General features: G+C 44.4%; 202 protein-coding genes, 6 tRNA genes, 1 pseudogene and 1 riboswitch (1 of these 210 cut by a window edge). Of the genes and pseudogenes, 141 read left to right on the forward strand and 68 right to left on the reverse strand.

The window, feature by feature from the left end; genetic code table 11:
• From rtcR to ACFOEK_RS08320, 6 genes are all read left to right on the forward strand, one after another.
• Window positions 1–1,114, forward strand: partial view of an RNA repair transcriptional activator RtcR gene (gene rtcR / locus ACFOEK_RS08295; protein WP_386719028.1) — the 3' portion only. The gene continues 476 nt to the left of window position 1, outside the view; 1,114 of the gene's 1,590 nt are visible here — the last part of the coding sequence; its start codon lies beyond the left edge, outside the window; its stop codon occupies window positions 1,112–1,114.
• Between the two features lie 80 nt (window positions 1,115–1,194).
• Complete coding sequence (locus ACFOEK_RS08300; protein ID WP_386719030.1) at window positions 1,195–1,515, forward strand: hypothetical protein; 321 nt, start codon at window positions 1,195–1,197, stop codon at window positions 1,513–1,515.
• 82 nt (window positions 1,516–1,597) lie between these two features.
• Window positions 1,598–2,068, forward strand: coding sequence for a GNAT family N-acetyltransferase (locus ACFOEK_RS08305; protein ID WP_386719033.1), 471 nt, complete (start codon window positions 1,598–1,600; stop codon window positions 2,066–2,068).
• 13 nt (window positions 2,069–2,081) lie between these two features.
• Window positions 2,082–2,486, forward strand: a complete 405-nt coding sequence (locus ACFOEK_RS08310) for a GFA family protein (RefSeq protein WP_386719036.1) — start codon at window positions 2,082–2,084, stop codon at window positions 2,484–2,486.
• 125 nt (window positions 2,487–2,611) lie between these two features.
• Entirely contained in the window at window positions 2,612–3,100 is a 489-nt protein-coding gene (locus ACFOEK_RS08315) for a DUF4124 domain-containing protein (protein WP_386719038.1), read from the forward strand.
• A 73-nt stretch (window positions 3,101–3,173) separates the two neighbouring features.
• A complete protein-coding gene (locus ACFOEK_RS08320; RefSeq protein ID WP_386719041.1) occupies window positions 3,174–4,067 on the forward strand; it encodes a hypothetical protein in 894 nt (297 codons plus the stop codon).
• Between the two features lie 56 nt (window positions 4,068–4,123).
• On the opposite strand, the gene ACFOEK_RS08325 is transcribed toward ACFOEK_RS08320, so the two are convergent.
• The gene (locus ACFOEK_RS08325) at window positions 4,124–4,852 is read right to left on the reverse strand and encodes an SDR family NAD(P)-dependent oxidoreductase (protein ID WP_386719044.1); all 729 of its coding nucleotides are present in this window, start codon (window positions 4,850–4,852) and stop codon (window positions 4,124–4,126) included.
• A 217-nt stretch (window positions 4,853–5,069) separates the two neighbouring features.
• Here ACFOEK_RS08325 and ACFOEK_RS08330 point away from each other — a divergent pair, with 217 nt between their 5' ends.
• The 4 genes from ACFOEK_RS08330 to ACFOEK_RS08345 all read left to right on the forward strand — a co-directional run bounded on the left by ACFOEK_RS08330 (window position 5,070) and on the right by ACFOEK_RS08345 (window position 8,714).
• Window positions 5,070–5,951 carry a LysR family transcriptional regulator gene (locus ACFOEK_RS08330; RefSeq protein ID WP_386719047.1) on the forward strand — a complete coding sequence of 294 codons (882 nt, stop codon included), beginning with the start codon at window positions 5,070–5,072 and terminating at the stop codon, window positions 5,949–5,951.
• Window positions 5,952–6,057: 106 nt separating this feature from the next.
• Window positions 6,058–6,921, forward strand: a complete 864-nt coding sequence (locus tag ACFOEK_RS08335) for a TIR domain-containing protein (protein WP_386719050.1) — start codon at window positions 6,058–6,060, stop codon at window positions 6,919–6,921.
• Window positions 6,922–6,943: 22 nt separating this feature from the next.
• Window positions 6,944–7,651: an AraC family transcriptional regulator gene (locus ACFOEK_RS08340; protein WP_386719052.1), complete on the forward strand. Its 708-nt coding sequence runs from the start codon at window positions 6,944–6,946 to the stop codon at window positions 7,649–7,651.
• 109 nt (window positions 7,652–7,760) lie between these two features.
• Complete coding sequence (locus ACFOEK_RS08345) at window positions 7,761–8,714, forward strand: DMT family transporter (protein WP_386719055.1); 954 nt, start codon at window positions 7,761–7,763, stop codon at window positions 8,712–8,714.
• A gap of 229 nt (window positions 8,715–8,943) precedes the next feature.
• Here ACFOEK_RS08345 and ACFOEK_RS08350 read toward each other — a convergent pair whose 3' ends face one another.
• The gene (locus tag ACFOEK_RS08350) at window positions 8,944–17,292 is read right to left on the reverse strand and encodes an RHS repeat domain-containing protein (RefSeq protein ID WP_386719058.1); all 8,349 of its coding nucleotides are present in this window, start codon (window positions 17,290–17,292) and stop codon (window positions 8,944–8,946) included.
• Window positions 17,293–17,360: 68 nt separating this feature from the next.
• Window positions 17,361–18,371, reverse strand: coding sequence for a hypothetical protein (locus tag ACFOEK_RS08355; RefSeq protein ID WP_386719060.1), 1,011 nt, complete (start codon window positions 18,369–18,371; stop codon window positions 17,361–17,363).
• Between the two features lie 576 nt (window positions 18,372–18,947).
• Here ACFOEK_RS08355 and ACFOEK_RS08360 point away from each other — a divergent pair.
• From ACFOEK_RS08360 to ACFOEK_RS08405, 10 genes are all read left to right on the forward strand, one after another.
• On the forward strand, window positions 18,948–19,802 hold the full coding sequence (locus tag ACFOEK_RS08360) for a sulfurtransferase (RefSeq protein WP_386719063.1): 855 nt from the start codon (window positions 18,948–18,950) through the stop codon (window positions 19,800–19,802).
• 36 nt (window positions 19,803–19,838) lie between these two features.
• On the forward strand, window positions 19,839–21,077 hold the full coding sequence (locus tag ACFOEK_RS08365; protein WP_386719065.1) for an FAD-dependent oxidoreductase: 1,239 nt from the start codon (window positions 19,839–19,841) through the stop codon (window positions 21,075–21,077).
• Between the two features lie 146 nt (window positions 21,078–21,223).
• Window positions 21,224–22,060, forward strand: a complete 837-nt coding sequence (locus ACFOEK_RS08370; RefSeq protein ID WP_386719068.1) for a hypothetical protein — start codon at window positions 21,224–21,226, stop codon at window positions 22,058–22,060.
• A 397-nt stretch (window positions 22,061–22,457) separates the two neighbouring features.
• Window positions 22,458–23,003, forward strand: coding sequence for an NADAR family protein (locus ACFOEK_RS08375; RefSeq protein WP_386719071.1), 546 nt, complete (start codon window positions 22,458–22,460; stop codon window positions 23,001–23,003).
• Window positions 23,004–23,055: 52 nt separating this feature from the next.
• Complete coding sequence (locus ACFOEK_RS08380; RefSeq protein ID WP_386719074.1) at window positions 23,056–23,550, forward strand: thiol-disulfide oxidoreductase DCC family protein; 495 nt, start codon at window positions 23,056–23,058, stop codon at window positions 23,548–23,550.
• A 227-nt stretch (window positions 23,551–23,777) separates the two neighbouring features.
• A complete protein-coding gene (locus ACFOEK_RS08385; RefSeq protein ID WP_386719077.1) occupies window positions 23,778–24,290 on the forward strand; it encodes a sigma-70 family RNA polymerase sigma factor in 513 nt (170 codons plus the stop codon).
• A 10-nt stretch (window positions 24,291–24,300) separates the two neighbouring features.
• Window positions 24,301–25,284 carry a FecR domain-containing protein gene (locus ACFOEK_RS08390; protein ID WP_386719080.1) on the forward strand — a complete coding sequence of 328 codons (984 nt, stop codon included), beginning with the start codon at window positions 24,301–24,303 and terminating at the stop codon, window positions 25,282–25,284.
• A gap of 107 nt (window positions 25,285–25,391) precedes the next feature.
• Window positions 25,392–27,827 (forward strand): TonB-dependent siderophore receptor, encoded by a 2,436-nt coding sequence (locus ACFOEK_RS08395; protein WP_386719083.1) that lies wholly within the window; start codon window positions 25,392–25,394, stop codon window positions 27,825–27,827.
• 135 nt (window positions 27,828–27,962) lie between these two features.
• Complete coding sequence (locus tag ACFOEK_RS08400) at window positions 27,963–28,436, forward strand: Fur family transcriptional regulator (protein WP_386719086.1); 474 nt, start codon at window positions 27,963–27,965, stop codon at window positions 28,434–28,436.
• 14 nt (window positions 28,437–28,450) lie between these two features.
• Entirely contained in the window at window positions 28,451–28,783 is a 333-nt protein-coding gene (locus tag ACFOEK_RS08405; protein WP_386719089.1) for a YnfA family protein, read from the forward strand.
• A 4-nt stretch (window positions 28,784–28,787) separates the two neighbouring features.
• Here the strand turns inward: ACFOEK_RS08405 and ACFOEK_RS08410 are convergent, their stop codons facing one another.
• The gene (locus ACFOEK_RS08410) at window positions 28,788–29,570 is read right to left on the reverse strand and encodes a hypothetical protein (RefSeq protein ID WP_386719092.1); all 783 of its coding nucleotides are present in this window, start codon (window positions 29,568–29,570) and stop codon (window positions 28,788–28,790) included.
• A 98-nt stretch (window positions 29,571–29,668) separates the two neighbouring features.
• On the opposite strand from ACFOEK_RS08410, the gene ACFOEK_RS08415 reads away from it, so the two are divergent.
• From ACFOEK_RS08415 to ACFOEK_RS08435, 5 genes are all read left to right on the forward strand, one after another.
• Window positions 29,669–30,238, forward strand: coding sequence for a MarR family winged helix-turn-helix transcriptional regulator (locus tag ACFOEK_RS08415; RefSeq protein ID WP_386719095.1), 570 nt, complete (start codon window positions 29,669–29,671; stop codon window positions 30,236–30,238).
• A 109-nt stretch (window positions 30,239–30,347) separates the two neighbouring features.
• Window positions 30,348–30,755 (forward strand): GFA family protein, encoded by a 408-nt coding sequence (locus ACFOEK_RS08420; protein ID WP_386719098.1) that lies wholly within the window; start codon window positions 30,348–30,350, stop codon window positions 30,753–30,755.
• A 26-nt stretch (window positions 30,756–30,781) separates the two neighbouring features.
• Window positions 30,782–31,264, forward strand: a complete 483-nt coding sequence (locus ACFOEK_RS08425) for a hypothetical protein (protein ID WP_386719101.1) — start codon at window positions 30,782–30,784, stop codon at window positions 31,262–31,264.
• A gap of 22 nt (window positions 31,265–31,286) precedes the next feature.
• A complete protein-coding gene (locus ACFOEK_RS08430; protein WP_386719104.1) occupies window positions 31,287–31,727 on the forward strand; it encodes a glutaredoxin domain-containing protein in 441 nt (146 codons plus the stop codon).
• A 170-nt stretch (window positions 31,728–31,897) separates the two neighbouring features.
• Window positions 31,898–32,080 carry a DUF3012 domain-containing protein gene (locus tag ACFOEK_RS08435; protein ID WP_386719107.1) on the forward strand — a complete coding sequence of 61 codons (183 nt, stop codon included), beginning with the start codon at window positions 31,898–31,900 and terminating at the stop codon, window positions 32,078–32,080.
• 7 nt (window positions 32,081–32,087) lie between these two features.
• Here the strand turns inward: ACFOEK_RS08435 and ACFOEK_RS08440 are convergent, their stop codons facing one another.
• On the reverse strand, window positions 32,088–33,866 hold the full coding sequence (locus tag ACFOEK_RS08440) for a SulP family inorganic anion transporter (protein ID WP_386719110.1): 1,779 nt from the start codon (window positions 33,864–33,866) through the stop codon (window positions 32,088–32,090).
• Window positions 33,867–34,422: 556 nt separating this feature from the next.
• On the opposite strand from ACFOEK_RS08440, the gene hhe reads away from it, so the two are divergent.
• Window positions 34,423–39,936 (forward strand): DUF4011 domain-containing anti-phage protein Hhe, encoded by a 5,514-nt coding sequence (gene hhe, locus ACFOEK_RS08445; protein ID WP_386721531.1) that lies wholly within the window; start codon window positions 34,423–34,425, stop codon window positions 39,934–39,936.
• A gap of 131 nt (window positions 39,937–40,067) precedes the next feature.
• Here hhe and ACFOEK_RS08450 read toward each other — a convergent pair whose 3' ends face one another.
• Window positions 40,068–40,742 carry a hypothetical protein gene (locus ACFOEK_RS08450; protein ID WP_386719113.1) on the reverse strand — a complete coding sequence of 225 codons (675 nt, stop codon included), beginning with the start codon at window positions 40,740–40,742 and terminating at the stop codon, window positions 40,068–40,070.
• A gap of 77 nt (window positions 40,743–40,819) precedes the next feature.
• Window positions 40,820–41,752: an acyltransferase gene (locus ACFOEK_RS08455; RefSeq protein WP_386719116.1), complete on the reverse strand. Its 933-nt coding sequence runs from the start codon at window positions 41,750–41,752 to the stop codon at window positions 40,820–40,822.
• A 319-nt stretch (window positions 41,753–42,071) separates the two neighbouring features.
• Between ACFOEK_RS08455 and ACFOEK_RS08460 the strand changes: the two genes are divergently transcribed.
• Complete coding sequence (locus ACFOEK_RS08460; protein ID WP_386719119.1) at window positions 42,072–42,608, forward strand: manganese efflux pump MntP; 537 nt, start codon at window positions 42,072–42,074, stop codon at window positions 42,606–42,608.
• A gap of 141 nt (window positions 42,609–42,749) precedes the next feature.
• Here ACFOEK_RS08460 and ACFOEK_RS08465 read toward each other — a convergent pair whose 3' ends face one another.
• Window positions 42,750–43,922 (reverse strand): sirohydrochlorin chelatase, encoded by a 1,173-nt coding sequence (locus ACFOEK_RS08465; protein ID WP_386719121.1) that lies wholly within the window; start codon window positions 43,920–43,922, stop codon window positions 42,750–42,752.
• A 145-nt stretch (window positions 43,923–44,067) separates the two neighbouring features.
• Window positions 44,068–44,425, forward strand: a riboswitch (cobalamin riboswitch).
• A gap of 170 nt (window positions 44,426–44,595) precedes the next feature.
• Between ACFOEK_RS08465 and cobW the strand changes: the two genes are divergently transcribed.
• The 13 genes from cobW (at window position 44,596) to ACFOEK_RS08530 (ending at window position 60,073) form a co-directional block, all read left to right on the forward strand.
• Window positions 44,596–45,672 carry a cobalamin biosynthesis protein CobW gene (gene cobW / locus ACFOEK_RS08470; protein WP_386719124.1) on the forward strand — a complete coding sequence of 359 codons (1,077 nt, stop codon included), beginning with the start codon at window positions 44,596–44,598 and terminating at the stop codon, window positions 45,670–45,672.
• A gap of 27 nt (window positions 45,673–45,699) precedes the next feature.
• Window positions 45,700–49,653, forward strand: coding sequence for a cobaltochelatase subunit CobN (gene cobN / locus ACFOEK_RS08475; RefSeq protein WP_386719127.1), 3,954 nt, complete (start codon window positions 45,700–45,702; stop codon window positions 49,651–49,653).
• Between the two features lie 3 nt (window positions 49,654–49,656).
• Window positions 49,657–51,285: a cobyric acid synthase gene (locus ACFOEK_RS08480; RefSeq protein WP_386719130.1), complete on the forward strand. Its 1,629-nt coding sequence runs from the start codon at window positions 49,657–49,659 to the stop codon at window positions 51,283–51,285.
• Window positions 51,282–52,226, forward strand: coding sequence for an adenosylcobinamide-phosphate synthase CbiB (cbiB, locus tag ACFOEK_RS08485; RefSeq protein ID WP_386719133.1), 945 nt, complete (start codon window positions 51,282–51,284; stop codon window positions 52,224–52,226). The genes ACFOEK_RS08480 and cbiB overlap by 4 nt, the downstream gene beginning before the upstream one ends.
• The gene (locus tag ACFOEK_RS08490; protein ID WP_386719136.1) at window positions 52,223–53,245 is read left to right on the forward strand and encodes a threonine-phosphate decarboxylase; all 1,023 of its coding nucleotides are present in this window, start codon (window positions 52,223–52,225) and stop codon (window positions 53,243–53,245) included. The genes cbiB and ACFOEK_RS08490 overlap by 4 nt, the downstream gene beginning before the upstream one ends.
• Window positions 53,246–53,590: 345 nt before the next feature.
• Complete coding sequence (locus ACFOEK_RS08495; RefSeq protein WP_386719139.1) at window positions 53,591–54,742, forward strand: hypothetical protein; 1,152 nt, start codon at window positions 53,591–53,593, stop codon at window positions 54,740–54,742.
• A gap of 251 nt (window positions 54,743–54,993) precedes the next feature.
• Window positions 54,994–55,869: an aldose 1-epimerase family protein gene (locus ACFOEK_RS08500; RefSeq protein WP_386719141.1), complete on the forward strand. Its 876-nt coding sequence runs from the start codon at window positions 54,994–54,996 to the stop codon at window positions 55,867–55,869.
• A gap of 43 nt (window positions 55,870–55,912) precedes the next feature.
• Complete coding sequence (locus ACFOEK_RS08505) at window positions 55,913–56,386, forward strand: LabA-like NYN domain-containing protein (protein ID WP_386719143.1); 474 nt, start codon at window positions 55,913–55,915, stop codon at window positions 56,384–56,386.
• Window positions 56,387–56,403: 17 nt separating this feature from the next.
• The gene (gene arfB / locus ACFOEK_RS08510; RefSeq protein WP_386719146.1) at window positions 56,404–56,817 is read left to right on the forward strand and encodes an alternative ribosome rescue aminoacyl-tRNA hydrolase ArfB; all 414 of its coding nucleotides are present in this window, start codon (window positions 56,404–56,406) and stop codon (window positions 56,815–56,817) included.
• A 206-nt stretch (window positions 56,818–57,023) separates the two neighbouring features.
• Complete coding sequence (locus ACFOEK_RS08515) at window positions 57,024–58,373, forward strand: hypothetical protein (protein ID WP_386719149.1); 1,350 nt, start codon at window positions 57,024–57,026, stop codon at window positions 58,371–58,373.
• On the forward strand, window positions 58,370–58,903 hold the full coding sequence (locus ACFOEK_RS08520; RefSeq protein WP_386719152.1) for a hypothetical protein: 534 nt from the start codon (window positions 58,370–58,372) through the stop codon (window positions 58,901–58,903). Before ACFOEK_RS08515 ends, ACFOEK_RS08520 begins: the two co-directional genes overlap by 4 nt.
• A gap of 81 nt (window positions 58,904–58,984) precedes the next feature.
• Window positions 58,985–59,446, forward strand: coding sequence for a hypothetical protein (locus ACFOEK_RS08525; protein ID WP_386719155.1), 462 nt, complete (start codon window positions 58,985–58,987; stop codon window positions 59,444–59,446).
• A gap of 234 nt (window positions 59,447–59,680) precedes the next feature.
• Window positions 59,681–60,073 carry a hypothetical protein gene (locus tag ACFOEK_RS08530; protein WP_386719158.1) on the forward strand — a complete coding sequence of 131 codons (393 nt, stop codon included), beginning with the start codon at window positions 59,681–59,683 and terminating at the stop codon, window positions 60,071–60,073.
• Window positions 60,074–60,468: 395 nt separating this feature from the next.
• Here ACFOEK_RS08530 and ACFOEK_RS08535 read toward each other — a convergent pair whose 3' ends face one another.
• Window positions 60,469–60,768: a metalloregulator ArsR/SmtB family transcription factor gene (locus ACFOEK_RS08535; protein WP_386719161.1), complete on the reverse strand. Its 300-nt coding sequence runs from the start codon at window positions 60,766–60,768 to the stop codon at window positions 60,469–60,471.
• Window positions 60,769–60,979: 211 nt separating this feature from the next.
• On the opposite strand from ACFOEK_RS08535, the gene ACFOEK_RS08540 reads away from it, so the two are divergent.
• Genes ACFOEK_RS08540 through ACFOEK_RS08555 form a run of 4 tightly spaced genes read left to right on the forward strand, consistent with a single transcriptional unit; the run spans window position 60,980 to window position 66,005 of the window.
• The gene (locus tag ACFOEK_RS08540) at window positions 60,980–63,580 is read left to right on the forward strand and encodes an efflux RND transporter permease subunit (protein WP_386719164.1); all 2,601 of its coding nucleotides are present in this window, start codon (window positions 60,980–60,982) and stop codon (window positions 63,578–63,580) included.
• Window positions 63,573–64,373: an outer membrane lipoprotein-sorting protein gene (locus tag ACFOEK_RS08545; protein WP_386719167.1), complete on the forward strand. Its 801-nt coding sequence runs from the start codon at window positions 63,573–63,575 to the stop codon at window positions 64,371–64,373. Before ACFOEK_RS08540 ends, ACFOEK_RS08545 begins: the two co-directional genes overlap by 8 nt.
• 12 nt (window positions 64,374–64,385) lie before the next feature.
• Window positions 64,386–65,759: a hypothetical protein gene (locus ACFOEK_RS08550; protein WP_386719170.1), complete on the forward strand. Its 1,374-nt coding sequence runs from the start codon at window positions 64,386–64,388 to the stop codon at window positions 65,757–65,759.
• 27 nt (window positions 65,760–65,786) lie between these two features.
• Window positions 65,787–66,005: a YgaP family membrane protein gene (locus ACFOEK_RS08555; RefSeq protein ID WP_386719173.1), complete on the forward strand. Its 219-nt coding sequence runs from the start codon at window positions 65,787–65,789 to the stop codon at window positions 66,003–66,005.
• A gap of 57 nt (window positions 66,006–66,062) precedes the next feature.
• On the opposite strand, the gene ACFOEK_RS08560 is transcribed toward ACFOEK_RS08555, so the two are convergent.
• From ACFOEK_RS08560 to ACFOEK_RS08570, 3 genes are all read right to left on the reverse strand, one after another.
• Entirely contained in the window at window positions 66,063–66,770 is a 708-nt protein-coding gene (locus tag ACFOEK_RS08560; protein WP_386719175.1) for a 7-cyano-7-deazaguanine/7-aminomethyl-7-deazaguanine transporter, read from the reverse strand.
• 221 nt (window positions 66,771–66,991) lie between these two features.
• Window positions 66,992–70,243, reverse strand: a complete 3,252-nt coding sequence (locus ACFOEK_RS08565) for a methyl-accepting chemotaxis protein (protein WP_386719178.1) — start codon at window positions 70,241–70,243, stop codon at window positions 66,992–66,994.
• A gap of 174 nt (window positions 70,244–70,417) precedes the next feature.
• Entirely contained in the window at window positions 70,418–71,218 is an 801-nt protein-coding gene (locus tag ACFOEK_RS08570) for an HPP family protein (protein ID WP_386719181.1), read from the reverse strand.
• Between the two features lie 167 nt (window positions 71,219–71,385).
• Here ACFOEK_RS08570 and ACFOEK_RS08575 point away from each other — a divergent pair, with 167 nt between their 5' ends.
• The gene (locus ACFOEK_RS08575; RefSeq protein ID WP_386719183.1) at window positions 71,386–72,228 is read left to right on the forward strand and encodes a LysR family transcriptional regulator; all 843 of its coding nucleotides are present in this window, start codon (window positions 71,386–71,388) and stop codon (window positions 72,226–72,228) included.
• A 92-nt stretch (window positions 72,229–72,320) separates the two neighbouring features.
• Here ACFOEK_RS08575 and ACFOEK_RS08580 read toward each other — a convergent pair whose 3' ends face one another.
• From ACFOEK_RS08580 to ACFOEK_RS08615, 8 genes are all read right to left on the reverse strand, one after another.
• Window positions 72,321–72,692 carry a hypothetical protein gene (locus tag ACFOEK_RS08580; RefSeq protein WP_386719185.1) on the reverse strand — a complete coding sequence of 124 codons (372 nt, stop codon included), beginning with the start codon at window positions 72,690–72,692 and terminating at the stop codon, window positions 72,321–72,323.
• A 50-nt stretch (window positions 72,693–72,742) separates the two neighbouring features.
• Window positions 72,743–73,192, reverse strand: coding sequence for a DUF302 domain-containing protein (locus ACFOEK_RS08585; protein WP_386719188.1), 450 nt, complete (start codon window positions 73,190–73,192; stop codon window positions 72,743–72,745).
• A gap of 28 nt (window positions 73,193–73,220) precedes the next feature.
• Entirely contained in the window at window positions 73,221–73,676 is a 456-nt protein-coding gene (locus ACFOEK_RS08590) for a DoxX family protein (protein ID WP_386719190.1), read from the reverse strand.
• 66 nt (window positions 73,677–73,742) lie between these two features.
• Window positions 73,743–74,567, reverse strand: coding sequence for an HvfC/BufC N-terminal domain-containing protein (locus tag ACFOEK_RS08595; RefSeq protein WP_386719191.1), 825 nt, complete (start codon window positions 74,565–74,567; stop codon window positions 73,743–73,745).
• Complete coding sequence (gene bufB, locus ACFOEK_RS08600) at window positions 74,567–75,445, reverse strand: MNIO family bufferin maturase (protein ID WP_386719193.1); 879 nt, start codon at window positions 75,443–75,445, stop codon at window positions 74,567–74,569. Before bufB ends, ACFOEK_RS08595 begins: the two co-directional genes overlap by 1 nt.
• Before the next feature lie 128 nt (window positions 75,446–75,573).
• The gene (locus ACFOEK_RS08605) at window positions 75,574–75,831 is read right to left on the reverse strand and encodes a BufA1 family periplasmic bufferin-type metallophore (protein WP_386719196.1); all 258 of its coding nucleotides are present in this window, start codon (window positions 75,829–75,831) and stop codon (window positions 75,574–75,576) included.
• A 336-nt stretch (window positions 75,832–76,167) separates the two neighbouring features.
• Complete coding sequence (locus tag ACFOEK_RS08610; protein WP_386719199.1) at window positions 76,168–77,685, reverse strand: S8 family serine peptidase; 1,518 nt, start codon at window positions 77,683–77,685, stop codon at window positions 76,168–76,170.
• Between the two features lie 223 nt (window positions 77,686–77,908).
• Window positions 77,909–78,652 (reverse strand): trypsin-like serine protease, encoded by a 744-nt coding sequence (locus ACFOEK_RS08615; RefSeq protein WP_386719202.1) that lies wholly within the window; start codon window positions 78,650–78,652, stop codon window positions 77,909–77,911.
• Window positions 78,653–78,994: 342 nt separating this feature from the next.
• Here ACFOEK_RS08615 and dnaX point away from each other — a divergent pair, with 342 nt between their 5' ends.
• The 10 genes from dnaX to ACFOEK_RS08665 all read left to right on the forward strand — a co-directional run bounded on the left by dnaX (window position 78,995) and on the right by ACFOEK_RS08665 (window position 90,469).
• Window positions 78,995–81,181: a DNA polymerase III subunit gamma/tau gene (gene dnaX / locus ACFOEK_RS08620; protein ID WP_386719205.1), complete on the forward strand. Its 2,187-nt coding sequence runs from the start codon at window positions 78,995–78,997 to the stop codon at window positions 81,179–81,181.
• 129 nt (window positions 81,182–81,310) lie between these two features.
• Window positions 81,311–81,643 (forward strand): YbaB/EbfC family nucleoid-associated protein, encoded by a 333-nt coding sequence (locus tag ACFOEK_RS08625; RefSeq protein WP_386719208.1) that lies wholly within the window; start codon window positions 81,311–81,313, stop codon window positions 81,641–81,643.
• 187 nt (window positions 81,644–81,830) lie between these two features.
• Window positions 81,831–82,433 carry a recombination mediator RecR gene (gene recR, locus ACFOEK_RS08630; protein ID WP_386719211.1) on the forward strand — a complete coding sequence of 201 codons (603 nt, stop codon included), beginning with the start codon at window positions 81,831–81,833 and terminating at the stop codon, window positions 82,431–82,433.
• Window positions 82,434–82,483: 50 nt separating this feature from the next.
• Window positions 82,484–83,647: a ribonuclease D gene (locus ACFOEK_RS08635; protein WP_386719214.1), complete on the forward strand. Its 1,164-nt coding sequence runs from the start codon at window positions 82,484–82,486 to the stop codon at window positions 83,645–83,647.
• Window positions 83,648–83,704: 57 nt separating this feature from the next.
• The gene (locus ACFOEK_RS08640; protein WP_386719217.1) at window positions 83,705–83,983 is read left to right on the forward strand and encodes a YcgL domain-containing protein; all 279 of its coding nucleotides are present in this window, start codon (window positions 83,705–83,707) and stop codon (window positions 83,981–83,983) included.
• Between the two features lie 21 nt (window positions 83,984–84,004).
• Entirely contained in the window at window positions 84,005–84,445 is a 441-nt protein-coding gene (locus tag ACFOEK_RS08645) for a YcgN family cysteine cluster protein (RefSeq protein WP_386719220.1), read from the forward strand.
• 56 nt (window positions 84,446–84,501) lie between these two features.
• A complete protein-coding gene (locus ACFOEK_RS08650; protein ID WP_386719223.1) occupies window positions 84,502–84,912 on the forward strand; it encodes a hypothetical protein in 411 nt (136 codons plus the stop codon).
• A 257-nt stretch (window positions 84,913–85,169) separates the two neighbouring features.
• The gene (locus ACFOEK_RS08655) at window positions 85,170–85,841 is read left to right on the forward strand and encodes a YEATS-associated helix-containing protein (protein WP_386719227.1); all 672 of its coding nucleotides are present in this window, start codon (window positions 85,170–85,172) and stop codon (window positions 85,839–85,841) included.
• A gap of 249 nt (window positions 85,842–86,090) precedes the next feature.
• The gene (locus ACFOEK_RS08660; protein WP_386719229.1) at window positions 86,091–89,489 is read left to right on the forward strand and encodes a hypothetical protein; all 3,399 of its coding nucleotides are present in this window, start codon (window positions 86,091–86,093) and stop codon (window positions 89,487–89,489) included.
• Between the two features lie 179 nt (window positions 89,490–89,668).
• Window positions 89,669–90,469 carry a class II glutamine amidotransferase gene (locus ACFOEK_RS08665; RefSeq protein WP_386719232.1) on the forward strand — a complete coding sequence of 267 codons (801 nt, stop codon included), beginning with the start codon at window positions 89,669–89,671 and terminating at the stop codon, window positions 90,467–90,469.
• Window positions 90,470–90,562: 93 nt separating this feature from the next.
• Here the strand turns inward: ACFOEK_RS08665 and cysK are convergent, their stop codons facing one another.
• The gene (gene cysK / locus ACFOEK_RS08670) at window positions 90,563–91,531 is read right to left on the reverse strand and encodes a cysteine synthase A (protein WP_386719235.1); all 969 of its coding nucleotides are present in this window, start codon (window positions 91,529–91,531) and stop codon (window positions 90,563–90,565) included.
• A 219-nt stretch (window positions 91,532–91,750) separates the two neighbouring features.
• Here cysK and ACFOEK_RS08675 point away from each other — a divergent pair, with 219 nt between their 5' ends.
• From ACFOEK_RS08675 to ACFOEK_RS08775, 21 genes are all read left to right on the forward strand, one after another.
• Window positions 91,751–92,599 (forward strand): AAA family ATPase, encoded by an 849-nt coding sequence (locus ACFOEK_RS08675; RefSeq protein ID WP_386721533.1) that lies wholly within the window; start codon window positions 91,751–91,753, stop codon window positions 92,597–92,599.
• A 37-nt stretch (window positions 92,600–92,636) separates the two neighbouring features.
• On the forward strand, window positions 92,637–93,818 hold the full coding sequence (locus ACFOEK_RS08680; RefSeq protein ID WP_386719238.1) for a vWA domain-containing protein: 1,182 nt from the start codon (window positions 92,637–92,639) through the stop codon (window positions 93,816–93,818).
• Between the two features lie 215 nt (window positions 93,819–94,033).
• Window positions 94,034–94,834, forward strand: a complete 801-nt coding sequence (locus tag ACFOEK_RS08685) for a substrate-binding periplasmic protein (protein ID WP_386719241.1) — start codon at window positions 94,034–94,036, stop codon at window positions 94,832–94,834.
• A gap of 127 nt (window positions 94,835–94,961) precedes the next feature.
• Window positions 94,962–95,849 carry an FAD:protein FMN transferase gene (locus ACFOEK_RS08690; RefSeq protein ID WP_386719244.1) on the forward strand — a complete coding sequence of 296 codons (888 nt, stop codon included), beginning with the start codon at window positions 94,962–94,964 and terminating at the stop codon, window positions 95,847–95,849.
• Window positions 95,850–95,963: 114 nt separating this feature from the next.
• On the forward strand, window positions 95,964–98,891 hold the full coding sequence (locus ACFOEK_RS08695) for an HzsA-related protein (RefSeq protein WP_386719247.1): 2,928 nt from the start codon (window positions 95,964–95,966) through the stop codon (window positions 98,889–98,891).
• A 143-nt stretch (window positions 98,892–99,034) separates the two neighbouring features.
• A complete protein-coding gene (locus ACFOEK_RS08700) occupies window positions 99,035–99,496 on the forward strand; it encodes a hypothetical protein (RefSeq protein ID WP_386719249.1) in 462 nt (153 codons plus the stop codon).
• On the forward strand, window positions 99,496–100,308 hold the full coding sequence (locus ACFOEK_RS08705; protein WP_386719252.1) for an SH3 domain-containing protein: 813 nt from the start codon (window positions 99,496–99,498) through the stop codon (window positions 100,306–100,308). Before ACFOEK_RS08700 ends, ACFOEK_RS08705 begins: the two co-directional genes overlap by 1 nt.
• Entirely contained in the window at window positions 100,305–101,003 is a 699-nt protein-coding gene (locus ACFOEK_RS08710) for an outer membrane beta-barrel domain-containing protein (protein WP_386719255.1), read from the forward strand. Before ACFOEK_RS08705 ends, ACFOEK_RS08710 begins: the two co-directional genes overlap by 4 nt.
• A gap of 56 nt (window positions 101,004–101,059) precedes the next feature.
• Window positions 101,060–101,569, forward strand: coding sequence for a TlpA family protein disulfide reductase (locus tag ACFOEK_RS08715; protein WP_386719258.1), 510 nt, complete (start codon window positions 101,060–101,062; stop codon window positions 101,567–101,569).
• Window positions 101,570–101,574: 5 nt separating this feature from the next.
• Window positions 101,575–101,844, forward strand: a complete 270-nt coding sequence (locus ACFOEK_RS08720; protein WP_386719261.1) for a DUF4266 domain-containing protein — start codon at window positions 101,575–101,577, stop codon at window positions 101,842–101,844.
• Window positions 101,831–102,946 carry a DUF3570 domain-containing protein gene (locus ACFOEK_RS08725; protein WP_386719264.1) on the forward strand — a complete coding sequence of 372 codons (1,116 nt, stop codon included), beginning with the start codon at window positions 101,831–101,833 and terminating at the stop codon, window positions 102,944–102,946. The genes ACFOEK_RS08720 and ACFOEK_RS08725 overlap by 14 nt, the downstream gene beginning before the upstream one ends.
• Window positions 102,921–103,478 (forward strand): AraC family transcriptional regulator, encoded by a 558-nt coding sequence (locus ACFOEK_RS08730; RefSeq protein ID WP_386719267.1) that lies wholly within the window; start codon window positions 102,921–102,923, stop codon window positions 103,476–103,478. The genes ACFOEK_RS08725 and ACFOEK_RS08730 overlap by 26 nt, the downstream gene beginning before the upstream one ends.
• A 16-nt stretch (window positions 103,479–103,494) precedes the next feature.
• The gene (locus ACFOEK_RS08735; RefSeq protein WP_386719270.1) at window positions 103,495–105,540 is read left to right on the forward strand and encodes a tetratricopeptide repeat protein; all 2,046 of its coding nucleotides are present in this window, start codon (window positions 103,495–103,497) and stop codon (window positions 105,538–105,540) included.
• The gene (locus ACFOEK_RS08740; protein WP_386719273.1) at window positions 105,540–108,455 is read left to right on the forward strand and encodes a tetratricopeptide repeat protein; all 2,916 of its coding nucleotides are present in this window, start codon (window positions 105,540–105,542) and stop codon (window positions 108,453–108,455) included. The genes ACFOEK_RS08735 and ACFOEK_RS08740 overlap by 1 nt, the downstream gene beginning before the upstream one ends.
• Complete coding sequence (locus ACFOEK_RS08745) at window positions 108,442–109,101, forward strand: hypothetical protein (RefSeq protein ID WP_386719276.1); 660 nt, start codon at window positions 108,442–108,444, stop codon at window positions 109,099–109,101. Before ACFOEK_RS08740 ends, ACFOEK_RS08745 begins: the two co-directional genes overlap by 14 nt.
• Entirely contained in the window at window positions 109,101–109,409 is a 309-nt protein-coding gene (locus ACFOEK_RS08750; RefSeq protein ID WP_386719279.1) for a hypothetical protein, read from the forward strand. Before ACFOEK_RS08745 ends, ACFOEK_RS08750 begins: the two co-directional genes overlap by 1 nt.
• Before the next feature lie 66 nt (window positions 109,410–109,475).
• Window positions 109,476–110,144: a MotA/TolQ/ExbB proton channel family protein gene (locus ACFOEK_RS08755; protein WP_386719282.1), complete on the forward strand. Its 669-nt coding sequence runs from the start codon at window positions 109,476–109,478 to the stop codon at window positions 110,142–110,144.
• Window positions 110,145–110,148: 4 nt separating this feature from the next.
• Window positions 110,149–110,667, forward strand: a complete 519-nt coding sequence (locus tag ACFOEK_RS08760; protein ID WP_386719285.1) for an ExbD/TolR family protein — start codon at window positions 110,149–110,151, stop codon at window positions 110,665–110,667.
• Complete coding sequence (locus tag ACFOEK_RS08765; RefSeq protein WP_386719288.1) at window positions 110,664–111,167, forward strand: ExbD/TolR family protein; 504 nt, start codon at window positions 110,664–110,666, stop codon at window positions 111,165–111,167. The genes ACFOEK_RS08760 and ACFOEK_RS08765 overlap by 4 nt, the downstream gene beginning before the upstream one ends.
• Window positions 111,168–112,124 (forward strand): AgmX/PglI C-terminal domain-containing protein, encoded by a 957-nt coding sequence (locus tag ACFOEK_RS08770; protein ID WP_386719290.1) that lies wholly within the window; start codon window positions 111,168–111,170, stop codon window positions 112,122–112,124.
• Window positions 112,125–112,155: 31 nt separating this feature from the next.
• Window positions 112,156–112,560, forward strand: a complete 405-nt coding sequence (locus tag ACFOEK_RS08775; RefSeq protein WP_386719293.1) for a hypothetical protein — start codon at window positions 112,156–112,158, stop codon at window positions 112,558–112,560.
• 82 nt (window positions 112,561–112,642) lie between these two features.
• Here the strand turns inward: ACFOEK_RS08775 and ACFOEK_RS08780 are convergent, their stop codons facing one another.
• A complete protein-coding gene (locus ACFOEK_RS08780) occupies window positions 112,643–113,581 on the reverse strand; it encodes an alpha/beta hydrolase (RefSeq protein ID WP_386719296.1) in 939 nt (312 codons plus the stop codon).
• A 240-nt stretch (window positions 113,582–113,821) separates the two neighbouring features.
• On the opposite strand from ACFOEK_RS08780, the gene ACFOEK_RS08785 reads away from it, so the two are divergent.
• The 4 genes from ACFOEK_RS08785 to hrpA all read left to right on the forward strand — a co-directional run bounded on the left by ACFOEK_RS08785 (window position 113,822) and on the right by hrpA (window position 122,827).
• Window positions 113,822–115,525, forward strand: a complete 1,704-nt coding sequence (locus ACFOEK_RS08785) for an AMP-binding protein (protein WP_386719298.1) — start codon at window positions 113,822–113,824, stop codon at window positions 115,523–115,525.
• Between the two features lie 145 nt (window positions 115,526–115,670).
• Window positions 115,671–117,356, forward strand: coding sequence for an AMP-binding protein (locus ACFOEK_RS08790; RefSeq protein WP_386719301.1), 1,686 nt, complete (start codon window positions 115,671–115,673; stop codon window positions 117,354–117,356).
• 241 nt (window positions 117,357–117,597) lie between these two features.
• Window positions 117,598–118,704 carry a heparan-alpha-glucosaminide N-acetyltransferase domain-containing protein gene (locus ACFOEK_RS08795; protein ID WP_386719304.1) on the forward strand — a complete coding sequence of 369 codons (1,107 nt, stop codon included), beginning with the start codon at window positions 117,598–117,600 and terminating at the stop codon, window positions 118,702–118,704.
• 151 nt (window positions 118,705–118,855) lie between these two features.
• Window positions 118,856–122,827, forward strand: coding sequence for an ATP-dependent RNA helicase HrpA (gene hrpA / locus ACFOEK_RS08800; RefSeq protein ID WP_386719307.1), 3,972 nt, complete (start codon window positions 118,856–118,858; stop codon window positions 122,825–122,827).
• A gap of 67 nt (window positions 122,828–122,894) precedes the next feature.
• Here the strand turns inward: hrpA and nhaD are convergent, their stop codons facing one another.
• From nhaD to ACFOEK_RS08815, 3 genes are all read right to left on the reverse strand, one after another.
• Window positions 122,895–124,298 carry a sodium:proton antiporter NhaD gene (gene nhaD, locus ACFOEK_RS08805; RefSeq protein ID WP_386719310.1) on the reverse strand — a complete coding sequence of 468 codons (1,404 nt, stop codon included), beginning with the start codon at window positions 124,296–124,298 and terminating at the stop codon, window positions 122,895–122,897.
• A 160-nt stretch (window positions 124,299–124,458) separates the two neighbouring features.
• Complete coding sequence (gene dbpA / locus ACFOEK_RS08810; protein WP_386719313.1) at window positions 124,459–125,844, reverse strand: ATP-dependent RNA helicase DbpA; 1,386 nt, start codon at window positions 125,842–125,844, stop codon at window positions 124,459–124,461.
• 158 nt (window positions 125,845–126,002) lie between these two features.
• Window positions 126,003–126,917, reverse strand: coding sequence for a lysophospholipid acyltransferase family protein (locus ACFOEK_RS08815; RefSeq protein ID WP_386719316.1), 915 nt, complete (start codon window positions 126,915–126,917; stop codon window positions 126,003–126,005).
• 245 nt (window positions 126,918–127,162) lie between these two features.
• Between ACFOEK_RS08815 and ACFOEK_RS08820 the strand changes: the two genes are divergently transcribed.
• Entirely contained in the window at window positions 127,163–128,155 is a 993-nt protein-coding gene (locus ACFOEK_RS08820) for a porin (protein WP_386719319.1), read from the forward strand.
• A 204-nt stretch (window positions 128,156–128,359) separates the two neighbouring features.
• Window positions 128,360–129,094, forward strand: coding sequence for an MlaA family lipoprotein (locus ACFOEK_RS08825; protein ID WP_386719322.1), 735 nt, complete (start codon window positions 128,360–128,362; stop codon window positions 129,092–129,094).
• Window positions 129,095–129,149: 55 nt separating this feature from the next.
• On the opposite strand, the gene ACFOEK_RS08830 is transcribed toward ACFOEK_RS08825, so the two are convergent.
• Window positions 129,150–129,446 (reverse strand): PilZ domain-containing protein, encoded by a 297-nt coding sequence (locus tag ACFOEK_RS08830; protein WP_386719325.1) that lies wholly within the window; start codon window positions 129,444–129,446, stop codon window positions 129,150–129,152.
• 205 nt (window positions 129,447–129,651) lie between these two features.
• Here ACFOEK_RS08830 and ACFOEK_RS08835 point away from each other — a divergent pair, with 205 nt between their 5' ends.
• From ACFOEK_RS08835 to ACFOEK_RS08855, 5 genes are all read left to right on the forward strand, one after another.
• A complete protein-coding gene (locus ACFOEK_RS08835; RefSeq protein WP_386719328.1) occupies window positions 129,652–130,836 on the forward strand; it encodes a response regulator in 1,185 nt (394 codons plus the stop codon).
• 1 nt (window position 130,837) lies between these two features.
• Entirely contained in the window at window positions 130,838–131,332 is a 495-nt protein-coding gene (locus tag ACFOEK_RS08840) for an STAS domain-containing protein (RefSeq protein WP_386719331.1), read from the forward strand.
• A 36-nt stretch (window positions 131,333–131,368) separates the two neighbouring features.
• Window positions 131,369–132,394 (forward strand): NAD(P)H-dependent glycerol-3-phosphate dehydrogenase, encoded by a 1,026-nt coding sequence (locus ACFOEK_RS08845; RefSeq protein ID WP_386719333.1) that lies wholly within the window; start codon window positions 131,369–131,371, stop codon window positions 132,392–132,394.
• Between the two features lies 1 nt (window position 132,395).
• Window positions 132,396–132,707: a DUF4389 domain-containing protein gene (locus ACFOEK_RS08850; protein ID WP_386719336.1), complete on the forward strand. Its 312-nt coding sequence runs from the start codon at window positions 132,396–132,398 to the stop codon at window positions 132,705–132,707.
• Between the two features lie 92 nt (window positions 132,708–132,799).
• Window positions 132,800–133,915, forward strand: coding sequence for a glutathione binding-like protein (locus ACFOEK_RS08855; RefSeq protein ID WP_386719339.1), 1,116 nt, complete (start codon window positions 132,800–132,802; stop codon window positions 133,913–133,915).
• Window positions 133,916–133,984: 69 nt separating this feature from the next.
• Here the strand turns inward: ACFOEK_RS08855 and ACFOEK_RS08860 are convergent, their stop codons facing one another.
• Complete coding sequence (locus ACFOEK_RS08860) at window positions 133,985–135,967, reverse strand: transglycosylase SLT domain-containing protein (RefSeq protein ID WP_386719342.1); 1,983 nt, start codon at window positions 135,965–135,967, stop codon at window positions 133,985–133,987.
• Window positions 135,968–136,297: 330 nt separating this feature from the next.
• On the opposite strand from ACFOEK_RS08860, the gene ACFOEK_RS08865 reads away from it, so the two are divergent.
• Window positions 136,298–138,217 (forward strand): ATP-binding cassette domain-containing protein, encoded by a 1,920-nt coding sequence (locus ACFOEK_RS08865; RefSeq protein WP_386719346.1) that lies wholly within the window; start codon window positions 136,298–136,300, stop codon window positions 138,215–138,217.
• A 107-nt stretch (window positions 138,218–138,324) separates the two neighbouring features.
• Here the strand turns inward: ACFOEK_RS08865 and ACFOEK_RS08870 are convergent, their stop codons facing one another.
• Window positions 138,325–138,753: a universal stress protein gene (locus tag ACFOEK_RS08870; protein ID WP_386719349.1), complete on the reverse strand. Its 429-nt coding sequence runs from the start codon at window positions 138,751–138,753 to the stop codon at window positions 138,325–138,327.
• 275 nt (window positions 138,754–139,028) lie between these two features.
• Between ACFOEK_RS08870 and ACFOEK_RS08875 the strand changes: the two genes are divergently transcribed.
• Window positions 139,029–139,592 (forward strand): hypothetical protein, encoded by a 564-nt coding sequence (locus tag ACFOEK_RS08875; RefSeq protein WP_386719352.1) that lies wholly within the window; start codon window positions 139,029–139,031, stop codon window positions 139,590–139,592.
• A 62-nt stretch (window positions 139,593–139,654) separates the two neighbouring features.
• On the forward strand, window positions 139,655–141,040 hold the full coding sequence (gene ppnN, locus ACFOEK_RS08880) for a nucleotide 5'-monophosphate nucleosidase PpnN (RefSeq protein WP_386719355.1): 1,386 nt from the start codon (window positions 139,655–139,657) through the stop codon (window positions 141,038–141,040).
• A gap of 67 nt (window positions 141,041–141,107) precedes the next feature.
• On the opposite strand, the gene fnr is transcribed toward ppnN, so the two are convergent.
• From fnr to ccoN, 10 genes are all read right to left on the reverse strand, one after another.
• Complete coding sequence (gene fnr, locus ACFOEK_RS08885) at window positions 141,108–141,887, reverse strand: fumarate/nitrate reduction transcriptional regulator Fnr (RefSeq protein WP_386719358.1); 780 nt, start codon at window positions 141,885–141,887, stop codon at window positions 141,108–141,110.
• Between the two features lie 187 nt (window positions 141,888–142,074).
• Window positions 142,075–143,070: a sulfite exporter TauE/SafE family protein gene (locus tag ACFOEK_RS08890; RefSeq protein WP_386719361.1), complete on the reverse strand. Its 996-nt coding sequence runs from the start codon at window positions 143,068–143,070 to the stop codon at window positions 142,075–142,077.
• Window positions 143,071–143,173: 103 nt separating this feature from the next.
• Window positions 143,174–143,380: a cbb3-type cytochrome oxidase assembly protein CcoS gene (ccoS, locus tag ACFOEK_RS08895; protein ID WP_386719364.1), complete on the reverse strand. Its 207-nt coding sequence runs from the start codon at window positions 143,378–143,380 to the stop codon at window positions 143,174–143,176.
• A gap of 12 nt (window positions 143,381–143,392) precedes the next feature.
• A complete protein-coding gene (locus tag ACFOEK_RS08900; protein ID WP_386719367.1) occupies window positions 143,393–145,795 on the reverse strand; it encodes a heavy metal translocating P-type ATPase in 2,403 nt (800 codons plus the stop codon).
• A gap of 110 nt (window positions 145,796–145,905) precedes the next feature.
• Window positions 145,906–146,412 carry a FixH family protein gene (locus tag ACFOEK_RS08905; protein WP_386719369.1) on the reverse strand — a complete coding sequence of 169 codons (507 nt, stop codon included), beginning with the start codon at window positions 146,410–146,412 and terminating at the stop codon, window positions 145,906–145,908.
• An 87-nt stretch (window positions 146,413–146,499) separates the two neighbouring features.
• Entirely contained in the window at window positions 146,500–147,939 is a 1,440-nt protein-coding gene (ccoG, locus tag ACFOEK_RS08910) for a cytochrome c oxidase accessory protein CcoG (protein WP_386719372.1), read from the reverse strand.
• 125 nt (window positions 147,940–148,064) lie between these two features.
• Window positions 148,065–148,964: a cytochrome-c oxidase, cbb3-type subunit III gene (gene ccoP / locus ACFOEK_RS08915; RefSeq protein ID WP_386719375.1), complete on the reverse strand. Its 900-nt coding sequence runs from the start codon at window positions 148,962–148,964 to the stop codon at window positions 148,065–148,067.
• 3 nt (window positions 148,965–148,967) lie between these two features.
• The gene (locus ACFOEK_RS08920) at window positions 148,968–149,147 is read right to left on the reverse strand and encodes a cbb3-type cytochrome oxidase subunit 3 (RefSeq protein ID WP_386719378.1); all 180 of its coding nucleotides are present in this window, start codon (window positions 149,145–149,147) and stop codon (window positions 148,968–148,970) included.
• 41 nt (window positions 149,148–149,188) lie between these two features.
• Entirely contained in the window at window positions 149,189–149,797 is a 609-nt protein-coding gene (gene ccoO / locus ACFOEK_RS08925; RefSeq protein WP_284378534.1) for a cytochrome-c oxidase, cbb3-type subunit II, read from the reverse strand.
• Between the two features lie 20 nt (window positions 149,798–149,817).
• Window positions 149,818–151,263: a cytochrome-c oxidase, cbb3-type subunit I gene (gene ccoN / locus ACFOEK_RS08930; protein WP_386719381.1), complete on the reverse strand. Its 1,446-nt coding sequence runs from the start codon at window positions 151,261–151,263 to the stop codon at window positions 149,818–149,820.
• Window positions 151,264–151,474: 211 nt separating this feature from the next.
• Here ccoN and ACFOEK_RS08935 point away from each other — a divergent pair, with 211 nt between their 5' ends.
• The gene (locus ACFOEK_RS08935; RefSeq protein ID WP_386719384.1) at window positions 151,475–152,122 is read left to right on the forward strand and encodes an alpha/beta family hydrolase; all 648 of its coding nucleotides are present in this window, start codon (window positions 151,475–151,477) and stop codon (window positions 152,120–152,122) included.
• A 107-nt stretch (window positions 152,123–152,229) separates the two neighbouring features.
• Here the strand turns inward: ACFOEK_RS08935 and ACFOEK_RS08940 are convergent, their stop codons facing one another.
• Together ACFOEK_RS08940 and ACFOEK_RS08945 are read right to left on the reverse strand one after the other, a co-directional pair.
• Window positions 152,230–153,777: a methyl-accepting chemotaxis protein gene (locus ACFOEK_RS08940; RefSeq protein WP_386719387.1), complete on the reverse strand. Its 1,548-nt coding sequence runs from the start codon at window positions 153,775–153,777 to the stop codon at window positions 152,230–152,232.
• A gap of 189 nt (window positions 153,778–153,966) precedes the next feature.
• A complete protein-coding gene (locus ACFOEK_RS08945) occupies window positions 153,967–154,251 on the reverse strand; it encodes an antibiotic biosynthesis monooxygenase family protein (RefSeq protein WP_386719390.1) in 285 nt (94 codons plus the stop codon).
• Window positions 154,252–154,476: 225 nt separating this feature from the next.
• On the opposite strand from ACFOEK_RS08945, the gene ACFOEK_RS08950 reads away from it, so the two are divergent.
• Complete coding sequence (locus ACFOEK_RS08950) at window positions 154,477–154,989, forward strand: hypothetical protein (RefSeq protein ID WP_386719392.1); 513 nt, start codon at window positions 154,477–154,479, stop codon at window positions 154,987–154,989.
• A gap of 61 nt (window positions 154,990–155,050) precedes the next feature.
• A complete protein-coding gene (gene tusA / locus ACFOEK_RS08955; protein ID WP_386719395.1) occupies window positions 155,051–155,308 on the forward strand; it encodes a sulfurtransferase TusA in 258 nt (85 codons plus the stop codon).
• 38 nt (window positions 155,309–155,346) lie between these two features.
• Here tusA and ACFOEK_RS08960 read toward each other — a convergent pair whose 3' ends face one another.
• Both ACFOEK_RS08960 and ACFOEK_RS08965 read right to left on the reverse strand, forming a co-directional pair.
• A complete protein-coding gene (locus ACFOEK_RS08960; RefSeq protein ID WP_386719398.1) occupies window positions 155,347–156,240 on the reverse strand; it encodes a DMT family transporter in 894 nt (297 codons plus the stop codon).
• A 79-nt stretch (window positions 156,241–156,319) separates the two neighbouring features.
• The gene (locus ACFOEK_RS08965) at window positions 156,320–157,087 is read right to left on the reverse strand and encodes a hypothetical protein (RefSeq protein WP_386719401.1); all 768 of its coding nucleotides are present in this window, start codon (window positions 157,085–157,087) and stop codon (window positions 156,320–156,322) included.
• Window positions 157,088–157,192: 105 nt separating this feature from the next.
• Here ACFOEK_RS08965 and ACFOEK_RS08970 point away from each other — a divergent pair, with 105 nt between their 5' ends.
• Window positions 157,193–157,651 (forward strand): gamma-glutamylcyclotransferase family protein, encoded by a 459-nt coding sequence (locus ACFOEK_RS08970; RefSeq protein ID WP_386719403.1) that lies wholly within the window; start codon window positions 157,193–157,195, stop codon window positions 157,649–157,651.
• Here the strand turns inward: ACFOEK_RS08970 and ACFOEK_RS08975 are convergent.
• Entirely contained in the window at window positions 157,648–159,123 is a 1,476-nt protein-coding gene (locus ACFOEK_RS08975) for an MATE family efflux transporter (protein WP_386719406.1), read from the reverse strand. The genes ACFOEK_RS08970 and ACFOEK_RS08975 overlap by 4 nt on opposite strands.
• A gap of 122 nt (window positions 159,124–159,245) precedes the next feature.
• Between ACFOEK_RS08975 and ACFOEK_RS08980 the strand changes: the two genes are divergently transcribed.
• Both ACFOEK_RS08980 and rhlB read left to right on the forward strand, forming a co-directional pair.
• Window positions 159,246–159,857, forward strand: coding sequence for an elongation factor P hydroxylase (locus ACFOEK_RS08980; RefSeq protein ID WP_386719409.1), 612 nt, complete (start codon window positions 159,246–159,248; stop codon window positions 159,855–159,857).
• A gap of 86 nt (window positions 159,858–159,943) precedes the next feature.
• On the forward strand, window positions 159,944–161,428 hold the full coding sequence (gene rhlB, locus ACFOEK_RS08985) for an ATP-dependent RNA helicase RhlB (RefSeq protein ID WP_386719412.1): 1,485 nt from the start codon (window positions 159,944–159,946) through the stop codon (window positions 161,426–161,428).
• Between the two features lie 96 nt (window positions 161,429–161,524).
• Here rhlB and ACFOEK_RS08990 read toward each other — a convergent pair whose 3' ends face one another.
• Window positions 161,525–161,785, reverse strand: a complete 261-nt coding sequence (locus ACFOEK_RS08990; RefSeq protein ID WP_386719415.1) for a WGR domain-containing protein — start codon at window positions 161,783–161,785, stop codon at window positions 161,525–161,527.
• Between the two features lie 259 nt (window positions 161,786–162,044).
• Here ACFOEK_RS08990 and pdxB point away from each other — a divergent pair, with 259 nt between their 5' ends.
• Both pdxB and ACFOEK_RS09000 read left to right on the forward strand, forming a co-directional pair.
• Window positions 162,045–163,187 carry a 4-phosphoerythronate dehydrogenase PdxB gene (gene pdxB, locus ACFOEK_RS08995; protein ID WP_386719418.1) on the forward strand — a complete coding sequence of 381 codons (1,143 nt, stop codon included), beginning with the start codon at window positions 162,045–162,047 and terminating at the stop codon, window positions 163,185–163,187.
• Window positions 163,187–164,344 carry an ATP-NAD kinase family protein gene (locus tag ACFOEK_RS09000; protein WP_386719421.1) on the forward strand — a complete coding sequence of 386 codons (1,158 nt, stop codon included), beginning with the start codon at window positions 163,187–163,189 and terminating at the stop codon, window positions 164,342–164,344. The genes pdxB and ACFOEK_RS09000 overlap by 1 nt, the downstream gene beginning before the upstream one ends.
• Before the next feature lie 19 nt (window positions 164,345–164,363).
• Here the strand turns inward: ACFOEK_RS09000 and ACFOEK_RS09005 are convergent, their stop codons facing one another.
• The 4 genes from ACFOEK_RS09005 to ACFOEK_RS09020 form a co-directional block, all read right to left on the reverse strand.
• Window positions 164,364–164,621, reverse strand: coding sequence for a hypothetical protein (locus tag ACFOEK_RS09005; RefSeq protein ID WP_386719424.1), 258 nt, complete (start codon window positions 164,619–164,621; stop codon window positions 164,364–164,366).
• 184 nt (window positions 164,622–164,805) lie between these two features.
• Window positions 164,806–165,690: a protease HtpX gene (gene htpX / locus ACFOEK_RS09010; protein ID WP_386719427.1), complete on the reverse strand. Its 885-nt coding sequence runs from the start codon at window positions 165,688–165,690 to the stop codon at window positions 164,806–164,808.
• 251 nt (window positions 165,691–165,941) lie between these two features.
• Window positions 165,942–166,373, reverse strand: a complete 432-nt coding sequence (locus tag ACFOEK_RS09015) for a hypothetical protein (protein WP_386719430.1) — start codon at window positions 166,371–166,373, stop codon at window positions 165,942–165,944.
• Window positions 166,374–166,399: 26 nt separating this feature from the next.
• Window positions 166,400–167,611 (reverse strand): pyridoxal phosphate-dependent aminotransferase, encoded by a 1,212-nt coding sequence (locus ACFOEK_RS09020; RefSeq protein WP_386719433.1) that lies wholly within the window; start codon window positions 167,609–167,611, stop codon window positions 166,400–166,402.
• 105 nt (window positions 167,612–167,716) lie between these two features.
• Between ACFOEK_RS09020 and msrB the strand changes: the two genes are divergently transcribed.
• The 3 genes from msrB to ACFOEK_RS09035 all read left to right on the forward strand — a co-directional run bounded on the left by msrB (window position 167,717) and on the right by ACFOEK_RS09035 (window position 169,212).
• Complete coding sequence (msrB, locus tag ACFOEK_RS09025; RefSeq protein WP_386719436.1) at window positions 167,717–168,118, forward strand: peptide-methionine (R)-S-oxide reductase MsrB; 402 nt, start codon at window positions 167,717–167,719, stop codon at window positions 168,116–168,118.
• Between the two features lie 107 nt (window positions 168,119–168,225).
• Window positions 168,226–168,702: a glutathione peroxidase gene (locus ACFOEK_RS09030; protein WP_386719439.1), complete on the forward strand. Its 477-nt coding sequence runs from the start codon at window positions 168,226–168,228 to the stop codon at window positions 168,700–168,702.
• Window positions 168,703–168,756: 54 nt separating this feature from the next.
• Window positions 168,757–169,212 carry a MarR family winged helix-turn-helix transcriptional regulator gene (locus tag ACFOEK_RS09035; RefSeq protein WP_386719442.1) on the forward strand — a complete coding sequence of 152 codons (456 nt, stop codon included), beginning with the start codon at window positions 168,757–168,759 and terminating at the stop codon, window positions 169,210–169,212.
• A gap of 32 nt (window positions 169,213–169,244) precedes the next feature.
• Here the strand turns inward: ACFOEK_RS09035 and ACFOEK_RS09040 are convergent, their stop codons facing one another.
• Together ACFOEK_RS09040 and ACFOEK_RS09045 are read right to left on the reverse strand one after the other, a co-directional pair.
• Window positions 169,245–171,614 carry an ATP-binding protein gene (locus tag ACFOEK_RS09040; RefSeq protein ID WP_386719445.1) on the reverse strand — a complete coding sequence of 790 codons (2,370 nt, stop codon included), beginning with the start codon at window positions 171,612–171,614 and terminating at the stop codon, window positions 169,245–169,247.
• 136 nt (window positions 171,615–171,750) lie between these two features.
• Window positions 171,751–172,542, reverse strand: a complete 792-nt coding sequence (locus ACFOEK_RS09045; RefSeq protein ID WP_386719448.1) for a hypothetical protein — start codon at window positions 172,540–172,542, stop codon at window positions 171,751–171,753.
• Window positions 172,543–172,757: 215 nt separating this feature from the next.
• Between ACFOEK_RS09045 and ACFOEK_RS09050 the strand changes: the two genes are divergently transcribed.
• The 5 genes from ACFOEK_RS09050 to ACFOEK_RS09070 all read left to right on the forward strand — a co-directional run bounded on the left by ACFOEK_RS09050 (window position 172,758) and on the right by ACFOEK_RS09070 (window position 176,474).
• Window positions 172,758–172,833 (forward strand) — tRNA-Glu (locus ACFOEK_RS09050).
• A 2-nt stretch (window positions 172,834–172,835) separates the two neighbouring features.
• Window positions 172,836–172,911, forward strand: a tRNA-Gly gene (locus tag ACFOEK_RS09055).
• 47 nt (window positions 172,912–172,958) lie between these two features.
• Window positions 172,959–173,034 (forward strand) — tRNA-Glu (locus tag ACFOEK_RS09060).
• A 2-nt stretch (window positions 173,035–173,036) separates the two neighbouring features.
• Window positions 173,037–173,112 (forward strand) — tRNA-Gly (locus ACFOEK_RS09065).
• A gap of 287 nt (window positions 173,113–173,399) precedes the next feature.
• Window positions 173,400–176,474 carry a hybrid sensor histidine kinase/response regulator gene (locus ACFOEK_RS09070; protein ID WP_386719451.1) on the forward strand — a complete coding sequence of 1,025 codons (3,075 nt, stop codon included), beginning with the start codon at window positions 173,400–173,402 and terminating at the stop codon, window positions 176,472–176,474.
• Between the two features lie 40 nt (window positions 176,475–176,514).
• On the opposite strand, the gene ppsR is transcribed toward ACFOEK_RS09070, so the two are convergent.
• A complete protein-coding gene (gene ppsR, locus ACFOEK_RS09075) occupies window positions 176,515–177,336 on the reverse strand; it encodes a posphoenolpyruvate synthetase regulatory kinase/phosphorylase PpsR (RefSeq protein ID WP_386719454.1) in 822 nt (273 codons plus the stop codon).
• A 307-nt stretch (window positions 177,337–177,643) separates the two neighbouring features.
• Between ppsR and ppsA the strand changes: the two genes are divergently transcribed.
• The 10 genes from ppsA to ACFOEK_RS09125 all read left to right on the forward strand — a co-directional run bounded on the left by ppsA (window position 177,644) and on the right by ACFOEK_RS09125 (window position 186,081).
• Entirely contained in the window at window positions 177,644–180,010 is a 2,367-nt protein-coding gene (gene ppsA, locus ACFOEK_RS09080; protein WP_386719457.1) for a phosphoenolpyruvate synthase, read from the forward strand.
• A 55-nt stretch (window positions 180,011–180,065) separates the two neighbouring features.
• Window positions 180,066–180,749 (forward strand): hypothetical protein, encoded by a 684-nt coding sequence (locus ACFOEK_RS09085; protein WP_386719459.1) that lies wholly within the window; start codon window positions 180,066–180,068, stop codon window positions 180,747–180,749.
• A gap of 15 nt (window positions 180,750–180,764) precedes the next feature.
• Window positions 180,765–181,250 (forward strand): ribonuclease E activity regulator RraA, encoded by a 486-nt coding sequence (rraA, locus tag ACFOEK_RS09090; protein WP_386719462.1) that lies wholly within the window; start codon window positions 180,765–180,767, stop codon window positions 181,248–181,250.
• Window positions 181,251–181,366: 116 nt separating this feature from the next.
• Window positions 181,367–182,263, forward strand: coding sequence for a diguanylate cyclase (locus tag ACFOEK_RS09095; RefSeq protein WP_386719465.1), 897 nt, complete (start codon window positions 181,367–181,369; stop codon window positions 182,261–182,263).
• Between the two features lie 223 nt (window positions 182,264–182,486).
• The gene (gene ihfB / locus ACFOEK_RS09100) at window positions 182,487–182,789 is read left to right on the forward strand and encodes an integration host factor subunit beta (protein ID WP_386719468.1); all 303 of its coding nucleotides are present in this window, start codon (window positions 182,487–182,489) and stop codon (window positions 182,787–182,789) included.
• Window positions 182,789–183,088 carry a LapA family protein gene (locus tag ACFOEK_RS09105; protein WP_386719470.1) on the forward strand — a complete coding sequence of 100 codons (300 nt, stop codon included), beginning with the start codon at window positions 182,789–182,791 and terminating at the stop codon, window positions 183,086–183,088. Before ihfB ends, ACFOEK_RS09105 begins: the two co-directional genes overlap by 1 nt.
• 12 nt (window positions 183,089–183,100) lie before the next feature.
• The gene (locus ACFOEK_RS09110) at window positions 183,101–184,255 is read left to right on the forward strand and encodes a tetratricopeptide repeat protein (protein WP_386719473.1); all 1,155 of its coding nucleotides are present in this window, start codon (window positions 183,101–183,103) and stop codon (window positions 184,253–184,255) included.
• 21 nt (window positions 184,256–184,276) lie between these two features.
• Window positions 184,277–184,975 (forward strand): orotidine-5'-phosphate decarboxylase, encoded by a 699-nt coding sequence (pyrF, locus tag ACFOEK_RS09115; protein WP_386719476.1) that lies wholly within the window; start codon window positions 184,277–184,279, stop codon window positions 184,973–184,975.
• A 214-nt stretch (window positions 184,976–185,189) separates the two neighbouring features.
• The gene (locus ACFOEK_RS09120) at window positions 185,190–185,441 is read left to right on the forward strand and encodes a ComEA family DNA-binding protein (RefSeq protein ID WP_386719479.1); all 252 of its coding nucleotides are present in this window, start codon (window positions 185,190–185,192) and stop codon (window positions 185,439–185,441) included.
• On the forward strand, window positions 185,347–186,081 hold the full coding sequence (locus tag ACFOEK_RS09125) for a YjbF family lipoprotein (protein ID WP_386721535.1): 735 nt from the start codon (window positions 185,347–185,349) through the stop codon (window positions 186,079–186,081). Before ACFOEK_RS09120 ends, ACFOEK_RS09125 begins: the two co-directional genes overlap by 95 nt.
• Here the strand turns inward: ACFOEK_RS09125 and ACFOEK_RS09130 are convergent.
• Window positions 186,061–186,315 (reverse strand): hypothetical protein, encoded by a 255-nt coding sequence (locus ACFOEK_RS09130; protein ID WP_386719482.1) that lies wholly within the window; start codon window positions 186,313–186,315, stop codon window positions 186,061–186,063. The genes ACFOEK_RS09125 and ACFOEK_RS09130 overlap by 21 nt on opposite strands.
• A 367-nt stretch (window positions 186,316–186,682) precedes the next feature.
• Between ACFOEK_RS09130 and ACFOEK_RS09135 the strand changes: the two genes are divergently transcribed.
• A tRNA-Val gene (locus ACFOEK_RS09135) sits at window positions 186,683–186,758 on the forward strand.
• 11 nt (window positions 186,759–186,769) lie between these two features.
• A tRNA-Asp gene (locus ACFOEK_RS09140) sits at window positions 186,770–186,846 on the forward strand.
• A 34-nt stretch (window positions 186,847–186,880) separates the two neighbouring features.
• Here the strand turns inward: ACFOEK_RS09140 and ACFOEK_RS09145 are convergent.
• Window positions 186,881–187,762, reverse strand: a complete 882-nt coding sequence (locus tag ACFOEK_RS09145; RefSeq protein WP_386719485.1) for a LysR family transcriptional regulator — start codon at window positions 187,760–187,762, stop codon at window positions 186,881–186,883.
• A gap of 104 nt (window positions 187,763–187,866) precedes the next feature.
• Between ACFOEK_RS09145 and ACFOEK_RS09150 the strand changes: the two genes are divergently transcribed.
• Window positions 187,867–188,304, forward strand: coding sequence for a PACE efflux transporter (locus tag ACFOEK_RS09150; protein ID WP_386719488.1), 438 nt, complete (start codon window positions 187,867–187,869; stop codon window positions 188,302–188,304).
• A gap of 107 nt (window positions 188,305–188,411) precedes the next feature.
• Here ACFOEK_RS09150 and ACFOEK_RS09155 read toward each other — a convergent pair whose 3' ends face one another.
• Window positions 188,412–189,185 (reverse strand): sigma-70 family RNA polymerase sigma factor, encoded by a 774-nt coding sequence (locus ACFOEK_RS09155; protein ID WP_386719491.1) that lies wholly within the window; start codon window positions 189,183–189,185, stop codon window positions 188,412–188,414.
• A gap of 285 nt (window positions 189,186–189,470) precedes the next feature.
• On the opposite strand from ACFOEK_RS09155, the gene ACFOEK_RS09160 reads away from it, so the two are divergent.
• Together ACFOEK_RS09160 and ACFOEK_RS09165 are read left to right on the forward strand one after the other, a co-directional pair.
• Complete coding sequence (locus ACFOEK_RS09160; RefSeq protein ID WP_386719494.1) at window positions 189,471–190,049, forward strand: TetR/AcrR family transcriptional regulator; 579 nt, start codon at window positions 189,471–189,473, stop codon at window positions 190,047–190,049.
• A gap of 90 nt (window positions 190,050–190,139) precedes the next feature.
• Entirely contained in the window at window positions 190,140–190,961 is an 822-nt protein-coding gene (locus tag ACFOEK_RS09165; RefSeq protein WP_386719497.1) for a hypothetical protein, read from the forward strand.
• Window positions 190,962–190,968: 7 nt separating this feature from the next.
• On the opposite strand, the gene ACFOEK_RS09170 is transcribed toward ACFOEK_RS09165, so the two are convergent.
• Window positions 190,969–192,006: an MBL fold metallo-hydrolase gene (locus ACFOEK_RS09170; protein WP_386719499.1), complete on the reverse strand. Its 1,038-nt coding sequence runs from the start codon at window positions 192,004–192,006 to the stop codon at window positions 190,969–190,971.
• A 182-nt stretch (window positions 192,007–192,188) separates the two neighbouring features.
• Here ACFOEK_RS09170 and ACFOEK_RS09175 point away from each other — a divergent pair, with 182 nt between their 5' ends.
• A complete protein-coding gene (locus ACFOEK_RS09175) occupies window positions 192,189–192,821 on the forward strand; it encodes a TetR/AcrR family transcriptional regulator (RefSeq protein ID WP_386719502.1) in 633 nt (210 codons plus the stop codon).
• Window positions 192,822–192,921: 100 nt separating this feature from the next.
• A complete protein-coding gene (locus tag ACFOEK_RS09180; protein ID WP_386719503.1) occupies window positions 192,922–193,458 on the forward strand; it encodes a heme NO-binding domain-containing protein in 537 nt (178 codons plus the stop codon).
• 32 nt (window positions 193,459–193,490) lie between these two features.
• On the opposite strand, the gene ACFOEK_RS09185 is transcribed toward ACFOEK_RS09180, so the two are convergent.
• Window positions 193,491–194,267, reverse strand: coding sequence for a substrate-binding periplasmic protein (locus ACFOEK_RS09185; RefSeq protein WP_386719506.1), 777 nt, complete (start codon window positions 194,265–194,267; stop codon window positions 193,491–193,493).
• Between the two features lie 249 nt (window positions 194,268–194,516).
• Here ACFOEK_RS09185 and ACFOEK_RS09190 point away from each other — a divergent pair, with 249 nt between their 5' ends.
• From ACFOEK_RS09190 to lepB, 3 genes are all read left to right on the forward strand, one after another.
• Window positions 194,517–195,008, forward strand: coding sequence for a pyridoxamine 5'-phosphate oxidase family protein (locus ACFOEK_RS09190; protein ID WP_386719509.1), 492 nt, complete (start codon window positions 194,517–194,519; stop codon window positions 195,006–195,008).
• A 130-nt stretch (window positions 195,009–195,138) separates the two neighbouring features.
• Window positions 195,139–196,026 (forward strand): TIGR02285 family protein, encoded by an 888-nt coding sequence (locus tag ACFOEK_RS09195; RefSeq protein ID WP_386719512.1) that lies wholly within the window; start codon window positions 195,139–195,141, stop codon window positions 196,024–196,026.
• An 80-nt stretch (window positions 196,027–196,106) separates the two neighbouring features.
• A complete protein-coding gene (gene lepB, locus ACFOEK_RS09200; protein ID WP_386719515.1) occupies window positions 196,107–196,910 on the forward strand; it encodes a signal peptidase I in 804 nt (267 codons plus the stop codon).
• Between the two features lie 97 nt (window positions 196,911–197,007).
• Here lepB and trpB read toward each other — a convergent pair.
• Window positions 197,008–198,234: pseudogene (gene trpB, locus ACFOEK_RS09205) on the reverse strand (tryptophan synthase subunit beta).
• A 358-nt stretch (window positions 198,235–198,592) separates the two neighbouring features.
• Here trpB and ACFOEK_RS09210 point away from each other — a divergent pair.
• Window positions 198,593–199,348: a substrate-binding periplasmic protein gene (locus ACFOEK_RS09210; RefSeq protein ID WP_386719517.1), complete on the forward strand. Its 756-nt coding sequence runs from the start codon at window positions 198,593–198,595 to the stop codon at window positions 199,346–199,348.
• Window positions 199,349–199,370: 22 nt separating this feature from the next.
• Here ACFOEK_RS09210 and ACFOEK_RS09215 read toward each other — a convergent pair whose 3' ends face one another.
• Window positions 199,371–200,378 (reverse strand): AraC family transcriptional regulator, encoded by a 1,008-nt coding sequence (locus tag ACFOEK_RS09215; RefSeq protein ID WP_386719520.1) that lies wholly within the window; start codon window positions 200,376–200,378, stop codon window positions 199,371–199,373.
• Between the two features lie 158 nt (window positions 200,379–200,536).
• On the opposite strand from ACFOEK_RS09215, the gene ACFOEK_RS09220 reads away from it, so the two are divergent.
• Both ACFOEK_RS09220 and ACFOEK_RS09225 read left to right on the forward strand, forming a co-directional pair.
• A complete protein-coding gene (locus ACFOEK_RS09220) occupies window positions 200,537–202,147 on the forward strand; it encodes an FAD-binding dehydrogenase (protein WP_386719523.1) in 1,611 nt (536 codons plus the stop codon).
• Between the two features lie 81 nt (window positions 202,148–202,228).
• Window positions 202,229–203,992, forward strand: a complete 1,764-nt coding sequence (locus ACFOEK_RS09225) for a thiamine pyrophosphate-binding protein (protein WP_386719526.1) — start codon at window positions 202,229–202,231, stop codon at window positions 203,990–203,992.
• Between the two features lie 186 nt (window positions 203,993–204,178).
• Here the strand turns inward: ACFOEK_RS09225 and ACFOEK_RS09230 are convergent, their stop codons facing one another.
• Window positions 204,179–204,652, reverse strand: a complete 474-nt coding sequence (locus tag ACFOEK_RS09230; RefSeq protein WP_386719528.1) for a peroxiredoxin — start codon at window positions 204,650–204,652, stop codon at window positions 204,179–204,181.
• 128 nt (window positions 204,653–204,780) lie between these two features.
• On the opposite strand from ACFOEK_RS09230, the gene ACFOEK_RS09235 reads away from it, so the two are divergent.
• Window positions 204,781–205,686 (forward strand): class I SAM-dependent methyltransferase, encoded by a 906-nt coding sequence (locus ACFOEK_RS09235; protein WP_386719531.1) that lies wholly within the window; start codon window positions 204,781–204,783, stop codon window positions 205,684–205,686.
• Between the two features lie 174 nt (window positions 205,687–205,860).
• Window positions 205,861–206,604, forward strand: a complete 744-nt coding sequence (locus tag ACFOEK_RS09240) for a hypothetical protein (protein ID WP_386719534.1) — start codon at window positions 205,861–205,863, stop codon at window positions 206,602–206,604.
• 51 nt (window positions 206,605–206,655) lie between these two features.
• Here the strand turns inward: ACFOEK_RS09240 and ACFOEK_RS09245 are convergent, their stop codons facing one another.
• Complete coding sequence (locus tag ACFOEK_RS09245; RefSeq protein ID WP_386719537.1) at window positions 206,656–209,295, reverse strand: EAL domain-containing protein; 2,640 nt, start codon at window positions 209,293–209,295, stop codon at window positions 206,656–206,658.
• Window positions 209,296–209,572: 277 nt separating this feature from the next.
• Here ACFOEK_RS09245 and ACFOEK_RS09250 point away from each other — a divergent pair, with 277 nt between their 5' ends.
• Both ACFOEK_RS09250 and ACFOEK_RS09255 read left to right on the forward strand, forming a co-directional pair.
• The gene (locus ACFOEK_RS09250; protein ID WP_386719540.1) at window positions 209,573–212,893 is read left to right on the forward strand and encodes an MHYT domain-containing protein; all 3,321 of its coding nucleotides are present in this window, start codon (window positions 209,573–209,575) and stop codon (window positions 212,891–212,893) included.
• A gap of 2 nt (window positions 212,894–212,895) precedes the next feature.
• Window positions 212,896–213,888, forward strand: coding sequence for a response regulator (locus ACFOEK_RS09255; RefSeq protein ID WP_386719543.1), 993 nt, complete (start codon window positions 212,896–212,898; stop codon window positions 213,886–213,888).
• 10 nt (window positions 213,889–213,898) lie between these two features.
• On the opposite strand, the gene ACFOEK_RS09260 is transcribed toward ACFOEK_RS09255, so the two are convergent.
• From ACFOEK_RS09260 to ACFOEK_RS09270, 3 genes are read right to left on the reverse strand one after another with little or no spacing between them, the layout of a single operon-like run.
• Window positions 213,899–214,561, reverse strand: coding sequence for an alpha/beta hydrolase (locus tag ACFOEK_RS09260; protein WP_386719546.1), 663 nt, complete (start codon window positions 214,559–214,561; stop codon window positions 213,899–213,901).
• Between the two features lie 9 nt (window positions 214,562–214,570).
• Window positions 214,571–215,140: a hypothetical protein gene (locus tag ACFOEK_RS09265; protein WP_386719549.1), complete on the reverse strand. Its 570-nt coding sequence runs from the start codon at window positions 215,138–215,140 to the stop codon at window positions 214,571–214,573.
• Complete coding sequence (locus ACFOEK_RS09270) at window positions 215,140–217,581, reverse strand: CHAT domain-containing protein (protein ID WP_386719552.1); 2,442 nt, start codon at window positions 217,579–217,581, stop codon at window positions 215,140–215,142. The genes ACFOEK_RS09265 and ACFOEK_RS09270 overlap by 1 nt, the downstream gene beginning before the upstream one ends.
• A 209-nt stretch (window positions 217,582–217,790) precedes the next feature.
• On the opposite strand from ACFOEK_RS09270, the gene ACFOEK_RS09275 reads away from it, so the two are divergent.
• The 4 genes from ACFOEK_RS09275 to ACFOEK_RS09290 all read left to right on the forward strand — a co-directional run bounded on the left by ACFOEK_RS09275 (window position 217,791) and on the right by ACFOEK_RS09290 (window position 221,656).
• On the forward strand, window positions 217,791–218,789 hold the full coding sequence (locus ACFOEK_RS09275; RefSeq protein ID WP_386719555.1) for an adenosine deaminase: 999 nt from the start codon (window positions 217,791–217,793) through the stop codon (window positions 218,787–218,789).
• Window positions 218,790–218,916: 127 nt separating this feature from the next.
• Window positions 218,917–220,071: a chromate efflux transporter gene (gene chrA / locus ACFOEK_RS09280; RefSeq protein ID WP_386719558.1), complete on the forward strand. Its 1,155-nt coding sequence runs from the start codon at window positions 218,917–218,919 to the stop codon at window positions 220,069–220,071.
• A gap of 126 nt (window positions 220,072–220,197) precedes the next feature.
• Entirely contained in the window at window positions 220,198–220,770 is a 573-nt protein-coding gene (locus tag ACFOEK_RS09285; RefSeq protein ID WP_386719560.1) for a TetR/AcrR family transcriptional regulator, read from the forward strand.
• Window positions 220,771–220,810: 40 nt separating this feature from the next.
• Window positions 220,811–221,656, forward strand: coding sequence for a peroxiredoxin family protein (locus tag ACFOEK_RS09290; protein ID WP_386719563.1), 846 nt, complete (start codon window positions 220,811–220,813; stop codon window positions 221,654–221,656).
• A 64-nt stretch (window positions 221,657–221,720) separates the two neighbouring features.
• Here ACFOEK_RS09290 and ACFOEK_RS09295 read toward each other — a convergent pair whose 3' ends face one another.
• Both ACFOEK_RS09295 and ACFOEK_RS09300 read right to left on the reverse strand, forming a co-directional pair.
• Window positions 221,721–222,782, reverse strand: a complete 1,062-nt coding sequence (locus tag ACFOEK_RS09295; protein WP_386719566.1) for a 3-deoxy-7-phosphoheptulonate synthase — start codon at window positions 222,780–222,782, stop codon at window positions 221,721–221,723.
• A gap of 232 nt (window positions 222,783–223,014) precedes the next feature.
• Complete coding sequence (locus tag ACFOEK_RS09300; RefSeq protein WP_386719569.1) at window positions 223,015–223,800, reverse strand: sulfite exporter TauE/SafE family protein; 786 nt, start codon at window positions 223,798–223,800, stop codon at window positions 223,015–223,017.
• Between the two features lie 199 nt (window positions 223,801–223,999).
• Between ACFOEK_RS09300 and cysB the strand changes: the two genes are divergently transcribed.
• The gene (gene cysB, locus ACFOEK_RS09305) at window positions 224,000–224,974 is read left to right on the forward strand and encodes an HTH-type transcriptional regulator CysB (RefSeq protein WP_386719572.1); all 975 of its coding nucleotides are present in this window, start codon (window positions 224,000–224,002) and stop codon (window positions 224,972–224,974) included.
• A 100-nt stretch (window positions 224,975–225,074) separates the two neighbouring features.
• Here cysB and ACFOEK_RS09310 read toward each other — a convergent pair whose 3' ends face one another.
• Together ACFOEK_RS09310 and ACFOEK_RS09315 are read right to left on the reverse strand one after the other, a co-directional pair.
• Window positions 225,075–225,413: a hypothetical protein gene (locus ACFOEK_RS09310; protein ID WP_386719575.1), complete on the reverse strand. Its 339-nt coding sequence runs from the start codon at window positions 225,411–225,413 to the stop codon at window positions 225,075–225,077.
• 158 nt (window positions 225,414–225,571) lie between these two features.
• Entirely contained in the window at window positions 225,572–226,297 is a 726-nt protein-coding gene (locus ACFOEK_RS09315) for a phosphoadenylyl-sulfate reductase (RefSeq protein ID WP_386719578.1), read from the reverse strand.
• Between the two features lie 270 nt (window positions 226,298–226,567).
• Between ACFOEK_RS09315 and thrH the strand changes: the two genes are divergently transcribed.
• The 3 genes from thrH (at window position 226,568) to ACFOEK_RS09330 (ending at window position 230,332) form a co-directional block, all read left to right on the forward strand.
• A complete protein-coding gene (thrH, locus tag ACFOEK_RS09320) occupies window positions 226,568–227,185 on the forward strand; it encodes a bifunctional phosphoserine phosphatase/homoserine phosphotransferase ThrH (protein ID WP_386719581.1) in 618 nt (205 codons plus the stop codon).
• A 235-nt stretch (window positions 227,186–227,420) separates the two neighbouring features.
• Window positions 227,421–228,362, forward strand: a complete 942-nt coding sequence (locus ACFOEK_RS09325; protein ID WP_386719584.1) for an ABC transporter substrate-binding protein — start codon at window positions 227,421–227,423, stop codon at window positions 228,360–228,362.
• Entirely contained in the window at window positions 228,359–230,332 is a 1,974-nt protein-coding gene (locus ACFOEK_RS09330) for a HAMP domain-containing sensor histidine kinase (protein ID WP_386719587.1), read from the forward strand. Before ACFOEK_RS09325 ends, ACFOEK_RS09330 begins: the two co-directional genes overlap by 4 nt.
• Window positions 230,333–230,410: 78 nt before the next feature.
• Here the strand turns inward: ACFOEK_RS09330 and ACFOEK_RS09335 are convergent, their stop codons facing one another.
• Window positions 230,411–230,659, reverse strand: coding sequence for a DUF1289 domain-containing protein (locus ACFOEK_RS09335; RefSeq protein ID WP_386719590.1), 249 nt, complete (start codon window positions 230,657–230,659; stop codon window positions 230,411–230,413).
• Window positions 230,660–230,686: the final 27 nt, after the last annotated feature.

Below are 230,686 nucleotides of genomic sequence, written 5' to 3' on the forward strand. Positions count from 1 at the left end.
GAAGTACGATCAGATTGCGTCCCGGTTCCAAAAAGAACACCACGAAGGTACCACGTATCTAAAAGGTGGAATTGAGACGAATAATCCGGCGTTCAATACCATGATTGAACAATTGGAGAAGGTGTCTGTTCGTTCTAATGAATCCATTCTGATTACCGGGCCAACCGGGGCAGGGAAGTCGCAACTGGCTCAACGGGTTTACGAACTCAGGAAGCAGCGAGGTAAGCTGTCGGGTCGTTTAGTCTCGGTGAATTGCGCCACCCTGCGTGGTGAAAATGCGATGTCGGCGTTGTTCGGCCATAAGAAAGGCGCGTTCACCGGCGCAACTACGGATCGACCGGGGTTACTAAGGGAAGCCAATCAAGGCATGCTGTTCCTCGATGAAATTGGTGAATTAGGGTTGGATGAACAAGCGATGTTGCTTCGGGCCATCGAAGATAAGCGTTTCATGCCCTTCGGTTCAGATAAAGAAGTGACCAGTGACTTCCAGCTAATAGCAGGGACAAATAGAGACCTGAATAGGTTATCCAGTGAGGGCGCTTTCCGGGAAGACTTGTTGGCTCGGATTGATCTTTGGACGTATCAACTGCCGTCGTTGAAAGAGCGCATTGAGGATTTGGAACCAAACATCGACTATGAACTGGAAGTATTTTCCGGCAAGTCGGGTTATCTGGTGAGTTTTAACAAAGCCGCTCGGGATAAATACCTGGCTTTCAGTCGTTCTTCAGAAGCACTGTGGTCAGCCAATTTTCGGGATTTGAATGCCAGTATCACTCGCATGGCAACCCTGTCGGATGGCGGGCGCATTACGGTTGATGTGGTTGAAGAAGAAATCAGTCGTTTGAGACGAAAGTGGAAGCCAGATTCAAGCTCAGGGTGGCAATCAATCAAGGTGATTTCGGAGGTAATGGATACAGACGCGATCAATCAAATGGACTATTTCGATCAACTAAAACTCGCCCATCTGATTGAAGTCTGTAGGCAATCTGGTTCAATGGCAGAAGCCGGAAGAACGCTCTTTAATGTAAGCCGTGAAGAGAAGAAATCGAATAATGACTCTCATCGAGTCAAACAGCTATTAGCAAAATATGGATTGAGCTTTGGTGAGTTGTGATTGTTTTTTCTTATGCTTTTCTTAATATTAATCTGGGTATTATGACCGGCTAATCAACTAATTTTGAGAGGGATTTTCAAATGCGTATATCACAGGTATGTGGCTTTTTAACGCTAGTTCTAAGTGCTCAGTTAAGTCAGGCAAGTGAGCTTATTTATAAAACCGTATCTGTGTCTGACGCACGTGATCGGATCATTGAAATTACACAGACGCTACGGCCAAACAAAGATGGCAGTTTTACGTTATTGAAGATTGAACCAGAACAGGAAGCAAACGCTTTTTTCGATAGAGCTTGTAAGGAAGAAGTTGGCCCGGAAGCTCGTTTTATCAGGGTTAATGAAGGAGAGACTATTGTCTCTGAATCAACTGTCTTTGGTTATGTTTGCCAATCGGAGTCCTAAAATTAATTAGCGATATTGTTAATAAGGCGGATATTGCTAATTTACACTGGCGCAAAATGGGCAATTTGGAGTGCTTAGAGAAATGGAAATTCAAAAACTAAGTCAGGATGACTTGGACTCAATTGCCCGCTTGATTTCTTCGGTGGCCGAAGTAGATATCTTCCCTTATTTCTGCGAGCAGGGGCGGGCGGAATTCCAAACCCGTGTGCTGCCCGACCTTAAAACCATTCTTACAGAATCAAACTACCTCTCTGTTAAAGCGGTCATTTCTGGTGATATTGTCGGGGTAGCTGCGTTACGAAATGCGGATTACCTCACTCACTTGTTTGTATCGAAATCTTGCCAAGGTATGGGCGTGGGAAAGGCACTTCTTGATTATGTAGTGAAGGAAACCCAGGCTAAGCAGGTGAACCTTCGTTCGTCGATTAATGCCGTGAGTTTTTACGAATCTCTGGGATTTGAATGCACGGGTGAAGAAGGTGATTACAACGGTATTCGGTTTATGCCAATGACACTAGACTTGTCAAAGCCTGAAAGCTCTAAAGCATGGTAATCAAGGATTGGAAATGAAAATACATAAAGGCTCATGTTTGTGTGGAAGTGTTGCGTTTGAATTGTCAGGGGAGTTCGACTCCTTCTTTCTTTGTCATTGTCAGCATTGTCAAAAAGATACGGGCTCAGCACATGCGGCCAACCTGTTCTCAACCTCGGGAACACTTACTTGGCGAAAAGGCAGAGACTTGGTTAAAACCTTTCAATTGCCAGAGACTCAACATTCAAAAAGCTTTTGTCAAAACTGCGGTTCTGCTGTACCAACACATGCCGAAAATTTAGGCTTTGTGGTTGTTCCTGCGGGCAGTTTAGATACACCGATAGATAAGACTCCAAATGCAAAGATTTTCATGAAAAGTCAGGCGGAGTGGACAAAGTCTATGGACAACGTACCGGGTTTTGAGACGTTGCCAGAATAGGGAATTAACTTATAGGCTTTATTACTATTTAACACCAAACCGGTTAGTATTTTGTTTCCCCGAATTACATACTGTTTTCTCAAACATGGGATGTTTGACTCGATATTGAAGAATAAGGATGTTCTATGAAACTCGCACCGCTTTCATTAGTTATACCGTTTCTGCTTTCCACTTTTTTCAGTTTAAGTTTGAATGCTTCACCAATTTATCAGTGTAAAGGCCCGAATAATCAGACCGTATTCAGTGATCAGCCTTGTGAGGGCGAAGGTCAGGAAATTGAGGTTCGGGATTATAAGGTTGGTGGTGCCGTTGGTCGTGATGCTGGTGGAAAAATATATGAGTCTAAAGAGGATTCAGATGCTAAAGACGATGATGGAAGCTCATATGAAGATGAATCCCCTTGTGTATTTATCAGCTCCACAGAACTTAGAAGACTGAAAATTCAGAAAAGGTTAAAAAAAGGAATGACTACTAGCGGTGTTCGAGGTGCTTGGGGCATGCCTAGTAAAATAAATAATTACTCTATGGGTAGATCGCAGTGGGTCTATAGGTTGCCAAGGGGAGGGGCTTATTACGTATACTTTAAGTCTGGCTGTGTTACTTCGTGGAATTAATAATAAGTAACACAGATAGGGGGCATGAAAATGCTCCCTACTACTTGCCATTAATAAGAACGGCCAACGCACTATGAAAAAATACATAGAGCAAAGCAAGCTGGCGTTGAATTCAATGAGCGCCAAGGTTGTCGAAGAGTTCAGCTCTAAAATGAACTTGGTTAAAGAGGTAGTGAGCGGGTTACCGATCTTTGTCTCTTCGGAAAGGACCGACAAGTTTGATGCTCTCTATGACGAAAAGCATTACTTTGTGGTGCCGTATCGTCTTTCTGAAACGGGTTTTTCTTTGCACACCATGCGCTGCTTGCCTGAATCTGTTCCTGAAATAAATGACCTTCCCAAGCGACGAATCTTCCATTTTCCAAATTTTCATTATGAAGCCCTGTTAAGGGAGCAAATGATTCAGAGTGCTGTTCAGCTGTCCAATGAACGGAAAGCGAATGATAAACATACCTTGGAGCGTCTGGCGGACGATATTGACTCGTTAGATTCCAAATTAACCTATGGCATATTGTTGGTGGGTGGTGTTGCCGCTGTTTTTAATCCTCTGGTGGGTGCGGGTATCGCTGCGAAAGCACTGCTACCTGGTATAGGGAGTCTTGCCAACAAATATGGCTTACGACCTGTCGGAGAAAAGCTGACCGATGCACAGCTCAAGAAGGCAGCGAAAGAAGCTGAAACTTCCGTTATCCAACAGTTCTCTGAAGCTAATACCCTTAAAGTTGAAAACCCTATTTTACAGGGGCTCGAACTGGCGTTACGGACAACGGAAGACGAACATGATCCGTTGGTTGATGTGAACCTGAGCAACGGAAGTATCCCAGAGTTGGGCAACGAGCGATGGCGACAGCTTACTGAAAAGGCGGTCTATCACTGCTATCAAGATGTTTTAAAGAACAAGAAACTGCATAAAAAAGCGGGGCTGGGCCCGGAAGACCTTCGTTGGTTGCAGAGTTTATTTCATTGATATGCAGAATGGCCAGCAATAACTGCTGGCCTTAATCTTTGGCATCACATGAACGGTTAAAGCAAATACCCACCATCCACTTCGATCACTGCATTGCGCATCGCCACTGATTGATCCGACAGTAAGAATTCAATGGCTCCGATTTGATCTTCGGGAGTCATAACTCTGCCCAGCGGGGTTGTGTTCAGTGTTTCAAAGAATTCATTCTGTTGCTCCGAGGTCATACCTGCCTTTCCTTGAATTTCTGTGGCAGTAACGCCTGGGCGAACAGAGTTGATTCTGATGCCTTGTGGCGCCAGTTCCAGGTTGGCTACTTGGGCAATGGCTTCAAAGGCTGCTTTGCTGGCGGAGTACACAGCACCATGAGGGAAGGCTTTAGTCACTGCAATACTGGAAACAAACACTACGCTGGATGGTTTTTTCAGCGTAGGAAGCAGCGCCTGTAGGGTGATGAACGGCCCTTTGGTGTTGATGTTCATGGTACGGTCGAACGCTTCTTCGCTGATGTCTGCAAAGGCTTCTGGATAAAACACGCCTGCGTTTAACACCAATCCATCAAGCTGGATGTTGTCTTTTTGAAGGGCGGTCGAAAGTTGTTGAAGTTGTTTGGGATTGGCGCTGTCTGCCATATAGCCTGCGCACCCAAGCGAGAGCACGGTTTCATCGATTTTGCTTTGATCCCGACCGGTAATAATGACTTGGTTGCCTTGGCTAACCAGACGTTCCGCCAGTGCGCGGCCAATACCCGCTGTGCCGCCAGTAATCAGGATGGTTTTTCCGTTCATGATGTGACTTCCTCTGTAGTGTTGAATGACGATGTTTATTCAATCCAAACAGAGTATCAGCTTGATAGGTTGCTAATAAGATACCAATATGATTACTTACTGGTTCTTTTATGGAAACAAATAGCCGGCTACTAAACGGGCATTCACTTGATCAGAGTGCACGTCAGTAAGAGCGCACGTTAATAAGAACGCACGGCAACAAACCGTAAGGCACAGCATGTCATATCTTAATCTTCCTTTGCTCCATGTATTTCACTTAGTGGCCGAACGAGGCAGCTTTCAAGCGGCAGCTAATGAGCTGGATCTTCCTCGTTCCTCAGTGAGTAAGAAAATTCGGCAACTTGAGGAACACGTCGGGCAGCCACTTCTTCAGCGAACTACCCGACAACTTCGTTTGACGGATGTAGGTAGGAACTTGCTGCTTGAAACCAGTAATTTGCAATCGGTATTAACCAATCTTAATGGGGTAGTGGATGATGCTCATGCTTCACCAAAAGGCCGGGTGAAAATCAGTGCGAGTATTTTGATGGGGCAGGGCTACCTTGTTCCTGCGATGAAAAAGCTGAGAAAAGCCTACCCGGATATTGAGCTGGAATTAAGCCTGGATGATCGCAACGTTGATTTACTGGCAGAGAAAGTGGACATTGCCATTCGTATCGGTCAATTGCCGGATTCTTCATTAATTGCCCGTAAAATCAGTGAGAAATGCTGGGGCTGGTTCGCGTCAGAGGAGTATCTGACGGAAAGAGGCGAACCTCAATCGCCACATGAATTAATCAATCATGACTGTCTGGTGTTTGGGAAGTTTACCTTCTGGCCTTTTCAGGACAAGCACGGGCATACTGAAACCATCGAAGTAACACCTGCCATCAAAACAGATAACAGTCGGGTGTTGGTTGATATGGCTTGCGAAGGACTGGGTATTACCATGATTGATCCTAAGTTTATTGCTAAGGAGTTAGATTCCGGGCAATTAACTCCGGTGTTAACGGATTGGGCACACCCTGAAACAAGCCCCATTAATCTGGTGTGTATGGGTGAGCGAACCCGCGCGGTTGAAGCTGTTTGGCAGTTTTTGTTGGAGGATTGGGGTGAGTAATCTACTAAGAGTGTTGAAGGATAGTGAACTTCATGCGTAAAAGTATGGGGAAAGTGCTATCTTAACTTGGTGATTTAATTCATCAAATAAAGAGAAGGGAAGAATTATGAGTGATAAGCCAACTATATTCATTGCTTCATCAACTGAGGCAATTTCAGTCGCTGAAGCAGTGCATATCAAGCTTGAGAACGAAATGAGAGTTAGGCTTTGGGAGAATGCTTTTGATTTATCATCGGTAACCATTACAACACTCATGAATAAAACAAAAGAAGCTGATTATGCTGTTTTTGTCTTTCATCCTGATGATAAGGCGCTTATTAGAGAAAAAGAATATAGCACTGTTCGGGATAATGTAATTCTTGAGCTTGGGATGTTTATTGGTGCTCTGGGGCTGGAAAAGTGTTTTATTCTAGTTCCAAAATCTGCAGAGATAACATTCCGTTTGCCGACAGATTTAGCTGGTGTAACTGCATCATTTTATGATGAGCAGGATCCAGTTTTTACTGATGCAGTAACAGGTAGTTGCGCCAAAATTAAGCAGGCAGTGAAAAAACAGGAGTCAGCAAAGAATATAACTGAATTAACTAGTGAAACTGAGACCTTAAAGCAGCAGTTACATAATGCTCAGTCTCAGCTTTGGAGTATGAACCACGATATCCAAAGAGCTAATGAAAAGTCGCAGTCTTTACTTGAATCGATAAAACTACATTTTTTTTCAATTGCGAAACCTGCAACTCCAGCTGAAATAAAAGCCTGGGAAGAAGGAGCAGAAGAAAGTTATCTAAAAGAAGTAAAAGTCCGTGATCACAATGTATATTTTGTGGATAGAGATGTGATGATTCCTCCATTACATGGCGCTAGCTCTATAGCTATTATCGTGGCGAAAGGAGTTAAGGTTTATGGTATTGATAAGTGGAGTCATAATGAAATTTATTATATGGATGGTTTTAGGACTGATGCTCGCTTATAACTAGATGAAACTGACTTAACTCATGCCCAACTCACTCTCCATTCGCTCCTACAGCCGCCAACGCAGAGGCCATTCCCACGATTATCATCAGTTAGTGTTGCCGTTGCGTGGTGTCATCAATATTGAACTGGAAGGTTATTCTGGCAAGGTGGCACCCGGTGAGTGCGTGGTGATTCATACTGGTACCATGCACCACTTTACTGCTAATGAAGAAGCCCGTTTTGTGGTGGCAGATTTGTCTGATTTACCCGAAAATCTGGCGCAGTCTGACTGCCTGGTGTTCTCCATCACCGCTCCTTTGATCAGTTATCTTAATTTCATCGAGAAGCAGTTAGAGCATCAGGTTAATCCAGAGCTTGAGCGGTCGATGTTCGAAACCTTTGTGCTTTTGCTTTCGGAGCAACACTTCTTTAAGCAAGTTGATCATCGATTACGTGCGGTGTTGGAGCATATATCCGATCATTTGACTGATAAGTTGCTGATTGACGAGCTCGCGAAGGTTGCGTGTCTTAGTCCTACTCAATTCAAGAAAGTGTTTAAAGAGCAGGTGGGTCTCAGTGTGATGCAATACATCACCAAGGAGCGAATGGAAAAGGCCAAAGCCTTGTTGATGCACACCGATTATCCTATTCAGTTGGTGGCTGAACAGGTGGGCTATGCGGATCTCTCATCTTTTGGACGTCGATTTTCAAATCACTTTGGATTATCACCCAAGCAATTCTCTCAATAAATAAACGCCTTTTTAAACGACAATAGCGTCTGATCTGCATAATTTTGTTTTATTCTTCTCTTAGACTTGGTGCATGTAATTAAACATGTCAGTGAGTCGAGGAAGGTCAATGCTATTTCAAGATCATTCAGGGCGCGGTTTGTTCGCTATTGTTATTGCCTGTGTTTTCTGGGGGACGACAGGCACAGCCGCCAGTTTTACTCCTGATGTGAGTCCATTGGCTACTGGCGCTTTTGCTATGGGTGGCGGTGGGTTTTTGCTGGTGATGTTTGCGTTTTCAGAGCTTCTGAACGATTCCTCAAAATTACGAACGAATTGGAGATTGATGTTGGTCGGTGGAGTGGCGGTTGCGCTCTATCCGCTGGCCTTTTATTCATCTATGCGGTTGTCGGGTGTTGCGGTTGGAACAGTGGTCTCTATCGCTAGTGCTCCATTCTTTACTGTGTTGTTAGAGCGTCTGATTGGCAAGAAATTGGTTTCTAGGCTGTGGATGGTGAGCTTTGCAATAGGTGCGATGGGTATCATTTTACTGACCTTGGGTAAGGAACAATCTCAGGTAACAGGCTTGCAGTTATCTATGCATTATCTTGGAGTTTTGTTGGGATTAGGTGCTGGGTTAAGTTATGCACTCTATTCGTGGGCGGCCAAAGGGATGATCGAACAGGGTATTCATTCCAAATCTGCGATGGCTAGCATGTTTGGTTTGGCGGCAGTGGTGTTGCTGCCTTCGTTATTGCTGACCGGAGACCATCTGTTTTCTTCAACAACGAATGCATGTGTAGCGGTGTACATGGCTGTGGTTCCTATGTTCTTAGGCTATGTTTTGTTTGGTTATGGTTTGAAGTTTGTTGAAGCGAGTCAGGCAACCCTGATTACTTTGTTAGAGCCTGCAATTGCGACGGTTATGGCTGTGATGATTGTAGGAGAGCGTATCAGTACAATGGGTTGGATTGGAATGGGGTTGATCTTGTGGTGTTTGTGGATGCAAATGCCAAAAGCATCCTCGATGAATAGAAAAAAACCTTTGGATTCTTCTGAAACCAGCCATGCTGTTGAAGTGTAGATCATGGCTAAGAATCAGATTCTTAGCTTTGAAAGGAAAAGGGTTGGCCTGTGATATGTGAAATTAATGTTTAAAAGAGGGTTAAAGAAAGGAAGATCTGATGATCTCCCTATTTGTTGGTTATCGATATGTCACTTATCTCTTGCTTCGATGAAGCGGACATTACAGATTACGCCAGCGCTACTTCAAAGACTAGAACGTGTTTAAAGACTAAAGCATGGCCAGTTTCCTACGACTGCTGCCACGCAGCCGACGGCCCAACACAGCTCGGCGTAGCGCTTGCCTGCGTCTTGGCGCCTAGTGCCAGGGAATCTGTAATAGCATTCACGTTTTCGCTGGCGAATATGACCATGGCTACTTTGCCGCCGCACACCTTGCTTTCGCTCTTAGTGGTGGCGGACTCGCCTGCGATTTCACCAATTCCGCCTTGCACCGCGCCTGCCAGAGCTGCCTTGCCAAGGCCGTCGCAGAGTGGGTTTCCGAGGATCTTGTTCGTGACTACTTTCTGGGTCATGTTGACACCAGTGCTGATGGTTACGTCCGTGGCAATCTTGATGCCCGTACTTACCGCGGAGGACACAGCGTCCTCGCCGACGGTCGCGACGATGGCGTATGCCGTCCCGGCAGCAGCAGCTGCGGCGAGGCCGTATCCTATAACCCCGGAGGCTGCGCCGGTTCCGAAATGGATGCCCACACCAGCCCATGTTGCAGACGCTGGATGGAACAAGAGATATTGCTGGGTATTGAGTGAGCCTCCCATGAGGGCCGCTCCGCTCACACCTGTGATGGTTTGGGCAACGGTATTGGCGCTAGGCAAGGTTGCCCAAGCGCTTTGACTCGCAGACACCCCCGCTTGGATCTCTCCGCCACTTTCTTCTCCCCCAATGGCGCCGGAGGAGTCTCCACCCTCAGCACTAATATCGACGCTGGAATCGACTCCCGCATCGCTTCCTAGTTCGGCTGCAGCACCGGCGGTTCCCGCTTCGGCTCCCGTTTCGGCCGCATCGGCTCCTAAAAGTGCGGCAAGTCCCGTATCGGCGGCGCCTCCCGTCAGCACTGCCCCTGCAACGAAGGTTGCAGTGAGGGCCGCGCCCACCAGAACCTCCGCCCAAATGCTCATCTCGCCCGTGGGATCCACTAACATCAGAGGATTGCTCGAGGCAAAGGCATAGGGTGTTGCGAGCTGCCGCATAGGGTCGGGAGTGGTGAAGCGCCTCGTCTCTGGGTCATACAGGCGAGCCGCGAAGTTGTAGAGGCCAATCTCGCTGTCCCATTCATGCCCCTGGTAGCGGTACATCATGCTTGAATCTGAGTTGGACTCACCATAGGGGCCGTAGCTGGCACTGTCCTGAAGCCCATTGGCGTCGAAGGTCGCCCACACGGACCCGGTGAGATCCGTCAGGGAGACCACCGGAGTGCCGTTGACCAAAGTCATCAAACGGCCAGTCGGGCCGTTGATGTCTACATACCAGTCGCCATTCCGATAGATGATCCAGCTCTGCGGCAATCCTCCGGACAAGTAGATCTGTGTGCTGGTCTGAGGTTGCGGGCTACCAGTACTCGATACTTTGACCGCGCGCTGGCGCTGGCTACCGTAGCCAAACTGGACGCTGGTTTGCTGATCGAGAGTCTGGATGGTAATGGGCCGGGAGATGCTCTCATCGTAGGTGAATTTACGGGAGTTATCCTGTGTGAGTTGTCCCCGGGCATCGTACACAAACGGATTGCCGGTACCCGATGGTGGAGTGAGCACACCGATTTGGTTCGAGCCCGTTGCACGGGGCATAGCGGTCGTGCCACTTGCGTCATTCACCTGGGTGATATTGCCATTGGCGTCAAGCGTGTAAGTGCTGTTGTCACCTCCTGAGCTGGTCACGGTCTTCAGGCGGCGAAGGTCGTCATATCCAAAGGTTTCTGAGATTTGAGGCACGCCTGCAATGGGAGAGCTCACTTCACGGCTGTGCATGGAGCTGTCAATATTGTAGGTGGACGTAATCACCGTGTTACCGGCCAGTTTCTTGTGGGTGCCCGTAATGGTAGCTGGCAGATTCGGATTCTTTGGGTCGTAGGCGTACTGTGTGGTCCAGAAGTCGCTTCCTTGAGCTGTCGAAATCGCGCCATCTGGCGTGTAGGTGAAGCTTGCGAACTCGCTGCCGCCATTGGTCTTGCCGATTGTTGACGTTCGCCCCAGACCATCATAGCTGTAGAATAGTTTGGATACGCCGGCACCGCCGGGAAGTGTCACTGTGGTGACCTCACCGAGGCTGTTATAGCCATAGCTAATCTGCGCGTTGTGCTCTGCGATACCAGACACCGTCTGTACTACCGTGTCGGGTAGACCGTTCGACGTGTAGGTGTAGGTCTCCTTCACCACACATGAGCTGCCGTCCTCCGCGATGGTGGTTGTTGTTGCTGTGGTGAGGAGCCCGACTGCCTTGGAGTCGCTGCCGTCGCCATCAAAGGTGGAAACAACGGTGATTTGTTGGCCAGAGCTGGGCCAGGTCAGGTCGTCAGCATGATTCTGAAGAGTTTCACGTGTATAGGAACCATCCAGACGGCCGCGCTCCAACTCACGTCCCAGCCGGTCGAACTTGGTGTAGAGCACGAAGGCCTGCTCGTTGCCGGACACGCTTGGAATTGTGAAGCGAAGACGGTTCATCGCATCGTACACAAGCTGCGTAGTGCCCGAATCCGGGTCGGACATTTCGATGACGTTGCCCGAACCATCGAAGGCGCGTGATTGCTGCATGGCCTCTTCACTCGCTGCGAAGAACTGCGGCAGCTTGAGTTTGGCACTTGTCTCGGGGCCGTTGGTGTCGGCGTATGAGCGCGTCATGCCATATTCGATGAGTGTGTCACCTGTGGCGTCCTCCCACTTTGCGCCCACGAGGCGATTCAAATGATCTCGTGCCGCTTCGCCATGAACCTGAACGTCAGTGCCTTGGGCCCGGTAGACCGAGATGCTCCGGTCTCCCTCGGTGACCCCTTCGTTTGCACTTGTGGCGCCAAGGTCGATAAGCGTACTTGAGCTACCGTCGAGATTGATTCCGTGCTCGTTGCCAGGACAACCGACTTCCTTACGTTTGCTACGGACTGATCGCTCGAAGCGTATACCATAGTAGGGGTAATCATTGTCCGTCGGGTAGTTGGTCGCCACGTCTCCTGACATCGCCCAGGTGTCGTCATTGTTCAAAGCTTGGGTGTTCGTCACGAAGGTACGAGCGTCGATGAGGTTCGGGTTGAAGGCCATGCGCTTTGAGCTCACCTGAGAGCCCTTCACCACACGAGATGTGGCGAGTTGGCGCCCAAGCTGGTCGAACACGCGTCCGCTCATCAGGCTGTCGTCCTCCAGCAGCTGGTGAGACTGGATAGCATTGCCGTTGGCGTCGGCGTAGCTTACGCCCATGCGAATGCCCGAAGCTACAGTCAGGTTGCGCAGGGTTACAGGCCCATTGCCCGTGGAGATCGAGATGGTCTGGTCGGTGGACTCACAGGCCTCGCTGAAGATGAGCTGGCCGTCGGCAAAGAAATACATGTGGCCATGATGGAGGACCGCCAGCCATTGTTGCGCGTAGTTCGATGGGCTGAGGAGGGGTATCCATCCGTTAGAAGATGAATAGTTTGAGTTCGTGCCATCCCATTGAATCTTAATTCCCCCGAGGACAAGCCCGAAGGTTTGTTTGTTGGATAGGTCTGGCTCTACATACAGCGCGGTGCTGTCGCCAGCGGGAGGGTGGCGATACATCAGGGAGCCACTGTCCTTACTGTTGACGATGGAACCGTCGTCGCGCCCCCAGAAACCGGAAGACACGTGCCAGCGGTTCTGCCATCCGGCTTGGTCGCGGAAGGTCTCAATGCTCCCACCACCAGCGGATTGAACGGTCACGGTGCAACTTGGATGCGTCAGATTGAGTTTTCCATTGCTTACCCTTGGTTGCACGACGCCTGCCACCGAAATGCTCTGGGGCTGCGAGTCCGGAGTCATGGTAAAACCGTTTGCACCCCAGGCTGTGAGGGTCGAGCGGGTGGCGCGGCCACTGGCATCCTGGGTTGTGAGCAACACATGGGTAGTGGGGTCATAGGTGGTAAGGGTCACCGCGCTTTTGAAGGGCGCGATCACGATCATATCAAGCCAGACAATGACATTGCTGTTGTTGCTGAACGTCACCTCAAGCGAACCGCCAGCCTCGGTGTCGATAGTAAGCAGTGTGTAGACCCAGTCCTCGCTGTCGTGCTCAATATCCTGAGTGGTGACCGTCGCAGAGCCGCTTGGCGGAGTATAGCTGAGTTCTAGCTGAGGTGCGCCAGTCTGAGGCGTGCCATTGTCACCCTGTTGGATGTGTGAGCGAATGCCAATCATCATCTTTCCAGCCACAGTCGACGTGGTGGGTGATGATATGGACGAAGACGGATCAAAACGACCGGATTGTACACCCGAATAGGCCACTTGGTTGTCGTAGACCTGTGTGGGTGTGGAGGTCCAACCGGACCGCTCTTTGTAACTCTGGAAGCCTATATAAGCGCACTGCTCTGGTTCGGCGTCGACGAAGGACGCCATCATAAGCTGTTCGCTGTCATCCCATAACTGCACGTAGTTTGTCCCCATCGGGTCCTGTGCGCTGTAGAACTGGCCTGTACTGGTGCGCCCAGTCAGACGCTGTGCACTACGCCAACCTGCAGGCGGTGTTTGGTTTGTGCGGTAGGAAGCGAAATCGAAGGCATTGGCGGTTCCGTACGCAAGCCATTTAGCGTCTGGGGCTGGTGTGATCACATCGCCTTTGTCGACAGGCACCGCACTTTTGAAACCGATCCGCGTAGTCGCCTGGGTTTGCAGTACTGTAGTTCCAGCGCTGGTACTGCGAGTATCCATAATCTGGGCAACGTCGGCGATGGCGCCGATGGCAATGGACGGCTGTTCACCGACCTGCTGCACATAGCGGTAGGTTCGGGTGTAGGTTTCAGCTGTGCCGTGTGCGGTTTGGTCGCGCTGCTGGGTGAGCTTTTGGCCGTTGAAGGGGAGCCCATTGGGGTTTTCGTAATCTGTGGTGGTGACGGTTGTGACATCGTTCGATAGGATCGTGGTCTGGGTGGGGAATGCCACCGAGCCCCGTAGTTGTATGCTACCCGACGTTGGCGATGTGGCGACTTGTGTGTATACATCGTATGAAAGGGTCTTGGAATATACCGGCATCGGAGGGTTTTGCCCTGACGCCAACTGCTCGAACACCTGAGTTCGGATTAACATGCCGTCCAGTTGGCGGTAGTAGTCGGTTCCGGTTCGCTCGGCCATACCGTTGTAGTACATTTGCTCGAACCATCCGAGCCCGTTTGCAGTGGTTGTCTCCGAGCCGATGTACACGCTTGATGCGTAGTACTGAACCACAGAACCCGAGGCATCGCAGCCGACGGTGCTTGTATCCCGGTAGATTGTTGAGACGAAGGGCTCATTGATCCCGTCATCGGACGTGATTTGGGTGACAGGGTAGTGGTGAATCGGCCCGGTCACGTTCCCGGCAGCGAACTTATGCAGCGTCACCGAGGTTGCGGAATCGAAGCTTGTGTCATTGCTGGAGAACGACACGAACATCTGGTTACCCGGGGCACCCATGCCGTAGCTGGGATTGTCGATCAGACGCTCATCCGAGTATAAGGTGTCGTCGAGCACTTCGCCATTGAGTAGACGGAGAATGCGAAGCTGGCGCACTTCGCCGGTGCCGGTGCCATAGGTGATAAAGTCGGGGCCCTGGTTGATCAGGGAACTCGAAATAAAGTTTGTATCCGGATTCGCATCCCAAATATTGTAGGCCGCCGGTTGCTCGAGTACATCGCCCCAGTTGTTTGCGGCTCTGCGGAAGTACACGAGTGGACCAATGACGAGCCAATCCGAACCATTCACGGATACTTGAGCATCGACGGTCTGATTGAGTGCGTTTACATCGTTGCTGTTGCTGTCGGGTTGCTCCCACAGGGACCAATTCTCAGACACGCCGATGGATGCATCGTAGGACAGCACACTGACGCTGTAGACTGTCCCCTGTTGGGTTGCTGCAAGCCGCACAGCAAAGTCCGCGCCGTAGGCGTAGCTCTGGGTGATTGGACTGTCGTTGTCTGGCACGAGATCATCCCTCTGTTCCCAGCCTGAGGCGCTTGTCCGGTACACGTGGCCACAAATCCCCACAAGAGTGTCTTCGACTACGACGGGGCTCCACGAAAGGAACTGTCCATTAAAGGTGCGGGTGGTTGCCGATTCGAACGGGTGGACCTGAATTGCGTACCCGGCGTCCCACTCAACAATGGTAGGCTGAAAGATCGTTTCAACATCGGTAGTAGAGTTGAGCAGGGAAATCGCGATGACGTGACTCCCGCCGGTCATAGCAAGTCTGGCCGCGTCGTCAACCTGGATGTCGATATTCACGGGGGCGTGAGACGTCCACTGAGACATTTCATCCACAGTGTGAATCGTGAGTTTGCCATCGGTGGTGAGCAAGCCCAGGTAGTTTTCACTCGTCACGGCCCAAGCGAAACCTGAAAGTTGGATCTGCGAGCGCACTAATTGTCCCCGGGCCCAATCGTAGGTGAAGGTGTCGACGTATCCCGCAACGCTCCAATCTCCGCTGTAGGTCTGCAGCACGGAGAAGAAGCTAGTGCCACCGTAGAGTTCGGCCTGAGCCGGGTATTCCAGCGGCTTATCGACGGCAATGGTCTGTACATTGTTTGTATCGGGGTCGTAGATTGAGGCGAACTGCCACTGGCCGGGCTGGCTGGGGTCGCGCTGGAATGCATACACTCTGAACTGCCAATCACTGTTAAAGAAGGAGATCGCGACGAAGTCCTGAGCTGCGAAAACCGCGAGGGTGTCGATCCGCACGGTGCCATTGTCTAATAGCGCACTGGGTGGATTCGGATTCCAGGTGATCCAGCGCCCATCCCAAGTGTCGATTTGCAGGCTCATGCCCGTCGAGGACGGATTAGTGAACAGGGTTGCGCTGTAGTCAGGCCCGAAGTAGACCCGAGGCGAAGCGCCATCGAGTTGTGCCGGTTGGGGGGATTGGGGTGACGGGTCGAGCACAGCGGTCCGTTGCAGGACATCATAGCTCTCTCGTTCGTATTTATATGTCGTCAGAGCCCCTTGTGCCGCCTGTTGCGTGAGTAGCGCCCCGACCTGGTGACTCTCGCTTGGGTTATGAGGATCTTGAGGGGTCTGATCATAAGTGAACTTAATCCGAGGAAGTACGGGGCCAGCATTACTATTTTGCTCGATATAATTCAGAAAGCGTTTGTAGGTATCTCGCTCCAGATCACCCGTATAGTTGGTGACGTTCTTAACATCATGGCTGAACTTGATCTCGAACATGTTCTGGGATGCATTGGTGTGCTTCACCTTGATGGCATACAGTGAGAAGGTCTCATAAGGTGTTTGGTAATTGCTCGGGCCTGTACGGGGGGTTGTATTGTCATCGGGGGGTGTCACGCCATTATTGTGAGGGTCCACATACTCGCGTATATCATTGGACCAGACCTTCGGCTTGTAGTCGAAGGTGATGGTATGACCCGTGGCATCGACGATTTTGCCTATGTACATAGCGGTGGTGTACGGCAAGCCGCCTTCACCAAGTAACTGCTCGGATTCTTGCACAATGTGGGTGGTCGCGTCTGGCGTCCAAGTGTTGTAGGAACAGGTGATGGTGTTGCCGTAGCGGTCTTGAATTTGGCAACAGTACCATGCGGCCGCTACCTGAACTTGATTGGCTGCACCTTCATTCGCCACAGTGCAAAAGCCAAGGGGCTGACCGCTGGGAGAGCGCTTCCAAACCTCCCAACGGATGCTGTTGCCGACGGATTGCGCATAGCCGTTAGCATTGTCAGCAATTTGGCCACCAAAGGACTTTCGCACGCCGTGCACGCTGACGATTACCCAGCGCTCGTACCCTGGGTAGTAGAGGATCTTCTCAAAGTTGTAATTGGTAGCTTGATAAATTTCGCCACCATCGTGCACATATAAAGTGTTCTCATCATCGGAAATTACAAGGGTGTATTCTTGTTGGAGCTTATCGTCGGCGAACCACCATTTGTTCGATGCGATGAGTTGAGTCTTCGTGGTCGAAGAGAGTGCCAGTCCGTTGGCCAGGAACTGGCTTTGAATAATATCGGGAACGGTCCCTCCATCGACCAGCCCGCATGATTGGGCGTCAGATATGGTAAACAGCATCGGCATCCAACTCTGGCGGACAAGTTGATTGGCCGAACCGTTGTCGTAGAGGGTGTATTGACGCGTGGAGGCGACGGGGGAGAGATCCGTACTGCGCTCGATGTAGGTGAGGGGGAGGCTCCAACCCAGGCCGATGACACTCGTGGGTGCCTGAGCGTTATTCTGGAGCGCCTTGAGCGCGACATTGCTCTGGTATTGGATCGCGACGGAGACGCTCATGGCGTCGGATGGCCCGGGCAGTGAGACCAGACTTTGGGTCAAGTTGACGTCGCCTCGGAACAGGTTGACAGATTTAGCAATGCTCGCGGCTCCAGATGTTCCCATCTGTCCGTTGCGAATCGGGGGGGACTGGGTTGTAGACGTGGTCATGCGTTTTTTCCTCCAAGCAGCGAAGTACTCCGCCTGCGCGGAGTGCGATTAACATCAGAAAGTCTGTATTAGTCCGTCGGTTCTTGTGGCTGATTCGTTTCCACTGGCTGGTTCACGCCTACCGCGATCAGGCTGACATACGAGACGTCATCGTTCTGATTGTTATCGTTACCATTGATGACAGCGGATGCGCCCTGATCGATGCTGAGGACGGAGTCCTGGAAGGAGAAGTAAGGCTTGTAACCGTCGTTGCTGTCGGCGTTGACGCCGCCACCAATCTTATAAAGTGTGTGCTGGTTCGATTTGAAGTCCGCGTGGAGGGCTGTAATGAGAGGGACGGCGTATGTGATGCCCTCGCCGAACGCGACCTTAATTTGATCGCTCGTCTGAAGTTTCGTTTGGCCGCTGCTCGTTTCTACTTGCTTGATTTCGAGAAAGGCCTCGTCCTTCGCCGTCACCCCGAGGAAGTTCGCGAATGCCTGGCTCGTGCCCGAATGCTCAGAGCTGTTCTTGAATTGACTTTGACCGGTGATAGTGAGCTCGTTGTTATCGACCTTTCCCAGAGTGTATATGTCCAGTGCCTGAATTTGCTCGTGATCGCCGTATGACGTATTGCACCCGCTCCAGAACGCGGAGTACTCGTCAACATCGAGTGTGAACTGGCTTTGGTATTGCGTGGGTGGGCTTGTGTTGCAATCGACTGTCTGTTGGGTAGGGCCAAAAGACACCTGTGCGCTGTCCACCTCGTCGACATTAGCGATACACACGAATTGGATGTACGAATTCCATGTGTCCAGATCACCGTTATCGCCGTCCATCGAAATCTCAGGTGTAATGGTTACCTGATTTTTATTGTCAGTAGTATTACCACTACTGGTGCTTATCGAGGGACTCTTACCGATGGGATCGATCTTGAGCGATTTGATCTTGTCGCTCTTCTTGAAATAAAAGCGCCAGTCAACGATGCCAATCAAGTAGCTCTTCACGTTATCGCTATCGTTGAAGATGAAGCTCAAACTATTATCATTAATCATTTTTGAGACTTGGGTTTCTGGGGCCAGTAGAATTCGGTATGCCATTTATCACTCTCCATGTTAGCCGCACTTGGTTTTCAAAAGTGATACATAGAACAGGTCTCTATACAAGGTACACGGCTGATAATGGTAACTATTTATTAATTTAATGAAGAAACCACTAAATTCATTATTAATGAGAGGCGAATGGCTTATTTCTACTTTTGAAAAATTAACGGCATTACTTTACTGATTCATAGTATTTCCATGAAAAGTGAAAGGTTTCAGAAATCGTTGAAGTTATTTCTTTTTTTGCTGAGGTTTGCTGCTGAGACTAACGGTCTGAATCTTCATGAATTTCAAGATACGGAGCTCCAAGTTTTTTTTTATCTGCAACTACAGCAGTCACTTTTTGTCCAAATGTTAATTGCACTGTTGGCTTTTAAATAGCCCCGGATAGATAGCCGTCCACCTGACTGCAGAGATAAGCCCATTCGTAGTCCTTTTCGATTTGCATGCGTAGATGTTTTCGATCTCGCAGTCTTTGCTCGCATTCGCTTTAATACAGTGTTTAATTACAGTTTGATTCATGGCTGAATATCGTGGGTAATCAAGTTAATCTTTAATATCGGAGAGCAAGGTATGGAAAGCCCGTTAGTTACTACGGAGTGGTTAGCCCGCCACACAGAACGGTCGGACTTGTTTTTAATTGATGTCAGTGTCGACAATGTTATTGGTAAAGAACCCATTGTTTATGATGAGCTAATCACCATTCCTGGTAGTTACAAAGTTAGTATTGATCATGAATTGTCGGATACGGAAACGGCTGGTATTCATGTATTTCCAAAGGTGAAACAGATTCAGCAAGTCGCTCAAAAGTTAGGCCTTACGCCAAAGAGTATGATCGTACTGTACGATGATCAGGGGATTTATTCTGCGCCCAGAGCATGGTGGATCTTTAAGTCGTATGGGTTTGATAAGGTATTTATTCTGGATGGCGGTTTGCCAAAATGGCGTGCGGAAGGCCGTGAAACTGCGAGTGATCACTTAACTTCTTCCTCTACGTCGTTGTTGGATATCACGGAAGATCTGGATATTAATGTCTCTGCGGTTAAGACCGTTCCGGATTTGCTTGAGAATATTGAGTCCGGCATATCAACTGTGGTGGATGTTCGTGCTGAAGCCCGGTTTTATGGTAAAGCTCCCGAGCCAAGACCAGGCGTGCGAAGTGGTCATATCCCCAAGTCCTGTAATCTACCTTTTATGAATGTCCTATCGTCGGATGGTCTGACCTTTAAATCAGCGGGTGATTTAAACGCGTTGTTTGAATCCCAAAACTTCTCTTCGGATGCGTCTTTCATCTTTTCATGTGGATCTGGAATGACAGCTTGTATCATGCTAGTCGCGGCCATTGTTGCAGGGTATGAAAACGTGAGTTTGTACGATGGCTCATGGGCAGAGTGGGGTGCGGATGCGTCGTTGCCTATTGAGCTTTGAACATCTAGAGATAAACGATTAAGCAAAGGATTGAACATGGATGTAACTATTTTAGGCGGTGGTGTTGCAGGCGTTAGCACGGCTATTGCGTTGAAACAAAATGGATTTAACGTGCGGGTGTTTGAACGACATGAGGCGGCTTCGACCATTGGTGCGGGTGTCGTAATCTGGCCCAATGCGGCCTATGTGCTCGAACAACTGGGTGTTTTAAATCAGATTGCGGAGGTATCCGGCAGACCAAAGGGGATGCGACGCGTTTCATCTACGGGTGAGCCTTTGGGGGCTATGAATCTTGAGCTGATTAACTCCCAAATGGGCTATGAAAGTTTCTCTATTCTTCGACGAGACCTACAAGAGGTTCTGATTAGTAAGCTGGAATCGCTGGGTGTTGAGATCGAATACGGGAAGTCCGTGATAGATATTCGCAGTTCGAACGTTGGTAACTCTGATGTAGGCAACGTTCAGGCTGGCAAAGCAACGGTACTCCTGTCTGATCCAGCGGGCATGAAAGAAGAAGTTTCTGCCGATGTCATCATCGGTGCGGAGGGGCGAATGGCCTCACAAACTCGCACTTATGTGTTAGGCGATAATCAGCCTGTTTACCAAGGTTTTATTAATTGGATTGGGGTTTATGAATCCAATAGTTCTGAACTAGATGCTTCTCTGTTTGATTCTTCATTACAGGAATCATCAATACTGGACTATTGGGGCATCGGTGAGCGATTCGGTATTGTGCCTGTTGGGCCAAACAAGGCCTATTGGGCGGGTGGAATAGCAAGCAAAGACATTGGTGATCGTAATCCAGAGCATTACAAAGACGAGTTAACTTCGATCTTTTCTGAATGGCCCGAACCCGTGAAAAGAGTGATTGAGGGATCGCCGATCACTAGCATCAATAAAGTCTATGTTCATGACCATGACCCCGCTGAAAAGTGGCACAAAGATAACGTTATTATGATCGGGGATGCAGCTCACGCGCCATTGCCGACATCCGGGCAAGGCGCCTGTCAGGCATTGGAAGATGCTATCTATTTAGCCCAATGTTTGAGTGACCATCAGCACGATCTATCAAGTGCTTTTGAGCAGTTCACAACCTCTCGATTCCAGAAAACCACAAGCATTATTATGGCTGCGCGAGGTCTGGCTTCGGCATTGTTCAACCCTGATCCTCATTTCTGCCATGCAAGAAACGAAAGCAGTAAACAGACGGATTTCAATGCGGCAGCTCAAGGGATGGCTCAACTTTGGGGGCAGGGGTTACCTTTGGGTGTCTAGCCAATTAATAAGATAGTTAATAATCCCTTCTTGAAAGTATAGAGTGGTAAAGCTAGGATGTCGGCATGGTGCTTACAGGCATCACTTCATTCGTAAGCGAACCCAAGTTTACAGCGCTTCAAACTCCAGCTATCAAGAGAGTTTTTATGGATTACGTTAAAAGCAAAGACATCATTCAATGGATTGATGATGAAAATAACGCGGCCATTTCAGAAGTCAGTCACAACGTACTGTATTCTTGTCTGTATGAGCTTCACGATAGTAAAGATTACCAGCGAGTAGAGTTTCTTCGAAAGCACGAATTCATTACGGATTCGGCTTTGATTTCGTTGCTGAAAGACGCATTTACCTCCTTTTATGATGATCAATCTGACCATCCATTGCTTGAAATCATAGAACGCTATGGGCCTGATAGCACCGCCAAGATCGACAACGACTTGGACATTCTTTACTTATGTCACAATACCTTTCTTCCAACACTGAAACGTTTAAATGCCATTGGTGTTGAAATCGACTATGAACAGTTCCTGTCTATTTCTTGTGAGTCCGGTGAAAAGTTTGAATTGGATATCTTCAATTATGCGTTGGATGTGGGGAAAAACTTTTCTCAAGAATGTTTGGTGAAAACCGCACATGGTGTTTTAGATCGACTGGATGATCTATCTTCAGACGATGCTGACACCAGCGAATGGGTCAAAGCCTTTAACCGTTTGGTTGAAGCCGGGCTAGATGTTAACGGTGAACTGGATGGGGCAGACCTGGAGACACTGGCTGAACTGGCGTTGGTGTGTTATCCAGAATTCTTTAATTTGATTCTTGAAAATGGATTGAGCCAGGAGCGATTGAATAGCTTCGATTGGCAGGAACTTGTTAACAATTTTGGTCTTAAAGAGTTGGCCATTGAGCATTTGAAATCGCTGGAAGCCAAAGGGTTCACTCTGCCTAAAAATGAAATCGAATCTTTGTTAGAGAAACAAGGATAGGGCACGGGTAGGACGATTGGTCGAAGCAACTCTATCCTGTCTCTAGATAATCTACTCAGAGGCAGGTTTATTTCCCTTTTAGAGTCAAAGGGATACCCATGGTAAGTCTTAAGTATCCACTTGAATTAGACCTTCTTTCTGAGGCGCCTCTCTGAAATGACCCTTAAGGTTCTTTCAACATGTCTTTACCAAGTAAAATTGCGTTTTTAGTGGCTTCACTGATCTTGACCATTCCTTGTGTTCTTTAAGTACTTTTGTTGGTACGTGAGTTCCCATTGGTATGAGTGGCCAAGGGAATGGATTACGAAAATTGGGACGCATTGCTGCTTTGATAGTGGTCGTGCTTATAATGTGCAACGTTATATGAATCAGTTTCAAATCGTTAGGAGAGAGATTGTTGAGAAGTAAGGAAGAGTTAATCGAATATATTGGCGCAGGTCATAAAGTGAAATACCTGATGTTTTGGGGGCATCAAAAACCTAAAGATGGTTCTGTGAATAAGAGTTGCTTTAGTCAATGGTATGAAGTCGGATTTGAAAGCGAGGGCAACTGGTATAAAACGGCTGAACATTTCATGATGGCGGAAAAGGCAAAGTTGTTCGACTCTGAGGATATGGTTACAAAGATTATTAGTTCTAAGCATCCTAGAGAAGCGAAACGTTTAGGTCGTCAGGTGCAAGGGTTTGATCCTGAAATCTGGGATCAAGAGAAGTTCTCGATTGTTGAAAGGGCAAACTACTGTAAGTTTTCACAAAACGAACTCTTAAAAGATTTTCTATTGTCAACGGAGAATAGGGTTTTAGTCGAAGCCAGTCCTGTAGATGCCATTTGGGGAATTGGTTTAGAAAGTTCAGACCCACGAGCAGAAGACCCTAAACAGTGGTTTGGTGAAAACTTACTTGGCTTTGCTTTAATGGAAGTAAGGAAACAACTTAGTGTCTGATTGATTTAATGTATTTACACATTCATACATTGTATTTTCTGAGATCTATTTTATGTCTGCTCCCAATGTGAAAGAAAACGATCGAATCGTTTTATTTGATGGCGTGTGTAAGCTGTGCTCAGGTTGGGCTCGATTTTTGATCAAGCACGATAAAAAGCGAATCATCAAACTCACTACTGTTCAGTCACAAGCGGGTCAGAAAATTTTAGATTGGTATGGCCTGCCTCTCGATCACTTTGAGACCATGATTTATCTCGAAGGCGATAAAATATATACACAGTCCGATGCGTTTTTCAAAGTTGTGGCTCAACTGCCAATGCCTTGGCCTTTACTCTGCGTTTTTCGAATTATCCCGCCGTTTATTCGAAATTGGCTATATGATCGAATTGCCCTGAATCGTTATTCGTTGTTTGGAAAGTACGATACCTGCCTTCTTCCAACCAAGGATCATGAGTCGAGATTTCTGGATTACCGCCAATCAGAAGCAAGTAACAGGTATCAAAACAATCAAGAATGTGATGAAAAAATAACTGGTCGTGGCATTTAAAAATACGCCTGAGAATCATCGTCGCTTTGAGTTATTAAATCGTCTGTTAATGACCGACTGAACTCGCCAAATATTCCGTGTCGTGGTTTTGATTTAGCTTCTTTGTTCAAGTGCTATTGTCACTGGTCGTATTTCTTTATACGAATTTGTAATGAGAATTATTATCATATAGTATGCCGATGATTTCTAATCCCCAAGCTGAATAGTATTTAGATCGAGAGAAGGGTATGTCATCGCAGGAGCTGAACCACCAACAGTTAAATGACTTATACACTGAGAATCAGGGATGGCTGCGTGGTTGGTTACACAATCGCTTAGGTTGCTCTCACCGCGCATCTGATTTACTGCATGATACCTTTATGCGGATCTTGGCTCGCGATGAGCTATTGGAGCTTCAAAAACCCAAAGCGTATCTGATGGCGATCACCAAACGAGTATTGGTGGATCATTGGCGTCGAGAGAAGGTTGAGCAGGCCTACCTGGATGCACTGGCTGCAATGCCTGAAAGCTATGTTCAGGCCCCTGAAGAACAGCAAATTTTGCTCGAAACCCTGATTGAGATTGATGCCTTATTAGATGGCTTGCCGGTGGTAGTGAAGCGTACATTCCTCTATGCGCAATTGGATGGAATGAAACAACAGGAAATTGCAGAAAAACTGAACATATCGATCTCGACGGTTAAACGTCATTTAGTACGTGCGGCCGGTCAATGTTATTTTGCCCTGGAAATGGAAGCCTAGGGAGCACACTATGCCGCAGTCTGTTAGTGCTTCATCTGAACAAAGGTCGTCAGTCTCGGTTCCAGAATCTATTGCCAAACAAGCTGTTGCTTGGCTGGTGGAATGGCAAATGGCCGAGGATCAAGACCGCATTTGGCAACAAATTGAAGACTGGCGTTCTGCCGATCCCCTCCACGAAAAAGCCTGGCAACACATTGAGTCGATTAATCAGAAACTGGGTATGGTGGCTGGCCCTTCAAACAGCAATTTAGCTCATCGTGTGCTGACCAAACCATCGGTATCTCGCAGAGACGCAGTGAAATACCTTTCTATCTTTATGTTAATGGCTGGTGGCGGTTGGCAGATAGCAAGAAATCCTCATTGGTATGCCGATCATCGTACCTCCGTCGGGCAGCAAAAAACCATCAATCTGCCAGATGGCACCCTGTTAGTGTTGAACAGTAGTTCGGCAGTAAATATTGAATTCACCGCTCATGAACGACGGATCGTCTTATTAAAAGGCGAAGCCTTTATCAGTACCGGCAAGGCCAGTGAATTGCCTATGAAAATACAAGTTTCGCAAGGCGATTTAAGACCGATAGGCACGGAATTTTCTGTTCACCAGTTAGGTGAACGCGCCAAACTGTCGGTATATGACGGTCAGGTGGAAGTACAACCTCATAGCATGACAGGATTAAGGATTGTTGATGCGGGTGAGAGTGTGCTCTTTTCATCCATTCAGGTTTTCTCTAAGACATCAGCCAATAGAACTGAGCTGGCATGGACTAAGGGCATGATTGTGGCCAGTAACATGCGATTAGATGAGTTCTTAGCGCAACTGGGTCGACATCGCTATGGCTTGATTCAATGCGATCCCCACGCAGCTAATATCAAAGTTTCAGGCACTTATATGATCAGTCAGGTTGATCAGGTTTTAGCGGCCTTGGAGAAAGCGTTGCCGGTTAAAGTGAATTTCTATACGTCGTTTTGGGTTCAGGTAAACGCTGCTGTCTAAAAGCAGTCTGAACATCATCGGAATAAAATAAAAAAATATGAGCTGTTTTGAAATCTCGTTCGACAAGGTAAGCAAGGATTGGATGACTTACTTAAAACGAGGTTTTTATGTCACTAACTAACCAACTGGCTTTGCCTGCAATTTTAGTGGGTGCTTTAGCTGCATCTGCAGTGCCTGTCAGTGCCGTTGCAAATAATGCGACGACAGAACAAACAATCGGATTTGATATTAAACCAGGGACACTTGAAGACGTACTTAATGGCTTTGGTGTTCAGGCTGGCATTGTTTTGGTTTTCTCTCCTGAACTCACTAAAGGCTTAGAAAGCTCTGGACTTACGGGGCAATACAATGTGCAACAAGCGCTACAAGAGTTGCTTCAAGGAACCGACATTGTTCCGGCCATTGAGGGGAATACCATTACTTTGGATCGTGCCGAAGATGACGCGGTAATGGTGTTTGATCCAATGATTGTGATTACCGGGTCAATTGATGACTCTGCTTACGGCCCCGTGGACGGCTATATCGCGAAGCGAAGTGGCACGGGAACTAAAACCGACGCGGCTTTGATTGAAACGCCACAATCAGTCTCTGTTATTAGTCGTGATCAAATGAATCGACTGAATCTTGAAACGCCAAGTCAGGCGTTAAGATATACTTCGGGTGTGGTTGCGGAATTGTTCGGTAATGATCCGCGCTTTGACTGGGTGAGTATTCGTGGTTTTGCGACCGATGAGTATCTCGACGGTATGGCACTACCGAAAGGTAACTACTCTTGGCCGAGACATGAACTTTATGGCGTGGAACGAGCGGAAGTACTTAAAGGACCTGCATCTGTATTGTACGGATCAAGCAGCTCTGGCGGGTTGTATAACTTTGTTTCTAAGCGTCCTTCAAAAGAAAATCAGGGCGAGGTGAGACTACAAACGGGCGATCCGGACAGAATTCAGATTTCAGGCGATGTTACTGGCCAGGTGCCAGGAACTGAAACATTCCAGTATCGTTTAACTGGTCTTTGGCGTGATGCGGATACCTTGGTGGATCATGTAGAAAATGATCGTACCTATCTGCAGCCTTCCTTCAGCTGGACTCCATCAGATAAAACTACTTTTACCGTATTAGGCTATCACACGGAAGATGATTCAAAGTCGCTTCAGTTTTTACCCGCTGAAGGGGTTCTTAAAGGCAATATCAACGGGAAATTAGATCGTAGTACCTTTACGGGTGAACCCGATTACGACAAATTTGAGCGTGAACAAAAAGGGATTGGCTACCTTCTGGAACATGAATTTGCTGGTGGTTGGACGCTGAATCACAAGTTAAGAAAGTCTGAGGTTGATGTTGAACTTAAAGGTATCAGACCAAGTTTTGGTTGGGTAGATGCTAATTTCGATGGTCAGCCTGACGACTATCGAACCCATAATCGAGTAGTGTTCCTATTTGAGGATAATGCTGAAGCGTTAACGTCTGATACCAATATCGCCCAAACATTCAATATTGCAGGCATGGATCACTCTGTCTTGTTGGGCTTTGATTATCGAAAAATGAACACAGAGTCAAAGTTACATTACGCGCTGACTACGCCGCTGGATTTGTATGACCCGACCTATGGATTAGTAACACAACAAGATCCACCGCTTTTTAGTTCTAATGAACAAGAATTGAAACAACAAGGGTTCTACCTGCAAGATCAAATTAAATGGGATCAAACCACTTTTTTGTTGAGCGTGCGTAGTGATCGTTCGACTATTGATAATGATTCAGAAGCGGTATTTCCTCCAAGTTCCAGTAGCGAAAGTGTTAAGGATGATAAAATCAGTTATCGCGCCGGTCTGCTTCATAACTTTGATAATGGATTTGCGCCTTATCTGTCGTATGCCACGTCATTTGAACCAAACTTAGGTGTTGATGAGGATGGTAAGTCGTTTGACCCGACGCTAGGTAAGCAGTTGGAGTTCGGAGTTAAATATCAGTCACCAGACAATCGTCAGTTGGTGACTCTATCTTTCTTCAAACTGGTCCAGTCTGACGTTGTCATGTCTAGCTTGACGCCTGGTGCTCCAAAAGAACAAGTTGGTGAAATTACTTCCAAAGGGGTTGAACTTGAAGTTAAAGCGAAACTGTTAGATAACTTAAATCTGATTTCTGCGCTTACCTATACAGACGCAGAGATTTCGAAAGATACTAACCGTCAAGTTGAAGGAAATCAGGTGGCTAGTGTCCCTGAAAGACAAGCCTCAGTTTGGCTTGACTATCAATTTGCTGATACAGCACTGCAAGGGTTTGGTTTAGGCTCAGGCATTAGATACGTTGGTGATCATTATGGGGATAAAGAAAATGACATCAGAGTGCCTTCCTACACGTTGGTTGATTTTCTTGCGTATTATGATTTCTCACACTTGGGGTCTTATTACGAAGGGTTCCAGGTGAGCACCAATGTTAGCAATGTGACAGACAAAGAGTTTGTTGCACATTGTGATGATGCTGGTTCATGTTATTGGGGTGAAGGCCGGGTGATCACTGCCGCAATTGATTACCGTTGGTAATGGTTTGATCTGTTGATATTGATGTGATGTCGATATCAAAGTTAGCAGGAAGAGTGGGCTTCGTTTTGGAAGAAACGAAGCCTTATCTTTTCTTAGTGACTTTAAATGGACATAAAGAATAAAAAGAGAAGGGAAATGAAGAAACAGAATGGACACTCTGGGGCAACATCCAAGCAGCTGTCAACTCTTGAAAACGCCTGTGTAGAACGTGGTCTCAAGCTGAGCCCGGCAAAATCGGTTATTCTCGACACTCTGGAAAAACATAAGAGGCATATGAGTGCCGAAGACATCTATTCAAAGCAACTCAATCTTCGATCTGATCAGGCTCAGACTCTAAATGCTATATATCGAAACCTAAAAATTCTCGCCGACGCCGGAGTATTAATTCGTCGTCGGGTTGGTGCTCGTTGGGTTTATTATCCTGCCAGCAACAATAGTCAAACCGTTCAATTGATTGATACTGATACAGGCTATGTTATTGAATTGAGTCCGTCACTGGAAAATACCCTCAGAGAAGGCTTGTTAAAAGAGCATGGTTACGATATTTCTCAGTGTACTCTTGAGCTCTTTAGTCATCGAAAAATCAATTCGAGTGCAACCTCTAGCTAGGGAACCCTTAAAAATTGTACGAACTTAAAACGCTTGGCCTGTTTTTGATCACAGCAGTGGCTGAAATTTTGGGCTGTTATCTACCTTATCTCTGGCTGCGTGAAGGGAAGTCTGTGTGGCTACTTATTCCCGGAATGCTCAGTCTGATGTTGTTTGCCTGGTTGCTATCTCTTCATCCCACCGCGTCTGGTCGAGTCTATGCGGCTTATGGTGGCGTGTATATTTTTGTCGCAGTTCTTTGGTTGTGGTGGGTTGATGGGATCAGACCCACCACATGGGATTTGATTGGTTCTAGTGTGGCGCTACTTGGAATGGCGATCATTATGTTCGCACCACGCGGCAGTTAACCCGCTATTGGTTTACCTTGCCTGGAAGCGATAAATCACCGGAGGCCACATCAAATACATCCACCACACACAGAAGTGGAGAGTGAGCACTTTGATTCACTCTTAAACCGGATGTTACACCATCAAAGTTGGCAAGCTTGACGTCCTCAATCTTATCGAAGGTTACTTTTACTTCGACAGTCTCACCATTGAATTCAGGGCTTAGATCCGGGCTATCAATCAAGATTGGTAAGCCTGGCCAGGTGTGAGGGAGCCTTGGCTGCATACCTTCAGGGATATCAACGACGCCTAGTGCACCGGGCCCACATGCTTCGTTCGGTTGTAGTACCACCCAATGGCTATGCCACACATTTCCATCATTGTCGTTCTGACCATCGCCGTTTTCGTCATAAAGCGGGGTATCATCAAAATCGGGGTGCGATGTCACTGCCAGTGCCAGAATCCCTGCTTTGTGTTCAAAACCAACTGAATAGCTGTCGAGTGTTGTGGGCCAAACGTAAGAAAAAACATCACTCCCCGCCAGCTTTCCTGTGGGCGTTGGTTTCACGCTGCCAGCTTTCTCTGACACTGCAATATGGAAAGTCGCTTCATTGCCTTTGGTTGAAATTTTAGTGTGAACGATATCGAACGACGCGTTTTTAGTATTGTTCTTTTCTGCCTGTATTCCGCCTGAATGAGCCGAGGCGGTGCCAACTACTCCTAACATTACTGAGGTTAAGAGTGCTTTCTTTACTGTGGTAATTTTTTCATTGGTACATTTTGAAGTTGTAAATTTTGAAGTGTTCATAATTCTCTCCTAAATATGGTATCGACTCGATACTATTGTTAGGGTAATCCTGTTTTATTGTGCTTGTCAATAAAGTATTGAGTCGATACTATGCGTGTATGGCTATAGATAATCTTCATCAGTTGCTAGAGCGAATTGGCAACCTCATCAGAAATGAATCCAGGCTGGGGTTAATGGAGCATGGTCTTCAGCCCGTGCAGTTTGATGCCTTGTATTACCTCTCCGTGTGCAATCGATTCTCGGACACACCCAAAGGCGTGACGGAGTACCTTGGTTTAACCAAAGGTACGGTTTCCCAGTCGATTAAGGTGTTGGAAAGCAAAGGCTTCCTTGCAAAACAAATCGATCCGGATGATAAGCGCATTACCCATTTAGTGATTTCGGAAAAAGGGCGGGCGTTAGTGGCCGAGCTGTATCCGTCAGCGTTGTTGGAAAATGTCGCAAAAAGCTCGTATCCCGAAACGCTCGGGTTGGACCTGGGCTTGTTGGAGACGCAGCTTAAAACGCTGTTGATGATCATTCAGTCTCAGAATCAGCGGAAAACCTTTGGTCAATGTGCCACCTGTGCGCACCTTCAAACTGATTCAGCAGGCAGCCATCACTGTGGATTGACGCAAGCCCCGTTATCTCGGAATGACACCCAACTGATATGCATAGAGCATGCGTAGCGTATCATCGACGAATGTCTGCCCTGTCATCAAAGCGAACCATTGTCATGTGTCACTCTGCTACCTATAGTGGTTCCACACATGTGTATGGTTAACAAGGAAAAGATATATGACCCAGGTGTTTCGAGGCAGTTGTTTGTGTGGTCAGGTCACGTTTCAGGTCAATGGGTTTAGTGAACAAGCGGCCCATTGTCATTGCTCCATGTGTCGAAAGTTTCATGGTGCAGCCTTTGGAACTCTGGTGAACGTTTCTTACATCAAATGGCGTTCAGGGTTAAATCTTCTTCATGACTATGTGGCGCCAAATGGCACCATTCGAACCTTCTGCAAAGAATGTGGTTCCAGCATAGGTTTCCGCAGTAAAGGTGAGCCGCTCGATCATATCGAGATTGCTATCGCTACCTTTGACGAAGCAATTCCTGTTGAGATTGATGCTCATATCTACACTCGTTACAAAGCCTGTTGGTATAAAATTTCCGATAACACCCCACAATACAGCGAAGGCCGAGGCGAATAGGTTACTGAGTCTATGAGCATGATTGTATGAATGAATACGCCCCTGAGTATTCCAAGAAAGAACGTGTAATGATCTTGCTCAAACATTCTGTTTGGGCGATTCCTTTGTTTTTATGGGCTCAGTTTTGGTTTCTTCCCTGGATTAAAGCCTTCGCGGATCAGTCGCATTGCTATGACTATGGTGTCATGACCGGGACAGAGGCCTTGTTTTATGGACTGTTTGTGGGGATGCCTTTGTCTTTGGTGTTATTGGTCTTACTAATAGAAGGGCCAAGAACAATCAAGATTATTCGGTTAGGGCAAAACCCGTTACCGGGCGAGAAAGTGCTCAAGCCGACTAAGTACCAATACGGTACACGAGCGAAGCTTAAACCTTATGGATTAATGATCATTCTGGTTTTACTTGTTGCTTTATCGGTACGTGGTATTTTCTGGGCAAATGATATTATTGCCATGGCTGAACAGGCTGACTTACCTGAATGTGAGCCAACCATTCTTCTTGAACGTTAGCGTATTAGAGATCTTGTTGTTTATGAAATATGTTTTGTTGTTAGTTTTGATATTCCCTACGTTGAGTTTCGCTGATATATACAAGTGGGTTGATGACAAGGGGCGGGTACACTTTGGTGACTCACCGAAACAAGAAGCCAATGCCGAGAAGGTATCGCTTCGAGTTAATTCTTATAAGCATGTGACGGTTGAATCCAATGACCTCTTTTTTCAAGACGCCAGTCCGAGTTCTCAAAAAGTGATCATGTATTCCACCACTTGGTGCGGTTACTGCAAAAAGGCAAAGCGTTATTTCCAAGAGAATCAAATCAGCTTTGTCGAATATGACATTGAAGAAGATCTTCGTGCAAAGCAACGGTTTGATGCCTTGGGCGGTCGGGGTGTACCTCTGATTTTAGTTGGTAAACAAAAGATGAGTGGCTTTGATGTCCCCCGTTTTGAACGGATGCTATCGAAAAGATAACAAGTAACTCATTCAAATAGTTCAAGATCTACAGTATTTATTTGATCGTGCTTTTGATGATCATCGCTTGTTTGTTAATGGATAGCACGATGCGTATATTTAGTTGCTGAGGTAAAATGCGTGTTCTTGCACGGATGAACGTTTAAATTTGTTAGTTATTAAGGAACTGTATGAAAACTGTTATCTCTCTTGGTGTTTTACTTTCTGCAATTGCGCTTAATGGCTGTATGCCTGAAGTTGGCAGTAAAGCCTGGTGTGAAATGATGTCTGAAAAGCCAAAGGGCGATTGGTCAATGAATGAAGCGGGTGACTACACCAAACATTGCTTATTTAGATCAGACGACGAGAATTAATCGTCCTTTACCGTTCATGTTCACTCGCTTTTTCCTGGTCGAGTAAATCTGTCCAGGCGTGAAAATGACTAAGGTAGATCTTGCCGGTCATTAACTCCAAAAAGTCGCTGCGTTTTAAGCGATCCAGCACCGGCCCTTTCACCTCCGAGAGGTGGAAGGTGACTCCGGCTTCTTCCAGATAATGATTGATGTCCACCAGGCTTTCCAAAGCACTGGCATCAATGTCGTTAATGCTGGAACACATCAGCACCAGATGCTTGGCCGATTCATGTCTCGCGACCAAGGCATTGATCTGATCTTCCAGAAATCGAGCGTTCGCAAAATACAAGCTCGCATCAATCCTGAATGAAATAATGCTGGGGTGAGTGATGCCGGTGTAGCGCTCGATGTTTCTGAAGTGCTCTGTATCGGGTACGCGACCGAGAATCGCTACATGCGGATGGCTTGAACGATATAAGTGCAAACAAATAGATAGAATCACGCCACCAATTAGACCCCATTGAACGCCCAGAGTCAGTGTTAATATCATCGTCAAAGCCAGCGCCGAAAAGTCTTTTCGGCTGTACTGCAGTGTTCGTTTGATGGCCGCCCAATCGAATAAAGAAAAGACCGCCGTAAGGATCATGGCAGCTAAGGTGGCAATGGGCAGGTAATACAAAAATGGCGTCAAAAACAGACAACTCACGGTTATACCAATGGCGGTAAAAGCGCTGGTGGCTGGCGTTTTTGCTCCGGCTTTCATTGCCACAGAAGAGCGGGATAAGCTGGCCGATACCGGGAAGGCTCCGGACAGCCCGGACATCACATTGGCCATGCCTAGACCGATGGCTTCCTGATTTGGATCGATGCGTTGCCGATCTTTAGCCGCAAATGCTTGAGCAACCGAGACAGAGCTAACAAAGCTGATGATGCTGATCAGCAGTGCCGATACGATCAAGTGCTGCCACATGTCGGTAGACCAGGCGGTGAGTTGCCTGTCAGGTAGTGACAGATCTGGCAATCCGGCTGGAATATCACCAATCACCGCAACGCCCAGTGCTTCCAAGCCCAATGTTTGAACCAGACCAATGGACATCAACATAACCAGAACTGGTGTGGCTTTGCTGAGCGTATCCGCTAAAAAATCAGATTGAGTGAATTTTAGAATGAGTCGATGCAGCATCTTGGGCAGGAAGAGCAGCACCAAAACCATAACGCCTGCCAAAATAACGGTAGCGCCGTTAATGTAGTTGGTAAAAGACCCTTCTTGTACTAGCTCGAACCAGGGAAGAGCCGTTTCCTGCAGCCCTAATAAGTTAGGTAATTGGCTGGATGCGATCACAATGGCAGAGGCAGAAATAAATCCGGTGACCACAGGCGCACTGATAAAGTTGGTCAGGAAACCCAAACGAAATGCACCGAACAAGAATAAGAAACCGCCAACAAGCAGTGCCAGCACTATTGCTCCCAGCAGTATGTCCGGCTGACTTTCTATCCCAGAACCTTCCAAAGCAAAACGGTGCATGCCATTCAGCGCGCTTGCAGTCATCAAAGAGGCAATGGCAAATGGCCCTACTGATAAAGCACCACTGGAGCCAAAGATTGCATAGGCGACTAATGGAAATAAAGAGGCGTACAAACCGATCTGAGGGGGTAAACCAGCCAGTAATGCATAGGCCAACGACTGGGGAATCAACATCATAGTAATCACAAGCGATGCGATGACATCATCCACCAAAGTAGTTTTAGAATATTGCTTACCCCATTGGAATACGGGAAAAACTGAAGCAAGTTTTGATTGTTGCATAAAGACCTAAAATATCTGTGGGTGGCGTTCCTGGTGGAAGAATTTGTGACAGTGGTATCTCCTTAAGGTCGCTGATTCAGGAGCGTCAAGCATTGTTACAGAGTCGCCAAGTGATTTAACTCATATTGGTCGATCATATAATATTTAAAATATAAGACCTAACTATCTTACTGATCTTTTCTGATATTATATGAAGCATACATAATAGAATTGTTTCTTGGATTTTATGCCTTTACAAGCGGGAATAGGTTGCGAAGGTCGTTGATCGAGAAAGTAGGAATATGCAGGTAAGGATGCTGAGATGAGTAAAAGACCCTATCTTAATAAGCTAATCGAACACCTTGAAGTTATGGTCGAGAGTAATCGTGATGCTCAGATATTGTCAGGTATCAAGGAAGAGCTTACTCATCGTGCGGATAAAAAGCGTGTACGGGATTTGAAGGCCACAGTTGATGCCAAACTGAAACGAATACAGCAAACAGATCAAGGTAAAAGTTCAACTGTTCCAAAAGGGGAGCTATATCCCGAAGGCTTTTTAAAAAACACCTTCGAGAGTATGCGTAAAAAATTGCTAGATACTTCCGGTGGTCGATCTCGCTTACTGAATCTAAATCAAGATCGTAAAGGCTTTGTTCGTATCATTGATGAATTGCCTGATCAATTGGCAATGGAATTGTTAGCCAACAAGTCATTTAACATGGTGTCTGTACCTGAGCCCACTGAGAAAGAACTTATTAGTCATGGTTATCTCAAGTGGGATGAAGAAAACCAGAAATATGCACAACTTAAACCGCAACCCAAGGCAAGGGAATGGGCAAAGCTAATAGGCATAAATACTAACTATGAATTGCCTAAACCTACTTCTGAAGTGGCTGATGATAAGCATCAAGATACTCAAATCCAAACGGGGTTGTTTGATGCTGAATTAGCAAACAGTATGAAGAAGTTAGCTCAGGAGTCTAAAACTGCGATTGAAGAAACAGGTAATAATATTCTGTTCTTGTCATTAGGGTTTCTTGAATGGGCTGACGTAGCAGGATCAAACTCAAGGTTAGCCCCGTTGTTTATGATTCCGGTGAGTATCGAGAAAGAGTTAATTCGTAAGGTTGCTACCTACAGAATTAAATACACAGGTGAAGATATCATCTTTAATCTGACTTTGAGAGAAAAGTTGGTGCGGGATTTTGGAATCGCTTTACCTGATATTCGCGATGAGAATGATGAAGATCGTTTATTAAGCCCAGAAGAATACTTCCGTGAAGTTGAAGCTCTTTTAGCGTTAAAGTCTGGTGATTCAAATATTCGAAATTGGAAAGTTCGCCGTTTTGGCACTCTAGCTACGTTGAGTCTAGGCAAGCTCTTAATGTATCAAGATCTAGACCCTGCTCGTTGGCCAGAGGGTGATGAGAACTTGGTCAATCATGAATTTATTCAGAACTTTTTCAGTGAACAATCAAAGGCGGGTGGTTCATATTCTGGCTTTGGTGAGAAGAACTATGTTTTAGATGATGTTCTTAATCTGCATGATCATTTTCCTATGGTTGAAGATGCTGATTCATCTCAAATGTCGGCCTTAATCGATATCTTGAAAGGCCAGAGCATGGTGGTTGAAGGGCCGCCAGGTACTGGTAAATCACAGACCATTACTAATCTTATTGCAGCGGCAATTTCTCAAGGTAAGTCTGTGCTTTTTGTAGCAGAAAAACAGGCTGCATTGGATGTGGTTAAACGCCGTATGGATAAAACTGGACTTGGTGACTTTTGTCTTGATTTACATAGTGATAAAGCTCAGAAACGCTTGGTGTTAGATAGCTTTAATGAACGTATTGTAATGGAAGATCGTCATGAGTTTTCTCAATCCGATTACGACCGTCAAGTTAATCACTATGAACGAAACCGTAAAACGCTTCAGAATTATTGTTTGCTGGTAAATAAGTCCTGGAAGGATACAGGGTTTACTATTCATGAAATTTTGACCGCAGCAACAAGGTACGCTAATGAGGTAGCACCTCTTGAATACCACCAAGTAGAACTCGATGGTGTTAGTGATAATAATTTCAGTATCACAATTCTGGATGATCAACTTGAGAAGCTAAAAACTTTCTGTGGGTATTTGGATCTTGTTTCTCAGCAGTTACCTAACACTGGAGTGTGGGAGAGCCATCCTTGGTATGGAGTGAACAATAAACAGATTACAGCGGTTGAAGAAAAGAAAATCCAGTATCAACTTGAGGAGTGGTCTATAAGTTTAAAAGAGCATCTAACATGTTTGACGGATATCTCTAAGCAGTTTGGCTTATTAATCTCTGAGCAGGATGATTTGTCCACATTGGATAAGTGGAGTTCTCAATTAGCAGAAATAAAACCAGTTACAGATCGAGAGTATCTACCTGCTTTCGCAAAGATCGAACCAGAACAGATAGAAAGTCTTGAAGCTCTTTTAGGCAATCTTAAACAATTATCTCAAAGCTATCGTGAATTACTGCCCGTATTTAATCAGTCTTTATTATCTGGCTTGAGTGAAAATGTTGTTATCCAGAGAGCAGCCAAAGGTCTGAGAGATTTGGGATTAGCAGAAGATACCAAATTTGATCAATTGGCTCTTTCCATTCAAAAGCTGGATAAAACTATTGCACAGCTTAAGAATGTAGAAGATTTATATTCCAAAATGATCGAAGGGCTGCCTGTAGCATTCAAAGCGGATGCAGAGAAAGTGATGAATTTGAGCTTTGGTGGTCTGGATGAGCTTAAACGCTTTATTAACCATTTCGATCAATTACCTGGTGAACTGATTAGTTCAAGAGAAGATGTTTTCGATGAAGAAACGTTTTACTCTGTCTTCAATGAGTTTATAACGGAGCAGGAGAAGTTACTCACTGAAAAAGATCGATTATCCAAATTATTTAAAGTGGATAAATTAGTAACCCCGGAAGAGCTTCTTACATTGTCTGAAGTCATGGCTGGTCGTCATATGTTCTCTTTCTTAAGTTCAAAGTGGAGAAATGCAAAGAAAACCATTCTGTCTTTCTACCAGTCTGAAAAAATAAATAAAGAGATTATTGCTGAAGAATTAGAAAAGGCAGCTCAATGGTCTTCGGCTGTAAGTGACTTATCGACTAATGACCGTTATTCAGTTGCTTTAGGTGCACTATATAAAGGGCTTGAAACTAAAAGCGACCAATTAGAATTAATGCATTCTTGGTATCAAGGCATACGCAAAGATTATGGCTATGGCTTTGGTCAGAAGGCAATCATAGCTAGCTTATTATTTACTGTACCAAAAGACTTTTTCAGGGCTGCAAAAGATTTAGCTTCACAAGGTCTTGCAGACGTGATTGAGGCCATATTGCAAACCAGACGCGAGCTTACGAGCTTGCTACCCAGGGCTGACATACTCAAAAGCGAGCATGCCTCTATAGCAGAGAATGATAAGGGGCTACAGGACCTTAAGAGTTTACTGACAAATCAGCTGTCTACTATTCAAAAGTATCTAGTTAATCCCAATATTTCTAACAATGAACTAGCAGATCAGCTATTTAAACTAAATGAACTTGAATCTCTTGTGCGTGACCTTAAGAAGGTAGATGTTAGCCAAAGTTTGTTTGATGGAACCATTAGTTTATTACCAAACTCTGAAGGGCAGTTACCAGAGGGTATCGACTGCTTTGAGGCAACCTTAACTTACATGGGAGAGCTATACCAAAACGTTTCAGAGTCTTCACTTATATCGCTTATCAAACAACCAATTACGAAGGAAAAGCTGAAGGAATTAATTCAGTTAAGTATTCAATTAAATAGTAAAGCCAAAGTTGTTGCTGAGAAAGAAAATGAATTGATGGCGTCTCTTCAATCTGAGCGGTCTGCTTGGTTGAAAGGTGTTGATGAGCCTTATGTTGAGGCGGTATGTGAGCGAAATGAGTTTGCCAAAAATAATCTAGTTTGGTTAGACAATTGGGTGAAGTATCTTCATGCGCGTGATCGCATGCAGGAAGGTGGTCAAAGCCGTTTACGAGACTACCTGATAGAGAATCAACCATCACTTGAAGAAAGTCAGAATATTTTTAAGTTTGCTGTCTTTACCTTTTTGGCGAATGCAGTCTACAAAGCAGTTCCAGAGCTTTCGCAGCGTTCAGGTCATGAGCAAACAGTAATTCAGAAGCAATTTAAAGAATATGATGAGAAACTGAAAAAGCTTCAAAGTTTGAGGGTAGCGGATTTAGCGTTAAAACGAGATATTGATGCTGGCAGTACAGGTGCTCGAAAATCAGACTATACCGGTAATAGCTTGTTACAGCACGAGATAAGTAAGAAGGCTCGTCATATTTCTATCCGAAGTCTTGTTTCTAGAGCAGGGGAAGCTATGCAAGGTTATAAGCCGTGTTGGATGATGAGTCCAATGGCGGTTGCTAAATACTTGCCGCCAGGTGAAATTCAATTTGATTTGGTTGTTATGGATGAGGCATCTCAGGTGAAACCTGAATATGCTTTGAGTTGCTTTGCTCGTGGCAAACAAGCAGTTGTTGTAGGTGATCCTAAGCAGTTACCTCCAACCTCTTTCTTTGATCGTTCAGTCTCAAATGATGACGATTTCGAAGATGAAAAAGCGGTAATTGATGATGCAGAGAGTATTCTTGAAGCAATCAGCGTTCACTATCCAAAACGAATGCTCAAATGGCATTATCGTTCACGACACGAGAGTTTGATCCAGTTCTCGAATAGACACTTCTACGATGATGAGTTGGTTATTTTCCCTTCCCCGTGGTCATCTTCACCTGAGTTTGGCATTAAGTTCCAGTTTGTAGAACATGGTGTCTTTGTTAATCAGGTTAATAATGCCGAAGCTCAGACGATTGCAAATGCAGTCAAACGGCAAGTTATTTCAAAACCGGAGGAAAGTGTTGGTGTTGTTGCGATGAACACCAAACAAAGGGATTTAATTGAATCAACCAGAGAACAGCTCAGAGCGAGTGACTGTGCATTCGATGAAGCGCTGAACCAAGACGCCAAGAAAGATGAACCTTTGTTTATTAAGAACCTAGAAAATGTTCAGGGTGATGAGCGGGACGTCATTTTAATTTCCTTTACTTACGGCCCGCAAAATAGAGGGAGTAATAGTGTTCCTCAACGCTTTGGCCCAATTAATACTGATCAAGGTTGGCGTCGGCTGAATGTATTGTTCACCCGTTCCAAGAAGCGTATTCAGGTCTATAGCTCTATGAAGTCAGGCCATATTCTGGCAGACGAAAATAGTAAACGAGGAGTTAGGGCTCTTAAAAACTATTTGGCTTTTGCTGAGAGTGGGCAGTTAATTGAAAAATCATCGGCTTCAGTAGGCTCACCAGATAGTGACTTTGAAGTCGCAGTAATGAAAAAACTGTCATCGGCAGGTTTTGAGTGTGTTCCTCAAGTTGGCGTGGCTGGTTTCAAGATTGACATTGGTGTGCGTGATCCAGGAATGCCTGGTCGCTATCTGATGGGAATTGAATGTGACGGCGCCACTTACCATAGCAGTAAATCGACTAGAGATAGAGACCGTGTTCGCCAAGGTGTTCTTGAAGGCTTGAAATGGAATATTCGTCGTATTTGGTCAACTGATTGGTTTAAAAATCCGGATGCTGAACTAAAACCAATTATTGAGGAATTGAAGTCTCTTGCAACGCCGATAAACTCTCAAGCTCAAAAAATCGAGGGTGCTATGGAAGAGCTAATTGACCCTATTGTTATGGAGAATGTAAGTCAGCAGGAAATTGTTGAGGAATTAACTTTCGACGAGGAGCTCTCACCTCAAGATTTAAAAGGGCGATTAGCGCATTTTGATCAGACTATTATTCGTAAAGAGTTTCCTGATACAGAGCCAACTAGACGTTTGTTACGGGCAGATATGCTCAAGTTTTTATGTTCAGAGAAACCAATTGATTATGATGAATTTACAGAGTGTATTCCTGGTTATCTAAGAGCACATACATCTTCTGATGAAGCAGGAAAGTTTTTAGGCGATGTTCTGGAAATTATTGCTGTTTATGAAGAGTATTCAGTGAAGACGAATGAAACGGAGTTAGATGAGGCATAAAAACAAAGCTTTTGAAGTCGTTTCATTTGAAGAAAAAACAAGAAGTTTGTTCTATTGATAATCTTCTGTTAAACGAAAGAGGGGATGGAGGTATGCAGCAATTTCAGGAGAAAAGCTTCTGATCAATTTACTTACTGAGCTAGCAGTTCTTGCAACTCAATAAGGGTTTTATCATCAATTTCTAGATCGACATTTTGGACTCCTATTTCGCCAAGTATTAGCATCAGTTTTGAAATAGCTAACGCTTGTACTTCGCTCTCGGTTGTAATGATCACAGATGAAGTATTACTTTGGCGGACAAGGTGTTCGAGTTCATTACGTAAAAGTGTGGGCTTTGAGCCAGCTATTTCTTTTGATCCAAATACATAGGAGCCGTGATTTGTAATGGCTATGTTCAAACTGGTCTGAGTCTCGGTGTTTGAAACTCGTTGCAGATCAATTGAATAAAACTGTTCGTAAAAAGGACATTTCCAATCGCTTTGGATCAGTTGGCTAATTTTTTCAATAGCCGCTGGATACAGTTGTCGTCGCCATTCAATCTGATTAAGTTCCGTAATTATGAATTTAAATTCGGAGGTGTGAATGGTTTCAGAAATTTTGAGATCAAGAGCATCATACAAACCAGATTCAGACTCATATGTATTTTGCTGGTTTTCAGGAGAGAAGTCTGACCACAGCTCAGGATTGTGCAATTCACAAAATTGATCGGCTTCAGCTTGAAAGGTCTCCAGAGTGTTCTCGTTACTGCTGCATCCAAGTAAAAACATACTGACTAGAAGAAGCGTGGTGCTGTAAATTCGTTTCATCGTGATCACCAAACAATAAAGGGTAACCATGCTAGGTTACCCTTTATGCTATAGGATGTAGAACGGAGGAGGGTCGATTATCCCGCCAAATCATGGCGTTTAAGCGATTTCCTTTCTTCATGTTCCAGCAGCATTTGATCAATTTGTCGATCTTTGTCCTGCCATAGTCGCGTCACCCATTGTTGAATTTCGACCTTCAGTTCAGCATCTGCTTGGTAATCTCCTTGGCTAAAATGCTTAGGGATTGAAATATCTTCTACGCGAACAAGAATGTCGTCGATGCGCCCGCACATCATGTCCCAGAAAGTCGGGGTGTTGTTTGGGTAGACGATGGTGACGTTGCTCAGTGAACTGAATTTGTCGCCTAAGGCCTGAATGGTAAAGGCAATACCACCTGCTTTGGGTTTCAACAAATGTTTATAAGGCGAACCTTGCGTTCTATGTTTAGCGGGAGTGAAACGCGTGCCTTCCATAAAGTTCATGACGCTGGTTGGTACGTATGAGAATTTCTCACAGGCGACTTGTGTTTCCTTGATGTCTTCACCGGCTTTCTCTGGGTACTTTTCCAAATAGGCTTTTGAGTACCGACGCATAAAGGGGAAATCCAATGCCCACCAGGCTTGTCCTACGATTGGCACGTAGGCTAGTTCTTTCTTAATGAAGAATTTTAGTAACGGTGCTTTGTTGAGATACAGCTGATACAACACAAAGATGTCCACCCAACTTTGGTGATTGGCTGTGATTAAATACCACTCGTCGTGACTAAGATTTTTGGCTCCTTCGATGTGCCATTTTGGGTGAAACACCCAATTAATCCACCACAGAATGCCTTCAATCCAAGTACTTGCGACCATCACAATCGATGTATTTACCCATCGTTTTAAACGCGCTGTTGGCATGAAAAAGCGAAGGATAATAAAGCTGAATAAGAAGACGCCAAGAAATAAGGTGTGAGCTAATAATGCCAGGGCGCTCACTATCCCAACGATTTGATCAATAAGTTTAGTCATTGCACTCTCGTATGTGATAACTGGGCAGCTAGTGTGATTTTGCGACATGCTCTCACAGCTTCAGGAGCAAAGTAAATTACCTAATTACTATAGGGTAGATAAGTTGTTTCTATGAACCGAATTTACTGGGCTGTAGAGGGAAGCAGATAAAGAGAATTATAGAGTACTCATTTTTTTAGTGATTAAGTATTAATAGACACCTGATATGAGGGAAGGACTACACTGCAATAGAACTATTCAGAGGTTCCTTAACTCTCTGGTATGGAATTAATGATTCTTCCGTTAAAATGCCGCTGATTTAAATCTGTGAGGCTGTTCAATGATCGAATTGTTAGTGTTGGCGGTGGCTTTGAGTATGGATGCGTTTGCGGTATCCATAGGCATAGGTGCTAAGCATTCCTATCAAATCCCTAGGTTAGCTTTTAAGTCTGCTGTTTATTTTGGTGTGTTTCAGGGCGTGATGCCGTTAATTGGTTATCTGGGCGGGCAAGGTGTATTGGGGTGGGTTGAAGTGTACGCTCCCTGGATTGCTTTTGGTCTGTTGGTCTTTATCGGTGGCAAAATGATCTACGAGGCGTTATCTGAGGGCATTGAAGAAGACATTGCTCAAATTACTCATCGAGTCATGATGATGCTTGCCATTGCCACCAGTATTGATGCCATGGCTGCAGGTTTTGCTTTAACCTTGCTGGATGTGAATCCCTTTGTCGCTTGTTTAATTATTGCAGTGACCACTGCGATCTTTAGCTTTGCGGGTGTATTTATAGGTGATCGAAGTGGCACTTGGTTGGAGAGTAAAGCCGAGCTTCTGGGGGGCGTGGTGTTGATTCTGATTGGCTTTAAGATGCTGATGTAAATGGATTTCTGCTATCGACGTTAAGAGAATGGATATCCTATTCAGATAAAGCGGATTCGTTGTTTGAGCAGTGCGTTTTTTGCACTGCGAGTTTCGAAGAAGCGGTACTCTGAATAGGATGTGCATTCAACGCACGAACAGTTAATTTCTCTTACAGGTCGGAACGCCTTCCCGTTCCGCTTTCACAGACTTCTCTTCATCAATGATGTGTTGCGGGAACTGTCCCATAAAGCAGCAACATACATTCTCGTTAATCATGGTTCTTGGTCCGTGTGGGTGACCAATGTGTTTGTATGGCGCATGATGATGGCCATGGGAATGTCCATGACTGTGAGAGTGTCCGTGATCATGTGAGTGGTCGTGAGAGTGGCTGTGCCCATGATCATGATCGTGCGAATGTCCGTGTGAATGATCATGGGAGTGGTCGGATTCACCTTCAGGCTTGAACTCGGCATGATGGTGATGCACGTCTACTTCGCCTCGAGCCAGTCGCGCTTTGAAATCTTCCATCAAACTTAAAGTCGGGGCAGGGCCGGAAATGGTTTCATTGATACGCTCAATGAAAGTATTGATCACATGTTCCTGATCGCGAAGGTAATCGGCTTTCAGGAATTGAATATCCGGATTCTCTTCCGCTACCTTGTCTACATAACCGTGAATACGGTCGATCAACTTGCCACCGAATAAGAAATAAGGCGCAACCACAATCTTTTTGAAGCCCAGCTTCACAGCCATTTCTAAGCCGCGACCCACAGACGGGTAGGTCACGCCAGAATAGACAGTTTCAGACCAGCCAAAACCAAGATTCTCTGAGACAATTCGAGTCAATTTTGCCGCTTCGGCATTCGCTTCGGTAACCGAGGTGCCACGGCCGACAACCACCAACATGGTGTCATAAAGATCACCGACTTTCGGTGTTTCTGTCAGCCCTAAGGCGTCCAAAATACGTGTTTGGAATGCAGTGATCATTTCATCGTGCAGACCCAGTTCTTTACCGTATTCGATGGTCAAACCCGGGTGCTTTTCCATGTAAGTGGTCAGCACTGATGGAATGTCGTTCTGAGCGTGCGTTGCAGCGAATAACATCCCCGGTACGGCATAGATGGTTTTAACGCCGTTTTCGACCAAAGTATCTAACGCCATATGAATGTTTGGCGCAGAATATTCGAGGAAACCATACTCCACATTCAACGACGGATAACGTGCTCTAAGGCCCGAAGCCAGTAGGCTAAACTCTTTCTCGGCAATCTTGGCCCGGCTGCCATGACCACAAATAAGAACGCCCGCATCGTTTGGTAAATCCGTCAGTTTCATTGGTTTCTTCTCTTGTTAATTTTGTCTATAGACTAGCTAAAGTGGCGGGATTATGGCGATTTTTTATGCATGATAAAAGCGGAATTCGGCAAATCGGTCTAAGTGGTACTCGGAAAGTGATTACTCTTGTGCGCTTTTTCTTTATACTTTGCGCCTCGATTTTAGGTTCCTTCGGGATTAATAGGGAATGTCCGGTTAGATAAATTCTTATGTAACCAGAGAAGCTGAATAAAAACGTCATGAGCGCCAACTGGGCTAGGCAAAATCAGATGAAAACGCGCAGTTTATATGTAATAAATGAGCATTTTGAATCTGATTGTTAACAACGCATAGTTAAGTGCAATAGTTTTTAGACACTTCCCAACGACAGCTGTCCCCGCAACTGTATGCAGTTAGCTGAGATCAAATAGACCACTGGTTTAGAGAACGATAATCTCGACCGGGAAGGTGATCAAAGCGCCAGAGCTGTGAGCCAGTAGACCTGCCAGGATCGAAACACCGGTTGTCGGGGATTGCAACTAGGGCTGATCAGTTAAGAGTTTCCTTTCTTATTTGTTGGGGTGAAAAACCGCCCGACAATATCGGCTTAGTCTTTTTCCGTCTATGTTATTTACGTCATGTATTTATCACATGTACTGATGATTTAAGCGCTTCGTACTGAAGAGGACTCACCATGCAATTGAAAAAAATTCCCGCCACCGTCGTTACCGGTTTTTTAGGAAGCGGTAAAACCACTCTGTTATCCAATGTGTTGAAACAAGCGCAGGGCAAGCGCATTGCTGTCATCGTGAACGAATTTGGTGAGCTGGACATCGATGCAGACTTACTACGAAGCTGTCCTCTGGATTGTGAAGACGAAAACGCGCAAGCGGCGACCGGGCAGGATGGTATTTACGAGCTGGCCAATGGTTGTATCTGTTGCACAGTAGAAGAAGAGTTTTTGCCAGTAATGAAACAACTGGTTGAGCGACGAGACGACATCGACCATATCCTGATTGAAACCTCAGGTTTGGCTCTTCCTAAACCATTAGTTCAAGCATTCAACTGGCCTGAAATCAAACAACACTGCACAGTGGACGCTGTTATTACCGTGATCGATGGCCCGGCGGTAGCGGACGGTCGTTTTGCAAATGATACCGATTTGGTTCAACAACAACGCTTGGCGGATGAGAATCTTGATCACGATCCGAGCTTGAAAGAGCTTTTGGACGATCAGCTAAGTGCCGCAGATTTGGTGGCCGTCAGTAAAAACGATTTGTTGGACGAAGCACAACGCAAACAAGTAGAACAAGTCGTGGCAGCCAAAGTGCCTGAAGCCGTAAAGACCATCTACACCAGCAACGGTGAAGTGGCTTTGGATGTGTTGATGGGCATTGAATCGGCGGCGGAAGAACGCATTGATCACGTTCATACGCATCACGATCACCACCATGAGCATGGCGAACATCATGAGCACGCCCACGATCACTTTGATTCTTTTGTGATTAGCTTGGGCGAAGTGCAAGGCGATGCACTGCAAAGTATTTTGAAAGACTTGATTGCCGAGAAGAATATCTTCCGTGCCAAAGGCTTTGCTGCCTTGCCGGGCAAACCTATGCGTCAGGTGTTGCAGGCGGTAGGTAAGCGTCTAGACGTACACTTTGATCGTCTATGGACCCAAGATGAACCACGTAAAACCCAGCTTGTGTTCATCGGAAAAGGCATTGCTAAAGCCGAGATTGAAACGGCATTAAAAGTCGCTGAAGTTTAATCTCCTTCACCTGATCTTGGTTTTCTAATGCACTTATTCGCAGCCCAACCGGGTGGATTTAACGACGAAGAGGGGATTGTTGATCTTCAACAATCCCCGGCAGATTTGGTGATTCTGTCAGCCGCCGACAGCACCTTAGCCGCTCTGGCCAATACCGCCGAATCCCTTCCAGATGATTATCCTTCGTTGCGCCTTGCGAATTGGATGAACCTCACCAAACCGGCCGCCTTGGATTTGTATATCGACAAGGTGATTGATCACGCCAAGGTGGTGATTGTTTCTGTGCTCGGGGGGGAAAACTATTGGCCTTACGGTGTGGAACAACTGATCGAATGGGCGAATGGCGGGCGAGATCGGGTGTTGGTTCTGGTGCCCGGCGATGATGCGCAGGATGAATCTTTGATGCGTCAATCCACGGTGGATTACGGCGTCGTGTTTCAGATTTGGCGTTACCTTCGCGAAGGTGGCGCGGTTAATTTTCAGCAGTTTTATCGCTATCTGAAAGCCGAGCTTTTTTCTGGAACGACTGATTGTGAGGTTGCTCAATGGCAAGCGCCTCGACCTTTACCTCATTGCTTGCTTTATGCGCCAGCTTACTTAGATTTAAAAGGAGAGCAAATCAATGGGGTCAGAGTAAACACTTACTCTGACCCCATTGATTCTCGTTCTCTTGTTCCAGAAAAGAGCCAGGCAACCTATCAGGACTGGCAACAGCATTGGCTTCAAAATGACCCGCTGAATCACAAGCCCGTTGCTGTGCTGTTGTTTTATCGCAGCCATTTGCAATCGGCCAATACCGCGATGTTTGATCAACTCATTGCGCTCTTGTCTGAACAAGGTTTGAATCCATTACCTGTAGCGATTTCGTCGTTAAAAGATAACGAGTCTTTGGCCTTGGTGAATGCCTTGATCGAGCAGAGCAAGGCGTCAGTCATCATCAACACCACGGGCTTTGCCTCCAACCGAGTGGAATCTCCTGATTTGTCGTCACAACCGACGGTGTTTCAATCTCCGTTTGATGCGGATATCCCTGTGTTGCAGTTGGTGCTTTCCAGTTCCACCGAGGATGACTGGCAAGCCTACAGTCAGGGATTAAGAAGTCGGGATATTGCCATGCAGGTGGTTTTGCCTGAGATGGATGGCCGAGTGATCACCCGAGCAGTAAGTTTCAAGTCGGAAGCCTGGTATTCCGAACGCTGTCAGATTTCCGTAGTGGGTTATCAGTTGCATCACGAACGTGCTCTGTTTGTGGCTCGATTGGCGAAAGCCTATGGTGACTTGGCGAGCAAGCCAAATCATCAAAAACGCATCGCGGTGATTTTGGCGAATTATCCTACCAAAGACGGACGTATCGGTAATGGTGTCGGTTTGGATACGCCTGCGTCGACCATTCATATTTTGAAGGCGCTGGAAGAGGCGGGTTATCCGATTCAGAATGTGCCTGAAACGGGCAATGCCTTGATTGAAGAATTGCTGGGCGCTGTTACCAACAACCCGAACACCCTTCATCAGTTGCCGTGTTGGCAAAGCATATCGGCCGAAGACTACTGGCGCTATTTTTGTGAATTACCGGAAGCCTGTCAGCAAGCTGTGTTGGATCGCTGGGGCACGCCGGATCATGATCCAAAATACCGAAACGGGCGCTTGATGCTGTCGGGTATTCGTCTGGGGGAAACCTTTGTGGGGATTCAACCGGCGCGTGGTTATAACCTGGATTTGGCGGCGAATTATCATGACCCGGACTTAATTCCCCCGCACAGCTATTTGGCCTTCTATTTCTGGCTTCGTCATTGTTATCAAGTCAGTGCTGTTATTCATGTGGGCAAGCACGGCAATCTGGAATGGTTGCCGGGTAAAGGGTCTGCGTTGTCAGATCAATGCTGGCCGGACATTGCGCTTGGGCCGATGCCACATTTTTATCCTTTCATTGTGAATGACCCAGGTGAAGGGTCTCAGGCCAAGCGCCGAACTCAAGCAGTAATTATTGACCATCTAATGCCACCGATGACGCGAGCCGAAAGCTATGGCGAGTTGGCGGAATTGGAAGGTCTGGTGGATGAATATTACCAAGCGTTAGGCATGGATACACGCCGTGAGCAATGGTTGAAAGATGAGATCCTGATAGCGGTTAGAGCGTCCAATCTCTTGCAAGAGTTGGCGGTTAAGGATCAATCCGACAACGAGCAAGTGTTGGAACAACTGGACGCTTACCTGTGTGAAATTAAAGAAGCGCAGATTCGTCACGGGCTACATATTTTGGGTGAGCTTCCTAACCAAGATAAATTGGCCGATACGCTGGTGGCTTTGTTGCGTTTACCCAGAGGCAGCGAAGCTCATAGCCAGGGCATTCTTCATAATCTGATTGATGACCTAAATCTCCTGGTCGACGGCGAGTTGTTTGACCCGCTTATGGCTACGGTTGAGCCTTGGCAAGGGAATAGACCCGAGTGTTTAGCCAAGGTTTCAGGTCAGATATGGCGCACCGAGCAAGACACCCGTGAGCGATTGGAACTCCTGTCGAAGTCGTTAGTAGAAGACTATGTGTTGTCTGACGTTTATTTACATAATGATGAGTTACCAGAAACACTTTCTGTCCAGTTTCCTAAAACCACGTTACAGCTGATCTATGCAAAGATGGTGGTTTTGAAGGCGCTGAATCAGAGTGTTGAGCAGGAAATCTCGGCATTAGTGAAAGGCTTGGCCGGGCAATTTGTGGAACCGGGGCCGAGTGGGGCTCCGACGCGTGGCCGATTGGATACACTGCCAACTGGGCGGAATTTCTTTTCGGTAGATAATCGTTCGATTCCTTCTCCCGCTGCGTGGGCCATTGGCCAACGTTCGGCACAGGCATTGATTGAGCGACACCTTCAGGAACACGGGGATTACCCGAAACAATTAGGCTTGTCGGTGTGGGGTACCGCCACCATGCGAACCGGTGGTGATGACATTGCCCAAGCCTTTGCTTTGATGGGCATTAAGCCGATCTGGGCAGACGGTTCCCATCGGGTGATTGATTTTGAAATCGTACCCGGGATGTTACTTGGGCGGCCCCGTGTGGACGTTACCCTTCGTGTTTCCGGCTTTTTCCGCGATGCCTTTCCCAACGTCATGCGTATTTACGATGCCGCCGTGCTGGCTTTAGCGGAGTACGACGAACCAGGCACAGATAACGTCATTCAGCAAAACATCAGACAACGTCAGCAAACCTTGATGGATCAGGGGCTGTCCCCCGAAGAGGCCAAACGACAAGCCAGCTATCGTGTGTTTGGTTCCAAACCGGGGGCTTACGGCGCAGGCTTACAAGGTTTGATTGATGAGCGTTGTTGGGAAACTCGTGCTGATCTGGCCGAAGCCTACTTAAATTGGGGTGGCTACGCCTATGGCACATCTGAAGAGAGCCGTGATGGTGCCGATGCCCGTGGAGCTTTCCAACATCGACTCAGTCAGTTGGAGGCCGTGGTTCAGAATCAGGATAACCGCGAACACGATTTGTTGGATTCGGACGACTACTATCAATTCCAGGGCGGTATGACCAACGCGGTGGCGGAATTTTCAGGGCAGGAACCTGTGGTCTATCACAACGATCACTCCAACCCGATGGCACCGAAAGTTCGAACCCTTAAAGAAGAATTGAATCGGGTGATTCGTTCGCGGGTTTTGAATCCCAAGTGGATAGAGGCCATGCGAGAACACGGTTACAAGGGTGCGTTTGAGATGTCAGCCAGTGTTGATTATCTCTTTGCTTACGATGCCACCACCAATTTGATTGACGATTACCAGTATCAGTACGTGGCGGATGCTCTGGTGTTTGATGAAGAAAACAAAGCCTTTATGGAACAAAACAACCCGCACGCTCTGGAAGAAATGGCCGAACGTTTATTGGAAGCAACACAGCGCGGTTTATGGCAAGAGCCCGGTGACTACGCCGACAAATTACAAGATCTGTTGTTAGAGATAGATCAGCAACAGGAAGGGATGTAAACGATGGCCTTCAAATCTCCTCACACACTCATGGTGCAAGGTACAACGTCGGATGCCGGTAAAAGCATTTTGGTGACCGCCATTTGCCGGATTCTCGCACAACATAATATTTCGGTGGCTCCTTTTAAGCCTCAGAACATGGCGTTGAACAGTGCCGTCACAGCCGACGGCGGGGAAATTGGTCGTGCCCAGGCAGTGCAAGCGGAAGCCTGTTATCTGGAACCAACAGTGTTGATGAATCCGGTATTGTTGAAGCCAAACAGCGATGTTGGAGCACAGGTCATTGTGCGTGGCAAAGCCATCGGCAACATGAAAGCCAAAGAATATCACCTCTACAAACCTGAACTTTTGAACGATGTAGTGGCGTGTCACGACGAGTTAGCTGGGAACTTCCAAAGCATTATTGTCGAAGGGGCGGGCAGTCCGGCAGAGATCAATTTGCGTGAGCACGACATTGCCAACATGGGCTTTGCAGAAGCCGCCGATTGCCCGGTGATTATTGTGGCGGACATTGATCGAGGTGGTGTGTTTGCTCATCTCTACGGCACCTATGCCTTGTTGAGTGAATCCGAACAACAACGGGTGAAAGGTTTTGTGATCAATCGCTTTCGTGGTGATGTAAGTTTATTAGAACCTGGGCTGGATTGGTTAAAAGAGAAAACCGGCGTGCCTGTGCTTGGCGTAATTCCTTATCTTCATGACCTTCACATTGAAGCGGAAGACAGTTTGGCTCGATCTCAACAGAGTAATGATCAGTCGGTAGAGAACAAATTAAAAATCATTGTGCCTATGTATCCGCGTGCCAGTAATCATACGGATTTCGATGTGTTGCGAATGCACCCGGATGTGGATTGTCAGTTTGCTCGCACCTTTGACGATCTGGACGGGCATCAAAAAGGCAGTGTTCCCGAAGCGGATTTGATCATTCTTCCCGGCAGTAAAAGTGTGCGTGATGATCTTCAATGGTTGAAGGATAACGGCTGGGATACTTTTATTAGGCGTCACCTACGTTATGGCGGTAAGGTTTATGGTATTTGCGGTGGCTATCAAATGTTGGGCCGTTGGATTCATGACCCGAAAGCCATTGAATCGGCCGCAGGATCATCCGAAGGTTTAGGTTTGTTGGATATTGAATCAACACTGACCCCCAACAAGACATTAACGAATGTCACCGGAAAACTACTAGCTGATGCGTCAAAAGCTTTGCTCGGGCAAGAGGTTGAGGCCGATGTTCAGGGCTATGAAATTCATGCCGGGGTAAGCAAGGGAGACGGTTTATTCCGCGCCTTGTTTGAGTTGCATTCTAATCGTGAGGATCAAACCAGTGCCTATCTTGATGGTGCCATAACAAGCGATGGTCAAGTAGCGGGCAGTTATGTGCACGGGGTATTTGATCAGTTGGCGTTATTGGATTTTTGGTTACGCTGGGCTAGTGAAGGTCTGGACTTCCAAACATCTCGTTTTGATTATCAGGCCTATAAGGATAAACAAATCAATCGTTTAGCAGATGCGGTCGAAGCGGCCATTCCGATAGATTGCTGGAAAGCCTTGTTATCACTTCCATTGAAACCAGATCAGGCTACACCCGAAACAGATCAGATTGCTCTTGAGTCAGATAAGGAGAAGGCGTGAGCACTTTGGCCTTAACGGTAATTCTGGCGTTTGTGTTGGATAAGCTCTTTGCCGAGCCCAAGCGGTTTCACCCGTTGGTGGGATTTGGCAATTATGTAAGTCGCATTGAATCCTGGTTGAACCAAGGCGAAAGCCGAACACTGAAAGGCGTGTTAGCGGTGATTATCGCTATTCTTCCTTGGTTGCTGATCTCTGTTGTTCTGACGGCGTTGATTGCTGAATCTTCTTTGTTGAATGTCATCGTATCTGCGGTGGTTTTGTATCTTGCTGTGGGTTGGCAGAGTTTACTTCAACACGCACAACAGATTGTTGGCCCTTTAAAGACGGGGAATTTGGAGCAGGCACGAACCTACGTCAGTTGGATCGTCAGCCGGGATACCGACACCCTCGATGACACTCAGGTGGCTAAGGCGGCTACTGAATCGGTTCTGGAAAACGGTGCCGATGCCATCTTTGCAGCGGTGTTTTGCTTCTGTTTGATGGGTATTCCTGGAGTGGTTTTGTATCGGTGCAGTAATACCTTGGATGCCATGTGGGGTTACAAGAACGAACGCTTTTTATCTTTTGGTTGGGCTGCGGCTCGCTTGGATGATGTGCTGAATTACATCCCCGCGCGACTCACGGCATTAAGTTACGCTTTGATGGGGAATACCAAACAAGCACTGGATTGCTGGCAACGAAAAGGGCACATCGGTAAAAGCCCGAATGCTGGGCCAGTAATGGCGTCGGGAGCGGGGGCTTTGAATGTGTCTTTGGGTGGTGCAGCGTCTTACCATAATCGCATTGAACAAAAACCGGTATTAGGGCCGGAGGAAGATGAGAACACTCGTGCCTCTGCCGATTCCATCACTCACGCCTGTGATCTGGTAAATAAAACCTTGGTGATGTGGATAGTCGTGATCATGGTTATGTCTTGGGGCATTTCGGTAGCTTGCTCATGAAGGATAAATCGTCGTTTACGCCTTTACACGGTGGCGACCTGGTTGCGGCCAGTGAGCATTATGGGATTCCTTTGGATCAGTGGCTTGATCTCTCCACCGGCATGAACCCGGAACCGTATCCTATTGGTGACATTCCGTCGTCTGTATTTACTGAGTTACCTTATTTAAAACCGGAATTCTTATCGGCTGCGGCTTCTTATTATGGTTCGGATGCCTTTGTTGCTGTGTCAGGCAGTCAGTCGGCCATTCAGGCATTACCCACACTCTTGCCAACTCTTCCTGTGCTGTTACCGAGAATCGGCTATCAAGAACATTCGAAATCCTGGCAAGCAACACATGCTACGACTTTTTATCCCAGTCTAACCATTGATGCGCAGAGCCTGTTTATTGAAACTGCACTGGTGGAAAATACCAGCCAGCATCTGGTGGTGATTAACCCAAATAACCCCACAGGTGTGATGATAGCTCCCGAGGTTTTGTTGGATTGGGCCTCACGATTAACCAATGGTGGTTGTTTGATCGTAGATGAAGCTTTTATGGATCTAACGCCTGAACTCTCACTATTAAATCGAGCCTTACCTGAGAATATCATCGTGCTTCGCTCGTTCGGAAAGTTCTTTGGGTTGGCGGGACTTAGGTTAGGGTTTGTATTTGCTTCGCAGAACATCAGGGCACAGCTCGAACAAGCCTTAGGTTTATGGCAGGTAAATGGTCCGGCTCAGTTTATCGCATCAAAAGCGCTGACGGATGCTGAGTGGCAGCGCAGTGCAGTTGACCGGATAGCTCAAATGCATGTGCACACCCGAAAAATGTTGGTGCCTGTATTCCAAGAGTTTAAGTCTGAGGTGTTGAACGATTCCGGATTGTTCATGAGCTGGTTAATGGATACAAGCAAAGCCATGATCTTGGCTGACAGGTTAGCTCAGCAAGGTATCTTGATTCGTCGGGTTCAATGTTCAGATGATCAGTCGGTTCTTCGATTTGGCTTACTCAGCTTGAGCCAGAACATTCTTCTTTAAATTGGCTGTTATTGTCTTAATTTCTCTTCATCTAATGCTTATTTCTTGTCGTGTTTTCCTAATCTCACGGCATAAAATCTCAGTTCTATTAAGTATCCTCAGCGCTGTTGTTTTCTAACGTTTTGTATTGCATGACGTTTTTGCTCCCTCTTAGCGTTCTTCAAAACTCAAGTATTTCAGATTTGATCAGAAAACCTATCTAAATTGTTCTATTGCGCCAATCATTGTTCAAACGCGTGATGTTCGATGCTTCTTATGTTAATGTCTAATTGTTAGACAAAAATACAATTATTACAAAAATATTACATAACAATAAGAACAAATCTCAAAAGAGGGTGAGGGGATATGCTGGCAATGAGATTGCTTGATGGCGCCTGGTTATCTGGTGTTCGGACAATTGGATGTGCTTTTCTTTTATATTTATCTGTTGGACTGCAATTGGTTTACGGGGATTTGAAACCCCTGAAAGACTCGGAGATGTCGGGCATCAGTGGGCAGGCTTTTATTACCATCGACAACTACAATGTCCAACAGCAAACCAGTGGCTATTCAAGCGCTTCAGAAACCATTGATACTGAATTTCTTAAGATCAATATCGGAGCAGATATAGAGACCCACTTAAGTATTGATCATCTGGAGCTGGGTAAATATCCCCGTTATGAGAACGGCGAACCGTGTCCGTCTTCTGGTTGCGATCCTAATCGGATGCGAGAAACCGCTGGTTCGGATATCGATATTCGCGACTTTGCATTAGGGCACTACAGCAGGAACTCGGATGGTTCTGTCGATTCCAACCCTTTTAGATTCATCAATCCATTCATTGAGTTTGCATTCGAAAATGGCCCTGATGGTACGCAACAAGTTATTGGTGCCCGTATTGGCTTTGAAAAAGCAGGAGGAATCCTCTCGGGGGATATAGAAACATTAACCGGCAACATTGAGGTCAAGATTGATGGCGTACAGCCCATACTTGAGTTGTTCGGTGCCTGTATTATTTGTGTTCCTATCTCTACTCAAGCGCAACTGCAGTATGGTGAATCGGGTGATCCTAACGGTAATAATGAGGGCAGTTATGATCCGATACGTGCTCAGTACATTGGTGTGTTAAGTCAGGAGAGTGTCGAGATATTTGGAGCGTTTGATTTATCCACCAGTGGTTGCAGTTTGATCGTGGTGGATACTTGTCATTCTTTAGGCAAGTTCCAGTCTGTAGAAATTGGTAAGGCCAGTCCGGATGGCTTGGTCTCTAACTTTTTCTTATCGACTCAAAAGAAAGATATTGCTTGGGCCATTAACTCTCTAGGAAATTTAGTGCCGAGTTATAAAACGAACCACCAGGGTAAGCTGATAGCAGACGGGAATAACTTCCAGCAGACCTTTATGGGGTCGTTTCTTAACATTCCAGCAGGAGGGGTCGAGTTAACGCCCAGAGAAGCAGCGAATGGATTGCCCAGGTTACCAACACGGTACACCGATGCTGCATTAGGATTATTTTAGGTGACAAATAAGGATTGAACCTTGAAGTAACGATGAGTTAACAGGATTGCCTTATTAGCGTCATTGTCCGTTCACAGAAGCTTGTCACCCTTGTTGCCTCGGAATGAAAGCCTGTCTTTTACTTTCGATAACTGTGCGGCGCCCGAAGCAATTCGGGCGCTTTTTCGGAATCTTTTATGTGATGTGCTTTTTCTTTGTGATGTGCTTTGACAGAAGGTTAGAATGGACTTTTTGAGCAAGGGAATCGCCAGATGAATGCTTCTATCCATTCACTTCACAACGACGATCTGACCGTTTCAATTTCCAATCATGGGGCCGAACTGCAAAGTATTAAGGATGCTCAAGGGCTGGAATATTTGTGGCAGGCCGATCCGAAATTTTGGGCCCGCAAGGCGCCTGTGTTGTTTCCTATTGTCGGGGCACTAAAACACGGCTGTTATCACTTCAAAGGTAAAGAATATGCTCTGAGCCAACATGGTTTTGCCAGAGATAGAACCTTTGAGTTGGTCGACGCTTCTGATTCTGAGGCTGTATATCGGTTAACCGACGATCAGCAAACGCGCGAGCTTTACCCTTTTTCGTTTGTGTTGGAAATTGCGTATCGGTTGGAAGCAAAAGCCCTAGTCGTGGAATATCGGGTAATGAACCCATCTGATGAAATCCTCTGGTTCAGCATCGGTGGTCATCCAGCGTTTAGTTTGAATTGGCAAGCGGGGAGCGCGCTTTCAGATTACTACCTTGAGTTTGAACACGCTGAAACGGTGCAAGCCGCGTTGATCGAAAACGGTTGTTTGGGAGAGCCCTCGGTTCAACCCTTCGTAGAAGGAAACCGGATACCGTTAAGTGATCAGGTGTTTGATCAGGATGCACTGGTTTTCACTGAACACACCTCGCGACATATCACGTTGAAACATAAGACGTTGGATAAATCCCTATCCGTGCGTTTCGAAGGCTTTCCACATCTTGGTATTTGGTCAAAACCCAAAGCACCTTTTGTGTGTATCGAGCCGTGGCAAGGGCATGTGGATACTCAAGATCATAGTCAGGAATTTACAGAGAAAGCTGGTATCATAGCGCTCAAACCGCATCAGAGTTATCACGCCAGTTATTCCATTCTAATTGACTGATTCCGATGATCGTTATTTAAGTGCATTCATTAGAGAATCGTTAATGAAAAAAATCGCCGTCTTTGCTGACGTTCAGAACATTTACTACACCACTCGGGACAAGTTTGGTCGCCCATTTAACTATCGTAAGTTATTGGAAACCTTGTCCGAACAAGGTGAGTTGGTGGTGGCTAACGCCTATGCCATTGACCGGGGTGATGGCGGTCAAATGCGTTTCCAGTCGGCGCTGGCACAGATGGGGTTTAAGGTAAAACTCAAGCCTTACATACAACGCAGTGATGGCTCCGCGAAAGGGGATTGGGACGTCGGCATTGCCATTGATGTGATGGAAGCCGCGCCTGATGTAGACACTGTTGTTTTACTCTCTGGCGATGGCGATTTTGATCTGTTACTGGATAAAATCCGGGAACGTTATGATGTGGAAGCCATTGTTTATTCGGTGGTTGGTTTGACGGCTCAGTCCTTGATTCGGGCGGCCAGTCAGCATGTTCCGATTGATGAATCCTTCCTGGTTTAACTGGCAGCTGTTTTTCTATGTTGATTCTTTCCAACCACGTATCCATTCCTGACTATGAAATTGAGATGACGGCGATTCGTTCGCAAGGTTCGGGTGGTCAGAACGTCAATAAAGTCTCCACGGCTATTCATCTTCGCTTTGATATTAAGGCGTCCAGCTTACCCGACTTTTACAAAGAACGATTGCTCGCGTTGTCGGATTCCCGCATCACCAAAGACGGCGTGATCATTCTCAAATCCCAGGAATACAACAGCCAGGAAAAGAATCGGGAAGCGGCGTTGGAGCGTTTAAAAAGTCTGATCAAACAAGCAGTTCAGGTGCAAAAAAATCGAAGGGCCACTAAGCCGACCAAAGCTTCTCAAAGACGTCGTATGGACAAAAAGACCCAGCGCGGTCAAGTGAAAACCATGCGTGGTAAGGTGAAGTTCTAGGATCTCTCTTTTGGATAATTGATAAATTCTTCGTATGGTGTTTTAACGGAATACCAAGATAACGGTGATGAGAGCATATGTTCATGCAAAATGAGCTCTGCTTCTCACCATCGTCTTATCAAATCCAATAAACTGCGCGGCAAACGTTTTCAAGAGAACCTACGATGGATATGGCAACGGATTTGCCTGATCAGCGTGGTGTGAGATTGCATGATGTAATGGGCAACCATTACCTGTTCTGTAATCAATGCGATGCACCAATCGATCAATGGAACAACAACCTTCGTTACGTCAAAGACAGCTTCTTTGCCCGTCACTTTTTATTCGAATTAGTTACGCCTTTTTCTTCAAACTCACTTTTCAGAGAGCTCTATCAATACGTTCGTCCGTATGATCACCAGTTGAGATTCAAAAGTGATGACGTCGTTATGGAAGATTTAATCCATATGTTGGGCTCTGAAGAGCTTCAGGTATGGTTGCTGTTTAATGAACATTTTGACAATCTTCCTGACCACATATATGAAGCTCAGCCAATGGCGGGGAGTGAAGCGAACTCAAGTTTGGCTGGGAATAAATCAGCCAGAGCATCTTCCCCCCGATCTAATCAAGGTTCATCTGGTAGTGGCCAGCCTGCCGCAGCGAGTAACTCTGCTAAAGCGTCTGTACATGAGAGCGGTAGTGCGGCAGCAGCAGGAGTGACCGGTGCCTCAAGTAAGGCTGTTCTACCCTCGAACTTAGTTGAAGCAAAAGTCATTTTAGAGCAACGTCGCAAACAAATTGCTGCAACAGGCTATCAGCCAAAGTACTCTGATAAAGAACTCGAACACATGGCACAACATGGTGATGTTGGGGCAGAGCGTTTCCAGGTGCGTTTTATGGAAACTAACTATTTATCTAGCCCAAAAGAGCCAACCGAGCACCTAAGTGGGGCTATGGGGAGGGTTATGAAAGGGGAAACAGGCGAAGGTGCAAAGTATTGGTCCACAAGTTTAGATCAGCTGGAGGATGCAGATACAGATCCTCAGTTAATATGTGAAAAGTTGGGATTAACATATGATCAAAAAGCAGACTATTGTCTTGTTATTGTAGATACACAAAAAGCAGTACCTATGACAGGTGTAAAAAGTGTCTCTGCGACGTTTGAGAATGTTAGTGAATTTGCAAATACAGAATTGCCTGAAGACTTTCCTAAATCTTTTACGGACGAGACTATGACTCCGAAGTTTCAGGAAAAGTATGCTCAGCATTATAAAGCAGCTGACCAGCAAGAGTACTTTGAGGATGAGTGGTCATCAAAAAGCTTCGATCGATATCTTAATTCAACTGATTTAAGTAAGGCTGATAAGAAATTAATGAAGCAGCGATTCGACATGCACGGCACAATTGGTAATAACGAAGATTATCTTGGAAACGGTCTAACAAAGAATAATAATCCATCAGTTGATCAGAAATACGGTGTGGTGGAGACACTTAACTTTGAGAGACAGAAAATTAATCTAGCCCAACTTGACCAAGCAAATGCCATTTCTATTATTCCCAGTTTGAGGCCTGTATGAGTTATATACAAAATTACCCTTTGTTACCTCCTCTGGAGAAAATCCTACAGCATGATCTACTCCCTAGTGGATCAACCATAGTTGGTCAATTAAGAAAGGGTAGTAAAGAAAATAATCCAAACTATGTGTTTGTTAAACGAGGTGCGAACCTTTCGATTCTTATCACCTATGTAACTCACAGGATGGGAAATAGGGAATATATCTGTGACCAATATGATTTTCCCTTAAAGGTTCTGTCATGGTTCCCAAAAGCACTTGAAGAGTTTAAGAGGCCTCCAGCAGAAGGCGGTTTACATGCTGGAGCTATGATCAGCAAAGATCAAGATGTGGATGGTGAAATGTTGGCGATAGGTAGTACAACCCGAGGCTATAAGCTGGTTAATAGAACAAGAGATGCAGATGGAGTAGATGCCGATCCTGATTTTTATGAGCCTACTTCTTTAAGCCTAGAATATGATCTTCTTGAGGATTACGGCTTACTTAATTTCTGGAAGTCCTTGGGCGAGAAATACGAGCGTGATGAGTTGTAGGCCCCTTTTAAAATTAGCGCCCACTTAATCAACTGCTAATCCAATCCTCATAAAAGTGATTTGGATTGGATTAGGTGATGTATGTATTTGAAAGATTTTAACCAAATGGTGAAATGTCGGTTTTTTGATAAAGAGAAGGGACTTGATGAAAGCCTTCGTTATGTTGAAGAGGTTAAAACTTCTGGCTTTTGTACTCAAAAGGATTTCGGCTCAATTGCTGTTTATCCTGACAATGGTGAGTTGGTTGTTCAAATAAACGCTAATAAATGGAATCTGTTGAGTGATAGCGTAGATGTCAACTATTTTCATGTTTATGACAAGAAACTAACAACGTTTAGAATCTTTGAGCAGGGTAAAAAGTTTGATCTTACTTATACAAGCTGGTGGGCTGATAGAGATGACTTTGATGTCGATCCAATGGCTGCTAGTTGTGAAGAAGAAAACTCGGAAGAGGATATATTCGGCTACTTAAAAATGCTGAAAGAGAATAAGGAAGCAGCCAATAACTTACTTGGGCTATGGAGTAAAAACATTGGCCAATAGCGTCAAAGTACAAATCATTCTGCTTTGGTAAGATAGGATTATGCGGCCGTTCACTCAATGAACGGCTAACTCACACCTCAGGACAGAAAATCTCCTGCAACACACTCACGATCTTCATCGCATAGTCGACTTTCAACGAACGATTTTAAATCAAAATTTTCACAAAAATAAAGGCTGATAGATAATCCTTTTTTCTAGGATTTGTAGCACTTTTAACAATTCAGAGGATGAAGTATGAAAGTTCTTACTCCACGCGATAGAAAGGATATTAATGAATTTGAGCTGGTTACAGGGGGAAGTTTCCTATACATCGACCGGTACCTCTCTGAGGAGTGGGACTGGTATGAATTGTGGGATTACAACTTTAACAATGTAGATACTTCATCAATACCCTGTAAATGTAAGTTTGAAGGGCTTAAGGCTTCAGGTAGAAGGAAAGGTTATCCTAGGAGTATAAGTGCACTAACAGCATTAGGATTTCATTTCACTCTTATCAAAGGTGGTCACAGTTGGTACGAGGATGCATATTATCAGTGTTCTTGTGGGCAAATGTGGAAAGAAGAGTTCGTAGAAGCAATGCAGTACAATGGCAATCATGCCTATCCTATAAACGACAACGAGATATAGCTAAATCTTCCGGTGAGCGTTGAGCAGAAGAGTAATGGACAAAGAAGTTGAAAAATGCATGTTCAATAGCATTCGGGATGTCTTTGATGATGGATGCTTTTTGTCCAGTACTTCCACAAATGCTTGGCTAGACTTCTTCAGAATCATAGATAATGAAGTTTATATTTGTAAAACAAAACACATTGGTTGGAGTACTGATGGGCCAGGAGAAGTCTTAGAAAAATTAGATTATATCTCAGTATCAATCATCAATAATTTCAAATGTTTGGTCATTTACGATTACAGTACTAGATAGTATGTGTTAAGTAATGGGCCTGCAAAGCATCACTATGGAAGGTAGATTTATTAGTGTGATGAATTGATAGTCTTCAGTTTCCCTCAATAGAACGGCTAACTCACCCCTCAGGACAAAAAATCTCCTGCAACACACTCACTATCTTCATCGCATAATCACCCTTTAGTGAATAGTAAATGGTTTGGGCTTCTCGGCGAGTCGAGACCAAATCTGCTTCACGTAATCCAGCCAGATGTTGGGAAAGTGCAGATTGGCTAAGCGTCACACGATCATTCAATTCCCCAACCGATAATTCCCCTTCGCTTAGTGAGCAGAGAATCATTAGGCGATTCGGGTTTGCCATCTTCTTGAGTAGAGCAGCGGCTTCCGTCGCGTGCTGCTGCATATCTTCCGGGGTCATAGGGGCTGTCTTTATCTGATAACTAAGAAGTTTAGGATTTTCTAATATATTTGAGTTTAGTTCCATAGGGAATCTTTACAAAGGCTTTATTTTAGTATTTACTAATATTAGTTATATCTAATGTAGTACTTTCTTATATAAAAGGTGCTGGTTTAAAGAGTGCTGATGTAAGGGGCTCTAAAGTAAAGAGTTTTAATGTAATGGTTCGCTTATGAAACACAGAGTGATGGAGTTTTCGGTATCGCACCCGAAGTGGGTGTTTTGGTTGGTAGGGCTGTTGACGCTGTTAGCGCTCGCTATGATCCCGAAAATCCAGATTGATACCGACCCTGAAAACATGTTGCCAGCCGATAACGCTGCGCGTGTGATGCATGAAGAGATCAAGCACCGATTTGGTTTGTCGGACATGATGGTGGTAGGCGTGGTGAATGAGGATCACCCGCAAGGCATCTACAATCCAGCAACGCTTTCCAAACTGGATACGTTAACTCGTGCCATTCTGGCTATGGAGGGTATTGTTGCCAGTGACCTGATGAGTTTGTCAACCAGCGACAACATTACGCAGAAAGGTGAAGGGCAGATTTCTTTTCATTGGATGATGGAACGCGCTCCCAAAACACAGGCGCATGCTGATCTTATCAAAAGTTATGTGTCGCGCCTTCCTATGTTGCTGAACACTTTGGTGTCTGGCGATGGCAAAGTCGCTGGCATTTACGTTCCGATTGAATCTAAAGATCTTAGTTACGGCTTATATCAGCAGATGTTAACGGTGATAGAGCAATTGCCGTCTGGTCATGAGCAATATCACATCACAGGCTTACCGGTTGCAGAAGACACTTTTGGTGTTGAGATGTTTAAGCAAATGGCCATTTCAGCACCCGCCGCAGGTTTGCTGATTTTTGTGGTGATGTTGTTGTTTTTCCGCTCGGTGCCGTTAGTAGTTGCGCCCATGTTGGTGGCGATGGCTACTGTCATCATTACGATGGGTTTGATGATTGGGCTGGGGTATCCGGTGCATATCATGTCGTCAATGATTGCGATTTTCCTGATGCCGATTGCGGTGGTGGATTCTGTTCATATTTTGTCTGAGTTCAGTGATCACTATCGCCCTGGGGTAGACAAGAAAGCGCTCGCGCGTCGTGTGGTAAATAACCTTTTTCAGCCGATGTTGTTTACTTCGATCACTTCCATGGTGGGCTTTGCATCTCTCAATACGGCGGACATTCCACCGGTTCAAGTCTTCGGTAGTTTTGTTGCGTTTGGTATAGGTTTGGCCTTTGTTCTGAGCATTACCCTCGTACCTGCGTATATGGCGAGTTTGTCTGATCAGACGCTGAATAAGATGGCAAAACGTGTCCATGATTCAGAAGAAGCCAATACACCGCTGGCACGATTCTTACGTCACATACCGGCCTTCACCATGAAATACAGCAAAACGCTAATCGCTATGGTGGTCATGATGTTTGCCATCAGCGGCTGGGGCATCAGCAAGATTGTGATTAATGATAATCCGACTAACTGGTTTGAGTTGGAGCACCCGATTCGTGTTGCTGATCGCGTCTTGAATGAACATTTTGCAGGCACGTACCAAGCCTATCTGACGTTTACTTATGCTGGGGATAACACTCACAACCAGGCTCAACAGCTTGCAGAACGATCTGGTTTGTTATTACAAGACGCGAATGACGAGCTGAAACAGCTATGGCATGAGTTACTAACCAAGCACGGTCAGGACATTAATGCGCTTTCCCAAGCGGTGTTGGAGCAACAGTTCCTGGCTGATGACTCGCAATTGCGCTATTGGGATGGTTTATCGACCTTGCTTGAATTTATGAGTGGATCTTCAAAAGCCTTCCTCGACCCTAAACAGTTGGCTTACGTATCGGATGTCCAAGCTGCGTTGATCAACTCGGGATTAGTGGGGAAAACCACCGGCTTACCTGACCTGTTAAAAACAGTGAATCGGGAATTGCATTCCGGTAAAGACAGGGATTATCAATTACCTGCCTCTGAAGCCGTGAATGCACAAGCCATTCTGACCTATCAAAGCTCCCATCGCCCGAACGATGTATGGCACATGGTTACGCCGGATTACCAGTCCGCCGTGCTTTGGTTGCAACTGAAAAGTGGTGATAACCAGGACATGACAAAAGTGCTGGCGTTCATGGATAAGTGGTTTGAAGCGCACCCGTTGCCTAAAGGAATAACAGTGGATTGGGGTGGCCTCACTTACATCAATGTGGTTTGGCAGGATGCCATGGTCAGCGGCATGTTAGAAAGCCTGATGACTTCCTTTGTGGTGGTCGCCTTGATGATGATGGTGTTGTTCCGCTCGGTCGCATGGGGCTTGATTGCCATGTTGCCTTTGAGTGTCACTATTAGTTTTATCTACGGGCTGATTGGCTTGATGGGTAAGAACTACGACATGCCGGTGGCGGTGTTGTCGGCATTAACGTTGGGCATGAGCATCGACTTTGCCATTCACTTCATTGAACGTACACGAGTATTGGTGAAAGAGCAGGGCAGTTGGCAGAAGGGGTTAACGCAAGTGTTCGAAGAGCCTGGCCGTGCGATCAGCCGAAATGCGATGGTGATTGCGCTGGGCTTTACCCCGCTGTTGTTGGCACCTTTGGTACCGTATCAAACGGTGGGGGTTTTCCTGGCGTCCATCATGGCGATTTCCTGCGTGATTACTTTGCTGGTACTGCCGGCGATCTTGAATGTGCTGAAGTCAGTGTTGTTTAACTCTGAGTCGAAACCGGTTTCTAACGTATCTACTGCATCAACCGAACGGGAGGTGGATCATGCCTAAGTGTGTAAATGCCTTTGGCCGAGTATGTTTTATGGTGGTTGCTTTGTGGGTTTCTGCCTTGCCTGTACACGCTCTGCCGGTGTCGGAGATTATCGAGAAATCTAATCTTGCGGCTGTCTACCCTGGTCAAGATGGGCGTGCCGAAGCACGTATGTTGATTGTAGATAAACAAGGACGAAAACAGTTTCGACAGTTCACCTTACTACGAAGGAACATTGAACAAGGCGGTGATCAGCAGTATTTGGTGGTTTTCAGTCGACCTGCGGATGTGAATCGCACCACTTTCCTGGTGGAGAAGCATCCGGGTCATGACGATGACCGTTGGTTGTATCTGCCTGGGCTGGACTTGGTTAAGCGCATTGCCGCAGGGGATAAGCGCACCAGTTTTGTTGGGTCCGATTTTTTTTATGAAGACATTTCCGGTCGGGATATTAAGGCGGATTCTTTTGAGCTACTTTCCGAAAACGACACGCATTGGGTTCTTAAAGCCACACCAAAAACCTCTGATGGGGTGGAGTTCGCTTGGTATCAGATGACGATCAACAAAGAAACCTTCTTACCCATGATTGCTGAGTATTTTGATGCTCAGGATAAACTGTATCGTCGCATGACTGCGACTAAGGTTCAGGAGTATCAGGGCATTCCGACCATTACTGAAATGAAGGCGGAAAATCTCGCTGACGGGAGTTATTCCATCACTCAAATGCGCAACGTTCAATACGACTTGGGTTTACCGACTGAGGTGTTCACCGAGCGTTCGTTGCGAATGCCGCCCCGTCAATGGTTGCAGTAGGGCAGTCCTTCCATGTGGTTTAAAGCGTTTCACCTTCTGTTTCTTGCGGTTCTATCTGTCTCGGTTGCTTTACCGTCGGTAGGCGCTGAAACAACCGATGCATGGGGCGCATGGGACGATAGCAGTGGCAGCGATAGGGATTGGCCTGAAGATACTGAGCAGACTTCCCCTTGGAATGTGTTGGTGTTTACCGAAGCCTTGGTTGGTGGCTTTATTTCTGATGGCTTGTTCAAAGGTAATTTATTCGCAGACAACGCATTCGATGAAGACTTAAGCGCATTGGAAAACCGTTGGCAGTTGAATGCTAACCGTTATTTCGGTACGTCGTTTTTTAATGTCAGTGTTGAGTTATTAGCGGACGGTGTTGATGACGACCATTTCCAGGTTTTAGTGCGTGAACTCTACCTAGACCACAGCCTGACGGACAGCTTGACGGTGAGAGCCGGTCAGCAGATTTTAACCTGGGGAACTGGTGATTTTGTATTTCTAAATGATCTTTTCGCTAAAGATTGGCAAGCGATGTTTTCCGGTCGTGATGACAGCTATCTCAAAGCACCATCAACATCCATCAAGCTGACGTATTATCAGGATATGGCCAATTTGGATGTTGTTTGGACGCCTCTATTCACATCCGATAATTACATAAATGGAGAGCGCTTTGGCTATTTTTCTCCCATGTCAGGCGACATCACAGATCAGCAATTTACTGCCAAAGAGCCTGGCACTCAGATAGAAAACGGTGAGTTTGCATTTCGATTATTTAAAACCCTAGATGGCGTGGAATATGCGCTGTATGGCTATCGCGGGTTTTATAAGCAACCGGTGGGGTTTGATCCTGTGGAAGGTAGAAATGTCTTTCCCCGATTGAATAGTGTTGGTGCCAGTGTTCGCGGAAGTTTGGGTTCAGGCATTGCTAACATTGAAGTGGCCTATTGGGATTCACGGGATGATATGGCGGGTGATGACCCTTTGATTCCCAACAGCAAGTGGCAAACCTTGGTGGGTTATGAGCAAGAGCTTATTCAAAAGCTGACGTTAGGCCTGCAATGGTGGTTACAGATCACTGAGGGTTATTCCGTGCAAAAAAAGAGCGCGCTAAAAGCCAATTCGCCTCAACCTGAGTATCTACAGAATAAGTATCATCATACGCTGACAGCCCGAATTACCTATTTGACCATGAGTGACAAGCTCACTTGGTCGCTTTTCAGTTTTTACTCCCCAAGCAGTGACGACTTTTACCTTAAACCTAAAGTGAGTTATCGACGAGATGATTACTGGTTATTTGAGGTGGGTGGCAATCTGTTTGGTGGACAAGATAACTATACGCAATGGGGGCAGTTTGAGGAGAATTCAAACCTCTACACCCGAGTGCGTTACCACTTCTAAGATGGTTTTACTGAGAGAGGAATGGCTATGACGGTAGATAATGTATTGCATGTAATTGCAGGGTCATTTGTGATGATCAGTGTGTTACTGGGGTATTACGTGAACCCTTGGTGGTTTGCGTTTACCTTTTTTGTGGGGGCGAACTTGTTTCAGTCCGGCTTTACCAAATGGTGTTTGATGGCGGATATCCTCAGGGCAATGGATTTTAAGGATGAGGAGTCTTGTAATAAAAAGAGCGCATCATAAAAGGATATTTACACTGCGCTCTTATCTGAACGTTTTTACGTTGTCTCAAGGGTGGGGTTAAACCGTTGCTTTTGCCGGATTGGCTTCAGCGACTTGCGGCTGTTTTACCAAAAGCTGCGTCAGTTTGTTCAAGAGTAGTCCATACATAGGGATGAACATGACCAAACTGATGATCATTTTGAATGCGTAATCCACAGTGGCAATTTCCACCCAGTGTTCGGCCATAAACGGATCGCTGCTTTGGTAGAACGCCACGCTAAAGAAGACAACCGTATCCAGCGCATTCCCCAAAACTGTAGACAGGGAAGGAGCAACCCACCAAGCTTTAACTTGTCTGAGTCGGTTAAAGACAGTGACATCCATTGCTTGGCCGACCACATAAGCCGTAAAGCTGGCCAAAGCAATGCGAGCTACAAAGGTATCGAAATTTGCCAGTTTCTCGAAGCCTTGAAAACTGCCTTGGTAGAAGAGCACCGAAGCAACGTATGAAATAACCAGCGCAGGCATCATCACGACGAAAATAATCTTTCTGGCCATACTCGCGCCAAACAAACGCACCGTTAAATCGGTCGCTAGGAATACAAACGGGAAAGTAAAGGCACCCCAGGTGGTGTGGTAACCGAAGACAGTAAAGGGTAGCTGTACCAGATAGTTGCTTGAGGCCAAAATCAGAATATGAAAACTGGCGAGCAATAACAGGGCTTGCTTAAGCTGAGATTGAGAGAATAGAGACGGACTGATGGTATTCGAAATAGAGTTCTGCATTGTGCATCCTTTTTTTTCAGTGTCAGGGGTGAGGGAACCCTGAATCGGTGGGCATTATCCTTAGAATACGGTGAGTAGTAAAGATAAAAGTTGTCTGGTTGGTTGGCTTTTTTTGGTAAAAGTAACTTCAGATTCGCCCTCTTAATGGGGCCAATCTGAAGTACTGTTTTGAACATAACGAAGAATGTGGTATCGGTTTTTTATATGCGTTCTCTTAAAGTCTATTGATACATTCTGTCAGTCGAGCTGTTGTGTTCAGGAATGACATTTTCTGGGAAACTACTTCCTGAGCGCATATCTTTCGATGATGAATGGATGTTGGAGTCATTTTGTGCTGTCTTGAATGAGTTAAGCATACTTTTCATTACGCTTGCTTGTTCCGACATAGACATCGCCGTTGCAGAGGCTTCTTCTACCATGGCGGCATTCTGTTGGGTCATTTGATCCATGTCGGTTACGGCCTGACTTACCTGTTGAATACCAGAGCTTTGTTGTTCGGAAGAAACTGCAATATTTGCCACCATCGCACTAACATCACTGACCGAACCCACGATCTCTTTCAAGGTATCACCGGAACGATTCACTAAGTCTGTTCCTGTATTAATTTTCTCAACACTGGTTCTGATCAGATCTTTAATTTCACCCGCTGCTTTTGCAGAACGTTGGGCTAGGTTCCGAACCTCGCCTGCGACTACGGCAAAGCCTCGGCCTTGCTCACCCGCTCTTGCTGCTTCAACCGCTGCGTTCAAGGCAAGTAAGTTAGTTTGGAATGCGATTTCATCAATAACAGTGATGATGTCAGTAATTTTTTTACTGGCGTCATTGATTTCCACCATGCTTTGTACTGCATGAGACACCACTTGACCACCGGATTCAGCCTGACTTTGTGTTTTCGTTGCCAGCTGGCTGGCAGTCTTAGCTTTCTTGGCGTTATCGTTAACAGTCTGCATCATCTCTTGCATTAGCGAGCTGGTTTCTTCTAAGGCCGATGCTTGAGCTTCAGTACGATTACTCAAGTCTTGAACGGCGCTGGATAGCTCAGAGGACGAGGTATCGGTTTGAATGGCTGATTCATTGATTTTACTTATCAACTCCACCAAATTTAGCATGCTCTTATTAACGGAATTACTTAGTTCTGAGAATTCACCTTGGAATTTCTTGCTCATTTGCAATGTTAAGTCGCTTTCTGACAAGGCGGTCATGACCTCTTTACATTCGTTAATAGGATTAACGACTGCATCCAGTGTGCTATTGACGCCATCAACAATGCGTTGGAAGTCTCCTTGATGTTTTTCAGAGTCCGCTCGGGAGTCCAACTTGCCTTGAATGGCAGAATCGGCCAGTGAATAAACATCCTCGATCAGTAAATTAATGGCATAAATACAGGTGTTGAGGTTGTTTTTCAGTTCGTTAAAGTCGCCATGATACTCATCGGTGATGGGCTCAGGAATATCGCCTTTTGAGATTTTATCGACATAGTCAGCAGCTACTTTTAACGGTGTAACCACTGCATCCAAGGTTTTGTTGACACCGTTGATGACTTGCTGGAAATCACCTCTGTGTTGTTGATCGTCGGCTCTTACGGATAATTGACCATCCATAGCTGCATCCACTAGGGAATTCGCATCATTGACCAATAACTTGATCGCCGAGATACATTTATTGAGATTATTTTTAATGGTGTTGAAATCGCCTTGGTAGTCATCCGTAATCTCATCAGGGATATCCCCGTTGGCAATACGTTCAACGCATTTTGCTGTCATCATCAACGGTCCGATAATGGCTTCGAGTAATTCATTAATGCCGTCTGCCAGCGTTTTCATCGCGCCGTCAAAACGGCTGCTGTCGAGGCGAGAGCTGAGTTGTCCTGCAACCGCAGCTTCAATGACTTGTTGAACTTGTGCTTCGGCATCCCGTTGTTCCGTTAGGTCTTGCCACTCAATGACCAAACCTTGTTTTTCGCCACAGCCACTAAGCACTGGATTAATGATTAATTGCAGTGAAACGTTTTCTATTTTCAGTTCTTCCTTGTATTCCTGCATTAGTGATTTGAGTGTGCTTTTGATTTTGGCTTGATCAGGATGTAGGTCACTGATAGGGCTGCCATTTAAGGATTGAAGGTTTAATTGAGGTAACGAAGCTTTCAATTCTGAGATATGACGGTTGAATAGGTTGAGAGCTGATTTGTTGTGATAAATGATTTGGTCGTCAGCGTCGGCGACCATAACGCTGGCGGAAACATTATCCAAGGCTTGTCGAATACGGTTGTTTTCTTCGGCTTGCTTACGCTCTACCTCCATTCTTTGTTGAAGATCTGTGCGGGCTTGAAGCAGATTCGTTTGCATTGTTTTTAAGGCGCTTAGCAGTTGTCCGGATTCGTCGCTCGAATTTACTGCTATGTCGTTATCTAAGCGCCCTTCTGAGATGGCGTTGGCAATATCAACTGAGTTATGAATCGGTTGGGTAATTTTTCGTAGAACAAAATAGACAGAAGCAATGGTCACCAACAATGCAGTGATCATGATGATTATCGAAGAAAGCAGAGTTGCACTGGCTTGATCGTTCAGCGATTGAGCAAGAGCTGCGAGATCTTGCGAAAGCTTATCTTCAATTTCTTTTAACAAATTAATTTTTTGCGTTTGCATCTTGAACCAGTGACTGGGGTCAACGCCAAAGTTACCTTCGGAGGCTTTGTTGATGGCGATGTCTCGCATTCGAAGCGTTTCACGGATGGCTTCACCTGAGAGTGTTTTTTTATAAAATTCCTGATGCTCAGGTGTTGCCAGCGACAAAAATACATTCATATAGGTGTCTTGTAAGGCAACGAGTCCAAGGAACCGTTCAAAAGTTCCGGGGCTAAAAGCGTTTTGCGCGAAGGTTCCTGTAAGAACTGCGCGTTCGACACCCGCTCTTTCTTTGCTGTTTAAAAAACTTACATAGGCGGTTGCTGCATTACTTAAGGCACCGTTCGAGGTGTTTTTAGACAAATAGGAGATTGCTTTTAGGTAAGCGGTGTTTGTCTGAGTGTAATAACCTAACGCAGACTGTAATTGAATATCGAAGTCCGAAATTGCACGTCGTTTGGCGGAAATTTGCCCTGTTAAATCTGAGGCTTCATCTAACGCAAGTTGGAATTCTTTACTGAAGCGTGAGGCATTAAAGTCGTCCAAAAACGAGTTGAGCAGTTTGGTTTTTTCGTCGACGGTTTTACGCTGTTCTGTTAACTGACTTGAGAACTTTTGGCCGTTACTGCCAAGGAAACCTGCGGTAAACCCCCGTTCTTTTTGCAACTCGTGGACTAGGTTGCTTGAGAGAACAGCAAATTGGGCGAGTCTTAATACTCGTGCATTTTCGGTTTCTATGTCTGAACTTTTAAGAACTTTGTCGAGTGCTAGAAACGACATGACGAGAACAGGTACGACAACAATTGCGATGAGTTTCCAGCGTAACTTTAGGTTGTTGAATATATCCATAACTTCCACCAAATTCCTAAAATCTTAGTTTTTTACTTGGTTATTGATCTAGATCATAACTCTAGATTAAGGAACGTGATGCTGCAAAAAAGTATGGGATATTTTGGTGCGTTATCTGGGAAACTTAATTCAGGTTTTAAGGTGTAATAGACTCTCAAGTTTGCATGGTTTATGTCAGGCTTTCCTTGCGTTGGTCTGGTAAGTTGGATTTTCCATATTTTCTAACGTGGAACCATGAGTTGTTTGTTCAGCATGTTTTGTTGCTAACGTTACGATGGTTGTCAGGTCATCAACGGATACATCAATGTATGTGTCCATTTGTTCAAGTGCGGCCAAATAGTTTTGTCTCGTTAACCGTGAGGGCGGTGTTGGCTGATAGTACTTCAAGTGGCGTTCGGCATGGGTTTGCTTTGTTTTTTGTTCTTCTTTGCTTTTTCTATATTTGGCTGCAGGATAACTTTTGGATTGGAATAGATAGTGAATAACCAAGGCAGAGCTTAGAAGTACCAGGATATTGGTCAGCACGGGGGTCAACACGTATTGGAACCCCAAGTTATGAACTTCTGTTCCTCCGATTACTGCGGTTAACGCCGTAGCCCCACCAGGTGGATGCAAGCAGCGACCTAAATACATCATTAAGATAGAGGTTCCTACCGCCGTTGCGGCTGCCAGAATGGGCGCCTCAATATGTTGATAACAAATAACGCCAATGATGGCAGAGATTATATGGCCGCCGAATACCGGCCAGGGTTGTGATAACGGGCCATGAGGTACGGCGAAAATTAAGATAGCAGATGCACCAATGGACGCTTGAAGCAGTATTTCAGCCGAAGATGTCTCAGCCTCTATGGACGTTAAACACAATAACGTTATGGCTGTGGTTGCGCCTAAAGCTGACGTTAGTTTTTCTTTAAGTGAAATGCTATCCCGTGCTATGCCCAGAGTGTCGATTAAGTGTCTGATGGGATTGCTCACTGTGTCCTCAATCGGGTTCGTAATGAAAGAAGTATGAAACGTGTTAGGTGATGTTGAGGCACAGTCTAAGAGTGAATTTTAGTTATGTATATTGAATATTATTGCTCTTATAATTCAAAAATATTGATATAAAAGATTGGTATTGTTTTACTAAGAAGAGGGCGGATATGGATGTTGAGTTAGCAAGAACCTTCCTTGAGATCATGAATGCGGGAAGCTTTCTTGAAGCTTCTGAACGAATGCATGTCACTCAAACGACGGTCACAGCTCGAATCAGTAGCTTAGAATCGAAGCTTGGGGTGGCACTCTTTGTTCGTAATCGTTCTGGTGCAAAATTGACGCCGGATGGCGAACGCTTTGTGAATTATGCTACGTCATTGGTTCAGACGTGGGATCGAGCTCGTGCTGAACTCAAACTTCCTTCAGGATTAGAGACTCGACTCTGTATTGGTGGTGAGAATAGTTTGTGGACACCTGTGATGGTGAATTGGGTGCTTTGGATTCAGAATCACTTGCCTAATGTTGCCTTGCATACTGATGTAGCGGACTCTGAAAAACTCATCGATCAGCTCGAAAAAAATGCCATGGATGCGATTATTGTACATCGCCCTAATTACTATTCCGGTTTCGTTGTCGAGCAATTGCTTGAAGAGAAACTCATTCATGTTCAATCGATGGATAACCCTAAACCGAACCTATTTGTGGACTGGGGGGCTGAGTTTCGAAGCCAATACGACGCGGCTTTGCCTGAACCGAAAGGCGCCTATTCCTTTGGTTTAGGGCCGTTGGCTTTGCAAGTGATGCTGCAACAGGGTGGCAATGGTTATTTCAGAACCAGGGTCGTTAAGCCGTATTTGGAACGAGGCTTACTCGAACGAGTTCCAGAAGCGCCTGAGTTTTCTTATCCTATTTATTTGGTTTATCGAAAAGGTAGTATGTCGTCGTCTTTAGAACAGGCATTAGATGGCGTTCGGCAGTTAGCGGGTGAAGATGCTGGCTGGTTGATTTGAATTAGCTACCTGATAACTGGATCAATAAACGCTGCCCACTAACAGAGGTTTCGCTCTCGAAATAGTTCTTTGCAAGGGTGCTTTCGCTTTGTTTATGCTTTCTTCAGCATCTCTAGTACTTGAGTATCATCGAGTTCAGCGCCAACGTGAACCTTAACTTGTCGGGCACCTGATCCAAAAGCAAGCTCCATAAAAATGCGTTCTTCCACTTCGCTTAAGCCGCCCTCACACATTTCCATTGGGTGCATCACTATTTTCGCTGAACTAAAAAGAGAGCTTTTTCCGAGAGTTTCTTTTATGACTGGTTTAAGACAAGCTTCAGCGGCACTAAAAGTACCCACCAATAACCGTGATGTTGTAAAAGGATGACTTGGCGTGTGACGAGAGCTGGCTTGATCTTTACCCAGTAAACGAATTTCAAAGGCATCTTTAAAGATCTTTATGTAAAGGTAGTTTGTAAACATAGAGTCCTGATTCGAGGTTCCTTAAGTTAAGCATAAGAGCGCTGAGGTTATTATTTGGTGGCAGCTTGTCCTAACTTGGTTAAGACACCAAAAATTTTGGTTAGTACCTTTTCACATCCCTGAATGTTATGGCGTGCTTTCAAGTAATCAGGATTATTGAATGACAGCCAAACTTGCTGTTGCTGATCTTGCCAGATCAAGGCTTTTTGAGGAAGGTCGATTGCAACCGTTTTAGAGCATTGCATTAGAGGAGTTCCGACTTTGGGATTCCCAAAAATAATTACTTGGGTAGGAGCAAGTTTCTGATTGATGTTTTCAGCATTTTCCTGATGGTTAATACGGGTGAATACCGTTAAGCCTTTCTCTTTCAGAAGAGATTCAAAGCGATTTGCCGTTTCTGTTACTGAGTGGGCGCTTTTCAGAGAAATTAAACTGTCTGAAGCAATAGCCATTGTTGATAGTAGGCTTGAGATAATAACAATGGCTATGTGCTTAATCATAATCAACCTTCTGTTTAGCTAAAACATGCTAGGCATTTTGAGGGTTAACTCGTTTCCAAATAAAGTGATCCAATGCGGCTTTTCCTGGCCCAAATAGGAAGAGTGCAAGAATTGAGATGCCCCACATGATGTGATCCTTTTCGCCAGCAATACTGATGTCCGGGTAAGAGATCATAGCTACATAGTTAAGAATGAACAACGCAACGAGGTTAAGGCGTGTTAGCAGTCCTACGACCAAGAACACAGGGATTGCCAGCTCGGCGGCGGTTGCTAAATACGCTGCAATATCAAAGGGAAGAATTGGTACGTTGTATTCGTACTCAAATAACATCAAGGTTGTGTCCCAGCTCTTAATTTTGGTTAAGCCTGACATGAAGAAGACCTTCGCCAGCCATAGTCGAAGAATGAGTAGAAATACACTTTGTAAGGCTTCAATCCAGCCGAGCAGGGTATTGCCGATATTGGTGAGTTTTTGAATGTTCATTCAGATTGCTCCCTCATTTGTTCTAAGTCGTAATGATTTTTTAGTTGTATTCGTTTTTTGTCGCGGTTAATTGGTTAGATTGAAGCCTGCGATTAACCCAAGCTGGATAAACTTGGGTAGAAGTTCATTAAGGTGTTCTCCACAAGTGAGTTGTGCGATTTCACCAAAGGTTTTTTGTTGATCCAGCGCGAAAAGAAATTGGTATTCAGCATCGCGGAGTAGGTCGATGCGCATGCCGTAATCGGCACTACGCCAAATCACCAATTGCACCGCGCCATCGTCCAGGTTAACGGTTTGATCGCCTTGATGATCGTCTTGGTTTACTTCCCAAATTTGATGAACCGGATAATCTGAGGTCATCAGAAATGCCGACGGTGTTAAGCAGAATTGGAGAGAAGGCTGTTGCTCTTCTGTGACATTTCCTAAGTCTGCAAGTGTGTAGCTTATCTTCGGGGCATTACCGGCTTCTTCGGCATTGAAGGCTTTGTGCCAATACCATTCCAATTGGGCCACATCCGGCATGTAGAAGAGCTCTTTGGCTGGCGTAAAGTCCGCAATGTACTGGGGCAGATGCTCGCCATAATCTCCAAGATCCGGTGAACCGGATGCGTATTGGGTTAAATAACCTGCCACCATGTGAGTGAAGTAGGTTTCGCCAACTAACTTCACGCAAACTGGGTAGATGGCCGTTAATGCTTCGGTTATTCCGCCAAGAATACTGCCGCGGTAAATACCAATTCGGTCTTCGGCTGAAAGCGGGGCGTCAGTGCGGCAGATAGTGTTACTTAACTGACTTAAATTGGTGTCGTTGTGCGGATTAAAAATACCTTCGTAGAAGGCTAGTTGCATTTCTTTGAGGCTCATCTTAGAAGCGGTGTTTTTTGTGCTCATTACACTGGCTCCTCAATGGCAGTCTGAGATGCAACCGCTTGCATGAGTCTTTCTGCTTTCGACGCTTCCGCTCTTAGGGTTTTGAAATCCGGCACATCGGTGTCCCATTCGATCAGTGTAGGCACCGACCCAAACCGTTCTAATGCCGCTCGATAAAGCGCCCAAACCGGTGGTCGAACTTGATAGCCATGGGTATCAAACAGGAAGTGATCTTTTTTCTCATAACCCGCGAGATGTATTTCTTTCACTTTGTCAGCCGGTATTTGAGAAAGGTAATGGTAAGGGTCAAAGTTGTGGTTTTGTGAGCTGACGTAAATATTGTTGATGTCTAATAACAACTCGCAATCGGTATTGTTGACCACATGCTGGATGAACTCCCACTCAGGCATCTCATCGTTGGTGAAGGTTAGGTATGACGATGGGTTTTCCACCAAAAGTCGTCTTCCTAAGAATTCTTGTGCCTTATTGATGTTGGTGGAAATCACGTCTAAGGCTTCCGCTGTATAAGGTAAGGGCAGAAGATCGTGGGTGTATTTTCCATCCACTGAGACCCAGGCAATGTGATCAGAAACATAAGCCGGTTCTAAGCGCTCGATCAGTTGCTTTAAACGCGATAAATAGTCCGTGTTCAATGGATCGGTTGACCCCAAAGACATGCCGACGCCGTGAAGCGTCACCGGATAATCCTGACGAATTTGTTCTGCTCTTAGAATGGGTAATCCACCATCGGCCATATAGTTATCAGTTAAGAGTTCAAACCAGGGGACGTCGGGTTTGGTTTCGAAAATCTCTTGATAATGGCTTGATCGTAAGCCGAGACCTGAACCTTTGATGGTGTTTGAACTGTACTTAGTAGGTTGAGAGAACGTATTGGTCATGGAAGAAGTGGCTTAGTTATCTGTAATGACTATGGAGGGTTGACGCGCGGTAAGAGTGTAATGAGTACGTGTTAATACACAGGCTGGTTGTGGAGGAGAGCCATGCAGGCTCTCCTACGGAAAGCCAATTACTTAACTTTACCACCAACAATTTTTGAGCACGTGCCTTCTGGAACGTAGATCCACTCTTCTGGATGGCCATCTTTAGTCGCTTGACCTGCACAGCTGTGGCTGCTGGTTCCGCAATCGTTCATGCCTGCTTTAACAACGCCTTGGCACTTTTCGAAACCTGGCTTACCTGCCATTGCCGTGCCTGAAGCTGCTGCCATGCCAACTGCCAAAGCACCTGCGATTGCTGTGTTCATAAGAGTTTTTGTATCTTTCATGTTAGCTCCTTTGAGTTTAAAAAGTTGGGATAACAGTGATTCTTTGGCCTCGCAGTGAGGTGCCCGCCGTTTCATGTTCCCTTCGGATATTTGATCCTATGTGTCTAAACGAACTACCCGATCTTTTGATTGCACAGAGTTATAAAATTCTGAATTTATTCAGAGGTTCCCTAGTGCCCTAATAAAACGTTATGCATTAGGTGCTCTAACTATAGACAAGTTTATGAGTTAAAAGGAAATAGTATCGAAATGAAAAGGCCTGAACGATAAACGTGTCAGGCCTAAGGGTCGGGAAGCTAGAAAATCGGCTTCCCTCGGGGGTCGTTAGTTTCTTCGTTAACCATCAACCACTCCGTTACAGTCATTATCTTTATTGTCGTTAGCGTAACGACCGGAATCCGGGAAGCCTGGGTGGATGAACGGATCACTGTCATCGCAATCACCGTCTTCCACACAGACTCCATCGTTGTCCGCATCGGTACATTCTTCCGGTGGCTCCTCTGGAGGTTCTTCTTCTGGAGGCTCTTCCGGTGGATCTACAGGTGGCCGTCCTGGAGGTGGTTCCTCAGGAGGGGGCTCTTCTGGTGGCGGCTCTTCAGGAGGAGGTTCCTCTGGAGGAGGCTCTTCTGGTGGCGGTTCTTCGGGAGGAGGCTCTTCAGGAGGGACTCCAGAATTTAAAGCTGCAAATGGCTGAATTAAGCCGTAGCTGTATTGGCTGTCTGGGCCTGATGGGCCTAAGTCCAAGGCAGTGCTTTGGATCACGCTTAATACGTCATCGGGTGTTGATGCAACGCCGTGAGCAATTAACAGAGCCGCCACCCCAGCGACATGAGGGGATGCCATTGACGTTCCCTGAAAGAACCAATAGCCGAAGCTGCCTGATCCGTCGAACGTTTCCTGTAAGACACCATCGGCAAACCCGTCTCCGTTCCTGTCAAACAGTGTTTCTCCACCCGGTGCCATAATGTCGAGACCGGTTCCGTAGTTTGAATAATAGGCTCTGGTATTCAAAATATTGGTCGCGCCTACGGCAATAACCGATGGGTAAATAGCAGGATAACCAACATTTAGTGGAAAACTTTCATTACCTGCCGCAGCAACTACGGTTACATCATGGTCGTAAGCATAGTCGAGGGCGTCATCAACAAACGGGTCATTGGTAACACGGTAATATGCGGCTATTCCCAAACTCATATTAATGACGTTGGCTCCTTCATCTACTGCAAGGTAAATGCCTTCAGCCAGTTCGGCAAAGGTACCACTGCCGGACGCATCCAATACTTTGATCGGCATAATACAGCTTGAGGGCGCGACGCCTGCCACGCCTAGTCCATTGTCCGTGGTTTGTGCGACGGTCCCTGTAACATGTGTGCCATGGCCGTCATCATCCATAGGGTCTGCATCATCATTGATGATGTCCCAACCTGGGACTGTACACGCAACACTGTCTTCTCCGCCGGGTTTGAATCCTGTATCCAAAACAGCAACAACGACGCCTGCACCTTCAGATAAGGTTTGAGCATCTTCTAGCTCAATATTGTCAAAGTGCCACTGATAGGCAGAAAGAGGATCATCGGAGGTATAGAATTTTTTAACTTTGAGGTTCAAACCGGCTTTCCGTCCCTGAGAAGAATGTCGGGAAACTTGTGTGCCTTCCGTTCCTGTTTCGACTTTAGCAACGGAGATATTTGAACGGGGATAGTATCGAACGACTTGAGCATTGGGATGTGCATCAGGTGGGCCGCTCAGGAGAATTTCTCCGCGACGATAGTCGGGTGGTTTTGCATGAGCAAGCGTGATAGGCAGACTTCCCAAAAGTCCTGCAACGATCAACCTGCTGATTAAGGTGGACATGGTGTAGGCCTCATAAAATACTGTTTCAGCCCTAATTCTAGCTATCAAATTTTGGTTGTTTAGCATGATTTTTTATTAACAGAATTTCTAATAGAACAGTGGAGTTAAAGCTTAAAAATCAGAAGGTTATGGATACGGATGAACGGTAAGATTCTTTTTTCAGATAAACGAAAGGTTATTGCAGGCGGACTTATTCAGAGATTCTCTAGGTCGGATGAGAGCGTTACTTAGACCATCGAAAGTTGTTGAGATCAAACACGGTTTGGCTTAGAACTTGATAGCGAGAAAAGGTATTACAATCTCCTTGGCTAACGGTGCCTAGAAGCCAAATATAATGGTCCGAAAAAGAGAGCAGTGGACCGCCAGAATCCCCCTGACAAGCGCCTTTGACATTGTGACGAATTTCAAGTCGAAGACCTTGCTGTTGACTGACCGCCAGCGGGCCGGAAATTCTCAGTTGGCCTTCGCCTTCACCCATGCCAAAGATGTTGGCGACTTGGCCGTATCCCATCACATAAAGCGCGCCTGATGTTGGGGATGAAGTTGTTGTCGGATTCGTTCCTAAGCTCAGCGTATTAAGTTCAGCGATCAATTGAGTGTGTTCTGCTATTTTGATCAGTGCGTAATCATTTTCAATATGAATGTCATACACGTACTTCCAATAATCGTCGATTAAATCTTTTCGGTGATACTGGTTGTGTATACCGATGGATAATACGGTCAGTTCCCCATAACTACTCTGTAATCGAATGTCTCTATTTCCATCATCAAAGCAATGGGCCGCCGTGAGAACAAGGTTCCTTTGGATCATGACGGCCGAGCATTTGTGTTCAAAGATATCTGATTCCAAACCATTATCATCTGATCGGATGAATGTTGAAGAGCGCTTTTGAATGGAAAGTATGAGAGGGGAAACATCGCGAATTTGGTTGATCAGGTGTTGAGTCAGGTTTGGCTGGTTCGTCATGGATAATTCATTGATTGTATGACCGCCTCGAATGGCGTGGCAGGGGAAAGCCGTCCCTATCAAGAGCAGAGTACATAGTATTGGTGTTGAGGTTCTCGCTAAACTGATGCCCATCTAATTACACTCATTCGACTACGTTTGGAAAATTCCTAGAGCATTCTGTTGGGTTAGATGAGTATAGAAATCAAAAGGCTTGTTAATGGACATTGAGCGTAAAATTCAGATAAACGTGATTTACGTTTTTTTCCTTCAAATTTAAGCAAGCTTTTCACGAACTTACTTGAGTTTATAGGGCATTGTTCGATAGCATAGCGACTTATTTTATCTGTCCAGAGACCCTTCATGAGTTACCACGTTCTAGCGAGAAGATGGCGTCCACAAACCTTTACGGAAATGGTTGGCCAAGAGCATGTTTTAAAGGCGTTAACCAATGCCTTAAGCCATGACCGATTGCACCATGCCTATCTTTTCACTGGAACCCGAGGTGTCGGTAAAACGACAGTGGCGCGTATTTTTGCGAAGAGTCTTAACTGTGAACAAGGCGTAGGGCCAAGCCCTTGTAACCAATGTTCTGCTTGTACCGAAATTGCCGAAGGACGTTTTGTTGACTTGATTGAAGTGGATGCGGCGTCTCGAACTAAGGTTGAAGATACGCGCGAGCTTCTGGAAAACGTACAATACTCACCAAGTCGTGGACGCTTTAAAGTCTACATCATCGATGAGGTGCACATGCTCTCTACCAGCAGTTTTAACGCACTGCTGAAAACACTGGAAGAGCCGCCTGAGCATGTGAAGTTTCTACTAGCAACGACCGATCCTCAAAAACTGCCAGTAACTGTATTGTCTCGCTGTCTGCAGTTCAATCTAAAGAATATGTCCCCTGAGCGCATTGTTTCTCATTTGAAATATGTGCTTGGGCAAGAGCAAGTCCCTTTCGAAGAGCCCGCGCTATGGTTGTTAGCTAAAGCCGCTGACGGCAGTATGCGTGATGCCTTGAGTCTGACCGATCAGTCCATTGCGTTTGGTAATGAGTCCGTGATGGAAGCGGATGTTCGTAATATGTTGGGCACTGTGGATCGGGCCTATGTGCTTCACGTATTGGAAGCTCTGGCTAAACAAGATGCGGGGATGGTGTTGGATGAAATTTCACGAGCCTCCGATCACGCGCCGGACTTCGCCGGTATTCTCGATGAACTGATTGCTGTCCTGCATCGTATTGCTGTGGCGCAAATGGTGCCTGCGGCTATCGATAACAGCCAAGGTGATCAGGAATATATTTTGGGCATGGCGCAAGCGATTCAGCCGCACGATGTGCATTTGTTCTATCAAATTGCTTTGGCTTCTCGAAAAGACATGGCAGCGGCGGCTGATCAACGTGCTGCTCTGGAAATGACCTTGTTACGCATGTTGGCGTTCCAGATGAAGCGTCCGGGGCAAAACCTTGAGGTGCCTACTTCTCCGTTACCTAATGCTCAAGCAGCACCGCAAGTGGCTGCTCCGCAAGCGGCCGCGCCAGATTCTCAAAATCAACACGATCAACAAGTTCAGCAGAGTCAACCCGTTCAACAGAGTCAAATAGAGCAATCTCAGCCAGAGCCCGCTGTTGTTCAATCTGAAACCGTTCAAGCCGAACCTATTCAGGTCGAACCCATTCAGGTCGAACCCATTCAGGCTGAAACTGCATCTGATTCAATGCCATCAGAACCCGTTTCATCTTACGAATCGGTTCCGCTTGCAGAATCTTCGTCTGGTATGCCGCCAATGGACGAACCTCCGTTTGATTACGATGAGACGGATTATGGTCAACCACAAACTGCGCCGGAAGTGGAGGCCGATCAGCTAAAAAAGCCTGAATCGGAAATAACGGCTGAACCCGTGAGTTCAGTTGGGTCGGTGTCTGCTGATGATTCTCAGGTAATGTCAAAGCCTGCGGATATTTCGAGTCATTTATCAGCCATTCAGAAAACCTTGTCGGGGGAAAGTCCTTCTGAGTCTAACTTGGTTTCAGCTGAGGCGAATAGTTCTTCAATTGAGCAAGCACCTGAGAGTCGGGTTCCTCAGACCAGCGTTTCTGAAACAAGTGCTTCTGAAACAAGTGCTGTTGAGACCAGTGCTTCGAAAGAGATTGATCCGGGTGTGCCTGTGGATGAGCACTCAGATTGGTTGCTGATTGAATCCCGGCTGAAGCTTGATAGTTTTTCTGCCAATCTTGCCGCTAATATGGTGCCGATTGAGCGTGGTGAAGAATCCTGGCACTTTGTTTTGACGCAGGATATGGAAACTTTCCTCAACAACGAACGTCGAGACACTATGGCTCAGGCGCTTTCCGAGGTGCTGGGCAAGTCGCTTAAAATTACCATTGAACCAGGTGCATTAACGGCAGAGTCTCCTGCTGAGTATCGCATCCGTAAAAAGGCGGAGCGTTTACAGCAAGCGATTGAGACCTTCCATGAGGATAAACATGTCGTTTTCTGGAAGGATAAGTTCGGCGGGCAGGTACTCGAAGAAACAATCATTCCGATTGATTGATCGGAATCAGCAAGTCCATGGGTTGTATATGAAGGATATAGACCCATAATTAACGTTATAACATAGGGTTCTGTTTCGATTTATACAGTCCCTGAATTACGAATTACATTGAAAGAAAAGGTTATTGATATGATGAAAGGTGGTATGGGAAATCTCATGAAGCAGGCTCAAAAGATGCAAGAGCAGCTTCAAAAAGCCCAGGAAGAAATTGCCAACGCTGAAGTAACAGGTGAAGCGGGTGCAGGCATGGTGAAAATGGTTATGAACGGCCGCCACGATGTGAAATCAGTAACCATTGATCCAAGCTTGATTGCTGACGAAGACGATCGTGAAATGATCGAAGATCTTGTTGCTGCTGCGGTTAACGATGCAGTGCGTCGCATTGAGCAAAACAGCCAGGATAAAATGGGTGGCTTGACGTCAGGGATGGGCATGCCTCCTGGGTTCAAAATGCCATTCTAAGAGACCGCGTATTGGTTTCGAATTGGCTTAAGAGTAGTCAACTTAAGCAGAGAATAGACTGTGATTACTGATTCTTTTGAGAGAAAGGTAATCCCGTCTATTTTTTCGTGTTTGGAAAGGCATTTTCGAATGCTTTTAATTATAAGATTTAAGGTCACATACCTTTCACATTGAGATCTGGCAGTGCATGAGTAGTTCTCTTCTTAATACCTTAATTGAGCGTTTACGGGTGCTTCCTACGGTTGGGCCACGATCGGCACGACGTATGGCATTGCATTTATTGCAGTCGGATCGAGCCGGCGGGTTAAAGCTTTCTCAAGCGCTTTCAGAGGCGATGGAGAAGATTAATAACTGCCAACAGTGTCAGAACTTCACCGAACAAACCTTATGTACCGTCTGCTCTGATTCGTCCAGAGATGCATCGGCCTTGTGTGTGGTTGAGAATCCAGCTGATGTCGATCTCATTGAATTAGCTTCCGGTTATCAAGGTCGTTACTTTGTGCTGATGGGACGACTATCCCCATTGGATGGGATTGGTCCTGATGAGTTAGGTGTTGAACAGCTCTTTCAATTAATCCGCAGCTCAGGTGTTGAGGAAGTCATTCTGGCAACCAGTACTTCGGTAGAAGGCGATGCGACTGCTTACTATATTTCGGATCAACTGGTGAATGACGATATTAAAGTGACACGCTTGATGAATGGCATTCCTGCCGGTGGTGAATTGGAAGCCGTAGCGGGAAGTACCCTGAAACAAGCATTCAGTCTTCGTCAGACATTTCCTGCTGATTAATGTGAAACAACATATCATTTAATAAAACGCTTCGGCTTTAGAGTCTTTATATGGAATCAACCAACATCGCGAATCATTCCGTTCAGTTTGTTGCTGATAATGAGCAGCTACATCGTTTAGTGAATCATTGGATGAATCTTAAATGGGTAGCCTTGGATACGGAGTTCGTACGTCGTGATACCTATCGCGCCATTCCTGCATTAATTCAGGTGTTTGATGGTGAAGACGTTTGGCTGATTGATCCTGAGTCGTCATTAGATTTAACGATCTTAGCGGATTTAATGGTGTCGGAATGCATTAAAGTGTTTCACAGTGCAGCAGAGGATTTAGGCGTTCTGTTTCGTGCTTCAGGCGCCTGGATCAATAACTTGTGTGATACTCAATTGGCGTTGGCGCTTTTGAATCAAGGCCAAACCGTCGGTTATCAAAAGATGATTTCCAGTTTGTTGGAAATTGAATTAAGCAAGGATGAGACAAAATCCGATTGGCTGCTTCGACCTCTGAGTGAGCAACAGATACAATACGCCGCTGAAGACGTGATCTACCTTGCTCAAGCATGGGAAGCACTGGAAGCTCAACTCATTGAGATAGATCGTTTGGGGTGGTTAAAAGCCGATTCCCGGGATTTGGTAGATCGTTCGCGTGCTTTATATGAAATGGAAGGAGATCTTCCTTTTCAACGAGTGAAAGGCACTGGCCGATTAAACAGCCGATCGTTAGCTGTCGTGCGTGCCTTGGCAATTTGGCGTGAACGGCTGGCCGCAGAAAAGGACATTCCAAAAGGTCGAATTCTGGCAGATGCACAAATCGTTGAGATTGCCCTTAGAAAAGCAACTAACCGCGTGGTGTTGGATCAATTGGCGGTGCCAAAAGGAATCATTCGTAACTATGGCGTACTCATCGGTGAATTGGTGAGAGGTGCAATGGCGTTGGATGAGTCGCAATTACCTGAGCGTTATCAACTGTTGCCAAAGGATGCAAAGAGCTGGCTGGAAGCCATCTATAAGCCAGTAAAGGAAATTGCGGCGTCGCTGAACCTTGATCCTGCGGTGATTTGTCGTAAAAAACAGTTTCAGTATTTGGTGAATAAAGCGTTTCGTTATCAGGAAGTTGCTGAATGGCCAGACGATATTAGTGGTTGGCGTCGCGATTTGGTTGAAACGCGGGTGATGGATGCATTAAAGCAGCTTATGGCTGAAGGTATTGTTGACTAATAGCGTTGTTGAGTAAGCTGCGCATTGAATTAGAATTCTGATTTTTGAGTAAAAACTATGAAAGTTTGTTCGATTTATAAAAGCCCTAAACGCGATGAAATGTACCTCTATATTGAGAAATTAAAGGGCGTTGCTTCATTACCAGATGCTTTAATTGAGGTGTTTGGTAAGCCGATCCATGTGATGGATATGCCACTGAAGCCTGATTCAAAGTTATCCCGTGTTGAAGCGCCGAAAGTGCTTGCTGATATTGAAGAGAAGGGGTATTACCTGCAGATGCCGCCTCCAAAAGAAGATTATCTCTTGGATTTATACGATCCGAATCAAGCTGATTAATTTGAGTGATTGGTATATCGAATGACTGATCAACCTTTCTGGAAAACAACGTCGCTCAAGGAAATGAGTTCTGAACAGTGGGAAAGCCTCTGTGATAATTGTGGTCGTTGCTGCCTTAATAAACTTGAAGACGAAGATACGGGAGAAGTTGTCTACACCAATGTGGTGTGTCGGATGTATGACATGAAAGCCTGTCAGTGCAGTGATTATCAGCAACGTACCAAAAATGTTGAAGGCTGTCTGAAGCTATCTCCTGATTTTATTCCGGTTGACTGGTTACCTACGACCTGTGCTTATCGCTTGTTGGAAGAAGGCAAGGATTTACCGGAATGGCATCCTTTGGTAAGTGGTAAAAAGGCAACGCTTGCCGCAGCCGGGATGTCCCTGAAAGGGAAAATTCTTCCGGAAGACTGGGTTGATGATGACGAACTAGAGGAGCATATCATTACGTGGGTAAATTAATGCCTGTCTCTCGATATGCTGATAACGAACAATTAATGGAATTGGTTTAGCGCTTTATGGAAAACCTGTTTACTCAGATTGCAAATTCAGACCCTTTTACGTCCGGCGCCTGGATGCTGTACTGGTTTAGTGCGATTGGTATGGTGCTCGCCTCGTGGATTCTCGTTCGAAAGTTAAAGCACTTCGCGGTGAAATCTGTCTTGATGGCTCTTGTGGTCTTTATCTGTTTTGCTATGGCTAAAATTGAGTTCGAGTCAGGCGTTGTTTTATGGATTCCTGCAATTCCATTTTTTGGCGTAGACTTTGCTTTTCAAGGTAAAAAGTATTTTGAGCAGTTATTGCCATATTTGGTGGCTTCAGGCGTTATTTCGCTGTTGCTTTGTGTCGTAACAGGTGCGCTAGGTCGTTGGCTTTTATCTTTCAAGGATAACAAATCACCGAAAGAGCAAGCTCAGGGTTCAGAATAAAAGCCTTATAAAACATGAGATAAGGTCTTGTTATTGAACAGATTGAGCGGCATTTTTGTAACGTTCTGTCTCTGAGGTATGGCTGGGCACGCTAAAAATGCTATAACTGTATAGTTTGAAATCAATATTAGATTTCAATGAGTTGGCGAGCGAAGTTCGCAGAATGAATTAACTGAATGAGTTAATTTTTTGACGGCTTGTGCAATTGAAGTGATTTTCTTTTGACAGGTCAGGGAGTAGATTTCCGAGGTTGGACCATGACAAACCATATCATTATTCTTGTGTTCGTAATGCTTTTGGCTGGGGTTTTCGGTGGTTTGATTAACTACTACCTCTATAGCCAAAATGACCCAGACAAACAGACCTTACCTCGTTGCCTAGTGGTAGCGGTCGGTGCTTCGTTTCTTGTTCCTGTCATTTTGGATGCGTTAAACAGTGAAATTATTCTGGAAAGCCAGGGTGACCCATCAAAACTTCTGATCTTTACGGGCTTCTGCTTGATTGCAGGTCTAGCCTCTCGCTTCTTTGTTCAAACCGTTTCTGATCGTATTTTGAGTGAAGCTAAGTATGCGAAAGAGCGCTCTGAGCACATTCAGCAGGATCTGCGTATTATTCAAAAAGAACTGTTGCCTTTGATTGATACAGAAACAGAGCACGATATTGAGCCAGAAGACTTGAAAGCGAATTTGGATATTGAAGAAGAGTTGGATGTGGCTTCTACCAAGGCACTTAAGATTTTGGGCAGCGGTCGTTTCATTTTCCGGTCTATTCAGGGGCTATGTCGTGAAGCCAGTAGTGATGAAACTTCAATGCAGAAAACCCTCAGTGTCTTAGTCAGTAAAAATCTTGCCGGATCGGTAAGTGGAAAGAAAGGTGTTCGTTGGCATATTACTGAGCGCGGTAGGAATGTTTTAGATTCCATTGCTTAGTTCTCGACTTTTAATAGGTCAGTCATCAAGTAACATAGGAAGAAAGCTCTTTAACTGAGCATTTTTTCTGAAAAACCTTTCCGAAAAACTACGGAAAGGTTTTTTTTTGCCGATAAATAAAAAAACATTTCGAAAGATTTTTTAAAGTTGTAAACATAAACCTAACTTTTAGACAGCTATTACTATCCTTTAATGAATGTTTAAACGTTAAGTTATGGGTGTTGTTTACAGGGAACACAGGGAGAATTCATGCACTCGATACATCGTTACCTTGCCATTTCTTTATTTGTATTGGCTAGCGGATTGACCTTCGCTGATAACCATACCGATGGAGAGCAGGGAACTCCTTCTGATCAAATAGACGCCATTACTTCCGATATGGCGTCTGCCAGCGCTCCTTCTGAAAATAAACCTTCGTCCAGCCAGAAGCTACCTCCCGATATTCGAACCATCATTGATATTTCCGGGAGTATGAAGAAAACAGACCCGAATAATTTAAGAGCACCAGCTATGCGTTTATTGGTGGATTTGCTGCCCAAAGACAGCAAGTCTGGCGTTTGGACGTTCGGTCAGTACGTGAACATGCTGGTGAAACATCGTGTGATTGATGATGGCTGGAAGAAAGAAGCGAAAGAAAAGAGTAACGACATTTCTTCGGTAGGGCTGTTCACCAACATTGGCGATGCGATGAATACGGCGGGCTATGATCTCGACCGTCTAAAACCAGAATATGAGCCGTTCTTTATTTTGTTGACCGATGGCATGGTTGATATCAATAAAGATCCAGACGTCAATAAACAAGAACAAGATCGAATTCTTAAAGAGTTAGTGCCTAAGTTTGCGGATGCGGGCGTTAAACTTCATACCATTGCACTGTCTGATAAAGCTGACCAGGATTTTCTAAAGCAGCTCTCCTTGAGTACCGGTGGCATGAGCACTGTGGCAAAAAGTTCGGATGAGCTGTTGAAAGCGTTCGTTCGTTTGTTTGATCAGTCTGTACCGAGTGAAGAAGTACCGCTTGAAGATAATAAATTCCTGATTGATTCCAGTATTGAAGAATTCACGGCGCTGATTTTCCGAAAAGAAGGTAGTCAGGCAACTCAGCTAGTGGCGCCAGATGAATCCGTGATTAACGCCGATTCAGGTGATCCTGATGTGACGTGGCATACCGATGCACAATATGACTTGATCACAGTGAAGCGCCCATACGAAGGGGAGTGGATTCTACAGGCCGAAGCTGACCCGGATAACCGGGTGACGGTTGTTTCCGATTTAACCCTGCAATTGGAAGATATTCCTCCAACCATATTTTCCGGTGAAGAAATTGATGTCCATGCCTGGTTTGATTCCGCTGATGGGCAAGTCAAAGAAGCCGAGTTTTTATCGTTACTGGATGGCACTTTGCAGTTAACCAACGAAGCCGGTAAAAGCATTCAAAAAGAGATTGCTGTTCAAACGGAAGGCGAATATCAGCACGGTTTCTATGAAAAAATTCGTAATCTACGACGCCCGGGTGAATTCGAAATCAGTATTCTGGTGGATGGTAAAACCTTTAAGCGTCAACGATCTCATCGCGTAGAAGTACTTGAACCGATGGCCTATGACGTTTCATACGATGGTGTAGGGGACGAATCACTCGGTATTGTATCTGCAACACCGTTACTGGAAGGTTTGGATCTTGAGAAAACTCAAGTCATTGCCAAAGTAAAAGCGCCTGATGATTCAAGCTTGATTGCTTCAGCGGAGCTTCAACTAAGCCAGGATGGTCAGAAATGGGTGGTTCAGGTCGTTCCAACTAAAGGCCAAGGGACTTATCGGGTATCGTTGGATCTTAATTTAGCGTTGGAAACAGGGAAGCAGTTTCGAATCAAGCCGAAGCCGTTTGATCTTCAGCTGCCGTATTTCCCGGAAGGTTACATAGCGCCGGAACCTGAGCCGGAACCAATGGAAACCATCAAGCCTAAGATGGATGAGAAAAAGCTTTCTATGCCGGAAGAGACTACCTCGGTAGCAGATGCCATGCCGGAAACCGAGCCTAAGCCGGAAGAGCCCAAAGAGGATAATTTATTCATCTTCATCATGTTGGCGGTGTTGGGGCTTGTGGCATCAATCCTTGGTTTCTTGTTCTATAAGTTACGATCTCAAAAGAGAATTCAGGCTGAGATAGGTTCTGAAGAAGCTGGTGAAGGTGAGCTAAGCGCTGAAATGGGAGAGTTAAGCGAGCTGGATTCTGGCGAGTTAAGTGGCGAATTTGATGAATCGCCCGAACTGAGTGACCAAGTAGATTCCGTTCGTGAAGAACTGGAACGGATGGGGGGTGTTCCCGATGACGAGGAAAACAATGGGATTTCAGATGATACGCCTCCTGATTTAGAACAAGACGAACTGATCTCGGCATTAGATGAGCTATCCGGTAATGAAACTGAGTTGGATGCCGACGATATGGTCGATGAAGATTTCAACGATGCACCAGCGGAAGACATCGAAGACGCATTTGAACCTGTACCTGATGAAGACGAGTCGATAGAGGATTCTATCGATAAAGAATTGGATGCCCTGTTAGAGGAAACCGAATCTGAATTGGATGCTATGACCGAGTCGCAAGAAGAGGAAGATATTCCTACCTTGGATGAAGCGGTGGACGAAGACTCTGAGCCAGAGCTTGAGGTGGGCTTTGATAGTAATTCAACGCAAGAAGACGCTGAAGAGCCGCTAACAGACGAAGCATTAATAGAAGACACAGCGTCTGATTCTGATTTTACAGAAGAGGATCTGCCGGAAGATGTTTCCTTAGAGGATATTCCTGAGATTACGGAAACCGTTGAAACTGACGATGATCTGGATGTTGATGATTCAATGGATGACGATGATTTACTCGACGAACTCTCATCCGATGATGAGCTTATTGGCGGTGATCAGTCGGACGAATCAGATATTGATGAGTTTGGTGAGAGCATTGATCAGGCATTGGATGAACTATTGGCGGATGCCGATCAACCTGAGACGACAGAAGAGTTTGATATTGATGACTTAGATGATTTGGACTCGGAGTTAGATGCACTTACTAAAGATCTTGAGGAAGAAGCATTTGGAGCAGCTTCAGAATCAGCAGGCTCTGTTTCAACTGAGGATTCTGTTTCAAGTGATGATTCTGTTTCAAGTGATGATTCTGTTTCAAATGACGATTCTGTTTCAAATGACGATTCTGTTTCAATGGATGACTTGGATTTAGAGGAAGAACAGGCACAGACTGATCAAGCGATGGATGTAGACGATGCTTCTCTTGATGAATTGGCTGGTTCTGACGCGGAGGCTCCTCTCGAAACGGTTTCTGATGAACTCGAAGATTTATTAGCTGAAAGTGAAGCCTCTCAATCTGGATCTGTTGAGAGTAAAGCGGCAGAGAGTGAAGAGCTGCCAGATGATGAGTTAAGCTCGGACGCCAGTATTGACAATGCCTTGGAAGAGGCGCTAGGGCAGTTGGATGACGATGATGGAATGCCGTTGGATGATGCGCTTGCTGCATTAGAAGACATTTCTCCTGATGAGTTGGATGCGCCGGACGATGGGGAAGTGGATATTGACCGCATTATGGCAGAGATTGATGCCGAAGCGATTCGACAAAATCAAGAGAATAAAGACTCCTAGCCGGAAATGATGCTCTAGGGTTATCACTCATGATGCGAAAGGGAGCCTGAGCTCCCTTTCGTGTTTTTGGGAATAGTTAAAGTCCCTTAAACATTTTGTCTTTTATTCTTCGTATAGTGATATACATTACTTCATGTGTTTATTGAGTATTGTCTGAACCTGTTTTGTGAGGTTGCATTGTGTGTGAATTATTGGGAATGAGTGCCAACGTTCCTACCGACATCTGTTTTAGTTTCTCTGGGCTGTTAGAGCGTGGTGGTCGAACGGGGCCTCACAAAGATGGTTGGGGAATTGGTTTTTATGAGGATAAAGGCTTTCGTTCGTTTATTGACCCTTTACCGTGTTGTGATTCAGAACTGGCACGGCTCATAAAGAATTACCCAATTAAAAGCCATATTGTTATCAGTCATATACGACAAGCGAATTCTGGTAATGTGAGTTTGCAAAATACGCATCCCTTTTCTCGTGAACTCTGGGGACGCCACTGGTGTTATGCCCATAACGGTCAGCTTAAAGGGTTTGAAGAGTTAGCGTTAAGTTCGTCAGAGCAGGCTAATGGTTGTATGAAGTTTCAGCCGGTGGGGGAAACAGACAGTGAGCATGCGTTCTGTTGGCTGCTTTCAGAGATCGGAAAGATTGGTTCCGAAGAGGCAACCAGTTGTGACTTTGCGCATAAGCTGAAACCGAAATTGGATCACATTCGGTCTTTTGGTGTATTTAATATGCTACTGACCGACTCGGTTTATCTTTATGCTTATTGTTCCACTAAGTTGTCATGGATTACTCGTCGTGCGCCTTTTGGTGAGGCGCGACTTAAAGATGTTGAGTTGCAAGTGGATTTCAGCAGTGAAACAACGCCTAATGATGTGGTGACGGTGATTGCTACCGAACCTCTAACGGATGATGAAGCTTGGACGAAAATGGAAGAAGGGGAGTTATTGGTATTTCGAATGGGTGAATTGATTTGTCAGGTAAAATAACTCTTTAGATCTGTTGATTAAAACCAAAAAGCCACCGCAGATGAATTTCTTGTGGTGGCTTTTTAGTTTGCTAATCAGCTAATTTCGTGGTGCTTACTGTACGGTTTCGTTGTCAGTAAATTTCCCCTCAAACAAAACTGTGGAAAGATAACGTTCACCTGAGTCCGGCAGGATAACTACAATCGTTTTATCTTTGAATTCGTCGGTCAAAGATAAACGCTCTGCAACGGCCATTGCTGCACCACAAGATATGCCCGCGAGAATCCCCTCTTCGTTCATCAAACGGTGGGCCATTTCTATTGCTTCTTCGTTGGTAACGGTTTCTGCACGATCTACCAAGCTAAGATCCAGGTTACCAGGAATGAAGCCTGCACCTATGCCCTGGATTTTATGTGGCGCGTGTTCAGGCTCTTTACCTGCCAAGGCGTTAGTGATTTGCGGTGACGATTCAGGTTCTACGGCAATGGATAGAATGGGTTTGCCTTGCGTTTCTTTGATGTAACGACTCACGCCTGTAATGGTTCCGCCAGTACCGACACCGGAAACCAGTACATCAATACTGCCGTCGGTGTCTTCCCAAATCTCAGGGCCTGTGGTTTTTACGTGAATGGCCGGGTTTGCCGGGTTTTCAAATTGCTGAAGCAGAATGCGTTGATCCGGTGCTTCTGCAACCAATTCTTCCGCTTTTGCTAGAGCGCCTTTCATGCCTTTAGCACCTTCGGTAAGCACAATGTTTGCCCCCAGCGCTTTCATGACTTTACGGCGTTCTAAACTCATGGTGTTCGGCATGGTTAATGTAAGTTTGTAACCACGGGACGCTGCTACAAAAGCAAGGGCAATTCCGGTATTACCACTGGTCGGCTCTACCAGTTCCATGCCTGGTTTCAGCTTGCCACTCTTTTCCGCTTCCCAGATCATAGACGCACCGATACGGCATTTTACGCTGCCAGCCGGATTACGGCTTTCAACTTTCGCCAAGATGTTACCGCTTCCGATACGGTTGATTCTAACTAATGGAGTTTGTCCAATGGACAATGAGTTATCTTCATAGATTTTAGCCATGCTAGGGTTCCTTGTGTTCTTGACTGGTGGTTGGAGAAGCCGATGAAAAGAAAGGTCTAAAAAAATACATGGTCTAAAGATATTCACTTTTGACCGAATTACAAGTGTGAATCAGGACTTAGCCTGTAAAACGCAGACCGTTTATCACGGCTGCATTGAGCAATCCAAATGAAATAGTTAATATATCAACTAAATTCATTCCGCTTTAGAGGTTGTATGATGAAATTCGAAGGTACCAATGATTACGTTGCAACGGACGAACTGAAAACGGCCGTGAATGCCGCGATTACTTTGCAGCGTCCTTTATTGATTAAAGGTGAGCCAGGAACCGGTAAAACCATGCTGGCTGAAGAGTTGGCCAAGTCTTTGGATACAGAACTGATCCAATGGCACATTAAGTCTACAACCAAGGCGCATCAAGGTTTGTATGAGTACGATGCGGTTTCACGTTTGCGTGATTCTCAGTTAGGTGTAGATCGTGTTCATGACATCAAGAACTACATTAAGAAAGGTAAGCTTTGGGAGGCGTTTGAGTCTGAAAAGCAAGTGGTGTTGCTGATCGATGAGATTGATAAGGCCGACATCGAATTCCCGAATGACCTGCTTCAAGAACTGGATAAGATGGAATTCCATGTGTACGAGACACAGGAAAACATCAAGGCTAAAACCCGTCCAATCATCATTATTACTTCAAACAATGAAAAAGATCTGCCAGACGCATTTCTTCGCCGTTGTTTCTTCCATTACATCCAGTTCCCGGATAAAGAAACCATGGAAGACATCGTAAATGTTCACTACCCAGAGATTAAACAAAATCTTGTAAAAGAAGCGATGGATCTGTTCTTCGACGTGCGTAAAGTGCCTGGTCTTAAGAAGAAACCTTCTACTTCTGAATTGATTGATTGGTTGAAGTTGCTTGTGGCGGATGATTTGTCTGCAGAAGCCTTGCTTGAAAAAGACAGTGCTAAGGCTATTCCGCCTTTGTATGGCGCACTATTGAAGAACGAACAAGATGTTCATTTATTGGATCGTCTGGCATTTATGAGTCGCCGTGCTTCTCGTAACTAATGTCTTGTTACTTATTACTGAACAGTGAGGTCTGGTTATGTTAATCGACTTCTTTTATGAAGTAAGGAAAGCCAGAGTCCCGGTCTCGATCAGGGAGTACCTTGATTTACTGGAAGCGCTGGATCATAAGCTGGCGTTTGCGGACATCGACGAGTTCTATTTGCTCAGTCGTACCGTCATGGTGAAAGACGAAAAGTATTTTGATCGTTTCGATAAGGCCTTTGGTTCTTATTTTAAAGGGATCGAAATGCTGGATGACTTGTTTGAGAAGGCCGTTATTCCTGAAGAATGGCTGCGTAAAGAGCTTGAGAAAATGCTTTCTGAAGAAGAGAAAGCCATGATCGAGTCTTTGGGTGGTTTTGAAGAGTTGATGGAAACCTTCAAGAAACGACTGGAAGAGCAAAAAGAACGTCATCAGGGCGGTAATCGTTGGATTGGTACGGGCGGGACTTCTCCGTTTGGTGCGGATGGTTATAACCCGGAAGGCATTCGTATTGGTCAGAAAAAGTCTCGCCAGCAGAAGGCGGCTAAGGTCTGGGAACAACGAACTTTTAAGGATTTGGACGATTCTGTAGAACTGGGCATTCGTAATATTCAGGTAGCGCTGCGTCGTCTTCGTAAGTTTGCTCGTGACGGTGCAGAAGAAATTCTCGACATGGACGACACCATTGAGTCCACCGCAAAAAATGCGGGGTATTTGGATCTCAAGCTGGTACCAGAAAAGAAAAACAAAGTGAAAGTACTGTTGTTTTTCGATGTGGGTGGTTCGATGGACCCTCACGTTCGTGTCTGTGAGGAGTTGTTTTCTGCTGCTAAGAACGAATTCAAACACATGGAATATTTCTATTTCCATAACTGTTTGTATGAGTCTGTATGGAAGAATAACCTTCGTCGTGGTGCTGAACGTATGGATACTTATGACATCATTCATAAGTATGGTTCGGACTATAAAGTGATTTTTGTTGGCGATGCGTCAATGGCACCTTATGAGATTACTCATGCGGGTGGTAGTGTTGAACATTGGAATGAAGAACCGGGTGCAGCTTGGGTTCAACGAATTGTTGAACACTATGACAAGGTGGCTTGGCTCAATCCTATCCCGGAAGATCGTTGGGGTTGGGGCGGTTCGATTCAGATCATGCAAGACCTGATTACTAATCGTATGTATCCGATGTCTATTGAAGGCTTAGAGCGAGCTATGAAAGACCTTAATAAGTAGTTGTTAGTCTCTTGTTTTCTTAGGACATATTAAAAACCTCAAGTGAGTCGCTTGGGGTTTTTTTATGGCAGCTTTTTAATAAGCTTCTATACTTCAAGGGGTTAGAAGCCTCAGATCAGAGAGGGACTCATTCAGCAGTTCCCTGAAAACTAGGACGAATAAAAAGGCCATATGGCGGTTTCTACTCGTGTACGGAATCATCATGGGATGTAGTTTTGAAAAATATTGGTAGAGTCGTTTTATTACTCATTGCCTGTGTATGGTCTTCTTATGGTGTTGCGGATTTTGACGCCGACAATAAGCCTAAGATAGTCAAAGTGGGCGGTTACTCATTCCCTCCTTTTTTAGAAGTTCCTGACAATCCTCAACATAACGTTTCTGGCATGACGATAGATATGATTGAGGTCTTCAATCAACATCAATCTGATTTCAAGTTTGTCTTTGTTAGTACCACCCCGAAAGGGCGTTATCGTCACTTTAATAACGGTCGTTTTGATGCCATTTTTTTTGAAAGCAAGAAGTGGGGATGGGGTGGTTATTCCGTTGATGAGTCTGACAGTTATCTAAAAGGCGGTGAAGTGTATATTGCTCGCAAAGTTACAGGTCGAGATCAAAGCTACTTTGATTCAGTAAAAGACAAACGTCTTATGGCCATCCTTGGTTACCATTATGGTTTTGCAAACTTTAACAGTGATGAAATTTACTTGCGTGAGAATTTTAACATTTATCTGACTTCCAGCCATAGAAACAGTATTCGAGCTTTGTTTAGTGGTAATGGTATTGCGGATGTTGCCGTGGTGACCAAAGCTTATTTACATCAATTCTTAGATCGGAATCCGGAATATAAGAATCAAATACTCGTTTCTGATCGGCTTGATCAGGTTTACAATCACACGATTTTAGTGAGAAAGGCACATTCTTTATCTGTGTCGTATATTAATCAGTTATTGAAAGCCTTGTCTGAACAAGGAAAGTTACAGGAAATTTGGTCCAAGTATGGTATTCATCAGCCCTAGAAAAGTGTTCCGACCTTTTAATAAGGGTCTAGGGTTTCTTCATTCTATTCTCTTTGTCTTCTTTCTTTTTTTAATTTCTTCCTCTTTGCTGCTGGCTGATGAATTTTATTCCTTTGAAGACGACTCGATGGGAACACGTTTTCGTCTGACGTTGTTAGCCAGCAATAAAAGCAAAGCTGAACAAGTGTTTTCTGCTTGTAAGGCGCATCTCGATCAACGGGAAAAACAGTGGAGCCCGTGGATTGAAGGAAGCGAAATCTGGAACATCAATCAAGCGGGAACGACTAGCATTACCTTAAGCCCTGAAACGTATAGCTTGATTCAGCGTTCGCTTGATGTATCTGTGCTCACAGATGGTGCTTTTGATATCACCTTTGCATCCGTTGGTTACTTGTATCGCTATAAAGAAAATGTTCGACCTTCCGAAGAAGCTCGTAGAGCCGCCGTTTCAAAGGTCAATTATCGAAACCTTTCTTTAGAGTCGAATCGTCGTCTGTTCCTTCGGGACGATGGCATCCGCATTGATCTGGGTGGTATTGCTAAGGGAGAAAGCATTGATCAGCTTAAAACGCTGCTAGCTAAGTGGGGTGTTTCTTCTGCTTATCTATCCTTAGGTGGTGATTCTTACATTTTAGGTAAAAAAGGTTCGTACCCCTGGATGTTGGGGGTAAAACATCCAAGAGAACAGAATCAGGTGATTGCCCGTATTCCCCTCGAAGATGTGGCAGTCTCGACTTCGGGGGATTATGAACGGTTCTTTATGGATGACGGTGAGCGTGTGCATCATATTTTGTCTCCAACTTCAGGTTTACCGGCCGATGATGTGATGAGTGTGACAGTTATCGGCAGTGATGCATGGAAAACAGATGCCTTATCTACGTCTGTATTTGTAATGGGGATGGAGAAGGGGGTTCGGTTAATTGAATCTCTGGATGGATACGATGTGATCGTTGTTGATAAGTCTGGTCGTATTTTCGCCAGTAAGGGCTTGGTTTCACCCTCTGATCAGAAATAATTTGCAGCCTGTAACGCTTTGACTAAAAAAATAACAAGGATCTGTGAAACGAGTCACTCGTGGCTTCGTAAAGTAAAGGATAATAAGCGCCCTGTCTCATCGGAGAACTTTGCCATGAAAGTCATGAAGCATGTTGTGTTAGGGAAGAATTTACTGGTAGCTCTGTTCGTTACCTTTCTTATAGGGTGTTCTGGCGCAGAGTCAGGATCAGGAGGGGTGTCAGAAGAAGGACTTTTAGTGGATGGCCAGTTCCCGATTACTTATGTGAAGCGTTCTACCGCTTCTTTAGGTAACCCTACCGATGGGATTCGTTTTAATGCAGGCGGCGATCTTTATTATCGTGCTATTGCATCCGCCAGTGCTTCCGAATTGAATATTACCCGTGGCTATACCAACGGCCAGGGGGATGTGTCAGATCCTGAAGTTTCTTTTGATGGAACCAAAATCATTTTCTCCATGCGAGGGCCGAATGACTCTTCATGGAATGTTTGGGAATACACCATTGCTTCACAACAGTTACGGCGTGTGATTGAAGAGGATGCCGTTGCGAATTTAGGTGATGATGTGGACCCAGCCTATCTGCCTGATGGACGTATTGTTTTTTCTTCAAATCGACAGCAAACCAGCTTGGCCTTAATGCAGGCTGAAAATAAAGAGCCTTATCAGTATCTCGATGAATATGAGCGTGAACGCGTCATTGTGCTTCATCGCATGAACGCTGATGGTACGGATATCGAACAGATTTCTTTTAATCAAAGCCATGATCGAAACCCAACCGTGTTGTCTACAGGTGAAATCATGTATTCGCGTTGGGATCATGTTGGGGGACGCAATCACTTCCCAATATTCACCATGAACCCGGATGGAACCAATACCTTTATTTTCTATGGTGCGTTTAGCCCTGGTAACAGCTTTCTTCACCCTCGTGAAACTGAAGATGGCATGGTGATCAGTGATTTAATGCCGCTATCAGGTACGAATGAAGGTGGTGGTTTGTACGAAGTTGATGTACGTAACTTTTCTGAAAACAATGAAGTTGATCCTAATTATTCGGGCTCTCGCACTCAAGGACAGATAGAGATTTCACCTAATCCAATTCCGCTTGGCAGAACCATCTCTACTAATGGTCGCTTTACTACACCGTATCCACTTTGGGACGGTTCGGATCGTGTGCTGGTAAGCTGGACGCCTTATATTGAAGCAGAAGAAACAAACGTTTTAACTGGTGAGGAGATGGAAGTCGAAGGGACGCCTGCGTATGGTTTGTATATGTACGATCCGTCAAAAACGACCCTCCGTCCTTTGGTTCTTCCCTCTACCGGGTTAGCCATTACTGATGCCATTCCGATCATTCCTCGTGAAGCGCCTAACGTTATCTCTGATAAGACTGTTGATGCGGATCTGGCGGGTCGGAACATGGCCATTTTGAATGTGAAAAGTGTATACGACACCGACAGTCAAAACTTGATGGGTAATGCAATGCTGGTAGGAAGTGAAGACATTCCTCAACTCGCTGGCGATCCTGATTTGAATAACATGAAAGACCCGGCATTAACGACTGCTGAACAGCGTCCTGGTCGTTTTATTCGAATTACCCGAGCTGTACCCACTCCCCGTGGTATCGATCGTGAATCCATCGGTGAGTCCATGTTTGAAATGCAGGAAATCGTTGGTTATGCCCCGCTTGAACCGGACGGTTCATTTAAGTTAGAAGTGCCTGCCGATACGCCTTTGGGCATTTCTGTTGTTGATGAAAATGGTCGCGCTATTCAGGTTCACACGAACTGGGTGCATGTTCGCCCTGGTGAAACAAGAACTTGTAATGGTTGTCATTCTCCTCGTCGTGGTAGTGCGCTTAATGGTGCGGGTATTGCCGGTAATCATCCTAATACCTTGTTAGCTAATGACGTTGAATCGGGTGAGTCGATGGCAGAAACTGCGACGCGTCTAGATCCTGCTAAGCTAATTTTAAATACCGATCTTAGTTTTGTGGATTTTTGGACAGATCCTGCGGTTCGAGCAGTCGATGCTAATCTTGAGATTGATTATTCAGGTTTGGATACCACAATTATGACGGCTCCAGCTGGTGGTGTGATTAATTACCCTGAGCACATTCAGCCACTTTGGAATAAGTATTGTGTGGCTTGTCATAACGACCCGGATTCAAACAATCCAGTATCGGCTGGATTGGATTTACGAAATACCACAAATGCACGTGGCAGACTTCAGTCCTATGATGAGCTGGTGATTGGAGATCCGTTGATGGATGAAGATGGTTTGCCAATCATTCGTCAAATGGACGAAGACAGTTTGGAATTGGAAGTTGTGAGAGAAGATCCGATTGTCGGTGGTAACAACTCAAGGGGTGGCAGTCGCGCAAGCTTCTTAATGGAAGTGTTATACAACGAAGAATTGCGAGCCAGCCAAAGTGTGGCGGACATTGTGACGGATCATACTACTTTACTTAATGCATCAGAGCTTAGGTTGGTTGCTGAATGGATCGACTTGGGGGCTCAGTATTTGAATACACCGTATGAGTTGGATGCCGGCGATGATGGCTTCTACGCCATCAGTGAAATTCGCAGTTCCATATCTAGCTTAAACTTTGAAAGCTATGAATCCAATGTTCATCCTTTGTTGGTGGATTGGTGTGCGGGTTGTCATCAACCATTTGGTGGCGACGGTTTGACTGGCCCTCTAAACGGTGACTTTGAATTCAGTAAATTCATTTTGACCGGTAGCGTCGAAGGTGATTTCAACATCACGGCGTCTATGATTCATGATGTTACAGACCCGGACAATACAGCGTTGCTTGAGCGACCGTCATCGGACGCGATTGCCCCGAATCCATTGCATCCTCAGGTTGAAGTAGCTAATCCTGCTTATCCTGATAATGCTTCGACTGATCCGGCTGATCCAAATTATGTGCCTACTGATCCTGCCGATCCGGGCTATATTGCTCCTACGATATTCGTGCCGATATGGGAAACGACGTCTACTGAATATCAAACGGTTAGATCTTGGATTTTGGCTGGGCCGTAATGAGAGACTAAACAAGTGGTGCCGAGCTTTGTTGCTTGGTTCTCATATTCGCTTTTGAGGAACGCATGGACGTTATTGATCAAAAACGCAGAAATTTTTTATTAACAACCAATCTACGAAACATCCGAAAGAGGCACTCCATAATGCGAGTGCTTCTTTTATTCGTACCTCTAAGTAGCATGTTCATGGTAGGTTGTGGTGAATCTGTTAAAAATGAAGAGCAGGCCGTTAATCAGCAGTTGATTTTTGCTGATTATCAAACGTCAGTGAATGCAATTTTTGATATGGATATTGATGGCAAAGTTTGTTCTTCTTCAGGCTGTCACGATATTGGTAATGGCTCGGGTGGCGGGTTGAAACTCTACCCAAACGCAGCGCTAGATTCATTTGAAATGGACTTTAATTATCGTGTTGCGCAGTCCTTATCTAATCTTACCAACCCAAATCAAAGTAAGTTGTTGCTTGAGCCTCTGGCGGGCACTTTTTCTATTACGGGAAGCCATGCTGGAGGCGATATTTTCGCTAATGTTAATGACCCAAATTACTTAACCATTCTGGCTTGGATTTCAAACCCTGAAGAAGTCACTTCTGGAGAAACGCCTTAATGGTCTCTCGTGTTCAAATTCTAATTTTATTTTTGTGTTCGATATCTGCAGTTCTTGTACGTGCTGAAACGGCTAAGTTGCCTGTAGATGAATCAGTTCAAACCCCTTCAGACCGAGTCCTTTCAGACCGAGTCCCTTCAGACCGAGTCATCCTAAAGGTAGAGAAAACCTTCGTTGATTTGTATACCGGGCCAGGCTATGGCTACCCCAACCACTACAGTGCGAAGCGAGGCGAAACGCTTGAAATTGTTCGACGTCGTACCAGCTGGTATCGCGTTGTCACTGATAATGGTACGGAAGGTTGGGTGGAAGAAGAGCAACTCTCATCGCTAAAACTGGTTCATGGTGATGGTAAAGACTTTGAGGAAGCGGTGTTGGATGATTTTTATGATGCGCGCTTTGAGTTCTCGGTCTTTGTCGGCGGTTTAGCTGAAGACACTCAGTACAATGGTCGTTTGGGCTATAAGCTGACTGAGTTTTTGGAGGTTGAAGCGTTTTATGGTCAGGCGTTCAATGACTTCTCTGATACTCGATTTTACGGTATAGGAATTCAAGGGAAGCCATTGAGAGGACGACGTTGGGAGCCATATTTTGGGCTGTCGACGGGCGAATTAGAAAACGATCCTAACAGTACGGTGATTGGTGGTCAGACGACTCAGGACGACATCACCATGGCGCAGATTGGAATGCGGTTTTATTTCACTCGTAATTTTGTTTTACGAGCTGAATACGGTCGTATGTTATTGCATGTGGACGATGATCGTCGGGATGATTTGGATTTAGTGAGTGTAGGAATAGGAGCCTTCTTTTGAGTGAGTTACGTGTAGGTCTAGCGCCGTTGACTAAAGCAGTACTTTTAACATGCTTTATGGCATTTTCAGCGACTTCATTATGGGTTGGGAACGCATCTGCTGAGGAGGCGAATGATGAAGCGGCCTCTGATAAAAGTTCTGACTCCACAGATTGGCTCTACAAACCGGACATGAGTGAAGAAGACGTTGATGTGCCTGCTATTGATACAGAGAACTTTGAAATCAGCGTGTTTGCAGGATTGATTTCTATGGAAGACTTTGGGTCTGAGTCTTTCACGGGGGCTCGTATTGCTTATCACCCGTTAGATTTTCTATTTGTGGAAGCAAGTTGGGCGGAGTCAGAGATTAATGATGATAACTACCGTCGATTTGGTGTGCCTTTGTTTGAAAATGCATCCGAAGATGTAGAGTTCTTTGATGCGTCCGTTGGCTTACAGTTGATGCCGGGCGAGGTGTTTATCGGTAAATGGGCATTTCCTTCGTCTTTGTATCTTATTGGTGGCATCGGTAGTACCTCAATTCTTGATGAAGACTTGGAAACCTACAATTTAGGTGTTGGCTTGCGAGTGCTGGCCACTGATTGGTGGGCCTTTCGCGTCGAAGCTCGAGACTATTACTTTGAATCAGATTTGCTCGGAGAAGCAGAAAATAAACATAACTTAGCCGTATCCATAGGAACGGGAGTGTTCTTCTAGAGCTTTGGAGGGCATTCACTCTTTGGATTGAATATATGCTTGGTGAGGGTAGGAAAATGACGATATCGGTGATCTGGCAGAAAGTATTAAAACTCAAAAGATTGTGTGTATTTGTTCTTTTGATGGGAGTAAGCATAGCCTCTGCTGCCCAACAAGCTTCAGATTTTGCACTGCGATCTGTCTCTGACGGTAATATTCGACTCAGCGAGTATTATGGGGATGTCGTCATGCTAAACTTTTGGGCGACTTGGTGTGGCCCTTGTAAACAAGAATTGCCTGTTTTGGAATCACTTCAGAAAAAATTCCAACGGGCTGGGTTTACTGTACTTGCTGTTAATGTGGATTCTGAGGATGTAGATGTTCCTGGATACCTTAAAGAATTTGATTTAAGTTACCCGGTTTTATTGGATCAATCTCATTCTGTGGTAAAGGAATACAATATCCGAGCGATGCCAGGCAGTGTCTTTTTGAGTCGAGATGGTGAAGTTCGTCATGTTCATTTGGGATATCAGGACGGTGATCAGTCCAAATATGAACAGATCATTGAAGCCTTGTTGAAGGAGTAGACGGCTTGAAACATTTAATCAAACGTTTCAGCTTATTGATGGTTTTTCCGTTGTTTGTTGGTTGTAGCCAATGGCAAGAGATGACCAAGGATATGATTGAGTTGCCTGAATTCCAGCCATGGGTCGCGCCCTATGAGCGTGGACTTTTGAGTCGTGAAGAAATGGTGCGTGAGCGTCATACTTATCCGTCACAGTTTAGAGAGCATGTTTACTCAGTTCGAGGTGCTTCACAAGGCGCTACGGGAAGCCAGGGAGGCGGATGTGGCTGTAACTAATCTTTTGTATGTTGTTGGTAGTCTTATCTTGATGACCTTCTCTGGCCTGAGTTGGGCGATTACTCTACCTAAGGATAAGGCCGAGGCGACCTATCACTATTACGATGGTGGTGGAGTTGAGGTAACTGGACCGGCCTTATTTGTGCGTAAATCGGTTGTCGATTCGGTATCGGTTGCTGGTGCTTACTATGTCGATGAAATCAGTTCTGCCTCTATTGATGTTGAATCGTATGCCAGCCCTTATGAAGAAGAGCGTACTGAATATTCTCTATCTGCCGACTATGTCGAAGAAGATGCTAAAATATCAATTACTTACGTTAATAGCGATGAAAGTGATTACCAGTCGAATACCTTTCATTTTGATTATGTTGAAGAGTTCTTTGGTGGCCTAACAACGGCTTCGTTGGGATATTCTTCAGGGTCGGATGATGTGCTTAGCAATATTTCTGACTTTAAAGACAGTGCCGATCATGACTTTTATCGTATGGGATTGGCTCAGGTGGTGTTACCTGAAATGGTCGTTCGTGTTAACTATGAACATATCTCTGACAGAGGCTTTTTGGGCAGTCCGTATCGAAAGTCGGTTGTAAATGGAGTACTGTTTGACGAAAATCTTCCTCGCACTCGTCGGAGTAATGCCTTTTCGGTAGGTGCGGATTACTTTATTGAGACTTGGTCGACGGCGATTAAGGCCCAATATCGGTATTTTTCTGATACGTGGGATATAAAAGCGGACGATTTTAGGTTGTCTGCAACGAAATCTTTACAAACCCACTGGATCATAGAGGGATGGGTTCGCTATTATGGCCAATCCTCGGCAAGTTTTTATCAAGATCAATTTGCTTCGGTATTCACCTATCGAAGTCGAGATAAAGAACTCAGTGATTTTGATTCTTATAGCCTTGGACTGGGAGTAGAGTACCTCTTCCAGGATGTAAGTTGGTTAAAAACACCGTCTCTCGCTTTTGGTGCGGAATGGATTCGTTATCAATACAATGATTTCTATGAGTACCTCAACGGTGATTTTAATCAAAACAATAATAAACAGCTTTACGAATTTGACGCGACAGTAGCCTATGTTTCCTTCAGTACCAACTTTTAAACGCTTGGTCATTCCTTTCTTTGCTTTCATAACGCTGATTTTTTCTGCGTTTTCATACGCCGCTAATGGGGTTGATGAAGAAACGATTGTGCCTTTGCATGAGCAAGTTCAGAACTTAAAGAAAGTCGTATTGGAATTAAATCGTGACTTGTACCTGCTGGAAGAGGAACTACTGTTTCCATCAAGTACCCAATTAACCGTGTTTGTATCTACAGAGACGAGTAACTTGTTTCAACTGGATTCAGTGTCTCTTGAAGTCGATGGCAAAGAAGTGGCCAATTATCTCTACACGGAAAAGCAATCCGAGTCGCTAAACAAAGGTGGTGTCCACCGTTTGTATGTTGGGCACTTAAAAACGGGTGATCATCAATTGGTTGCCACGTTTAGAGGGTTAGGTCCAAAAGGTCGTGATTATCGACGTGTAACTGAGCATAGTTTTTCTAAAGATACGGAAGCGAAGTTCTTAGAAATCAGCATTGTAGGTCAGTCCGCAGACTTACAGCCTGAATTTAAAGTTCGTGAGTGGCAATAAGATCGGAGCTGATTTCGTGTTGTCCTCAAAGCCTAGTCTCTTCTTATCCTTGATGCCTTCAGTGTCTCGTTTGACGACATTGCTGATCTCTTGTTTATTTTCAGCTTCTCTGTTTGCCGCTGAAAAGCCGAATACTTCTCTAACCTCAGAGCAAGCACTCGCACGTTTGTCCTTAAAGCATGTATCTTACTCTCATTACCAAGACGACTATTTGAATGCGATAACCGATGTGCTTGTTGCTGAAAGCAAAGGGATCTGGAAGCAGTTACCTAGCGATGTCTCTCTTGAAGAAACTAATCGAGCCCTTCAAGAAGGTATAACTCAACCGTCTCAGAGTAACCTGACATTAATTGAAGCGAGCCTTTACCATTATTTTGGGATGCAGAATGAGGCGGAGAAACGCTACAAAAAAGTCATTAAGCAATCCACAACACACTTGCCAACTGCCTTCCTACTTTTATCTCGTTACTACTATCAGCAGCAAGACTATCAAAATGTACTGAAGTGGGTGCTTAAAGTTGATGACTCCCAATTGTCTGATGAACAGAAAGGGTTCAAGTACCTCTATCAGTTGGATGCTTATGTCCGATTAGGGAAGAAGAAACAGGCTTTAGAGCTTATTTCATTGCTTGATGAACAAAACTGGTTGCCGGTTTTATCGTATAACTCAGATCGCTTAGTTAAAAAACAGAATCAATCGGCTAAATCTTCTGAAGCTAAAGATTCAAATAAAGAGAACGGGTCTTGGTTTAGTTGGGACGATGAACAACTTTCTCCACTCATTAAAGAACTCGAAGCTCAGAAGTTGTTGCAGTTGGGTATGGATGCAACAGAGAAAAGCCATTGGGCTTCTGCTGTACATTACTTTAAGCAAGTTCCGCCTGAAACACTGAGAACCATCGAAGCTCGTCGTTGGTTGGCTTGGAGCTTAATGAACGATGGTCAGCTAGATGCAGCCAGTAAAGTATGGCGCTCTCTCACGCGTTCTCCGTCTTATTTGGCATTAGATGCTTATGCTATGTCCGCCAGTGTTACTGAAAAATTAGGCGATAAAGAACGGGCACTTGCTTGGTTTGAACAAGGGATAGATTATTATTCGGATCAGGTCGAGACTTTAATAAAGTTGCGATCTGAAAATCAAAAGGGAGAGTGGTTTAGCTCAGTTCAGTCGTCAAATGATACCTTTTGGTCGCCGGTCCAAATGGATATCCAATCTGATACATCCCTGTATTTATGGACTGAAGCCGTGTGGGAAGACAAAGCCTTCCAACAGTTGCTATCGGATCATAGAGATTTAGTTCAAATCTCAACGCTATTGACGTCAAAAATGGATTACATTGAAACTTTTGGCTTAATGGTGGAAAACCGTAAACAGGGCTTTAAAAAGACAACGGATAAGATTCAACGCATGGAAGCCGACCTGAAGTTGAACACTTATCGACAGGAAACGAAAGCCCATAATCAGAGATTGGATAAGGTTGCTGATTACCAAGATATTTATGCAGTTGGCACGAAGGCACAGTTAATCAATCAAGTGCTTTTGGATCGAGTGAAGGAAAATCTTGATCAATTAAAGGCTATGAGTGGTTATGCGCGTAAGCATAAAACGACCTCTTATGAATCCCGATACGAACATCTTAGGAAGTTATATCTATGGGAAATGCGGGAGTCTTACCCCGAAAACTACCGCCGCTATCAGCGTGAAGTAAAAGACCTTAATGAAAAGCTTCAAGAGTCGCAAACAGCATTGGCTAAAATGAAACGTTCGAAAGCTTATGCGCCTTCTCGTTTTGAAGGGTATTCTGAGAAAATTCGTTTGTTAAATCAGCATATTCATAAGACAGTGACAGAAACTCAAACGTTACGCTCTGAACTTAGAACAAAAGTCATCGCAATGTTAGATAACAAATTGGCAGAACGACAAAGCGTAGCCCAAACCTATCTTGAGCAATCCATATTGGCTTCGGCCCGTCTTCGTGATGAACTGGCCTTTGAGCTTGGTGATGTGTCAAATAATACCTCTCTAACAGAGCAATTAGCGTTGAACGGAGGTACTTACTAATGAACCTTCGAATCATTGCGTTTTTCAGTTGTTTGTTATGGCTGTCCGGCTGTGCTTCCACGCCTGAAAGTGCGGAATCTGATGCTCAGTTCAATGAAGTGGAATCTTTAAAACCTAAGCTTGAGTCGGTTGATCAAATCGACCCAGCTAATATTCCTGATGTTGAGCCTGTTCAAGTTCAGTCGGTCTCTCATTCTTCAGTAGTAAAGAGCTATCAACGTGCCTTGAAACTGATTTCTGATCCTGCTGTTAAAGCACGTATCGAGCGTCGCTTGGCTGGTTTAGCGATGGTGGAAAGTGAAGAATTGCAAGTCCAAGGGGAAACCTTTGAAGAGCAAAAGCTTGCGATGAGTAAGTTTGATTCCACTATTAAGGCATATAAAAAGTTACTTCAAGATTATCCAAATCACCCTGATAACGATAAAGTCTACTATCAGTTAGCCAAAGCTTATGGTCTTAAAGGGCATTTGGAAGCCAGTGATAAGTTGCTAGGCAAACTGTTAGAACGGTACCCAAATTCTTCATTGGCGAGTGAAGCTTACTATCGTAGAGCGGAATTCTTATACAGTAATAAAAAATATCCACAGGCGGGTGTAGCTTATGAACGAGTGATTAAGCGTAATGACAATCCTAAAACAGTGACTAATGCTCGGTATATGTTGGCCTGGTCGTTGTTTAAGCAGTCGGATTATGAAGCGTCTTTAGATGAATTTACGCAATTGTTGGATCAGCTCGCTCCAACCAAAGAAGTGTATCAGTCGTTAACAAGAAACCAGAAAGCGTTAATTGAAGACGCCTTCCGGGCAATGAGTTATGCCTTTGGTTATCAGGAAGGCGGTAAATCAGTCGTTCAATATTTTGAAAAAATCGGTAATCGTCATTATGAATCGCTGGTCTTTTCGAGCTTAGGTCTGTTGTATCAGTCCAAAGAACGTTATCAAGATGCGGCAGATGTGTATCTTGCGTATGTAAAACGCCATCCTTTGGCGGCAGACAGCCCGGAAGTGTTTGCAAGGGTTATCAAAGTCTATGAACTCGGTCGCTTCCCGTCGGTTATTATTCCTGCTAAAGCCCAATATGCAACTGACTATGGTCTCTCAAGCCGATGGTACGCTGCTCAGGCTGAAGCAATTTCAACAAAGCATACTCAAAGACTGAAAGATTATATATCTCAGCTAGCGAGCTATTTCCATACTCGAGGGCAAAAAGCTAAGAAAGAGTCGAAGGAGCAAAAAGACTACTTCAATCAGGCAATTGCCTGGTACACGGTTTATATAACTGACTTCCCGAATGAAAACGATGTGGCTGAGAAGCACCATCGTTCAGGCGATGTTCATACATTACTTGGTAACTCAAAAGCAGCTTCGTCATCGTATTTGAAAGCGGCCTATGATTATCCTGACTATGACATTGAAAAGCGTTCTGCTGCAGGCTATGCCGCTGTGGTCGCATTTCAGAAGATAGCTGAAGCTTCCAAAGCTGAACAAAATATTCGCCAAAAGATCGATCAATCGCTTAAGTACGCAGATGTGTTTGGTAACGACAGTCGCTCTATTGGTGTATTGGTGGATGCTTCTGAAAGCCTGTTGAATCTCAACGAATATGAGCCAGCGCGTGAAATTGCTCGTAAAGTGATTGTGAAGTTAATTGAATCTGGGAAGTCAGAGTACGTTGTAGATCAGTCCTGGAATACTTTGAAGTGGCAGCCGTATTCTTCACGAAAACATCGACGGGCGTCTTGGGTTGTTGTAGGGCATGCATCGTTTGAATTAGCTGACTATCCTCAGGCTGAGAATGGGTATTTTCAGGCTCTGCGTTTAATGAAGAAAAACAATGAGCTTTATTCTTCATTAAGACAGCGATTAGCCATCAGTATTTATCGTCAGGGTGAAGGCTTGGCAAAAGAAGGTAAGAATCAGGAAGCCTTGAATAATTTTGAACGTGTTTTGGTGGTTGTTCCTGAAGCGGATATTAAGGTTCAAACACAATACGATATTACGGCACAGCATCTAATCCTTAAGCAATGGTCACCTGCGATTACAAAGTTGAAAGCATTCCGAGCTTCTTATCCTAAACATGAGTTAACCAAAGGTATTCGAGAAAAACTGATCTTTGCTTATGAGCAAAGTGAGCGTTGGCCGGATGCAGCGAATGAGCTGACCCAGATGGCAAATGATGAGCGCTTAGACGATGAACAGCGCCGCAAAGCCTTGTTCCAGGCAGCTACCTACTATGAAAAAGGTGGAAAAACTCCGCAAGCAATTGATCGTTATCGTTCCTACGCTCATGGTTATCCAAAGCCTTTTATTGTGAATCTGGAAACTCAACATAAATTGGCTGAGTTGTATAAAGCGAGAAATGAAACTAACAAGCGTAAGTATTGGCTGAAGAAAATTATTGCCAATGATAAGAATGCAGGTTCTGAACGAACAGACCGTTCCAAGTACCTTGCCGCGGCGGCTTCTTTTGAATTGGCCGATGATCACTGGCGTTCATTTACTCGTGCTAAGTTAACCTTACCATTAGGTAAGTCCATCCAGCGTAAACAGGCAGCGATGCAAAAGGTGATAAAGGAATACACCAAAGTTGCTGATTATGGCGTTTCTGAGTTTTCTACAGCTTCAACGCACCGAATAGCAGATGCTTATTATCGAATGAGTAAGGATCTAATGGGCTCTGAACGACCGAAAGGTTTGGATGAACTAGAGCTTGAACAGTACGATATTCTGCTAGAAGAACAAGCGTATCCATTTGAAGAAACCTCCATCGAAGTTTATGAAACCAACATCGCTCGCACCGTTGATGGTGTTTACGATGACTGGGTAAAAGAAAGTTATAAGAAATTGGCGAAAATAATGCCGGCAAGATATGCAAAAGAAGAACAGGTAGAAGGGTATGTGGATGTTATTCAGTAGCTCTTCAATCAAGAATGCCCTGACTTTAGTCATAGTGACAATGCTTACCGCCTGTGGGATGCAGCCAGTTAAGCAGGAAACAGCCCCGAACGATGTGGTTGCTGATATTGTGACGGATTACAGTGACTATGCCTCTAAAGGGTTGCTTACCGTCGATACTGACTATCGCAAGCAATATCAGGCTGCGTTACAAGCGCTTAAAAAGAAGCAGCACAAGACAGCGAATCAGATATTGGGACAACTTATTGAGCAGCGTCCAGATTTAGTCAGCGCTATTTATAACAAAGCACTGCTTGAACAAGCTTTAGGAAACGAAGTCGCTGCTATTGAATGGCTGCAACAGGCACATAAAGTGGATCCAGCAAATGAAAACGTTTGTAATGCCTTGGGTCGATCGATGAGATTGTCTGGTAAGTTCAATGAAGCAGAAAAAGTGTACACGGTTTGCCTTAGTTTTGAGGACCAGTCCCCAATCGTACATAAAAACTACGGAATCTTACTCGATTTGTATCTACATAAACCGGCTCTTGCGCTAAAACAGTATCAAACCTACATGGATAACACAGACGGTAGTGACCGTCAGGTTAAAGGCTGGCTGTTAGATCTTCAGCGCAGGGTTACTTCAGCTTCGGGAGGAAATAACTAATGACTTCCAAAGCAAGTGTTGTGTTGTGGTCTTGTTTTCGATCCCTTTGCTGTTTGATGCTACTCGTAGGCAGTTCTCTGTCTGTTGCTGAAGATGTGATCGAACTTGAAGGTATTTTTGTTCGAGGAAATCAGGAGCAGCCTAAGGTTTTGTTCATTATGCCTTGGCAGACCGATGCCGAACTCAGTGGTCTCAAACAGGAAATAGAGCCCGATTTACAGGCTCGCGACGAATATTTGGACTATTTCGACTTTAAACAAAAAGTCGATGAGTTTTACCAAGAAAAAGAGACATCTTCGCAAAAATAGTCATCGCTGTTAGCGGAATGTAATTTTATTAATTCATTAGATATAGAGAAATCAGAGAGGAAATTCATGGAATCTATCGTTCGCTTCTTTCAGGAAGGTGGTTCATTTATGTACCCAATTGCGATTGTTGCTGCAATTGGTTTAGCGATTGCGATTGAGCGTTGGATATATTTGACCGCTTCACGAGCTTCAAATCGAAAAGCGTTCGAGTCCTTGATGCCTCTGATTTCCAAGCGAGACTTTAAAAGTGCTATGAAGCTTGGCAACGACTCTGGTACACCGATGGGTGAACTGATTGCCGCTGGTATTTCCCGCCTTGCAGGTGGTGCACGTCGTGATGATGTGGAATATGCGATGGAGGAAGGGTTGATGGAATCACTCCCTCGTCTTGAAAAACGTACGCCTTATTTGGCGACTATGGCGAACGTTGCTACCTTGCTTGGCCTATTAGGTACGATTATCGGTCTGATTGCCGCGTTTACTGCAGTGGCGAATGCTGATCCAGCTGAAAAGGCAACATTGCTTTCTCAGAGCATCTCGGTTGCGATGAACACCACGGCATTTGGTTTGATGACCGCAATTCCGTTATTAATTCTTCATGCGCTTCTACAAACAAAAACCAATGAGATCATTGATAGTTTTGAAATGGCGGGTGTTAAGGTTTTAAACACCATTTTTGACCGCAAACCAGCAAACCAAGCTCAGACGACAGAGTCAGCAACGAAAGGCGAATAAGTGTATGTTGAAGAAGCGCATTCGGCATAATGTCGATGAAGCGGAGCTCAATATTACGGCCTTTATGAACCTGATGATTATTCTGGTTCCTGTGCTGTTGCTCAGTATGGTATTTGCCAATATTACAGTTCTGGAGTTAAAGCTTCCTAAAACGCAGAGTGATGAGGAAATCGACCTCAAAGAGCTGCAACTAGAAGTTGTGATTCGAGACGACAAGTTGATCTTGGCAGATACGATTAAAGGTCCAATTAAAGAGTTTCCTAAAGTCAAAGAAGAGTATGACTTTAATGGTTTATCTAAACTCCTTGCTCAGCTTAAAAAGCAGGTGCCTGAGAAACGTGATATTACGTTGCTAGCGGAAGAAACAACAGATTACCAAACGTTGGTCGCGGTTATGGATACGGTTCGTTCCTATAAAGCTGTAGTTGCTGCCTCTGTCGTGGATGCTGAATTGTTCCCGGATATTTCTATCGGTGATGCACCGGAAATGGAGTCAAACGCTAATGCCGGAGGTGAATCATGAAGATGTCACGCCGTGCTAAGCGAATGTCCCGGCACTTTGCTCGTAATAAAAAGCAGCCAGCACTGAACCTTGTCTCCTTAATGGATATTTTCACTATCCTTGTTTTCTTTTTGATGGTGAATCAGTCGGACGTTAAAGTTCTTCAGAATAATGAATCCATTAAAATGCCAGAGTCTTCAGCGGAACAGCTTCCTGCTGAATCCTTGGTCGTGTTTGTCAATAACGAGCAAATTTTGGTGCAAGGTAGAGCGGTTGCTTCTGTAAACGATGTTTCTGGTCCTGAGGCGTTGATTCCTTCGTTACAGGAAGAGCTCGTATATCAAGCTTCAAAGCAACGAGTTTTATCTGAAGCGGAGTTAGAAGAAGGGCGTGCTGTAACCATTGTGGGCGATAAACAAATCCCTTATGCGTTACTGAAGAAAATTATGGCGACCTGTGCTGAAGCCAATTACACCAATATTTCCCTTGCGGTAAACCGTAAGGTAAGTAAGGAGGTGTAAATGGCAACAGTAATACCTCAATACCAACTTCCTTGGACGATTATCCCGGAAGATCAAAGTCGATATCAAAAGATTCTGCGAACGATTTTAGCGCTTGTTTTGATTCTTGGTTTTGTGATGCCTTTTATACCTTTGACAGAGCCTGAACGAGAGGAGTTAGAAAAATTACCTCCTCAACTCTCTAAGGTGATCTTGAAGAAAAAGGTTGTTCCGCCTCCACCACCTCCTCCAAAGCCTGAAAAGAAAGAGGAGAAGAAACCGGAGCCTAAAGAGGAAAAACCAAAAGAGAAGAAACCTGAGCCTAAAAAAGAAAAGCCAAAACCAAAGCCTGATCAAAAGAAATTAGAAAAGGCTCGGGAAAAGGCGAAGAGTTCTGGACTACTGAAGCATACTGATGCCCTGAAAGAGCTAAGGCAATCTCTTGATTTGGGAACCTTGGCAAAAGGATCTACAGTTAATCAAGGTGGTAAGGAAGCGACTAAAGTCGAGCGGGCGGTTATTGCTTCTAAAGCAACGACGGGCAGTGGCGGCGTATCAGCGGCTGGTGTTTCTCGCGGTACGGCTGGTTCCGGATTACAAGGTCAGGGTGTTGCTGAGCTGAATGATGAGACTGCTTTGGCGGATATGGCCGCAGAAGCTGATCAGAAAGCTCGTTCTGGTAAGAAAGGCAAACGTACAGATGAAGAAATTCGTCGAGTCTTTGATGCCAATAAAGGCCCAATGTTTACCATTTACAATCGTGCATTACGTAAGAACCCATTGCTCGAAGGTAAGGTCAAATTTGAGTTTACTATTGAACCTGATGGCTCTGTATCGGCCTGTAAGGTTGTATCAAGTGAATTGAATGACCCTAAACTTGAAAGACGTTTGGTTGCTCGAATCCGTCTTTTTGACTTTGGCGCGCGTGATGTTGAGCGAGGCACTTATCAGCTTTGGTATGAATTTACACAAGGTTGATGCTGGGTACTGGAGTAAGTAAGGAATGACTATGATTAGACACTTGCTAATGTTGTTGGTTTTACTTACTTCAGGACTAAGTTATGCTCAGTGCACTTATCTTCCTCAAGGCATTCTTGGTGCTTGGTCTCAAGATCGAATGCTGTGGGAGAGGGAAGTGTCTTTCGAACCTGTGATGGTAGGCCAATACCCAGAATTAACCTTGGATTCTTTCCGAATAACTAATTTAGCAAAGCAGAGCTTTCTGTTTGAAGCTGGGTTACGAGAGGGAGATGAGGTTACCGCAATCAATTCTGTAAATGTTTCTCAGCTCGAAGCGTTTCAGTCTTTGATGATTGAGATATCAACGTTGCCAGAAATTATCCTTTCTTTGCGAGATAAAGACTCAATTCGCTTTTTGAATACTCAGATTGAGTCTGATCTTCTTTGTGATTAAAAAGCGATTTTTATTTTTGATGTGAACCCTATAGATCAGTGTCGATCTTCGCTAGGGTGATTATTGATCGGCTTGTCTTCTCTTAATTTAGCGCTTTTAGTTTAGATTCCAACCAGCTGATGATATGTAATCCAACTTCTTCGCGGTTTATCTCATTCAGCATCTCATGACGGCCATTAGAATATATTTGTAAGTCCACATCTTTGACGCCAGCCTCCGTATATTGACGAGATAGCGCAATCAAGCCGCTGCCAAAGTGTCCTACTGGATCTTCTTGGCCTCCAAAAATCAAAACCGGAGTTTCTGGATTGAGTTTCTTAAATGCCGATGACTGGGAAATATCGGATAAGCCGGCTAATAAATCACACCACAACTGAGTTGTGCAGATAAAGCCACAATGTGGATCTTCAATGTACTTTCTAACTTCAGTGAGATCGCTGGATAACCAATCATAGTTGGTCTGATTGGGTTTGAAACGCTGATTGAAACTTCCAAAAGTGAGTTTGTCGATGAGCTTACTTCTGTATCTCGGACCTTTTCTAAGCTTCTCTAGCTTGGCAATGAGACGGGCAGCTCGATACTTGAGGGGTGAACTGTAATTACTGCCAGACAAGATCAGACCTGCAATGTCGGGCTTATAGTGGAAAAGGTACGCTTGGGTAATAAAAGAACCCATGCTGTGCCCCATGGAAAATATTGGTGTTGCGACGTGATTCTTGCGGATATGAGTTTGCATGTCATTCATATCAGAAAGAATTAACTGCCAGCCTTTATGGTCGCCATAGTGACCAAGCATGTCTTTGGCACCGGTATGGCCATGTCCTCGGTGATCATGGGCATAGACGGCAATATTATGATTTACACACTGTTCGGCAAAACGCTCATAGCGCTTACTGTGTTCGGCCATGCCATGAGCAATGTGTATGACGGCTTTGATATGATCTGACTGATCAGGTAACCAACAACGGTAAAAAATAGAAGAGTTATCCGTTCCGTGAATAGTGCCTGTACTGCTTTCCATGAAGTCAAATTCCGTTGACGGTGATGAATCTGTTCTGATGTAAAAGATGAAATAGTAACCCGAAAATTAGCTGGATAGGAAGAGGTTCCAGAGTGTTACGCGAACCAGGCGGCGCTTTTCGACAAAAGGGTTGCATTAAAACCCTGAGAAGTATTCACAAAAGTTTACAATATTGGTACTGTCCATGTTCTAAAAATAAATCTCTAAATAGAACAATAATACGAACAGGGACCTATTACTATGGATGCCAATTTCTGGAGTGGCAAACGACCACCAGGTGTCGTTGACACTATTAATCCTGATGAATTCAAAAACGTAGTTGAAGTACTGGAAGCATCTGTGAAGAAATATGCAGATCGCCCAGCTTTTACCAGTGTATTCAAAACCTTTACTTGGGGTGATATTGATCGCCTAAGTGCCGACTTTGCAGCATACCTTCAGAATCATACGAACCTGCAGCCAGGTGATCGTGTTGCGATTCAAATGCCAAATATTGTGCAATTCCCAATTGCTGCTTACGGCGCGTTGCGCGCAGGCATGGTGTTGGTAAACACTAACCCTCTGTATACCGTGCGTGAAATGAAGCACCAGTTTAATGACTCAGGTGCGAAGGCTTTGATCTTTATGGATACCTTCGGAGATAGAGTCCAGGAAGTACTTCCAGAAACAGGTATCGAGCATCTAATTGTAACTAGCCTTGCGGATATGCGTGAAGCTCCTAAGCGTTGGTTAATTAATGGTGCGGTTAAGCACATCAAAAAGATGGTGCCTGATTTTAACCTACCTCAAGCCGTTAAATTCAGATCTGCGCTTAAGCAAGGTGCGAAGCAACAGATGAAGTTGGCGAGTCCTAACTCTGACGATGTTGCTGTACTTCAATATACCGGTGGTACGACAGGTGTGGCGAAAGGGGCAATGCTGACTCACCGTAACCTTGTTGCCAACATGCTTCAGGTTCGAGCGTCTCTTCAGCAGGAAAACCCGGAAACTGGCCGTCCGTTCATGGATGTTGGTGATGAAACCATCATTGCGCCGCTTCCTCTGTATCACATCTACGCATTCACATGTCACTGTATGTGCATGATGTCGCTGGGTAATCACAGTGTGTTGGTTGCTAACCCTCGCGATCCTGAAATGTTTATTAAGATTATCAAGCCATTCCAGTTCACTGCGTTTGCAGGCTTGAACACCTTGTTTGTGAGCTTGTTACATCATCCGGAATTTAAGAACCTGGACTTCAGTAAGTTGAAGATGACCTTGTCTGGCGGTACTGCTTTGGTTCGTGCGACTGCTGATAAGTGGAAAGAAGCGACTGGGTGTGATATCGGTGAAGGTTACGGTATGACTGAGACTTCTCCTGCGGTATGTTTGAGCCCTGTGGGTGATTACATTAAGCATGGAACGGTTGGTCTTCCTGTTGCTTCAACGGATATTCGTCTGGTTGATGACGATGGTAAGGATGTTGCTGAAGGCGAGCGTGGCGAGCTTTGTGTTCGCGGCCCTCAGGTCATGAAAGGTTACTGGAAACGCCCTGAAGCGACTGCAGAAACGTTCTTGGATGGTGAATGGTTGAAGACAGGTGATGTTGCTCAGATTGATGAGAAAGGTTACATCTCAATTGTAGACCGTAAGAAAGACATGATTCTGGTTTCAGGTTTCAACGTTTATCCTAACGAAATTGAAGACGTTGTGGCGAAACTTCCTGGTGTTGAGCACGCAGCTGCAATTGGTATTCCTGACGAAAAATCAGGTGAAGCTGTGAAACTCTTCATCGTGCCGGATGATAAGAATCTTACGGTTGATCAAGTGAAAGCGTATTGCCGTGAAAATCTGGCAGGCTATAAGATTCCTAAGCATTATGAGTTCCGTGAAGAGCTACCAATGACTAACGTTGGTAAGATTCTTCGTCGTGAATTACGTGATGCGGAACTGGCGTCAAACTAGTCAAGAAGTAAAAGTATTGCCTTTCTCTATTATGAAAAAGATTTAATACTCTTTACCTTCTATATGAGGCAGAAAGCTGTTACGCTTCTGCCTCACTCATTTTTGGGTCGTTAAAAAAATTGGATGGAGCTCGGTAGGAGGCTATATGATTGAGAATTTCTGGAAGGATAAATACCCGGAAGGTATTCCTAGTGAAGTAGATGTAGAGAAGTACAACTCCGTTGTCGAGGTTATGGAAGAATCCTTCGCAAAGTTCTCCAATAAACCTGCCTTTACTCATATGGGAAGAACTTTGACTTATGGTGAGTTAGAGAAACTTTCTGCTCAATTTGCATCTTATCTCCAGAATCATACCTCTCTCGAAAAAGGCGATCGAATCGCTGTTCAGCTTCCTAACATTGTTCAATACCCAGTTGTCGTATTCGGTGCCATGCGCGCAGGGATGATCGTTGTAAATACGAACCCTTTGTATACCGAGCGTGAAATGGAACACCAGTTCAATGATTCTGGTGCAAAAGCGCTTGTATGTTATGCGGGTATGGCTTCTTTGGCACAAAACGTGGTTCCTCGTACAGGTGTGAAACACGTAATCGTTACTGAAATTGCTGATCTTCATCCGTTCCCTAAAAAGCAAATCATCAACACTGTTGTTAAGCGTGTTAAAAAGATGGTTCCTGCTTATGACAATCTCGAACACATCACGTTAAATAAGGCATTGAAGCTAGGTGCTTCTGGCCGTTATGAGAAAGCAACTTATACGCGTGATGATATCGCTGTACTTCAGTACACTGGCGGTACGACTGGTGTTGCTAAAGGCGCAATGCTGACTCATGGCAATCTAGTGTCAAACATGTGTCAGGCATATGTTTTCTTTGAAGCTGTATTGAATGATGGTCAAGAGACCGTTATTGCTCCATTACCTCTGTATCACATTTACTCGTTCACTGTGAACTGCATGATCATGATGTACACAGGTAATCACAGTGTTCTAATTCCTAACCCACGCGACATTCCTGGTTTCATTAAAGAGCTGGGTAATTGGGACTTCTCAGGCATGTTGGGTATCAACACCTTATTCGTTGCTCTATGCAATAACGAAGATTTCCGTAAGCTTGATTTCAGCTCTCTGAAATTGACCATTTCTGGTGGTATGGCATTAACAAAAGATGCTGCTGAGCATTGGGAGCAAGTGACAGGTTGTATCGTATCTGAAGGTTACGGTATGACTGAAACCTCTCCGATTGTTTCTTTCAACCCTCCAGGTTATGGCCAATTGGGTAGCATCGGTATTCCTGCACCTAATACTATTTGTAAGACCATTGATGATGATGGTAATGATTTACCGTTAGGTGAGCCAGGTGAGCTTTGTGTTAAAGGGCCTCAGGTAATGAAAGGTTACTGGCAGCGTCCTGATGAGACTGCCAAGACCATTACTGAAGATGGCTGGTTGAAGACGGGTGACGTAGCGGTGATTAAAGACGACGGCTACATGAAGATCGTAGACCGTAAGAAAGATATGATCATCGTTTCTGGCTTTAATGTTTATCCAAATGAACTTGAAGACTTCATTGTGAGCCATCCTGACATTGTTGAGTGTGCTGCTATTGGTGTGCCGGATGATAAGAGTGGTGAAGCAGTTAAGATTTTTGCTGTAACGACGAACAAAAACCTAACGGACAAAGAAGTTCGTGATTTCTGTCGTAACGGTTTAACCGCGTATAAAGTACCTAGGTTTGTTGAGTTCCGTGATGAGCTGCCTAAGACCAACGTAGGTAAGATTCTTCGTCGTGAATTGCGCGATGAAGAAATGAAGAAAATTGGTGCAGCTTAATTCGTTATACTAAACCAATATTCGAGTACTTGAAGAAACCCGCTAGCGTAAGTTAGCGGGTTTTTTCATTTCTGACGTCGGAGAAATGTGTCTCAGTATGGATTAACAATTGTAAAGGTTATGGACGATGGCTGTAAAAGGTTACAAACTTTCTTGAAAAATTGACCGTTAAAGAATGTCAATGAAAGATTAGCTTGATGGTATAGGCGTAAGCCATGGATTTTTCAAGCAAAGGTGAATAATGTTAAAGGAAGTCGCGGATTCAAATACAAAAGCTAGTTTAAGAATTCTAAGCTTTGATCTTGCCAGGGGACTGGCTGTCTTATTTATGATTCTGATTCATGTGTCAGACTTTTATGGTAATCCCGAGTATCAATCCTCTGGTTTGTCCTACTTTTTCAAGTTGCTGGGAGAGGCTCCGGCAGCCCCGGTTTTCATGTTTATTATGGGGATTTTTATTGCTTTTTCTCCCATTAAGTCAGTTGCGAGCGGTTTAAAGCGCGCACTTGCTTTAATCCTACTTGGCTATGTCCTGAACTTTTTGCGTGCTTCCCTTCCTATGTGGATTGGTATTAAGACCGGGATTGTTACTCAGGAGGAACTGGGGAGTTATACGCCTTTAACAGAGCTTCTAATTGTGGATATTTTGCAATTTGCCGGCTTGGCTTTTGGTATTTGTGTCTTGCTGAGGGGCTACCTGAATCATGTTGGAAGTTGGTTAGCCCTGGCAGTCATTGTGACCTTTATTTCGCCTTTTCTCTGGGGGATTCAGTCAGAGAGTGTTTGGTTGAATGCGATATTGGCGTTGTTGTGGGGTGGAGATGAACAAGGTGCTGCCTTCCCTCTGTTTCCTTGGTTGGTATTTCCTTTGTTGGGGATGGCATACGGTCAGTGGTTTAGACGTTGTGGAGGGAATCTTCAGTTTTATATAAGGTCGGTATTTACAGGGATAGTACTTGTGGGAACAGGCCTATTGTTTAACTATTTTATACCCGATTTTGTCAGTGAGGATTACGCTTTGTTAGCGCCGGGTTCTTGTATTGGAATCTTGGGTTTTATCGTGATTTGGTTAAGTATTTGCAGCTTACTTGTTAATAAAGTTAAGCCCAATAAGATGTTTGACTTGCTCTATTTTTGGAGTAGAAATGTCACTGTCATCTATGTGCTTCAATGGCTGTTGATTTGTTGGGGGTCAATCTTCGTTGGTTTCCAGAAGATGCAAGTGGGAAGTATGCTGCTGTCTATGCTCGTTGTATTGATATTGACGGATGTGCTGACCAGAGTTTGGTTGAGGTTTAAAAGTAAGAACACTTCTCAAAGCCTTCAAGAAGCGGTTGCTGCATCTTAGTATTTATAATTCTGTGAATGGTTGTTGAGTTAAGGCGAAAGCCCCGCTAAGGTAGCGGGGCTTTTTTATTTGTATCAGTTTTATAATCCGTCTATCTATTAGTTTATTTATCCGTCTATTTTTAGCGTCGTTATAGGTTAGGTCAGCAGTTATGTCCCAAAACGAATTGGTCAGGCAACTTAAAGATCAAATTAATCAATGTTTATTGAAGGATCAGTATCCAATTCGGCGCGCTATTGGGGATTTACAAGAGCATTTATCCAGCGCTGACGTGTCTGATAATAAACAAAAGCACGATTCTTATAAAAAGAAATCCAAGCCACGAAAGATTTTGACGGTTGAGCAGATTGTTAAACGTATAGAAAGCTCTACGGAAGTCAGGACTCGCCGAGAGTCTGTGTCACTTTCCATTCAATACCCTGAGATTCTTCCAGTATCCGAGCGTGTTGATGAGATTAAGAAGGTAATCTCAGAAAATCAGGTTACCGTCATTGCTGGTGAAACCGGGTCTGGTAAGACCACTCAGATTCCTAAAATCTGCTTAGAGCTTGGTTATGGTCGCAAAGCTCGTATCGGGCACACGCAGCCGCGACGTTTAGCAGCCACCTCGGTTGCCAGTCGTTTGGCAGAAGAGTTGAATGTTGAGGTTGGGAAGGAAGTCGGTTATCAAGTTCGATTCAAAGATAACTCGAATGAGCAGACTCTCATTAAATTGATGACTGACGGTGTACTGCTGAATGAAACTCGCTTTGATCGCTACTTTAACCAATACGATTGCATCATCATTGATGAGGCGCATGAACGTAGCCTCAATATTGATTTTCTTTTGGGGTATTTGAAGCGAATTCTTCCGAAGCGCCCTGATTTAAAAGTCATCATTACTTCAGCGACGATTGATCTAGAACGATTCTCGAAACACTTTGATGATGCGCCTGTGGTTGAAGTTTCAGGTCGGACTTATCCAGTGGAAACTTGGTATCGACCTCTATCAGCGGCAGGTGAAGAACAGGATGATCTTGATCTGTTTCAAGGGATTGCTCACGCTGTTGAAGAACTAGAGCAGGTTGAACGAACCGGTGGAGAGGATGGTCAGAAATGGCCAAGAAACGGTGATGTCCTTGTTTTCCTTCCTGGTGAACGAGAAATTCGCGAAACGGCTAAAGAGTTAAGAGCTCGTCAATATCGAGATACCGAGATTTTACCTTTGTATTCTCGGTTAAGTAGCGCAGAGCAAAACAAAATCTTCAATCCGTCTGGTAGTGGTCGAAGAGTCGTATTAGCAACCAACGTCGCGGAAACGTCTTTGACCGTGCCGGGTATTCGTTACGTGATTGACTCAGGTGTTGCCCGCATCAGTCGTTATAGTTACCGAAGTAAAGTTCAGCGTCTTCCTATCGAAGCCATTTCTCAAGCCAGTGCTAATCAGCGTAAAGGTCGTTGTGGTCGAACCGCACCGGGTATTTGTATTCGGCTATTTGATGAGCAGGATTTTATTCAGCGCCCTGAGTTTACTGACGCGGAAATTCATCGCACCAATTTGGCGACAGTAATTTTACAAATGCTCGATCTCAAACTGGGTGAGATTGAACGTTTCCCATTTGTTGAAGCGCCAGACTCTAGGTTTGTCAAAGACGGTTATCGTCTATTGGAAGAGCTTGGTGCTGTTAATAAGCAGCATCTAACAAAGGTCGGGCGTCAAATGGCTCGCTTACCGTTGGATGCTCGAATTGCTCGTATGGTGATTGCGGGGCACGAACTTAAGTGTTTATCCGAGATTATCATTATTGCTGGTGTTCTGGGATTACAAGATCCACGAGAACGACCTCAGGATAAACAGCAGCAAGCGGCAGAAAAACACAGTGCCTTTAAAGATGATGCTTCTGACTTCGTAGCACTGATTAATCTGTGGAATGCTTATGAAGAGCAACGCCAGGAAGTAAGTAATAGCCAGCTCAGAAAGTGGTGTCAGAAGAATTTCATTTCTTATATGCGTATGCGCGAGTGGCGTGATATGCATCGTCAGCTTCATATCTTGGCTAAGAGTCTGGATCTTAAAGAAAATGAAAATTCGGCTTCTTATGAGTCCATTCACAAGGCGCTGTTGACCGGATTGCTTGCTCAAATTGGGCAGTTAAAAGAAAAGCGCGAATATCAGGGAGCGCGTCAAAAGCTCTTCTATATTGGGCAAGGTACTCCTTTGGCACGTAAGACGCCGAAGTGGGTGGTCGCCGCTGAGATGATGGAAACTCAGAAGCTTTTTGCACGAACCGTTGCGAAGGTTGAGCCTTATTGGATTGAAGAAATGGCGGGTGACTTGGTTAAGCGTCATTACTCTGAGCCACATTGGGAAAGAAAACGCGGGGAAGTGGTCGCTTTTGAGCGCGTCAGTCTTTACGGCTTAACGACGACGCCAAAGCGTAAGATTTCTTATCAAAAGCATGATCCGGCTTTGTGTCGAGAGATTTTTATCCGAACAGCGTTGGTTGAAGGTGATTACGATACCAATGCTCGATTCTTTCGAGATAACAAAGCCTTAATTGAAGAAGTGATGGCGTTGGAAGATAAAACCCGTCGTCGCGATATTTTAGTCGATGATGAAACACTGTTTCGTTTCTATGATGAACTGCTTCCAGAAAGCGTTACCGGTCATATCAGCTTTGAAAAGTGGCGCAAAGAAAAAGGTCAAGGGCGGGAAAAAGCGCTGGTACTCTCCAAAGAATATCTGTTTAAGCAAGATGAATTTGCTTTGTCAGAGGATGAATTCCCCGATGTAATGAGCTTCGGTCAGCTTAAGTTGCCGTTGAGTTATGCCTTTTCTCCGGGTAAAGAAGATGACGGCGTATCGCTCAAAGTGCCATTGTCTGCGTTAAAACAAGTACCTGAAGCAGAATTGGATTGGTTAGTGCCTGCCTTCCTGAAAGAACGTTGTGTGGCTTTGATTAAGGGGCTACCTAAGCAGTTCCGACGCCATTTTGTTCCCGTGCCGGATTACGTGGAAAAAATTCTTCCTCGTTTAACAAAAGGAAAGGGACGATTGATTGATCAAATCTCGGATCAACTGTTTTATCTTTCAGGTGTGCGTGTTAGTGAAGAACATTGGCAACGAGTAGAAGTTGAGCCTCATCTGACAATGAATATCCAGTTAATTGATGAGGCAAACAAAGTTATTGATCAGGGACGGGATCTTCATCAATTGCTTGAAAAGTGGGGCAATAAGTCCACTGAATTGAAGGTGTCTTCCAATACGCCTCAAGAATTTAATCGTAAAGACATTGTTGAGTGGGACTTCGGTTCGCTACCGAGTGAGTGGGAGTATACGGTGTCTGGCGTTGTGGTTAAGGGCTTTCCGTTTTTACAAGACGATGGTGCGAGCTCGTCGATTGCGCTGACGGACAGTGAACTATGGGCCAATCACCAACACAGATTTGGTGTCTGTCGATTACTGAAAATATCGTTAAGAGCTCAGATTCTGCATCTAATCAAAGAATTGCCTAAGTTTGAAAAAACGGCGTTGTGCTTTGCCACCATTGGTAATCGAAATCAGCTGACGGATGATTTTATTACTGCGCTATTGCTTAGATACATTGATGAAACAGAGCAGGTGAGGACGCCAGAGGCGTTCACGCAGTTACATGAAACGATTCGAGCTGGCCTATATGATCGTGGATGTGAGTTGGCTGAGTTGTTGAATGCCATTATGCTTAAATATCAGTCTTTGGCGAATAAGTTGAAAGGTAAGTTCTCACTCACCACCGCGTTTGTGTTCAGTGATGAAAAGAAACATTTATCTCAGTTGGTTTATCGTAATTTCTTAACGGAAACGCCTCCTGATGCACTTCAGCACTTCCCTCGGTATTTGGACGCCATTGAGTATCGCCTTGAGAAGCTTCAAGGGAATATTCTCAAGGCACAGGACTTCATGAATACGCTGAATGAGTTTTGGGATCGCTATTCAGCGATGTTGGAAAAGAATAAAACCCGACATCGTTACGATCCTAGGCTTACTGAATTTCGCTGGTTGATTGAAGAGTTGAGGGTGTCTTTCTTTGCTCAAGCGTTAGGAACGACTCAGAAAGTATCTGCAAAGCGTCTTGAAGAGTGCTGGAAAGAAGTTGTTCAATAATAAAAGGAATAGGCCTGCGCTATTTGCGCAGGCCGTGAAAATGAAAAGCTAAATCAAGATGTCTTAATCAGCTTCCATTTATTAGGAAGTGAACTCCAATGCTTGCAAAGTAGCCGAGGGCAATCACCGGTGTCCATTTTAGATGGCTAAAGAAGGTGTACTGTCCTCGAGCTTGGCCCATTAGCGCCACACCGGCAGCCGAACCAATTGATAATAAACTACCACCGACACCTGCAGTCAGAGTCACCAAAAGCCACTGATTCTGTGACATGTCAGGTTCCATCGTTAGTACCGCAAACATAACCGGGATGTTGTCCACAATGGCAGAGAGTATGCCCACCAGGATATTGGCAACTGTTGGGCCTAAATCGCCATAGATAAAGGCTGAGGTTAAGTTTAAGTAGCCAATGAAGCCTAAACCGCCTACTGCGAGAATGACGCCGTAGAAGAAAAATAAGGTATCCCATTCCGCTTGAGCAATACGATTAAAGACATCGAAGTTATAGGGATCAACATTCGCACCAGGTGGGTTCTCAGGGCCAAAATTATACATACGTGATTTTTGTTTGAGATAGAAACCGAATAGTTTGAGGTAACCAAGACCCAGCATCATGCCAAATACAGGTGGGATATGAAGGAAGTTGTGAAAGCTAACGGCGGTAATAATAGTCACTAAAAATAGGCCAACAATCACAAGCCCACCGTATTTGATGGCGGACTTACCTTTTTGAATGCCAAGGATTTCTGGCTTTCCTTTCGGAATGGCAAACTGGATGATAAGCGCTGGAACTATTGCGTTGGTAACGGAAGGAATGAAGAGCGCAAAGAATTCTTCAAAAGCAAGAAGACCTTTTTGCCAGACCATTAAGGTCGTGATATCCCCAAATGGGCTGAATGCGCCACCGGCATTAGCACAGACTACGATATTAATGCAGCTTAGCGTGACAAACTTAGGCTGGCCCTGGCCTACCGTCATAATAACCGCACACATAATAAGAGCTGTAGTTAAGTTATCTGCAATAGGTGAGATAAAGAAGGCGAGAACACCTGTGGTCCAGAATAAGCTTCGATAACTGAAGCCTTTATTGACCAGCCAATTCCTTAATTCTTCAAAGACGCCTCTTTCCAACATGGCGTTAATGTAAGTCATAGCGACTAACAGAAAGAAAAAGAGCTCAGTGTATTCGAGAAAGTTATGTCGGATGGCGCTTTCGACAGCATGTGTATTGCCGTGAGAGTTATAGGTAATTGCGATGATTACCCAAATTAAACCTGCAGCGACCATGACAGGTTTGGACTTTCGCATGTGTATTTGTTCTTCGAGAATAACAAGCACATAGGCAAAGGTGAAAATGGCAATGGCTATATAGCCTGTCCAGCTTTGGGTTAAATCCAAAATATGGTCAACATCAGATGCTGACAACAAGCCTGGAGCTAACCCAAAGAGGACAATCAGTGGAAGGTACTTCATCGCTATTGATCCTAGAGATTATTGCTTTTAATGGAATAATTAAGTCCTAATTTTTAGAGCAACGAATCTATCATAGCGAGTGCCAAGTAAATATATGAGTCTGCAGGAATCTCGTCTTTACTTGGCTTAAATCAAGGTTAATTCATAGAAAGTGAAAGGGTTATATTCTTCGAACGCGAATATTCTTACCTTTGATTTTTCCTGTTTTAAGACCTTCTAATGCCTTTCTGGCTTCAGCTCTGGAAACCGCAACGTAGCTAATGTAATCGAAGATGTTGATCTTTCCAATGGCAGAGCCGGGTATGCCGATTTCTTTGGTTAAAGCTCCTAAGATGTCGCCAGGACGCAGCTTATGCTTCTTACCCGCATCTAATCCAAGTGTCACCATATTGGTTTTTTCTGGCCGTGGGCCATGTTCTTTCAATGTGTCTATGGCGATGATCTCAATAGGTTCAGCTTGCATACTATTGATGAGGTCGTATTTCATCTTTTCCGAGCCCAGATATAAGCTGAAGGCTTGACCTTCTTCGCCAGCTCGACCGGTTCGTCCGATACGGTGGATATATACTTCAGGGTCTCTAGGTAAGTCATAGTTCACGACCGCATCAAGCGCTGCAATATCAATGCCCCGAGCTGCAACATCCGTAGCTACTAAGATATGCGCACTTTGGTTGGCGAAACGTACCAGTGTAAGATCACGCTCCCTTTGTTCCATATCGCCTTGCAGAGACAAAGCTAAGTAGCCGCACTGTTTTAGATAATCTGCAACATCATTACAGGTCTGTTTGGTGTTACAGAAAACAATGGCTTGTTTAGGCTGGAAATTTCTAAGGATGCGCACAAGTCCTTTATTTTTGTGTTCTACACCTTTTTCAACCTTGTAAAAGGCTTGTTCAATGTGCTGTTGGGAATGGCTGCTTTCGACTTCTACTGCAACCGGCTTGTACTGGAAATTTTTACTGAAGGTTTCTATGTCAGTAGGGAAGGTTGCAGAGAACAGCAGTGTTTGCTTTTTACGAGGCGTGAAGTCAGCAATGTAATTAATGTCGTCAAAGAAGCCCATATCTAACATGCGGTCAGCTTCATCTAGAACAAAGGTTTCAACACCTTCCAGTTGTAGTGTTCCTTTTCTTAAATGATCTTTGATTCGACCTGGTGTGCCCACCACAATGTGAGCTCCATGTTCCAACGAACCAATTTGAGGGCCGATAGGCTGGCCGCCACACAAGGTAACCACTTTAATGTTGGATAAGTACCTAGCGAGCTTTCGGATCTCAGTGGCGACTTGGGTTGCTAGCTCTCTGGTAGGGCAAAGCACGAGCCCTTGTGCACCAAAAAACTTTGGGTTGAGCTTGGTTAAAATAGGAATACCAAAAGAGGCGGTTTTACCACTGCCAGTCTTTGCTTTACCGATTAAGTCTTTTCCTTCAAGCGTAACGGGTAAGCTCAATGCTTGAATATCGGTCATGGTTTTGTAACCAAGCTGATCGAGATTGCTAAGGAGTTTTTGGGGAAGATCAAGTGAGCTAAAGGCTTGGTTTGACACAGTAGTTTCCATAGTTGCGATGTAAGAAGTGTGATGTAACAAAGTGCGCTGTAAGAACCTAGATCTAAGAAAAGGAGTAGCGTTCAAGCTACTCCAATCATAGATGTTTTTTTAGTGATACGAATGAAAAGAAATGTTCAGGGTGAACCTTTGGATCATCAATAGAACTTGTCTTCACCTGGCTTACGGGTTTTAAAGCGTTTATGCAGCCATAGATATTGACTCGGGTGTTTGCGAATAGCGGCTTCAAGATGAGCGTTCCAGGTTGCAGCGTCCTTCTCTTCGTCTTGTCCAAAGTCTTCTAAGATAGGTGAAAAGCAGATTTCATATTGACCGTTTGGATGACGGAATTGGCTGACTTGCATCACCGTGGCGCCTGATTCTCTGGCAATCCAGCTGGGGGTTGTAATACAACCTGCGTTCACTCCAAAGAAAGGTACAAACACTTCGCATTTCCGACCGAAATCCTGATCCGGTGCATACCAAACGGCACCGCCGTCTTTGATGTACTGAATCATATCTTTAAGGCGGTATTTGTCGAACCCTTGGATGTTGTAGTGACGTCTTCGGCCGTTTTCAATCATTCGATCAATCACTGGGTTATCATTCGGGCGGTACATATAACCAGGGTTTTTAAGTTGAGCCGCGAAAAATGGCAGTGCAATGTCAAAAATGCTGAAGTGTCCGCCAATAAGGAAAACCCCTTTGCCTCTTCTTTTGGCTTCTTCTAAGTGTTCTTGGCCGGTAATAATCAGATTGTTGACGTAAGGATCGACGTTTTGCCACCAGGAATGAGTCGTTTCCAGAAAGCCTTTAGCACATGCGACAAAGGTATCCTCAACCAGTTTGTCTTGTTCAGAATCAGATAATTCTGGAAAACAGCCTGCAATATTCTTCTTTCCGACCTTACGGCGAGCATTTATTTTTTTGTATGCAAGGCGACCTAGTTTGTCCCCCAAGCTTTGTTTCCAGCGCATTGGAAGGAGGGAAACCAAGTAAAGAATAAAGACAACAAACCATGATGGAATAAGGGCTGGGTGCCAAACTGACTTATGTTTATGCTTACTTGCCATGGAATTTACTCTGCTCTGAAACAAAGGGGAGAATTCTATCTTGTAATGAGTTTGTCTCCTAGTAAATGCCGTCAAAATCTTGAGTATGACTGGATGAATCTGCGGTTTATAACTGAAACATATATGTAATATTTTTTTTATTCATCTGTAACATTAAACACTAAGAATACGCTTCAACGGATGAGCACTGGCTCTGAGTTCTCTAAAAAAGTAATGCACTTAAATATATTAATGGGAAGCATATAATGAAGCGTAAACTACTACCATTCGCAATCGCTGCTGCAGTAGCTGTTCCTGGTGTTGCTCTGGCTGAAGCAACTATCTACGGTAAATTAAACGTATCACTTCGCAATGTTGATACTAGTGAAGACATTTGGGAACTTGAAAGCCATGCATCCCGTCTTGGTTTTAAAGGTGATGCAGAATTAGATTACGGTTTGTCTGCAATTTATCAGCTAGAATATGAAATTTCTCCAGATCAAGAAGATGGTGGTTCTTCTGATGATGTTTTCAAACAGCGTGATATCTTTGTTGGTTTGAAAGGCAGCTTTGGTACGTTCAAAGTGGGTAACATGGACACGCCACTGAAAAAAGCACAAGGTAAAGTTGATCTTTTCAGTGATGTTGTTGATATGAATATCCTTCTAGACGGTGAAAACCGTCAAGACAATGCACTTCGTTATACTTCTCCTAAGTTTGCTGACATGTTCACAATCGATACTATGATCGAAGTGGGTGATGGTGCAACTGATGAAGATGGTAACGAGCGTGACGGCCTAACTGAAGGTACTTCTATTGCTCTTATCGCTGGTGATAAGAAATACAAAGCTCAGCCTTTCTACGCGGCGTTAGCGTATGAAAATGACATCACTGAAAACAAAGGCATCAGCATCATTCGTGCAGTAGCTGGCTATAAAATCAATGACATCACGCTTGGTGCCTTGTATCAGCAGTCTGAAGGTGAGCTAGAGTCTAACGAAGATTATGATGATGATGGCTTTCTACTAAGTGCTGCTTACAAAATGGATAAAGTTACCTTCAAAGGCCAATATGTAAGCTCTGATCAGTCTGTCGATTCAAAAGGTCCAATTGATGGTGAGGGTGGTGAAATGTTCACTCTTGGTGTTGATTACAAGCTAGGTAAGAAAACTAAGACTTACGTTTACTATGGTGACGGTGAAAACGACGCTGATGCAGAGTTGACTGTTTACGGCCTAGGTCTTGAGCATAAGTTCTAAGAATTTGTTTCTTATGTAACGCTGTTCAAATCATGAGAAGGGAGCGGATATGCTCCCTTTTTTAATGTCTAAGCATTTCTGGTCGTATATGGAACTAACTTATTCTTTGCTTCTCCTATACTTTTAAGAGATCGACTCTTGTAAATAGCTTGATGTCTCTGTAATTTGTCGTTTTTTCTAGGCGGTTGTTTAAAGGATATAACGTTGAAACCTCTATTACCTTTGATTTTGTTGCTCCTTTTACCTTTAAAAGGTATTGCATCTGATAAAGCAGATCCTGATCCTTGGGAATCGTTTAATCGAAGTATGTTTACCTTTAATGAGTGGTTAGATACCTACATAGCTAAGCCGGTGGCGCAAGGTTATCGATATGTTATGCCTTCGGTTGCAGACAAAGGCGTAACTAATTTTTTCAGTAATTTAGGTGAGCTGGAAAATACGGTAAATAATTTGCTTCAGCTTAAATTTGAAGGTGCAGGCGTTAGTATCGGTCGCTTTGCTTTAAATTCAACGGTAGGGTGGTTTGGTTTGGTCGATGTGGCTACTCATGCAGGGATTTATGAAAGGGACGAAGATTTTGGGCAAACTCTCGGTTACTGGGGGGTGTCGAGCGGTCCTTATGTGATGTTGCCTGTGTTTGGCCCAAGTACTTTACGTGATACTGCTGGTCGAGTAGGAGATTTCTATACACCTAGTCCTTTAGACTACGATCCAATGGCTGAAGAACTACATCCAGATACTCGTATGGGAATGACTGGTGTAAATATTGTTGATAAGCGTGCAGATCTGTTGGCGGCAGAGCGAGTAGTGTTCGGAGATGATAAGTACATCTTTATTCGTGATGCCTATTTGCAGACACGAGAATTTGAAGTGAATGACGGTGTTGTCTCTGATCCTTTCGCAGATTCAATGGATGACTTTGAAGACTTGCCTGAATAAAAAGACAAAGCACCATTTCATCAAGATATTAAAAAAGGGCTCATTGAGCCCTTTTTTAATTAATGCCTTCGATGATTACACCGATTTCATATTGTCCGTCTTTTTCAATGCAACGCATTGATTTAACTTCGGCCTCAAGTGGCGGTAAGTTAGGACGAGTTGAAGAAATGACGATATGAAAAATAGCATCATCTTCAATGGGTTCTGGTGACATGATTAACATGCCATTGCCACTTAAGTCTAGGCAACGAGCCTGGATGACCTGATTGCCATGTTTCAAGGTAATGGTTGCAGGAACATCCATCTGCATCCGAATGAAGTTTCTTTTTTCTTGATAGTCGCGAGCCAACATCACAATACCTCTAGTTCGGTATTTATTTTTCTTTTTTAGGAATACTCCACTTTATACTGCTAGTTTAGCTCTGTGTAAAGAAAGGGCCAAATTTGTCTGACAAGACGTATATTCATTTTTTATAGTTGTGGACGGATTATCATTTATATAGATTAGGGTGCTATTCTTAGCTCGATGATTCCAAAGATGAAGGAAAGGATGCCTAATGACGGTAACAGGCAAAATACTGATTATTGACGACGATGATGCAGTTCGCAGTAGTTTAGTTGCATACCTAGAAGACAGTGGGTATTTAGTCGAAGATGCTCAAGATGGTAGCGGTGGTTTGGAGGCCTTCAAACAATCTCAACCTGATGTTGTTTTATGTGATTTGCGAATGCCTAAAATGGACGGCTTGACTGTCCTTTCCGAAATTAAGAAGTCTTCCCCTGAAACGCCGGTGATTGTTGTATCTGGAGCAGGGGTTATGACTGATGTGGTTCAAGCTTTGCGATTAGGGGCTTCCGATTATATTGTAAAGCCTGTGGTTGATATGGAAATTCTGGTGCACTCGATTGAACAGTGCCTGGAAAAGAAAAAACTGATCGATCAAAACCTGCTGTACCGCGAAGAGTTGGAAGCGGCCAATCAAGAGTTAAGAGAACGGATTTCTCTACTTAAGCAAGATCAAAAAGCAGGTCGTCATATTCAACAGCGCATGCTTCCTCGTCAGGAGTATGAAGCCAAAGATTATCGTATTCAGCATCGTCTCTTTCCCTCTCTGTATTTAAGTGGTGATTTTGTCGATTATTTCCGTATCACGGAAGATAAAGTCCTTCTCTATATGGCCGATGTTTCAGGTCATGGTGCCTCTTCAGCTTTCGTTACTGTCCTCCTTAAAAATCTTACTATTCGCCTAAGAAAGGCGTATAAGAAGAGTGGTAAAGATGATATTCTGCAACCGGCTCTAGTACTTGAACGCATCAACAAAGAACTTCTAGAAACAGGGATGGGTAAGCACCTGACTATTTTTTACGGTGTTTTAGATACTAAAGAGAATACTTTGGTTTATAGCATCGGTGGGCATCTACCGTTACCTATTCTTAAGACTGGTAATCATTGTGAATTTTTATCAAACAATGGTGGTTTTGCAGTGGGCTTGTTTGAAGAAGCAGAATATAGTCAGCAAGAGCTAACTATATCGCCGGATGATTTTGCATTGATCACCTTTTCTGATGGTGTTTTAGAGTTGCTGGAAGAGAAAAGCTTACTTGAAAAAGAGCAGTTCCTTTTAGATCTGGTGGCTGCTGGAGCTGATAATATTGATGGTATCTGTGATAGCCTGAAACTTAAGAGTGTTCAGGATGCTCCAGATGATATTGCTATTCTGAGTTTGACTCGTCGGATGTAACATGGAAAACGGTAGAATTCTTGTCTCAGCGAAGGATGGTACTTACATTCTGAAGTTTATGGGTGACGTACGTCTAACGCTTTGTGCAACGTTGGATGACTTTCTGGAGTCTATGTGCCGAAGTGAACAACTACAGGCTGTCTTGATTGATTTGACCGAAACCGAAGGCATCGACAGTACATCGTTGGGGCTTTTGGCTAAAATTTCAGTGTTGTCTCGAAAGAAGCATCACCTCATTCCTACCATCATCTCTACCAATCCTGACATTACACGGATTCTCGAAAGCATGGGGTTCGATAAAGTCTTTGTTATCTTGAATAACCCTCTTTCTACCCCCATAAATCTTAGTGAACTGCCTGTAATAGAAGGCAGTGAAGCTGTTGTTCATCAGAAAGTGCTTGAAGCTCATAAAATACTTATGGCTATGAATGACTCTAATAAAGAAACATTCAAAGATTTGGTTTACACCTTGGAAGGTGATTGCAAGCACGGTTAACATCGTTTCTTTTTTCTATCAAAAGGGAAATTTTTCATGACTGAATCAGTCAAGATCGCTGTCTTAGGTGGCGGTAGTTTTGGTACTGCTATAGCTAATATCGCCGCTGAAAATGGACATCAAGTGTTTCAGTGGATGCGTAATGCTGAGGCCGTAGAAGAGATTTTGATCACTCGTCAGAATCAGCGCTATATGCCTGATTATCATCTAAATGAGAATTTGGTACCGACAACCGATCTTGAGCAGGCAGTAACAGATGCGGTTGTTGTTTTTGTTGCTATCCCAAGTAAATCGTTTCGTTCTGTTGTAAGCCAGATTAAACCTTTCATAAATGATTCCCAATTCTTTGTCAGCACCACCAAAGGGATTGAGGTCGAATCGTTCAAGTTGATGAGTCAAATCATTCAGGAAGAATTGGATACGGAACAAGTTGGGGTTCTCAGTGGTCCAAATTTGGCTAAGGAAATAGCTAAACGTCATTTGACGGCTTCTGTAATTGCTTCTGCTGATGAGGATAAGTGTCAGTTAGTCCAGCAACTGTTAAGTAATGATTACTTTAGAGTGTATGCCAGCAATGATAATTATGGTGTGGAATTAGGCGGAGCGCTTAAGAACATCTATGCCATTATCTCTGGTTTAGCTGCTGCAATGGGGTTGGGTGAAAATACTAAGAGTATGTTAATTACTCGAAGTCTGGCTGAAATGAGCCGATTTGCCGTACAGTTAGGGGCTAACCCTATGACATTCTTAGGGTTGTCGGGTGTTGGTGATTTAATCGTGACCTGTATGTCTCCGCTTAGCCGTAACTATCGGGTTGGCTGTGCGATAGGGAAAGGAAAGACGCTTGAACAAGCAGTTGATGAGCTTGGCGAAGTTGCAGAAGGTATTAATACGCTAAAAATCGTCTACGATAAAGCTGAAGAGTTGGGTGTTTATATGCCTTTGGTTTCTGGCCTTTATCAAGTTCTGTATGAAGGGGCGCAAATTAAAGATGTTGCGAGAAACCTAATGTTAGGCGCACATAAACAGGATGTGGAATTTGCTATTAAGGATGGTGAATAGAATGAATTATGATGATCAGACGAAATTAGAGAACAAGCTGCTTAGGCTTGTTTTTATGGTGTTATTTGCTGTGGTTTATAAACTATTAGATATTGTTCTAATGCTGGTAGCAATTGCGCAATACCTATTCCATCTCTTAACCGATAAAGACAATGAAACTTTGCGACAGTTGGGCGATGGGTTAAGTTGCTACTATTATCAGATCTTTCAGTATCTAACTTATAATTCTGAAGAAAAGCCATTTCCGTTTTCTGACTGGCCTACCTCTAGTGAAGAGTTAATGAAAAATATTAAGAATACTGAGTCTGAATAGACCAATAATAGGCTCCTGAAATGTTGAGCTAGGGTTAAATAGAAGAGTTGAGTTTATTCAATATATGACACTTGTTAGCTAAAGGACGGGGCATGGAAAACGCGAGTAATCATCTCTTATATGCGACTCGAGCGGATTATTACAGTGCGAAAATCAGGGCGTATTTAGATTACCAGTCTCTGCCTTTCGATGAAGTTGTTCCCAGTCAGAAAGAAATTGATCAAATAATAAAAGCGAGAACCGGAATGGAAGAGTGTCCGGTTCTGATTACGCCCGAAAATATCCTGTTCCAGCCAAATATTGATACGATTGACTCCTTGGAAGGCACTGAAAGTTTGAACTATCTTTCCGTTATTCCAGATGTCACCCCGCTCAAATTTATTGTAAAACTCATTGAGTTGTACTGTGATACTTTTTTGTTCCTTCCTGCATTGTACATGCGCTGGGGTTACGATGAAGCCACAGTGAATGCGTATTTACGCTTAAGAAAGATATACCAATCACCGACGCAGGCTCAATTACAGGCCAATAAGGAACGACAGAAGCTGTCCTTGTTTGGTTTGAACAACCATAACGGTCCGTTCTTTGAGTACCACGCAGAACAAATGGTACTTATTCTAGATAAGCACTTCGAGACTCATAAATTTATTCTGGGGGATCGTCTTAGTCTGGCTGATTTGGCGTTAATGGGGCCGCTGTTTTCCCATTTTTATCAGGATATACGGCCAAGAGAGCTGTTGCTGGATAAATCAGTTCATTTAAAGGCTTGGATTGAACGAATGGTAATTGCTGAGCGAGCTGTAGAGGCTGACTTACCTGATTGGGAATCTCTAGGGCATATTCCAGAAACGCTCTATCCATTGATTCAGTTGATTGCGGATGATGCGTTCCCGTTCTGGTCTGAAAACTTAGATGCCTGGGAAGCATGGGCGTCGAACGATAGGGTGAAGTCCGAGTCTGTTCCGCGGTTTGTATCTACGCATCGTTTTATTTGGAATGCGGTTTCAGTGGAGCAACCGACATCGGTTGAACAGGTTTGGCACTTACAAAAGTTATTGTCGCTGTATAGTGACTCAGATGTGGCAGATCAAGAATATCTTGATAACCTTTTGGACTCTCTCGATTTGTCAGAGTTATTACAGATTACGGTTTCCCATCCTGTAAGCTACAAAGAGTATGCTTTCTATCATCGAGATGCACTTGGTTAATCGTTAGTGCATTTCTTTACCGTTCTAATCACTTCCGAGTAAAAAAGTGATTGCTCACTGAGCTCCCAGCTAGTTTGAGGCCAGTTCCGCAGATTTAAGCTTTGCATCATCATTATTGGCTTTTCTCGAATGCTTTCCCTTTCCCAGGTAGATCTTTTCGTGGTTGAAGAAGAGCTGTGGGTTTTTCTTGCCTAATTTGTATTGATAGATTGCGTCAAACGCTAATACATTCTTCACATAGCGTCTGGTTTCATCGTATGGAATGGTTTCAATCCAAGCATCTATCGGAAGAGCAATAGCAGATTTGATCCAACGATCAACACGATGCGGGCCTGCGTTATATGCAGCTGTCGCTAATGCGCGATTTTGATTAAACCGTTTGTGCATCATTGATAGGTAAGAAGAACCCAGGCGAATGTTGTAATCAGGGTCGTACAAGGACGACTTGGAAGAAATACCAATCTTACGTGCTGTCTGACGGGCTGTGGCAGGCATCAGCTGCATAAGTCCTCTTGCACCAGCACTTGATCTGGCTTGCTCTGAAAAAGCGCTTTCCTGGCGTGCGATGGCAAATAGCCAAGACGAAGGAAGCTGCACTTTTGTAGCAGCCTTACCAAAGGTTGTTTCGTACGGCATAGGGAAACGAATAGCGAGGTCGTTCCAGTGGTTAGCATCAATAACTGCTCGGATTGCTCGATTGTGCCATCCCCAATCCGAAGCCACACGTGCTAATGCCATGAGTCCTTGTTGATCTAGCTTGTTCACCGCAAATTGCCATTCTTTATGAGCTTGATGGCGGTGGCCAATAGCAACCAGTTCTTTAGCGCGGCTAATTTCAGGTAAATTCTGGATTTTGAGATGCATATCTTGAGAGATAGGCACCGGTATATTCGTCAAGGTTAGAGATTTACCCAGCATTTCTGAAGCTAGAAAACCATAGTACGAGCGTTGTTTAGACAACTTTTGGAAGTTCTGTTTAACGATCTGAGGCGGTTCTTGGTTTTGTTTCAGATAAGCTTTGTAGTGCCAATAGAACCAATCGTTGTCCATGTCCTCATAATGTGAGAGCTCTTCAATCCATCGAATCACTGATGGCCAGTCCCGGTTTCTTAAGCTAACACGAATCTGCCACTCAAGGATTTCAGGCGAGCTGTATTCATCCCTAAGTGACTGAAGAAGCTTTGAGGCATTTTTATCGTATTGTCTGGCTAAGCCAAGATAAATTCGTTGTTCTACATGATGTATTTCTTCCGGGGAAAAGTTGAAACGAGTACGATGTTTTTTCCAATAGGCTAGCGCGGCATCTGGTTTTCTTCTAACTCTGCGTTTAAGGCCATGAATGACCGCATCCTTCATATAAGGGTTTGCTGAAGGGAAGCGTTTAGTGCTGGATAGAATGGCAGGATCTTTGTGTGCCCAAATCATCATGCCAGCGGCTTTCTTTTTATCCCCTGTGAGAAAATTGGATGCGTAACTTGCCAGAGAGGTTTTTCTGCGCTTTAAAGCCAGTTTGACTCGCTCATAGGCATAGTCTTGTTTGAAATAGCTGGACTTTAACCAGGCTTTAAAAATAGGATCACAAGCCTTTGGCGCAGAGCGACCAACAACCCACATGTCATGGGTCTGTTGCAAAGCTTCTTTTTTCTTGCCGGTTTTATAAAGGGCTCGTAGATAGTAACAACGAAGGTCTCTTGAATAGAGGCTCTCATCATAGTTATCTAGAAATGCTTGCCATTTTTGTTTTTTAGGAAATGTAGACAGCCATTCAACTTTTAAACGATGGCTGATGGATTGGTCAGGGTACTTATTAATGAATGCCTTGATGGCATCAATGTCTTCGTAATTGTTAAGCTTGATTTGTTCGTATTCTAAGTAAGGGCTAAGAACGTAGTCGGAAAGAGCATGTGATAGGCGGTTAAAGCGTTCTACTTGGCCTTCTTTCAAAGCATCAAGCGCATCTATGTATGTTTGTTGGTTATGATTTAACTTAGCCAACACTTGGGTTGGAAGAATCATTATAATGGCAACAATGAAGCTTCGAATTAGTAACATGGCTATATCTTTTATGTCGTTGGTAAGTGGTTGCACTTGTTATCTGAGTTCAGGCACCGTACGAAACAGAGGCTAACGATAATATCGGTGGGTCGCAATTTTTGTTTAAAGAATGAACTCAGTTCTAAGAGTAAGACTTATTTTTCGATTGGCAAGAGCAAATGTGAAGAAATATTAACTTTGTTTTTTAAGTTTATGATTAATAAGAGAAAAAAATTTAAATTTCTGGGTGTTGATCTGTAAGAAATACGCTCATGTTCTTAGAGTAATTAGCTGTTCCTTATAACGGAACAGTCTGTCGAATAAACGACATAGATAAATGTGGGATTTATGAACTTATTGCAGTTAGATCAGGTTTGTCTTGCCTATGGAGATAAGCCTTTATTGGAGAATGCATCTCATACCATCAATAAAGGGGATCGCATCGCTGTTATTGGCCGAAATGGTCAGGGGAAGTCTTCCTTGCTTAAGCTTGTTTCAGGTGAACAGTTACCTGATAGCGGCGATATCATTCGATATGATGGTCTTAAAATCGGGGTTTTACAGCAGGATTTACCTGCAGCAGGTGATGAAACTGTTTATCAGGTTGTAGCTGGTGGGCTAGCTGAAGTTGGGGAGCTAATTGCTAAATATCACTCCTTAACCACGGATCCGAATGCAGATTTAGATTTACTTGCAAAAGTTCAAAGTGATATTGAAGCCAAAGATGGTTGGTCGCTGGAGCAAAAAGTAGATCAAATTCTTAAGCGCTTGAATCTTCCTGAAGACAAAAAAATGTCTGAGCTTTCCGGTGGGTGGCGTCGTCGTGTGGTATTGGGGCGGGCATTGGTTGCTGAACCGGATTTATTGTTACTTGATGAACCTACCAACCACTTAGATATCCTAGCGATCGAATGGTTAGAGCAGCAATTACTTCAATTCGAAGGCAGCATTTTGTTGATCACGCACGACCGTAGTTTTCTTAAGAGCGTTGCGAATCGAATCTGGGAATTGGATCGAGGTAATCTGACAAGTTGGGATTGTTCCTATGATAAATTTTTGGTTCGCAAGGAAGAGTGGTTAGCTGCTGAAGAAAAACATTGGCAGGAATTTGATAAGAAACTGGCTCAGGAAGAAACCTGGATTCGCCAAGGGATCAAGGCTCGAAGAACACGAAATGAAGGGCGTGTGAGAGCGCTAAAAGCAATGAGGCAAGAGCGAAAAGAGCGTCGCACTCGTGTCGGTAAAGCCGCGTTCTCTATTTCTTCGGCAGACCGCTCTGGCAAACTCGTGGCAGAACTAGAGTCGGTTTCTCATTCCTTTGGTGATCAAAAAATCTTAGCTGATTTTAATTTTCTCCTGATGAGAGGAGATCGAGTTGGATTGATCGGCCCGAACGGAGTGGGCAAGAGTACCTTATTAAAAGTCATTCTTGGTCAGTTAACGCCCGATGAGGGGCAGGTTCGGCTAGGCACCAAAATGGAAGTGGCCTATTTCGAGCAGCTCCGTAGTCAACTTGAGCTAGAGAAGAGTGTTATTGATAACGTCTCCGAGGGGCGTGAAAGTATCACCATTGGTGGTCAAGATAAGCATATTATTGGTTACTTAAACGAGTTCTTATTTACTCCTGAGCGTGCACGAACGCCAGTCAAGGCACTCTCTGGTGGCGAGAAAAACCGAGTGCTATTGGCTCGGTTATTCAGTCAGCCAGCGAATTTGTTGGTTCTGGATGAGCCTACCAATGACTTAGATATGGAGACTTTGGAGTTGCTCGAAGAGCTGCTGATGGATTTCGATGGCACCATTATTTTAGTGAGTCACGATAGATCCTTCCTGGATAATGTTGTTAGTAATTCATTGATTTTCCATGGAAATGGTGTGGTTGAAGAGATTGTAGGTGGCTTTAGCGACTGGCAAACCTCGGGTGGTAAGTTCAAGCATCTTGATGCGAAGAGTGCGTCTAAAAAGGAAAATAATCCGCCAAAGACCCAAGCAGCGAGCCTTCAGAATGCTCAACCTCCGGTTGAGAAAGCAAAGCCCAAGAAACTTAGTTACAAGCTTCAACGTGAGCTGGATTTGTTGCCGGATCAAATGGCAGAGCAAGAAGCAGTTGTGGAACAACTTCAGGAAGAAACTTCGGCTTCGGATTTTTACCAGCAAGATCATGAGTTGGTGACTCAGAAACTACAGAATTTGGCAGAAGAAGAGAGCAAACTTGAAGTCTTAATGGAACGCTGGGTTGAGCTTGAAGCGATGGCTGAAGGTGAGTAACTGATTAACTTCAACAGCGGTACGTGATAAAAATGCCCGTCAACTTGGAGTGAAGTTACGGGCATTTTTTGATGCTATATATATGGTCGTTTTGTTGGCGCGAATACTTAAATTCGAACCGCTAATACATCGTATTCAGCATGATGAATGACATCAGATGCATGTGAGCCCAACAGTAACGCCAAGCCGTGACGACCATGGCTGCCTACGATGACCAGATCTGCATTAATCTCTTTTGCTTTTCTGTGGACTTCTGCATTCACTGAACCTACCACCACATCGGTTTCAACGGCTTCTAATTCGGTTTTATTGATCAATTGCTTAAGGTTGGTTTTCGCGTGATCAATTAACTGTTCCTGAATTTCAACGACGTCAAAGGGAATGTCTCCGCCAAAAGCGAAAGCGAAAGGCTCGATGGTATGTAGAACATGAACTTTTGAACCAAAGGTTTTTACAAAGGTCTTTGCTGGTTCGATGATTTTTTCTGATTCTTCAGAAAGATCTACCGCAAGTAAAATGGTTGAATAGGTGGTCATACTAAACTCCTTTGATTTGAAACCTTGGTGTCAGTTTCACCGGATTATGCGCTTAAACTATGCTCACTGCATAACAGGTTATACTGGGTTAATGGATAATTTCTTAACCTATCGGTAAATAATTTTCGTAGACCATTTCCTTTGTCTATGATCTTATTATTGAAGTAAGTACTTGATCTTTCAACCTTAATAACTAGGGCGTCGATGTTGTTTAATTGGTGTAGGTCAATGTAGTTGAAGAAAGTTTGGTAAGAATGATTTGAATGGGTGAATGAATGCAAGTCTGGATGGTCGGGGTTGGTTTGGCATTTTTGATGATCGTAGGCTCGATCTTATGGATTATGCCTTCGAAACGGGATCGTAGAATCGCGAAACTACGCCAAGCAGCCATATTACGGGGCATTAAAGTTAAGTTGATGAAATATCCCATGATCAATTTATCTGGGCGTGTTGAAGAAGGGGTTATTGATGCCGCAGCCTATGCTTTCAAAGGCATCGATGAAGAAGAAATCACTGCCGGGTGGATGTTAATCAAGAGCTATCAGTCTTCCGCCGAACAAGAGTCTGATAGCGCTGCTCCCGAAGGCTGGGCTTGGTACATAAATCAACAAGCGCTTTCGGATGATATCATGAGTCATGTGGAATCTTTTTTGCGGAAACATTCAGAGCAAGTTCAAGCCCTTTCTGTGATGACTGGGAGTATTACGATTGGGTGGAATGAACAAGGTGATATTTCAGAATTGGATGGTTTTGAACTTTGGGTAAAAGAACTTCGTCAATTATTAACGGTTTATTTTAAACGTCTTAAAGACGAGAGAGTGGAAAATATCGGGGAGTAAAGAATTAAATCTCTTGATCCTCAACTAGAATTATAAATGGAATTACTGGCAAGGAGTGCGATATGCCATCAGAAGTAATTGATTATTCAGTATTGTCGCCAGTCGGCAGCTTGGACGTTCTGTCTATCAAAGAAATTAATAAACTCAGTGGATTAAACAAAGGTAAGCTTTACGAAATGTTTCGGCGTTGTTCGTTGGCTGTAATGAACAGCGGAATTGATAACGACGATATTGAGCAATTGGAAAACCAGTATTTAGACTTTGAAATCAGCATTGTTCCTCAAGCTCGTGGTGCATGTATTGCGGTACAAAATGCCCCAGCAAGAGCCTTTGTTGATGGAAAAATGATCCAAGGGGTGAAGGAAAATTTGTTCTCGGTACTGCGAGACATTATTCATTTAAGTAGCCAGCTGGACTTAGACGCGTTGAATGAAATTGGCTGTGGGCCTATGGTCACCGAAGCTGTTTTTCACACGCTTCGCCAAGCTAATGCGCTACAAGCTCGGGTTGATCCCAATATCATTGTTTGTTGGGGTGGACACTCCATCAGTGAACATGAATACGATTACACTAAGGAAGTGGGTTATCAATTAGGTTTGAGAGGCTTTGATATTTGTACTGGCTGTGGGCCAGGCGCAATGAAGGGGCCAATGAAAGGCGCCAGTGTGGCGCATGTAAAACAGCGGATAAAACACCCTCGCTACATTGGGCTAACCGAGCCGGGCATCATAGCAGCGGAATCACCTAATCCAATCGTAAATGAATTAATTATTCTCCCTGATATCGAAAAACGTTTAGAGGCGTTCGTTAGGTTAGGGCACGGTATTGTGGTCTTTCCTGGTGGTGCTGGCACCGCAGAAGAAATTTTGTATCTGCTTGGTGTCTTAATGGGGAATAAGCACGGTGCTGAGATTCCTGTTTATTTCACTGCTCCGAAAGAGTCGGCGGATTATTTTCAGCAAATAGACGCGTTTATTGGCGATACCTTAGGGCCTGAGGCGCAAGCGCTTTATGAGATCATCATTGATGACCCGGAAAAAGTCGCAATTGAGTTGCGTTCGCGCATGTCTGAAGTGAAGGCAAACCGAAAGGATCGTAAAGATGCATACTATTTTAATTGGATGCTAGAAATCGATTCTATTTTTCAGGAGCCTTTTACTCCAACTCACAAAACCATGTCGGAATTGAGTTTGGATACCGATTTGCCACCGCACATATTGGCCTCTCAATTACGACGAGCGATGTCTGGAATTGTGGCGGGTAATGTAAAGGAGCAGGGGATTTCTGAAATCCATAAGTACGGTCCGTTTAAATTGCACGGTGAATCTAATTTGATGAAGAAGTTGGATACTTTGCTGGCTTCGTTTGTTCATCAAAAACGTATGAAATTACCGGGTAGTAAATACGTACCTTGTTATGAAGTCGTAACGGAACCTGTTACCAGTTAATGATGTAATCACAGAAACCAAAAGGCCCAGCATTTGCTGGGCCTTTTGGTTAATGAAAGAAAATATATTAGCCGACGACTCGCTTGCCACATGCGCTGGCGGTACCGTCTTGAAGGTCTGCCAGTTCGTATAGGCCTGCGATATCAATCAGTTCAATATCACGGCTGCTGTCTAGGAAGCGAATAAGTTCTTTTTGCTGGAACTTACTGAAAATACGGCTAACGGTTTCTACCGCAAGACCAAGGAAGTTACCTAGATCGTTTCTGGACATGGTCAAACGGAAACGAGATGCAGAATAACCACGACGATGGAAACGTTCCGATACAGACACCAAGAAGGTAGCCAAGCGTTGTTCGGATGTTTTCTTACTAAGCAGTAACATCATTTGCTGGTCTTCGGAAATTTCTTGGCTCATGCTCTGAAGAACCTGATCTCTAAGTTCGGGGAGATCATCAGCAAGTGCATCCAAACTGTCGTATGGAATATCACATACCGTGGTTGTCTCTAGTGCAACGGTAGTAATTGGATATTTCTTATTGAATAGTCCGTTAAGGCCAATCATTTCACCGGCAAAATGGAAACCGACAATTTGTTCTTCACCGGACGGGCTGGTAATAAAACTCTTCACGCTGCCTGAACGGATGGCTAGAACTGAGTGAAAATCGTCACCTTGGCGCCATAGGGTCTGACCCTTTTGGTACGGTCGTCCTCGTTTGATGATGGCGTCTAAACGGTCAATGTCTTGTTCGTGAAGTGACAGTGGTAGACAAAGTGAGCTTAGGGAGCAATCCTGGCAGCTAACTGCGGTACCGCATCCTTTGACGCTGGAAAATTTGTTCTGAGGCATAGTTCAGTGTCCGATTAAGTTTGCCAATTTATATCACAGCTTCTCCATTCTTTAAAGCACGTTTATGGTGCGTTTACAGAAAAGTAACCAAAAGGTCAGCATGTGATATGGCTTCGTTCTAACGTGATAAATCCCTACCTTAATAATCTACAGTATAGGTGTTACTAAGTGATGTAGTTTTAAATACTCAGTGGTTCATTTTAGAGTGGTCCATCTCTGAATGATCCATATGAGAGTGATCCTGTTTCCTAGTGTCTGACGACATATCAGTATGATCCATCTGTGAGCGGTTCATACCGGAGTGATCCATTTGAGAGTGATCCATCGTAGAGTGATCTACCTGTGATTCCGTTTGCATGGCACTGTGGTCATGCATCGAATGGCCTTCATGATTACTGGTGTTGCTGGAATCATGATTTTCATGGTCACTATGGTTTGTATGGTCACCGTGGTTTGAATGGCTACTATGGTTCATATGGTTGTTATGGCTCGAATGATCACCGTGACCAAGTAAGTGCTGACTGTTGCCCCAGATAATCCAAGCGCCCATCAGGATCATCATAATGGCAGCAAGATTACGTACGTTTTTATTTCGTATGATGTTGCTTAATTGTGATGCCAGAAGCCCTGTTGCCAGCATTGTCGGTAGAGTACCTAAACCGAATGCAGCCATAACCATCGCCGAACTCGTAGGGGACGCGTTCGCTGAGGCCAAAACAAGCGTGCTATAGACAAGGCCGCAAGGAAGCCATCCCCAGAGTAATCCTAGAAACAGAGACTTTTTAATAGTATCTGCAGGCAAGAAAGGCTTAGTCAGAGGTTGGATGTGTTTCCAAACCCATTGTCCGGGTTTTTCAATTTTTGTGATGGCCCGAGACCAGTCGGCCACATATAGACCCATAAGAATAATAAAAATACCCGCGACTAGGCGGAGAATCATGCCAATGGTGGGGGATAGGTTGGTAAGTAATGAACTCGCTAAACCTACGATCAGTCCGATCAGTGTATAGCTGCTGATTCTGCCTAGATTAAAACTTAGGTTTTTAATGAATCGTTCAACTAAGCTGCCTTGAGAGTTAAGGCCGAATGTGCCGGTAATTCCGCCGCACATACCGATGCAGTGTGCACCGCCAAGTAATCCAATTAAGAAGGCTGCAGTGAATGATAAGGTTTCTACGGTCATAAAGTACGTCTAAATAAGTGCTGTTTGTCGGTGCTTGTTTTAAAAGCAGTGCCTTGAAATTGTGTTACGTGCAAATTTCAAAGCATCTCATTATCTTTATGCGTTAGTTATTTTCTTGGTTATTTGATTCTTGCTTCTTGATTGGTTTTGCGTCATCCGGCATCAGATCTTCGTCATCATCGAAAAGTATCTTATGAGCCGGTGTCTCCATATCGTCAAATTGACCGCTTTTGATATTCCATACCAGTGTGATCACGGCAATAGTTAAAAAGATGATGGATATCGGAATAAGAAAAAGAATACTGTCCACGGAGAACCTCAATCATATATTTCTAAGGCGTAATGCATTCAGCACAACGACTAAAGAGCTTGCTGACATTCCGATTGCAGCAGCCCAAGGGGGGATGTAACCCGTTGCCGCTAATGGCAGGGCGACCAAATTATACACTAATGCCCAAGTTAGATTCTGCTTAATTATTTTTCGGCAATGATTAGCGATCTTGAATGCCTTGTTGATGGCACTAAGTTGGCCATTCATTAAAATCATGTCGGACTTGGTTTTAGCCAAATCTGTGGCTTCGTTCATCGCAATGGAGATACCTGCGGATGCAAGTACTGGAATGTCGTTGATTCCGTCACCGATCATGAGTGTGTGCTTTTGCTCTTGGTGCAGTTTAGATAATTGATCTAACTTTCCTTGAGGGGTAAGGCCTGAATGAATGTCCTCAATGCCTAATTTCTCTGCCATGAATTTAGCTGATTGAGAGCGATCACCGGTGAGCATGTGCACGCCAAGGTTTTCACGCTTTAATTGGTCCAGTGTTTCTTTGGCATCAGAGCGAAGTGTGTCTTGGACTTTAAACAGTGCAATGAGTTGTGTATTGGATGCGAGTACGACCCAGTTATCTTCATCAGGCAATAGCACTTCGTTAAGGTTTGTATGGTTCTGAATAAATTCGCTGTGACCAATGTAATAAGTAGTACCGTCCAGTTCGCCGCTTAAACCGCCGCCGGGAGTGATTTCGACATGTTGAGCCGGATTCGTAGAGGTCGATGAAGATGTAGTTGGAAATGCTCTTGCAATTGGGTGCTCTGATGTAGCTTCCAGACGTGAGGCTAAGCTCAGAGCCTCTTGTTCTGAAATATCGGCCGGAATCTGAACTTCGGCAATGGAGAGCTTGCCTTCTGTTAGTGTTCCAGTTTTGTCGAATAACACATCTGTGGTGGTTGGAAGTGTTTCAAGCACGTGGGTGCTGGTGATAACCAATCCAGAACGCTTTAATGATGAGGTTGCAGCCGTGATGGCTGTCGGTGTGGCTAATGAGAGTGCACATGGGCAGGTGACTACCAGTACGGATAGGGCAATCCAAAAGGCTTTTTCTGGATCAATAAACATCCAGGCTCCCCAAACACTTACCGCTGTAATCAGTACTGCTGCTACGAAGCGGCTGGCAATCGTATCAGCAATGCGGGCAATGCGAGGTTTGGACGATTCAGCCTTGTTCATCAATTCCACCACTAGATTCAGGGTGTTCTGATGTCCGATCGTGGTGATCTCAATTTCTATAGGGTGGTCAAGGCAAACGGTTCCACCCATCACTGAGTCGCCCATACTTTTTCTGACCGGTAGGTACTCACCTGTTAATGCTGACTCATCAATGTCTGCCGTGCCCTCAATGACTTTGGCATCAGACGGAATGGTATGGCCTGCTTTCACCAAGACCTTATCGCCTACTGCAATCTGCTCGGTTGGCGTTACTCGGTATTCGCCCTCTCGATACACGAGTGTGGAGTTGGGCATTAAACCGATTAGGTCGTTGGTGACTTGCGAATTCTGGTGCCGGACCTTCATTTCAAAATAGCGGCCCAACAACAAGAAGAAGGTAAACATACAGACAGAGTCAAAATACACTTCGCCAGCACCATTAAATGTGGCCCAAATACTGGCAGAATAAGCCAGGGCAATGGCAATAGACACTGGTACATCCATGGTAAGGTGTTTGGTCTTTAAGTCGCGAACAGCTGCGTTGAAGAACGGGAAGGCGGAGTAGATAACAACGGGGGTCGTTAGAAAGAGGCTGGCCCAACGGATGAAGGCTTCATAGGAGCTGTCGATACCAGTGTAATGACCAAAATAGAGTGCGTTGGCCATCATCATGACCTGCATCATACCGATACCGGCAATACCAAGGCGGATTAATGCGGTATGACTTTCTTTCTGTTGTTCCTGTGCAGCACGATTGGCTTTCCAGGGTTCTGCATGATAGCCAATAGCATCAATCGCAAAGAACAAATCGCTAAGCTTTAGTGTATTGGTGTCCCAGGTGATGGTTGCTCTGTGGGTACTGAGATTGACGCGAACATCCTCAATACCGGAGATGCGCTCCAAGTGTTTTTCAATCAACCACACACAGGCAGCACAGGTGATGCCTTTTATGAGTAGAGTGGCTGATGCGAGATTGTCTTCATAGGAGCAGAATTTTTGCTGAACACTTGGCTCATCATAGAGCGCGTATTTTTCTTGTTGATCTGATAGGTCACTGGCCTGTTCGGCTTTTTCCGTTCGGAATTGATAATAATTTTCCAGGCCTGCCCCTGAGATGGTAAGCGCCACGGCTTGGCAGCCTATGCAACAAAAGGCTCTTGACTGATCATCAATGTCAGATGTGATATCCAGGTTTTCAGGAATGGACTCCCCGCAGTGATAACAACTTTGGCTTTGCATAGTTTAAATCTGCTGATAGATGCAGAGTTAGCTCTGCTCTGGATATAACCCATTGGGACTACAAACGTCGTTGATGTCTTAGCCCCAATGAGGTGCTTATTGGGTTGAATTTATTGAGCCGAAATAGTCGCTTGGCTGGTGACGTCGAAATGAAGTTCACCTTTTAGAACCCAAGATGAGTTTTGCAACTCCTGAAGGCGTACATAACGCTTGCCGTCCATGTCATCAGCTACCTGACCCGCATAGCGACCGTTACCTTGATGAGTCAGAACTACTTTTTGGTCTTTGTCTTTAATGATTGGATGAATAAGCTCAAGCAGGAGATTGTTTGGCAATTGTTCCAGTTCACTGTCAAATAGAACCGTCATTTCTCCAGAAGCTTTATCAACGCTAATATTCGCTTGAGTGCTTAGGTTTTTTGCATGTTCTTCTTTTTCAATTCGTTCGTTAATCGTAAGGCCTTCTTTAGAATATTCATCGGTGACCAATCCATCTTGGATTTGGAATGAAATATTCAACATTGTCAGGCCAAGGACAACGGATAGAATAAGAGGGGTTAGTGTGATCCATAGCCAAGGCTGGTTCCAGTTTCCTTGGTTTTCGTTCTGTTCTGTCATGTAAGTAATTGCTCTTTGACTAATTCTATGGGGAGCTGGCCTAGATTAGCCAGCTGCTCATGTAGTTATGATACCTCTGGTGAGAAACTATCTGCGATGTCGAGGGCCCATAAAGCGGCTCTCGGATTCGGCAGTAATTGTTTCGTCACTGTCTGCGACTACATTGAAATAAATTGGTTCACTGCGAGACGCTAAATTTTGGGCAGGAACCACAACACTAACAGGAACCTGGCTGATTTCACCTGATTGAAGGTGGATCTTAGTGTCTCCAATAATGATTAAGTCTTCAAAACCAGACGCCGACAATATATAGGTTTCCGCGTGTTGAGACTTGTTCATTATGCGAATGTTGTAACTGTTTTCAATGTCACCTTTAAAGTTCTCACGGAAGAGGTTCGCACCTCGTCCACGGTCTACTTCTAAGTCCACAGGGATTAAGGTGAACAGATTGTACATCAGAGCGCTGAACATCACGATAAGTGCAACGATATATCCGATAAATCTTGGTCGAAGTAATTTCCACTCGTTGCCTTTGAGCTGGTGTTCACTGGTATAGCTGATGAGGCCTCTGTCATATCCGACTTTGTCCATTACGCTATCGCAGGCTTCGATGCATTTTGCACAGGCAATACATTCGTATTGAAGGCCATCCCGAATATCAATGCCCACTGGACAAACTTGAACGCACAGCGAGCAGTCAACACAGTCACCTAATCCCAGCTCTTTTGGATCGGCACTTTTCTTACGAGGGCCACGATTTTCACCGCGTTCTTCATCATAAGAAACAATAAGCGTGTCTTTATCAAACATGACGGCTTGGAAGCGAGCGTAGGGACACATATAAATACAGACTTGTTCCCGTAGCCAGCCCGCATTTAGATATGTCATCAAAGTAAAGAAACCTAGCCAAAAATAGGCTGTATTACCTGCATTGAAGGTGAAAATATCAATGACTAACTGGCGAATCGGAGTGAAGTAGCCAATGAAAGTAATTGCTGTGGCTAAAGCAAAGGCTAACCACAAGGCATGTTTGGTAAGACGTAATGCTAGCTTTTTAGGGCTGAATGGTTGCTTGTCGAGTTTTATGCGTGCATTCCGATCACCTTCAACTTGTTTTTCTATCCACATAAAAATGAATGTCCAAACGGTTTGAGGGCAGGTGTAGCCACACCATATCCGACCTGCAAACATGGTGATGGCGAAGAGTCCGAAGGCGCAGATGACAAGAAGCATAGAAAGAAGCATCAAATCTTGAGGCCAAAGCGTGATGCTAAAAATATTAAACTGACGGTTGGGGATGTCCCATAGAACGGCTTGGTGACCATTCCAGTTGAGCCACGATGTGCCAAAAAATACTACGAACAAAAGCCATCCACCCATTTTTCTAAATTTGGTGAATTGGCCGGTAATGGCGCGAACTTGGATTTTATCTCGGCTTTTGATGGCTTGGTCGCCCGTGAACATCTCAGCTGAGTTAGGTTCGACTTCAGGTGACGCTATATTTTTAGTTGGGATCTTATCGCCCATAGCAGCCTCTTAGCTAATCATTACTTTGTGCGTGGGTATTATCTTTATCTGCCTTTTGAATGTATAGGCCAAAAACAAAAAATGCGGCTGAAAAGCCGCATTTTTTACCAACTAAATGATGCAAATCATTTGTTGGATAGGCTGTAGATGTACGCCGAAAGGATGTGAACTTTTTGCTCGCCAAGAAGGTCTTGGTGAGCAGGCATCACACCTGTACGTCCGTTACGAATGGTGTGTTTAACACGCTGTAACGTACCGCCGTATAGCCAAGTGTTATCAGTTAGGTTAGGTGCACCTAGTAGTTCGTTGCCTTTACCGTCCTGACCGTGACAAGCAGCACAGTTAGCGTATAGTTCTTTACCACGCGCTGCCGCTTCTTGATCAGCTTCTTCACGACCACTTAGGGTAAGAACGTAATTCGCTACATCGTTCACACCGTCTTCACCTAGGCTTTCACCCCAGGCAGGCATCAGACCTTGACGGCCACTCATGATAGTAGTTTTGATCGTCTCACCTGCACCACCATACAACCAATCGTTATCGGTTAGGTTAGGGAAGCCATAGCCACCACGAGCATCCTGACCGTGACATACTGCACAGTTGTTCAAGAACAGACGACGACCGATTTTTACTGCTTCTTCGTTTTGCGAAAGTTGCTCAACAGGAACAGCTGCGTGTTTTTCGAAGATAGGGCCGTATTTTTCTTGGTGTGCTTGTTGATCTGCTTCAAGGCGTGACAGGTTTGTGATACCTGATAGACCTTGAGAGTTACCCATTGGGTAAATTGCAAGATAACCTAGACCCCAGAAAATCGTACCGTAGAACAACCATAGCCACCATTTCGGCATTGGATTGTCGTATTCTTCAATACCATCAAAGGTATGATGCATTTTACGATCCGGAGAGTCCGAACCTTTAATACGCTTTGCGAAGTGCAGCAGATAAAGGAAGCTTAGGATCAAGCCAACACTGATGATCCAAGTCCATAAGCTCCAGAATCCTGTGAGCACATTTTCTTCTGCCATGATTTACTCCTGATTCTTCTTGTCAGAAGAGGCTAGATCTTCTTCATCTTTATCTGCGAAAGGAAGATTAGCCGCCTCATCAAATGGTTTTTTGCGTCGTGAACTGAAGGTCCAAATAATGATGCCGGTGAATACTACAGCCATTGTAATTGTGGCTAGACCTCTTAAATCATTAACATCCATCAGTTCATTCCCCGTATGAATTAAAAATTAACGGTTGCAAATTAACGCTTATCTTTAAGTGCTGTACCCAGGTTTTGAAGATAAGCAACAACTGCATCAATCTCGCGTTTGCCGCGTACTTCAGCGCGAGCGTTGTCGATTTGCTCGTCTGTGTACGGAACGCCTAGAGTGCGAAGTGCTGCTAATTTCTTACCTGTGTCGTCACCTGTTAGTTTATTTTCAAACAACCATGGGAAAGCAGGCATGTTTGAATCAGGTACTACGTCACGTGGGTTGTAAAGGTGAGCACGGTGCCATTCGTCACTGTACTTACCACCAACACGGTGAAGATCAGGACCAGTACGCTTAGAACCCCATAGATGTGGGTGATCGTAAACATACTCGCCGGCGACAGAGTAGTGACCATAGCGCTCAACTTCTGCACGCAGAGGACGAACCATCTGAGTGTGACATACGTTACAACCTTCACGGATGTAGATGTCTTTACCTTCTTGTTGAAGGGCAGTAAGCGGCTTAAGGCCTTCTACAGGTTCTGTAGTCTGCTTTGCGAAGAACAAAGGAACGATTTCAACAAGAGCACCGAAGCTGATACCGATCAAAGAAAGAACGATCATCAGGCCGATATTCTTCTCGACTGTTTCGTGTTGCATATTCTACTCCTTGCTCCTGATTATGCCGTTTGAGCTTGAGCAGCTGTTGCTTGCTCAGTCTTAGCTTGACGGATTGTGCGATAGAAGTTGTATGCCATGACAAACATACCGCTCAAGAACACCGCACCACCTAATATACGCATGCCGTAACCGAACTTGCTGTATACCACACTGTCTACGAAGCTGAACTTCAAGGTGCCGTCTACGTCAACAGCTTTCCACATTAGACCTTGACCGATACCGTTGATCCACATCGCAACGATGTAAAGTACTGTACCGATGGTTGCCAACCAGAAGTGAAGGTTGATCGCACCTGTGCTGAACATTTCCTTACGGCCATATAGACGAGGAAGCATGTGATAAAGAGCACCGATAGATACCATTGCTACCCAGCCAAGCGCACCTGAGTGTACGTGACCTACAGTCCAGTCCGTGTTATGTGAAAGCGCGTTCACAGACTTGATTGACATCATTGGACCTTCGAAAGTAGACATACCGTAGAAAGAAAGAGAAACAACTAGGAAACGAAGAATAGGGTCGTTACGTAGTTTGTGCCATGCACCAGACAGCGTCATCATACCGTTGATCATACCACCCCAAGAAGGAGCAAGAAGGATCACAGACATTACCATACCTACGTTTTGAGCCCACTCAGGAAGTGCAGAGTAGTGAAGGTGGTGAGCACCTGCCCAGATATAGATAGAAATTAGAGCCCAGAAGTGAACTACTGATAGACGATATGAGTAGATTGGACGCTCTGCTTGTTTAGGTACGAAGTAGTACATGATGCCAAGGAAACCAGCAGTTAGGAAGAAGCCTACTGCGTTGTGGCCGTACCACCATTGAACCATTGCATCTACCGCACCAGCATATACGTAGTAAGACTTCCAAAGACTAACTGGAAGCTGCATGCTGTTACCGATGTGAAGAACTGCAACTGTCAGAATAAAGGCAACATAGAACCAGTTAGCTACATAAATGTGCTTGGTTTTACGGTTGCGAATAGTGCCGATAAATACAACAGCGTATGAAATCCATACCAATGCAATTAGGATATCGATAGGCCACTCAAGCTCAGCGTATTCGTGGGAAGAAGTGAAACCTAACGGTAGCGTAATAGCGGCTGCTACGATCACTGCTTGCCAACCCCAGAATGTGAATTTCACAAGAGGTTCAAACGCTAAGCGTGTCTGACATGTACGTTGTACAACGTAGTATGACGTTGCAAACAAGGCACAACCACCGAATGCAAAGATTACGGCGTTAGTATGAAGAGGGCGAAGACGACCAAAATGCGTCCATGGCAGATTCAGGTTTAGTTCAGGAAATAGAAGTTGCGATGCAATTAATACACCGACTCCCATGCCGACAATACCCCATATCACGGTCATGATAGCGAACTGGCGCACAACCCCATAATTGTAGGTTGGGTGTTCGAAGGTAGACTGATTCGCAGTAGCACTCATATCAGTTTCCAGGCTTAGTTAGTTATGGTTTATGAAATCGCGCGCAAGTATGCGTAAATCCCGCATACAATGCAAACGATGGTTTGAATTATATGGATTCTTCAATTAGAAATGAATCTGTGTATGCCTATTAACCCTATGATCTATGTCAGTATTTTGAGTGTTAATGGTAAAAATGGCTAAACAGAGTTTAGAACAAGCTAGGAGAAGTATGGAATTTCTAACAACAAAAGCTAGAAATGAAGACACCGGAATAACCTTTGTGTTTGCACATGGTGCTGGTGCACCGATGGATTCGGATTTCATGAATGACGTATCTGAGTTATTTGCTGATCAGGGAATTACTGTTGTCCGTTTTGAATTTCCTTATATGCAAAAGCGTCGTGAAACGGGTAAGAAGCGACCACCAGATCGTGCGCCTAAACTGTTGGCTTGTTGGCAGGAAGCATTGGCGCAATTGACTTCTACATATTCCTCCATCTTTATTGGCGGGAAGTCTATGGGTGGGCGTATGGCGACGATGCTTGCTGCCGACCCTGAGGTTCATGCTCAACAGTTACCTATAAAAGGCTGCGCGTGCTTTGGTTACCCTTATCATGCACCGGGTAAACCAGAGAAAGTTCGTAATGAGCACTTTAATGATGTGTTTGTACCGATCTTGATTCTTCAAGGTGATCGGGATGCCTTTGGTGCTAAAGAGGAAGTGTCGAATTATCAAGTTTTCGAAAAGGTATCGCATCATTGGCTCAACGACGGAAATCATGATTTGAAACCAAGAAAGGTCTCAGGAACAACGCATGAAGCCAATTTGCAGGAAGCTGTAAAAGTTGCAGCAGAATGGATGAAGCAAATGCAGTAGCGGTTTGATAGCTTGATGATGAATATTGTTTGAAGAGAACCTCATGCTTGAGTCTTAAGGTTCAAGCATGAGAAATAAAGTCCGCTGTTTCTTGGGTAAGGGGCTTTTTAATCGAATTGATTAAGCAACTGCCTTTGGTCATTCGCCAGTTTCTTAAGGGACTCACTGATGTTAGATGATTTATCCATCGCACGAAGTGTATCCGTACTGTGCTCCATAACCTGATTGATTTTGTTTTGAATGACGCCCGTTTGTTGCGATTGTTGTTCTGTAAAAGCAGAGATCTCTTCTGACATTAATTTGATTTCATCGACGGATGCTTGGATGTCTTGAAGTGCTTGGCCCGCCTCAGTTACTTGATCGACGCCGGTTTCAGTGGTCTCTTTGCTACTTTGCATGGTACTGACGGCGTCTCTCGCTTCTGATGTAAGCAGCTCGATGATGTCGTTAATTTGATCGGTTGATTCTTGAGTCTTCATCGCCAATGAACGAACTTCATCTGCTACCACGGCAAAGCCTCGACCTTGTTCGCCAGCACGTGCCGCTTCAATAGCGGCATTTAAGGCTAGTAAGTTGGTTTGATCGGCAATGCCTTTAATAACATTTACAAAATTACTGATTTCTTCACAGCGTTTGGCAAGTTGGTCGACGGTTTTTTCGGCTTTATCCACAGATTGAGACGATTCACGAATCGTTTCAATGGTTTCTTTAATGATGTAATTGCCTTTATCACTCAATTCATGAGCTTTCTGGGTCAACTCTCGAGAATTCTCAAGCTTTTGGAAAATAGAGTTGATGCCTTCCAGAATGTCCGTGGTTTCACCCAAAACATCGGCCAGTTCTGCTTGTTGCTTATGAATCTTTTTCTGAGTTTCTTGGGTGGAGACATAGCTCTCATTCACTGCGGAGGTTAACTCCGTTGAACTAAGGTCAATGCGTTTAACAACGGTTTCCAGGCGAAAATTGGCCGCTTTTAAATGAAGGGCCAGTTCATTGGCTTTGTGAGGTGCACCTAGGTACATGTATTGGATGAAGTCGGAGTTGGCATTATTGGACGCGTCAGGTAGTGCAAGCTTAAGTTGTCGTTTAAACACTTTTCCTGAAACTATACATCCCGCTAAAGCCAGCGGAAGACTCGCAAGCCAGCCGAAAAAGTCGTGACCTAATAATGCTGCAGTGAAGAGAATAAAGCAGATTGTGTATTCTAGAAATTCTGAAAAACGCGCATAGAAAGGTACCGGGGACTTTTCGGAGTTGAGTCGCTGGTACACTTCTTCCGTGCGTTGTATTTGTTCTGTCGAGGCCTTTCGTCTTACCGATTCATATCCCGTGATTTGCCCCTTCTCTTTGATTGGGCTGACATACGCATCGACCCAATAATGATCACCGGATTTTGCCCTGTTTTTCACAATGCCCATCCATGATTTTCCGGCTTTTAAGTGTTGCCAAAGGTCAGCAAAAACGGCTTGCGGTACATCGGGGTGTCGAACGAGGTTGTGGGCCTGACCTAATAGCTCGTCTTTTGAAAAACCAGCCAGTTCGATGAAGTCTTCATTGACGTCGGTAATAACTCCTTTTTCTGTAGTGACCGAAACAATTTCATGCCGGTCTTCCACAGGAATGTTTTTGTTGGTTACGGGTAGATTCTTTCTCATAATCGGGTCTCGATAACAACTTGGGCCAAAGGGATGCCACTATCAATAAATAATAGATCGTTATAATAGTTCTTCTAGAAAACAGCTCGAACCTAGAAGGAAGAGCTGAGAGCAGCGCTTATCGGCTAAACATTTGAAAACTTAAAGGTAGGAAAGGGAAGGCAATAAAAATGCCTTCCTTATTTGGGATTATGCGTGTTCTAGGATGGTGATTTTCTCTGGTTCTGACAGCATAGGGTCAATTTTATACATGATTTCAGTACGTTCATTTGAATTTAACCAGTTGATCCAATCTTGTTGTGAACGCCATTTTGATAGTGTAAGACGACGACGTGGATTGCTGGCATCTTTCATCGATTCGCCTGCAAGAAAGCCTGGTGCCTGAATTGCGGATTGAAGTATGTTACGCACCGACTCTTCGTAAATATCGTCAAGGCCATCCATAATATTTCGTTCAATCAATACTCTTATCACTGCGAGTTCCTTTTGTCGTTACTCTTGGGTCATTACTTATTAGATAGACCAAAAAGGTGGGTCTATTTAATAGTTTAGCGTTTCCCGATTGGGTTGCTATTGAGATTTCTAAAGAAATTTCAGCAGTATTGCAAGGATTTCAGTATCATACCGCCTTTTTATTCGATGGCTGTTTTTTCTGTTGGTTCGATACCTTTCGAACTTTATTTTTTCAGTTAGGTACTTATGAATATTCGCTCTATAGCTATTAATTTGATTGGTGATGACATTCCGCTGCAGAAAAATTATCGGAAGACGTCTCCTGGTAAGCGATCTGCGGATGCAAATTCCTTGCTTAGTTTCACAAGCCTTAATCCAGGAAGCTTTAGTGCAGAAGGGAAAGGAAAAGGGCTTGAAGTTGGAGAAACGGTCTTTGTTTCGCTTAAAGGCAGTAAGACTTTGAGTTTGCCTTTAATGATTAAGAGCATCACTTATTTGATTGAGCCTGCCGACCATTGGCAGGCCGAGTTGGAGGGGGAATCCTTTGGCTCACTGAATATTTATACTTGGCAGGTCAACTGTGATTCCTGTCAGCAACCTTATCCATTGGAGTTTGTCAGTCGAAGTGACGATGATTCGTCTGCTCAGATATTTCATGCTGAAACCAGGTTAACGGCGCTCGGCTGGTTATTAGATAACGGACAACATATTTGTCCAGTGTGTGCGTCTAAAGAGTCTCGTGAGTCTCAGCTTCATTGATGTATGTTTTTTATCTCTGATGGCGATACCAAATAGTAAGTAATTTGATGGGAAATCCTGTATGACTGAAAGCAATTATCCTGAATTTCAACACGAACTGGATGCAAAAGGTTTGATGTGCCCTGAACCGGTTATGCTGTTGCATAAAAAGGTACGAGCGATGGCTTCCGGTGAAGTGTTGCGTATTGAAGCGACAGATCCGTCAACCACTCGTGACATTCCACAGTTTTGTAATATGCTGGATCACACCCTGTTAAAAGAGGAAGTGCTAAAGCAAGATGGCAGTGAGATTTATCTTTATTTCATTCAGCGTCGTTAATTCAACGTCTTTTTAGTGACCGAGGTGACCTAGTGTGGCTAACCTTGGTTCATTTCTAATTTTTGATTTTGAGTATTTGGTTTTTTTGACGACTTCTTGAGTGTCAGTAGGCCTGAGACAAAGATCAGTAAACTTCCAATGATCGTTGCCCAGCGCAGTGATTCGTCCCAGAAAACCCATCCGTAAATAGATGCGTATACTAATGATGCGTAAGTGAAGGGGGCAATTCTGCCTGGTAGTGCAAGGGTATAAGCTTTGGTCATCATTAGCTGACCGATAGTCCCTATAGTTCCCATTAAACAAAGTAGACTCAGAGCTTCTAATGTGGGTGTTTTCCACGCCCAGAGTAAAGGCACGGAAGAGATCAGGGTACTCAGAAGAGCAAAATAGAAAACGATACGGGCACTTGGTTCGGTAGCGCCCATTCTTCGGATGGTGACTTTGGCAAGACTTGCCAACGCTGCGCCGGCTAAACCTATCAAAGCGATTAAGGTAAATTCAGACGCGTCAGGGTCAAGAATAATAGCAACGCCGATGAAGCCAATCACAATAGCAAGCTTTGACCAGTTAGAAATGCGTTCGCCAAGCCATAAGAACGCAATAATTGGAATAAACAAGGGTGCTGAGAGCTTAACCAACATGGCTTCAGCAAATGCAATGTGCCCAATACTGTAGAAGAAACAGTACATGGCGGTGACGCCAACGGTTGCTCTCAATAAGTGATAATGAAAGCACTCGGTTTTGAAGAGGCTGCTGCCCATGGTTAACAGCATGGGAAGGATCGCCATTAGGCCGAAGAGATTGCGGAAAAACACAATCATTTCGTTTGGGAGATCGAGCGCCAATACTTTAATGATTGCGCCCATGGAGGCCAATAGAAATTCTGCAACTAATAATAGCAGCGAAGCGCGGACGGTTGCCGAGGCAAGCATAATGATAGGAATCCGATGAAAAGAGCGCAGTTTATCACAGATTCATCGTTGTCCAGAGATCGGTTGGCGTTTGAAGCAATCAAACAAGGTCAATCAGCAGGGAAACCACTGTCATAGCGTTTGGATCTTGGAGCTTGATGCGAGTTGCTATGCTGTGCTGAAAGTAATAGCGAAATTCAGAATTTAGCTCAGCAGGAGTAAGTTCGTGGGAACCTGGTAGGGGAATAATATCCAGTTCTTCCGTCTTTGGAACCATCGCCTGAAGTGTTCCTGAACTGGTTAATTGCCAGCTGATGATGGGCTTGAGATGAAATCCCTTTCGACCTTGATGTTTGAAAGCTGCGTGTGTTCCGAGGTGATCAGGGAGTTCTTGTATGATGTGTTCGGGTTTGCTTTCCAATTCCTCGCTTTTGCTTCGGCTTTGGACTTTTGGCGGGAAGTATAGCTCTTTCAATGGTTCTTGCGGAGCATAGAATTGATGAGCCAGTTCAAGCTCTTTGCTCTTATGCTCAGGTGCAGTAAAGAAAATTCGTTCTTGACGGGTGTCGTAATAGCCTTGCCATTGTCCATCAGGTGCTGATGCACCAGTGCTCTTTTCAAACCTATGAGTGGTCACTATGTCTTTCAGCCAAGGAACAATTGCGCACACTTGGCCGTTATCCAATAAAGCCCAGAATAAAATCTTTACTGAAAACAAGTGTTCCTGGCTCAAATCACTGTTGTATAGTGCTTCCATACCGTCGAGCTCAGAAGAAATACGCACAATACGCGGTGCTTTAGAGGGGGATTTGTTAATGCCTCTGTAATTATCTAGCTGAATGATGTTGTTTTTAGGATCAAACGTCATGACGGATTGTCTTGTATTCTTAAATATATCGAAGGTGTTTAAGCACATTCAGTGAATTTCTTAACTAACGTAGATTAGTTAAGCCATTACTACAGGTATCGGCCTATGTTGACCAAACATTACTATTTTGCCTACGGATCTAATATGAACAAAGAGAGGATGGCGGTTCGAGGGCTGTCTTTTTCTAATCCCGTAAAAGGGGTGATGCGAGGTTATCGGTTGGCCTTTAATAAGAAGGCTTGGGATCATCCTGCGAGATCCTACGCAAACATTGTGTTTGATCCTGCCTCGCATGTGGAAGGCGTTTTATATCGTTTAGATGACGAGCATCAAATTCAAAAAATGGACCCGTTTGAAGGTGCCCCAAGGCTCTATAGTCGAGAAATTTTTCATGTTGAAACTCAGCAAGGGCTTATCCCTTCATGGGTTTATATTGCGAATAAAGCCACTATTTCAGACGGTTTGAAACCGGATCAGTGGTATTTAGAGCATTTATTGGCGGGTCGAGAACACTTGTCTGAATCCTATTATCAGAAGCTTACCTTGGTAGAAACCAACGGTTAAGCCTTCTGATTATCAGGTTGGAGTGAATGGCTTTGGTTGAATTTATATTTCTGTACATAGAATAGATACATCATTTGCAGTACGCCATTGGCACTGAGACCCGCAATTAATGCAATCCAAAATCCTTTTGCTCCGATCGGGGCGGGTAAGCTAATCCACTGAGATAACTGATCTCGAAGGTCTGACTCCAATCCAAGTAAATAACCAACCGGTATGGCAACCACCCAAAACGCGATGATGGTTAATATCATCGGAACGGTGGTTTGCTGATAGCCTCGAAGGGCACCTGCCGCGGTTACTTGTACCGTGTCTGATAACTGAAAAATGGCTGCCAAGATCAGCAATGAGCTGGCAAGCAGTAAGACCTCTTCGTTTTCTGTATACAATGCGGGAATTGTGTGTTGATTCAGCATGATCAAGATCATCGACACAATGCCAAACAGAAAGGCGATTCCGACCCCGGTTCGAGAAACCAACTGAGCCAGTCTCAAATCTTGTCTGCCTAGTTGGTAACCCGTTCTGACCGTAATAGCTTGGCTTAATCCCAAAGGAATCATGAACATTAGCGAGGAGACATTTAAAGCGATTTGGTGAGAGGCCATTTGAATTTTGCCAAGATGTGCAATTACTAAGGGAATATAAGTAAACACAGATACCTCGGCCAAAATGGCTAAGCCGATAGGGATGCCAACTTTAGATAAATGTTTCACCATCGTTTTAAAGTTGTCAGGGCAGTGCCATTCAAAGATGAGTGTTGAGACCGTTGACTTGCCGTCGCTATGAAGTTTTTTGATAAGTTGACGATCGTGTCGTTGGATGTAGCTTAATCCCCAGTAGGAGATCCAAAAAATAATGCCACTGGCCAGTCCGCAGCCTGCGCCGCCTAGTGCTGGAATGATTTCAGTATGGTCATTGATAGTTAGGCCATAAATAAAGAGATAGTTCAGAGGGATGTTTAGCAAAACGGCGGCAGTGGTTATCAATAGAATATGACGAGTCTTTCCGCTGCCTTCGGATAAACTTTTATGGACTTGAAATAACCCGGCTGCAGGTAAGCCAATCAATATGTAGAGAAGATAGTCAGAGGCCAGTTCAATAGTGCTGGCGTCACTATTCAGTGAGCCTATGACTTGTAGGCCTACATACCCTGCAATCAGAAAGATGCACGTTACCATCAAAGAGAAGTAGCGAGCACCTGCCAGCCAAGGTTTGATGTTTTGGTAACTTCTCTCTCCGTAAAACTTGGCGATTTGAGGTGTCAGTGCCATGAGAGTGGCAGTCATCGTTAAAAAGAGTAAGTTCCAAACCGATGATCCAAGGGAGAGCGCTGCAAGGTCTGTTGCTGAAACTTGACCGGCCATAACGGTGTCTATCACTGACATCGAGCAGGTTAATGTCAGAGCCAGAATCATAGGTGTGGCTAGTTTGATCAGGCTTTTGGATTCATTGATTATATGGTCAAGTGTGTTCATTCAGTTGTACAAAAAGTGGTGTGAAACATGAGGGAAAGAAACAAATAAGACTTCGTAAGCGAGGGCGGATATAATACGCCCTCCTTAAATGAAAGGATAGTTTCAGAACGTAAGGTTTTTTAATGTTGTATTCTGACGTGATTGAGGCATCAGTCGAGCAAAGAGCGGAGCAAAAGATGCGCCTTCAGCATACGGCTGAAGATATAATTTCCCTCTTTAATCAATGTTTTAAAGAAAGTGAAGGGACTGAGCTGGTGGGATTTAATCCTGAGCCGGAATATATTCCTCGACATCTGAGAGATGCTTCTCTGGATGCTATCTTATTTACTAAGGATTATTTTGCGAGTGCGCTTCATGAGATCAGTCATTGGTGTATTGCTGGGGTAGAAAGACGTAAGCAGTTGGATTATGGCTATTGGTATTGTCCAGATGGTCGAACACCTGAGCAGCAGGCACTGTTTGAACACGTGGAGGTTAAACCGCAGGCCTTAGAGTGGCTTTTTGCTGAAGCTGCAGCATTCCCATTTCGGTTGAGCTTTGATAATCTCAACGGCAGCCCTGTGGATGCCAAAGGCTTTGCGGATCGAGTACATCAGCAAGTGCATGAGTATTTAACAAATGGTATCGGTGAACGGCCTAAGAAGTTAATTCAGTCTTTGTTAGTTTATTACAGAGGAACGACTTCTTTGGATTCTCATTGGTTTAAGCGCTCCAAGTTAGGTTATTTGGAGTAAGTTCGCTGGATAGCGTGAGCATGAAACAGTGTTTGTTTGTGAAAACAGCTCACGCTCGGACAGCAAAGACATAAGTAGGTGAAGTTGTGCTTAAAGCACTCAAAGCGTGGACGAAACGTTCTGACGATAATGCGTCAGGTTCCGATAAGTCTCAGAAGAGATCGTCCCAAGATAAGAGCAAATCCAACAGTAATGTTGGTAAGAACGGTAATCAAAGAACGAACACTAAGAGTAACTCTGGTGGTCAAAAAGGCCGGAACGGCGGCAAGTCGCAGGCAGGTGGGAAGCCTCACGGTCAGCCTAAGTCCAAGTCGAATAAACGCAGTCATACCAAACCTAAATCCCGCGATCAGCACGAACAGAAGCATCATAAGGCTCAGATGGAGTCCACATGGTCTGTAGAGCAGTTTGTTGTTCCTGAAGAAGAAGGGAAGACTCGATTCCATGATTTCGAGTTGCATCCTCAACTGATGCGAGGCATTTGTGATTCAGGTTTCAGTTACTGTACACCGATTCAGGCGTCAGCAATTCCGATTGCTCTTCAACACAAAGACATTACGGGTAAGGCTCAAACAGGAACGGGTAAAACTGCTGCGTTTTTGATTTCTGTTATCCAGAATCTTCTAAATAATCCTTATCAAGGTGAGCGTTTTGCTAGTGAACCGCGAGTCTTGGTACTAGCGCCAACGCGGGAATTGGCATTACAGATTGAAAAAGATGCCATTGAACTGACGCGTTTTACGGAATTGAATGTCGGCTGTGTTGTTGGTGGTATGGACTACGATAAACAACGTAATCTGCTGCGTAACTCTGTAGTCGATATTCTTATTGGTACGCCAGGTCGCCTGATCGATTTCATGTTTAAAGAAGACGTCTATCTGGATCAGGTAGAAATCTTGATTTTGGATGAAGCGGATCGAATGTTGGACATGGGCTTTATTCCGGATGTTCGTAAGATTGTTCGTCAGACACCACATAAAGAAGATCGTCAGACCTTATTGTTCAGTGCCACTTATAACGATGACATTATCCGCCTCACTGAGCAGTGGACGATCGATCCGGTACGCGTTGAGATTGAACCTGAGCAGGTGACATCTGAACGAGTGGATCAAAGAGTACTGCTGTTAGAGGCATCTCAGCGTTACGATCAGCTTAAGAAAATTATCAGTGGTGATGATGTAGGCCTGGTCATTGTGTTTTTGAATCGTCGAGATCAAACACGTAGATTATATGAAAGCTTACGAAAAGATGGTGTGAAAGTGGCCATTTTATCTGGGGACGTTCCTCAGAATAAGCGTTTGAAAACGCTTGAGAACTTTAAGAAAGGAAGTATTAAGGTTCTTGTCGCTACAGATGTTGCTGGTCGTGGTATTCATGTGGACGACATCACCCACGTCGTGAACTACACCTTACCGGAAGACCCGGAGGATTATGTTCATCGCATCGGTCGTACCGGTCGTGCAGGCCGGACAGGCCACGCGATCAGCTTTGCCAGTGAAGATGATGCATTTGTGATTCCGGAAATTGAAGCTTATGTGGGTGATAAGCTGAAAATGGAATATGTAGATTAATTAGCACTTAGACGGATAAAGAGGGCGATGATTAGCCCTCTTTTTGTTTTATGGTTGCTGTGACTGTACGTTTTGATGCATTTAGATATCGATGGATTAGCTGAATTCCAGAATCCAATCGAGCTGGGTAGGTTCATCACTTCGTTCTACGATGATAAATCCCTTCTTTTGGTTTCGCTTAATCAGTAAATCGAGCTTTTTAACGGCATCGGAATGGTTGGCAACGGGAATGTTCTGAACTTTTCCATTGTGATTACCAATCACACCTGAGGATTGAGTAAGAACCCAACCACCGAACAAATCCTGCTGGATGTGTGCAATGAAATACGAGTTGTCTTTGTGCCATCGTATTAGCATGGTTCGGGTGAGTCCGGTTGGGTTCTTGGGCGTTATTAATGTTGTAGCATTTTATGTCGCATGATTATATCCGAGCAATACTGTTGGCGCGACTTTCGTGCTTTTGAGGTAAATAGAAGCAAATGAAATATGGCAGAAATGACCTTGTGCTTTAAATTGCTCGTCGTTTAGGATGCTGAAAAGTAGGTTGTTTGACTGAATACTTGTTCGCGCTTGTTGTGAGCAATATAACTTTTAGGGAAATTTGCGATTCATAACTATGAAAATTGTTGCTGATGAAAACATGCCGTTGGTTGATAGCCTGTTCGGTGAGCTTGGGGAAGTCGTGCGCCTTCCTGGTCGATCAATGTCTGCTACTGATGTTAAAGATGCAGATATCCTGTTGGTGCGTTCAGTAACCCAAGTGAATGAGTCCTTACTTTCTGGTTCCAGCGTCAAATTCGTTGGTACTGCAACGATTGGTACTGATCATGTTGATATGTCGTGGTTGGAATCTCAAGGAATCGCCTTTGCCAATGCTCCGGGGTGCAATGCTCATTCGGTCGTGGATTACGTGATTAGTGCACTGATTTGTCTGTGTCAGGATGAATATAAGTCGATTTCGGATTTAAGTGTTGGTGTGATTGGTGCGGGTAATGTGGGCCGTCGCCTTATTACTCGATTGAAAAAGCTGGGTGTTGAGGTTAAGGCCTATGATCCTTTCGTTGAAGATGACAGCTTACCTTTGGTGAGTTTTGACGAGGTTTTGAATTGTGATGTCGTGTCATTGCATGTGCCGCTCACAAAAGACGGAGAGCATCCAACCTTCCATCTAATTAATGAAGACGCTTTGCGTTGTATGAAGCGATCTGCTGTTTTGATAAATACCTCCCGTGGGCCGGTAGTAGATAACGCAGCGCTTAAACAGCATTTGATTTTATGCTCGGAATTTAAGGCGGTACTGGATGTTTGGGAAGCCGAGCCGGTCGTAGAGCGTGAACTGCTTGATTTGGTGGATTTGGGAACGGCTCATATTGCCGGTTATAGCCTGGATGGTAAATATCGAGGTACTTTTCAGATCTACACAGAGGCATGTAAATTTCTAGGCTTGCCGATGAGGAAGCGCTTACCTCAAATGTTGCCTGAACCCGATTTGGTGCAAGTAGGTTTTTCTAAAGAATCGGTATTTGAAGAGGTCTTTCCTCGTTTAGTACAGGTGGCTTATGACATTCGCCGGGATGACCGAGCCTTGAGGCGCGCTGTGTTACGTTCAACGAACGTTGCGGAAGCATTCGACTTATTAAGAAAAAACTACCCAACACGTCGAGAGTTTTCTTCTCTCTCTGTGAAGATGCGTAAGAACGATTCTGTGAATTGCAGTAAGTTTGAAGCGGCAGGGTTTAAGGTTAAAGTTAAAAGCTAATGAATCATTTAAAAGTTGGCTTGGTTATTAATCCACTTGCTGGGCTTGGTGGCAGTGTTGCTCTTAAAGGGAGTGATTCCGTGGCGGAAAAAGCCATGGCATTGGGAGCCGAGCCTAAAGCTCAACAACGAGTACAATCTGCTCTGCAAGCGTTGACCTCGTATGTTGAGTTTCTTTCTTTTGTGACCGCTCCCGGATTAATGGGGGAAGACCTGCTTTCTTCTATGGGGTTCCAGGTTGATCAAGTGATTTCGCTTGAGGATAAAGACTATTCTCTTATTGGGCGTTCCAGTCCTTCTGATACTCGTAGAGCGGTAGAAGCCTTCACTGAAGCGGGTATTGATTTAATTTTGTTTGCTGGTGGCGATGGTACTGCTAGGGACATTTGTTCGGTGGTGGGTGATCAAATCCCTGTGTTGGGTATTCCGGCTGGCGTGAAGATTCATTCGGCGGTATATGCCGTTAACCCTCAGTCGGCGGGGGCGTTGCTTGAACAAATGATTTCTGGAGAGCTGACTGGTGTCAGAAGCGCTGATGTACGAGATATTGATGAAGATGCGTTTCGCCAAGGACAAGTAAAAGCAAAGCTTTATGGTGAAATGCTCGTCCCCGAAGAAGGGCGTTTCGTTCAGATGATGAAGTGTGGTGGTATCGAGAAAGAAGAGTGGGTGCTTAATGATATTGCTGCGGAAGTTGTCGAAACTATGGACGATGAGGTCTTGTACATTATAGGTTCGGGGGCCACGACTAAAGCAATTATGGATGAGCTTGGGTTGGAAAATACCTTGCTTGGGGTGGATCTCGTTAAGAACCATCAACTGGTTGCCAGTGATGTCTCCGAAGTCGAATTGCTTTCTCATTTAGATCATGAAACACAGGTTAAATTAGTGATTTCTGTGATTGGTGGGCAAGGCCATATTTTTGGTCGTGGTAATCAGCAGTTGAGTCCGGATGTTATTCGTCGTTTGGGTAAAGAGAATATTCAGATCATCGCAACGAAAACGAAATTGAAGTCCCTGGAGGGGCGTCCTCTGTTGATTGATACAGGTGACGCCGAGCTGGATTCGGCGTTGTGTGGTTGGTATCGAATTACCACAGGATACCAGGATGAAGTGGTTTATCCTGGCTCTGATGGTATAACTGACGTTCAGGTTTAGCAGGGTTAAAAACTACTGGTTAATTGGGAACTGGTGATTTGAGGCGTTCTATGATTCCTGTTCTTACATTAATCATTTCCTGGTAAGCACTGATCATCTTACAATAGGCATCATAAGCATCTCCCATTGTTTGGTCATGGCTGCTAGGAAGACTCTTAATGGCGTTCATGGCTTTTGTAAAGTGCTTAATCTCTACTTCCAGCGCATTAATGATGCGATTGCGCTGATCCTCGCCTTGTGATTCCTGTGTTTGCATGAATTGAAAATCAACAGACATGGCATTCCCCCCAGTGGCACTCTGTATCATCACTATAAGTGGTTAGGGAGTTGTGGGGGTAACGAGCTATAGGCGAGTTACTGTAAGTTGGAAGCGTTTCGAATAGGAAGATATTGTATAATTTTTATACAAAAAAAGCCCTGAAGGACAGGACTTTTTCTTACATCATATATACATGAGAGAATTAATATTTACCTTGAAGGGCTTTAATTCTTTCATCAAGCGGTGGGTGGCTAGAAAACATTGCCTGCAGACCGCTTCTCATACCTTGGTTGATACCAAAGGCCACCAGGCTGTCCGGCATTTGATTTGGAACCTCTGTCTCTGCTTTCAGGTGTTGAAGTGCAGCAACCATCCCGGCTGGGCTCGCCAGTTCTGCACCGGCTTCGTCGGCTCGATATTCACGACGACGTGAGAACCACATGACGATCACCTGAGCCAGAATGGCCAGAACCACTTCAGCGATGAAGGTTGTAATGTAGAAAGCGATTCCATGGCCACCTTCGTTCTTGAAGACTACTCGGTCTACGGTATGACCAATGATTCTTGCGAAGAACATAACAAAGGTATTGACCACACCTTGGATCAACGTGAGAGTTACCATGTCGCCATTGGCAACGTGACCGATTTCATGCCCAAGAATGGCTTTGACTTCTTCTTTACTGTAACGCTGTAATAAACCAGCGCTCACAGCTACCAAAGCATCGTTTCTGTTCCAGCCTGTGGCAAATGCGTTTGCTTGCTGTGCAGGGAAGATCCCTACTTCAGGCATACCAATGCCCGCTTTTTCAGAGAGTTCTTTAACCGTTTCAAGCAACCAGTGTTCTTCAGCATTTCTTGGCTGGCTAATGATCTGGGTACCTGTTGTTCTTTTTGCCATCCACTTGGAAATGAACAACGAAATGAAAGCTCCGGTAAAACCAAAAACGGCACAGAAGATTAATAGGCTTTGTAGGTTTAGGCCTCCTCGGCTATCGAGGTAAGAGCCAACCCCAAGCAGATTCAGGGTAATACTGGCTACAATGATCACAGCCAGGTTGGTTAATAGGAATAAACCGATTCTAAGCATTGTTTCTCCTCAACACGCTTCTATGTAATTCCAGAACTTGTGCTTTAAGCTGCACGCTCTTTATTGCTTCATAGTGTGGGCAATTTAGAGTCTTTCAAGGTCTGGCTAATAATTATGAGCTTTGAATATGACAGTTTGTCTGCGTAATAGTTTGCTTTGGGTGGTTACTTTTATTGTAGTTTGATGGTTACTTTTTTGTAGACTGTAGTTTGGTTTCTATCGAAATTATGAGGGAAGAAATTAGTTGGGTGCTAATCTTTTGAACGACCGTGAACAGAAAGGTTATTCAGCAAGCAACGGGTCACTTCACAGAGTTCATCTGAGGTTGCCTGGGTAACGCAGTGGTGTAATTGGGCGGCCAGTGTTGCATAAGATGTATGTGCATCAGACGTTGGTAGAGGCTTTCCGGACAGATGTGAGAAGGCAGCTTGGGTGAGTGTTGCGAGTTCTATCGCTTCTTGCCCAATATTGCCAGCATGACGAATGTAACCTTCTTCGGTGAGCCAAACAATCGCAGAGAAGCAGGCTTGAAAGCGATTGCTGTACTGTCCGATATCGTCGGTTTCTTCGTAGCCGCATAAATCACCCACATAGACAGAGACTTTGCGTGGGAAGCTGCGATATAGCCTAAGCAATATCACAGCGCAGTCTTTGTAGAAATCCTCGATATGTAATTCGTCCATGGCTTTCAATCCTGCTTGATCAATAATTACTGGCTATATCGGCTGAAAAAGCGTTCAAGACGATCGGTAGCTTGTATTAGATCTTCTTTATGCGGTAAGAACACAATTCGGAAGTGATCCGGGTGAGGCCAGTTAAAGGCCGTACCTTGTACGATCAGAATTTTTTCTTGTCGCAGAAGATCCAGAGCAAACTGCTCATCGTCTTGAATGTTGAAGCGTTTATCCATCTTAGCGAAGAGGTATAAAGCGCCTTCAGGCTTTGTACAGCTGATGCCTGGAATTTGATTCAAGGCTTCATAGCAGATGTCTCTCTGTTCCAAAAGACGGCCGCCAGGGAGGATTAATTCGTTTACACTTTGGTAACCGCCGAGCGCTGTTTGAATGCCATACATACTTGGTACATTGGCGCAGAGACGCATTGATGACAGAATTTCCAACCCTTCAATGTAGTCTTTCGCCTGGTGTTTTGGTCCAGAGATGACCATCCAGCCAGAGCGGAAACCAGCGGCACGATAGGCTTTTGATAGACCGTTAAACGTAATGGTTAGAACATCTTCCGACAGAGATGCTAGTGGTGTGTGGGTGGCACCATCGTAGAGGATTCGATCATAAATCTCATCGGCAAACACAATCAGGTTGTGCTGTCTTGCCAGCTCAAGAATCTCAAGTAATACGCTGTCAGGATATACCGCGCCTGTTGGGTTGTTTGGGTTAATAACAACAATACCGCGAGTACGATCAGTGATTTTACGTTTGATGTCTTCAATATCAGGCATCCAGTTGCTTTGTTCATCGCAGATGTAATGAACAGCGGTGCCACCGGCTAAACTTGTTGCAGCAGTCCATAGCGGATAATCAGGAGCAGGAATTAGTAGTTCGTCACCATTATTAAGTAAAGCTTGTGTAGACACTGTGATAAGTTCACTGACGCCATTGCCAATGTAAATATCATCGATCTCAACGCCTTTGACTTGTCGATTTTGACAGTCGTGCATAATCGCTTTACGGGCTGCAAACAAACCTTTGGAGTCGCAGTAGCCTTGAGCATTGGAGAGATTACGAATCATATCTTGGATGATTTCGTCTGGGGCATCAAAACCGAATGGGGCAGGGTTTCCGATATTAAGCTTTAATACTTTGTGGCCTTCATCTTCTAAACGACGTGCTTCACGCAGAACGGGTCCACGGATGTCGTAACATACATTGAGTAGCTTATTTGATTTGTTGATCGTGTGCATAGACAGTGACTCGGAAATGCCCTTAACTTTATGTGAACGTGCAATAATACCTGTGCGCTATTCACGCTGTAAATGTACACTTTTTAAAAAATGAAGGGAGACAGTATGAAAATTGAAAAGAGTGAAGCCGAATGGCGGGAGATTTTAACGGATCATGAATTTCATATATGCAGGGAGAAAGGAACAGAACGGCCTTTCACTGGAGCATACAATAATGAAAAACGATCCGGTCTTTATTATTGCACATGTTGTAATAAGCCTTTGTTTAGTTCTACTGCGAAGTATGATTCGGGGTCGGGCTGGCCGAGTTATTTTCAGGCGGTTGATAGCGGTGCTGTGTCTGAGCATCGGGATAGCTCATTAGGAATGGAACGTGTGGAGATTACCTGCAGTGATTGCGGTTCTCATTTAGGTCATGTGTTTACTGATGGTCCTCAGCCTACAGGGTTAAGGTACTGTGTGAATAGTGCTTCATTACGTTTTGATCCTGATTTAGACGACGCTTAGTCAGTTCTGCTGATTATAGTTGCAGTAAGTTGGTTGAATATTGTTCTATTAAGTTATATTGTGCGCAATATTATTTTGAGCTATTTAATTGGAATGGGAGTCGGATGATGAGTGTTTATCAGTTCAATGCAAATACCTTAACGGGTGAAGATGTCAGTTTAGAGGCGTACAAAGGCAAAGTACTTTTGATTGTAAATACTGCATCTAAGTGCGGTTTAACGCCGCAGTATGAGGGCTTGGAAACTCTGTATAAAGAACTTAATGGTGAGGGTGTTGAGATTCTCGGTTTTCCATGTAATCAGTTTGGAAAGCAAGAACCGGGCTCAAGCGAAGATATCGCCTCTTTCTGTCTTAAGAACTATGGCGTGTCATTTCCTATGTTTGAAAAGATTGATGTGAATGGCCCAACGACGCACCCTCTATATCAGTACCTTAAAAGTAATGCGAAAGGGCTTCTGGGAAGTGAAAAGATCAAGTGGAACTTCACAAAGTTTCTAATCAATAAGGAAGGTGAGGTTGTTGCTCGTTATGCCCCGACGACTCCGCCTGAGAAAATAAAAGCAGATATCCAAAAGTTACTCTAGCTGAGTGTAATGTTAGAACTGGTCTTCGATAACCTTGTAGAAAGAGAGAGTTAGGTGAGTTACCCGGATCAATTAAAGCTTGATAATCAGTTGTGTTTTTTGTTGTACAGCGCATCTCGTTCAATGACTCGGAGATACCGTCCTTTGTTGGATGAGCTGGGGCTTACCTATCCTCAATATCTGGTTATGTTGGTGCTTTGGGAGGCTGAGGGTCAAGGGTTATCTATTGGTGAAATCGGAGAATCCTTAATGTTGGATACTGGAACTCTTACTCCATTACTTAAACGCCTTGAGCAGAATGGGCTTATTTCCAGGGTTCGTAGTCTTGAAGATGAGCGGCGAGTGGATGTGTGTTTGACCAAAGAGGGGTTGGATTTACGCAGTAGGGCGGAAGTCGTTCCATTAAAAATGATGTGTGATTTGGAAATTAATGAAGATGACTTGGCAATGAGAGATACATTGATGCAGTTGCTTCAGCAATTGAATGCCAAGTTGGCTGGCTCTGAATAGATTTCGATAGTGATAGTTGCAACGATTTATTACTAAACCGTTGCCGACTTTTCAGGATCGAGTAGCCATTGATCTAGTTTTCTGATGAGATCTTCTTTGCGGTATGGCTTTGTAAGGAAATCGCTCATGCCGCAATCAAAACAACGTTGTTTGTCTTCATTCATGATGTTTGCAGTGACTGCAATAATAGGGATGTCTTTTCCTTGTGGTAGCATGCGTATTGCTTGGGTCGCTTGATACCCATCCATAACTGGCATGTGGCAATCCATTAAGATTAAATCAAAATTATCTTTTTTGATTTGTTCGACTGCCAGTTGTCCATTGTCAGCAATGAATATTTCTGTAAAACCTAGTTTTTTCAGTAATCCTGTTGCTACTTTTTGATTTACTTCGTTGTCTTCAACAATCAGTATCCGCTCGCAATTGTATTGATGAGAGGTGGCTTCGGTTGGTTTTTGAGGCTCTTGCTTGCTGGTCTTTATATTAAGCAGCTTTTTTAGGGCGTCTTTTAGTAGACTGTGATAAACCGGGCGTTGAAGTTGTATGTATTCACTTTCCTGATCAATGTTGTTCGTTAATAGAATGGTCTGGTTGAGAGGCAGTGAATGTGTCTCTTTGGCTGCTTGGAAGGCAAGGTAGGTTTGATTTTCGTTGGGTTCAATATCGTTTTCGTTGTCTATGAATTCGATGTCGGCCCCCCAATAATTTAACTGAGTCTGAAGGTCGTGATTTTCAATTGGATGGTTGTTTTGTGAATTAACGATGCAGAGCTTCGGTTGGTTACTTAAGAAGCGATATTCTATCCAGGCTTCGCATGGAAGATGGAAGGTAAGTGTAAAGCAACTGCCAATGTCTTTTTCGGATTCAATTGTAATGTCACCGTGCATGCACTCCGTCAATTGTTTAACCAGGGTTAATCCGAGGCCGGTGCCGCCGTATTTTCGAGTGGTTTGTGTGGATGCCTGGGTGAAAGGGGTGAAGATGACGGCCTGTTCTTCAGGTGTCATACCTATGCCGGTATCAATAATTTTAATTTGTATATTATGTGGATTAACGGCATTGCCTATTTGGTTTTCAAAGCCTTGATTGTTGAATTCCGCAATAATGGCTACATGGCCTTGTTTGGTGAATTTCAAAGCATTACTGACAAGGTTGCTGATGATCTGGCGAATTCTGGTAGGGTCACCTTTTACTTTGCCTGGGAAATCAGGCTGGATGGACAAGTATAAATCAAGCTTTTCCGCTTGAGGTGAGCTTTTGAATAAAGTGACGGTCTGTTCAAGTAACTCCCTGAAGTCAAACGATACGGTTTCAAGGTTAATTTTTCCAGATTCAACTTTTGCAATATCCAGAATGTCGTTGAGGATTTGTTGTAAGGTATCGCCAGAGGCACTGGCCAGTTTCAGTTGTTCGCGAATGGTTTCGTCAATGCCGGTTTTTGATTCTAGTGCGAGATTGATCATACCTAGAACACCGCTTAGTGGTGTTCTGATTTCATGGCTCATGTTGGCCAAGAAAATCGCTCGTGCCTGACTGCTTCTTTCCGCTTCTTCTCTAGCGATCTCAAGATTGTCGATGGCGTCAGTTAAGTCATTATTTGCTTCGGTCAGTTCTTTTGTTCTTAACTCGACCGCTTGCTCTAGGCGTTCTGTGTATCTCTGTCTGTCTCTTTCTGCGAGTTTGAGTTCGTGGAAGCTGCGCTCAATTTCGCTTAGTTGTTTGTTGGTTGTTTCGATAAGAAGCCCGATTTCATCTTCTTTATGATTCGATAGCTTGTTAATGCGTAGCTTGGTTGGGTCGTCACTGGCATGGATATTAGAAAGCTGAGAGGTAATAGAGCTTAACGGTTTGGTTAGCATGAAATAGAACATAACCAAGAGAGAGAATGCCAGAATACAAGCCTGTAAAAGCACGGTTCCGAGGAGTGTTAAGCTTTCATTGATAAAGCTTTCGCCAGTAGGCTCCATATTAATGGTCAGGTGTAGGTGGCCTAATTGCTCGGTAGGGTCGTGCGCTACATTGAGTTTAAAACTGTGCTCTGGGGATTTGTCAAATAGGAAGCCGATCAGTTGATTGTATTGGCTTTCCGGGGTTTCCCGATATGACGAAGCAAGTATTTCACCTGACGGTTCAATAATGGCTGCTTGTTTTACTAAGGGTAATTGAGCTAGGCCTTTAACCAGTTCTTTAGCTAGCTCAATATCAATGTTGTATGCTATACGAGAGGCTGGAGCTATGGTAATGCTGGCGAGCGATTGAATTTGCTCTTCTACTTTATGCTGTACCCTGTAGTAATTTGCTGCTATGACGAAAAGGCTAAAGATGATTCCTAATAAGAATGCGACACAAAGCGTATTTCTGGCCTGACGATAAGATAGGCGTTGTCTTGTTGGTATTCTCATCTGAACGCTAAGGTCAGCCACTCACAATAGATGCGTAAGTCTGACTGAACAAATCCTTCTTTATTTTGCTTTATAATAGTCTAGATCCATGAACATGGAAGCGTACCATTAAATGAGATGACTAGAAATGATATCTCTAGTCATAGACCTGTTTCATTTTGGTTCGTTCGTCTTCGGCAGCAATTTCATCCATGCCTTTCTCTAATTGTGAAGGTTGGTCCGTTGCTTTCTCGTGATTACGTTTCACCATGGCTTCTTCATCTGCTTTCTTCTTAAGTGCGTCAATTTTCTTACGAACGTACTCAATACGATCCCCGTTTTTATTGGCGAACTTTTCGAGCTCGGTCACTTCCTGGTAGTACTGGTGGATGGCGCTTCTAATTTTGTTACCGGCTTCCATCTCTTCTGCTTTGGCTCGGTAGAATTCAAAAGCAGCTTGGGTGTATAGGTATTTTACTAGGGTGTGGTAGCTTTTAGCTTTGTCTTTGCTAACTCTGCCTGCTCTTGCAAGGCTTAATAAGTGCTGATTCAGAACTTCCAAGAGATTGCGGACACGTCGTACCTGTTCAGAGGTCTTCAAAGGAATCTCTTTAGGTTCACCTTGGGAGTTCAGTTGGCTGAGTTGAGTCTGTGCTTCACCCAACATCTGTTTGGCGAAATTCTTTTGTGTTTTGTCACCAATAGAGAAGAGGTGGTTTGACTTGTACATCATACTTTCTATTAAAAGGCGCTTTAAGCCTTTATGTAGATAGTGGGCAGGGAGGTCTCGTAACAAGGACTCTAACATGTTTATTTGATCATGAAGATTTTGCGAAATGCGCGAACGCTCAATTCGGTTCTTCTCCATTTGTTGGTTAATGTAGGCGATACCTATCAAGATAACGAGGATGCCTATTACGATTAAAGCGGTTGTTAGTCCAGATGACATATATATTAAACCTTACTTACCTTCTAATCTTAGCTATATATAAAGCAGATATACCTACCCTAATATTAGTCTTGTTATCGACTAAAATCACTATAACTCAAGGCCTTAGCAAAAGTTTTCTAAAAAATTAAAAAAAGTAATATTAAGAGTTGACAGTCTACCGATGTGTTATTAAGATACGCGCACTTTCTGACGAGGTCAGTAGGAAGTACGGAGTCCCATTCGTCTAGTGGCCTAGGACACCGCCCTTTCACGGCGGTAACAGGGGTTCGAACCCCCTATGGGACGCCAATGCGGGAATAGCTCAGTTGGTAGAGCACAACCTTGCCAAGGTTGGGGTCGCGAGTTCGAGTCTCGTTTCCCGCTCCAATTTTTACCTATATGGTAGTACTTCTTACAGTGTCAGTTTGTGGTGTGTCCCATTCGTCTAGTGGCCTAGGACACCGCCCTTTCACGGCGGTAACAGGGGTTCGAACCCCCTATGGGACGCCAATGCGGGAATAGCTCAGTTGGTAGAGCACAACCTTGCCAAGGTTGGGGTCGCGAGTTCGAGTCTCGTTTCCCGCTCCAAATTCTAAAAACCAGTCTATATGACTGGTTTTTTTATGTCTGAAATGTTCTCCCTCTCTTACCTTGTACCTAATTTATTGCTGCTTCTCAGTGATAGAAGCCGACAGCTCATGTAAATATAGTACCTTTGACTTACTTCGCTTGTAGTTTGAATCGACAATCGGTTTATTTATTGGGGTTTCTGTTCTAAAGTTATTCGAAAAATATAACTGATAACGGACTACCTTTTGGCTTTCTCATTCTCTCAGATTCGTTTATCTACCAAACTCATCTCGTTTGGTGTTGTTTTGACTATATTCGTTGTTTCATTAACGACGTGGTTAGCTATTACTGCATCCGAAAGAGCATTACGAGAATCCATTGAACGAAACATTGTTAATGTGGCAGTAAATACCGCAGGCGCCATCGATGAGTTTATGATGGAACGTGTGGTTGAACTTAAAATTTTGGCGCAGTCACAAGTGTTTCAAGAGCAGGGGGATGAGCAAATTCAGTCCTATATGCTTCCGGTTTTAATCGAGAATCCCCACCTCAAGCAATTAATCCTATTTAAAAAAGACGGTAAAACCATCAGTGTCACTGAAAGTGCTCAGCTTATTGATTGGATAAAAAACCGGGATGACGACAGTAGGCGTTTATTGATGCAGGCGTTTTCTGCTCGGCAGGGTGACGTCTTTTTTCGAGATGCCCATATTCGTGGTAATCAACTTATTGCATTTATCTTCACCCCAATTGTTGATAACAGTTTAAATGTCACAGCAGTGATGGCTTCTGTTGTGAATTTGGATTATGTGAAGAACAAAGTATCTGAAATGGATCGCCGTACCATAGGTAATAAACACGCTTATTTGGTGAATGCGCGTGGTGATGTGTTGTTTTCTCTCGATCCTACCAGCCAGTCGTTTAAGCCGATGCCTGATACTAAGTCTTTCCCTAATTTGTTAGACCTATTAAAAGATGAGGAAGAGGGGAGTATTAACTACCGAGATTCATCTGGTGAAATGGTGTTGGCTGGTTTTGCCAATTTAAGTGAATACGGCATTAATCATGAAGGTGATTGGTCTCTGGTTGATGTGACGCCTGAATCCATTGTGATGAAACCCATCTTTGATCTGCGAAGCAACATGGTGTGGATGTGCATTATGGTGTTGTCGGCAGGTGCTGTAGTTTCTCTATTTTTTGCCAGAAGTTTGGTGAAACCAATCTTTAAGCTTTCCAAGTCCGTTAAAGAGTTGTCGTCAGGGAATCGTTCTGTTCGGGTTGAAATTGAAACAGGGGATGAGGTCGGTGATTTGGCTTCCGCTTTTAATACCATGAGCGCTCAGATTGAATCCCAATACGACTCTTTGGCAACGAAAAATCTTGAGCTAGAGCAGGCCAGGGAGCGAGCGCAAGAGGCCAGCCGACATAAAAGTGAATTCCTGGCAAACATGAGTCATGAAATTCGCACGCCGATGAATGCCATTATTGGTTTTTCCAATTTGATTTTAGATACCGAGCTTAATAATAAGCAGCAAGATTTTATCCGTAAAATCCGAGCGTCATCGCAGTCTTTGCTTGGCATTATTAATGACATTCTGGATTTTTCAAAGATTGAAGCGGGCAAGATGGATCTTGAAGCCATTGAATTTGATTTGCTGGCGGAGATGGAAGCTGTAGTGACCATGTTTGGTGATTCTGCTCGTAAGAAAAATATTGAGCTTGTTCAGCTTCAGGACTTTGACGTCCCTCGCATGGTGAAAGGCGATCCGCTTCGAGTTCGGCAGATTTTAATTAATCTGGTCAGTAATGCGGTGAAGTTTACTGATGCTGGTCATGTGGCGCTGCGAGTGCGCTTGTTAGCTGAAGAGCCGGATGCAATCGCTATTCAGTTCTGTGTCGAAGATACCGGAATTGGAATTCCAAAAGAGAAACAAGATCTATTGTTCAGTGAATTCCAGCAAGCGGATGGTTCCACCAGTCGTCAGTTTGGCGGAACAGGTCTGGGCTTGGCGATTTGTAAAAAGTTGGTAGGAATGATGGGGGGCGTAATTCAAGTCGAGAGTGAGGACGGAGTGGGAAGTACCTTCCGTTTTATTCTTCGGCTACAGCGATCAGAAAAGAATATAGCCTATCCAGCATTGCATGATGATCTTAAAGGAATGCAGGTTCTGGTGGTGGATGATCATCATGAATCACGTCAGTTCTTTGAACATGCGTTTGAAAACCTATCCTGTCAGGTGAAGACGGTTTCTACTTCTCTTGATGCATTGGCAACCTTAAGGGATTTGCGTTTTAGTGCCAGTTTGGATCTTCTGATAGTCGACTTTGATATGCCTGTTATGACTGGAGAGTCTTTGGTTTCTGAGATTCGCAGTATGCCGTATTTGGACGAGCTGCCCATCATCATGAGTCTGAGTGATTTAGATACAGATACAAGGGTGTGCACTTCGGATTTGAATGTGCATAACTTCATTGAGAAGCCCTTAACCATCTCTGGTTTGGTGGAGGAAGTTGAGCGTTCTTTTGGTAAATTTGTATCCAAAGATGTAGGGGCTGAAGGCAGAGATAACACGCTCTTTTGGCCGCACGCGAAAGTTCTATTGGTTGAAGATAATCTGATGAACCAAGAGCTGGCGCGTATGATGCTGTCTGATTTGGTGGCGCATGTGGAAGTTGCCAATAACGGTAAAGAAGCCTTGATGGCGCTTCAGCGAATTGATTTTGATTTGGTTTTGATGGATGTTCAGATGCCAATCATGGATGGTTTTCAGGCGACCAGAATGATTCGAAAACAATCTCAGTGGCAAGATCTTCCTATTGTGGCTATGACTGCTAATGCAATGAAGGGGGATCGAGAGGCGTGTCTGGATGCTGGAATGAGTGATTATTTATCCAAGCCGGTTGATATGACAGATCTCAAGGATAAGTTGATTACCTGGTTGCCTATTGATGCGGGTGGTGATGTGCTTGATGTTGTAACTACTGCAATACATGAATTCGAGGATGGAGTTCATGTTAATGGCAGTGGTGACAAAGAAATCAATGAAGAATGGATTGATATTGATGGCGCGTTAAAGCGGGTTGGAGGAAACGAAAATCGCCTCAAACTCTTGATGAGTATTTTCTGTCAGGAATCCATCTCGGTAATGAGTCGTCTGAATGAAGCGCTGGATGCCAAAGACACCCAGCAGTGTATTTTTATCGTTCATAGCATGAAAGGAAGTGCGTCTAATTTATCGGCTCAACCACTTAGAGAGGCGGCTTTAAATCTCGAACATGCCTTTAAGGATAAGAGTGGCGATGACGTTAATCGGTTAAAGAAACGCTTTGAGACATGCCTTGAAGGGACACTGAATGTTGCACATCGATACAGTGCTTAGAGCCTGCTGAATCAGGCTCTAAGTAACTAGATTTAGACGATTAATTCTTGCGTTCGATACCTGTGATATCAAGAATTTTTGCGGATATCTCTTCAATAGAAAAGTAAGTACTATTGATATAGGGGATATCAAAGCGAATAAATAACTCTTCTACCAAATCCACTTCCATTTCACATTGTGCTAAGGACGCATAACGACTGTTAGCACGACGTTCATTTCGAATGTTTGATAGGTTTTCAGCGTCAATAGTTAGGCCAAACAGTTTGTGTTTGTTGTTCTCTAGAAACTTAGGAAGATGAATAATCCCCTCTTTCATATCTTCTTCCGTTAATGGGTAATTAGCCGCACAAAGACCATATTGCAGCGCCATATAAATACAGGTTGGAGTTTTACCGCATCGAGATACACCGACCAAAATAATGTCTGCTTTATCGTAGTTTTTTGTCAGAGCACCGTCGTCGTTGTCCATGGCAAAGTGTACGGCATCTATTCGACCCTTATAGCGGTTTTCTTCATCAATAGAGTGAGATTTGCCAACAGAATACGACGAGCTGTGACCTAACTCTTGTTCGAGCGGAGAGAGAAAAGTTTCAAAAATATCAATCGGAAAACCGTCACCAGTACGGATAAATTCACGGATTTCTTTATTCACAATGGTATCGAAGATGATGGGGCGAACGCCGTCATTGTTGTTGGCTTTATGAATGCGCTCTAGGGTGGCTCGTGCTTTATCAATAGTATCAATGTACGGCAGGAGAACTCGATCAAATTCGATGCCTTCGAATTGAGTTAAAAGTGCATTACCTAAGGCTTCTGCGGTAATACCTGTACCGTCCGAAATAAAGAAAACAGTCCTTTTCATACTATGATGCATCTCGTCTGTGAAATGATGTCAGTATAACGGTTAATTTAGCTTGATGTCAGGAACTCCCAAGGCTTTATAGGGGCAGCGTCTTTATTTGCATATGAGAATCTCATCGAAAGACAAAATTCTACCTATACTCTGTTTTTAGGATAAAGAGCTCACTCTATTGATCTGCGCTAGTTTTTGAAGGGCATTTTCCAGTACTATACTGCGGATTAGATGACTTAAGCTGCTTGATTCTTTGAGTACCCGATTCGGGAATGGCAGTTACAGTCATGAACAGAGTTACAGACAGGAGGCGATCTTGAGCGAGAATATTATTTGGTTCGATAAACTGGGGATGTCGGATATCGAACAAGTAGGGGGTAAAAATGCTTCTCTTGGGGAAATGATCAGTCACTTGAGCGGTGCTGGTGTTTCTGTACCCAACGGCTTTGCTACAACCTCTCATGCTTATCGCACCTTTATTCATTCTAATGGTTTGGCTGACCAAATTAATGCCCTCCTGAAAGAACTTGATGTAGCTGATGTCCTTCAACTAGCTGACATTGGTTCTAAAATTCGACAGCTAATTATGACGGCTGATTTCTCTGCAGAATTTCTTTCTGATGTTCAAAAAGGGTTTGAGCAACTGTCTGCAGGAAATGATATTGCTGTTGCTGTTCGTTCTTCTGCGACCGCTGAAGATTTACCTGATGCTTCCTTTGCTGGTCAGCAAGAAACCTTCCTGAATATCAAGGGAATTGATGGCGTTCTTCAGGCCATCAAAGAAGTGTTCGCTTCTTTGTTTAATGATCGAGCTATCTCATACCGTGCGCATTATGGTTTCGATCATGAGCAAGTCGCACTTTCTGCGGGTATTCAACGAATGGTACGCAGTGAATCGGCCAGTAGCGGTGTTATGTTTACCTTGGATACGGAATCTGGTTTCCGTGATGCCGTGTTTATTACTTCCTCTTACGGTTTGGGGGAGACGGTTGTTCAAGGTGCAGTTAACCCTGATGAGTTCTACGTACATAAACCGACGCTAGAAGCTGGTCGTCCGGCCATTCTTCGTCGTAACCTAGGTTCAAAAGCGGTCAAAATGGTCTATGCCAATTCTCAGGAAGTGGGTAAGACCGTTGAAACTATCCCTGTTGAAAAACTTCACCGTCAGCAGTTATCTATTACTGATGAGGAAGTGGTTGAATTAGCAAAACAGGCCATGATCATCGAAAAACACTACCAACGGCCTATGGATATTGAATGGGCAAAAGACGGTGATGATGGCAAGTTATACATTGTTCAGGCGCGCCCAGAGACCGTAAAGAGCCGAACCTCTAACACACAAATGGAGCGTTTCCTGTTGAAAGAAACAGGAAAAGTGATTGCCGAAGGGCGCAGTATCGGACACAAAATTGGCTCCGGCCCGGTTCGTATTGTTCATGATATTTCAGATATCGATAAAGTTCAGACCGGCGATGTGTTAGTAACCGACATTACAGACCCGGATTGGGAACCTGTGATGAAGCGTGCGGCAGCGATTGTAACGAACCGTGGCGGTCGTACTTGTCATGCGGCGATCATTGCGCGTGAACTAGGTATTCCTGCTGTTGTTGGGTGTGGTGATGCCACAGAGCGTTTGGAAAAAGTAGCGTCGGTTACTGTTTCATGTGCAGAGGGTGATACCGGCGTTATCTATGATGGTATGTTGGACTTTGAGCGTAAAACGGACAAAGTAGAAAGCATGCCTGAGTTACCTTTTAAAATTATGATGAATGTAGGTAACCCGGATCGAGCGTTTGATTTCCAAGCCTTACCAAATGCAGGTGTTGGTCTTGCGCGCCTTGAATTTATTATTAATCGAATGATTGGGGTTCACCCTAAGGCACTGTTGAACTTCGATACTCTGCCTGACGATGTCAAACGTATTGTAGAACGTCGAATGGCGGGTTATTCCAATCCTGTAGATTTCTATGTTGAAAAACTGGTTGAAGGGATTTCAACGTTAGCTGCCGCGTTTGCACCTAAGAAAGTAATTGTTCGTTTGTCTGATTTTAAATCCAATGAATACGCAAACTTAATCGGTGGGCGTTTGTACGAGCCGGAAGAAGAAAACCCAATGTTGGGCTTCCGTGGTACGTCTCGTTACATTTCTGAAAGCTTCCAGGACTGTTTCAAGCTGGAGTGTCAGGCGCTTAAGAAAGTGCGTGATGAAATGGGCCTAACCAATGTAGAAATCATGGTGCCTTTTGTTCGTACCGTGGGTGAAGCCGAGCAGGTCGTTGAACTGTTGGCTGAAAATGGCCTGGAGCGAGGCAAAAACGGTTTACGATTGATTATGATGTGTGAACTTCCCGCAAATGCGTTACTGGCTGAGCAATTCTTAGAACACTTCGATGGTTTCTCGATAGGATCGAATGATTTAACTCAGTTAACGCTTGGTTTGGATCGCGATTCAGGCGTTATTGCACACCTTTTTGATGAGCGGAATGAAGCGGTAAAAGCTTTGTTGTCGATGGCGATTCAAGCTTGTAAAAAAGAGAATAAATACATCGGTATTTGTGGACAGGGTCCTTCTGATCATCCTGATCTGGCACAGTGGTTGGTTGCACAGGGCATTGATAGTGTCTCTCTAAACCCTGATTCCGTACTGGATACCTGGTTTTTCTTGGCTGATAAAGACAAATAAATGTATTCAAAAGAGGTCAGCCAATATTGAGCTGGCCTCATAGAGATATAGGGATATGACTCAGAAAGCTGCGGTTATTTTTGGTGCAACAGGACTTACGGGCTCTCAATTATTAGGCGAGTTGTTGGATTCTGAGCATTATGCCAATGTGTATGCATTTACTCGTCGGTCGTTGGAAGTAGAACATGAAAAGCTGACGGTTACGGAATTACCGTTAGAAAAGATTTCTGCTGAAGATATACAGCACCTTCCAGGCTCTTTGGATGTGTTTCTTTGTCTAGGTACTACGATTTCAAAGGCGGGAAGCAAAGATGCTTTTCGAAAAGTCGATTATTTCCTACCCATGAAATTGGTGAATCTCTTCAAGAATAAAAGTGATCACTTTTTATTAATCTCCTCGTTAGGCGCTGACCCTGCATCCAGTTCTTTTTATCTTTCCGTTAAAGGGCAATTGGAAGAAGATTTAAGAGTGTTGGATATTAATCAATTAACGATATTTCGTCCGTCGTTGTTGAAGGGGGATCGGCATGAGAGACGTTTCTTAGAGGGCGTGTCTATTAAGTTGAGTGGATTGATGACCCCACTGTTCAATCTGAAGTTTATGCAGAAGTATCGACCAACCGAGAGTCGTGATCTTGCAAGGTTGATGTATAAAGTCGCTGTCGAAGGCGTTGGGCTAAGTAGCGCTCGTACCAATGTGATTTCTTCTGATATGATTACGCGCCTATTAACCCCTTAATTATTGGAGCTGAGAATGGAATATATTACTCCTGACTTGTGTGACGAGTATCCTGAAGTACAAGTATTGGAACCTATTTTTAATAACTTTGGCGGTCGTTCATCTTTTGGTGGTGAAGTGGTAACTGTTAAGTGTTTTGAAGATAACTCTGTTGTGAAAGAACAAGTGGCTCAGCCTGGTAAAGGTAAAGTAATGGTTGTTGATGGCGGCGGTTCAATGCGCGCGGCCTTACTGGGGGATATGCTGGCTGAAAAAGCAGTAGCGAATGGCTGGGAAGGGCTAGTAATTTTCGGTTGCATTCGTGATGTTGATGCGATTATGGAGCTGGATCTAGGTGTTCAGGCGTTGAATACGCATCCTCGTAAAACGGATAAGCGCGGCCTGGGCGATCTGAATGTGGATGTTACTTTCGCTGGAGTTACCATCAAGCCGGGTATGTTTGTGTATGCTGATAACAATGGCGTGATTTTATCTGAGAAAGAACTTTCGATGCCTGAGTAATCAAAAGGTAAAGTTTTATTCTCTAAGAGAGCCATTTTTATAATGGCTCTTTTTGTATGGTCTAAACTAATAGTTCTGAGCTAAGCTAACAAAAAGTCTATTGTATTTAAGGTTTTATGTCGCAGGAAACGATATTAATAGTAGATGACGTTCCTCAGAATCTTCAGGTTCTAGGACAAGTGTTATCTCAAGAGGGGTACCGAGTAGCGGTAGCGACCAATGGTGTTCAGGCATTAGACGTGGCGGCTAGGGTACAGCCTGACCTGATCCTTCTAGATATTATGATGCCAGAAATGGATGGTTTCGAAGCATGCCGTAGGTTCAAGGAATTGGAAGACCTTGCTAATGTTCCAGTGATCTTTTTAACTGCGCGCAACAGTACAGAGGATGTCGTTACTGGCTTTGATGCTGGAGCGGTGGATTTTATTAGCAAGCCCTTTATTAACGTTGAGTTGTTGGCTCGCGTTAAAACTCAAGTTCGTATTAATAACTTAATGAAAGAGCTTGAACAGAAAAATAAAGAGCTTGAAGAGAAAGCCATTCATGATGACCTAACCGGCTTGTTTAATCATGGTTATATGTTTGAGCAACTGAGTTATTCACAAGAAGTAAGCCGTCGCTATCATAAATCTCTCTCCGTGATTATGTTCGACTTAGATCATTTTAAAGAGGTGAATGACACTTGGGGGCATCAAGTGGGTGATACGGTGCTTCAAAAGGTTTCAGACATAATCAAAGATACGGTTCGGCAAGTGGACATTGCTGGGCGATATGGCGGTGAAGAGTTCATGATCGTGTGTCCTGAAACATCGTTAGAAAATGCTCAAATGCTTGCTGAACGTATTCGGGAAGGCATTGAACAGACTGATATGCATGAGAAGGGGCTTAGAGTTACTATCAGCGGCGGTGTTGCTGAGAGTCATGAGGATGAACCGGTTGAAAAGCTGGTGAATCGTGCGGATGAGCTGCTGTATAAATCGAAAAGCGAAGGTCGAAATCGAATCAGTCACTAATCGAATCAGTCACGTCACTAAGTGTTCCTTTTTAAGGTGTGTACCTATTGTAAATTGATATAGGGGCATGATTAGAGGTTACAGAATAGGTTAGAAGATAAATCTTCGACCTTTGATGCACTTAGGTATGTAAATCTTTGATTTTGATTATAACTTTACTTTTTCATCCATAGTTTTTGTGCTAACTTGATTTAAAATAACCAATAAAGAGGCTTGGGCCGAAATGACAAAATCAGAGTTGATTGAACGAATAGCTGCTCGCCAAAGTCATTTGTCGGTGAAAGATGTTGAGCTGGCAGTTAAGACGATCATTGAACACATGGCTCAGACACTGGCAAACGGTGAACGTATTGAAATCCGAGGCTTTGGAAGTTTTTCTCTACATTATCGTGAGCCTCGCAAAGGCAGAAACCCTAAAACTGGCGATCCAGTAGAGCTCGCTGGAAAGTATGTGCCTCATTTCAAACCTGGCAAAGATTTAAGAGATCAGGTGAATGACGGGTTGATGCAAGAAAAGAAACTTTAATGAGATTTTTTAAACCCGTCTTTTTTATTCTATTGATGGCGTTTGTATTCATAACAGGTGCTGTCTTCGTTGGTGATAATCCCGATATAGTTGATGTACGCTTTTATCGTTGGCAATTGAGTGGAATCAGTTTACCTCTCCTGCTATTGGCTATTTTCTCTATTGGCTTGTTGGTGGGGGCTTTTGCAACTGCAATTCGTGTGCTCACATTGCAATCGAAGCTTGCCTTAGTAAAGCGTCAGCTAAAGCTGGTGGAAAAAGAGAGAGACAAGTTACGGTTACTGGGCTTAAAGGAATAATGTGGTTCTCTAATGAGCGATCTGCTTATTTTTCTAGCAATATTTCTGTCGCTTACAGTAGGCTGGCTTATCGGCCGTTATCAAGGCATTTTCCAAGTTCGTCATCATTCCGATAGTAATCTCCCTTCCAAATATTTTAAGGGTTTAAATTACCTTATTAATGAACAGCCTGATCAGGCGATTCATCACTTTATTACTCTTCTTGAAGACGATTCTGAATCTGTTGAACTTCAGCTTGTTCTTGCGAAGCTCTTTCGAAAGCAGGGAGAGCTGGATCGTGCTATTACTGTCCATCAAAGGTTACTGGCCCGTCCTGATCTTTCCGAAGAAATGCGTCAAAAAGTCCATGTGGAACTTGCCCAGGATTATTACAGTGGTGGTTTGCATGATCGGGCTGAACAGTTGCTTCTGGAGGCGAATCAGCATGAGTCTGGCGAAGCAGTGCAGGCCTTGTTGTTTACGATTTGGGAAGAACAAAAGGAATGGTTGCAAATTATAGAGATGGCAAAGAGGTTTAAGTCATTACCTTCAAGTTTGGCCATCAGGGTTGTTGGTGCTTGCTGTGAGATGTCTGAAGCGAAACCAAGTGAAAGTTATTCTTATTTGAATTTGGCTGAAAAGTATCACGCTGAGAGCGTCATGTTACATTTTAGTTTTGCTCAAACACATTTGAGGGAAGGACATCCAAGAAAAGCGCTTAAACGTTTAAAGCGATTGATTATGCTGGATCAAAGCATGACACCCGTTGCGTTACCTTTGTTAAAGCGATGTTTTCAGGAAAAGGGGCTTTGGTTGACTTCTTATAAAGAGGTGCTTGAGGATTGGTATCAGGTTAATCCTTCAATTTCCGTTGTTGCTGAGTTAGTTTCATTAATTCAAAAGCAGGATGGAAAAGATGCAGCACTGATTTTTCTTACTGAGTATTTAAAAATTCGTCCCTCTATTCCTGGACTGGTTCAATTGGTAGACTTGCACCTCAAATCAGAACAGGAACATGATCAAGCTACGATTAAGATGTTTCGAAACTTATGTTCTCAAATTATTGAGGAACGTAGTAAGTTTCAGTGTCAAAAATGCGGCTATCAAAGTAGTCGGTTGTACTGGCAATGTCCTAATTGCCGTAAGTGGGAATCAATTCGACCTGTTTTTGGTTTAGAAGCAGAATAAACGCGATATTAACGAGGTTGTATGAACAAACAAATAGTAGTTGCACTGGATTATCCAAGTCACGATGAAGCGATAGCAATGGCGCAAAAGCTAGATCCATCATTATGTCGCGTTAAGGTTGGGAAGGAGCTTTTCACTCGGTCTGGCCCTGCTATTATTGAAAGCCTTCATAGGCTTGGTTTTGATGTCTTTTTAGATCTGAAATTTCATGATATTCCAAATACTGTCGCTCAGGCTGTATTGGCAGCTGCTGAAATGGGTGTGTGGATGGTAAATGTTCATGCATCAGGCGGTCAGAAAATGATGGAAAGGACGGTTGAACTACTGGATCAGAAAGGGGTAGATAAACCATTGCTGATTGCGGTAACTGTCTTGACCAGTATGCAGAGAGACGACCTTACAGGTGTTGGGTTGGACGTAGAGCCGATCGATCATGTGAAACGCTTGGCGCTTTTAACTGAGAAGAGTGGCTTTGATGGTGTTGTTTGTTCTGCTCAAGAAGCGCCAATGTTAAGGCAGGTGGTTTCTCCTGAGTTTAAATTAGTTACTCCAGGAATTCGTCCGATGGGAGCTTCTGCGGATGACCAGAAACGTATTGTCACGCCACAAGACGCTGTGCGAGATGGTAGTGATTATCTGGTCATTGGGCGACCAATCACTCAGTCTGAAAATCCGGTTAAGACCTTAGAGGATATTTTAAGTGACATTAAAAATGCCTAAGTCGCTATAGATTCTTTTAATGATGAATTGGTAATTTTTCGTTTTATATATGCTGAGAAGGCTGAAACCAGCGCTCGTAAGTAGTAACTTTGAATGGATATGATTAAGCCATTGTTATCATATCAGTCATACAAAATTACGATTTGATGAGATTCTGTGTCAGCACTTAGATTTATCTCCGTTACCTTCTGGGAACACGTTAAAGGAGATAAATATGAGAATAGTTTTTTTGTTCATTACACTTCTGAGTTCTTTTGCTCTTTGGGCAAGTGAAGTCATTAATGTTAACAGTGCCTCTCAAAAAGAGTTGGAAACACTCAATGGAGTCGGTCCTGTTATAGCTGAAAGGATTGTGCAATATCGTGAAAGTCATGGAAGTTTTTCAACCGTTGATGAGCTTCAGAAAGTTAAAGGAATCTCTGCCGCTTGGGTTGAAAAAAATAAGACGATTCTGGCTTCTCAATAGTAAGCTTGTTGGGATTCTTGTTATTGGATTAGGCGTGTCAGCCTGTACCAGTAATTCATCTTTAGGGGTTGTTGGTAAGTCCCTCGAAATGGCTTTTATTGGCCACCCTGATGCACAATTTGATAGGGAATACATAGATAGTATTCCCTATGCCTCTATGATTTTAAAAATCGGCAAAGGTCCAAAGTCTTTAGTCGTTCATTCTAAAACTTCAAATGAAGACGTTCACTGGGTTGCTGCTGACTATTCCTTATATGTGACTCGTCACGGACGTATAGTGAAAACAGCCAACCTTCCTATAAATCGGATGGGGTTTGAATCTCGTCATCAAGATCCAATCTGGCAAATTCAGCAAGGTTTACCGTTCAATACTGAAGTTTATTACGAAGTTGATTTTCAGCCAGGTAACTTTTTTGCGACGCCTTTTCGGGCAACCTTTGAGTTCGATGGAACAGAAACATTAGAAATTCTAGGGGAAACGTTCGAAACCGATCGTTATGTAGAGCGCTTTAAAAGTGAAAAACTGTACTGGGAAGAAGCAAATTATTTCTGGTTTGATAAAGGTACTGGAAAGTTAAGGCAAACACTGCAGTTTGTTGATCCAAAAACGCCTGCGTTTCTAACTCAGAATGTTCGCTGATTGAGGATTATCCATACAGTATTTCCTCAAAATTAGAAGCTCTTCAGTGTGAGGAGTTTGCACTTCTAATTCATTAAGACAAATATTAATAGCGCTTTTGCACTGTGAAGCTTCTTCAGCTGAGTGTGCTAGTTTCATGGCTTTGATCAGATAGCTAAGCGCAGCAGCGTAGTCATGATCCTCTTCGGCCATGAACGCAATACTGATGCATTGTTCAAATGTGTTACCTAGCATATTTTGAAACCTAAATTTTGATATAAAAACTATAACTGGTTCACATTTCTAATATGTTTTAAAAGTGAGAAAAATTTTTAAAACATATATCACTAAGTAAGCAAATATCCAAACAAGTAACTGAATGTCATTACTATATGATCTTTCGCTCATCTTCTTTGCTATTCGATAATGATTGTTTAAGCACTTCTTACTCTTATCAACAGCAATATCGACCTTTGTTCACTTAGCTTTACCGATTTAAGTAAGAAATAGATGTAAATGTGCATGCTGCTTAAAAACTTTAAAAAAGGGCTTGCATTGAATTAGTAGCTATGTAGAATACTCCTCCACGAAATGAGAGGCAGTTATCAGTACTGTTGATTTCGGGTGGTTAGCTCAGTTGGGAGAGCATCGCCCTTACAAGGCGAGGGTCACAGGTTCGAGCCCTGTACCACCCACCATATCTCATTGCGGAGCAGTAGTTCAGTTGGTTAGAATACCGGCCTGTCACGCCGGGGGTCGCGGGTTCGAGTCCCGTCTGTTCCGCCATTTTCCTTTCTTTTATGTTGTTAGCAATAACACATTAATCTTCAATCAAGCTTTTTAGATTTTCTGCCATCCAGTTAAGTGCTGGACCAGGTGTTCTGTTTTTTTGCATAACTCTGTCGATCGGAGGACTCCAAGGTTTGTGATCGAAGCTCAAGGTTAATTCTTTCAGACTCTTATTTTCTATACCTTGTTCTGCCATGTGTTGTGGCAGATAAGCCCATCCCATTCCTTGTTTCACTAACTCCGATTGCATAAAGAAGTTGTTACTCCACCAGCGTTGAGCTGAAAGAGGCGCAAACTGGGCGAGTTCGCGTCCATCGACCCCTTTTAAAAGAATCTGTCGATGAGGAAGCAGATCAGACACTTTTACTGACTTTAACTGTGCCAATGGATGCTCTGGGCTAACAACAGCATAAAACGGCAAATTGCCTAAAAAGCACAGATCAACTTCTTTAGGGAAGACAAAGTCACAAAACATTAGCCCGATGTCAGCTCTTCCTGATTGAACCGTCGTAGCAACGTCCGGACTTGCAATCGATAGAATTTCCAACGCCGTTGCAGGAAAACGTTCGGTAAACTGAGATAAAATCGATTGTAGTGAAGGGGAGAAAATCGCATCGTCCATAGCCAATACGAGACTGGCTTCCTGATCACAAGTCATGGCCTTGGCTGCTGTGAGTAATTCATCCGTCTGCATCAATACGGCATTCGCGTAATTGAGCAGTCGTTCCCCTTGCGGTGTAAGTGTGGGTCGATGTTTGCTTCGATCAAATAATTGTGAACCAAGATCGATTTCAAGATTGGCAATACCTTGGCTGATAGCAGACTGGGCTTTATTTAACTTTCTGGCGCAAGCAGAAAAAGAGCCTGTTTCAGCTGCGATTACAAACATTCGTAAATATTCCAGATTTTGCATTCGAAAGTTGCTCGGTTTTATCTATAAGTAAAAGTGATAGTAACTCACTTTTAAGTATCTGCAATCGAAATATACTGCCGCTTATTATTTAGGAGGTAGTAGTAATGTCGAAATCTGAACGCGTATTCCACAGTATTCTGTTTGAGGTGGTTGCTTTAGTTATCTTGTCCGCACTGGCGTTTCTTGTGACCGGACGAGATCCAATGCATTTAACCGGATTGGCGTTAAGCCTTTCATTGATTGCAATGGCGTGGAACTACGTTTTTAACATTTTGTTTGATAGAGCATTTGGTCAAGATCGAGCGAGCAGGGGATTAAGAATCAGAATAGGGCACGCTGTCTTGTTTGAATTAGGAATGCTGATATTTTCGTTCCCCGTTATCATGTGGGTCATGGACATGGGATTCTGGAATGTATTGCTGATGGATATTGGGGTCGTGGTTTTCTTCTTAATCTATGCCGTATCATTTAACTGGATCTATGATGTAATTCGACATAAGTGGTTTGTAAACGTAGGACAGAAAGCTGGCTTATCTCTTTAATAACATCCTGGTGCTGTGTGTGGGCTTCTTTAGGTATTCAAAGCCACTGTTGGAAGAGGGCGTGATAAACAAAACGGAGAGCTTAATACTCTCCGTTTTTCTTTTTACTAAATGGCAGGAACAAGATTAATATCTTCAAGCCCTTTCTGGTGAGTAATGATGTCTCGTGCTCGATTGATCCGAGAGCGAACAGTTCCGATTGGAATGGCTTGAATATCTGCAATTTGCTGATAACTTAAGCCATGCATTTCTCTATAAACAAAGGTTTCTCTTAAGTCTTTGGATAACTGACTGATGCCTTCCTCTAACTTTTCTGTGAGTTGTTGATCCAATAAGTGTTCTTCTGGCGAATAACTTGGATTTGTCAGGTTCAGAGGCGAGTCTTCATTATATGAATCCTGTAGAAACTCTTTGTCAGAAGAAGAGGGTTCAAACGCCTTCTTCTTAATAATTTCACGTTTGACCGCTGAGATTGCTGTGTTCTGAGCGATTCGATAGAGCCAGCTATAGAACTGAGCATCACCTCGGAAATTCTTCAGAGCTTTATAAACGCTTAACCAGGTCTCCTGGAGTATGTCGTCCACATCGTCTCGGTGAAAGATGATCCGAGATACCATGTTTCTCAATTTACGTTCATATTTATGAACTAAGTGATTAAACACTTCGGTCTTACCCGATTGAAATTGCTGAACCCAGATTTGATCTTGAGTCAGTGTTTTTTCATGACTGGCTTCGTTGGCCGCTTTCGCCGTTTTTAGCATCTGATCCAGCTGAAATGCATATTGAACACTCGACAAGTTCTCTGGGAGCTGACTCTTTTGGCAGTCGTTAAGATTGTTCAAGCTACCTGAGCATGGTTGTTCGACAGTGCTGCTGATCATCTTTCTCTCCTAATGTTATCTGCTAAACGGCGGTTTTGGGGTTTAAATTCCTTTAAGCGGTCTGGTCACGCATAAGGGTAAAAAGCCGAGTAAAATAGTTGGTGTACAGATCTGTACATTTGTGACTAGGTTAAGTGTACAGATCTGTTCAGTCAAGACGTTTTTAATTTAAAAATTCGATCACATAAAACGAACTTTGTGATGATTGTGGTAACCTATGCATTAATAACTTCGTTTTTTCTCATACGCTTTTTACGCGTTTGTGTGAGTAAGTGAACCTAACAAATGACCTCAACTAAAAAAGAATTGCTGCTTGAAACAGCCTTAAATCTCTTCAATGAGCATGGCTTTCATAACACTGGAATAGACATGGTTCAGTCCGTTTCTGGTGTCTCCAAAACAACAATGTATAAATATTTCAAGTCTAAGGATGAGTTGATTCTTGAAGTTTTACGCATGCGCCATGATCGATTTTCAGAATGGATGGATGACCGAGTCGCTGAGTTTTCCAAGTCCTATCCCGATAAGCCATGTGGCAAGTTAAGAGCCATGTTCGACGCCCTGAATGAATGGATTCAAAGAGATTCATTCTGTGGTTGTAATTTCATCAATGCCTGTGCTGAATTTACCTGTTGTAATCATCCGATACATAAATTGGCAACTGAACATAAGTTGTCGACTCAAAGCTATATCGAAAATTTATTGAATGAAGCCAATATTCCGCAGAGCAAAGAACTTTCTGTCCAAATCGCCTTACTGATGGACGGAGCCATTGTTTATGCGCACACCGTTGGTCAGAAAGAGGCCGCAGCAATTGCCAAGGACATGATGGTGGTTTTGCTTGAGGCCGTTGCCTGTAAATAATCTTACTCAATACTAATTAGTTTATTTAGGCTTTGCATTTCTGCTGCATACGATGTTTTATAGAAGAAAGTGAAAGACAGGGAGTCTTTTATGCATCGTATGTATTGTAAGCATCATAGTTACCGTTTCGTATCTGTTCGAATCTTTCTTTGTGTGATCGCTTTACTTTGCCTAAGTCAGACTTTTTCTGCTTCGGCGGAAGAGCAGAAGCCCAGGCTGACTTACTTTGTTATTACCCAGCAGGCTCGACCTTTTCAGATGGATGGTGAGCCCTCAGACGGGCAGGGTGTGGTCTCTGACCTCGTCGCTGAAGTACTTTCCAAAGCAGACATTGTTTGGAAAGTTGAGGCTTTGCCATTTCGTCGAATGATCCGAAAGATGGAACAAACTCGTGACGGTCAATGGATTGCTTTAGGCTCTCCGGCATGGTCGGGTATTCAATCGGAGCGTCTTTCTGCCACTCCGGTGTCTTATGCTCATCATGTCGCTTTAGTTTCAAAAAGTGTTGAAGACGCTTCCTTTGATATCTTCCAACTCTCCCAATTTAAGAGTAAAAACGCTGTTCTATTGTTTGGCTTTGATTACCCTGGTTTAGATCGTTTTCTTAATCAGCACCAAATGACCACCCAATATGCTAAGAGTTACGATTCTGCTTTTAGGTTAGTCAGACGGGATCACCAACATTCGATTTTTATCGAAATGGAAAGCAGAATCGATTACAACCTTAAGCAATTGAATACGCCTAAAACACAGTTTTATCGAATCGATATGTCCAGCGTGATACCTGATTATTCAATTCATCTAGCCTATTCGCCAGGGCTTGATGAAGACATTGTTGCATTGCTGGATGCCGAGATTTTGCGTCTAAAAGCTTCCGGTCAATTACGAAACATCATTGCTCGCTACCAGTAGTATCATCCTATAGGTTGACCCACCAGTGAGTGGTCTTTTCATTGCCTTTGATGGTTAAAGGTGCGCCCATCTCAGGTGTTAATAACTCAACCTGATGGTTTTCTGCCAGTTTCGTAATTTGTTCAAATGGATCCTTCCAGGAATGCAGTGCCAGATTAAAAGTGCCGTTATGAATAGGCATCATTCGTTGTCCTTTGAGATCCAAATGCGCTTGCAGACTTTGTTCAGGCAGCATATGAATTGCAGCCCAGTTCGGGTTGTAGGCGCCAGTTTCAATTAAGGTTAAATCAAAAGGGCCGTATTTTTCACCAATGTCTTTGAAGCCTTTGAAATATCCCGTGTCACCAGAGAAGAACACTCGGCTGTCGGGGCTTTTAATGACGTAGGATGACCAGAGCGTCTTATCTTTGTCATTTATACCTCGACCTGAAAAATGCTGAGAGGGCGTACTAACGAGGGTGATCTCATTGATATGGAACTCCTGCCACCAATCCATTTCTGTGACTTTATGGTCATCAACGCCCCAAGCAATCAGATCGTTTCGATTGCCGAGTGGTACGATGAAATGCTTTACCTTGTCACTGAGCTTCTGAATGCTGTGTTTATCAAGATGATCGTAATGGTTGTGAGAAATCACAACTGCGTCTATCAAGGGTAAGGCTTCGATGGTGATAGGTGGTTGGTGGAAACGTTTTGGCCCAATAAATTGGAAGGGGGATGCCCGTTCAGAAAATACCGGATCCAGGAGAATCAATTTTCCTGACATCTTTATGAGCAAGGTAGAGTGACCAATCCGCCAGATGCTGTCATCGGCTGTGGACAATATGTTTTCGGTCAAGAGCGGCTGTACCGGGATGTTTCCTTTGGGTTCTGTCTCGATGTTTCTGTGTTTAAACACTTCTTTGGCGTAGTTAAGGATGGAGCTCCATTCAAACTTAACTGTCGTATTCGATTCATTATGAAATTTACCGTCTCGATAGAAACTGTTTTGAGATTCACTTTCGAGTGCTGTCGGGGCTTTTGCATCTAGAGAACTAACGGACATGACGGATACTCCCATAAGAAGAATTGTGCTGATGAACAGTGTAAATCGTCGTTTTCTTTTAGGCATAATTTGATCATTTATTGAATAAACTACACTGTGTAGTGTAATTGTGTTTTTTGAAAAGTAAACTAATAAGTGTAAAATTATGGATTAATGGTTAAATAGATAAGGCACAAAAGTTGATGTTTGATCAAGGCGTTGATCCCCAAAGAAAGCTCTCTGTTTCAGAGAAAAAGCGGTTCGCAATTTTAGAAGCCGCAACAGAAACCTTTGTTGAGCAGGGCTTTCTTGCGACAAGTATGGATGCTGTGGCTGCCAAAGCTGGGGTCTCGAAGCGTACTGTTTATAACCACTTTCCCAGCAAAGAAGAGTTATTTTCTGCGATCATTCTTCAATTGCTAACTTACACTCAAGAGATCATGCAGCAACGTTTTGATCCTCATCGATCTATTCGAGAGCAGCTCATTCAAATCGCACAGCTTAAAACGAAATTGTTCACTAATGAGGATACGTTACCGCTGACTCGTTTAATCTTATCTGAAACCATCCGTGATCCGGAAAAAATGCTTAAGGTATTGTCTGAACTCGAAAAAACAGAAGCAGGATTTCTTGAGTTTCTTGAGCAGGCCAATGATGCTGGTCAGCTAAAAATCACCAACGCATCACGCGCTGCCAACCAGTTCTTTAGTCTGATAAAAGGGGAGCTGTTCTGGCCAATGATCATCAAAGGCCAAGGACTTCCTGATGACGAAACATGTCAGCAAGTTATTGAACAAGCAGCAGATATTTTTCTTTCCTATTATGGGGGGGAGTGAAACACACCTGTTTCAAGGTTTTCTTGATACGTTAAATACTTTCTCCATGCGTTAAAGAATCTATACTCACTGAATCATCCAGGGAATAAGGAGGATTCTTGTGTTAAACGTTTATCTCTCAGGTCTTCAGGGATTTATCGTCGAGTGTTTCGGCCAGAGGGTATGGGATGAGGTCGTTCCAGAAGACCTAAATAGTAGATTTCAATATGCTAAGCCAGAAGGCTGCCTGACAGGTGAGTTATTGGCGATATTCAGCCTGCTGGCGGATTATGTTGGACAACCTTCCACTGAGCTTATTAAAGAGTTTGGCTGTTATTTATTTCCCCAATTGCTCGACTTTATGCCAGAAGCGCGACAAGACGATATGAGCTTCAGAAGTTTCATGATCAGTGTCGGTCGTGTGATTCATAAAGATGTACAACGTCTCTATCCAGAAGTACAGGTTCCAAAAATTGACTTCATTCAACAGGCGAATCAGCTCACTATGTTTTATCGTTCAGAGCGTAAGCTGTGTTATCTGGCTGAAGGGTTAATTGAGGGAGCGGCGGATTTTTTCCATGCAGAGATAGAGTTAAGCCATCCCATTTGTATGCACCATGGCGCCGCTTATTGTGAAATCGTGATTTTGATTCATTAGATTGATTCACTGGTTTGATGCTATAACACGATTCAATGAATTTGGTATTCGATCTCTGAACTCTTAAGAGATGCTTCAAACCATTGGTATTTTTGAGTGAGGCCCCATTTTTCATAGAGCTCAGCAAGTCTTCCTGATTTATACAGCTCCAGCATTTGTTGTTCATAGATACGAATGAATTTGATTGAACGATGATTCTTTGCGAAGGCCAAATACAGCTTTTTTCCTGGTAAAACGGGTGTGAATTCGTAATTGCTGATGTCGATCTCTTCTCGAGTCGCAGTAAGCTTTAAGCTCTGTTCATAATCAAGCAAGAGATCAATTCGTTCAGCTTTGAGTAACTTAATTCCCTGTAGAATATTATTTAGCTCTATGTAATTAACCGAGGTGTTCAGTCGTTTCGCAAAATCATACCCTCGAATCCACCCGACTTGTTTATCATCAATAAACAAAGAATCTCCATCTTTAAGAACCGGTTTAAACAGCGCAACTACAGGATCTTCAACTGCAAAGTGAAGCTCTGGGTATAAATAGTGACTTTTCTCGAGGTAATACTCTCCTACAATTGCATCTCTTTTATTTTGAAGTACTAGAGCTGTGGCTCGTTTCCAGGGAACGGTTTTTAGGCTCAACTCAAAGTCTTGTCCCTTATAGACGGCTCGCAGAATATCCCAGTAGAGGCCGCTACCATCCTTATTGGTGTAGTTTTGCCATTCTTCACAGACAATCTCAAGACGTGTTGGCACTTCATCTGTGATTACCAGAGCAGGAGAGATTATGAAGATTAGAAAGAGAGAAATTCGTTGCATTTCACGACTATCAGACGGTTGTAATGTATTTGAGCTTAGCAGACTCATCTATTGAATGAGGGAAGGTAGTAATAAATGCCAACCTTTCTGAGACGGCTGGGTAAAGGGATAGCCAACGTAATTTAAAGAGTACCACTGATGAGAATCTTGTCTTTATCCTAATGTTAAGTAAATTGATCATTTGATTGATTTACTCAATATTATCGTGCAGAGTCTTTGGTGTCCGTTTACTTTCATTGGAGGAGTAGTATGACACTGACTCAACATTGGAAAGAAATTGTAAATCTAGTAACCCAAGGCCAGCGTTCAAGCATGCATTGCGCTATCGCTTCTGTAGGTGATGATGGTGTTCCGAACATCACACCAGTAGGCACCGTATTTCTTAGAGATGATCACACCGCTTACTTTTTCGATTCTTATACCTCTCAATTTGCGAAGAACGTAAAGTCCAACCCAAATGTTTGCCTAATGGCTGTGAATACAAAGCGGTCCTTTTGGTTCTCTTCGTTCTTAAAAGGTAAATTCTCCTCTGCGCCAGGTGTTCGCCTGTACGGTACGGTTGGAGAATTGCGTGAGGCTACGGAAGAAGAGAAATCTGCCGTCCATCAACGTATTAAACCGTTGAGTTGGACGAAAGGCAGTAAGCTGTTATGGTCCGACTTTACCCAAGTTCGGGATATTTCTCTGACTGACTTCAGACCTGTTCAATATCCAAAAATGATGGAGCATCTCTGGAATTAAATGTTCAGTTAGTTTTTGCAAGAGCAGGGATAAGAGATCAATCCTTTGCTCTTGTCTATTACTTGTTCCTCTATCCCCCCAATTACAACTATCGGCTATAGTAGACTAATGAGTCTCTGAAGTTGTAGTGATGTCCTTTACCCGATTTATTTGTTTCTTGCGTTTCTTATGTGGCTTTGGTTTGCTGATGTGCAGTAGTCTTGTCTGTGCCAAAGATACATTGAAATGGCTAGAGATGGATGCTCCTCCTTACCATATCCAAGCGGGAAAATTACACAACCAAGGGATTGTCGATCAGGTTTCTCAGCTCATTCAGCAACACATGCCGAACTATTTGCACAGTGAAAGAGTTATGAACTTACCACGTGTAAAAGAGGTGATGCGAATAGGTCAGGAAGTTTGTCACGCCTCTTTGTACAAAACTCCTAAACGTGAAGCTGTTGCGTATTTTTCACAAGTCCCGTCCACGATGTTCCCACCTGTTGGCTTGACCATTAAAGAGGAGAGTTTTGAGCTATTTGATGAAAACCCGATGGTGTCATTTTCAGAGGTTTTGATTCGGCAGGATTTAATGGGAGGAATATCGAAAGGTCGCTCTTATGGTAAGTCGTTGGATAAGATCTTAAAGCAGTATGAGCGAACGGCACGTTTGGAACGTCGTTCTGGTGACGACATTTATCAAGGGCTCTTCAATATGTTGCTTTATGGTCGGGTGGATTATATTTTGGGGTCGCCGTTGGAATCGGGTTTCGCTCAACGTAATCTGGCTGCGGAAAATAAAGTTTTCAACATTATGCTGAAAGAACGAAATAGCTATGACTTTGGTTTTGTAGCATGCTCCAAAACTCCATGGGGCAAACGCATTATTGAAGAAATCAATGCAGTCTTGATTAAAATACGACCGACACCACAATACAAATCTTACTTTACCAAGTGGCTGGATGACTTGAGTAAAGGCTCTTTTGAAAAAGCCTACAATGAACAGTTCCTTGTTTATGGAATAAATAAGGCGTCATAACCATTTTGATTACGGTCAGTATTGGCTATATTAGTGCCTTCTGCCGCTTCAGATTCGGCTTTAGTAAAAGGATGTACACCATGCTGTATCAACGAAGCCCTGTTACTGCAGGCATTTTAAGTCTTATCTATCCCGGTTTAGGACATCTTTATGTTGGCCGTTTTGAGCAAGCCGTCATCATTCAAGCCATTATCTATGGCCTTATCATATTACTTGGAAAGCTTGGTCTACTATCAACCGCGTTTGGTGCTTATGCCCTTATGGCATGGTCTGCTCTATTGTATATTGGGGTTGCATGGCATTCGGTTCGTTTGGCCAAACAATGCGACCAATCCTACGCTCCGAAAGTGTATAACGCATGGTGGGGATATATTGGCTTTGTATTAGTATGGCAGCTTGGTTTTAATTATTTGGCCTATACCAACAACAATCTTTTGGGGGTGGGTGCGACGGTAGCAAAGACTGAGTCTATGACGCCCTCGGTGAGGCGAGGCGAATTCCTTTTGATTGATACCAGAGACAAGCAGCTGGAGAGTGGAGATGTGATTGCTTTTTATGAATCGGCAGAGGCTCTTTTTCCTTTGGTTAGCCGAGTTGCAGCAGTAGGTGGAGATCGGATCTCGATCATCTATGGTAAGGTCTATTTAAATGGTCAGCTTGCCGATGCGCTTTCAGTGCCGGAAGCTCTTCGACAAATGCCATATTCCTTGAGTATGGAGGAACGTATTGTTCCACAAGGTCAATTCTTTGTGCTCGGGGATTTTCGTGATCAAAGCCAGGACAGCCGCTTCTTTGGCTCGGTACCTATGAGTAATCTGGCTGGCCGCGTCACGGATATTGTTATGTCTTCGCAGATGAGTCGATTAGGGCAGAGCGTTCAGTAAGTGTTTTAGTCTGAATAATGAAGTAATAACTATATATAGTAATAAAGGCCTGAAACTTCAGGCCTTTTTCTTTTGTAGTTTTTACTGTCTATAAAGCTCATGCCTTGGTGATGCTGACGCCATAGTCTTTTCCATAGTTTTCAACCACAAAATCGATGTCCTTATCGCCTCGTCCAGAAAGATTCACCAGGATGGTTTGGCCTTGGTGATCTTTAGCCAGTTTCAGTGCGTAAGCAACGGCATGGGCTGATTCAATGGCCGGAATAATGCCTTAGTGACGAGATAACGCAAAAAACGCATCAATGGCTTCTTGATCATCAATCACGTCGTAATGAACGCGTCCGGTGTCTTTCAAATAGCTGTGCTGAGGCCCAACCGATGGGTAATCAAGACCGCTGGCTACTGAGTAGACTTCCTGCGGCTCGCCTGCCTGGTCTTTCAGCATGTAAGACTTGAAACCGTGCATGATGCCAGGTTCGCCTTTTGACATGGTGGCAGCGTGTTCGCCATCCACATTTAAGTCTCGACCGGCTGGCTCGACGCCCCATAATTCAACGTCCAAATCTTCCAGAAAGGCGGAAAACATCCCCATCGCATTGGAACCACCGCCGACGCAGGCCACAACGTTTTGTGGTAGGTTGCCGGTTTGATCCTGGAATTGCTTACGTGCTTCATTGCCGATGATGGATTGGAAATCCCGAACCATCATCGGGAAGGGGTGAGGCCCCACCACCGAACCGATGGCATAAAGCTGAGTTACCGGGTCCTCCAGGTAGGCTTCGAAGGCTGCATCAACGGCTTCCTTCAAGGTTTTACGGCCGTGTGTAGCCGGAATAACATTGGCACCTAGGATTGCCATACGCACCACGTTCGGGTGTTCTTTTTGAATGTCCACTTCACCCATATAAATGTCACATTCCAGGCCAACCAATGCGGCTGCCGTTGCTAGGGCAACTCCATGTTGACCGGCGCCGGTTTCGGCAATGATTTTCTTCTTGCCCATTTTCTTGGCAAGTAAAGCTTCGCCCAAACAGTGATTAATTTTATGGGCTCCGGTATGGTTGAGATCTTCGCGCTTCAGATATATATCAGCACCAAATTCTCGGCTGAGGTTTTTAGCATGAAAGACTGGGCTAGGGCGGCCAACATAGTGTTGATAGAGCTCCGTCAGTTCCTCTCTGAACGCCGGGTCTTCACGGATCTCAAGATAGGCCTGAGTGATCTCATCCATAACGGCTTGCAGTTGTTCGGGAATAAAACTTCCGCCATATTCACCAAAGTAACCTTCCGCATTGGGTAAGCTGTGCTTAAAGGTATTCGTTATTCTATCGCTCACATCTTCCTCCGGCGCTTTTCATATCCCGAAAAGTATAAATAGCTTCGCTCAAGACAACTTGTTTGAAATCAAGAATCTTAGGATCCGGGGACATCTCCGAATAGGCTTTGATCTTCAAAACATGACATCTTGATCAATAATTGATTTTTTATGATTATAACAATACCTTAAAGTTGAGTTTGTTGTCAGTTGCATCTTGTAACTGAACACGGGAACTTCTATGGATATTGCCCGTTTGCCAAGCTTGATTAGCCTTTAAGAGAGCTTGCTATAGTTAATGGCGATCTGACCTTTTGGGTAAACAGAGTCATAAAGAGTTATGAAAAGCATTCCAATGAGAGGATCTATGCAGAGTTCTCGACGTATTATTTTGCTACTAGGGGTTGTTTGTTTTTGTTTCTTCGGTGCTTCTCGTCTGTATGCCGAACCGAAACAAATCATCTTTTACGATGAGTACCCGCCGTTTTCATTCCAAAAAAACGGTGAGGCGCAAGGATTATGGGTTGATTTGATCGAAGCGATATTGACTGATATGCAAGTGCCGTATGAGCTTCAAATTTATCCCTTTAAGCGGGCCTTACATTCTGCAAAAAACGGCGATGGTGTGGTTGTTGGTGTTGTTAAAAATGAGCAACGCACCACTTTTCTGGATTACTCTGAGCCTTTTTATGTTGAAAAAAATCTTCTTTGGATGCGCAAAGGGCATGCATTCAAGTTTACCAATGTTGAAGATCTAAAAGGTTATTCTCTTGGTATCAAGCTCGGTTGGAGTTATGGCGACGAGTTTGATCATGCGAAAGAAGCAGAATTATTTTCTATAATAGATGGCGATACCAAACAACTGTATGCGCTTTTGGATGCCAAACGTTTGGATGCCGTGGTGGATAATGACTTAGCTGCACAACGTTTAATCCCTAAGCTGAACTTATCACACGAATTAGAAAGCTTGTCGGAGCCTTTGCTGTTGGCCAACATTTATTTGGCGACTCAAAAGGGTCGTGATCCAGAGTTTCTGGCTGCTTTTAATCGAAGTCTGAAAAAATTGAAAAGCAGCAATCGTCTAGCGGAAATACAGGCCCGGTTTCGCGAAACGATGAATTAGGCCCCTTAATGTTGTTTCCTACTTAATGTTGCTTTCTAAAGGTTCCCGGGTTCACATCCGTCCATCGCTTAAATGCTTTGTAAAAGGCACTGTTATCTGTAAAACCAAGCAAGTCGGTGATTTCATACAAAGGCACGGTGGTTTCTGAAAGATAGTGACGTGCTAAACGCTCCCGAACATCATCTAGAATTTTCTGGAAATTAGTGCCCTCATCAGAGAGCCGACGTTGCAGGCTTTTTTCGCTCATGTTTAGCGTTTTAGCAATTAAAGGTCGATGGAACGACTGGCTGTTGAGTCGCTGTTCGATCAGCAGCGCAACTTGCTGGCGAGTGCTGTTTTGCTGTTTGAGGGCGTTCAAGCGTTGTTGAGCGTGAATCTCATGCATCTGACAAAGTTCTTCATCGGCTTCTAACAAGGGTAATGTCAGGATTTCTTGATGCATCAAGATACCATCGAAGCTCTGATTGTAATTCGGTGTAACCTTAAACACCCTTTGATACTCTTCGTCACTTTGCGGTGCAGGGCGATTCAAAGAGACCTCACAGGGGCTGATTTCTTTACCTGTCGTCCAACGGGCAAATGCCAGCAATGCAGCGAAGACCGCATCAATTTGATGGTAATAAAAAGGCAAGGTATCCGGTTTTTGGTGATAGACCAGCCAGACGCCTTTTTTGCTGGGTAATTTCTGAAAAATACCGCCATCACTTATCAGCCGTTGATACTGATTCAATCGGTCTAAGGCATCGTTGAGCGTAGCGGAGTTCATTAGCGTATAGCCCACGATGTGAAAGGTTCCTGGGCGTACTTGTTCTCCGAAGTGCAGCCCAAAGAAAGGGTCGTTGGCGTTCTTGATACATGCGCCCCAAAGTCGAACGGTTTGATCCATCGAAAGTCGTCTGTTACCAGAGAATTCATCGGGATTCAGTTCGGCGTTTTTTAGAATCTGAACCTGTTTTTCCTGAGATTCACTGGTGAACTCCAAAATACTTTTTGCCCAGTTCAAAGATACTGTGATGTCGCCAGGTGTCATGAGTGTAGCCTCTTTATTTTTATCCTGCTGTGTCCCATGTGTGTAGTAGGTGTCTTCTTAGGACAATATGTCCGACCTCGTTGATCAATGAGCATACCAAGCTGCCGAACTAATCTACTGAACTGAATCAATAAAACACGTCTATACGAGGTGAAAAAATGACCAGTAACTATTGCTGTGATTCGGTGATTATTGGCGGTGGCGTGGCGGGAATTACGGCCGCGATTGAATTGCTGGATGCCAATAAACAGGTGATGTTGTTAGATCGGGATACGGAAGCTAATTTCGGTGGTTTGGCTAAGGAATCTTTTGGCGGCATGTTCATGGTGAATACACCGGAGCAACGATGGACTGGCATTAAAGATTCACCCGAGTTGGCACTACAAGATTGGTTGCATTTCGCTGAGTTTGATGACGATGATTACTGGCCGCGCGCGTGGGCGGAGTGCTATGTCAACGAGTCGCTGGAGATGATTTACCATTGGCTGAAAGCTAGAGGAGTATCCTTCTTCCCGGTCGTCCATTGGGTGGAACGTGGTTTGTATTCACCGGGCAATTCGGTACCGCGTTTTCATATGGTTTGGGGCACCGGCTATGGATTAATTACTGCCTTGATTGATCACCTCAATGCTCATCCCAAGCGTCATAATTTGCGCTGTTTGTTCAATCATCGAGTGGATGATGTGTTGATGAAGGGCGATCGTGTGGTTGGGTGCTGTGGCGTAGATGAGAACTCTCAAGACGCCTTTACGATCACTGCGGGTAACACGCTGGTCGCAACCGGTGGCATCAATGGCAGTCTGCAAAAGGTACGGGAACACTGGGATCCAGAGTGGCAATCAGCGCCGGATACTATTCTTAATGGCTCTCATCATTTTTCCGATGGATTGGTACATGATGCCGTATCTTCTCATGGTGCTCACATTACTCATCTGGATCGGCAGTGGAATTACGCAGCGGGCGTTCATCACCCCAGACCGAAACGTGAAAACCACGGTTTAAGTCTTGTGCCTTGTCCGTCGGCCTTATGGGTGAATGCGTTAGGTAAGCGAATCGGCCCGGAGCCTATGGTGACGGGCTTTGATACCCGGCGTTTAGTCACCCAAGTGTGTCAGCAGCCTGGCCAATTCAGTTGGCAAATCCTCAACTGGAAAATAGCGATCAAAGAGCTGGCGGTTTCTGGTTCGGAATTTAACGAATCCATTAAAAACAAAGATTTGATGGCGTTCCTGAAAATGGCCTTGGTTGGTAATAAGAGTTTGGTGGAAGACCTGACCCAGAGTTGCTCTGATTTTATTGTGGCCGACTCTTTGAACGAATTGGTTGAGAAGATCAATGATCAAAATCAGGGCTTCAAGATGAATCGGAGCACCCTTCAAGATGAAATTATTTCGTATGATTCAATGATTAGTCGTGGAAAAACCTATCGCAATGACGACCAATTGAGACGCATAGAGCAGTTAAGGCACTACCGGGGCAATCGTCTTCGCACCTGTAAATATCAAAAGATTCTCGATCCTGAGGCAGGGCCTTTGATTGCCATTCGTGAATTTATTCTCAGTCGAAAAAGTCTCGGCGGCTTACAGACCAACTTGAAAAGCCAAGTGCTCAACACCCAAGGTGATGTGATTCCAGGATTATACGCTGCGGGTGAAGCCTCTGGTTTCGGTGGTGGCGGTATTCATGGCAAGCGAACACTGGAAGGCACCTTTCTTGGTGGATGTATTTTAACGGCCAGGAAATCAGCGCAAGCGATGATTTATTCATAAAAGAACGGTCATTCATAAGATTAAGAATTCATCAAAAGGCTTTGAGACAAGCGTTAAGACATAAGCAAGAGGATCGAAACGATGAAAAGAACAGGTGCGTGGTTGGCGCGTTATGCCATGGAACAGATTGGAGTGAAGCATACTTTTGGTATCCCCGGTGTGCATAACACAGAGCTCTACGATGAACTCAATAGCTCAGAACTGATTGAACCGATTTTGGTCAGTCACGAAGGCGGTGGTGCTTTTATGGCGGATGCGGTTAGTCGCGTGTCGGATTCTATTGGAACTCTGGTAATCGTACCGGCGGCCGGTGTGGCGTATGCGGCGGCGGGTATTGGCGAGGCCTTTCTTGATGGTATTCCCATGTTGGTCATCTGTGGCGGCGTCAGAACCGACTTGGAATACACGAACCAATTACATGAGATGGATCAGCACAGCTTTATTGGTGCGTTTTGTAAGAAAACCTATTTGATTGAGAAACATCAGGACATCATTCCTACCTTTTATGAGGCTTATGAGGTGGCGACTCAGGGTGAGCCAGGGCCAGTCTTTATTGAACTTCCGGTGAATCTTCAATTGTTTACTGGATATGTGGACTCGGTGGCTCCCTATCAACCTAAAGCGTCCTTGTCGTCCTTGGATCAACATTCGTTAGATCATCATACTTTAGGTCGAGACTCGTTAGATCAAAAAGAGTTGGATCGAGCTGTAGCACTCATCGAATCGTCGGATCACCCCTGTATTTTTGCCGGCTGGGGGGCGATTAATGCCAGTGAAGAGCTCATCGAATTGGCGGAATCGCTCAATGCTCCGATCGCAACCACCTTACAAGGGTTAAGCGTGGTGCCGCATGATCATCCGCTGCATGCCGGGTTTGGCTTTGGCCCAGCAGCTGTACCAGCGGCTCAACGTGCTTTTGAATATTGTGATTGCTTGATTTCGGTTGGTACCAAATTTTCTGAAATTGCGACCGGAAGTTTTGGTATTAATCCGCCGGAAAAACTCATTCATATCGACATTAACCCCGAATCCATTGGACGTAATTTCAAACCGCAAGTGGGGGTAGTGGCGGATGCAAAAGACGCTTTGAATAAACTTAATAAACTGGTTCGCAGGAAGCCCATTTCCAAGGTGGCTTCTTTGATTCATGACCAGAAGCAAGGTTATTTAAAAGAATGGCTCGCGCATGATTCACACGACAAGGTGAATCCGGCGATTTTCTTTCAGAGTTTACGACAGCAATTACCAAGGGATGCAATCACAGTCGTGGACGATGGTAATCATACCTATCTCACGGCGGAGTTAATGCCCATTTATGGGCCGAAGCGTTTTATTTCACCCACCGACTTTAACTGCATGGGCTACAGTGTGCCTGCGGCCATTGGAGCAAAGTTAAGTCAGCCTGACAAAGAGGTGGTGACCATTGTGGGAGATGGGTGTTTTACCATGACGTGTATGGAAATCTCTACCGCAACGGCGTTGGGGCTAGGCATTGTGTATTTCGTATTTAACGATGGTGAGTTGTCTCAGATCGCCCAAGCGCAAGAGATTCCTTATAACCGTAAACCCTGTACTGGGCTGAATCGAGTGAACTTTGAAGGTGTAGCCATGGCGGTGGGGGCGAAATATATCCATCTGGAACAGCACAGTGTAGTAGATGCGGCGATATCTCAAGCATTGACTACAGCTCGAACAGGGCAACCTGTGATTGTTGATGTTCGAGTGGATTATTCGAAGAAAACGGCGTTCACTCAGGGCGCGGTTAAAACCAACTTTAGGCGCTTCGATCTTAAAACCAAAATAAGGATAGGCAGCCGAGCGATTAAACGAAAAGTGACCGGCTGAAACTAATGGACGTTAAGATGCATGAACGGATTCTACTGACACAAACTATGCATCCATTAGCTTCAAAGAAGCATCCAAGAGGGAAAGAGTTCTTGGATGCGTTTAACAAGGCTCTTATTAGCGTGAAAGAGTTCAGTGTATATCGGGATGTGCCGAATGAGTATGTATTTTACCCATGTGTTTGTTTTAAAGCAGAGCCAGCATGGTTTCAGCCTTACTGACTTCAAAGGTTTTAGGAGGCTCAATATTCAACTGAGTGACACATCCATCTTCCACCAACATGGAATAGCGTTGAGATCGTAGTCCTCCGAATGCGCCAGTGTCCATGTCCAAACCAATGGCTTTGGTAAAATCGCCAGCGCCGTCGGCCAGCATGGTGATTTCGTCGGCGTTATGCACTTTGCCCCATGCGTTCATCACAAATGCGTCGTTTACTGCCAGACAGATAATGTTGTCCACACCTTTGGCTTTGATCTTGTCCGCGAGAGTCACATAGCCGGGTAGGTGTTCTTCTGAGCAGGTTGGTGTAAACGCGCCTGGTACAGCAAACAGCACTACTTTCTTACCTGCAAATAAGTCTTCGGTGGTTGGACTTTGCATGCCTTCATCCGTGAGTAGTTGGAAGGTGCAGTTTGGTAAATTTTCTTCAAGTTGAATCATGGTGTGCGTCCTTTTCTAAGTTGAATCAAAGCTAAATTTTGAGCTATTTAAGCTTAGCTGACCTTCGTGTTGATATCTGCTATGGTTGCGCGGTTTTTCTACCGATTCATTTATGGACGTTTCTTTCTATGACCACGCCTTCAGTAATAGAGCACATCACACGACCACAGGACATGAGTCAGAGCCAACGACTGTTTCATGGTCGAGGCCATGCGTTTGAGGGATTAGAACATGTTTGTGTTGATTGGATTGCGCCAGCCATTCTTATCACTCTGTTTAAAGAACCTGAGATTGAGTGGCTGGATCAATTGGTTTCAGGGCTGAATGAGATGTTTCCTGAGCAAGAGTCCATTCAGGTGCAATATCGTTGTCGAAAAGGTGCGCCTTTCGAAGTGAAGTCGGGCCGTGAATTAACAGAATTAGTGGCTGTTGAAGATGGCTTGAAGTACCACATTGCATTAGGAAAAGCCCAGAACACCGGGTTGTTTCTCGATATGCTCAATGGTCGTCGCTGGTTAAGAGAGCAGAGTGCCGGTAAGAAAGTATTGAACTTGTTCTCGTATACCTGTGGCTTCTCAGTAGCCGCCATTGAAGGTGGTGCTGATTTGGTAGTGAACGTGGATATGTCCAAGGCCTCGCTGGCTACCGGCCGAGATAATCATCGCTTGAATAACCATGCGTTAGATAGGGTGGTGTTCCAAGGGGTTGATATTTTCAAATCATGGGGCCGTATCAAGAAGCCGGGGCCATACGATATTCTGGTGTCTGACCCACCAAGCTTTCAGAAAGGCAGTGTTAATATTCAACGGGATTATCACAAGATCATTCGCCGTATTCCTGAGCTGGTGGTCGCTGGTGGCTTGGTCATGTTGTGCTTAAATTCCCCGGATCTGGACGATGAGTTCTTACTGTCGCAGGTTGCAGAGCATTGTCCTGAATGTTCATTACTTCAAAAAATTGAAAATCCGGATATCTTTAAAGATGCACAGGCAGGCAAAGGCTTGAAAGTTTATGTTTTCAAGTTTGGCGAGTAGTACTCATCCATTGGTCGTAGAAAACTAAAGCATTGTCTGGTTCTTCCTGTATGCTCTTTGAAGATTCGTATACTCATAAATACATCAATGAAATAATCCCTGTGATTCGGCCAAAGCAATGAGTTTCAAGGACTGAAACTGTAAAAAGTGAGTGTTTAAAGAAAAGGGGGCTTTATGAAAACGCAATCATTTAGTACACAGATCTCAATCGTTGGGTTATTCGTTTGGTTGTCTTTGTTCTTTATAAACTCTGTTGTCTACGCTCAGGATGCTCGTGAACAGAATTACCTTGAACAAGCGGAATATCAAATGGCGAAATCGGAAGGGACGATTAGTGCGCTGAATCAATTCCTTCAGAAGTATCCATATTCTCGCTGGCGGGAAAAAGCTGAGTATGATCGTGATCGCTTGGCGTATATGAAAGCGGCTCAAAAAGGATCGTCTGCCGCTGTTCAGGAGTTTATGCGTTTGTATCCGAACAGTGCTTGGTTACCTAAGGCCCAGTTTATGCTGAATCGTTTAAAGAAAGATGAAGCCTCTAGAGGGGGTCGACAAACCAGCCCTGAAGGTAATACCCCGGCTAACGAAGGGATAACTCAAACCAGAACAGAAAAGCCCAGTCGCTATAAGAAACCCGAACCTAGGTCAGGGCAAGACAGTGTTACGCGCGCGTTGGCCATTTATGGTGATCGCCGTGCTGAAAAGCAAAAGCTCAAGGAAGAAGAATTAAAAGTTAAGCAGGAACAGGCAAATCATCAGCATGAATGTAATCGTATGAAAGACAGCATTCGCAGATTAGGTGAGCGCGTCAATTGGTATGATTTGGATGAGAAAGGCAACCGAAAGTTCATACCGGAAGATCAGGTTCAGCAAGCCAAGCAACGCTTGATTCAGCGATACAACCAACAGTGTGGCTAATCCTTTGAGCTGATTAGCTGTAGTCGTTCAGGTGAGTTGTGGTAGTTCAGGTTAATTGATTTTGGTCATCCTAGAGTCCATTGCCAGCCACTGCATGATGCGCTCTTTATTCATCGGCCGTGCGTAATAGAACCCTTGCCCAATATCACAGCCTAACTGTCTCACCAGCTGTTCCGTTTCTTTATCTTCAATGCCTTCTGCAACGGCGATCATATCGAGGTCATGAGCGATATTGATGGACGCTTTTACTATGGTCTCAGCGCTGTGCTTTTGAGCAATGTCGAGGATAAAAGATTTATCTACTTTCAGTTCATGAACCGATAATTTATGAATTTGAGCAAGCCCTGAAAAACCGGTCCCAAAGTCATCAATTGACAGACGAATGCCCATGGCTTTGAGATCATTAAGGGTCTGAAGTTCTCGTTGATCGTCGCTGATGATACTGGACTCAGTGATTTCCAACGTCAGTTGGCACGGTGGAATTTGATTTTTGTTGAGCGCTTCTGACACGGCTTCAACAAACTCAGGTTCATGCAGGTTCAGAACAGAAATGTTAATGGAGAAGCGCAGCCCTTTATGTACCTGATTGATGTCAGAAAATTCTTTCAGCGCTTTATTGATCACCCAAAGTGTGAGCGGTTTGATCAAGCCGTTATGCTCTGCAACAGAGACAAATTCTTCTGGGCTGACAGACCCTAATTGTGGGTTTTCCCAGCGTAATAGTGCCTCTAATCCGACACAGTGCTTATCGATGAGATTCAATTGCGGCTGATAGGCTAAGGTGAGTTGGTTTTGCTCTAATGCCGATTTCAGCTTTTCCGCCAAAGACAATCTCGCTTCGTTAAATAAGTCTTCTTTTTCGTTGTAGCTCTGGAATAGCGTTTTCTTCTGAAAGGCAAAGCTGCCTGCTAACTTGGCTTTTCGAATCAGTTCATCAAGCAACAATGCAGGGTCACTGTTCTTTTCAGTGGATGCCATGTCGGGCGAGAAGGAAATTCCCATGTGAATCTCTAGATTGAGATCAATGGCTTCAAAGGTAAAAGGTTGTGTCAGACGTTCTGAAATGTTTCGAACCAGAGTAATAACTTTCCGTTCATTATCGATACTGGCCAGAAATAAGAAGCTGGTTTGATCCATCGCTGCAAGTTTTATAGGGCCTTGATGCGCGTGTTCAAGCGTCACGATAGAAGGATAAGGCCGCAGCGTTGTATTAATGTGTTCCGCTAATTGCTGCCTTAATCGGGTGGCGTTATGTGCTCCCAGAGTTTTATCAAATTCTTTCAACTTATGAATCTTAATGAACACCACTGCGTGGCTGCCAAAGCCGTTGGTTGTGATTAACTCCCGATAGGTTTGATGAAAAAAAACATCATTCGGTAAGTTATTCTGAGAGTGGTGCAAGGCTCTGTGCTTTAGTTGTTGCTCTAATAAATGGGTGTCTTCTGAAAACTTTTGTTCTTGAATTTTAGTCATCACTTTTTGTTTGGCGTCTTGCTCAAAGCGAATGGTGATCAAAATTACCAGTAAGATAACTTCAATTAGGGCACCAATGTAAAAGAGACTTTCCAGTGCCTGGTTGTCTGGTAACAAGCCAAAGCGATTCAACAAATAGTAGGCGCTGGTCATCAGAAGCAAACTCATGGCGAGTAGGTAGTACTTGGCTATGCGTAACCCTTGTCGGCTGAAGTGATAGGCAAGGACAAAGAAACCGAAGGCAGAAATTAAACCCAATAGCTTGGTGACTATTAAGGCCAGTCGGTAATCGGAAAACATCATAATGATTGGCGCTGTACTCAGTATCAGCAGTGCATTAAGCGGGGTGTGATGTCGACCGGGATCTGAAAATAGCTGCTTAGTGAATAAGGCAAAGCAAGCCAGAGTCGCGCAGGAGAATAACACCAGGTTGAGATTCTGAATCGAGGGCATATTGGGGAACAGATACTGAAAAGCGTAGCCGGTAATGGATGCCTGAAGCAGCAGCCGAAACAAGATAAAGGCTGAGTAGCTGGCGAAAACCGCTTCTTTGGTTACCCAGAAAGCGTAACCACTGAAAAACATAATCAGCGTCAGTATGCCGTAATAAAACATCTGAGAGGCCATATCTCGCACGTGACTGTCGTGAAAATCCTCAGTCGTGGACAGTGTGACATTAAAAATAATAGGGGATGTGGTTTCTTGTCGGATTAATAACGTCGTTGTGCTGTTGGCCTCAAAATTCACTGAGAGCGACGGATTTGGATCTGGAATGCGCCGAATGCTAAAGGGCGCCCTGTCGCCGGTGGTGTAAGAGTCGAGAATCAACTCATCTTTAATTACATAAAAGCTGACAATGTCGGCCAGTGGCGAGGCGAGCCTGACCACTTGTGTTTTGTCCACATTGGTGGCGTTTTGGACTTTGACTTTGAACCAATAGACAGAAGCGCTGTGGCCAAAGTTGGGGGCTTTTTCTTCAGTGGTAATACCGCTGAGTTCAGGGTTATTAATAATGATGTCTGGAGAGAGTTGGTGTTCTGCGTCTTCATAAAAGGTGGCGTAAGGCGAAAGGTAGACCGACGAATCGCCAGCAATGGAGGCTTTAGGACTCTTATAACTTTCTTTATCACCGTCTTCTTGTGTATTACTGCTTAAAAATGGACTTACGAAGACTAAAAGTAATACCAAAAAAATGCTCGAATTATGCAACCACTTCAATGATCAATCCTTTTATTTTTCTTTTTATATGTATGCCATCGAGACCCTGAATAAAAGGTTATCGACCGCAGGACTCATTTGTTAAGCCGAATATCTTTAGCCTACCTGATTATGGCCGATAAACGTAACCTTGATTAGACTGAGATCAATGTCTTTGTCCTTGTGCTGATTTGAATTAGTGCAAGCTTCAGCCAAATGACGGAGGCATTTATCCTAAAGCTCTGATGAAAACGTTAAAAAAGCGTTACGAGAAATGTTATGAATAAGGATTTTTTCAGTGTTTAACGACTGGTTTATCACCATGTTTACTTACCCGGAAGACAAGCTTATTGAAGCTGGAACCTATGATCCGGTACTGGTTTTCTTATCCGTTGCTATTGCTATTTTTGCATCTTTTATGGGCTTTCAGGTAGCGACGCAAGTAGCTCACGAAACGGCGAGGCACACCAGACAATTGGTGTTACTGGCGGGCAGTTTAGCATTGGGTGGAGGCATTTGGTCCATGCACTTTGTGGGCATGTTGGCTTTCGATTTATGTACTTCGGTGGAATACGATTGGGCGATCACTGCAATTTCTATGGTGCCTGGGGTATTGGCTTCCTGGATCGCGTTGAATTTGATTATTCGGCCATCCATTTCATTTAAAGATATTTTTCTTGGCGGCGTACTGGTAGGTGCAGGTATTGGTTCCATGCATTACCTGGGCATGGAAGCGATGGAAATGATGCCCTTGCTGAGATATGACCTGCCTATGTTCATCGTATCAATTATCGTTGCAGTTGTTTTAGCGATGATTGCCCTGGGTATTCGCTTTGGTCTTACCAAACTTGAATCAAAACTTCCTAAGTTTCTCAGTATCAACTTCTTAGCCAGTATCGTGATGGGGGCAGCTATTTCGAGCATGCACTATACAGGAATGGCCGCAGCAAGATTCATCGAAACTCCAGGTATGGAGATGAATCATGCTAATGGTGAAGTATCTACGTATTTAGCCTACGGCGTTTTCCTGACGATCTTCTTTATTATCAGTTCGGTATTAGGCGTTACCGTGTTACTTAAGTATCGGGACATCTCTCGACAGGCCAAGGAAAGTGAAGAACGCTTGCGAGCCATGATGGAGACAGCGGTAGACGCAATCATCACCATTAATCATCAAGGCATAGTGGAAGGTGTGAATCAAGCGGTTGAGAAGATATTGGGCTGGTCACCAGAGGATCTCATCGGTCAGAATGTCATTAAGATTATCCCTGATTCTTTGAAATCTCATCACGACGGTTACATTGATACGTACCTGAAAACGAGAGAAGCGAAGATCATCGGGATTGGGCGGGAAGTAACTGCTATTCATAAAGATGGGCATTCAGTTCCTGTTAGGCTGGGGATTGGACACGTTAAACAAGGTGCGGATCACTTCTTCGTTGGCTTTATTTCTGATCTAACTCAACGTGTTGAGATGGAGCATCAGATCAAAGAGAAAGAGGCAAAATTTCGGTCTTTGATTGGCAACATTCCTGGCATTGCTTATCGATGTAAGGAGACTGAAGGGTGGCCTATGGTATTTATCAGTGATGGGGTCGAACACATCACGGGCTATCCTGCATCCGACTTTATTTTGCCAAACCCCAAGCGTTATTTTTCCGAACTCTATCATCCAGACGATGCTGATATGGTAAACGGAAATGCTACACCCCCTACATTTGCTATGGAATACCGTATTCTTAATCATAACAATGAGGTTCGTTGGTTATTTGAGCATGGCAACTACGTTACGGATGAATTTACGGGTGAAATATGGATTGATGGCTTCATCATGGACATCACCGAACGCAAGAACATGGAACAGGACTTAGTGAAGGCCAAAGTTGCAGCTGAGCAGGCGGCCGCAGCCAGAGCATCGTTTTTGGCAAATATGAGTCACGAAATTCGCACGCCGATGAATTCGATTATTGGTTTCAGTGATATCTTACTGGAGTCGAACTTAGACTCTACTCAAACCAGCCAGCTCGCAACCATTAACCGTTCGGCTAAATCATTACTGCACCTTTTAAACGATATTCTCGACAGTGCCAAATTAGATAAAGGTAAACTTGAGCTTGAAAACCGTGCATTCTCGCTGACCGATGAAGTTGACACTGTGATCTCTACATTGTGGCTACAGGCTCAGGAAAAGGGTATTGCTATTGAAACTGAGATTTCAACGGATCTTGTTCGTTATTACTTAGGTGCCCCTGAACGCATTCGACAGGTACTGACAAACTTGGTTGGCAATGCCGTTAAATTTACCGAGAAAGGGTTTGTGACCGTAAAGGTTGCACCAACCACTGAAGACTTTATCCGTTTTGAAATTTCTGACACGGGAATCGGTATGTCGGAAGAGCAAGTTGAGACAGTGTTTGATCCTTTTGCTCAGGCGGATGAATCCATGAGTCGACGTTTTGGTGGTACTGGTTTGGGTACTACCATCAGCAAGCAGTTAGTAGAGTTAATGGGAGGAGAAATTCATGTTGAGAGTACCTTGAACATTGGTACTACTTTCACCTTTACCTTGCCGCTGAAATGTACGGAGGCTGAAACAATTTCTGAAATCATCTATTCGCCAACTGAAATTCCGGCATTAACTATCTTGGTGGTGGATGATATTGAGCAGAATCTTGAAATGTTGGAGATTTTACTGACGCGAGCTGGCCATAAAGTGATGACAGCTCGAGATGGTAAACAAGCGTTGTTGCGCATGAAAAAACCGGGTATCGATATTACATTAATGGATCTTCAAATGCCGACAATGGATGGTATTTCTGCAGCAAGAACACGCAGGCATCAGGAGAAAAATGAAAAACTCCCTTACATGCCAATTATTGCCCTGACGGCCAGTGTTCAGGAACACGACAGAATCGCCGCAAAAGATGCAGGAATGGACGGCTTTACCAGTAAACCGGTGAACTTTGAGTTATTGAGTCACGAGATTGCACGAGTACTGAGGTTCACATCAGAAGATTTCGAACCGGCGATTCAACCCCAACACTATGCACAAATCGATGAGCTAGGTGCCATTGAGCTTTGGGGAGATAAAGATCGCTATCTTCAGGAGTTGGCTAAATTCATTGATCAGTGGGAGGTTCATGAGGCTAAGTTTCGGAGCTTTGTTGACCAACAGCAACGCAAACAAATTGCTTTGTTGGCGCACAGTCTTAAAGGTGTCAGTGGTAACCTAGGTTTGATGCAGTGGATGCGATTATTCGAAGCGCTAGAACAGGCTGAATTAAATGGGGCATCGGTACTGATTAATGAGTTGAATCTTACTTTGACCCACATACAACGCTTTATTTCAGATATGCGTAGTGATGACTCCGAAGAAATTGAATTGACTGATGGACCATCACAACAAGAACTTTTATTTGTGGTTGATGGATTGTTGGCGTCAGTGGAGCACAACAGTTATGAAGAAGAACATATGGCGGTACTAAACCAGGTAACGTATGGCGCATATCATGAACAGATAAAAAGCATTATTCAGGCGTTAGATGATTTTGAATTCCATACCGCACATGAATTACTGCTTAAATTAAAAGGCACACTACGAGATTCAGAGGATAAGTAGCTATGGAAACCTTCATCAAGAATAAAGCCACCCTTTTGATCGTAGATGATGAACCGGCCAATCTTCGTTTGCTGCGGCAAATTCTCAGTTCGGATTATCAATTGGTCTTTGCCAAAAATGGGCAGGAAGCTCTTCGTTTGGCCGAAGAAGAGCAACCTTCTTTGATTCTACTGGATATCATGATGCCAGACATGACGGGCTACGAGGTGTGTAAGCAGCTTAAAGCGAAGGCGATAACGCAAAGCATTCCCGTTATTTTTGTTACGGCCTTGGATGCCGAGCACGACGAAGCGACTGGGTTTGAAAGTGGCTGTGTTGACTACATTACCAAACCTATTTCTGCAGCCATTGTTAAAGCGCGAGTGAAGACTCATCTGTCGTTAGTGCAGTCGGACGAGTTAATGCGGACGCGTCTTCAGATTATTCAACGTTTAGGGAAGGCCGCAGAGTTTAAAGACAACGAAACCGGCATGCATGTCATGCGAATGAGTCATTTCTCTAAGGTATTGGGGAAAGCGTATGGTCTGACGGAAGAACAGGCTGAAAGCTTATTACAGGCCGCCCCTATGCATGACATTGGTAAAATTGGTATTCCCGACAGCATCATGCTTAAACCCGGTAAGCTCACCGATGAAGAGTTTGATGTGATGAAAACCCATCCGCAAATTGGTGCAGATATCTTAGGTGAAGTAGATTCAGATTTGCTAAAACTCGCTAAGTCGGTAGCGCTGACACATCATGAAAAGTGGGATGGCAGCGGTTACCCCAATAAACTCTCTGGTGAAGACATTCCGCTGGAAGGACGTATTGTCGCCGTAGCGGATGTCTTCGATGCTTTAACCAGTAAACGTCCTTATAAAGAGCCTTGGTCCATTGACGAAACCATGAGCTTTATGAAATCTCAAAGTGGTAAGCACTTCGAACCAAAGCTCATTGAGTTACTCGAAGAGCAGTTGCCTGCCATTCTGGAAATCAGAGAGAGATGGGCAGATTAAGCGAACACGTTCACTGTGAAAGAAGCTGAATCAGAATTTCCCGAATGTCTTGGATTTGCTCCATACATACGTTGTGTTCCATTGCATAGCCTTGGTACTGGCACGGATAGCCCAGTTCGTTAAGTGTCTTATGGGCTTTTCGACCTAACTGATCAAGCACTACGGGATCTTGTAAGCCATGCTGAATAAAGATCGGAAGGTGTTTGTTAACGTTACTCAATTGAATCGAATCTTCTGTCGCAAAATAGGTCGACAAAGCAAGTAACCCAGCTAGTGGCTTCTGATAACTGAGGGCGGTTTGATAGGCCACCGCACCGCCTTGAGAGAAGCCAATCAAGATAATGCGTTCTGAAGGGACTCCGCGCTCAATTTCCCGTTCGATGAGTTTTTCAATCTCATCGGACGAAGCTAATAACTGTTTTTCATCCACTTTGCGTTCGATGTTCATTTCCAGAATGTCATACCACGCAGGCATCACGAAACCACCATTGATGGTAACGGGAATGCTGGGGGCATGAGGAAAGATAAAGCGAACAGCCAGTTCTTCCGGCAACTTCAGTTCAGGCACGATGGGCGCAAAATCATTACCATCGGCGCCTAGGCCGTGTAGCCAGATCACGGATGCCGTGGCCGGTGTGGTTGGGTTTATTTCTATTGCGGGCAGATAATTCATGGCTATCTCTTAATGGATCGTCTTTAGAAAATTATTGAGTAGTGATTCCATCACTTGGCTTCTAGCTAGAAAACACTTGTCTTGGGATTTCGGCAGATATAGGTGTTCGTAAGCGTCTGGATTGATGTACTCGGCAGATTGACTCACTGCATCGTTAAAGATGGTTTCTTGTTTTTGGTTTTTTACCTGCAACACGGCGCCATAACTGCAACTAATTGCGGCGCTACTGGCACCCAGTGAGGAGTTTGCACTCATCGAAAAATCGCTTAATGTCAGATACAGCTGGTAGTCGGCCATGGATTTTTGATGCGGATTAGATACGGCGGTAAAGCTGGTTTTCTGATTAATTTCTTCAATAAGGTTTAAATGGATTTGTTGATTTAGCAGGAAACGATAATCCTGAGATATCTCATTCTGTAGGAAGTTACTGAACTTCGGCTCATCCACCCAGATTAATCGTTTTTTCCATGTTTCTTGGGGATTGATTTCGAATCCAGTTTCGTAATGTTTGAAATTAATGCCACACCCGTTAAGTAGAAGCACTAAGGCTATAATCACGGTAGTCGATGTGAAACGCATTAGTTTGCTCCTGTTTGTTGGAAAGCGGCCCAGTAATAAGGGTGTGGATTTTCTTTTAGCAATGCACGTTGAGCCTGATTGAGTGCTTCACCCGTTTTCATACGTTTCAGGTTTTTGTGAAACTGAGTCATGAGTTCTTCGGTGGCACGGTCATCCACTAGCCAAAGTGATGAGATAATTGACCGACTGCCTGCAAACAAAAAGCCGCGAGTGAAGCCGAGTAAATCATTGCCATTGGCAATTTCATTGAGTCCGGTTTCACAGCCACTTAATACCACAAGATCATTGTTGAGTTTGGTCTGATATAGATCCGCAACGGTGAGCTTCGATGCCTGCCCATTATCTCCGGCAAGTAGAAGGTAAGAAGCAAGCGGTGCTTCCGGGGTATAAACACCATGTGAAGCAACGTGCAAATATTTGTATTGATCAGCATCTTTAAGGAGCGCTGATTTTTTGGCCGAACCCTGAAGTAACAGTTTCTTATTTCTATACAGTTGAGCAACACTCATTGCTTCGGATTCCGCGCCAGGTAAATCTTGAGTTGGATTGCCGAGCACGAGCAGCGATTCATTTCTGGAGGATTTTGAACGGATAAATCGACTAACGGCAAGACTTGGTAACTGACGAATGCTGCGATAATTTTCCACCAGATAGTTTTCACCATCAAACAACGCAGTAAAAGGAAGATAGTGCAGTGCATCGTCCAAGACTAAGACAACGTCCTGAGTTTGAATGTACTTTTCTATTGGTGCCCAGATTGTTTGATAAAGAACATTTGCTCTGTCTTGATAATGAGAGTTGTTAAAATCTTGAATGCTTTCACGTAGTGCTTGTACATTTGACTTAACTTCAACAGAACCCAGTGAAACGGCTTTTACTTTGCTGTTGGTGACGATGAAGGCATACCACTCTTGGCCTAGCTTGACGTATTCAACCAAGCTTTCGTTTCTGTGCAGAAGGGATGTCAGGTTATCAAACGTTGAAAGATCAACCGCTAATAATGATGCTGCGTTAGGGTTTGATGATTTGATAGTGCTGACCTTACGTTTTAGACCACGCTGTCGATTGTCTTTAGTTATCGTTGGGATGGGGGCATCATGTGCAATCGACGTTAGATGGATCGGGCGGTTTTGAAGTTCTTCATCGGCCAGCATGTCAATCATGGTTCGGGCTCGTGAGCGCTCGGCAATATGAAAGGCTTCGTTATGGCGTTTTTGCTTAATAAGGAGCTGAATCAGTGTTTGATAGACTTGGGTTTTACTTCCGGTAAAGCCGATTTTCATCGATTCTGACGACAGGTTGCCGCGCGTACTTTCAATGATTGAGAGCGCTTGATTAAGGTCACTTTCTGCGGACTCTAGGTTATTCAAGGCTACCTGAAATCTTCCTCGTTCAAATAGTGTGACCCATCTTAGCTCGGGCAATTTAGATATTTCAGGGTGATCAAGAATCTCTGAGAACTGTTCAAACGCTGTTTGGTGGTCTTGCTTGAGCACGGCCAGTCGAGCGTTCTGTAGATGAATTCTTAGCCGATTGGCATCAGTTACTTCGGCTTCATCAATGAGTCTAACGGCATAGTCCAGTGTTTGTCCGAGAGAGTCAAAGCCACTGCCTCCTGACTTGGTAATAATGGCTGTGGCGAGGTAAGCAATATTGGCAGTGATAATGCCACCGGCCATTAAGTAAGAGTTGAGTTCTCTGCCTTCTAAATCAATGTACTCAAGATTTTGAATGTTACCTTTGTAGAGACTAATCATTCGAAGGTAAGAATCTTTTAATTCATCCTGGCCGAGCATTTGACTGCCCAGAGGAAGATCAGAGTGAAGTTGCTTTAGAATATGAATTGCGTTTGTTGCTTCGTTTTCTTTTCCCAGTTGTAACGCGGAAAGTGCCGTGATTCCTGCGGTAATGACAATATCGCCAGCCCAGGAAGAACCTGTGGTGAAATTTACCGAGGTGCTTTTAAGCGTTTCGAGACCGCCTGCTAATGCAATGTATTGATCCAGTGCTTGCTTGCCAAATTTGAAAGCTTGATCAAAGTCGTTCAAGCGATAAAACGCTTCAGCTTTTAACCGTTTGGATTTGGGTTTTGAAAATTGCCAAAATGCGAGGTTGCCGGTTCCATAGCTTACTGACCCATTATAAACCGCTTGAAGTCCATAGGGCTTCATTAAGGTATATCGGAATTGGGAGCCTTCTAGTTCTTCAATGCATTGGAAAAAATCACTGAAGCGATTGCTGTTTAAGTAAAGCTCGCACAAGGTTAGAAAGTCGGGCTCGTAGTCTTTGGCTGCTTGGACTTCAGCAGGATCATTCAACATCTCCAATAATTCTGGCAAGGATTTGTCCGTGGTGTAGAACACGCCTTTAACATTTCCGAACGTTGGGGTGGTTAGAAGGATCGCTAGGCTGAGAGTGAATAGTTGTTTAATAGGTTTCATAAATGTCCCTGGGGCCCGTCTATGATTCTCTTGAGTGATTATCCTTCATCAAGAAGCGTTAATAGAACACAAATACTTCTATGTAGGCTAAGGTAAGTCAATAGAGGAGATGAGCAAATATTGAAACAAGTTTTCTCAGGAGTTCTTACTCGAATTACGTTAAAATCTGACTAATAAGTCAGAAATATAATCGGTTGGAGGAGAAGAGCATGTCAAAGGCGTCCCATGAGTGGCTAAATCAATTACCAAAAGTAGAGTTACATCTGCACTTAGAGGGCAGCTTAGAACCTGAGTTGATGTTTGCTCTTGCGCAACGAAACAACGTCGAATTACCGTTTAAGAGCGTAGAAGAAGTCAGAGCTGCTTATGAATTCAGTAACCTACAAGATTTCTTGGACATCTATTACCAAGGTGCAAATGTCCTAATTCATGAGCAAGATTTCTACGATTTGACGTGGGCTTATCTCACCAAATGCAAAGAACAGAATGTAATGCATGTGGAGCCTTTCTTTGATCCACAAACTCACACTGATCGAGGCGTGGCCTTTAGAACCGTTCTTAACGGCATCATTCGAGCCTTGAAAGATGGTCAGGAGAAGCTTGGGATTTCCAGTGAGTTAATCATGTGCTTCTTGCGTCACCTCTCAGAAGAGGAGGCATTCGAAACCCTGGAAATGGCTGAAGCGTATTTGGACGTGATTATCGGCGTGGGTCTGGACAGCTCTGAACAAGGACATCCTCCTGAAAAGTTCAGTCGCGTATTTGCTAAAGCGCGTGAACTTGGATTAAAGACCGTTGCGCATGCGGGAGAAGAGGGGCCTGCTGAATATGTGTGGACTGCGATTAATGATCTCAAAGTATCACGTGTTGATCACGGGGTGCGTTCCATCGATGATGCGAAACTGATGTCACACCTTGCTGAAACCCGTATGCCGTTGACGGTGTGCCCGTTATCTAACACTAAACTTTGCGTGTTTGATGATATGTCTGAGCACAATATTCTGACTATGTTGGAAGACGGCGTTTGCGTGACAGTGAACTCGGATGATCCTGCCTATTTCGGTGGCTATATGACCGAGAATTTTGTGGCGTTGGCAGATGCTTTGAATCTAACCGAAACTCAAGCGGTGAGTTTAGTTAAAAACAGTATCGAAGCCAGTTTTGCGAATGAACAGAGAAAAGCGGAAATGCTTCAAAAGCTGTCTTAGTCATTTGTAGTTGTTCAGACTGACGTTGCCAGTCTGTTCCGAGGTGATGAAATGATTTGTTTTGTCATCTCATTCTTGTACCCTCTGCCTTTTATTCATGGACTCGACAGATAATAGAAGGCAGTACATGTTTTCCCTTTTTCTAATTTTTCTTCGCCTTGGATGCACTTCCTTCGGTGGCCCCGTTGCCCATTTAGGGTATTTTCATCGTGAATTTGTGACTGAACGCAAATGGTTTTCTGAAGCTGAATACACAGAACTTCTCGCGTTATGTCATTTCCTTCCCGGCCCAGCGAGCTCGCAAGTGGGAATGGCCATTGGCTATCGACAAGCCGGGATTATAGGAAGTTTGATTGCCTTCATTGGCTTTACCTTGCCTTCTGTGATGTTAATGATCGCAGCTGCGTTCTTACTTCAACACACCGCTAATTTAAGCTGGGTTGATGGAGTGCTTCATGCGATGAAGCTTTTAGCCGTAGCGGTGGTGGCTGATGCCGTTTGGGGAATGGCAAAGAAGATCTGCATAACTCGACTGAAATTCTCGATAACGATTTTGACGGCGGTAGCTATGTTACTGATGCCTGGCTTAGTAAGCCAACTATCGGCGATTGCTCTGGCCGGCATTGTCGGTGCCATGGCGTTAAGGCAAGGAACCGCGAATGTCGAGGCATTAACAAAACGGTCTGGATTCCTGACCTTGCCGCTGTTTTTACTCTTTGGTGGTCTGTTATTCGGTCTTCCATTCTTAGTAACGAGTATCGACAGTGCTTCTCTTGCCGTCTTTGATACCTTCTATCGTGCTGGCGGTTTGGTCTTTGGTGGCGGGCATGTGGTATTACCTATGTTGCAAGCGGAACCACTGATTTCCAGCCAAATTAGTCAGGATCAATTTTTGACAGCCTATAGCTTAGCGCAAGCGGTGCCTGGCCCGATGTTTACCATTGCCAGCTATCTTGGATTTGTTGTGGATGATAGCTGGGTGAATGCTTTGATTGCCACTGCGGCAATCTTTTTACCGGGTTGGTTACTGATCATCGCCACCTTGTCGGTATGGCCAAAATTGAAGTCTAATGGTTATTTGGCCGGAAGTGTTCAGGGGATTGTTGCTGCTACAGTCGGCTTGCTCGTTGCAGCTTTGTATCAGCCCGTGTTTTCCAGCGCGGTGTTGAATGCGGCTGATATGGCTGTTGTGATTTTAGTTTGGACTGCATTAAGTGTGGCTCGATTACCTATTTGGGGCGTGGTCATTGTTACTGCTCTGGCTGGTGGTTTGTTTCTTTAGCCACTAAATCTTAAAGATTTTTTAAAAGCGACAATTGGGTGACTGGTTGTCGCTTTTTTCGTTGTGTTATCCGCACGATTTATTATTATGGAACAAATGTTCCAAAACTGTAGATCAATGTACACCATGGCTAGACCTCAAAAATTTAATGAGCAACAAGTGCTTTCTAAGGCGATGATCTATTTCTGGCGGCACGGTTATAGTGCCAGCTCAATTCAGGAATTGCTGGATGAAATGGGGATCAGCCGAGGGACGCTCTACAATGCCATCGGCGATAAAGATGCATTGTTTAAGCGCACACTGGAGTTGTTCCATAGTAAAGAAGAACAACTGCTTGAACTGACGTTATTCAACGATGCTTTATCGCCAGGCGAACGGGCAGAGAAGTTCATTCGGTTATCGTTTTCAGAGCACGGCTCGTTACCAACGGGGTGTTATCTGGTGAATACCTTATGCGAGGACGATCGCGTACTGGGGGACGTGAAAGAGATCGTAAATCATGCACTCCAAAGAATGGAGGATGGATTTCGGTCGTTGTTTGATGCTCATTTCCAGGATCAAACCCTGGCTCGTACTTACGCCGCATTAATGGCTACTCAGGTTAGAGGCTCTAGGATTCGACAAAGGGAAGGGGGTGACAACAAAATGCTGGTAAATGATTTGTTATGTCTTTTAGAAACTCTTCTAAAGGCCCATTAACTACTGAACTTTCGAACAAGAATAATAGGAAAAAGGAATCATGCAAAAACTCAAATCGCTCTTTATTTCTGGTTACTGTACCTACTTAACATTGATCAGTGCGTTCTCGCTCTACAGCTATTTGGGTTCTGACTCCAAAGCAATGCTGTTAACCGCGATTTTGCACATCATAGGTTTATCGTTTTTTGGACTCTTATTTCTTGGGAAACCCGCTCGAACTTCTGCGTTACTCCCTAAATGGACCATTCCAACGGTCATTTTAGGTGTGTCGGTTGCGTATCAGAGCGTTCTGGAGGCAAACACCTTGGCGATTGTTCTCGCGGCAATCGGTTGGCTAGGATGGAGCTTGTATCTTTTCTGGTATTCCAGTTTTGGTGGTGCAACAAGCCAAGCCTTAGTCATTGGGAAGCCGTTACCAGAGTTCTCTTTGTATTCGCCTGCTGGTGAAACCGTTACTCGATCAGAGCTATCACGCAAGCCAACCTTGATGATCTTCTATCGTGGCAACTGGTGTCCTTTATGTGTGGCGCAAGTGAAAGAGATTTCAGCGATGTATTCCCAATTGAATGCCATGGGTGTGGATGTCTGCTTAGTGAGTCCGCAACCTGAGAGGAATACTCAATCCCTCGCAAATCGGTTTAATGTTCCATTTAGGTTTTTGGTAGATAAAGAACTTAAAACCGCTGAAGCTTTCGGAATAAAAGCAGACGCTGGAGCGCCATCGGGGCTTGAAGCGTTGGGGTATGATTCTGATACTGTACGACCTACTGTGCTGATTACGGATAGAGAAGGGACGTTGGTTTACAGTGATTTGACCGATAACTATCGTGTGAGACCTGAACCAGAGGAGTTCATCAAAGTGTTTCAGGGGATGGGGTTAGCTTAAATTAGACGGAAACAAAAACGGATGCCGAAGCATCCGTTTTTTGAAAGATCATACAAGCCAGCGATTAGTTGTTACGTGCTGGAAGTACGTCTTTCAGTTTTTCTGCCATATCACGTACTGACTTTTCAGTGGTTGCCCAGTCAATACATGCGTCGGTGATGGATACACCGTATTCCATGTTGTCGGAGATCTTTTGAGCGCCCCAATTCAGGTGGCTTTCAATCATTAGACCAACGATGGATTTGTTGCCTTCAAGAATCTGATTAGCAACGTTTTCCATAACCAAAGGTTGAAGCTCTGGTTGTTTATTCGAGTTAGCGTGGCTGCAATCAACCATGATGTTTTGAGTAACACCCGCTTTCTCAAGTGCTTGTTCAGATTGAGCAACGCTTACTGAATCGTAATTTGGCTTACCGTTACCACCACGAAGTACAACGTGGCCGTATTTGTTGCCTTTTGTTCTTACGATAGAAACCTGACCTGTCTGGTTAATACCCAGGAATGAATGAGGGTGCGCAACCGACTGAAGGGCGTTGATTGCTACTTCCAAACCACCATCAGTACCATTCTTGAAGCCAACTGGCATTGAAAGGCCACTGGACATTTCACGGTGAGTTTGTGATTCCGTTGTACGAGCACCAATTGCAGACCAAGAAATAAGGTCTTGTAGGTACTGAGGAGAAATCGGATCAAGTGCTTCAGTTGCCAAAGGCAAGCCCATATCCGCTAAGTCACACAAAAGCTGACGACCAATGTGAAGACCCTCGTCAATTTTGAAGGTGTCATCCAGATGTGGGTCATTGATCAGACCTTTCCAGCCTACTGTTGTACGTGGTTTTTCGAAGTAAACTCGCATCACCAAATACAGTGTATCTTTTACTTCTTCAGCAAGAACTTTTAAACGCTCTGCGTATTCTTTTGCTGCATCAATATCGTGAATCGAGCAAGGGCCTAATACCAAAAATAAACGATGGTCCTTACGATCAAGAATGTTTTGAATAGTGTGGCGACCTTCAGCAACAGCCTTTGCAGCGGCTTCTGAAATAGGCACGTCTTTTTTCAAACCGTGCGGTGTAATTAATAACTCTGAAGATTCCACATTTACGTTTTCTAACTGCTCTGTCATTTTTATTTCCTGATATCCTTCGAGCGCACTGTGTTAATGTCAGGTTTATGAGTGTGCGCTACGTGGCGTAAATCCTGTAGGCCAAACATTATGGACTCAATTTTTGTGAGTGTGAATACTAAACCTTAAGGATTACGGTTTTATTGATTAATCTCAGAAGCTTGTACACACGATTTGAGCCACACCTGACATTCACAACATAGGAATGAAGATCGAGTGGCTCAAACTGAGTTTAGAAAAAAGCGTATTTAGCGCCGATAAGCATCAGTACAGACGCCAAGATAGGGTGCAATACTTTATCCGGTATGTTCGCACCGAGCTTGGTGCCCAGCATAATCGCAGGTAAAGAACCAATCAAAAGACTGCCTAATAGTAGGAAGTCGACATTCCCTAGGAACATGTGGCCGAGCCCTGCAATCAACGTCAGTGGAACAGCATGCGCTAAGTCGGTCCCTACAATTTTAATAGATGCTAATTTGGGGTAAAGAATCATCAGTACTGCCGCCGCAATTGCGCCAGCACCTACGGAAGACAGGGTTACGAGTACGCCCAGTGATACGCCCATCGCAAAAGTCAAAACATCTTGTTTACGCGTAGTGACGAGATCTTGTTGGGCAACAATTTCTTGAGCGATGTTCTTACGCAAGCGACTTTTAAGAAGAATTACACCTGACGTCAGAATCAACATGAAGCCAAGGCTGGTTGTTAACAGGTGATTGTAACTTTCTGGGTCACCAAAATAATTGTGCAATAAGAAAATTGTGACGCCTGCTGCTGGAAGACTGCCTGCCGCCATTAACCCCATCAGTCGCCAGCGAATAGTGCGTTGTTTGTGGTGTGCTAATGCTCCACCAGCTTTTGTGATGGAGGCGTACATAAGATCTGTTCCAACTGCCACATGGGGTGGGAATCCAAAAAGAAGGAGTAATGGGGTCATTAAAGAGCCACCACCTACGCCGGTAATACCCACGGCTAGGCCGACAGCTGCGCCCGCTAAAATATAAAGAAGTATGTCCATTTAAATGGTCTAATATGAATAGCCAATAATAATTCGAAACTAGCTGGTAAATTTATAGCTTTCTATCTATTCTGAAAAAGAATATTTACTTATATTTTTATAATCAAATTGAACTTTGAACTATTGTAGCGGTCACAAGCCGTACAGTCATCATTGAACAATTATTCAATTTTTCAATAAAGATTAACCTGGAGGGTTTATGAAGCTACAGCAGTTGCGCTATATCTGGGAAGTTGCGCACCATGATCTTAATGTCTCGGCTACTGCTCAAAGCTTGTATACATCTCAGCCAGGTATCAGTAAACAAATTCGGTTATTAGAAGATGAATTAGGGGTCGAAATTTTTTCCCGAAGCGGAAAGCACCTAACTCATATCACCCCCGCTGGTGAAGAAATTATCAAAGTTGCCGGTGAAGTCCTTAGAAAAGTCGAAAGCATCAAACAAGTCGCTCTCGAATTCAGCGATGAGCGAAAAGGCAGTTTGGCCATAGGAACCACTCATACTCAAGCGCGTTATGCGCTTCCTCCGGTTATTAGTGACTTTATTAAACGATTTCCTGATGTGTCTTTACATATGCATCAGGGAACGCCAATGCAAATTTCGGAAATGGCGGCGGATGGTACCGTCGACTTTGCCATTGCTACTGAAGCACTTTCTCTCTTTAACGATCTGGTGATGATGCCTTGTTATCGCTGGAATCGTTCTATCGTGGTGCCGAAAGACCATCCGTTAGCGAAGAAAGAGCAACTCACCTTGAAGGATGTGGCGGATTTCCCGATTGTTACCTATGTATTTGGCTTTACCGGACGTTCTAAGCTTGATGAAGCCTTTGAAAGTGAAAACCTTCAGCCAAAGGTTGTCTTTACTGCAGCGGATGCTGATGTCATTAAAACCTATGTACGTTTGGGCTTAGGCGTTGGGATTGTTGCGCACATGGCGATTGATCCTCAAGTCGATCCCGATTTGGTGGCGTTGGATGCTAGTCATCTATTTAAATCGAGCGTGACTAAAATAGGGTTCCGTAAAGGGACGTATATTCGTGGTTATATGTATGATTTCATTGAGTCATTTGCGCCGCATTTAACTCGTGAGCGAATTGATGCCGCTATCAGCTGTACGACCAAAGGTGAGGTGGATGCGTTATTTGAGGGTGTTGAGTTGCCTGTTTATTAAGTGAATGGAAAAAAATCGTCGTTTACGAAAAAAGCCAGAGCTAAATAGCTCTGGCTTTTTTCGTTAGAGAGAGCGTTCCTGAGAGCGGTTGATTCTTTTTTTATAAAAAGTCGAGATCATCCGTCATGGAGGTCAGCGTATCTTGCAGTTCGGCTTTCTTATCTGTGTCTTGCTCCAGTACTTCTTTAACAAACTTTAGGTATACCGTGAAGATTTGATGGCTGCCATCAGGGTATTCCACAAGAAAGAACGGAGCACGGGATACGTTGTATTTGGTTGCCAACATGAAACCTTCGCTGGTTTCGTCTCGTTCATCGGCATCTACGATGCGATCGAGAAACTTTAATTGGTCATGTTTCGCCATTTGGTCAATGACATCCTGACACTTTTGGCAGTCAGTACCATCTTCTTTGATTTTTCGAACTAGGGTGATCTTCATGAGGTCAGCAGGCTTATACGTATTAATTGGGCGTTTACTGAAAGCGCCATTTTAACAAGTCGGCCGAGCTAAAGGTAGGGAGTGAAGGGAAATATTAATGGGAAATATAGAAGTAGAAGGCGGTGACCCCGCCTTCCGTCTTGAAGCTCTACGTCAGACTATGACTTAGACTCAATGTTCGCGGCGTGCAGGCCGCATTCTTTATGAGTCGCTTCTTCCCACCACCAACGACCTTCACGCTCGTGTTGGTTTGGCAAAACAGGACGTGTACATGGCTGACAACCGATGCTGGTAAAGCCTTGCTCGTGAAGCTTGTTGTACGGTACATCAAACATGTGGATGTAATCCCACACTTGTTCTGAAGTCCAGTTGGATAGTGGGTTGAACTTGATTAGGTTCTTTCCAGGGCCTGAGAACGTATGATCGTGTTGAATCACAGGTACATCCGATCGGGTAGGGCTTTGGTCTTTACGTTGACCTGTAATCCAACCGTCCAACGTCGCTAATTTGCGTTTCAGTGGTTCAATTTTACGGATGCCACAGCATTCGTTATGACCGTCCTCAAAGAAGCTGAACAGGCCTTTTTCTTGAACAAATGGCTGAAGCAGCTCTGAATCCGGCGTCATGATTTCGATGTCGATGCCGTAATGTTTACGAACGCGATCGATAAATTCATAGGTTTCAGGGTGAAGACGTCCGGTGTCGAGAGAAAATACTCGGATGTCTTTACGCACTTTACGGGCGATATCGATTAACACAACATCTTCTGCGCCACTGAATGAGACGGCAATGTTGTCGATGTTTTCCAATGCCAACTCCAAAATCTTACGAGGCGAGGCATTATCGTACTCAAGCGCTAATTGCTGAACGTTTAATTCACTCATTTTCTAATCCGGTCTTTTTTATAAAAATTAGCCCGATACATGGCCAATTTCTCTTTGTTATCACTAATTTTGCGTAGAATACCAGAACGTTATAACAAGTCGAAATAACGGTTATGAATTAGCATTGCTCTTTATGGAATAACTCGTTACAGTTTCGCCATCATTTTATTGGGCAAATTGCTAAGACCTTTATTAAGTGATTTAGACTTAAGTAATTTAGCCTCAACGACGATCAAGAAGTTTAATCTTTGTCTTTTATAGGAGTATTACGTGGAAATCGCATGTCTTGACCTGGAAGGGGTACTGATCCCTGAAATTTGGATCGCATTTGCTGAAAAAACTGGGATCGAAGAGTTAAAGGCGACAACTCGTGATATTCCTGATTACGATGTATTAATGAAGCAACGTTTACGTATTTTGGATGAGCATGGTTATGGTCTTCCTGACATTCAAGAAGTGATTGCAACACTTGAGCCACTGCCAGGTGCTGTTGAGTTTGTGGATTGGTTACGTGAACGTTTTCAGGTGATCATTCTTTCTGATACTTTCTATGAGTTCGCTCAGCCTTTGATGCGTCAGCTTGGTTTCCCAACCTTGTTCTGTCATAAGCTTGAAACAGATGAAAAAGGGCGTGTTGTAAACTACCACCTGCGTCAAAAAGATCCTAAGCGTCAATCTATCTTTGCGCTTAAGACCATTTATTATCGTACGATTGCTGCGGGTGATTCATACAACGACACCACTATGCTTGCTCAAGCGGATGCAGGTATTCTGTTCCATGCACCACAGAACGTGATTGATGAATTCCCGCAATTCCCGGCAGTTCATACTTATGAAGACTTGAAAAAAGAGTTCATTAAAGCAAGTGAACGTGAACTGACGCTTTAACTTTACCTCTCTTCTTCAAATCAAAGCCCGGCACAAGAGCCTATCTTGTGCCGGGCTTTTTCGTTTTACTCCAACAATTGATCATATTTTCCGTGCTCAGAGTGAGTTCTTTGTACTAGTCTAAATACAAGGTTTAGATCCTTTGTGCGAGGAAACTATGGTTGGAATTAAAACTAGGGCGTTTTTTTCTGATTATTGTTATGCGCTGATGCACTTAGCTTTAGTTCTAGTTTTCATGCTCCTTATCGGATGTTCAAAAGAGGAACCCGTTTCATCTGACTCGGCTCCACAAGACGCTTCTTACTCCATGCGCTTGTCTATCGACCTCTGGCCCGGTTATTACCCGGCCATTATCGCTAAAGAGAAGGGTTGGTTTAAAGACGCAGGCCTGAACTTGAAACTCGATCTTCCTGGAAATACCGACAAGATGTTGGCTCTTTTCTCGGCTGGCAGTATTGATGCGGTCGCAGTCGCATTTGGTGATGCTATCTTGGTTACCCGACAGATGCCGGACATTGCTGTGATTCTGGTCACCGATGAATCGGCGGGTGGTGATGCGGTGTTGTCCATGAACAAGGAGGTACTGTCAGATTTAAAAGGCAAGCGCATTGGAACTAACTTGGGTGGATTTGGAGAGCTTCTTATTCGACGTATGTTGGATCTTCAAGGGGTAAAGGTTAATGAGGTGAATCTCGTTAATGTCGATGCCTCCAAAGTGCCTGACCTGCTTGATTCAGGGGGACTTGATGTCGGGCATACTTGGAGCCCGTATGTGGGGCAAGCCATAGAAAAAGGTGCCAATATCATTTTTTCCAGTGCGGACACCCCAGGTTTAATACCGGATACAGTGGCTGTATCCGGTGAGTTTCGTCGTTCGAAACCTGAAGCGGTGAAGATCTTTCTTGATGTTTGGTTTAAAGCTCAAAACTGGTGGTTAACTCATTATCAGGAAGGGAATCAACTTATTGCTGAAGCGACTGGACAAAGGGTAACGAGTATCACCTTGGAGGGAATTCGTTTACTTGATCGAGAGGCGAATGTTGCTACTTTCAATGATGCAACGTCAGAGCAGGGCCTCCCTAACGTCTTAAAAACTTATAATGAATTTTATGCGCGTGCCGGTGTGATCAGAACACCTGCTGCTCCATCTATTTTGGCCTCGGAGTTTTTGCAATGACGCTGAAACTCCAGTTAACGCTCTTACTGGTTTTAGTTACCTTCACCCCGATTGCATTTATGACATATCAAATGCAACAGCAGGCAGCGGAGGAGTTTATTGCCTCCAAAGATAACTCATTGATTCTTGCTAATAACAACCTAAGTAATCTGTTCGATGGCTACATCCAGAACACACTGGAAGTGCTATGGGCCGACAGTCATATTCCAAGTTTCCGGCGTTTTCTGGAAGGGGACGATGATTATCGAAGTGAATACCTGAATAATGTCCATGAGATGCTACGAAACGTCATTATTAAGGATTCGATTTTCGTTAACTCTGCCGCCTTGCTGAATATAGACGGCATGAATTTGATCGATACCTCTGCCACTCTCTATCACGACATAGAGTCCTATTACCCATATTATCGAGAAGGCGTTAAAACCTATCATGGCTATTTCAGTAAGCACCTGGTTCAAGATGTCCAAGGCTATGCGCTTTATGCATCGGTACCCATTAAGAACGGGCAAGGTGAGGCGATCGGTCTGTTACGTTTAAGGATTGATCCGAGCCGAGTACAGTTGATGCTGAGCAAGGCATTGAAGAAAACCACCTTTCAGGCCAAGGTGTTTGACTCAAAACACAACGTATTGGCGAACCTGAACAATCCTCACTTAATCGGTTCTGCTCAATCCGTAGCAGAGTTGGAGCCTGTTCCTGCACCCACCTGGGTGTTGAATGAAGAGAATCAAAAAGTCAGGGTCATTCGAACGTCGTTATCCAGCATTCCCTGGATGATAGAAATTACTTTGCCATCGGCCGATTACACCGCATATATCGATCAAAGTTTTTTTCAATGGCTGATTGATATTGGCATCATTTTTCTCATTACTCTTGCCGGATCGATTGGTTTGGCGACGTATTTAGTGATCCCTATTCTTAAAGTAGAAGACGCTGCGAAACAGATTGCCTCAGGTCGAACAGATCAAGATGTCCCTTTGGTGGGAGGCCTCGAACTTCGGCGTATGGCGGAATCCATTAAACGGATGAAAGACACCATTTTGGCAAGCGTTGTCGAGATGGAGCAAAAGAATAAGGACAAAGAAAAAGCCGAATTGGCTTTGTTGGAGTTGAATGAGCAATTGGAACGACGAGTAGAAGAACGCACGCAAGAGCTGCTTGCCGCCAACAAAGAGAAAGGCGAAGCCATGGAGCAGCTGGTTAACTCTCAGAAAATGGCAGAGTTAGGAACTTTGGTTGCCGGTGTGACTCATGAAGTGAATACGCCTTTAGGCAATAATGTGACCGTTGCATCGACCCTCCAAGAGCATCTTGAGCAGTTCAAAAGTTTGGTGGAAACCGGCTGCGTTAAGAAATCAGACTTATCGGAGTTCCTAAACAGTTGTGAGTTTGCTACGGATATCCTTCAAAAAAACTGTGCCCGTGCCAGTGAACTAATGGGTAGCTTTAAACAAGTAGCGGTAGATCAGACTAGCATGCGGCGAAGGAATTTCTCAGTTGAGAAATCCGTCCATGAGGTGATAACTACCTTACACAACGTGCTTAAAAAGCATAACCATTCTATTCGGGTCCATATTCCTCAAACGCTCCATATTGATAACTACCCCGGGCCATTTGATCAGGTGATAACGAATCTGATTAATAACTCTGTAATTCATGGTTTTAGGAATATGAAGCAAGGTGAAATCACCATTACTGCACGTATAAAAGACGTGGGTGATAAGAGTTTTGTAGTGATCGACTTTGAAGATAACGGGGCGGGTGTCCCAGAAAAAATTGTGGATCGTATTTTCGAACCCTTCTTTACCACGCGCGCAGAAGACGTTGGCAGTGGTATGGGGCTGTACTTGATCAAGAGCATTGTAGAAAAGGACTTAAAAGGGCGTATCTATTTAGACAAGGAATATCGAGAGGGCGCTAGGTTTGTGTTGGAAGTCCCTATGGTGTTTGACGATGATGTAGATGAATAGGTGTTTAAATATTCGTTCTATCCAGACGTTTCTTAAAAAATATAAATTCAGAAGGCCGATTAAGTGAATTAGTTCAGATTAAGATTTATCTTCCTGTTCTTTTTGTTGTTGTTTGAGCGCTTTTTCCCGGCGTTTTTGTTCTACGATTTCTTTCCGTTTTTTGCATAAATCAATGACCCGCATTTTCTGAACGGGCGTCATATCATTCCAATTGAATCGCTCATTGCGACTGCGATAACAGCCGAGACAGTAGCCCTTGGAGTTGGTCGTACAGACGCCGATGCATGGGCTGGGGACGGGAAATAATTCGAATTGAGTCGGTTTCATAGTTCATTCAGGTTTTTCATTTAGTTT

It is taken from the genome of Litoribrevibacter euphylliae (assembly GCF_042646085.1).
Classification (GTDB): Bacteria; Pseudomonadota; Gammaproteobacteria; order Pseudomonadales; family Litoribrevibacteraceae; genus Litoribrevibacter; species Litoribrevibacter euphylliae.

Excerpts from the sequence above, each read along its gene's own strand:
- ACFOEK_RS09145 (WP_386719485.1), bottom strand. The coding sequence starts at position 187,762 with ATGCAAAATCTGGAATATTTACGAATGTTTGTAATCGCAGCTGAAACA.
- ACFOEK_RS09210 (WP_386719517.1), top strand. The coding sequence starts at position 198,593 with ATGCAGAGTTCTCGACGTATTATTTTGCTACTAGGGGTTGTTTGTTTT.
- ACFOEK_RS08350 (WP_386719058.1), bottom strand. The coding sequence starts at position 17,292 with ATGACCACGTCTACAACCCAGTCCCCCCCGATTCGCAACGGACAGATG.
- ACFOEK_RS08950 (WP_386719392.1), top strand. The coding sequence starts at position 154,477 with ATGAATATTCGCTCTATAGCTATTAATTTGATTGGTGATGACATTCCG.
- ACFOEK_RS09085 (WP_386719459.1), top strand. The coding sequence starts at position 180,066 with ATGACTCAGAAAGCTGCGGTTATTTTTGGTGCAACAGGACTTACGGGC.
- ACFOEK_RS08505 (WP_386719143.1), top strand. The coding sequence starts at position 55,913 with ATGAAAAAAATCGCCGTCTTTGCTGACGTTCAGAACATTTACTACACC.
- cysK (WP_386719235.1), bottom strand. The coding sequence starts at position 91,531 with ATGGCTAAAATCTATGAAGATAACTCATTGTCCATTGGACAAACTCCA.
- ACFOEK_RS09150 (WP_386719488.1), top strand. The coding sequence starts at position 187,867 with ATGTCGAAATCTGAACGCGTATTCCACAGTATTCTGTTTGAGGTGGTT.
- ACFOEK_RS09275 (WP_386719555.1), top strand. The coding sequence starts at position 217,791 with ATGTCAAAGGCGTCCCATGAGTGGCTAAATCAATTACCAAAAGTAGAG.
- ACFOEK_RS08420 (WP_386719098.1), top strand. The coding sequence starts at position 30,348 with ATGACCCAGGTGTTTCGAGGCAGTTGTTTGTGTGGTCAGGTCACGTTT.
- ACFOEK_RS08530 (WP_386719158.1), top strand. The coding sequence starts at position 59,681 with ATGAAAGTTCTTACTCCACGCGATAGAAAGGATATTAATGAATTTGAG.
- ACFOEK_RS08455 (WP_386719116.1), bottom strand. The coding sequence starts at position 41,752 with ATGACTAAACTTATTGATCAAATCGTTGGGATAGTGAGCGCCCTGGCA.
- ACFOEK_RS08400 (WP_386719086.1), top strand. The coding sequence starts at position 27,963 with ATGAAGAAACAGAATGGACACTCTGGGGCAACATCCAAGCAGCTGTCA.
- ACFOEK_RS09000 (WP_386719421.1), top strand. The coding sequence starts at position 163,187 with ATGAATCATTTAAAAGTTGGCTTGGTTATTAATCCACTTGCTGGGCTT.
- ACFOEK_RS08490 (WP_386719136.1), top strand. The coding sequence starts at position 52,223 with ATGAAGGATAAATCGTCGTTTACGCCTTTACACGGTGGCGACCTGGTT.
- ACFOEK_RS09040 (WP_386719445.1), bottom strand. The coding sequence starts at position 171,614 with ATGAGAATACCAACAAGACAACGCCTATCTTATCGTCAGGCCAGAAAT.
- ACFOEK_RS08695 (WP_386719247.1), top strand. The coding sequence starts at position 95,964 with ATGAAAGTCATGAAGCATGTTGTGTTAGGGAAGAATTTACTGGTAGCT.
- ACFOEK_RS08390 (WP_386719080.1), top strand. The coding sequence starts at position 24,301 with ATGCCGCAGTCTGTTAGTGCTTCATCTGAACAAAGGTCGTCAGTCTCG.
- ACFOEK_RS09165 (WP_386719497.1), top strand. The coding sequence starts at position 190,140 with ATGCATCGTATGTATTGTAAGCATCATAGTTACCGTTTCGTATCTGTT.
- ACFOEK_RS08565 (WP_386719178.1), bottom strand. The coding sequence starts at position 70,243 with ATGGATATATTCAACAACCTAAAGTTACGCTGGAAACTCATCGCAATT.
- ACFOEK_RS08330 (WP_386719047.1), top strand. The coding sequence starts at position 5,070 with ATGTCATATCTTAATCTTCCTTTGCTCCATGTATTTCACTTAGTGGCC.
- ACFOEK_RS08905 (WP_386719369.1), bottom strand. The coding sequence starts at position 146,412 with ATGACAGAACAGAACGAAAACCAAGGAAACTGGAACCAGCCTTGGCTA.
- ACFOEK_RS09130 (WP_386719482.1), bottom strand. The coding sequence starts at position 186,315 with ATGCTAGGTAACACATTTGAACAATGCATCAGTATTGCGTTCATGGCC.
- ACFOEK_RS08640 (WP_386719217.1), top strand. The coding sequence starts at position 83,705 with ATGAAAGTTTGTTCGATTTATAAAAGCCCTAAACGCGATGAAATGTAC.
- dnaX (WP_386719205.1), top strand. The coding sequence starts at position 78,995 with ATGAGTTACCACGTTCTAGCGAGAAGATGGCGTCCACAAACCTTTACG.
- ACFOEK_RS08840 (WP_386719331.1), top strand. The coding sequence starts at position 130,838 with ATGGAAAACGGTAGAATTCTTGTCTCAGCGAAGGATGGTACTTACATT.
- ACFOEK_RS09185 (WP_386719506.1), bottom strand. The coding sequence starts at position 194,267 with ATGCAACGAATTTCTCTCTTTCTAATCTTCATAATCTCTCCTGCTCTG.
- ACFOEK_RS08315 (WP_386719038.1), top strand. The coding sequence starts at position 2,612 with ATGAAACTCGCACCGCTTTCATTAGTTATACCGTTTCTGCTTTCCACT.
- ACFOEK_RS08480 (WP_386719130.1), top strand. The coding sequence starts at position 49,657 with ATGGCCTTCAAATCTCCTCACACACTCATGGTGCAAGGTACAACGTCG.
- ACFOEK_RS09105 (WP_386719470.1), top strand. The coding sequence starts at position 182,789 with ATGAGATTTTTTAAACCCGTCTTTTTTATTCTATTGATGGCGTTTGTA.
- ACFOEK_RS08820 (WP_386719319.1), top strand. The coding sequence starts at position 127,163 with ATGAAGCGTAAACTACTACCATTCGCAATCGCTGCTGCAGTAGCTGTT.
- ACFOEK_RS08850 (WP_386719336.1), top strand. The coding sequence starts at position 132,396 with ATGAATTATGATGATCAGACGAAATTAGAGAACAAGCTGCTTAGGCTT.
- ACFOEK_RS08795 (WP_386719304.1), top strand. The coding sequence starts at position 117,598 with ATGTTAAAGGAAGTCGCGGATTCAAATACAAAAGCTAGTTTAAGAATT.
- ACFOEK_RS08460 (WP_386719119.1), top strand. The coding sequence starts at position 42,072 with ATGATCGAATTGTTAGTGTTGGCGGTGGCTTTGAGTATGGATGCGTTT.
- ACFOEK_RS08745 (WP_386719276.1), top strand. The coding sequence starts at position 108,442 with ATGTTATTCAGTAGCTCTTCAATCAAGAATGCCCTGACTTTAGTCATA.
- ACFOEK_RS09310 (WP_386719575.1), bottom strand. The coding sequence starts at position 225,413 with ATGAAGATCACCCTAGTTCGAAAAATCAAAGAAGATGGTACTGACTGC.
- ACFOEK_RS08750 (WP_386719279.1), top strand. The coding sequence starts at position 109,101 with ATGACTTCCAAAGCAAGTGTTGTGTTGTGGTCTTGTTTTCGATCCCTT.
- ACFOEK_RS08415 (WP_386719095.1), top strand. The coding sequence starts at position 29,669 with ATGGCTATAGATAATCTTCATCAGTTGCTAGAGCGAATTGGCAACCTC.
- ACFOEK_RS09005 (WP_386719424.1), bottom strand. The coding sequence starts at position 164,621 with ATGTCTGTTGATTTTCAATTCATGCAAACACAGGAATCACAAGGCGAG.
- ACFOEK_RS08465 (WP_386719121.1), bottom strand. The coding sequence starts at position 43,922 with ATGAAACTGACGGATTTACCAAACGATGCGGGCGTTCTTATTTGTGGT.
- ACFOEK_RS09315 (WP_386719578.1), bottom strand. The coding sequence starts at position 226,297 with ATGAGTGAATTAAACGTTCAGCAATTAGCGCTTGAGTACGATAATGCC.
- ACFOEK_RS08940 (WP_386719387.1), bottom strand. The coding sequence starts at position 153,777 with ATGAGAAAGAATCTACCCGTAACCAACAAAAACATTCCTGTGGAAGAC.
- arfB (WP_386719146.1), top strand. The coding sequence starts at position 56,404 with ATGTTGATTCTTTCCAACCACGTATCCATTCCTGACTATGAAATTGAG.
- ACFOEK_RS08370 (WP_386719068.1), top strand. The coding sequence starts at position 21,224 with ATGGATTACGTTAAAAGCAAAGACATCATTCAATGGATTGATGATGAA.
- ccoN (WP_386719381.1), bottom strand. The coding sequence starts at position 151,263 with ATGAGTGCTACTGCGAATCAGTCTACCTTCGAACACCCAACCTACAAT.
- ACFOEK_RS08615 (WP_386719202.1), bottom strand. The coding sequence starts at position 78,652 with ATGACGAACCAGCCAAACCTGACTCAACACCTGATCAACCAAATTCGC.
- ACFOEK_RS08395 (WP_386719083.1), top strand. The coding sequence starts at position 25,392 with ATGTCACTAACTAACCAACTGGCTTTGCCTGCAATTTTAGTGGGTGCT.
- bufB (WP_386719193.1), bottom strand. The coding sequence starts at position 75,445 with ATGACCAATACGTTCTCTCAACCTACTAAGTACAGTTCAAACACCATC.
- pdxB (WP_386719418.1), top strand. The coding sequence starts at position 162,045 with ATGAAAATTGTTGCTGATGAAAACATGCCGTTGGTTGATAGCCTGTTC.
- ACFOEK_RS08380 (WP_386719074.1), top strand. The coding sequence starts at position 23,056 with ATGTCTGCTCCCAATGTGAAAGAAAACGATCGAATCGTTTTATTTGAT.
- ACFOEK_RS08435 (WP_386719107.1), top strand. The coding sequence starts at position 31,898 with ATGAAAACTGTTATCTCTCTTGGTGTTTTACTTTCTGCAATTGCGCTT.
- ACFOEK_RS09225 (WP_386719526.1), top strand. The coding sequence starts at position 202,229 with ATGAAAAGAACAGGTGCGTGGTTGGCGCGTTATGCCATGGAACAGATT.
- ACFOEK_RS08610 (WP_386719199.1), bottom strand. The coding sequence starts at position 77,685 with ATGTCCACCTTAATCAGCAGGTTGATCGTTGCAGGACTTTTGGGAAGT.
- ACFOEK_RS08360 (WP_386719063.1), top strand. The coding sequence starts at position 18,948 with ATGGAAAGCCCGTTAGTTACTACGGAGTGGTTAGCCCGCCACACAGAA.
- ppnN (WP_386719355.1), top strand. The coding sequence starts at position 139,655 with ATGCCATCAGAAGTAATTGATTATTCAGTATTGTCGCCAGTCGGCAGC.
- ACFOEK_RS08595 (WP_386719191.1), bottom strand. The coding sequence starts at position 74,567 with ATGAGCACAAAAAACACCGCTTCTAAGATGAGCCTCAAAGAAATGCAA.
- ACFOEK_RS09170 (WP_386719499.1), bottom strand. The coding sequence starts at position 192,006 with ATGTCCGTTAGTTCTCTAGATGCAAAAGCCCCGACAGCACTCGAAAGT.
- ACFOEK_RS08730 (WP_386719267.1), top strand. The coding sequence starts at position 102,921 with ATGTTTCCTTCAGTACCAACTTTTAAACGCTTGGTCATTCCTTTCTTT.
- ACFOEK_RS08900 (WP_386719367.1), bottom strand. The coding sequence starts at position 145,795 with ATGCAAAGCCAAAGTTGTTATCACTGCGGGGAGTCCATTCCTGAAAAC.
- ACFOEK_RS08545 (WP_386719167.1), top strand. The coding sequence starts at position 63,573 with ATGCCTAAGTGTGTAAATGCCTTTGGCCGAGTATGTTTTATGGTGGTT.
- ACFOEK_RS08650 (WP_386719223.1), top strand. The coding sequence starts at position 84,502 with ATGGAAAACCTGTTTACTCAGATTGCAAATTCAGACCCTTTTACGTCC.
- ACFOEK_RS08935 (WP_386719384.1), top strand. The coding sequence starts at position 151,475 with ATGGAATTTCTAACAACAAAAGCTAGAAATGAAGACACCGGAATAACC.
- ACFOEK_RS08655 (WP_386719227.1), top strand. The coding sequence starts at position 85,170 with ATGACAAACCATATCATTATTCTTGTGTTCGTAATGCTTTTGGCTGGG.
- ACFOEK_RS08495 (WP_386719139.1), top strand. The coding sequence starts at position 53,591 with ATGCTGGCAATGAGATTGCTTGATGGCGCCTGGTTATCTGGTGTTCGG.
- pyrF (WP_386719476.1), top strand. The coding sequence starts at position 184,277 with ATGAACAAACAAATAGTAGTTGCACTGGATTATCCAAGTCACGATGAA.
- ACFOEK_RS08755 (WP_386719282.1), top strand. The coding sequence starts at position 109,476 with ATGGAATCTATCGTTCGCTTCTTTCAGGAAGGTGGTTCATTTATGTAC.
- fnr (WP_386719358.1), bottom strand. The coding sequence starts at position 141,887 with ATGCCTCAGAACAAATTTTCCAGCGTCAAAGGATGCGGTACCGCAGTT.
- ACFOEK_RS08770 (WP_386719290.1), top strand. The coding sequence starts at position 111,168 with ATGGCAACAGTAATACCTCAATACCAACTTCCTTGGACGATTATCCCG.
- ACFOEK_RS08540 (WP_386719164.1), top strand. The coding sequence starts at position 60,980 with ATGAAACACAGAGTGATGGAGTTTTCGGTATCGCACCCGAAGTGGGTG.
- ACFOEK_RS08815 (WP_386719316.1), bottom strand. The coding sequence starts at position 126,917 with ATGGCAAGTAAGCATAAACATAAGTCAGTTTGGCACCCAGCCCTTATT.
- ACFOEK_RS09095 (WP_386719465.1), top strand. The coding sequence starts at position 181,367 with ATGTCGCAGGAAACGATATTAATAGTAGATGACGTTCCTCAGAATCTT.
- ACFOEK_RS09295 (WP_386719566.1), bottom strand. The coding sequence starts at position 222,782 with ATGACAGAGCAGTTAGAAAACGTAAATGTGGAATCTTCAGAGTTATTA.
- cysB (WP_386719572.1), top strand. The coding sequence starts at position 224,000 with ATGAAGCTACAGCAGTTGCGCTATATCTGGGAAGTTGCGCACCATGAT.
- tusA (WP_386719395.1), top strand. The coding sequence starts at position 155,051 with ATGACTGAAAGCAATTATCCTGAATTTCAACACGAACTGGATGCAAAA.
- ACFOEK_RS08430 (WP_386719104.1), top strand. The coding sequence starts at position 31,287 with ATGAAATATGTTTTGTTGTTAGTTTTGATATTCCCTACGTTGAGTTTC.
- msrB (WP_386719436.1), top strand. The coding sequence starts at position 167,717 with ATGAAAATTGAAAAGAGTGAAGCCGAATGGCGGGAGATTTTAACGGAT.
- ACFOEK_RS08410 (WP_386719092.1), bottom strand. The coding sequence starts at position 29,570 with ATGAACACTTCAAAATTTACAACTTCAAAATGTACCAATGAAAAAATT.
- ACFOEK_RS09160 (WP_386719494.1), top strand. The coding sequence starts at position 189,471 with ATGACCTCAACTAAAAAAGAATTGCTGCTTGAAACAGCCTTAAATCTC.
- ACFOEK_RS08690 (WP_386719244.1), top strand. The coding sequence starts at position 94,962 with ATGGGAACACGTTTTCGTCTGACGTTGTTAGCCAGCAATAAAAGCAAA.
- ACFOEK_RS09235 (WP_386719531.1), top strand. The coding sequence starts at position 204,781 with ATGACCACGCCTTCAGTAATAGAGCACATCACACGACCACAGGACATG.
- ACFOEK_RS09260 (WP_386719546.1), bottom strand. The coding sequence starts at position 214,561 with ATGAATTATCTGCCCGCAATAGAAATAAACCCAACCACACCGGCCACG.
- ACFOEK_RS08550 (WP_386719170.1), top strand. The coding sequence starts at position 64,386 with ATGTGGTTTAAAGCGTTTCACCTTCTGTTTCTTGCGGTTCTATCTGTC.
- ACFOEK_RS08990 (WP_386719415.1), bottom strand. The coding sequence starts at position 161,785 with ATGCTAATACGATGGCACAAAGACAACTCGTATTTCATTGCACACATC.
- ACFOEK_RS09015 (WP_386719430.1), bottom strand. The coding sequence starts at position 166,373 with ATGGACGAATTACATATCGAGGATTTCTACAAAGACTGCGCTGTGATA.
- ACFOEK_RS09155 (WP_386719491.1), bottom strand. The coding sequence starts at position 189,185 with ATGATCAGCAGCACTGTCGAACAACCATGCTCAGGTAGCTTGAACAAT.
- ACFOEK_RS08425 (WP_386719101.1), top strand. The coding sequence starts at position 30,782 with ATGAATGAATACGCCCCTGAGTATTCCAAGAAAGAACGTGTAATGATC.
- ACFOEK_RS08845 (WP_386719333.1), top strand. The coding sequence starts at position 131,369 with ATGACTGAATCAGTCAAGATCGCTGTCTTAGGTGGCGGTAGTTTTGGT.
- ACFOEK_RS09265 (WP_386719549.1), bottom strand. The coding sequence starts at position 215,140 with ATGCGTTTCACATCGACTACCGTGATTATAGCCTTAGTGCTTCTACTT.
- ACFOEK_RS08605 (WP_386719196.1), bottom strand. The coding sequence starts at position 75,831 with ATGAAAGATACAAAAACTCTTATGAACACAGCAATCGCAGGTGCTTTG.
- ACFOEK_RS08365 (WP_386719065.1), top strand. The coding sequence starts at position 19,839 with ATGGATGTAACTATTTTAGGCGGTGGTGTTGCAGGCGTTAGCACGGCT.
- hrpA (WP_386719307.1), top strand. The coding sequence starts at position 118,856 with ATGTCCCAAAACGAATTGGTCAGGCAACTTAAAGATCAAATTAATCAA.
- ACFOEK_RS09240 (WP_386719534.1), top strand. The coding sequence starts at position 205,861 with ATGAAAACGCAATCATTTAGTACACAGATCTCAATCGTTGGGTTATTC.
- ACFOEK_RS08300 (WP_386719030.1), top strand. The coding sequence starts at position 1,195 with ATGCGTATATCACAGGTATGTGGCTTTTTAACGCTAGTTCTAAGTGCT.
- ACFOEK_RS08440 (WP_386719110.1), bottom strand. The coding sequence starts at position 33,866 with ATGCAACAATCAAAACTTGCTTCAGTTTTTCCCGTATTCCAATGGGGT.
- ACFOEK_RS08560 (WP_386719175.1), bottom strand. The coding sequence starts at position 66,770 with ATGCAGAACTCTATTTCGAATACCATCAGTCCGTCTCTATTCTCTCAA.
- ACFOEK_RS08765 (WP_386719288.1), top strand. The coding sequence starts at position 110,664 with ATGAAGATGTCACGCCGTGCTAAGCGAATGTCCCGGCACTTTGCTCGT.
- ACFOEK_RS08705 (WP_386719252.1), top strand. The coding sequence starts at position 99,496 with ATGGTCTCTCGTGTTCAAATTCTAATTTTATTTTTGTGTTCGATATCT.
- ACFOEK_RS08555 (WP_386719173.1), top strand. The coding sequence starts at position 65,787 with ATGACGGTAGATAATGTATTGCATGTAATTGCAGGGTCATTTGTGATG.
- ACFOEK_RS09270 (WP_386719552.1), bottom strand. The coding sequence starts at position 217,581 with ATGAAACCTATTAAACAACTATTCACTCTCAGCCTAGCGATCCTTCTA.
- ACFOEK_RS08740 (WP_386719273.1), top strand. The coding sequence starts at position 105,540 with ATGAACCTTCGAATCATTGCGTTTTTCAGTTGTTTGTTATGGCTGTCC.
- ACFOEK_RS08520 (WP_386719152.1), top strand. The coding sequence starts at position 58,370 with ATGAGTTATATACAAAATTACCCTTTGTTACCTCCTCTGGAGAAAATC.
- ACFOEK_RS08575 (WP_386719183.1), top strand. The coding sequence starts at position 71,386 with ATGGATGTTGAGTTAGCAAGAACCTTCCTTGAGATCATGAATGCGGGA.
- ACFOEK_RS09045 (WP_386719448.1), bottom strand. The coding sequence starts at position 172,542 with ATGTCATCTGGACTAACAACCGCTTTAATCGTAATAGGCATCCTCGTT.
- ACFOEK_RS08780 (WP_386719296.1), bottom strand. The coding sequence starts at position 113,581 with ATGGAAAGCAGTACAGGCACTATTCACGGAACGGATAACTCTTCTATT.
- ACFOEK_RS08835 (WP_386719328.1), top strand. The coding sequence starts at position 129,652 with ATGACGGTAACAGGCAAAATACTGATTATTGACGACGATGATGCAGTT.
- ACFOEK_RS08865 (WP_386719346.1), top strand. The coding sequence starts at position 136,298 with ATGAACTTATTGCAGTTAGATCAGGTTTGTCTTGCCTATGGAGATAAG.
- ACFOEK_RS08525 (WP_386719155.1), top strand. The coding sequence starts at position 58,985 with ATGTATTTGAAAGATTTTAACCAAATGGTGAAATGTCGGTTTTTTGAT.
- ACFOEK_RS09110 (WP_386719473.1), top strand. The coding sequence starts at position 183,101 with ATGAGCGATCTGCTTATTTTTCTAGCAATATTTCTGTCGCTTACAGTA.
- ACFOEK_RS08680 (WP_386719238.1), top strand. The coding sequence starts at position 92,637 with ATGTTAATCGACTTCTTTTATGAAGTAAGGAAAGCCAGAGTCCCGGTC.
- ACFOEK_RS08890 (WP_386719361.1), bottom strand. The coding sequence starts at position 143,070 with ATGACCGTAGAAACCTTATCATTCACTGCAGCCTTCTTAATTGGATTA.
- ACFOEK_RS08635 (WP_386719214.1), top strand. The coding sequence starts at position 82,484 with ATGGAATCAACCAACATCGCGAATCATTCCGTTCAGTTTGTTGCTGAT.
- ACFOEK_RS09175 (WP_386719502.1), top strand. The coding sequence starts at position 192,189 with ATGTTTGATCAAGGCGTTGATCCCCAAAGAAAGCTCTCTGTTTCAGAG.
- ACFOEK_RS08645 (WP_386719220.1), top strand. The coding sequence starts at position 84,005 with ATGACTGATCAACCTTTCTGGAAAACAACGTCGCTCAAGGAAATGAGT.
- ACFOEK_RS08355 (WP_386719060.1), bottom strand. The coding sequence starts at position 18,371 with ATGGCATACCGAATTCTACTGGCCCCAGAAACCCAAGTCTCAAAAATG.
- ACFOEK_RS09335 (WP_386719590.1), bottom strand. The coding sequence starts at position 230,659 with ATGAAACCGACTCAATTCGAATTATTTCCCGTCCCCAGCCCATGCATC.
- ACFOEK_RS08320 (WP_386719041.1), top strand. The coding sequence starts at position 3,174 with ATGAAAAAATACATAGAGCAAAGCAAGCTGGCGTTGAATTCAATGAGC.
- ACFOEK_RS08385 (WP_386719077.1), top strand. The coding sequence starts at position 23,778 with ATGTCATCGCAGGAGCTGAACCACCAACAGTTAAATGACTTATACACT.
- ACFOEK_RS08830 (WP_386719325.1), bottom strand. The coding sequence starts at position 129,446 with ATGTTGGCTCGCGACTATCAAGAAAAAAGAAACTTCATTCGGATGCAG.
- ACFOEK_RS08450 (WP_386719113.1), bottom strand. The coding sequence starts at position 40,742 with ATGAAACGAATTTACAGCACCACGCTTCTTCTAGTCAGTATGTTTTTA.
- ACFOEK_RS08775 (WP_386719293.1), top strand. The coding sequence starts at position 112,156 with ATGATTAGACACTTGCTAATGTTGTTGGTTTTACTTACTTCAGGACTA.
- ACFOEK_RS08970 (WP_386719403.1), top strand. The coding sequence starts at position 157,193 with ATGTTGACCAAACATTACTATTTTGCCTACGGATCTAATATGAACAAA.
- ccoP (WP_386719375.1), bottom strand. The coding sequence starts at position 148,964 with ATGGCAGAAGAAAATGTGCTCACAGGATTCTGGAGCTTATGGACTTGG.
- ACFOEK_RS09120 (WP_386719479.1), top strand. The coding sequence starts at position 185,190 with ATGAGAATAGTTTTTTTGTTCATTACACTTCTGAGTTCTTTTGCTCTT.
- ACFOEK_RS09220 (WP_386719523.1), top strand. The coding sequence starts at position 200,537 with ATGACCAGTAACTATTGCTGTGATTCGGTGATTATTGGCGGTGGCGTG.
- ACFOEK_RS08790 (WP_386719301.1), top strand. The coding sequence starts at position 115,671 with ATGATTGAGAATTTCTGGAAGGATAAATACCCGGAAGGTATTCCTAGT.
- ACFOEK_RS08580 (WP_386719185.1), bottom strand. The coding sequence starts at position 72,692 with ATGTTTACAAACTACCTTTACATAAAGATCTTTAAAGATGCCTTTGAA.
- ACFOEK_RS08535 (WP_386719161.1), bottom strand. The coding sequence starts at position 60,768 with ATGACCCCGGAAGATATGCAGCAGCACGCGACGGAAGCCGCTGCTCTA.
- ACFOEK_RS09300 (WP_386719569.1), bottom strand. The coding sequence starts at position 223,800 with ATGGACATACTTCTTTATATTTTAGCGGGCGCAGCTGTCGGCCTAGCC.
- rraA (WP_386719462.1), top strand. The coding sequence starts at position 180,765 with ATGGAATATATTACTCCTGACTTGTGTGACGAGTATCCTGAAGTACAA.
- ACFOEK_RS08700 (WP_386719249.1), top strand. The coding sequence starts at position 99,035 with ATGCGAGTGCTTCTTTTATTCGTACCTCTAAGTAGCATGTTCATGGTA.
- ACFOEK_RS09290 (WP_386719563.1), top strand. The coding sequence starts at position 220,811 with ATGCAAAAACTCAAATCGCTCTTTATTTCTGGTTACTGTACCTACTTA.
- ACFOEK_RS08675 (WP_386721533.1), top strand. The coding sequence starts at position 91,751 with ATGAAATTCGAAGGTACCAATGATTACGTTGCAACGGACGAACTGAAA.
- ccoG (WP_386719372.1), bottom strand. The coding sequence starts at position 147,939 with ATGGGCGATAAGATCCCAACTAAAAATATAGCGTCACCTGAAGTCGAA.
- htpX (WP_386719427.1), bottom strand. The coding sequence starts at position 165,690 with ATGCTTAGAATCGGTTTATTCCTATTAACCAACCTGGCTGTGATCATT.
- ACFOEK_RS08325 (WP_386719044.1), bottom strand. The coding sequence starts at position 4,852 with ATGAACGGAAAAACCATCCTGATTACTGGCGGCACAGCGGGTATTGGC.
- ACFOEK_RS08625 (WP_386719208.1), top strand. The coding sequence starts at position 81,311 with ATGATGAAAGGTGGTATGGGAAATCTCATGAAGCAGGCTCAAAAGATG.
- lepB (WP_386719515.1), top strand. The coding sequence starts at position 196,107 with ATGCTGTATCAACGAAGCCCTGTTACTGCAGGCATTTTAAGTCTTATC.
- ACFOEK_RS08875 (WP_386719352.1), top strand. The coding sequence starts at position 139,029 with ATGCAAGTCTGGATGGTCGGGGTTGGTTTGGCATTTTTGATGATCGTA.
- ACFOEK_RS08585 (WP_386719188.1), bottom strand. The coding sequence starts at position 73,192 with ATGATTAAGCACATAGCCATTGTTATTATCTCAAGCCTACTATCAACA.
- chrA (WP_386719558.1), top strand. The coding sequence starts at position 218,917 with ATGTTTTCCCTTTTTCTAATTTTTCTTCGCCTTGGATGCACTTCCTTC.
- cobW (WP_386719124.1), top strand. The coding sequence starts at position 44,596 with ATGCAATTGAAAAAAATTCCCGCCACCGTCGTTACCGGTTTTTTAGGA.
- ACFOEK_RS09195 (WP_386719512.1), top strand. The coding sequence starts at position 195,139 with ATGTCCTTTACCCGATTTATTTGTTTCTTGCGTTTCTTATGTGGCTTT.
- nhaD (WP_386719310.1), bottom strand. The coding sequence starts at position 124,298 with ATGAAGTACCTTCCACTGATTGTCCTCTTTGGGTTAGCTCCAGGCTTG.
- ACFOEK_RS08340 (WP_386719052.1), top strand. The coding sequence starts at position 6,944 with ATGCCCAACTCACTCTCCATTCGCTCCTACAGCCGCCAACGCAGAGGC.
- ACFOEK_RS08980 (WP_386719409.1), top strand. The coding sequence starts at position 159,246 with ATGTTGTATTCTGACGTGATTGAGGCATCAGTCGAGCAAAGAGCGGAG.
- ACFOEK_RS08760 (WP_386719285.1), top strand. The coding sequence starts at position 110,149 with ATGTTGAAGAAGCGCATTCGGCATAATGTCGATGAAGCGGAGCTCAAT.
- ihfB (WP_386719468.1), top strand. The coding sequence starts at position 182,487 with ATGACAAAATCAGAGTTGATTGAACGAATAGCTGCTCGCCAAAGTCAT.
- ACFOEK_RS08965 (WP_386719401.1), bottom strand. The coding sequence starts at position 157,087 with ATGACGTTTGATCCTAAAAACAACATCATTCAGCTAGATAATTACAGA.
- ACFOEK_RS09230 (WP_386719528.1), bottom strand. The coding sequence starts at position 204,652 with ATGATTCAACTTGAAGAAAATTTACCAAACTGCACCTTCCAACTACTC.
- ACFOEK_RS08590 (WP_386719190.1), bottom strand. The coding sequence starts at position 73,676 with ATGAACATTCAAAAACTCACCAATATCGGCAATACCCTGCTCGGCTGG.
- ACFOEK_RS09030 (WP_386719439.1), top strand. The coding sequence starts at position 168,226 with ATGAGTGTTTATCAGTTCAATGCAAATACCTTAACGGGTGAAGATGTC.
- ACFOEK_RS08660 (WP_386719229.1), top strand. The coding sequence starts at position 86,091 with ATGCACTCGATACATCGTTACCTTGCCATTTCTTTATTTGTATTGGCT.
- ACFOEK_RS08310 (WP_386719036.1), top strand. The coding sequence starts at position 2,082 with ATGAAAATACATAAAGGCTCATGTTTGTGTGGAAGTGTTGCGTTTGAA.
- ACFOEK_RS09330 (WP_386719587.1), top strand. The coding sequence starts at position 228,359 with ATGACGCTGAAACTCCAGTTAACGCTCTTACTGGTTTTAGTTACCTTC.
- ACFOEK_RS08345 (WP_386719055.1), top strand. The coding sequence starts at position 7,761 with ATGCTATTTCAAGATCATTCAGGGCGCGGTTTGTTCGCTATTGTTATT.
- recR (WP_386719211.1), top strand. The coding sequence starts at position 81,831 with ATGAGTAGTTCTCTTCTTAATACCTTAATTGAGCGTTTACGGGTGCTT.
- ACFOEK_RS08975 (WP_386719406.1), bottom strand. The coding sequence starts at position 159,123 with ATGAACACACTTGACCATATAATCAATGAATCCAAAAGCCTGATCAAA.
- ACFOEK_RS08855 (WP_386719339.1), top strand. The coding sequence starts at position 132,800 with ATGGAAAACGCGAGTAATCATCTCTTATATGCGACTCGAGCGGATTAT.
- ACFOEK_RS09020 (WP_386719433.1), bottom strand. The coding sequence starts at position 167,611 with ATGCACACGATCAACAAATCAAATAAGCTACTCAATGTATGTTACGAC.
- ACFOEK_RS08920 (WP_386719378.1), bottom strand. The coding sequence starts at position 149,147 with ATGGATGTTAATGATTTAAGAGGTCTAGCCACAATTACAATGGCTGTA.
- ACFOEK_RS09190 (WP_386719509.1), top strand. The coding sequence starts at position 194,517 with ATGACACTGACTCAACATTGGAAAGAAATTGTAAATCTAGTAACCCAA.
- ACFOEK_RS09255 (WP_386719543.1), top strand. The coding sequence starts at position 212,896 with ATGGAAACCTTCATCAAGAATAAAGCCACCCTTTTGATCGTAGATGAT.
- ACFOEK_RS08305 (WP_386719033.1), top strand. The coding sequence starts at position 1,598 with ATGGAAATTCAAAAACTAAGTCAGGATGACTTGGACTCAATTGCCCGC.
- ACFOEK_RS09125 (WP_386721535.1), top strand. The coding sequence starts at position 185,347 with ATGGAAGTTTTTCAACCGTTGATGAGCTTCAGAAAGTTAAAGGAATCT.
- ACFOEK_RS08335 (WP_386719050.1), top strand. The coding sequence starts at position 6,058 with ATGAGTGATAAGCCAACTATATTCATTGCTTCATCAACTGAGGCAATT.
- cobN (WP_386719127.1), top strand. The coding sequence starts at position 45,700 with ATGCACTTATTCGCAGCCCAACCGGGTGGATTTAACGACGAAGAGGGG.
- hhe (WP_386721531.1), top strand. The coding sequence starts at position 34,423 with ATGCGTAAAAAATTGCTAGATACTTCCGGTGGTCGATCTCGCTTACTG.
- ACFOEK_RS08960 (WP_386719398.1), bottom strand. The coding sequence starts at position 156,240 with ATGCTTGCCTCGGCAACCGTCCGCGCTTCGCTGCTATTATTAGTTGCA.
- ACFOEK_RS09215 (WP_386719520.1), bottom strand. The coding sequence starts at position 200,378 with ATGACACCTGGCGACATCACAGTATCTTTGAACTGGGCAAAAAGTATT.
- ppsR (WP_386719454.1), bottom strand. The coding sequence starts at position 177,336 with ATGAAAAGGACTGTTTTCTTTATTTCGGACGGTACAGGTATTACCGCA.
- ACFOEK_RS08860 (WP_386719342.1), bottom strand. The coding sequence starts at position 135,967 with ATGTTACTAATTCGAAGCTTCATTGTTGCCATTATAATGATTCTTCCA.
- ccoO (WP_284378534.1), bottom strand. The coding sequence starts at position 149,797 with ATGCAACACGAAACAGTCGAGAAGAATATCGGCCTGATGATCGTTCTT.
- ACFOEK_RS08870 (WP_386719349.1), bottom strand. The coding sequence starts at position 138,753 with ATGACCACCTATTCAACCATTTTACTTGCGGTAGATCTTTCTGAAGAA.
- ACFOEK_RS09325 (WP_386719584.1), top strand. The coding sequence starts at position 227,421 with ATGCTCCTTATCGGATGTTCAAAAGAGGAACCCGTTTCATCTGACTCG.
- ACFOEK_RS09285 (WP_386719560.1), top strand. The coding sequence starts at position 220,198 with ATGGCTAGACCTCAAAAATTTAATGAGCAACAAGTGCTTTCTAAGGCG.
- ACFOEK_RS08785 (WP_386719298.1), top strand. The coding sequence starts at position 113,822 with ATGGATGCCAATTTCTGGAGTGGCAAACGACCACCAGGTGTCGTTGAC.
- ACFOEK_RS08500 (WP_386719141.1), top strand. The coding sequence starts at position 54,994 with ATGAATGCTTCTATCCATTCACTTCACAACGACGATCTGACCGTTTCA.
- ACFOEK_RS08715 (WP_386719258.1), top strand. The coding sequence starts at position 101,060 with ATGACGATATCGGTGATCTGGCAGAAAGTATTAAAACTCAAAAGATTG.